Origin of the sequence: Kitasatospora sp. NPDC005748 (genome assembly GCF_040630735.1) — a bacterium.
Lineage (GTDB): Bacteria > Actinomycetota > Actinomycetes > Streptomycetales > Streptomycetaceae > Kitasatospora.
In genome coordinates, this window is the sequence record NZ_JBEXYD010000002.1 from 170,187 (window position 1) to 366,888 (window position 196,702).

General features: G+C 73.4%; 183 protein-coding genes, 3 tRNA genes and 1 pseudogene. 113 read left to right on the forward strand and 74 right to left on the reverse strand.

The features are described 5' to 3' along the window. Window positions 1-240 precede the first annotated feature (240 nt). Window positions 241-564, forward strand: coding sequence for a WhiB family transcriptional regulator (locus tag ABZ495_RS02200; protein ID WP_033333275.1), 324 nt, complete (start codon window positions 241-243; stop codon window positions 562-564). Window positions 565-783: 219 nt separating this feature from the next. Here ABZ495_RS02200 and ABZ495_RS02205 read toward each other — a convergent pair whose 3' ends face one another. Continuing rightward, the gene (locus ABZ495_RS02205; RefSeq protein WP_329492159.1) at window positions 784-1,911 is read right to left on the reverse strand and encodes an ArsA family ATPase; all 1,128 of its coding nucleotides are present in this window, start codon (window positions 1,909-1,911) and stop codon (window positions 784-786) included. 167 nt (window positions 1,912-2,078) lie between these two features. Then, entirely contained in the window at window positions 2,079-3,161 is a 1,083-nt protein-coding gene (locus tag ABZ495_RS02210; protein WP_359804119.1) for an ArsA-related P-loop ATPase, read from the reverse strand. A 209-nt stretch (window positions 3,162-3,370) separates the two neighbouring features. Here ABZ495_RS02210 and ABZ495_RS02215 point away from each other — a divergent pair, with 209 nt between their 5' ends. The 5 genes from ABZ495_RS02215 to ABZ495_RS02235 all read left to right on the forward strand — a co-directional run bounded on the left by ABZ495_RS02215 (window position 3,371) and on the right by ABZ495_RS02235 (window position 6,051). Next, window positions 3,371-3,529 carry a DUF4177 domain-containing protein gene (locus ABZ495_RS02215; RefSeq protein ID WP_094743074.1) on the forward strand — a complete coding sequence of 53 codons (159 nt, stop codon included), beginning with the start codon at window positions 3,371-3,373 and terminating at the stop codon, window positions 3,527-3,529. Next, on the forward strand, window positions 3,526-3,990 hold the full coding sequence (locus tag ABZ495_RS02220; protein ID WP_329488529.1) for a RidA family protein: 465 nt from the start codon (window positions 3,526-3,528) through the stop codon (window positions 3,988-3,990). Before ABZ495_RS02215 ends, ABZ495_RS02220 begins: the two co-directional genes overlap by 4 nt. A 63-nt stretch (window positions 3,991-4,053) precedes the next feature. Continuing rightward, window positions 4,054-4,920 (forward strand): NUDIX hydrolase, encoded by an 867-nt coding sequence (locus ABZ495_RS02225; RefSeq protein WP_359804120.1) that lies wholly within the window; start codon window positions 4,054-4,056, stop codon window positions 4,918-4,920. A gap of 118 nt (window positions 4,921-5,038) precedes the next feature. Beyond that, window positions 5,039-5,233 (forward strand): hypothetical protein, encoded by a 195-nt coding sequence (locus tag ABZ495_RS02230; RefSeq protein WP_359834007.1) that lies wholly within the window; start codon window positions 5,039-5,041, stop codon window positions 5,231-5,233. Further along, complete coding sequence (locus ABZ495_RS02235) at window positions 5,230-6,051, forward strand: MBL fold metallo-hydrolase (protein ID WP_329488526.1); 822 nt, start codon at window positions 5,230-5,232, stop codon at window positions 6,049-6,051. Before ABZ495_RS02230 ends, ABZ495_RS02235 begins: the two co-directional genes overlap by 4 nt. A gap of 137 nt (window positions 6,052-6,188) precedes the next feature. Here ABZ495_RS02235 and ABZ495_RS02240 read toward each other — a convergent pair whose 3' ends face one another. After that, window positions 6,189-6,863: a Crp/Fnr family transcriptional regulator gene (locus tag ABZ495_RS02240; RefSeq protein WP_030392646.1), complete on the reverse strand. Its 675-nt coding sequence runs from the start codon at window positions 6,861-6,863 to the stop codon at window positions 6,189-6,191. A gap of 462 nt (window positions 6,864-7,325) precedes the next feature. Between ABZ495_RS02240 and ABZ495_RS02245 the strand changes: the two genes are divergently transcribed. Then, window positions 7,326-8,183 (forward strand): isocitrate lyase/phosphoenolpyruvate mutase family protein, encoded by an 858-nt coding sequence (locus ABZ495_RS02245; RefSeq protein ID WP_359804122.1) that lies wholly within the window; start codon window positions 7,326-7,328, stop codon window positions 8,181-8,183. 58 nt (window positions 8,184-8,241) lie between these two features. Here the strand turns inward: ABZ495_RS02245 and ABZ495_RS02250 are convergent, their stop codons facing one another. Beyond that, window positions 8,242-8,907, reverse strand: coding sequence for a TetR/AcrR family transcriptional regulator (locus ABZ495_RS02250; protein WP_359804123.1), 666 nt, complete (start codon window positions 8,905-8,907; stop codon window positions 8,242-8,244). A gap of 89 nt (window positions 8,908-8,996) precedes the next feature. Between ABZ495_RS02250 and ABZ495_RS02255 the strand changes: the two genes are divergently transcribed. From ABZ495_RS02255 to ABZ495_RS02280, 6 genes are all read left to right on the forward strand, one after another. Then, complete coding sequence (locus tag ABZ495_RS02255) at window positions 8,997-9,938, forward strand: beta-ketoacyl-ACP synthase III (protein ID WP_359804124.1); 942 nt, start codon at window positions 8,997-8,999, stop codon at window positions 9,936-9,938. A gap of 76 nt (window positions 9,939-10,014) precedes the next feature. Beyond that, on the forward strand, window positions 10,015-11,289 hold the full coding sequence (locus ABZ495_RS02260; RefSeq protein ID WP_359834009.1) for an MFS transporter: 1,275 nt from the start codon (window positions 10,015-10,017) through the stop codon (window positions 11,287-11,289). Between the two features lie 151 nt (window positions 11,290-11,440). Then, window positions 11,441-12,313 carry an endonuclease III gene (gene nth / locus ABZ495_RS02265; protein WP_359804125.1) on the forward strand — a complete coding sequence of 291 codons (873 nt, stop codon included), beginning with the start codon at window positions 11,441-11,443 and terminating at the stop codon, window positions 12,311-12,313. Then, window positions 12,310-13,080: a CoA pyrophosphatase gene (locus ABZ495_RS02270; RefSeq protein WP_359834011.1), complete on the forward strand. Its 771-nt coding sequence runs from the start codon at window positions 12,310-12,312 to the stop codon at window positions 13,078-13,080. The genes nth and ABZ495_RS02270 overlap by 4 nt, the downstream gene beginning before the upstream one ends. A 46-nt stretch (window positions 13,081-13,126) precedes the next feature. Continuing rightward, window positions 13,127-14,311: a MarP family serine protease gene (locus tag ABZ495_RS02275; protein ID WP_329488518.1), complete on the forward strand. Its 1,185-nt coding sequence runs from the start codon at window positions 13,127-13,129 to the stop codon at window positions 14,309-14,311. A gap of 283 nt (window positions 14,312-14,594) precedes the next feature. Further along, window positions 14,595-15,296: a metal-dependent hydrolase gene (locus ABZ495_RS02280; protein ID WP_359804128.1), complete on the forward strand. Its 702-nt coding sequence runs from the start codon at window positions 14,595-14,597 to the stop codon at window positions 15,294-15,296. A 136-nt stretch (window positions 15,297-15,432) separates the two neighbouring features. Here the strand turns inward: ABZ495_RS02280 and ABZ495_RS02285 are convergent, their stop codons facing one another. The 4 genes from ABZ495_RS02285 to nhaA form a co-directional block, all read right to left on the reverse strand. Then, the gene (locus tag ABZ495_RS02285; RefSeq protein WP_329488515.1) at window positions 15,433-15,642 is read right to left on the reverse strand and encodes a hypothetical protein; all 210 of its coding nucleotides are present in this window, start codon (window positions 15,640-15,642) and stop codon (window positions 15,433-15,435) included. 130 nt (window positions 15,643-15,772) lie between these two features. Continuing rightward, window positions 15,773-16,837 carry an alpha/beta hydrolase gene (locus ABZ495_RS02290; protein WP_359834013.1) on the reverse strand — a complete coding sequence of 355 codons (1,065 nt, stop codon included), beginning with the start codon at window positions 16,835-16,837 and terminating at the stop codon, window positions 15,773-15,775. 171 nt (window positions 16,838-17,008) lie between these two features. Next, window positions 17,009-17,485, reverse strand: a complete 477-nt coding sequence (locus ABZ495_RS02295) for a phage holin family protein (RefSeq protein ID WP_329488513.1) — start codon at window positions 17,483-17,485, stop codon at window positions 17,009-17,011. Between the two features lie 314 nt (window positions 17,486-17,799). Then, entirely contained in the window at window positions 17,800-19,200 is a 1,401-nt protein-coding gene (gene nhaA / locus ABZ495_RS02300; protein WP_359834015.1) for a Na+/H+ antiporter NhaA, read from the reverse strand. 386 nt (window positions 19,201-19,586) lie between these two features. Between nhaA and ABZ495_RS02305 the strand changes: the two genes are divergently transcribed. Continuing rightward, window positions 19,587-20,858 carry a serine hydrolase domain-containing protein gene (locus ABZ495_RS02305; protein WP_359834016.1) on the forward strand — a complete coding sequence of 424 codons (1,272 nt, stop codon included), beginning with the start codon at window positions 19,587-19,589 and terminating at the stop codon, window positions 20,856-20,858. 220 nt (window positions 20,859-21,078) lie between these two features. Here the strand turns inward: ABZ495_RS02305 and acs are convergent, their stop codons facing one another. The 3 genes from acs to ABZ495_RS02320 all read right to left on the reverse strand — a co-directional run bounded on the left by acs (window position 21,079) and on the right by ABZ495_RS02320 (window position 27,142). Continuing rightward, a complete protein-coding gene (acs, locus tag ABZ495_RS02310) occupies window positions 21,079-23,034 on the reverse strand; it encodes an acetate--CoA ligase (protein WP_359834018.1) in 1,956 nt (651 codons plus the stop codon). 233 nt (window positions 23,035-23,267) lie between these two features. Beyond that, window positions 23,268-25,673 (reverse strand): SulP family inorganic anion transporter, encoded by a 2,406-nt coding sequence (locus ABZ495_RS02315; RefSeq protein WP_359804133.1) that lies wholly within the window; start codon window positions 25,671-25,673, stop codon window positions 23,268-23,270. A gap of 476 nt (window positions 25,674-26,149) precedes the next feature. Further along, complete coding sequence (locus ABZ495_RS02320) at window positions 26,150-27,142, reverse strand: ATP-binding protein (protein ID WP_359834019.1); 993 nt, start codon at window positions 27,140-27,142, stop codon at window positions 26,150-26,152. 267 nt (window positions 27,143-27,409) lie between these two features. On the opposite strand from ABZ495_RS02320, the gene ABZ495_RS02325 reads away from it, so the two are divergent. Further along, window positions 27,410-28,303: an oxidoreductase gene (locus tag ABZ495_RS02325; RefSeq protein ID WP_359834021.1), complete on the forward strand. Its 894-nt coding sequence runs from the start codon at window positions 27,410-27,412 to the stop codon at window positions 28,301-28,303. 537 nt (window positions 28,304-28,840) lie between these two features. On the opposite strand, the gene ABZ495_RS02330 is transcribed toward ABZ495_RS02325, so the two are convergent. After that, the gene (locus ABZ495_RS02330) at window positions 28,841-29,668 is read right to left on the reverse strand and encodes an HAD-IB family hydrolase (RefSeq protein ID WP_359804183.1); all 828 of its coding nucleotides are present in this window, start codon (window positions 29,666-29,668) and stop codon (window positions 28,841-28,843) included. Window positions 29,669-30,623: 955 nt separating this feature from the next. Here ABZ495_RS02330 and ssd point away from each other — a divergent pair. From ssd to ABZ495_RS02365, 7 genes are all read left to right on the forward strand, one after another. Beyond that, window positions 30,624-31,748 (forward strand): septum site-determining protein Ssd, encoded by a 1,125-nt coding sequence (gene ssd / locus ABZ495_RS02335; protein WP_329488506.1) that lies wholly within the window; start codon window positions 30,624-30,626, stop codon window positions 31,746-31,748. After that, window positions 31,748-33,100: a TadA family conjugal transfer-associated ATPase gene (locus tag ABZ495_RS02340; RefSeq protein WP_359834022.1), complete on the forward strand. Its 1,353-nt coding sequence runs from the start codon at window positions 31,748-31,750 to the stop codon at window positions 33,098-33,100. Before ssd ends, ABZ495_RS02340 begins: the two co-directional genes overlap by 1 nt. A gap of 406 nt (window positions 33,101-33,506) precedes the next feature. Then, entirely contained in the window at window positions 33,507-34,352 is an 846-nt protein-coding gene (locus ABZ495_RS02345) for a type II secretion system F family protein (RefSeq protein ID WP_359834024.1), read from the forward strand. A 281-nt stretch (window positions 34,353-34,633) separates the two neighbouring features. Beyond that, window positions 34,634-35,251: a type II secretion system F family protein gene (locus ABZ495_RS02350; RefSeq protein ID WP_359834025.1), complete on the forward strand. Its 618-nt coding sequence runs from the start codon at window positions 34,634-34,636 to the stop codon at window positions 35,249-35,251. 191 nt (window positions 35,252-35,442) lie between these two features. Further along, window positions 35,443-35,619, forward strand: coding sequence for a DUF4244 domain-containing protein (locus ABZ495_RS02355; RefSeq protein ID WP_329492157.1), 177 nt, complete (start codon window positions 35,443-35,445; stop codon window positions 35,617-35,619). Between the two features lie 64 nt (window positions 35,620-35,683). Further along, the gene (locus ABZ495_RS02360) at window positions 35,684-36,073 is read left to right on the forward strand and encodes a TadE family type IV pilus minor pilin (protein ID WP_359804139.1); all 390 of its coding nucleotides are present in this window, start codon (window positions 35,684-35,686) and stop codon (window positions 36,071-36,073) included. Further along, a complete protein-coding gene (locus ABZ495_RS02365) occupies window positions 36,061-36,555 on the forward strand; it encodes an Rv3654c family TadE-like protein (protein ID WP_359834027.1) in 495 nt (164 codons plus the stop codon). Before ABZ495_RS02360 ends, ABZ495_RS02365 begins: the two co-directional genes overlap by 13 nt. Here the strand turns inward: ABZ495_RS02365 and ABZ495_RS02370 are convergent. Next, complete coding sequence (locus tag ABZ495_RS02370; protein WP_359834028.1) at window positions 36,550-39,081, reverse strand: DEAD/DEAH box helicase; 2,532 nt, start codon at window positions 39,079-39,081, stop codon at window positions 36,550-36,552. The two genes, ABZ495_RS02365 and ABZ495_RS02370, sit on opposite strands and share 6 nt — an antisense overlap. A gap of 221 nt (window positions 39,082-39,302) precedes the next feature. Here ABZ495_RS02370 and bldG point away from each other — a divergent pair, with 221 nt between their 5' ends. The 19 genes from bldG (at window position 39,303) to ABZ495_RS02465 (ending at window position 73,179) form a co-directional block, all read left to right on the forward strand. Continuing rightward, window positions 39,303-39,644, forward strand: a complete 342-nt coding sequence (gene bldG / locus ABZ495_RS02375) for an anti-sigma factor antagonist BldG (protein ID WP_148644090.1) — start codon at window positions 39,303-39,305, stop codon at window positions 39,642-39,644. 159 nt (window positions 39,645-39,803) lie between these two features. Next, entirely contained in the window at window positions 39,804-40,220 is a 417-nt protein-coding gene (locus tag ABZ495_RS02380; protein WP_329488498.1) for an ATP-binding protein, read from the forward strand. A 283-nt stretch (window positions 40,221-40,503) separates the two neighbouring features. Continuing rightward, window positions 40,504-40,872 carry a cyclophilin-like fold protein gene (locus tag ABZ495_RS02385; RefSeq protein ID WP_352291048.1) on the forward strand — a complete coding sequence of 123 codons (369 nt, stop codon included), beginning with the start codon at window positions 40,504-40,506 and terminating at the stop codon, window positions 40,870-40,872. A 204-nt stretch (window positions 40,873-41,076) separates the two neighbouring features. After that, window positions 41,077-41,811 (forward strand): small secreted protein, encoded by a 735-nt coding sequence (locus ABZ495_RS02390; RefSeq protein WP_359834030.1) that lies wholly within the window; start codon window positions 41,077-41,079, stop codon window positions 41,809-41,811. 155 nt (window positions 41,812-41,966) lie between these two features. Continuing rightward, entirely contained in the window at window positions 41,967-43,499 is a 1,533-nt protein-coding gene (locus ABZ495_RS02395) for a methyltransferase (RefSeq protein WP_359834032.1), read from the forward strand. 428 nt (window positions 43,500-43,927) lie between these two features. Continuing rightward, window positions 43,928-44,389: a DUF3592 domain-containing protein gene (locus ABZ495_RS02400; protein ID WP_359804144.1), complete on the forward strand. Its 462-nt coding sequence runs from the start codon at window positions 43,928-43,930 to the stop codon at window positions 44,387-44,389. A 334-nt stretch (window positions 44,390-44,723) separates the two neighbouring features. After that, window positions 44,724-47,585, forward strand: a complete 2,862-nt coding sequence (gene topA, locus ABZ495_RS02405; RefSeq protein ID WP_359834033.1) for a type I DNA topoisomerase — start codon at window positions 44,724-44,726, stop codon at window positions 47,583-47,585. A 191-nt stretch (window positions 47,586-47,776) separates the two neighbouring features. Further along, entirely contained in the window at window positions 47,777-51,226 is a 3,450-nt protein-coding gene (gene tmk, locus ABZ495_RS02410; RefSeq protein WP_359834035.1) for a dTMP kinase, read from the forward strand. Between the two features lie 262 nt (window positions 51,227-51,488). Next, window positions 51,489-52,700: a DNA polymerase III subunit delta' gene (locus tag ABZ495_RS02415; RefSeq protein WP_359834194.1), complete on the forward strand. Its 1,212-nt coding sequence runs from the start codon at window positions 51,489-51,491 to the stop codon at window positions 52,698-52,700. A gap of 255 nt (window positions 52,701-52,955) precedes the next feature. Next, window positions 52,956-54,113 (forward strand): hypothetical protein, encoded by a 1,158-nt coding sequence (locus ABZ495_RS02420; RefSeq protein WP_359834036.1) that lies wholly within the window; start codon window positions 52,956-52,958, stop codon window positions 54,111-54,113. 80 nt (window positions 54,114-54,193) lie between these two features. After that, window positions 54,194-55,858, forward strand: coding sequence for an alpha/beta hydrolase (locus tag ABZ495_RS02425; RefSeq protein WP_359834039.1), 1,665 nt, complete (start codon window positions 54,194-54,196; stop codon window positions 55,856-55,858). A 101-nt stretch (window positions 55,859-55,959) separates the two neighbouring features. After that, window positions 55,960-56,619, forward strand: a complete 660-nt coding sequence (leuE, locus tag ABZ495_RS02430; RefSeq protein ID WP_359834041.1) for a leucine efflux protein LeuE — start codon at window positions 55,960-55,962, stop codon at window positions 56,617-56,619. Between the two features lie 81 nt (window positions 56,620-56,700). Continuing rightward, window positions 56,701-56,774 (forward strand) — tRNA-Thr (locus ABZ495_RS02435). Between the two features lie 355 nt (window positions 56,775-57,129). Beyond that, window positions 57,130-57,921 carry an alpha/beta fold hydrolase gene (locus ABZ495_RS02440; protein ID WP_359834042.1) on the forward strand — a complete coding sequence of 264 codons (792 nt, stop codon included), beginning with the start codon at window positions 57,130-57,132 and terminating at the stop codon, window positions 57,919-57,921. 234 nt (window positions 57,922-58,155) lie between these two features. Then, entirely contained in the window at window positions 58,156-59,025 is an 870-nt protein-coding gene (locus ABZ495_RS02445; protein ID WP_359804150.1) for a sterol desaturase family protein, read from the forward strand. A gap of 323 nt (window positions 59,026-59,348) precedes the next feature. Further along, window positions 59,349-68,984: an amino acid adenylation domain-containing protein gene (locus ABZ495_RS02450; protein ID WP_359834044.1), complete on the forward strand. Its 9,636-nt coding sequence runs from the start codon at window positions 59,349-59,351 to the stop codon at window positions 68,982-68,984. Between the two features lie 106 nt (window positions 68,985-69,090). After that, window positions 69,091-70,281, forward strand: a complete 1,191-nt coding sequence (locus ABZ495_RS02455; protein WP_352291025.1) for a cytochrome P450 — start codon at window positions 69,091-69,093, stop codon at window positions 70,279-70,281. Window positions 70,282-70,414: 133 nt separating this feature from the next. Further along, entirely contained in the window at window positions 70,415-72,124 is a 1,710-nt protein-coding gene (locus ABZ495_RS02460; RefSeq protein WP_359834046.1) for an NAD(P)/FAD-dependent oxidoreductase, read from the forward strand. Beyond that, window positions 72,121-73,179: an NADP-dependent oxidoreductase gene (locus ABZ495_RS02465; RefSeq protein ID WP_359834048.1), complete on the forward strand. Its 1,059-nt coding sequence runs from the start codon at window positions 72,121-72,123 to the stop codon at window positions 73,177-73,179. The genes ABZ495_RS02460 and ABZ495_RS02465 overlap by 4 nt, the downstream gene beginning before the upstream one ends. Window positions 73,180-73,258: 79 nt before the next feature. On the opposite strand, the gene ABZ495_RS02470 is transcribed toward ABZ495_RS02465, so the two are convergent. Together ABZ495_RS02470 and ABZ495_RS02475 are read right to left on the reverse strand one after the other, a co-directional pair. After that, entirely contained in the window at window positions 73,259-73,834 is a 576-nt protein-coding gene (locus ABZ495_RS02470; protein WP_329488480.1) for a TrmH family RNA methyltransferase, read from the reverse strand. Further along, window positions 73,831-74,472 (reverse strand): methyltransferase, encoded by a 642-nt coding sequence (locus tag ABZ495_RS02475; RefSeq protein WP_359834049.1) that lies wholly within the window; start codon window positions 74,470-74,472, stop codon window positions 73,831-73,833. The genes ABZ495_RS02470 and ABZ495_RS02475 overlap by 4 nt, the downstream gene beginning before the upstream one ends. Before the next feature lie 269 nt (window positions 74,473-74,741). Between ABZ495_RS02475 and ABZ495_RS02480 the strand changes: the two genes are divergently transcribed. After that, window positions 74,742-74,936, forward strand: coding sequence for a hypothetical protein (locus tag ABZ495_RS02480; RefSeq protein WP_329488477.1), 195 nt, complete (start codon window positions 74,742-74,744; stop codon window positions 74,934-74,936). An 88-nt stretch (window positions 74,937-75,024) separates the two neighbouring features. Here ABZ495_RS02480 and ABZ495_RS02485 read toward each other — a convergent pair whose 3' ends face one another. Both ABZ495_RS02485 and ABZ495_RS02490 read right to left on the reverse strand, forming a co-directional pair. Next, complete coding sequence (locus ABZ495_RS02485) at window positions 75,025-77,757, reverse strand: lysylphosphatidylglycerol synthase transmembrane domain-containing protein (RefSeq protein ID WP_359834051.1); 2,733 nt, start codon at window positions 77,755-77,757, stop codon at window positions 75,025-75,027. Between the two features lie 64 nt (window positions 77,758-77,821). Next, entirely contained in the window at window positions 77,822-78,583 is a 762-nt protein-coding gene (locus ABZ495_RS02490; RefSeq protein WP_329488474.1) for an SDR family oxidoreductase, read from the reverse strand. Between the two features lie 200 nt (window positions 78,584-78,783). Here ABZ495_RS02490 and ABZ495_RS02495 point away from each other — a divergent pair, with 200 nt between their 5' ends. From ABZ495_RS02495 to ABZ495_RS02515, 5 genes are all read left to right on the forward strand, one after another. Next, on the forward strand, window positions 78,784-79,626 hold the full coding sequence (locus ABZ495_RS02495; protein WP_359834053.1) for a helix-turn-helix transcriptional regulator: 843 nt from the start codon (window positions 78,784-78,786) through the stop codon (window positions 79,624-79,626). A gap of 160 nt (window positions 79,627-79,786) precedes the next feature. Beyond that, window positions 79,787-80,053: a UBP-type zinc finger domain-containing protein gene (locus tag ABZ495_RS02500; protein WP_329488471.1), complete on the forward strand. Its 267-nt coding sequence runs from the start codon at window positions 79,787-79,789 to the stop codon at window positions 80,051-80,053. A 191-nt stretch (window positions 80,054-80,244) separates the two neighbouring features. Beyond that, entirely contained in the window at window positions 80,245-80,511 is a 267-nt protein-coding gene (locus ABZ495_RS02505; protein ID WP_329488470.1) for a hypothetical protein, read from the forward strand. A 221-nt stretch (window positions 80,512-80,732) separates the two neighbouring features. Beyond that, window positions 80,733-81,971, forward strand: coding sequence for a serine hydrolase domain-containing protein (locus ABZ495_RS02510; RefSeq protein ID WP_359834055.1), 1,239 nt, complete (start codon window positions 80,733-80,735; stop codon window positions 81,969-81,971). 83 nt (window positions 81,972-82,054) lie between these two features. Beyond that, the gene (locus ABZ495_RS02515) at window positions 82,055-83,038 is read left to right on the forward strand and encodes a sigma-70 family RNA polymerase sigma factor (RefSeq protein ID WP_359804157.1); all 984 of its coding nucleotides are present in this window, start codon (window positions 82,055-82,057) and stop codon (window positions 83,036-83,038) included. Here ABZ495_RS02515 and ABZ495_RS02520 read toward each other — a convergent pair. Continuing rightward, window positions 82,949-83,533: an STAS domain-containing protein gene (locus ABZ495_RS02520; protein WP_359834057.1), complete on the reverse strand. Its 585-nt coding sequence runs from the start codon at window positions 83,531-83,533 to the stop codon at window positions 82,949-82,951. The genes ABZ495_RS02515 and ABZ495_RS02520 overlap by 90 nt on opposite strands. Here ABZ495_RS02520 and ABZ495_RS02525 point away from each other — a divergent pair. Together ABZ495_RS02525 and ABZ495_RS02530 are read left to right on the forward strand one after the other, a co-directional pair. Then, a complete protein-coding gene (locus ABZ495_RS02525; RefSeq protein WP_359834058.1) occupies window positions 83,505-83,942 on the forward strand; it encodes an SRPBCC domain-containing protein in 438 nt (145 codons plus the stop codon). The genes ABZ495_RS02520 and ABZ495_RS02525 overlap by 29 nt on opposite strands. A gap of 87 nt (window positions 83,943-84,029) precedes the next feature. After that, entirely contained in the window at window positions 84,030-84,506 is a 477-nt protein-coding gene (locus tag ABZ495_RS02530) for an NUDIX hydrolase (RefSeq protein ID WP_359804159.1), read from the forward strand. 42 nt (window positions 84,507-84,548) lie between these two features. Here ABZ495_RS02530 and ABZ495_RS02535 read toward each other — a convergent pair whose 3' ends face one another. From ABZ495_RS02535 to ABZ495_RS02545, 3 genes are all read right to left on the reverse strand, one after another. Beyond that, a complete protein-coding gene (locus ABZ495_RS02535; protein ID WP_359804160.1) occupies window positions 84,549-85,298 on the reverse strand; it encodes a Clp protease N-terminal domain-containing protein in 750 nt (249 codons plus the stop codon). Window positions 85,299-85,377: 79 nt separating this feature from the next. Then, the gene (locus ABZ495_RS02540; RefSeq protein ID WP_359834059.1) at window positions 85,378-86,085 is read right to left on the reverse strand and encodes a class I SAM-dependent methyltransferase; all 708 of its coding nucleotides are present in this window, start codon (window positions 86,083-86,085) and stop codon (window positions 85,378-85,380) included. Between the two features lie 115 nt (window positions 86,086-86,200). Further along, on the reverse strand, window positions 86,201-86,647 hold the full coding sequence (locus ABZ495_RS02545) for a GNAT family N-acetyltransferase (RefSeq protein ID WP_359834061.1): 447 nt from the start codon (window positions 86,645-86,647) through the stop codon (window positions 86,201-86,203). Window positions 86,648-86,694: 47 nt separating this feature from the next. Here ABZ495_RS02545 and ABZ495_RS02550 point away from each other — a divergent pair, with 47 nt between their 5' ends. Then, window positions 86,695-87,267: a GNAT family N-acetyltransferase gene (locus ABZ495_RS02550; protein ID WP_359834063.1), complete on the forward strand. Its 573-nt coding sequence runs from the start codon at window positions 86,695-86,697 to the stop codon at window positions 87,265-87,267. A gap of 25 nt (window positions 87,268-87,292) precedes the next feature. Here the strand turns inward: ABZ495_RS02550 and ABZ495_RS02555 are convergent, their stop codons facing one another. The 3 genes from ABZ495_RS02555 to ABZ495_RS02565 all read right to left on the reverse strand — a co-directional run bounded on the left by ABZ495_RS02555 (window position 87,293) and on the right by ABZ495_RS02565 (window position 89,630). Next, window positions 87,293-88,048, reverse strand: coding sequence for a tyrosine-protein phosphatase (locus tag ABZ495_RS02555; RefSeq protein ID WP_359834064.1), 756 nt, complete (start codon window positions 88,046-88,048; stop codon window positions 87,293-87,295). A gap of 186 nt (window positions 88,049-88,234) precedes the next feature. Then, window positions 88,235-88,942 (reverse strand): VC0807 family protein, encoded by a 708-nt coding sequence (locus ABZ495_RS02560; protein ID WP_359834066.1) that lies wholly within the window; start codon window positions 88,940-88,942, stop codon window positions 88,235-88,237. Between the two features lie 160 nt (window positions 88,943-89,102). Next, window positions 89,103-89,630, reverse strand: coding sequence for a hypothetical protein (locus ABZ495_RS02565; RefSeq protein WP_359834067.1), 528 nt, complete (start codon window positions 89,628-89,630; stop codon window positions 89,103-89,105). 176 nt (window positions 89,631-89,806) lie between these two features. Between ABZ495_RS02565 and ABZ495_RS02570 the strand changes: the two genes are divergently transcribed. The 5 genes from ABZ495_RS02570 to ABZ495_RS02590 all read left to right on the forward strand — a co-directional run bounded on the left by ABZ495_RS02570 (window position 89,807) and on the right by ABZ495_RS02590 (window position 95,896). Next, window positions 89,807-90,604: an RNA polymerase sigma factor gene (locus ABZ495_RS02570; RefSeq protein WP_359804184.1), complete on the forward strand. Its 798-nt coding sequence runs from the start codon at window positions 89,807-89,809 to the stop codon at window positions 90,602-90,604. After that, entirely contained in the window at window positions 90,601-91,629 is a 1,029-nt protein-coding gene (locus ABZ495_RS02575; protein ID WP_359834070.1) for a hypothetical protein, read from the forward strand. Before ABZ495_RS02570 ends, ABZ495_RS02575 begins: the two co-directional genes overlap by 4 nt. A 283-nt stretch (window positions 91,630-91,912) precedes the next feature. After that, a complete protein-coding gene (locus tag ABZ495_RS02580) occupies window positions 91,913-92,518 on the forward strand; it encodes a hypothetical protein (protein WP_359834071.1) in 606 nt (201 codons plus the stop codon). A 343-nt stretch (window positions 92,519-92,861) separates the two neighbouring features. Then, window positions 92,862-94,379, forward strand: coding sequence for a protein kinase (locus tag ABZ495_RS02585; RefSeq protein ID WP_359804167.1), 1,518 nt, complete (start codon window positions 92,862-92,864; stop codon window positions 94,377-94,379). Window positions 94,380-94,519: 140 nt separating this feature from the next. Beyond that, the gene (locus ABZ495_RS02590; protein WP_359834073.1) at window positions 94,520-95,896 is read left to right on the forward strand and encodes an FAD-dependent oxidoreductase; all 1,377 of its coding nucleotides are present in this window, start codon (window positions 94,520-94,522) and stop codon (window positions 95,894-95,896) included. A gap of 40 nt (window positions 95,897-95,936) precedes the next feature. Here the strand turns inward: ABZ495_RS02590 and ABZ495_RS02595 are convergent, their stop codons facing one another. Next, window positions 95,937-97,133, reverse strand: coding sequence for a methyltransferase domain-containing protein (locus tag ABZ495_RS02595; RefSeq protein ID WP_359804169.1), 1,197 nt, complete (start codon window positions 97,131-97,133; stop codon window positions 95,937-95,939). A 3-nt stretch (window positions 97,134-97,136) separates the two neighbouring features. Next, window positions 97,137-97,298, reverse strand: coding sequence for a hypothetical protein (locus ABZ495_RS02600; RefSeq protein WP_329488453.1), 162 nt, complete (start codon window positions 97,296-97,298; stop codon window positions 97,137-97,139). Between the two features lie 328 nt (window positions 97,299-97,626). Here ABZ495_RS02600 and ABZ495_RS02605 point away from each other — a divergent pair, with 328 nt between their 5' ends. Continuing rightward, complete coding sequence (locus tag ABZ495_RS02605) at window positions 97,627-98,382, forward strand: DUF6879 family protein (protein WP_359834075.1); 756 nt, start codon at window positions 97,627-97,629, stop codon at window positions 98,380-98,382. Beyond that, window positions 98,379-98,486 (forward strand): annotated as a pseudogene (locus tag ABZ495_RS02610) (transcriptional regulator); the annotation flags it as partial. The gene ABZ495_RS02605 and the pseudogene ABZ495_RS02610, both read left to right, overlap by 4 nt. Window positions 98,487-98,506: 20 nt before the next feature. Here the strand turns inward: ABZ495_RS02610 and ABZ495_RS02615 are convergent. The 5 genes from ABZ495_RS02615 to ABZ495_RS02635 form a co-directional block, all read right to left on the reverse strand. After that, on the reverse strand, window positions 98,507-98,710 hold the full coding sequence (locus ABZ495_RS02615) for a DUF397 domain-containing protein (RefSeq protein ID WP_359834078.1): 204 nt from the start codon (window positions 98,708-98,710) through the stop codon (window positions 98,507-98,509). 134 nt (window positions 98,711-98,844) lie between these two features. Then, complete coding sequence (locus ABZ495_RS02620) at window positions 98,845-99,165, reverse strand: DUF6879 family protein (RefSeq protein WP_359834080.1); 321 nt, start codon at window positions 99,163-99,165, stop codon at window positions 98,845-98,847. Further along, a complete protein-coding gene (locus ABZ495_RS02625; protein ID WP_359834081.1) occupies window positions 99,162-99,386 on the reverse strand; it encodes a DUF6879 family protein in 225 nt (74 codons plus the stop codon). Before ABZ495_RS02625 ends, ABZ495_RS02620 begins: the two co-directional genes overlap by 4 nt. Window positions 99,387-99,522: 136 nt before the next feature. After that, entirely contained in the window at window positions 99,523-99,726 is a 204-nt protein-coding gene (locus ABZ495_RS02630) for a DUF397 domain-containing protein (RefSeq protein ID WP_359834083.1), read from the reverse strand. Then, a complete protein-coding gene (locus ABZ495_RS02635) occupies window positions 99,719-100,585 on the reverse strand; it encodes a helix-turn-helix transcriptional regulator (protein WP_359834085.1) in 867 nt (288 codons plus the stop codon). The genes ABZ495_RS02630 and ABZ495_RS02635 overlap by 8 nt, the downstream gene beginning before the upstream one ends. 325 nt (window positions 100,586-100,910) lie before the next feature. Between ABZ495_RS02635 and ABZ495_RS02640 the strand changes: the two genes are divergently transcribed. The 4 genes from ABZ495_RS02640 to ABZ495_RS02655 all read left to right on the forward strand — a co-directional run bounded on the left by ABZ495_RS02640 (window position 100,911) and on the right by ABZ495_RS02655 (window position 102,317). After that, window positions 100,911-101,285, forward strand: coding sequence for an ATP-binding protein (locus ABZ495_RS02640; protein WP_359834087.1), 375 nt, complete (start codon window positions 100,911-100,913; stop codon window positions 101,283-101,285). Between the two features lie 37 nt (window positions 101,286-101,322). After that, window positions 101,323-101,562, forward strand: coding sequence for a hypothetical protein (locus ABZ495_RS02645; RefSeq protein WP_359834089.1), 240 nt, complete (start codon window positions 101,323-101,325; stop codon window positions 101,560-101,562). After that, on the forward strand, window positions 101,559-101,846 hold the full coding sequence (locus ABZ495_RS02650; RefSeq protein WP_359812389.1) for a hypothetical protein: 288 nt from the start codon (window positions 101,559-101,561) through the stop codon (window positions 101,844-101,846). Before ABZ495_RS02645 ends, ABZ495_RS02650 begins: the two co-directional genes overlap by 4 nt. Before the next feature lie 102 nt (window positions 101,847-101,948). Next, window positions 101,949-102,317 carry a VOC family protein gene (locus tag ABZ495_RS02655; RefSeq protein ID WP_359805269.1) on the forward strand — a complete coding sequence of 123 codons (369 nt, stop codon included), beginning with the start codon at window positions 101,949-101,951 and terminating at the stop codon, window positions 102,315-102,317. 17 nt (window positions 102,318-102,334) lie between these two features. On the opposite strand, the gene ABZ495_RS02660 is transcribed toward ABZ495_RS02655, so the two are convergent. The 3 genes from ABZ495_RS02660 to ABZ495_RS02670 all read right to left on the reverse strand — a co-directional run bounded on the left by ABZ495_RS02660 (window position 102,335) and on the right by ABZ495_RS02670 (window position 103,975). After that, on the reverse strand, window positions 102,335-102,949 hold the full coding sequence (locus ABZ495_RS02660) for a potassium channel family protein (protein ID WP_359834090.1): 615 nt from the start codon (window positions 102,947-102,949) through the stop codon (window positions 102,335-102,337). Window positions 102,950-103,078: 129 nt separating this feature from the next. Further along, the gene (tatA, locus tag ABZ495_RS02665; RefSeq protein ID WP_359805265.1) at window positions 103,079-103,399 is read right to left on the reverse strand and encodes a Sec-independent protein translocase subunit TatA; all 321 of its coding nucleotides are present in this window, start codon (window positions 103,397-103,399) and stop codon (window positions 103,079-103,081) included. A 180-nt stretch (window positions 103,400-103,579) separates the two neighbouring features. Beyond that, complete coding sequence (locus ABZ495_RS02670; RefSeq protein WP_359834092.1) at window positions 103,580-103,975, reverse strand: DUF202 domain-containing protein; 396 nt, start codon at window positions 103,973-103,975, stop codon at window positions 103,580-103,582. Window positions 103,976-104,120: 145 nt separating this feature from the next. Between ABZ495_RS02670 and ABZ495_RS02675 the strand changes: the two genes are divergently transcribed. Then, window positions 104,121-104,978, forward strand: a complete 858-nt coding sequence (locus tag ABZ495_RS02675; protein ID WP_359834095.1) for a DUF3626 domain-containing protein — start codon at window positions 104,121-104,123, stop codon at window positions 104,976-104,978. Window positions 104,979-105,172: 194 nt separating this feature from the next. Here the strand turns inward: ABZ495_RS02675 and ABZ495_RS02680 are convergent, their stop codons facing one another. Next, window positions 105,173-106,744, reverse strand: a complete 1,572-nt coding sequence (locus tag ABZ495_RS02680; protein WP_359805260.1) for an MFS transporter — start codon at window positions 106,742-106,744, stop codon at window positions 105,173-105,175. 122 nt (window positions 106,745-106,866) lie between these two features. Between ABZ495_RS02680 and ABZ495_RS02685 the strand changes: the two genes are divergently transcribed. Further along, entirely contained in the window at window positions 106,867-107,457 is a 591-nt protein-coding gene (locus tag ABZ495_RS02685; RefSeq protein WP_359805258.1) for a TetR/AcrR family transcriptional regulator, read from the forward strand. Window positions 107,458-107,490: 33 nt separating this feature from the next. Here ABZ495_RS02685 and ABZ495_RS02690 read toward each other — a convergent pair whose 3' ends face one another. Further along, a complete protein-coding gene (locus ABZ495_RS02690) occupies window positions 107,491-107,808 on the reverse strand; it encodes a cupin (protein ID WP_329488429.1) in 318 nt (105 codons plus the stop codon). Window positions 107,809-107,976: 168 nt separating this feature from the next. Here ABZ495_RS02690 and ABZ495_RS02695 point away from each other — a divergent pair, with 168 nt between their 5' ends. After that, entirely contained in the window at window positions 107,977-108,255 is a 279-nt protein-coding gene (locus tag ABZ495_RS02695; protein WP_329488428.1) for a hypothetical protein, read from the forward strand. Window positions 108,256-108,539: 284 nt separating this feature from the next. On the opposite strand, the gene ABZ495_RS02700 is transcribed toward ABZ495_RS02695, so the two are convergent. After that, complete coding sequence (locus ABZ495_RS02700; RefSeq protein ID WP_329488427.1) at window positions 108,540-109,697, reverse strand: acyl-CoA dehydrogenase family protein; 1,158 nt, start codon at window positions 109,695-109,697, stop codon at window positions 108,540-108,542. 320 nt (window positions 109,698-110,017) lie between these two features. Here ABZ495_RS02700 and ABZ495_RS02705 point away from each other — a divergent pair, with 320 nt between their 5' ends. After that, window positions 110,018-111,190, forward strand: coding sequence for a TetR/AcrR family transcriptional regulator (locus ABZ495_RS02705; protein WP_359834097.1), 1,173 nt, complete (start codon window positions 110,018-110,020; stop codon window positions 111,188-111,190). A gap of 151 nt (window positions 111,191-111,341) precedes the next feature. On the opposite strand, the gene ABZ495_RS02710 is transcribed toward ABZ495_RS02705, so the two are convergent. Continuing rightward, on the reverse strand, window positions 111,342-111,662 hold the full coding sequence (locus ABZ495_RS02710; RefSeq protein ID WP_329488425.1) for a hypothetical protein: 321 nt from the start codon (window positions 111,660-111,662) through the stop codon (window positions 111,342-111,344). A 428-nt stretch (window positions 111,663-112,090) separates the two neighbouring features. On the opposite strand from ABZ495_RS02710, the gene ABZ495_RS02715 reads away from it, so the two are divergent. The 6 genes from ABZ495_RS02715 to ABZ495_RS02740 all read left to right on the forward strand — a co-directional run bounded on the left by ABZ495_RS02715 (window position 112,091) and on the right by ABZ495_RS02740 (window position 122,376). Beyond that, window positions 112,091-114,064 carry an ATP-binding protein gene (locus ABZ495_RS02715; protein ID WP_359805254.1) on the forward strand — a complete coding sequence of 658 codons (1,974 nt, stop codon included), beginning with the start codon at window positions 112,091-112,093 and terminating at the stop codon, window positions 114,062-114,064. A gap of 226 nt (window positions 114,065-114,290) precedes the next feature. Continuing rightward, window positions 114,291-116,648 carry a hypothetical protein gene (locus ABZ495_RS02720; RefSeq protein WP_359805252.1) on the forward strand — a complete coding sequence of 786 codons (2,358 nt, stop codon included), beginning with the start codon at window positions 114,291-114,293 and terminating at the stop codon, window positions 116,646-116,648. A 151-nt stretch (window positions 116,649-116,799) separates the two neighbouring features. After that, entirely contained in the window at window positions 116,800-117,453 is a 654-nt protein-coding gene (locus tag ABZ495_RS02725; protein WP_359805250.1) for a VTT domain-containing protein, read from the forward strand. A 127-nt stretch (window positions 117,454-117,580) separates the two neighbouring features. Then, window positions 117,581-119,521, forward strand: coding sequence for a threonine/serine exporter family protein (locus ABZ495_RS02730; RefSeq protein WP_359834099.1), 1,941 nt, complete (start codon window positions 117,581-117,583; stop codon window positions 119,519-119,521). Window positions 119,522-119,666: 145 nt separating this feature from the next. After that, window positions 119,667-120,746 carry a hypothetical protein gene (locus ABZ495_RS02735; RefSeq protein WP_352286061.1) on the forward strand — a complete coding sequence of 360 codons (1,080 nt, stop codon included), beginning with the start codon at window positions 119,667-119,669 and terminating at the stop codon, window positions 120,744-120,746. A 235-nt stretch (window positions 120,747-120,981) separates the two neighbouring features. Continuing rightward, a complete protein-coding gene (locus tag ABZ495_RS02740; RefSeq protein ID WP_359834101.1) occupies window positions 120,982-122,376 on the forward strand; it encodes a C40 family peptidase in 1,395 nt (464 codons plus the stop codon). 48 nt (window positions 122,377-122,424) lie between these two features. On the opposite strand, the gene ABZ495_RS02745 is transcribed toward ABZ495_RS02740, so the two are convergent. Beyond that, on the reverse strand, window positions 122,425-122,853 hold the full coding sequence (locus ABZ495_RS02745) for a DUF4190 domain-containing protein (RefSeq protein ID WP_359805242.1): 429 nt from the start codon (window positions 122,851-122,853) through the stop codon (window positions 122,425-122,427). A gap of 143 nt (window positions 122,854-122,996) precedes the next feature. Between ABZ495_RS02745 and ABZ495_RS02750 the strand changes: the two genes are divergently transcribed. The 3 genes from ABZ495_RS02750 (at window position 122,997) to ABZ495_RS02760 (ending at window position 126,544) form a co-directional block, all read left to right on the forward strand. Next, window positions 122,997-124,334 (forward strand): histidine kinase, encoded by a 1,338-nt coding sequence (locus tag ABZ495_RS02750; protein ID WP_359805241.1) that lies wholly within the window; start codon window positions 122,997-122,999, stop codon window positions 124,332-124,334. Then, a complete protein-coding gene (locus tag ABZ495_RS02755) occupies window positions 124,331-125,116 on the forward strand; it encodes a response regulator transcription factor (protein ID WP_359834103.1) in 786 nt (261 codons plus the stop codon). Before ABZ495_RS02750 ends, ABZ495_RS02755 begins: the two co-directional genes overlap by 4 nt. 123 nt (window positions 125,117-125,239) lie before the next feature. Further along, window positions 125,240-126,544 (forward strand): GNAT family N-acetyltransferase, encoded by a 1,305-nt coding sequence (locus tag ABZ495_RS02760; protein ID WP_359834105.1) that lies wholly within the window; start codon window positions 125,240-125,242, stop codon window positions 126,542-126,544. 112 nt (window positions 126,545-126,656) lie between these two features. Here the strand turns inward: ABZ495_RS02760 and ABZ495_RS02765 are convergent, their stop codons facing one another. Further along, on the reverse strand, window positions 126,657-127,484 hold the full coding sequence (locus ABZ495_RS02765; protein WP_359805235.1) for a TetR family transcriptional regulator: 828 nt from the start codon (window positions 127,482-127,484) through the stop codon (window positions 126,657-126,659). A gap of 183 nt (window positions 127,485-127,667) precedes the next feature. Here ABZ495_RS02765 and ABZ495_RS02770 point away from each other — a divergent pair, with 183 nt between their 5' ends. Then, complete coding sequence (locus tag ABZ495_RS02770) at window positions 127,668-128,210, forward strand: N-acetyltransferase (RefSeq protein WP_359834107.1); 543 nt, start codon at window positions 127,668-127,670, stop codon at window positions 128,208-128,210. Window positions 128,211-128,228: 18 nt separating this feature from the next. Here the strand turns inward: ABZ495_RS02770 and ABZ495_RS02775 are convergent, their stop codons facing one another. Both ABZ495_RS02775 and ABZ495_RS02780 read right to left on the reverse strand, forming a co-directional pair. After that, complete coding sequence (locus ABZ495_RS02775) at window positions 128,229-128,714, reverse strand: Appr-1-p processing protein (RefSeq protein WP_359834109.1); 486 nt, start codon at window positions 128,712-128,714, stop codon at window positions 128,229-128,231. Window positions 128,715-128,724: 10 nt separating this feature from the next. Beyond that, window positions 128,725-130,029 (reverse strand): MFS transporter, encoded by a 1,305-nt coding sequence (locus ABZ495_RS02780; protein ID WP_359834111.1) that lies wholly within the window; start codon window positions 130,027-130,029, stop codon window positions 128,725-128,727. Between the two features lie 110 nt (window positions 130,030-130,139). On the opposite strand from ABZ495_RS02780, the gene ABZ495_RS02785 reads away from it, so the two are divergent. After that, window positions 130,140-131,105 (forward strand): LysR family transcriptional regulator, encoded by a 966-nt coding sequence (locus ABZ495_RS02785; protein WP_359805227.1) that lies wholly within the window; start codon window positions 130,140-130,142, stop codon window positions 131,103-131,105. Window positions 131,106-131,239: 134 nt separating this feature from the next. Here ABZ495_RS02785 and ABZ495_RS02790 read toward each other — a convergent pair whose 3' ends face one another. Continuing rightward, entirely contained in the window at window positions 131,240-131,851 is a 612-nt protein-coding gene (locus tag ABZ495_RS02790) for a YceI family protein (protein WP_329488406.1), read from the reverse strand. A gap of 248 nt (window positions 131,852-132,099) precedes the next feature. Here ABZ495_RS02790 and ABZ495_RS02795 point away from each other — a divergent pair, with 248 nt between their 5' ends. From ABZ495_RS02795 to ABZ495_RS02815, 5 genes are all read left to right on the forward strand, one after another. Then, window positions 132,100-133,224: a MerR family transcriptional regulator gene (locus ABZ495_RS02795; RefSeq protein ID WP_359834112.1), complete on the forward strand. Its 1,125-nt coding sequence runs from the start codon at window positions 132,100-132,102 to the stop codon at window positions 133,222-133,224. 395 nt (window positions 133,225-133,619) lie between these two features. Continuing rightward, the gene (locus ABZ495_RS02800; protein ID WP_359834114.1) at window positions 133,620-133,811 is read left to right on the forward strand and encodes a hypothetical protein; all 192 of its coding nucleotides are present in this window, start codon (window positions 133,620-133,622) and stop codon (window positions 133,809-133,811) included. A 127-nt stretch (window positions 133,812-133,938) separates the two neighbouring features. Continuing rightward, a complete protein-coding gene (locus tag ABZ495_RS02805; protein WP_359805218.1) occupies window positions 133,939-134,355 on the forward strand; it encodes a helix-turn-helix transcriptional regulator in 417 nt (138 codons plus the stop codon). A 17-nt stretch (window positions 134,356-134,372) separates the two neighbouring features. Next, the gene (locus tag ABZ495_RS02810; protein WP_359834116.1) at window positions 134,373-134,897 is read left to right on the forward strand and encodes a hypothetical protein; all 525 of its coding nucleotides are present in this window, start codon (window positions 134,373-134,375) and stop codon (window positions 134,895-134,897) included. Window positions 134,898-135,043: 146 nt separating this feature from the next. Then, on the forward strand, window positions 135,044-135,397 hold the full coding sequence (locus ABZ495_RS02815; RefSeq protein ID WP_359805215.1) for a DUF2516 family protein: 354 nt from the start codon (window positions 135,044-135,046) through the stop codon (window positions 135,395-135,397). 138 nt (window positions 135,398-135,535) lie between these two features. Here the strand turns inward: ABZ495_RS02815 and ABZ495_RS02820 are convergent, their stop codons facing one another. Next, complete coding sequence (locus ABZ495_RS02820) at window positions 135,536-137,020, reverse strand: SpoIIE family protein phosphatase (protein ID WP_359834118.1); 1,485 nt, start codon at window positions 137,018-137,020, stop codon at window positions 135,536-135,538. Window positions 137,021-137,263: 243 nt separating this feature from the next. On the opposite strand from ABZ495_RS02820, the gene ABZ495_RS02825 reads away from it, so the two are divergent. Beyond that, a complete protein-coding gene (locus tag ABZ495_RS02825) occupies window positions 137,264-137,893 on the forward strand; it encodes an O-acetyl-ADP-ribose deacetylase (RefSeq protein ID WP_359834120.1) in 630 nt (209 codons plus the stop codon). 253 nt (window positions 137,894-138,146) lie between these two features. Here ABZ495_RS02825 and ABZ495_RS02830 read toward each other — a convergent pair whose 3' ends face one another. Further along, window positions 138,147-138,977 carry a class I SAM-dependent methyltransferase gene (locus ABZ495_RS02830; protein ID WP_359834122.1) on the reverse strand — a complete coding sequence of 277 codons (831 nt, stop codon included), beginning with the start codon at window positions 138,975-138,977 and terminating at the stop codon, window positions 138,147-138,149. A gap of 504 nt (window positions 138,978-139,481) precedes the next feature. On the opposite strand from ABZ495_RS02830, the gene mshA reads away from it, so the two are divergent. Both mshA and ABZ495_RS02840 read left to right on the forward strand, forming a co-directional pair. Beyond that, window positions 139,482-140,807: a D-inositol-3-phosphate glycosyltransferase gene (gene mshA, locus ABZ495_RS02835; protein ID WP_329492153.1), complete on the forward strand. Its 1,326-nt coding sequence runs from the start codon at window positions 139,482-139,484 to the stop codon at window positions 140,805-140,807. A gap of 152 nt (window positions 140,808-140,959) precedes the next feature. Further along, the gene (locus ABZ495_RS02840; RefSeq protein ID WP_359805207.1) at window positions 140,960-141,475 is read left to right on the forward strand and encodes a YbjN domain-containing protein; all 516 of its coding nucleotides are present in this window, start codon (window positions 140,960-140,962) and stop codon (window positions 141,473-141,475) included. Between the two features lie 35 nt (window positions 141,476-141,510). On the opposite strand, the gene ABZ495_RS02845 is transcribed toward ABZ495_RS02840, so the two are convergent. After that, window positions 141,511-142,959 carry an MFS transporter gene (locus ABZ495_RS02845; protein ID WP_359805206.1) on the reverse strand — a complete coding sequence of 483 codons (1,449 nt, stop codon included), beginning with the start codon at window positions 142,957-142,959 and terminating at the stop codon, window positions 141,511-141,513. Between the two features lie 147 nt (window positions 142,960-143,106). Between ABZ495_RS02845 and ABZ495_RS02850 the strand changes: the two genes are divergently transcribed. Then, on the forward strand, window positions 143,107-143,865 hold the full coding sequence (locus tag ABZ495_RS02850; RefSeq protein ID WP_329488392.1) for a phosphoglyceromutase: 759 nt from the start codon (window positions 143,107-143,109) through the stop codon (window positions 143,863-143,865). Between the two features lie 263 nt (window positions 143,866-144,128). Continuing rightward, window positions 144,129-144,716, forward strand: coding sequence for a lytic polysaccharide monooxygenase (locus ABZ495_RS02855; protein ID WP_359805204.1), 588 nt, complete (start codon window positions 144,129-144,131; stop codon window positions 144,714-144,716). A gap of 145 nt (window positions 144,717-144,861) precedes the next feature. On the opposite strand, the gene ABZ495_RS02860 is transcribed toward ABZ495_RS02855, so the two are convergent. Then, window positions 144,862-145,038 carry a hypothetical protein gene (locus ABZ495_RS02860; protein WP_329488390.1) on the reverse strand — a complete coding sequence of 59 codons (177 nt, stop codon included), beginning with the start codon at window positions 145,036-145,038 and terminating at the stop codon, window positions 144,862-144,864. 355 nt (window positions 145,039-145,393) lie between these two features. Next, a complete protein-coding gene (phoU, locus tag ABZ495_RS02865) occupies window positions 145,394-146,071 on the reverse strand; it encodes a phosphate signaling complex protein PhoU (protein ID WP_359805202.1) in 678 nt (225 codons plus the stop codon). Between the two features lie 307 nt (window positions 146,072-146,378). On the opposite strand from phoU, the gene ABZ495_RS02870 reads away from it, so the two are divergent. Next, window positions 146,379-147,665 carry an ATP-binding protein gene (locus tag ABZ495_RS02870; RefSeq protein WP_329488388.1) on the forward strand — a complete coding sequence of 429 codons (1,287 nt, stop codon included), beginning with the start codon at window positions 146,379-146,381 and terminating at the stop codon, window positions 147,663-147,665. A gap of 2 nt (window positions 147,666-147,667) precedes the next feature. After that, on the forward strand, window positions 147,668-148,360 hold the full coding sequence (locus ABZ495_RS02875; RefSeq protein WP_238863613.1) for a response regulator transcription factor: 693 nt from the start codon (window positions 147,668-147,670) through the stop codon (window positions 148,358-148,360). Between the two features lie 218 nt (window positions 148,361-148,578). On the opposite strand, the gene ABZ495_RS02880 is transcribed toward ABZ495_RS02875, so the two are convergent. Further along, window positions 148,579-149,250, reverse strand: coding sequence for a DUF461 domain-containing protein (locus ABZ495_RS02880; RefSeq protein ID WP_359805199.1), 672 nt, complete (start codon window positions 149,248-149,250; stop codon window positions 148,579-148,581). Between the two features lie 546 nt (window positions 149,251-149,796). Here ABZ495_RS02880 and ABZ495_RS02885 point away from each other — a divergent pair. The 7 genes from ABZ495_RS02885 to ABZ495_RS02915 all read left to right on the forward strand — a co-directional run bounded on the left by ABZ495_RS02885 (window position 149,797) and on the right by ABZ495_RS02915 (window position 157,161). Further along, on the forward strand, window positions 149,797-150,279 hold the full coding sequence (locus ABZ495_RS02885) for a CarD family transcriptional regulator (RefSeq protein ID WP_030244332.1): 483 nt from the start codon (window positions 149,797-149,799) through the stop codon (window positions 150,277-150,279). Between the two features lie 270 nt (window positions 150,280-150,549). Then, a complete protein-coding gene (gene ispD / locus ABZ495_RS02890; protein WP_329492152.1) occupies window positions 150,550-151,308 on the forward strand; it encodes a 2-C-methyl-D-erythritol 4-phosphate cytidylyltransferase in 759 nt (252 codons plus the stop codon). Continuing rightward, the gene (gene ispF, locus ABZ495_RS02895; protein WP_359834124.1) at window positions 151,298-151,870 is read left to right on the forward strand and encodes a 2-C-methyl-D-erythritol 2,4-cyclodiphosphate synthase; all 573 of its coding nucleotides are present in this window, start codon (window positions 151,298-151,300) and stop codon (window positions 151,868-151,870) included. The genes ispD and ispF overlap by 11 nt, the downstream gene beginning before the upstream one ends. 233 nt (window positions 151,871-152,103) lie before the next feature. Further along, window positions 152,104-152,499, forward strand: coding sequence for a PPOX class F420-dependent oxidoreductase (locus tag ABZ495_RS02900; RefSeq protein WP_329488383.1), 396 nt, complete (start codon window positions 152,104-152,106; stop codon window positions 152,497-152,499). Window positions 152,500-152,615: 116 nt separating this feature from the next. Further along, window positions 152,616-154,010, forward strand: coding sequence for a cysteine--tRNA ligase (gene cysS, locus ABZ495_RS02905; protein ID WP_359834125.1), 1,395 nt, complete (start codon window positions 152,616-152,618; stop codon window positions 154,008-154,010). 134 nt (window positions 154,011-154,144) lie between these two features. Then, on the forward strand, window positions 154,145-155,140 hold the full coding sequence (gene rlmB, locus ABZ495_RS02910) for a 23S rRNA (guanosine(2251)-2'-O)-methyltransferase RlmB (protein ID WP_352286100.1): 996 nt from the start codon (window positions 154,145-154,147) through the stop codon (window positions 155,138-155,140). A gap of 380 nt (window positions 155,141-155,520) precedes the next feature. After that, a complete protein-coding gene (locus ABZ495_RS02915) occupies window positions 155,521-157,161 on the forward strand; it encodes a DoxX family membrane protein (protein WP_359834127.1) in 1,641 nt (546 codons plus the stop codon). A 128-nt stretch (window positions 157,162-157,289) separates the two neighbouring features. Here ABZ495_RS02915 and ABZ495_RS02920 read toward each other — a convergent pair whose 3' ends face one another. The 3 genes from ABZ495_RS02920 to ugpC all read right to left on the reverse strand — a co-directional run bounded on the left by ABZ495_RS02920 (window position 157,290) and on the right by ugpC (window position 159,880). Then, window positions 157,290-158,126, reverse strand: coding sequence for a nucleotidyltransferase family protein (locus ABZ495_RS02920; RefSeq protein WP_359805192.1), 837 nt, complete (start codon window positions 158,124-158,126; stop codon window positions 157,290-157,292). Window positions 158,127-158,163: 37 nt separating this feature from the next. Continuing rightward, window positions 158,164-158,604: a hypothetical protein gene (locus ABZ495_RS02925; RefSeq protein ID WP_329488377.1), complete on the reverse strand. Its 441-nt coding sequence runs from the start codon at window positions 158,602-158,604 to the stop codon at window positions 158,164-158,166. Between the two features lie 184 nt (window positions 158,605-158,788). Further along, a complete protein-coding gene (gene ugpC, locus ABZ495_RS02930) occupies window positions 158,789-159,880 on the reverse strand; it encodes a sn-glycerol-3-phosphate ABC transporter ATP-binding protein UgpC (RefSeq protein WP_329488376.1) in 1,092 nt (363 codons plus the stop codon). A 277-nt stretch (window positions 159,881-160,157) separates the two neighbouring features. On the opposite strand from ugpC, the gene ABZ495_RS02935 reads away from it, so the two are divergent. Together ABZ495_RS02935 and ABZ495_RS02940 are read left to right on the forward strand one after the other, a co-directional pair. Next, a tRNA-Thr gene (locus ABZ495_RS02935) sits at window positions 160,158-160,231 on the forward strand. Between the two features lie 167 nt (window positions 160,232-160,398). Then, window positions 160,399-161,205: a DUF6602 domain-containing protein gene (locus ABZ495_RS02940; protein WP_359834129.1), complete on the forward strand. Its 807-nt coding sequence runs from the start codon at window positions 160,399-160,401 to the stop codon at window positions 161,203-161,205. Between the two features lie 64 nt (window positions 161,206-161,269). Here ABZ495_RS02940 and ABZ495_RS02945 read toward each other — a convergent pair whose 3' ends face one another. The 16 genes from ABZ495_RS02945 to ABZ495_RS03020 all read right to left on the reverse strand — a co-directional run bounded on the left by ABZ495_RS02945 (window position 161,270) and on the right by ABZ495_RS03020 (window position 170,692). Next, complete coding sequence (locus ABZ495_RS02945; RefSeq protein ID WP_359834131.1) at window positions 161,270-162,388, reverse strand: hypothetical protein; 1,119 nt, start codon at window positions 162,386-162,388, stop codon at window positions 161,270-161,272. Window positions 162,389-162,541: 153 nt separating this feature from the next. Next, entirely contained in the window at window positions 162,542-163,696 is a 1,155-nt protein-coding gene (locus ABZ495_RS02950) for a site-specific integrase (protein WP_359834132.1), read from the reverse strand. Next, window positions 163,696-163,920: an excisionase family DNA-binding protein gene (locus ABZ495_RS02955; RefSeq protein ID WP_359834134.1), complete on the reverse strand. Its 225-nt coding sequence runs from the start codon at window positions 163,918-163,920 to the stop codon at window positions 163,696-163,698. Before ABZ495_RS02955 ends, ABZ495_RS02950 begins: the two co-directional genes overlap by 1 nt. Then, window positions 163,913-165,253, reverse strand: a complete 1,341-nt coding sequence (locus ABZ495_RS02960) for a replication initiator (protein WP_359834136.1) — start codon at window positions 165,251-165,253, stop codon at window positions 163,913-163,915. Before ABZ495_RS02960 ends, ABZ495_RS02955 begins: the two co-directional genes overlap by 8 nt. A gap of 89 nt (window positions 165,254-165,342) precedes the next feature. After that, window positions 165,343-165,621, reverse strand: a complete 279-nt coding sequence (locus ABZ495_RS02965) for a hypothetical protein (RefSeq protein WP_359834137.1) — start codon at window positions 165,619-165,621, stop codon at window positions 165,343-165,345. 27 nt (window positions 165,622-165,648) lie between these two features. After that, on the reverse strand, window positions 165,649-165,816 hold the full coding sequence (locus ABZ495_RS02970; protein ID WP_359834138.1) for a hypothetical protein: 168 nt from the start codon (window positions 165,814-165,816) through the stop codon (window positions 165,649-165,651). A gap of 1 nt (window position 165,817) precedes the next feature. After that, window positions 165,818-166,003, reverse strand: coding sequence for a hypothetical protein (locus ABZ495_RS02975; protein WP_359834140.1), 186 nt, complete (start codon window positions 166,001-166,003; stop codon window positions 165,818-165,820). Between the two features lie 101 nt (window positions 166,004-166,104). Next, window positions 166,105-166,653, reverse strand: a complete 549-nt coding sequence (locus tag ABZ495_RS02980; RefSeq protein ID WP_359834142.1) for a GGDEF domain-containing protein — start codon at window positions 166,651-166,653, stop codon at window positions 166,105-166,107. Window positions 166,654-166,738: 85 nt separating this feature from the next. After that, on the reverse strand, window positions 166,739-167,272 hold the full coding sequence (locus ABZ495_RS02985) for a hypothetical protein (protein WP_359834144.1): 534 nt from the start codon (window positions 167,270-167,272) through the stop codon (window positions 166,739-166,741). A 22-nt stretch (window positions 167,273-167,294) separates the two neighbouring features. Further along, window positions 167,295-167,492, reverse strand: coding sequence for a hypothetical protein (locus ABZ495_RS02990; protein WP_359834146.1), 198 nt, complete (start codon window positions 167,490-167,492; stop codon window positions 167,295-167,297). A gap of 12 nt (window positions 167,493-167,504) precedes the next feature. Next, on the reverse strand, window positions 167,505-168,209 hold the full coding sequence (locus tag ABZ495_RS02995; RefSeq protein WP_359834148.1) for a DUF2637 domain-containing protein: 705 nt from the start codon (window positions 168,207-168,209) through the stop codon (window positions 167,505-167,507). Between the two features lie 76 nt (window positions 168,210-168,285). After that, window positions 168,286-168,450: a hypothetical protein gene (locus tag ABZ495_RS03000; RefSeq protein WP_359834150.1), complete on the reverse strand. Its 165-nt coding sequence runs from the start codon at window positions 168,448-168,450 to the stop codon at window positions 168,286-168,288. Continuing rightward, window positions 168,447-168,638 carry a hypothetical protein gene (locus ABZ495_RS03005; protein ID WP_359834152.1) on the reverse strand — a complete coding sequence of 64 codons (192 nt, stop codon included), beginning with the start codon at window positions 168,636-168,638 and terminating at the stop codon, window positions 168,447-168,449. Before ABZ495_RS03005 ends, ABZ495_RS03000 begins: the two co-directional genes overlap by 4 nt. Further along, on the reverse strand, window positions 168,635-168,844 hold the full coding sequence (locus tag ABZ495_RS03010; protein ID WP_359834154.1) for a hypothetical protein: 210 nt from the start codon (window positions 168,842-168,844) through the stop codon (window positions 168,635-168,637). Before ABZ495_RS03010 ends, ABZ495_RS03005 begins: the two co-directional genes overlap by 4 nt. A 79-nt stretch (window positions 168,845-168,923) precedes the next feature. Further along, window positions 168,924-170,330, reverse strand: coding sequence for an FtsK/SpoIIIE domain-containing protein (locus tag ABZ495_RS03015; protein ID WP_359834156.1), 1,407 nt, complete (start codon window positions 170,328-170,330; stop codon window positions 168,924-168,926). 5 nt (window positions 170,331-170,335) lie between these two features. Further along, the gene (locus ABZ495_RS03020; RefSeq protein WP_352289669.1) at window positions 170,336-170,692 is read right to left on the reverse strand and encodes a hypothetical protein; all 357 of its coding nucleotides are present in this window, start codon (window positions 170,690-170,692) and stop codon (window positions 170,336-170,338) included. A gap of 219 nt (window positions 170,693-170,911) precedes the next feature. Between ABZ495_RS03020 and ABZ495_RS03025 the strand changes: the two genes are divergently transcribed. Together ABZ495_RS03025 and ABZ495_RS03030 are read left to right on the forward strand one after the other, a co-directional pair. Beyond that, window positions 170,912-171,700 carry a GntR family transcriptional regulator gene (locus tag ABZ495_RS03025; RefSeq protein ID WP_359834196.1) on the forward strand — a complete coding sequence of 263 codons (789 nt, stop codon included), beginning with the start codon at window positions 170,912-170,914 and terminating at the stop codon, window positions 171,698-171,700. Between the two features lie 2 nt (window positions 171,701-171,702). Beyond that, window positions 171,703-172,461 carry a glycosyltransferase gene (locus tag ABZ495_RS03030; RefSeq protein ID WP_359834158.1) on the forward strand — a complete coding sequence of 253 codons (759 nt, stop codon included), beginning with the start codon at window positions 171,703-171,705 and terminating at the stop codon, window positions 172,459-172,461. Window positions 172,462-172,518: 57 nt separating this feature from the next. Here ABZ495_RS03030 and ABZ495_RS03035 read toward each other — a convergent pair whose 3' ends face one another. After that, window positions 172,519-173,094, reverse strand: coding sequence for a hypothetical protein (locus ABZ495_RS03035; RefSeq protein WP_359834159.1), 576 nt, complete (start codon window positions 173,092-173,094; stop codon window positions 172,519-172,521). A 600-nt stretch (window positions 173,095-173,694) separates the two neighbouring features. Between ABZ495_RS03035 and ABZ495_RS03040 the strand changes: the two genes are divergently transcribed. Both ABZ495_RS03040 and ABZ495_RS03045 read left to right on the forward strand, forming a co-directional pair. Continuing rightward, on the forward strand, window positions 173,695-175,467 hold the full coding sequence (locus ABZ495_RS03040; protein WP_359834161.1) for a crosslink repair DNA glycosylase YcaQ family protein: 1,773 nt from the start codon (window positions 173,695-173,697) through the stop codon (window positions 175,465-175,467). 176 nt (window positions 175,468-175,643) lie between these two features. Next, a tRNA-Thr gene (locus tag ABZ495_RS03045) sits at window positions 175,644-175,718 on the forward strand. Between the two features lie 763 nt (window positions 175,719-176,481). On the opposite strand, the gene ABZ495_RS03050 is transcribed toward ABZ495_RS03045, so the two are convergent. Continuing rightward, window positions 176,482-177,312: a hypothetical protein gene (locus ABZ495_RS03050; protein WP_359834163.1), complete on the reverse strand. Its 831-nt coding sequence runs from the start codon at window positions 177,310-177,312 to the stop codon at window positions 176,482-176,484. 203 nt (window positions 177,313-177,515) lie between these two features. On the opposite strand from ABZ495_RS03050, the gene ABZ495_RS03055 reads away from it, so the two are divergent. From ABZ495_RS03055 to ABZ495_RS03070, 4 genes are all read left to right on the forward strand, one after another. Further along, window positions 177,516-177,722: a hypothetical protein gene (locus ABZ495_RS03055; protein WP_359834165.1), complete on the forward strand. Its 207-nt coding sequence runs from the start codon at window positions 177,516-177,518 to the stop codon at window positions 177,720-177,722. Then, window positions 177,722-178,777 carry an MFS transporter gene (locus ABZ495_RS03060; protein WP_359834167.1) on the forward strand — a complete coding sequence of 352 codons (1,056 nt, stop codon included), beginning with the start codon at window positions 177,722-177,724 and terminating at the stop codon, window positions 178,775-178,777. The genes ABZ495_RS03055 and ABZ495_RS03060 overlap by 1 nt, the downstream gene beginning before the upstream one ends. 145 nt (window positions 178,778-178,922) lie before the next feature. Next, on the forward strand, window positions 178,923-179,156 hold the full coding sequence (locus ABZ495_RS03065; protein ID WP_359834168.1) for a hypothetical protein: 234 nt from the start codon (window positions 178,923-178,925) through the stop codon (window positions 179,154-179,156). A 188-nt stretch (window positions 179,157-179,344) separates the two neighbouring features. Further along, window positions 179,345-179,872 (forward strand): methylated-DNA--[protein]-cysteine S-methyltransferase, encoded by a 528-nt coding sequence (locus ABZ495_RS03070; RefSeq protein ID WP_359834170.1) that lies wholly within the window; start codon window positions 179,345-179,347, stop codon window positions 179,870-179,872. Window positions 179,873-179,960: 88 nt separating this feature from the next. On the opposite strand, the gene ABZ495_RS03075 is transcribed toward ABZ495_RS03070, so the two are convergent. Then, window positions 179,961-181,025, reverse strand: a complete 1,065-nt coding sequence (locus ABZ495_RS03075; protein ID WP_329488372.1) for an ATP-grasp domain-containing protein — start codon at window positions 181,023-181,025, stop codon at window positions 179,961-179,963. Between the two features lie 381 nt (window positions 181,026-181,406). Between ABZ495_RS03075 and ABZ495_RS03080 the strand changes: the two genes are divergently transcribed. Both ABZ495_RS03080 and ABZ495_RS03085 read left to right on the forward strand, forming a co-directional pair. Continuing rightward, a complete protein-coding gene (locus ABZ495_RS03080; protein ID WP_359834172.1) occupies window positions 181,407-182,834 on the forward strand; it encodes a family 2B encapsulin nanocompartment shell protein in 1,428 nt (475 codons plus the stop codon). 87 nt (window positions 182,835-182,921) lie between these two features. Continuing rightward, window positions 182,922-183,971 carry a family 2 encapsulin nanocompartment cargo protein polyprenyl transferase gene (locus ABZ495_RS03085; protein WP_359834174.1) on the forward strand — a complete coding sequence of 350 codons (1,050 nt, stop codon included), beginning with the start codon at window positions 182,922-182,924 and terminating at the stop codon, window positions 183,969-183,971. Window positions 183,972-184,186: 215 nt separating this feature from the next. On the opposite strand, the gene ABZ495_RS03090 is transcribed toward ABZ495_RS03085, so the two are convergent. Continuing rightward, complete coding sequence (locus tag ABZ495_RS03090; protein ID WP_359805186.1) at window positions 184,187-185,254, reverse strand: NAD-dependent epimerase/dehydratase family protein; 1,068 nt, start codon at window positions 185,252-185,254, stop codon at window positions 184,187-184,189. Between the two features lie 302 nt (window positions 185,255-185,556). On the opposite strand from ABZ495_RS03090, the gene ABZ495_RS03095 reads away from it, so the two are divergent. From ABZ495_RS03095 to ABZ495_RS03105, 3 genes are all read left to right on the forward strand, one after another. Next, entirely contained in the window at window positions 185,557-186,942 is a 1,386-nt protein-coding gene (locus ABZ495_RS03095; protein ID WP_359834176.1) for a DUF1254 domain-containing protein, read from the forward strand. A 163-nt stretch (window positions 186,943-187,105) separates the two neighbouring features. Then, entirely contained in the window at window positions 187,106-188,440 is a 1,335-nt protein-coding gene (locus tag ABZ495_RS03100; RefSeq protein ID WP_359805182.1) for a DUF1254 domain-containing protein, read from the forward strand. A gap of 38 nt (window positions 188,441-188,478) precedes the next feature. Beyond that, complete coding sequence (locus tag ABZ495_RS03105; RefSeq protein ID WP_359834178.1) at window positions 188,479-189,150, forward strand: GAP family protein; 672 nt, start codon at window positions 188,479-188,481, stop codon at window positions 189,148-189,150. 92 nt (window positions 189,151-189,242) lie between these two features. Here ABZ495_RS03105 and ABZ495_RS03110 read toward each other — a convergent pair whose 3' ends face one another. After that, on the reverse strand, window positions 189,243-191,303 hold the full coding sequence (locus tag ABZ495_RS03110) for a sigma-70 family RNA polymerase sigma factor (RefSeq protein ID WP_359834180.1): 2,061 nt from the start codon (window positions 191,301-191,303) through the stop codon (window positions 189,243-189,245). Between the two features lie 169 nt (window positions 191,304-191,472). On the opposite strand from ABZ495_RS03110, the gene radA reads away from it, so the two are divergent. Next, window positions 191,473-192,984, forward strand: a complete 1,512-nt coding sequence (gene radA, locus ABZ495_RS03115; RefSeq protein WP_352286122.1) for a DNA repair protein RadA — start codon at window positions 191,473-191,475, stop codon at window positions 192,982-192,984. A 140-nt stretch (window positions 192,985-193,124) separates the two neighbouring features. After that, on the forward strand, window positions 193,125-194,231 hold the full coding sequence (disA, locus tag ABZ495_RS03120; protein ID WP_329488361.1) for a DNA integrity scanning diadenylate cyclase DisA: 1,107 nt from the start codon (window positions 193,125-193,127) through the stop codon (window positions 194,229-194,231). A gap of 185 nt (window positions 194,232-194,416) precedes the next feature. Here disA and ABZ495_RS03125 read toward each other — a convergent pair whose 3' ends face one another. Continuing rightward, window positions 194,417-195,319, reverse strand: a complete 903-nt coding sequence (locus ABZ495_RS03125; protein ID WP_359834181.1) for a hypothetical protein — start codon at window positions 195,317-195,319, stop codon at window positions 194,417-194,419. 248 nt (window positions 195,320-195,567) lie between these two features. On the opposite strand from ABZ495_RS03125, the gene ABZ495_RS03130 reads away from it, so the two are divergent. Further along, complete coding sequence (locus ABZ495_RS03130) at window positions 195,568-196,515, forward strand: A/G-specific adenine glycosylase (RefSeq protein WP_359834182.1); 948 nt, start codon at window positions 195,568-195,570, stop codon at window positions 196,513-196,515. Window positions 196,516-196,702: the final 187 nt, after the last annotated feature.

A 196,702-nucleotide genomic window follows, 5' to 3' on the forward strand; every position in this document is an offset into this window, starting at 1 on the left:
GTGGCTCTCCGTAACGGCTCGCGTGGCGAGAGTTCCCCCGGGTTTCTTGGCAAGGCTTGCGACCTGCGATCACTCCAACGAGTGAGCTGACCGATACCCATAGTCCGATCGGGTCATTCGAGATTGAGCCCGAAGGGGCTGTTGCAAGCTGTCGTTCTTCCGTAACGTCCTCAACTGGCAACGGTGAATATGCCGTTGCCGCCGTGGGGGAGCCTCGATTCGGGAGAGGACGGCGCCGGCATGGGCTGGGTAGACGACTGGAGTGCGCAGGCCGCCTGCCGCACTAGTGATCCGGACGAACTGTTCGTCCAGGGGGCGGCGCAGAACCGCGCCAAGGCGGTGTGCAGCGGGTGCCCCGTTCGCACGGAGTGCCTGGCGGACGCACTGGACAACCGGGTGGAGTTCGGGGTCTGGGGCGGGATGACGGAGCGCGAGCGGCGGGCGCTGCTGCGCCGGCGGCCGACCGTGATGTCGTGGCGGCGGCTGCTGGAGACGGCCCGCACCGAGTACGAGGAGTCCCTCGCCACCGGTGTGATACTGACGGACTACGCCCAGGCGGGCTGAGCGACCTGCCTGGTGCTGAGCGACCCACACGGCGCTGAGCGACCAGCACGGTGCTGAGCGGCCCGCACGGCCGGGCACGGCGCCGGCGCCCCACGGGGGCCGGCAGGTCAGGGAGCCGACGGGCGCGACAGCCACCCGACGGCGGTTCACGAGCTGGACGGCAACGGTCCGGGAGCGACGCCACGGGGGAGCGGCGTCGCGGGGGCCGGTGCCGGGCCGCTACACGGCGCCGCTGAGGCGGTCACCGATCGCGCGCAGCCCGTCCAGGTCGTGCACGTCCCCGGGCAGCGCGGCGACCTCGACGATCGGCACGTCCGGGTAGACCGAGACGAAGCGGTCACGGGTGCGGCGCTCCCGCGACATGATCTGCATCCGCTCGGCGTGCAGCCGCAGCAGTCCCGCCGCGAGCAGCTCCGCCTCGGGTGACGTGTGCTCCGAGCCGTTCTCCTCCAGGGCCTCGGCCGCCGCCAGCGCACGTTCGGCGGTGAGCTGCGGGGCGCCCGTGCGGTGCACCCGGTTGAGGACCAGCCCGGCCAGCGGCATCCGGTCGGCGGCCAGCCGGTCGACGAAGTAGGCCGCCTCGCGCAGCGCGTCCCGCTCCGGCGCGGCCACCACCAGGAACGCCGTCCCCGGCGCCTTGAGCAGCTGGTACGTCCGGTCGGCGCGCTCGCGGAAGCCGCCGAACATCGAGTCCATCGCACTGACGAAGGTCTGTACGTCGGTCAGCAGCTGGGCGCCGAAGATCTTGCCCAGGGTGCCGGTGAGCAGGCCCATCCCGACGTTGAGGAACTTCATCGCGCTGCGTCCGCCGACCTTGGCCGGGGCGGTCAGGATCCGGATCACCTTGCCGTCGAGGAAGGACCCGAGCCGGTTCGGCGCGTCCAGGAAGTCCAGCGCGGAGCGGGACGGCGGGGTGTCGACGATGATGAGGTCCCACTCCTCGGCAGCGCGGAGCTGGCCGAGCTTCTCCATCGCCATGTACTCCTGCGTACCCGCGAAGCCGGCCGACAGGGACTGGTAGAACGGGTTCTCCATGATCGCCCGGGCCCGCTCGGGCTCGGCGTGGGCCAGCACGACCTCGTCGAAGGTCCGCTTCATGTCGAGCATCATGGCCTGGAGTTCGCCCTCACCCGTGACGCCCTTGACGACGCGGGGGGTGTTGTCGAGCTCGGTCAGGCCCATCGACTGGGCCAGCCGGCGGGCCGGGTCGATGGTCAGTACGACGACCTTGCGGCCGCGCTCGGCCGCCCGCAGTCCGAGCGCCGCGGCGGTGGTGGTCTTGCCGACGCCGCCCGAGCCGCAGCAGACGATGATCCTGGTCCCCGGGTCGTCGATCAGCCGGTCCATGTCGAGGTGGCTGCCCCGCTCGGTGCCGGTGTCCTGCCCGCTGCCCGCGCCCTGCTTGTCACCCACGCCCTGCCCGTCCTGCCCACCGTTCCCGCTCGCACCGCCGTTCGCACCGCCGTTCGCACCGCCGTTCGCACCGCCGTTCGCACCGCCGTTCGCACTCCCGCTCACGCCGCCCCCTGACGCTTCAGTTCGCCCGCCAGCCGGTACAGCCCGGCGAGGTCCACACCCTCGCCCAGCAGCGGGAGTTCGTAGCTCGGGAGCTTCAGCTGCTGCAGGTCGGCGCGCTGCTCGCGCTCCAGCTCCACCCGCTCGGCGTGCTCCCGGGCCTGTTCCAGCAGCGGGTCGAGCAGCGGGTCGACCGCCGCCCGGACGGTGTCCGGCTTGCGCGAGCGCCCGCCGAGGCCCGCCTCGCCGAGGGCCAGCGCGACCTCCTCGCGGTGGTCCCCGTCCACCGCGGCCACGGCCGCCGCGTCCAGCACCGGCGGCCGGACCATGTTCACCATCACCCCGCCGACCGGGAGGCCGGCCTCGCGCAGCTCGGTGAAGCCGTCCACGGTCTCCTGCACCGGCATCTCCTCCAGCAGGGTGACCAGGTGTACCGCGGTCTCCGGCGACTTCAGCACCCGCATCACGGCCTGTGCCTGGGTGTGGATCGGCCCGAACCGGGCCAGTCCGGCCACCTCGGAGTTCACGTTCAGGAAGCGGGTGAGCCGGCCGGTCGGCGGCGCGTCCATCACCACCGCGTCGTACGTGCGGCGCCCGTCCGGTGCCTTGCGCCGGGCCGCCTCGCAGGCCTTTCCGGTGAGCAGCACGTCCCGGACGCCGGGGGCGACGGTGGTGGCGAAGTCGACGAAGCCGACCTTCTGGAGCGCCTTCCCGGCCCGTCCGAGCTTGTAGAACATGTCGAGGTACTCCAGCAGCGCCTGCTCGGTGTCGATGGCCAGCGCGTACACCTCGCCGCTGCCGGACCCGGCGCCGCCCCTGCCGGGCAGCCCCAGCTGGGCGCGCGTGACGGACGCGATCCGGCGTTCCTCGTACGGCAGTGCGGCGATCCCGAACAGTTCGGCGATCCCCTGCCGGCCCTCCACTTCGATCAGCAGCGTCCGCCGCCCCTCGGCCGCGAGGGCCAGCGCCAACGCCGCGGCGAGGCTGGTCTTCCCGGTGCCGCCCTTGCCGCTGACCACGTGCAGCCGGACGCCCTCCCAGTCGGGATCACGCCGGGCCGCCTGGCCGGGGGTGCGTGCCACGCTCCGTCTCCGTCCGTCTCCGAGGGCCGAGGGGCCGTTCCGAGGGCCGCCACCGCGCAGGTGCCCTCCCGCGAGGGTAACCAGGGACCGCGCCGGATGCCGGGAGCATCGGGGAGGCCGGGCCTGAATCATGCCCGGATTGTGGGCCACCTCACACGCCGGTCCGCAGGCCGCCCCGTTCGCCCCCGCCGCTCGTCTAGAGTCTGGCCATGACCAAGTGGGAATACATGACGGCGCCCCTGCTCGTGCACGCCACCAAGCAGATCCTGGACAACTTCGGCGAGGACGGCTGGGAGCTCGTCCAGGTCGTGCCCGGCCCGAACCCGGAGCAGCTGGTGGCCTACTTCAAGCGGGAGAAGAACGCATGAGCAAGGTCGAGGAGAAGCTCGCCGAGCTCGGTCTGACCCTGCCGCCGGTGGCCGCGCCGGTCGCCGCCTACGTGCCGGCCCTGCGCTCGGGCGAGTTCGTCTTCACCTCCGGCCAGCTGCCGATGGTGGGCGGCAAGCTGCCGACCACCGGCAAGGTCGGCGCCGAGGTCACCCCGGAGGAGGCCAAGGAGCTCGCGCAGATCTGCGCGCTCAACGCGCTGGCCGCGGTGAAGTCGGTGGTCGGTGACCTGGACCTGATCGAGCGGGTCGTGAAGGTGGTCGGCTTCGTCGCCTCCGCCGCCGACTTCACCGGCCAGCCCGGCGTCATCAACGGTGCCAGCGAGCTGCTCGGCCAGGTGCTCGGCGAGGCCGGTGTGCACGCCCGCAGCGCGGTCGGCGTCACCGTCCTGCCGCTGGACGCCCCGGTCGAGGTCGAGCTGCAGGTCCGGGTCAAGGCCTGAGACCGATCACGAGGGTGGGGTCGGCCCTGTCCAACCCCGCCCTCGTGCGCTTAGCATCCGGGCATGGACCAGCGAGCAACGACGCTCCCGATGCCGCCCGGCTGGCCTGCCCGGATCCGGGCGGTCGAGTCCGGCGAGGTGATCCCGCCGGAGCCCCGGCCCTCCGCCACCGTGGTGCTGCTGAGGGACACGGCGACCGGGCCGGAGGCCTATCTGCTGCGCAGGCGCAGCTCGATGGCGTTCGCGGCGGGCATGTACGCCTATCCGGGTGGCGGGGTGGACCCGCGCGACGCCGAGGCCGAGCTCGGCTGGGCCGGGCCCGGCCCGCAGGAGTGGGCCGAGCGGCTCGGTGTGGACGCCCGGACCGCGCAGGCGGTGGTCTGCGCCGCCGTCCGCGAGACGTTCGAGGAGGCCGGAGTCCTGCTGGCCGGCCCGGACGCCGACAGCACCGCCGAACCCCGGGACTGGAGCGCGGAGCGCGCCGCCCTGGAGGCCCACGAGCTCTCCTTCGCCGACTTCCTCCGTGAGCACGGCCTGCTGCTCCGCAGCGACCTGCTGGCGGGCTGGGCCCGCTGGGTCACCCCGGCGTTCGAGGAGCGCCGGTACGACACCTGGTTCTTCGTCGCGGCCCTGCCGCCCGGTCAGCGGGCCGCGCTGGAGGTCGGCGAGGCCGACCGGGTCGCCTGGCTCTCTCCGGCCGAGGCCGTCCGGGGCCACGAGGACGGCGTGTTCGGGATGCTGCCGCCCACCGTGACCGTGCTGCGGGAGCTGCTGCCGGTGCGCAGCGCCGCGCAGGCGCTGGAGGCCGCGGCGGGGCGTTCGCTGCACCCGATCCTCGGCACCGCCGAGGTCCGGGGGGATCGAATGACGGTTCGATGGTCGGGGTATGAAGAGCTGACCATCGATGGAGACTTTCCCGAAGACCGCTGACGACCCGGACTTGGGGCACCCGGGGCCCGGCCCCCGGATCCCCGGCCTCCCGACCCTCCGAGCCGATGAACCGATACATCCGATGAACCGACACCGCCCGAGGAAGGATCGACGCCCGATGACCCACAACGACGTGGCTCGCCGGACGGCGCGCGAGATGCCCGCCCGCAGCCTGACCCCCCGCCCGCTCGCCTGCGAGGGCGCGCTCGTCGACGACGGCATACCGGGGCTGCGCGCCCTCGTCCGGACACTGCCCGGACGCGTGCTCGACCGGACCTGCGAGGGCGGCCGACTCGGCGGGAGCGGCCGGTGAGCGGAATCCTCCCGGGTGACCCCGCCGCCGGCATCGGCGGCGAGGCCACCCCCCGGGCAGTCTGCGTGCTGGCGCCCAACCCGTCGCCGATGACGCTGGACGGCACCAACACCTGGCTGCTCTCCGAGCCCGGCTCGGACCTCGCGGTGGTCGTCGACCCGGGCCCGCTGCACGAGGGGCACCTGCGCCGGGTGATCGACACCGTCGAGCAGCAGGGCAAGCGCGTCGCGCTCACCCTGCTCACCCACGGCCACGCCGACCACTCCGAGGGTGCCGCGCGGTTCGCCGAGCTGACCGGTACCGACGTCCGCGCCCTGGACCCGGCGTACCGGCTCGGCTCCGAGGGCCTGACGCACGGCCAGCGGCTGGAGATCGGCGGCCTCGACCTGCGGGTGGTCGCCACCCCCGGGCACACCTCGGACTCGCTGACCTTCCACCTGCCGGCCGACGGCGCGGTCCTCACCGGCGACACCGTCCTCGGCCGGGGCACCACGATGGTGGCCCACCCCGACGGCAGGCTCGGCGACTACCTGGACTCGCTGCGCCACCTGCAGAACATGGCGACCGAGCACGGCGTGCGCACGGTGCTGCCCGGCCACGGGCCGGTGCTCGCGGACGCGCTCGGCGCCGTCGAGTACTACCTGGCGCACCGGGCCGGGCGGCTCGCCCAGGTGGAGACCGCGGTCGAGGCCGGCTGCCGGACGGCGGACGAGGTGGTGGCCCGGGTCTACGCGGACGTGGACCGCGCGCTCTGGCCCGCGGCCGAGCTGTCGGTTCGGGCCCAGCTCCAGTACCTGGAGGACCACGGGCTGATCTGACCGCCGGCCGGGCCGACCGCCCGGAGCCGCACCGGACACGCGCGAGGGCCCGTCCACCGCATCGGTGGACGGGCCCTCGTCGTCGGTGGGACCGACGGCGCGCCGGGCGGGCCGGAGCGGAGCTCCGGCCGGCCGGGTCAGCGCGAGCGGCGGGAGAGCCGCTCGACGTCCATCAGGACCACGGCGCGGGCCTCCAGCTTCAGCCAGCCGCGGCCGGCGAAGTCGGCGAGCGCCTTGTTGACCGTCTCGCGGGAGGCGCCGACCAGCTGGGCCAGCTCCTCCTGGGTGAGGTCGTGGGCGACGTGGATGCCCTCGTCGGACTGCACGCCGAAGCGGCGCGAGAGGTCCAGCAGGGCCTTGGCGACGCGCCCGGGCACGTCGGAGAAGACCAGGTCGGACATCACGTCGTTGGTCCGGCGCAGCCGGCGGGCGATGGCGCGCAGGAGTGCGATCGAGACCTCGGGGCGGGCGTGCAGCCAGGGCTGGAGGTCGCCATGGCCGAGGCCCAGCAGCTTGACCTCGGTCAGCGCGCTCGCGGTGGCGGTGCGCGGGCCCGGGTCGAAGAGCGACAGTTCGCCGATCATCTCGCTGGGGCCGAGGACGGCGAGCATGTTCTCGCGGCCGTCCGGCGAGGCGCGGTGCAGCTTGACCTTGCCCTCGGCGACGACGTACAGCCGGTCGCCCGGGTCGCCCTCGTGGAACAGCGACTCACCGCGGGCGAGGGTCACCTCGGTCATGGAAGCGCGCAGCTCGCCGGCCTGTTCGTCGTCGAGTGCCGCGAAGAGTGCGGCGCGCCGCAGAACGTCGTCCACGTGCTTCCTCCTTCTCGGCCGCCCGGCGATCAAGCCGGTCGGCGCAAGTTCCGTACAGTGCTCTGCATCACCAAGCATGGCGCATGTCGCTCCGATCATATGAGGAGGGGGTGCGCCGAGGTGTGCTGCGCGGGGCCATTCGTACCGCCGGAGCGGCCTGCGGGCGGCTCGTGCGGGCGCGCGGAGCGGCGTGGCGGGCGGTGCCGGCGACCCGTGCGGCCGGTGTCCGGGTCCGGCGCGGTGGTCTCGCGGTGTTCGCAGGTCAGCCGGGACGCGCGCGGTCCGGTGCGCGGGGGCGCCGGGACGGGGGCGCCGAGGTCCATGAGGTGATCGGGGCGGTCGCGGGCCGCCAGGATTCGGCTCCGGCTTAATCAGTGGAGCACGGGCGGCCGGGGGCGCAGGATCCGGTCCTGACGAGTCCATGAGTCCACGAGTCCACGGCCCGAAAGACGGTGACCCCGTATGTCCGCCTCCCAGTCCACCGGCACCCCCACCCCCGAGCTTCGCGAGCGGGCCCTGCGGCTGCGGGCGCTCGTGGCCGACGGGGTGCTCGTCCTGCCGAACGCCTGGGACGCCGGCAGCGCCGCCGTGATCGCCTCCGCCGGGGCCGCGGCGATCGCCACCACCAGCGGCGGCGTCTCCTGGTCGCTCGGTCGCGGCGACGGCCAGCAGCTCGGCCGGGCGGACATGGCCGAGGCCGCCCGCCGGATCGCCTCCGTCGTCGACCTGCCGGTCACGGTCGATGCCGAGGGCGGCTACGGGGCGGCCCCCGCCGAGGTGGCCGAAACCGTGCGGGTGCTGGTCGGGGCCGGCGCGGCCGGGATCAACCTGGAGGACTCGGCGGCGGCCGGCGGCCCGCTCTTCCCGGTGGCCGAGCAGGCCGCGCGGCTGGCCGCCGCCCGGGCGGCGGCCGCGGCGGCGGGCCTGCCCGAGCTGCTGGTCAACGCCCGGACGGACGTCTTCCTGTTCGGGATCGGCCCGGAGGAGGGCCGGCTGGACGAGGTGCTGGTTCGCGCGGCGGCGTACGCGCGGGCGGGTGCGGACGGCCTCTTCGTCCCCGGCCTGCTGGACCTCGACGCGTTGGCCCGGCTCTGCGCCGCGTCCCCGCTGCCGGTGAACGCGATGACGGGGCCGGGCGGGCCGACGGTCGCCGAGCTCGCCGCCACCGGCGTCCGGCGGATCAGCGTCGGCACCGGGCTGGCCGAGGCCGCGTACAGCGCCGCCCACCGCGCCGCCGCCGAACTGCTCGGTACGGGCGCCGTGACCGGGGCGCCCGGCGCGCTGGGCTACGGGGAGCTGGACGCGCTGTACCGGCGCTGACCGGCAGGAGCTCACCGGCACGCACAGGGGAGGTGCCGGTGGCCCGGGCCGGGCGGCCTCAGTGGTCGTCCGGCTCCGGGAGCGGGGCCAGCTCGGGCGGCCCGTCGACCGCGGCGGGCAGCCCGAGCAGGCGCCGCATCGCCCGCCGGGTGCGGGCGGCCGCGGCCGCGTCCCGGTAGAGCCGGCGGGCGTGGTTGAGCGCCAGGACCTGCCCGGTCAGTTCGAAGACCACCTGCTCGGCGTCCGGCTCGGCGGGCAGCTGACCGGCGGCGATCGCCAGCTCGGTCTGCCGGCGCAGCTCGCGCTGCCAGACGGCGTTCCGGGCGGCCACCGCAGACCGGACCGGCCCGCGCTCCCGGTCGTCGAACTCGGAGGTCACGGCGGTGAAGAAGCACCCGCCGGGCAGCAGGTCGCGCTCCAGGTAGGAGACCCAGGCCTCGCACTGGACGAGCAGCCGCGGCAGCCCGGGCTCCGCGCCTGCGGCCGCCGCGCGCTGCACCACCTCGCGGACGAACAGGGCGACGGCCTCGTCGACCACGGCGAGCTGCAGGGTCTCCTTGGTGCCGAAGTGGCCGAGGACGCCGGACTTGCTCATCGACAGGTCGGTGGCGAGCCGGCCGATGGTCAGCCCCTCCAGGCCCTCGACCGAGGCGAGGTCCAGCCCCCGGCGCAGGATCGCGGTGCGGGTCCGGCGGGCGTCGGCGACGGATCTTCTCGGGCTCACCGGGCCAGTGTAGCCAGCCCCGGGCCTTTAGAGTCCGACCGTTCGGACGCTATAGTCCCGGCGTGACACCCCCTCACGGAGGAGCAGACATGTCGGGATCCCGGATCGCGGCCCTGGGCCACCACCAGCCCGCCCGAGTCCTCACCAACGACGACCTCGCCCGGCTGGTCGACACCAGCGACGCATGGATCCGGCAGCGCACCGGCATCGTCACCCGGCGAATCGCCGACACGGAGTCCGTCACCGACCTCGCCTCCGCCGCCGCCGGCAAGGCCCTCGCCTCGGCGGGCCTGGCGCCGGAGGAGATCGACATGGTGGTGGTCGCCACCTGCTCGGCCAGGGACCGCTGCCCGAGCATCGCCACCCAGGTCGCCGGCCGGCTGGGCATCCCCTCGGCCGTCGGCTTCGACGTCAACAACGGCTGCGCGGGCTTCTGCACCGCGCTGGCCACCGCCGACCACGCCGTCCGGGCCGGGGCCGCCCGGCACGCCCTGGTGATCGGCGCCGAGCGGATGAGCGACGTCACCGACTGGACGGACCGCTCCAGCTGCGTCCTGCTCGGCGACGGCGCCGGTGCGGCGGTCCTCAGCCACGATCCGACCGGTCGGGGCGTCGGGCCGGTGGTCTGGGGCTCCGACCCGACCCGGGGCCACGCCGTCCGGCTGGACGACGGCTGGCAGCCGAAATTCCGTCAGGAGGGCCAGACCGTCTACCGCTGGGCCACCACCGCGCTGGCCCCGATCGCCGAGGAGGCCTGCCGGCGGGCCGGGATCACCCCCGCGGACCTCGGCGCGGTGGTCACCCACCAGGCCAACCTGCGCATCATCGAGGCGGTGGTGGACCGGCTCGGCGTGCCCGGCGCGGTGGTCGCCCGCGACGTCGTCGAGTCCGGCAACACCTCGGCCGCCTCCGTCCCGCTCGCGCTGTCCAAGCTGGTCGAGCGCGGCGAGGTGCCCGCGGGCACCCCCACCCTGCTGCTCGGTTTCGGCGGCGGCCTCTCCTGGGCCGGCCAGGTCGTCGGCTGCCCCTGACCGCGATGGTGGCGGCCGTCCGGAGCGGCCGATACGGATCTTACGAACGGGCCGGTTCGGGCCTACGGTCCGTCATATGACCTCGACGGCAACCTCCCGGACCGCGCCCGGCACCCGCCCCCGGCTGGTCACCCGGCCGCTGCTGCTGCGCTTCGTGTCGATCCTCGGCGCTTCGACCGGGTTCAACCTGCTGCTCTCCGTCGTCCCGCTCTACGCCGAGGAGTCCACCGGGGGCGGCAACGCGGCCGGGCTCGCGACCGGCGCGCTGATGCTGACGACCGTCCTGGGCGAACTGGCCACACCCCGGCTGGTGGTCCGCTTCGGCTACCGCTCGGTGCTGGCGGTCGGCCTGTTGCTGCTCGGAGCGCCCGCGCTGGTGCTGACCGCCGTCGACGGCGGCCTCGTCTGGATCACGGCGGTCTGCCTGGTGCGCGGGCTGGGCTTCGCCTTCACCATCGTCGCCGGCGGCGCGCTGACGGCGGCCCTGATCCCGGCCGAGCGGCGCGGTGAGGGGCTGGCGCTGGTCGGCGTGGTCTCGGGCGTGCCGTCGCTGCTGGGCCTGCCGCTGGGCGTCTGGCTGGCGGCCCACGTGGGCTACACCCCGGTGGCCGTGACCGCCGGCGCCGTGGCGCTGGCCGCGATCGCCGCCGTCCCCGGGCTGCCGGACCGCGAACCGTCCGCCGAGCCGGCGGTGGGGGTGGTGGCCGGCTTCCGGTCGGCCGGGCTGCGCCGCCCGACCGTGGTCTTCGGCGCCACCGCGCTGGCCGCCGGGATCATCGTGACCTTCCTGCCGCTGGCCGTCCCGGTCGGGTCCGCGGGCCTCGCCGCGGTGGCCCTGTTCGTCCAGCCGGCCTCGGCGACGGCGGCCCGCTGGGCGGCGGGCCGGTACGGCGACCGGCACGGGCCGGAGCGGCTCGTGCTGCCCGCGCTGCTGCTCTGCGCCGCGGGCACCCTGCTGATCGCGCTGACCGGCAGCGCGGTCGCCGTGGTGGCCGGCGCGGCGGTGTTCGGCATCGGCTTCGGCGCGGCCCAGAACGCCACCCTGACCATGATGTACGCGAGGGTCTCCAAGGCCGGCTTCGGCGCCGTCACCGCGTTGTGGAACGTCGCCTTCGACGCGGGGATGGGCGTCGGCGCGGTGGCCTTCGGCGTCCTCGCCGGTCCGCTGGGCTACCCGTCCGCCTTCGCCGTGACGGCCGTGGTGATGCTCGGCGCCCTCGCCCCCGCCCGCCGCGACCGCCGCGCCGCACCGGCCGTGGCGGCCGCACCGGCGGGGCCCGCGGTGCCTCCCGCGCCCACGGCGTCGCCGGCGCCGCGCACGCCGGCGGACCAGCCCTGCGGGCCGTCCTGACCGGGCGCCGCGCAGGGGGCGTCCGAACCGTCCGCGGCCCTGCGTCGATGGCTGATCGTCCGCGGCCCCGCGTCGATGGCTGATCGTCCGCGGCCCCGCGTCGATGGCTGATCGCCCGCGGGGTCAGGGCTGTTCGGCGTAGCCTTCCTGCATGGCAGAGAGCAAGGTCCGGAAGGCCGCAGCCAAGCCGGCGGTGAAGGTGGCTGTGAAGCCGAGGAAGCCGGAGTCGAAGCTGGCGATGGTGCGGCGGGCCCGGAGGATCAACCGGGAACTGGCGGAGCTGTACCCCTACGCGCACCCCGAGCTGGACTTCGACAACCCGTTCGAGCTGCTGGTGGCCACCGTGCTGTCGGCGCAGACGACGGACCTGCGGGTGAACCAGACGACGCCCGCGCTGTTCGCGAAGTACCCGACGCCGGAGGACATGGCGGCGGCGGTGCCGGAGGAGCTGGAGGAGGTCATCCGGCCGACCGGGTTCTTCCGCAACAAGGCGAAGTCGCTGATCGGGCTCTCGATCGCGCTGCGGGACGAGTTCGGCGGCGAGGTCCCGGGCCGGCTGGCCGACCTGGTCACCCTCCCCGGGGTGGGGCGCAAGACGGCGAACGTGGTGCTCGGCAACGCGTTCGGCGTGCCCGGGATCACCGTGGACACCCACTTCGGGCGGCTGGCCCGGCGGTTCGGGTGGACGGCGGAGGAGGACCCGGTCAAGGTCGAGGCGGCCGTCGCGGAGATCTTCCCGAAGTCGGAGTGGACGATGCTCTCGCACCGGGTGGTCTTCCACGGGCGGCGGATCTGCCACTCCCAGAAGCCGGCCTGCGGGGCCTGCCCGATCGCGCCGCTCTGCCCCTCCTACGGGGAGGGCGAGACGGATCCGGAGAAGGCGAAGAAGCTGCTCAAGTACGAGATGGGCGGCCACCCCGGCCAGCGGCTGAGGCCGCCCGCGGACTACCCGGGCGAGGCGGCGGCGCGGGCCGACGCCGTCGCCCACCAGGGCAAGGTCGCGGACCTGGCGGTGGCCGAGTGACGGCGCACGGCCACGACCGGGGGCCCGGGCAGGCCCTGCCGGGACGGATCGAGCGGGACGGCCTGCCGTCCTGGCTGGAGCCGGTCCGGGACGCCGCCGAGCGGGTCCTGCCCGAGCAGCTGAGCCGCTTCCTGCCGCCCGCCGAGGGCGGTCGCGCCGCGGCCGTCCTGATGCTCTTCGGCGAGGGCGGGACCGGCCCCGACGTGCTGCTGATCGAACGGGCCCGGTCGCTGCGCTCGCACGCCGGGCAGCCCTCCTTCCCCGGGGGCGCGCTGGACCCGGAGGACGGCGACCCCGAGGGCTCCGGCCCGGTCGCGGCGGCGCTGCGGGAGGCCTGGGAGGAGACCGGCCTGGACCCGTCCGGGGTGCAGGTCTTCGCCGCCCTGCCCGCCCTCTACATCCCGGTCAGCCGCTTCGTGGTCACCCCCGTGCTCGGCTGGTGGCGCGAGGAGTCACCGGTCCGTCCGGTGGACGCGGGCGAGACCGGCGCGGTGTTCCGGGTGCCGATCGCCGAGCTGACCGACCCGGCCAACCGGGTCCGGCTGCGCCACCCGTCCGGACACCTGGGGCCGGCCTTCGCGGTCGGCGGCCGGCTGGTCTGGGGCTTCACCGCCGGGGTGATCGACCGGGTGCTGCACCACAGCGGCCTGGAGCTGCCCTGGGACCAGAACCGGATCGTCGACCTCTCGGACGAGGCGCTGGCGCTGGTGCAGGGTGACCGCGACCGCTCCCGTGCGCTGCTGAGCGGCGACGCCAGGACCACGTGAACGCCCGACTGTGTGGCCCCGGCGCCCGCCGTGGGAGGGTGTCGGAGTGAACGTCCTGGATCTGCTGCTGATCGCCGCCGCCGTGGGATTCGCCGTGTCGGGCTACCGGCAGGGCTTCGTGGTCGGCGTGATGTCGGTCCTCGGCTTCCTCGGCGGCGGCCTGATCGCCGTCCAGCTGCTCCCGCTGCTGCTCGACCACCTCAGCCCCGGCACCACCGCCTCGGTGGTGGCCGTCGTGGTGGTCATCGTGCTCGCGGCGGTCGGCCAGGCGGTCACCACCCACTTCGGCTGGAAGCTGCGCGGCCACATCGACCGCCGGCCGGCGAAGGCGCTGGACGCCGCCGGCGGCGCGGTGGTCAACGTGATCTCGATGCTGCTGGTGGCCTGGCTGATCGGCTCGGCGCTCGCCGGCACCTCCCTGCCCACGGTCTCCAAGCAGGTCCGCACCTCGGCGATCCTCGGCGGCGTCCAGGACACGCTGCCCTCGGACGCGCCGAACTGGTTCTCCGACTTCTCCAAGGTGCTCGCCCGCAACGGCTTCCCGCAGGTCTTCAACCCCTTCGAGCACGAGCCGATCACCCAGGTCGACACCCCCGATCCGGCGCTGGCCGCCAGCCCGGCCGTGGCCAAGGCCAAGCAGAGCCTGGTCAAGGTGGTCGGCACCGCCACCGCCTGCAGCAAGACCCTGGAGGGCAGCGGCTTCGTGTTCGCGCCGCACCGGGTGATGACCAACGCCCACGTGGTCGGCGGGGTCGACGAGCCCACCGTGCAGATCGGCGGCGTCGGCCAGCTCTACGACGCCACCGTCGTCCGCTACGACTGGCAGCGCGACATCGCGATCCTGGACGTGCCGAAGCTGAACGCTCCCGCGCTCTCCTTCGCGGGCGAGGCGAAGACCAACGACAACGCGATCGTGGCCGGCTTCCCCGAGAACGGCGCCTTCAACGTCCAGCCGGCCCGTATCCGCGGCCGGATCCAGGCCAACGGCCCGGACATCTACCACCGCGGCCAGGTCGTCCGCGACGTCTACTCGGTGCGCTCGCTGGTCCGCCAGGGCAACAGCGGCGGCCCGCTGCTCACCCCGGACGGCCAGGTCTTCGGCGTGGTCTTCGCCAAGTCGCTGGACAGCGCGGACACCGGGTACGTGCTGACCGCGGCCGAGGTGCGCGAGGACGCCGAGAAGGGCAGCACCGCGGCGACCCGGGTGGACACCCAGGGCTGCGCGCTCTGACGCGGCCGGCCGTCGCCCTCGTGTCGGCCGGTCAGGACCTGCCCGCTGCGATCCGGCCGCTCCGACCTGGCCGATCCGATCCGGCCGGTCCGACCTGGCCGCGCGGACCTGCCCGCTCCGACCTGGCCGATCCGATCCGGCCGGTCCGACCTGGCTGTGGGCCACCGGTGTGTCCGATGTCCGCCGCGTCGTCGGCCCCGGCTGGTAGCGTCGGCCGCGCTCACCCGTTCGGCTCAACCGGGTGCCGTCCCGGGGTGGGCCGAGCGGAGGTCGGCGGCGTCCGATGATGGGTCACTCGCACGCGGTCAGCGGGGCGATGCTGTACGCGGCCTCGGCGCCGTTCCTGCCGCCGCTGCTGCTCGACACCGCCCTGCAGCCGGCGGACATCCTGATGGGCACGGTGCTCTGCGCCGGCGCCGCCCTGCTCCCGGACCTCGACCACCACGACGGGACGATCGCCAACTTCCTCGGCCCGGTCTCCCGGCTGCTCTGCCGCCTCGTGGCCTGGATCTCCGGCGGACACCGGCACGCCACCCACTCGCTGCTGTTCGTCGCGCTGATGGGGGGCGGCACCTGGGCTGGCGTCACCTACCTGGGCCGGAACTTCACCCTGGGCATGACGTTCTTCCTCCTGGCACTCGCGATCCGCGCCCTGCGGCTGCACCCGCCGGGCGACGGCCCGACGGCGTGGATCACCATCATCGGCCTCGCCGCGCTGGGCACCGCCGGGATGAACAGCTGGATGCCGAACGCCCCCGGCTGGCTGCCGTACGCGGTGGCGCTGGGCGCGCTGGCGCACCTGCTGGGCGACTGCCTGACGAAGAAGGGCGCGCCGCTGCTCTGGCCGCACAAGGAGCGCTACGAGGTGGTGCTGATCAAGCGCAGCGGCAACAGCGTCGAGACGAAGGTGCTGGTGCCGATCATGTCGGTGGCGACCTTCGTGCTGCTCTGGTTCACCGCGGTGTCACCGACGTGGGTGAACTGACCCGGGTGGGCCGACCGCCGCGCCGGTCCGGTCGCTGAACCGGACCGGCCGCGGGGTCGCCGGTCGCTCGGACTGTCGGGTCGGGCCGGGCCGCGTCCGGCCCCGGTTCTCCTTCGCGCCGCCCCGGCGCGGAGGCTCAGCTCTCGCGCCGTAGCCGCGCGCCCACCCAGCGGGCGCGGCGGCCGAGGATACGCGGGATGCCGAGCTGCCGCTGCGCCGTGCTCCGGCGGCGGTCGGTGCCGTCGTGACCCAGGTCGTCCGCCCAGTCGGGGCGGTGGCCGGACCTCTGCGAGCTGTTGTGGCGTCGGCTGCGCGGAGCGCTGCCGTGATCGGGCATCCAGGTCATACCGCAATGGATGCCCCTGGGTCGGCCGGGATAACCGCCCGGGGTGTCGTCAACATGGCCTATGCGTTTGTCATATGAGCTCAATATGAAGGGAGTTGGGCTCCGCTTCCGCGTCCGGATGCGGAGGCTCTCAGTCCTTGTGGCGGCCGATCCAGTCCAGCAGCTCGGCGGTGAACTGCTCCGGCGCCTCCTCGTGCGGGAAGTGCCCGATCCCGGGCAGCAGCCGCCACCGGTACGGAGCGGCCACGTACTCGCCGCCGCCCAGCGCGGTGTGCGACAGCAGCACCGGGTCGGCGGCGCCCTGGACGTGCAGGGTGGGCGCGGTGATCGGCTTCTTCATCCGGCGGGCGAACTGGATGCCGTCCGGGCGGGCCATCGACCGCAGCAGCCAGCGGTACGGCTCGATCGAGCAGTGCGCGGTGCTGGGGATCTGGATCGCCTGCCGGTACGCGGCCACCGCCGTCCGGTCCAGCTGGTTCGGTCCCGTCCAGGCGTCCAGGTAGCGGCCCACCAGCGCGGCGTCGTCGGCGACCAGGCGGCGTTCCGGTATCCACGGCCGCTGGAAGCCCAGCACGTGCTCGAAGGCGGCCATCTGGCGGCGGTCCGTCAGCAGCGCCCGGCGGAGGTCCCGGGGGTGCGCGGCCGAGACCACGGTGAGGCTCTGGATCACCGACGGCCGCATCACCGCCGCCACCCAGGAGAGCGTGCCGCCGGAGGCGTGGCCCACCAGGTGCGCCCGGCGCTCGCCGAGCGAGCGGATCACGCCGGTGATGTCCAGCGCGAGGTTGCCCGGGTCGTAGCCGCGGGGGGTGCGGTCGCTGCCGCCGATGCCCCGCAGGTCCAGCGCGACGGCCCGGTAGCCGGCCTCGGCGAGCGCGGTCAGCTGGTGGCGCCAGGCCCACCAGTACTCGGGCCAGCCGTGCACCAGCAGGACCAGCGGGCCCTCGCCCAGCTCGGCGATGTGGAACCGGGCGCCGTTGGCCGCCAGGTCGCGGTGCTTCCACGGACCCGCCTGCCGGACGTCCCAGGGCGCCGCGGGCACGGGCCCGGTGGGGCCGTCCTCGCCCGCCCCTGGCGCGTCGACCGCCTCCTCGGCGGCGTCCTGACCGTGGTCGACGCCGTCCTGACCGGGCGTGCGGTCGGGGCCGGAGCTGGCGGACGGCTGCGCGGGCACGGGCTTCTGGTCGAGCGGCATACCGAGAGCGTGTCACATCGGCGCGCCGGGTACGTGGTCGGCACTCGCTCCCGGGGCGTCCCGACCGCACCGGACGGGACCGGAGTGGACCGCCCCGGACGCGCCCCGGCCACCGGGCGCGGGGTGGATGAGCGCGAGGTGGCCGGGGGCGCGGGGCGTTTCGGTCGGTGCCTACGGGATGCGGCCGAGGGCCCGGTCGATCTCCTCCTGGGTGGCCGGCCGGGGGCGGGCGTTCTTGAGCACGTCCGCGGTCTTCTGGGCGCCCTCGATGGTGCGGTGCGGCTTCTCGATCCGCTTGAACGAACGCAGCGCCAGCAGCCCGAGCAGCAGCGCCAGCAGCAGGTACGCGCCGGCCACGATCAGGAACGACCAGCCGAGCGACAGGCCCAGGGCGTGGATCCCGTACGCCGCCGCCGCGCTCAGCATCGGCACCGCGGCCAGCGCCACCACGCCGGCGACCGTCAGCGACACACCCCCGGAGACGCCGCGCTTGACGTCCGCGCGGAGCTCCGCTTTCGCGAGCGCGATCTCGTCGTGGACCAGGGCGGACAGGTCGGTGGTGGCCGCCGCGAACAGCTGCCCCACCGAACGCTCGCCCTCGTAGGGCGCCCGGCCGTTGCTGGACGGGTCTGCGGCTCCTGCGGGCATCAGCGGTTCTCCTCTGCGGCTGTGCGGCACGACGCCGCCGGGCGGTGCGGCTCCCGGTCGTTCCGGGGGCCGTCATCGGGGACCGCTCCGGGGATCGGGGCGGCCGGCGGCGTCTGTGGACTGTCGACAGCTCAGAATCATGCCCCTACCGGTCAGTCGCACACCACTCCGGGGCCCCGCCCGGGGTACGTGTCCCGTTCGGGGAGAGCGCGCCCGGCCGTGGCGGGCGCGTTCCGTCGGGCGGGGCGGGCCGCCGCAGTGATGCGGGGGCCACCGCCTTCGGCCCCCGCCGCCTCGCACCCGTCGGCGGACCGTCAGCGGGCGGCCCCGGAGCCGGGCCCCGGTCCGGTGCCGCCGGGGCCGCTCTCGGCCGACCGGCGGGCCGCCTCCGCCACCCGGGCCTGCCAGGCCGGATCGTCCTGCTGGTAGACGTCGGGGATGCCGTCGCCGTCCACGTCGCGGTCCTCCTCCTCACAGAGTTCCCGGTAGTGCCGGTTGCGCAGCTTCAGCAGCACGGTGGCGACCAGCGCGCAGAGCAGCGAGCCCACCAGCACGGCAGCCTTGGAGAGGTCGGCGAGGTCGGCGTCGTCGGGGAAGGCCAACTCGCTGATCAGCAGGGACACGGTGAAGCCGATCCCCGCGAGCACCGAGACCGCGAACATGTCGGCCCACTTGAGCTGCGGATTCAGCTCGGCCCGGGTGAAGCGGGCGGCCAGCCAGGTGCCGCCGAAGATGCCGACGGTCTTGCCGACCAGCAGACCGAGGACGATCCCGAGCGGGGTGGCCTGCGTGAACACGTCGGCGAGGGCCGACCCGGAAATCGCCACCCCTGCCGCGAACAGCGCGAACACGGGGACGGCGAACCCGGCCGAGAGCGGTCGGACGAGGTGCTCGATGTGCTCGCCGGGGGAGTACTTCTCGTCGCCCACCCGGTGGCAGCGCAGGATCAGGCCCATCGCGACGCCCGCCACCGTGGCGTGCACGCCGCTCTCGTGCATCAGCGCCCAGATCACGAAGGCGAGCGGGACGAACAGGTACCAGCCGTGCACACCGCGCCGGTGCAGGAACCAGAACAGGACCAGGCCGGCGAAGGCCAGCCCCAGCGCCCAGAACTTGATGCCGGAGCTGTAGAAGACGGCGATGATCAGGATCGCGATCAGGTCGTCCACCACGGCGAGGGTGAGCAGGAAGGCCCGCAGCGCGGAGGGCAGATGGGTGCCGACCACGGCCAGCACGCCGAGTGCGAAGGCGATGTCGGTCGCGGTCGGGATCGCCCAGCCGCCCGGGTGGCCGCCACTGCCGGAGTTGGCGAGGGCGAAGATGATCGCGGGCAGGGCGACGCCGCAGACCGCGGCTATGACCGGCAGCATCGCGGCACTGGGACTGCGCAGCTCGCCAGCCACGAACTCGCGCTTGAGCTCGATGCCGGCGACGAAGAAGAAGATGGTCAGCAGACCGTCCTTGGCCCAGGAACCCAGGCTGAGGTCCAGGTGGAGCGGCGTGGACGGCCCGATCGTGTAGTCGAGGACGCTCTCGTACGCGGCCGGCCCGACGTTGGCCCAGATCAGTGCGACGACGGCAGCGATCAGCAGCAGCACGCCACCGACGGTCTCGGTGCGCAGGGCGTCGGCGATGTAGGTCCGCTCGGGGAGGGGAAGTCTGCCGAGGAACTGGCGTCGCCGGGTCGGCTCGTTGACGGGCTGCTGGTCGGTCACGCGGGGACCTCCTCGGGCGGGGGAACGGTGTACGGATGCACCTGTGGTGCAGTGCCGACCAGACTTCCCGGCGCGCCCTGTGACGCGACCGATTCCCGGAGGAGATCTTGTTGCGTCTTTGACAGTCTAGCCGGAACCGGAGTGGGATATCCGCATTGTCATAATTCAGGACGTAGGCCTTGGTGTCCCGTGCTGCACTCGGCCGCGGCACCCGAATGGAGTCGGCCGCGTGCAGACGGGTGAACGCCTCCCTGTCGTCGATCGCAGTGCACCTGATCGGGTGGCACGATTCCCCGTTGCCCTCCCCTGGAGACCTGACGATGCCCAGACCGCCCCTCTTACTGGCCCCTGCCGTCCGATCGACCGCTCCGCAGGAGCGCTGACCGGTGAACGGCTCCACGTACGCCCCCGGCGCCGCCGACCCCGTTGTCGCCGCCGCTGCTCCGGCCACCGCCACCGCCACCGCCACCGAGCTCGGCCCCGAACTCGGTCGTCTGCTCCGCCCGTTGTTCCGTGCCACCGCTCCGGGCAGCGGCTCCGCCGTCGTGGTGATCCGCGGCGATGAACGGACCGTCGCCTGCCGCGGCCACTCCGGCCACTCCGACCGCTCCAGCGAGCGCCCCGTCCGTGCCGACACCCGGTTCGCGCTCGGCTCCGTCACCAAGACCTTCCCCGGACTGCTGCTCGCCGAGATGGCCGCCCGCGGCGAGGTCGGCTACGACGACCCGATCGACCGTTACCTCCCCGCCGGCGCCGCGCCCGGGTACCCGCGCGAGCGGCCGATCACCCTGCTCCACCCGGCCACCCACACCTCGGGACCGCCCCGGCTGCCGGTCGGACTGCTGCCGGCGATGGCCCCCCGGTGGTTCACCAGCCCCTACGCCACGTTCGGCCCGGCCCACCTGCTCGGGGCGCTGCCCCGCACCCCGGTCCGCGGTACTCCGGGCGCGCAGGTGCGCTACTCGAACCTCGGCTTCGGGCTGCTCGGACTGCTGCTGGCCAACGCGGCCGGGCAGCGCTACGAGGACCTGCCGGAGGCCAGGGTCTGCGGGCCGCTCGGCCTGGTGGACACCTCCTGCGGCCCGGGCCGCGAGGACGCCGCCGGATACCGGCGCGGCCGGCGCGTCCCCTCCTTCCGGCTGCCCGCGCTGCCCGGCGCCTCGGCGCTGCGCTCCACGGCGGACGACATGCTCCGCTATCTGCAGGCGCATCTGGCGCTGGACGCCGTCCCGCTGCCCGGCCGGGCCGACGCTTCGGTGCTGCGGACGGCGCTGGGCGAGGTCCGGCGCCCGCGAGTGGATCGGCGGCGGGGAGGGGCACGGATCTGCCTGGGCTGGAACCACCGCTCGGTCCCGACGGCTCCGGAAGCGGGCCGCCCGGCGGCCGAACCGGCCGGCAGCCCGCCCCGCTGGGCGACGACCCACGTGGTGGTTCGGGCGACGACCTGCATGACGGTCTGCGCGGCGTCACGGGTGGCGGCGTCGGTGGTGTCGGTGGTGTCGGTGGTGTCGGCGACGGTATCGACGCCATGGTGGCTGTTGCCTCGGGTGGCACCGGCCGGGAGTTCGACGACGAGGTGGCCTATCACGCCGGAGTCACCCGGGGGTTCACCACCTTCGTTGGATTCAGCCCGCGTGCGCAGGTGGGACTGGCGGTGATGGCCGGCACGCTGCCGCTGCGCAGCCGGAGCTTCGCCCAGAGCGCGTACGACACCCTGCGCACGCTGGTCACCGAGCGCCGGTCGCAGGGGGAGTGATCCCGCCGAAGCGGATCCGCGCGAAGCGCCGGGAGGTGCGGGAGGCTCCGCGCCGCCGGTAGCGGACAGCGGTGCCCCGGGTGGTCACGATCGCCCGGGGCACCGCATCGTTCGACGGGGTGTCAGCCCTCGCTGCCTGCGGGCGGCAGCTGGGACTGGATCAGGCTCATCACCGAGCTGTCGGCCAGCGTGGTGGTGTCGCCGACCTCGCGGCCCTCGGCGATGTCGCGCAGCAGGCGGCGCATGATCTTGCCGGAGCGGGTCTTCGGCAGCTCGCCGACGACCTTGATCTGCTTCGGCTTGGCGATCGGGCCGAGCGTGCGGCCGACGTGCGCGCGCAGTTCCTCGACCAGTTCGGCGCTGTCGGTGGCGGTGCCGCGCAGGATGACGAAGGCGACGATGGCCTGGCCGGTGGTGGCGTCGGCGGCGCCGACCACGGCGGACTCGGCGACGGCCGGGTGGCCGACCAGGGCCGACTCGACCTCGGTGGTCGAGATGTTGTGGCCGGAGACGAGCATGACGTCGTCGACCCGGCCGAGCAGCCAGATGTCGCCGTCCTCGTCCTTCTTGGCGCCGTCACCGGCGAAGTACCGGCCCTGGAAGCGCGACCAGTAGGTGTCGATGTAGCGCTGGTCGTCGCCCCAGATGGTGCGCAGCATGGACGGCCACGGCTCGGTGAGCACCAGGTAGCCGCCGGATCCGTTGGGGACCTCGTTGGCCTCGTCGTCGACGACGGTGGCGGCGATGCCCGGCAGGGCGCGCTGGGCGGAGCCCGGCTTGGTCTCGGTGACGCCCGGCAGCGGGCTGATCATCATGGCGCCGGTCTCGGTCTGCCACCAGGTGTCCACGATGGGAGCCTTGCCGCCGCCGATGTGCTCGCGGTACCAGACCCAGGCCTCGGGGTTGATCGGCTCGCCGACGCTGCCCAGCACCCGCAGCGAGGAGAGGTCGAACTTCGCGGGGATGTCGTCGCCCCACTTCATGAAGGTCCGGATCGCGGTGGGCGCGGTGTAGAGGATGGTCACGCCGTACTTCTGGACGATCTCCCAGAACCGGCCCTGGTGGGGGGTGTCCGGGGTGCCCTCGTAGATGACCTGGGTGGCGCCGTTGGAGAGCGGGCCGTAGACGATGTAGGAGTGTCCGGTGACCCAGCCGATGTCGGCGGTGCACCAGTAGACGTCGGTCTCCGGCTTGAGGTCGAAGACGGCGTGGTGGGTGTAGCTGGCCTGGGTGAGGTAGCCGCCCGAGGTGTGCAGGATGCCCTTGGGCTTCCCGGTGGTGCCCGAGGTGTAGAGGATGAAGAGCGGGTGCTCGGCGTCGTGCGCCTCGGGGGTGTGCTCGGTGGACTGACGCCCGGTGATCTCGTGCCACCAGACGTCGCGGCCCTCGGTCCAGGAGACCTCCTGGCCGGTGCGGCGGATCACCAGGACGTGCTCGACGCCGTCGGCCTTGGTCAGCGCCTCGTCGATGGCGGGCTTGAGCGCGGACGGCTTGCCGCGGCGGTAGCCGCCGTCGGCGGTGATGACCAGCTTGGCCTGGGCGTCCTGGATCCGGGAGGCGACGGCGTCGGCCGAGAAGCCGCCGAAGACCACGGAGTGGGTGGCGCCGATCCGGGCGCAGGCCAGGATCGCGACGACCGCCTCGGCGATCATCGGCAGATAGATCGCCACCCGGTCGCCCTTGGCGACGCCGAGCTCCAGCAGCGCGTTGGCGGCCTGCGAGACCTCGTCCTTGAGCTGGGCGTAGGTGATCGAGCGGCTGTCGCCGGGCTCGCCCTCGAAGTGGATCGCGACCCGGTCGCCGTTGCCCGCCTCGACGTGGCGGTCGACGCAGTTGTACGCGACGTTGAGCTTGCCGTCCGCGAACCACTTGGCGAACGGCGGGTTGGACCAGTCGAGCGTCTCGGTGGGCTCCACGGCCCAGGTGAGGCGGCGGGCCTGCTCGGCCCAGAAGCCCAGGCGGTCCTCGGAGGCCTGCGCGTACGCGGCCGCGGTGACGTTGGCGGCTGCGGCGAGCTCTGCCGGCGGGGCGAAGCGCCGCTCCTCCTTGAGCAGGTTGGCCAGGCTCTCGTTGCTCAACGCGCACTCCTCATCGAGTCATGATCGGGGTCAATCCCGTGCGTGGGGATTGTCCCGTGTGTCCCAGCGCACAGCTCACCAGGCGAAGTGGTCGGTTGACAAGAGGCGCCGGGTAATTGGTGTAGACCTTTGACCGAGAGTCGAACAGTAGGCCGAAGGAGGAGAGCCTCGGTGGCGGTACGGAGAACTGGGCCCGTGCCCCGGCCCGCCCCGGCGGGACACGGGCCCGGCTCTCAGGCGGCCAGCCGGGGGTCGCCCCCGGTGACGGCTGCCGTGGCGAGGTCCGCGCCGGGGGCGGAGACCTCTTCGATTTCACTCATTCGCCCGGGCGTGTCGCAGGGTGCCGGGCCCGCCGTGCCGCCCAGGGCCTCGACCGGACTGAACCGGCCGCTCTCCCGGTCGAGCACGTAGGCCTGGGCGGTGGCGAAGTCGAAGTACATCCCCACCAGCCGCAGGCTCCCCTCGGCGACCCGGCGCTCCACGGCGGGGTTCGCCATCAGCTGGTCCAGCTGCTGGACCACGTTGGTGATGCAGAGCTGCTCCACCACGTCGGCCACCGGGCGGCTGGCGAACTCGGCGGGCACGCGGCGCAGCCGGTCGAGCGAGCCGCGGCCGTTGCGCAGCCAGCGGGTGAGCGCGGTCGGCGGCCCGGGGCGGTCGTGGACGCCGTCCAGCAGGGCCTTCATGGCCCCGCAGCCGGAGTGCCCGCAGATCGTGATGGAGCGCACCTCCAGTACCTCGACGGCGTACTGCACCGCGGCGGCCACCGAGTCGTCGGCGGCGCCCGGCTCGAACGGCGCCGGTACGAGGTTGCCCACGTTGCGAACGGTGAACAGGTCGCCGGGCCCACTGTTGGTGATCATGCTGGTGACCAGGCGCGAGTCGGAGCAGGTCAGGAACAGCTGGGAGGGCGTCTGGCCTTCGCGGGCGAGCCGGGCGAGCTCGGGGCGGACCAGCGGAGCGGTGTGCAGCTGGAACACCCGGACGCCGTCCAGGAGCCGGCCGTGCGGATCCTCCTGCTGGTCGATGCAGTGGTGGCCGACCCAGGGCGTCCAGGCGCGGCAGCGGTGCGGGCCGGAGGAACTGCCCGCCCGGACGGTGCCGTCGGGATCGAGGACCTCGTCGTCCTGGCGCCGCGTCACCATGGACACCTGGCCGCCGGCCGCCTGGCGGCCCGTCCGCCAGCTGTGCAGCGTCTCGTACGCGGCGTGGTCCAGGAAGGAGCCGTCGTGGACGACCGCCACGTCGGCGGCGGCGGGGATACCGGCCAGCGCGCGGCTCAGCCGGGGCACGGCGGTGAAGGTGAGCGGCCCGTGCGTCTGCACCGTGAAGGAGCCGTCGGGGCCGGCCAGGACGTCCACATGGGCGCGGGTCAGGCGGTAGAGCGCGAGCAGGACGGCCGTCGCGGCGCCCAGCGCCACCCCGGGCAGGACGCCGAGCAGCACCACGCCGAGCACGGTGGCGAGGTAGACCGGGAACTCGCGGTGCCGGTGCACCTTGCGGATGTGCGCGAAGCTGACCATCTGCAGGCCGACCACCAGCACGAGCGCGGCCAGCGCGGCGAGCGGGATTCGGCGGAGCCCGCCGGTGAGCGCCAGCGCGGCCGCGAGCACCCAGACGCCGTGCAGGATCGAGGACCACCTGGTCTGTGCGCCGGCCCGGACGTTGGCCGTGCTGCGCACCGCGCCGCCGGCGATCGGCAGCCCGCCGAGCAGGCCGCTGATCATGTTGGCGAGGCCCTGGCCCCGCAGCTCGCGGTCGAGGTCCCCGGTGCGGTGGGCCATCCGGTCGATGGCGACGGCGGAGAGCAGCGACTCGACGCTCGCCACGGCGGTGACGGTCAGCACGGCGGCCAGGATCGCGGCGATCGGCCCGTGCGGCAGGTCGGGGACGAGGTCGTGCGGCTCCCAGGCGGGCAGTTCGACCCGGGCGAGCTGCAGCCCGAGGGCCATCGCGAGCGCGGTGGCGGCGCCGACGGCGACCAGCGGGCCCGGCACCTTGGTCAGCCGGGCACCGAACGCCCCGGCCCTGCCGGGGAGTCGGCCGAGCCTGGGCCAGCCGAGCAGGACGGCGGCGGTGACCGTGCCGACGACCAGCGCGGACGGGTGCGGGCCCGCCAACTGGCTCGGCAGCGCGCGCAGATTGGCCAGTGCGGAGCTCTGCGGGGATCCCCCGAGGACGACGTGCAACTGGGCGATGGCGATGGTGAGGCCGACGCCGGCCAGCATGCCGTGCACGATGGCGGGCGAGACGGCGAGCGCCGTCCGGGCCACCCGGCGGACGCCGAGCAGGAGCTGGAGCAGCCCGGCGGCGAGCGTGATGGCGCAGGTGGCCTGCCAGCCGTACTGGGTGATCAGCCCGGCGGTGATCACGGTCAGCGCGGCGGAGGGGCCGCTGACCTGGAGGGGAGTGCCGCCGAAGAAGCCGACCACGATGCCGCCGACGGCGGCCGCGGCGAGCCCGGCGGTGAGCGGGGCGCCGGTGGCCAGGGCGATGCCGAGGGAGAACGGCACCGCGATCAGGAAGACCACCAGGGAGGCGGAGAGGTCCTGCGTCCAGTGACCGCGAGAGGGCGGTCCGGGCGGGGCGTGGTCCTTGGTGTCGGAGGCGATGGGTGCGCTGGAGATGTCGAGGGTCATTGTCTTCCCGTCTGTCCGGGGGAACGAACGCAGTCAGGTCCGGTGGTGAGTCCGGTTGTGGGGGCTCGGGGAGTCGGATCGGCTGTCGTGGGTCGCGACGGTGTGGCGGGATGGCGTGGGGCGCGGCGGGGATTGCGGGTGTCACCGGCCGGGCCGTGGACCATCAAGGGGCCTCGAAGAAGCCGGGGAGGACCAGGCCGCAGAGAGGACCATCAAGACTCGGTAAACCGAGAGTAATGAAAGCTTTGCACAGCGTCATCTCGGGCGGTAGGTCCAGCGCCCTTGATTCACCCCATTGGGTGGTGTTCGAACGGGCGGAAATCTGCTGGTGGCGCCCGTGGCGGCGTCGAACACGCGCAAATGGGCCGTGGCTTCCCCGGGGACGGGGGGAAGCCACGGCCCATGGGCGGCGGCGGGGCGGGCGTGCGACCGGGACGCGCTCCGGCGCGGCGTCCGAGGGTGGGCGGGATCGGCCGTCAGGCGTGGGCGCCGGCCGGGGCGGGCCGCTGGCCGCCGAGCACGAAGCCGCCGTCCACCTGGGTGGCGAGGTCGATGCCGACCTTGGCGTTGGCCCAGCTCTCCGCGTTGCGGAGGTGGAAGAGGACGGCCTGCTCGGTGTAGCGGAGGGCGTCCCGCCGCTCGTGGGCGGCGTCGGCCTCGGCGCGCAGCTGCTCCAGCACGGCGCGGTTGCCCGGCTCCAGGGCGCGCAGCGGAGGCTCGGCGCCGCGCTCCAGCCGGCGCACCCAGTCGGACTGCCCGAAGGTGGTCAGCAGGTCGTCGCCGACCTCGGCGCGCAGGAACTCCAGGTCCTCGGCGCTCTGCACCTTGTTGCCGACCACGCGCAGCCGGACGCCGAAGTCCCGGGCGTAGTCCTTGTACTGGCGGTACACCGAGACGCCCTTGCGGGTCGGCTCGGCCACCAGGAAGGTCAGGTCGAAGCGGGTGAACAGCCCGGAGGCGAACGAGTCCGAGCCCGCCGTCATATCGGTGACCAGGTACTCGTCCCGGCCGTCCACCAGGTGGTTGAGCAGCAGCTCGACCGCGCCCACCTTGGAGTGGTAGCAGGCCACCCCGAGGTCCTCCTCCGTGAAGGCGCCGGTGGCCAGCAGTCGTACGGACCCCTCGTCGAGCGCGATCGGACGGGCGCAGGCCGCGTACACCGGGTTCTCCTCGACGATCCGCAGCAGGCGCGAACCGCGGCCGGGCGGCGTGGTCTTGATCATCTCCTCGGCGGACCGGATCAGCGGATTGTCGCCGCGCAGGTACTCCTTGATCTCCGGCAGGTGGGCGCCGAGCGACGGCAGCTCCGCCGCCTGAGCGTCCGTCAGGCCGAGGGCGGGGCCGAGGTGCTGGTTGATGTCGGCGTCGACGGCGATGACCGGGCGCCCCGCGGCGGCCAGGTGGCGGATGAACAGCGAGGACAGCGTGGTCTTGCCGCTGCCGCCCTTGCCGACGAAGGCGATCTTCAACTGGGACTCCCGCTCTCGCTCTGGGGCCCGACCTCGGGGCCGCCTGCTCGGGGCCTCTGCCGGGCCGCTCCGCGCGCCCCTTGCGGGTCGCGTCCGCGCTGCGCCGAGGCCGACGATCTCCTGAATTGGAAATCGTTATCGTCTCCGATAGTGGCCATGCTATCCGTGGTTTCGGGTTCACCGGCGGAGGGAAGTGAGGATTGCCTCGAACGGGTGATGCGGGGTTGCTGTTCCGGGAGGGGGCCCTCGTTCATTACTCTCGGGTAGGTGAGCACAGGAACAGATCCCCTCGCCCCGCTGGCCCAGCTCCCCGGGGTGCCCGACGCGGTGGCCGAGGTGCGCAAGGCCGTCGACCGGCTCTACGGCCACCGGGTGATGCGCCGCCGCGCGGCCGAGGTCACCTCCGAAGCCGCGCTGCGCGGGGCCCGCGCCTCGGCGGCGCTGGCCGGGGCGGACTGGCCGCTGGAGGAGGTCCGGCGCCGCAGCGACTTCAGCGCCGACGAGGAGTCCCGCACCGTCGGCGCCGCGCTGCGGATCGCGGCCGAGGCTGGTCAGCTGCTGAGCATCTGGCGGCATTCGCCGCTCCAGGTGCTGGCCCGGCTGCACCTGCTGGCGGTCGGGGACGCCGACCCTGCGGCGGGTCGGCCGAGGCGGGCCGGGGAGGGTGTGGAAGACCTATTCCCGCTGGAACTCAAGCCGGTGGAGAGCGTCGAGGTGGAGGCGGCTCCGGCCGGGCCGGCGGTCGAACCGCCACCGGCGCCCGGGGCCGAGGAGGTCGCCGCCCGGCTGGACCAGCTCTCCCGCCTGCTGATCGCCCGCGCCGAGGGCCAGGGCGTCGGGACGCCGGCCCTGGTGGTGGCCTCGGTGGTGCACGGGGAGCTGTTGGCGCTGCGTCCGTTCGGCTCGTACAACGGTGTGATCGCGCGCGCCGCGCAGCGGATCGTCCTGATCGCCGAGGGGCTCGACCCGAAGTCGATTTGCCCGGCCGAGGTCGGTTTCGCGGAACTCGGCACGGACACCTACCGGCGCGCGCTGGCCGGCTACCTGGCGGGCACGCCGGACGGCCTGGCGGCCTGGATCGGCCACTGCGGCCGGGCGCTGCGGCTGGGCGTGCGGGAGAGCACGGCGGTCTGCGAGGCGATGCAGCGCGGCATGGTCTGACCGGTCCGGGGGCGCGGTCCGGCCGGGCGCGTCCTGGGCCGGACCCGGCGGGGTCGGCCGGCTTCGGCGACGCGGGCGGTTCGGCGGGCGGTGAGAGCAAGGATGCGGCGGCACCCGATCCTGCCTGGATGCCGCCGCTGGTACAGGTGCCGGGTGACCATGCATGCACCGGAAGTGCCCATCAGACGGGGATCCTGCCCGTTCGTCTGGTGCGGCGGCCCGACAGCGGGTCGGCTGCATGTGGGTGCCCGACTATCTGTACGTGCGGTCCGTGGGGCCTGAACTGCGTTGTCGGTTTGACCTCTTCGGTCCTGTACCGGGTCTCGCGGGCCGTGCTTCCTTTGTATCGCGTTTCGGGGGAAAGGGGAACCCGAATCGAGAAGTCTTCGGCTTTTGCCCGTTCTATCCGAAGGGCCCGGGTAAGTACCTCTTTGGGGGAAGCTGCTTTCGGCAGGCCGGGACGGCGTGAGCGGCAGGCGCCCGGCGCACGGGCCGAGTGTCAGCCCACCCGGTGCGCCGGCCGCCGGCCACGCGCCCTCAGGCCGCCGGACGGCGGCGGCGCGCCACGTACCAGATCACACCGGCGGTCAGTGCCGCGGCGCCGACCGCCACCGCCGTCAGTACCGAGCCGCTCGGCGCGGAGAATTCCGGGAGCCGGCGCCGCAGTTCCACCGGACGGTCGAAGACCAGCACCGGCCACTCGCGGGCCACCGCCTCCTTGCGCAGTGCCCGGTCCGGGTTGACGGCGGACGGATGGCCCACGGCCTCCAACAGCGGCAGGTCCGTCGAGGAGTCGCTGTAGGCGTAGCACTGGGCGAGGTCGTACCCCTCGACCTCGGCCAACTCCCGGATGGCGGCGGCCTTGTTCTCGGCATAGGCGTAGTAGTCGATCTCGCCGGTGTACCGGCCGTCCTCGATCTTCAGCCGGGTGGCGATCACGTGGTCCGCGCCGAGCAGTGCGCCGATCGGCTCGACCACCTCGGAGCCGGAGCTGCTGACGATGACCACGTCGCGCCCGGCGGCATGGTGCTGCTCGATCAGCGAGGCGGCCTCGTCGTAGATGATCGGGTCGATGAGGTTGTGCAGGGTCTCGGCGACGATCTCGCGGACCTGCTGGACGTTCCAACCCCGGGTGAGCGCGGAGAGGTACTCGCGCATCTTCTCCATCTGGTCGTGGTCCGCGCCGCCGACCAGGAAGACGAACTGGGCGTAAGCACTGCGCAGGACGGCCCGACGGTTGATCAGACCGCCCTGGTAGAAGGGCCGGCTGAAGGCCAGGGCACTCGACTTGGCGATGATGGTCTTGTCGAGGTCGAAGAAGGCGGCAGTCCTGGGGCCTGTCGGGCGCGTGCGGGTGACCGGCAGGCCGGCCGCCGCGGGAGCGCCGGGCTCCTCGGCCGCGGTGGCGCCGTCCTGCTCGGCCGCCGCGACCATCGAGGCCGCCGCGGCCCCGGTCGTCCGGGTCGTCCCGGCGGACTCCGCGGCCTCCGCGGTCTCGATGGTCTCGGCGATCCCGGCAGTCTCGGCAGTCTCGGCGGTGGAGTCCGGGGACTCGTCGGCGTACTCGTCGGCGTTCTCGGTGGTGTCCACGGGAACCGAGGATAGAGGGCGCTGGAAAACAGCCCGCCATTCGGCGTACTCATGGCCGCGCGGGTTTGTGTTTCTGGCCGCTCGGGTACACCATGGAAGTCACGGATCGTTCGCGACCGTGCTAACCCGGTCCGGCTCCTCCCCCCCCGAGTCGGGCTGTGGATAGACGACCCCCGCTCTCCCCCCCGGCGGGGGTCGTCGCACGTCCGGGGCCATTTTCAGGGCTTGAACGGCTGCTGCGGAGGATTCCGCGCCCGGCCCGGTGGCGATCTACAAGGGGTGTCGGATCGAGGATGCACCGGTCCGCTTTCATCACTCTCGGTAGCCAGTTGCTCAGGTTGCCGTGCGCCGGCACCCTGCCGACGAAGACGCCCTCGGGATGCTTCGAAGAGCGCGCGAAGAACCCCGGAGCGTGTTCGGGAGGCCTCGATGGAGGCCGGGTCGATCAGCCTCGGCGTGATGTTCCGACTCTTCTCGGTGAGCCCGTTTCGTCAATTCATTGCTCAATAGCCCCCTGTCCGAGTGAACGAAGTTATCCACAGCCCCGAGTTGTCCACAGGGAATCGGAACGGGGCTGACGGAATCCGGATCACCCCCCACCGTGATGCACGGCAGCGGTTGCCGGTCGGGCCCCATGGGGCCGGCCGCGCGGTCGCCCGCCGCGTCCATCCGGATGCGCGCCCGTACCGCTCAGCGCGAGCGGTACGGGCGCCGTACAGGGGAGACCGTCATGTCGACACCACTCACCGACCACGCCGCCGCGGACGGCCCGGCGACCACCGGCCCGCTCGTCGTCACCGAGGACGACGGCCTGGCCGAGCACCTGCTGCGGCTGTGCGCGGCCGCAGGTACCGAGCCGCAGCTGATCCGGGGTGCCCCGCCGACGCGCGGGCTCTGGGAGAGCACACCGCTCGTACTCGTCGGGGACGACCAGGCCGAGCGCTGTGCCGGGCTCCCCCGCCGCACCGGGGTACTGCTGCTCGGGCTGGACCTGGACGACCCGGGCATCTGGGTCAGGGCCGTCCAACTCGGCGCCGAGCACGTGCTGTTCCTGCCGGATGCCGAGGCCTGGCTGCTCGACCGGATCGCGGACGCCACCGAGGGCATCGGCACCTCGGCGCTCACCGTCGCCGTCCTCGGCGGCCGGGGTGGGGCCGGTGCCTCCACCCTGGCCTGCGCGCTCGCGGTCACGGCCGCCCGCACGGGCCGGCGGACCATGCTCGTCGACGGTGATCCGCTGGGCGGCGGCCTCGACATCCTGCTCGGCGGTGAGACGGCCGGCGGCCTGCGCTGGCCCGACCTGGCCGGTTCGCGGGGCCGGGTCAGCGGTGCCGAACTCGCGAAGGCGCTTCCGGTGCTCAAACGGCTGACCTCGCTCTCCTGCCTGTCCTGGGACCGCGGCGACACGCTCGCCGTGCCGCCCGAAGCCATGCGCAGCGTGCTGGCCGCCGCCCGGCGCAGGGGCGGGCTGGTCGTGGTCGACGTGCCGCGCCGGCTCGACCCGGCCGCCGGCCAGGCGCTGGAGCAGTCCGACCTGGCGCTCCTGGTGGTGCCGGCCGAACTGCGCGCGGTCGCGGCCGCCGACCGGGTCGCCGCATCCGTCCGGATGCGGCTCCACGACGTACGGGCCGTGGTGCGCCCGCTGCGGCCCTTCGGGCTCCCGGCCCACCGGATCGCGCAGGGGCTGCGGCTCCACCTGGCGGGGGAGTTGGAGCCGGAGCCCGGGCTGGCCGCCGACGCCGAGCAGGGCGTACCGCCGGGGATCCGTACGGAGGGCCCGCTGGCGCGTTTCTGCGAGACCTTCCTGGACGAGGTGCTGCCGCCGGTGCCGGCGGTGGGCGGAGGTGTGTACTGATGGTTCGTCTCGGAGGTACGGGAAGGGCGAACGCCACCGGGCGCAGCCTCGGTGCGCGGGAGCGCCGGCCGCTGCGCAGCGTGGTGACGGCGGCCGGGCCGGCGGAGACCGGCCGGCAGCCCGAGCCGCCCCCCTACGGGCGGACGGCTCGGGAGGAGCGGACGGCGGCGCTGGTCGACGCGGTGCGGCTCAGGTTGGCCGAGTCGGGCGCCGCGCCGACCGCCGGGTCCGTCGCGGCGGTGCTCCGGGCGACCCGGCCGCCGCTCGGCGGCGACGAAGTCCTCGACACCGTGCGCTCGCTGCGCGCCGAGCTGGTGGGTGCGGGCCCGCTGGACCGGCTGCTGTCGGCGCCCGATGTCACGGACGTACTCGTCAACGGGCCGGACGAGGTCTGGGTCGACCGGGGCGGCGGTCTGCGCAGGGCCACCGGTGTCCGCTTCGCCGACGCCGAAGCGGTCCGTCGGCTGGCCCACCGGCTCGCCACGGCGGCCGGGCGCAGGCTCGACGACGCGCGGCCCTGGGTGGACGCCCGCTTGCCGGACGGCACCCGGTTGCACGCGGTGCTGCCGCCGATCGCGGCCGGGTGCACCCACATCTCGCTGCGGGTCTGCCGGCCCCGCCCGTTCACGCTCGACGAGTTGGTGGCCGGTGGTGCGCTTCCCGCCGCCGGGGCCGAACTGCTGGCAGGCATCCTGCGGGCCCGGCTCTCCCTGCTGATCAGTGGCGGAACCGGCACAGGCAAGACCACGCTGCTGGCGGCGTTGCTCGGGCTGGCCGGGCCCGGCGAGCGCATCGTCGTCGTCGAGGACTCCGCCGAGCTGCGACCGGCCCATCCGCATGTGGTCCGGCTGCAGAGCCGACCGCCCAACCAGGAGGGGCTCGGTGAGCTGACCCTGCGGGATCTGGTCCGCCAGGCGTTGCGGATGCGGCCCGACCGACTGGTGGTGGGGGAGGTGCGCGGAGCCGAAGTCTCCGACCTGCTGGCCGCCTTGAATACCGGACACGAAGGTGGCTGCGGCACTGTGCACGCGAACGCCGCGGCGGACGTCCCGGTCAGGCTGGAGGCGCTCGGCTCGCTCGCGGGGCTGGACCGGGCGGCGCTGCACAGCCAACTCCGGGCCGCGCTGGACGTGGTGGTGCACCTGGTGCGGGAGCCGGCCTCCGGGAGGCGCCGGGTCGCCGAGATCCACACGCTGTCCGGTGACCGCGACGGGCTGGCCGTCACCACTGCGGCGGTGGCGTTCACGGCGGGCGGGGCCACCGTGCCCGGAGCCGGCCGGGACCGGCTTCTGCGGCTGCTCGCGGCCCGCGGGGTGGCGGTGGGCGCGGCGCTCGCGGGAGGACCGTCGTGATCCCGGGGGCGGTCGAGGTGGCGTTCGGCCTGCTGGTCTGCGGGTGCGCGGTGGGTGCGGCCGGGCTGCTGGGGTTGTGGCGCGGCAAGGGTGAACGGCGAAAGGAGTGAGCGGGATGACGAGAAATCAGATCGAGCTGTGCTGGGTGGCGATGCTTTGTGTGGTGGCCACGGTGGGGTGGAGCGCTCTCCAGCGCCAGGTGGTGGGAGTCAGGCGGTCCAGGCTCCTGTTCGTCGGTGGGACGGGTGGGGGAGGGGGTGGGAGCGATGGCGTGCCGATGCCCCGGTGGCGGTGGCCCTGGTCGAGCCCCGAGGCGGTCGGATCCGGTTCGGCCGCGCGGCCGCGACGGCCGGAGTGGCTGACGCCGGAGTTGCTCCTCCTGCCCGGCGGGCTGGGAGTCGCCCAGGTGACGGCTTCGCCCGTGCCGGTGCTGGTCGCGGGCTTGGCCTTCCTTCCCTTGCGGCGTCGACGGCTGCGTCGCGCGGTGGAGGCGGAGGCCGGTCGGCGGGCCGCCGCAGTGGTGGACCTCTGCGCGGCACTGGCCGGGGAGTTGCGCAGCGGCGCCACGCCCGAGCAGGCGCTCCACCTGGTGACCACGCGAATCGCCGAGGACGACGAGGCCCTGCACCGGATCGGCCTGGAGCCGGTGGCCCGGCTCGCGGCCGGCCGGTACGGCGGAGATGTGCCCGGTGCCTTCGAGTCGCTGGCGGAGTTGCCGGGTGGCCGCGGGGCGACCGCGATCGCCGCCTGCTGGCGCGTCACGTCCGACGGCGGCGCGGGGCTGGCCGCCGGGCTGGACGGGGTCGCCGAGGCACTGCGGGCCGAACGGGCGCTGGCGGAGGAGATCGCGGCCGAGCTGGCCGCGCCGAGGACGACGATCGCCGTCCTGGCGGCGCTGCCCGTCGCCGGGCTGCTGCTCGGCGCCGCGCTCGGGGCCCGGCCGCTGACCGTCCTGCTGCACACTCCGGCCGGGCTCGCCTGCCTGGCGGGCGGAGCGGCGCTGGAGGGGCTCGGCGCGGCCTGGACGGCCCGGATCGTCCGGGCTGCCTCCCGGGGCGCCCTGGAGGGCCCGCTGGGCGACGGAGGCACGGCCGCCGGGGCCACGGTCGGGTCCGGGGCCGTGGCCGAGCCCGGAGGCGGCGGCGCAGTCGGCGACCGGCCGGACGGTGGGTGGCGGTGCGGCATCTCCCGTACGCGGGCCCGGCCCGGTCGGCCGAGCGGTTCGTTCCGTGCCGAGGCGGCTTCGGCGTGACGCCCGGTACCGAGCGGCTCGCCCTCCTGGCAGGGCTGGGGGCGGGAGCGCTGTTCCTGCGGCGGTGGTCGAGGGGGCGGACCGGCCGCCGGAGGGCGGTCGCGCTGCTCCGTTCCGGCGGCTGCCGGTCCAGTGCTCGCTCCCGGCCCAGTCGGCCGAGCCGGCCCACGGCGCGGGGGCGTCGGCCGACCTGGCCCGGTCGGCCGGCCGGCGGGGGAGAGGGCCACTTCCGGAGCGCCGGTTCCGCCGCACCGGGCATCGCCGCACCGGGCATCGCCGCGATGGTGTGTGCGCAACGGGCCGTGGTGGCGGCCTGCGCCGGGACGGCCATGGCCGCCGTGCTCGGCGGCGGGTCAGGCCTGGGGGCGGGCGTCCTGCTGGCCGTGGGTCTGCACCGGTGGCTGACCAGGGCGCGGTCCCCGGCGGAGCGGCTGTCCGCGTGGGAGGAGGAACAGCTCGCCCGGCAACTCCCGTTCGCCGCGGAGCTGCTCGCGGCCTGCCTCGGGTCAGCCGCCTCGCCCGCCGCGGCGGTGGCGGCGGTCGGCCGGAGTGTCGCCGCGCCGATGGGGCCACGGTTGGTGACGATCGCGGCCGAACTGGCTCTGGGGGCACCGCCGGAGCTCTGCTGGAGACGATTGGGTGAGGAGCACCCGGCCCTGGCGCCGCTGGCGCGCTGCCTGGTCCGGACGAGTCTGAGCGGAACCCCGGCGGCCGGGCCGCTGGTCGGGCTGGCGCAGGCCCGTCGGACCGCCGCCGCCCGCACGGCGCACGCCCGCGTCCGCCGTGCCGGCGTGCTCGCCACGGCGCCGCTGGGGCTCTGCTTCCTCCCCGCGTTCGTACTGATCAGCGTCGTCCCGGTGGTCATGGGGCTCACCGCCGGCTTCGCCCGGTCGATCTGAATCGACGACCTCAAAACCTCCGCTGTCGAGCTCGAAGCACCGCCCGGGCCGCGAGTCGGTTCTGAGCGGCAAGGAACCCAAGGAGAGAATCCATGACTGCATTGATCGCGCACCGGCCCGCCGACAACGGCCGACCGTACCGGCGCCTGCTCGGGGTGTGTCGCCGGCGGAGTCGCTGGGCGGCCGTCCGGATCCGACGGGCCGCTCGCGCCCGGGGCAGGTCGGACGCCGGAATGACCACCGCCGAATACGCCGTGGGCACGGTCGCCGCGTGCGCGCTGGCCGCCGTGCTGTACAAGGTGGTGACGAGCACGGCCATCGTCGAAGCTCTGACCGAGGTCATCACCCGGGCGCTCCATGCGTCGTGACGGCCGGCGGGCCGGCAGGCCTCCCGGGGCATTCGGGGCAGCCAGGACGTCTGGGGCAGCCGGGGTGACCCCGCTCCGTCGCCGGGACGCGGGCTTCGTCACCGCCGAGACGGCGGTGGCGATGCCGGCCCTGGTCCTGCTCGCCGTGATGCTGATCTGGGGAGTGCTCGCGGCGGCCGCGCAGATCCGCTGCGTCGACGCGGCGCGGGTGGGCGCCCGCGCGGCCGCGCGTGGCGAGGTGGACGCTGCCGCGATCGCCCAGGCGGCGGCCCCGCCCGGGGCTGCTGTGCGGGTGGCCGTCGAGGCGGACACGGTTCGGGTCACGGTGGACGCGCCCTCGGTGGCCCCGGGCCGGCTCGCCGGCCTGCTCTCGGTACGGCTCGGCGCGGCCGCGGTGGCGGCGCGGGAGGACACCCTGACGGGCGGCGGGGGTGCGGGTCCATGGCCCTCCTGATCCCTGGGGCGGCCGTGATGGGCAGGGTGGCCAGAGTCCGGGGCGCCCGTGCAGCCGTCGGGCGCCCGAGCGACGGCGGATCCGCGACGGTCTGGCTGGTCGCGTTCGCGGTGCTCGGCTGCACGACGTTCGCCGCGGTCCTCTCGGTCGGCGCGGTGGTGGGCGCCCGCCACCGCGCCGAGTCCGCCGCCGACCTGGCGGCCCTCGCGGCGGCCGACCGGCTGCTGCTGGACCTGGACGGCGGGTGCGCCCGGGCCGCCGGGATCGCACGGGCACAGGCGGCCGCCCTGGTGTCCTGCACGGTGGACCGGGAGGCGGACGCCGTCGAGGTGGTGGCGGAGGTGTCGATCGGCCGCCTTCCGGTGGATCTGCCGATCGGGCCGGCGCGGGCCCGTTCCCGAGCCGGGCCGATCCGTGCCGCGGCTGCTGCTACCACTGCTGCCGCGGACGAGGGCGTCAGTGCGACGGCAGGCGGCTCATGAGCCCCCGGCGGACGGCTCGGCCGCCCCGGCCCCGGCCTCCGGGTCACCGTCGCCCTGAGGCTCGTGAGGCGTTCGGTCCCCGTCCCCGTCTCCGTCCCCGTCTCGGTCCCCGTCTCGGTCCCCGTCTCCGTCCCCGTCTCGGTCTCGGTCTCGGTCTCCGCCACCGGTCCGGTCCCCGTCCCCGTCCCCGCTTGGGGCCCCGGCCCCGTCGGCCGCCGGTGCTCCGGCGAGCAGGATGTCCAGCAGTCGGACGGCGGCCGCCTTGTCCAGCGGTTCGTTGCCGTTTCCGCACTTGGGCGACTGCACGCAGGACGGGCAGCCGCGTTCGCACTCGCAGGCGGCGATCGCCTCCCGGGTGGCCGTCAGCCACTGGACGGCGCGCTGGAAGCCGCGTTCGGCGAACCCGGCCCCGCCCGCGTGGCCGTCGTAGACGAAGACCGTCGGCAGCTCGGTGTCGGGGTGCAGCGGCACCGAGACACCGCCGATGTCCCAGCGGTCGCAGGTGGCGAAGAGCGGCAGCAGGCCGATGGAGGCGTGTTCGGCGGCGTGGGCGGCCCCGGGCAACTGGTCGAGCGGGATGTCCGCGTCGAGCAGCTGGTCCTCGGTGACGGACCACCAGACCGCCCGGGTCCGCAGGGTCCGGGGCGGCAGGTCGAGTTTGGTCTCGCCCATGATCTCCCCGGTGGAGATCCGTTTGCGGAGGTAGCCGACCACCTGGTTGACGACCTCCACCGAACCGAAGCTGAGCCGGCCCTCGCCCCAGGCGTGGGAGGTGTCGGTGGAGAGCACTGAGATGGAGGTGATGTCCCGGGCGGCCGTCGTGTACGGCGGGTCGGCCGGGTCGACCAGGGCGACGGAGCTGTCCAGGTCGAAGTCCCGGACGAGGTAGCTGCGTCCCCGGTGGATGTGGACGGCCCCGGTGTGGACGGTGGTGTGGGCGGCGGAGGCGTCCACGGTGCCCAGCAGCCGGCCGGTCGGGGCCTCGACGATCTGCACCGGGTTGCCACCGCTGCCACGCAGGTCGACGGCGTCGGCGGCGCGTTCGCGGCGGGTCCAGTACCAACCGCCACCGCGGCGGCGGAGCAGCCCGCGCCGCTCCAGGACGGGCAGCAGCGGGCCCGCGGAGGGGCCGAACAGGTCCAGGTCGCTGTCCGTGAGTGGGAGTTCGGCGGCCGCCGCGCACAGGTGCGGGGCGAGGACGTGCGGATTGTCGGGGTCGAGCACGGTGGCTTCGACGGGCGTGGCGAAGAGCGCCTCCGGGTGGTGCACCAGGTAGGTGTCCAGCGGGTCGTCGCGGGCGATCAGGACGGCCAGGGCGCCCTGGGCCTCGCGCCCGGCCCGCCCGGCCTGCTGCCAGAGCGAGGCCCGGGTGCCGGGGTACCCGGCCATCAGGACGGCGTCCAGACCCGAGATGTCGACGCCCAGTTCGAGAGCGGAGGTGGAGGCGACGCCGAGCAGCCGGCCGGACTGCAGATCGCGTTCGAGGGCCCGGCGCTCGTCGGCGAGGTAGCCACCGCGGTAGGCGGCGACCCGGTCGGCGAGCGGTCGGCCGAGCTGGTCCTGGGCCTGGAGCGCGACGAGTTCGGCCGCCCGGCGGGAGCGGACGAACACGACGGTGCGGGTCTGCCGTTCGACGAGGTCGGTCAGCAGGTGGGCGGCCTCGGCGGTGGCCGTCCTGCGGACCGGGGCCCCGTGCTCGCCGACGTTCTCGGTGAGCGGCGGCTCCCAGAGCCCGAACACCATCGGACCGCGCGGCGAGGCGTCCTCGGTGACGGCTTCGGCGGGCAGCCCGGTGAGCAGCCGGGCGGTGGCGCCCGGGTCGGCGGTGGTGGCCGAGGCCAACAGGAAGGTCGGGGAGGAGCCGTACCGGGCACAGATCCGGCGCAGTCGGCGCAGCACCTGGGCGACGTGCGAGCCGAACACGCCCCGGTAGCTGTGGCACTCGTCGACCACCACGTAGCGCAGCGTCTTGAGGAAGGAGGACCAGCGCGCGTGCGCGGGCAGGATGCCGCGGTGCAGCATGTCGGGATTGGTGAGCACGTAGGAGGCGTACTGGCGGACCCACTCGCGTTCCTCGGGCGGGGTGTCGCCGTCGTAGAGGGCGGGCCGGACCCTGGGCGGGGCGAGTTCGGCGGCCCGTCGCCGCTGGTCGGCGGCGAGCGCCTTCGTCGGGGCCAGGTAGAGCGCGGTGGCGCCACGGCCGTTGCGGGCCTCGGTCCCGTCCAGCAGGTCGCTGAGCACCGGCGCCAGATAGCCGAGCGACTTGCCCGAGGCGGTTCCTGTGGCGATCACCACAGTATGGCCGCTTTTGGCCAGGTTCATCGCTTCTGCCTGATGGGCCCAAGGACGTTCCACGCCCAGCTCCCGGGCGGAGGCGACGATCTCGGGTCGGATCGAGTCGGGCCACGGTGAATAACGTGCTGGTCGGGCGGGAAGGTGCTCCGTATGGGTGAGCCGGTCCGACCGCCCCCGGGTGGTGGACAGGGTCGTGAGCAGTGCCTCGGGCAGGCTGTGACGGGGCGGCATGAGGACCCAGTGTGTCACCGGCGTGACGGAGAATCGTCGTAAGCCATCGTGCGGTCATGGTCGCAGGTGGTTGAATGTGGCCGTGACGGCCGTACGGCCGGGGGTCGCAGCGCTGAGGCTCGCCACGCGTGATTGGGCGCGTCCGGGGTACGCGACCATGCGGTGACGGCCGTCCGGCCGAAGATCGCAATGACGTAGCAAGGCAAGGTGCTGGAGGTTCCGTGGACCTGTCCCTGTCGACCCGTACAGTCGGCGATCGCACGGTCGTCGAGGTTGGCGGCGAGATCGATGTGTACACCGCCCCGAAGCTGCGTGAGCAGTTGGTCGAGCTCGTCAACGACGGCAATTACCACCTCGTCGTCGACATGGAGGGCGTGGACTTCCTCGACTCGACCGGTCTGGGCGTGCTGGTGGGCGGTCTGAAGCGAGTGCGGGCCCATGAGGGCTCGCTGCGCCTGGTGTGCAACCAGGAGCGCATTCTGAAGATCTTCCGCATCACCGGCCTGACCAAGGTCTTCCCGATCCACACCTCGGTGGACGACGCGGTCAACTCGACCGACTGACCAGGCCGGGCCGGCCTCGTGTCGACCCGTCCGATCCACGTGTCCGGCGTGCCGGGGCCCCGTGTGGCCCCGGCCCGTCCGGGCCCGCCCCGGAGCCGGTGGGACCGGTTCGCAGGGGCCCGCATGCCCGGCCTCGGCCGGACACCCCGAGGGGGAGAGATGGCAACCGTCGAACTTCGATTCAGCGCGCTTCCCGAGCATGTCCGTACGGCCCGGCTGGTCGCCGCGGCTGTGGCAAGACGAGCCGGGGTCGACGAGTCGGTGCTCGACGAGGTCCGGCTCGCCGTGGGTGAGGCGTGCTCCCGTGCGGTCGGCCTGCACCAGCGCGGTGGCATCACCGGTGCGGTGAGGGTCGCTCTCACGGACCAGGAGAAGCGTTTCCTCATCGAGGTCGAGGACGAGGCGGGCCCCGCCACCGTGCCGGCCCCGGGTGCTGCCGAAGGCGATCCGGACGAGGACACCCTGGGGCTCGCCGTGATCACCGGACTGGTGGAGGAGCTGGAGGTCACCAGCGGAGCGAGCGGTGGCCTGATCCGGATGAGCTGGCCGGTCTCGGTCGACGCGATGGCACTCTGACCGGCGACTGCCGACGGCCGACCGGGCCCTCCCGTCCGGCCGGTTCCTGCTGCCCGCCGACCACGGCGGTGGCCGCTGTCGTGGTCCTCGCGCGCCGTTGCGGCCGCGCCGCCGTCGTGACGGCCGACCGGTTGCCGCACACGTCCCTCGCGCGACACCACGGCCGCAGCCGGGGAGTCCACCTGGCGGGAGCGCATTGACAAACTGTTGAATCCGACGGTTCCCTGCTCTCGGCACGACCGGCCCCGATCGGTGATCGGGTCTGTCGTAGAAGAGGGAACCCATGCGGATTCGCATCCTGTGGCCCGCCGGTCAGGCGCTCGCCACGCTCACGGCCACCCCCACCGCCCAGGCGCTCTGGGGTGCGTTGCCGATCAGCTCGTCGGCCAGTACCTGGGGCGAGGAGGTGTACTTCGGGACGCCGGTCAGCGTGCCCCGGGAGGACGACGCCCGGCAGGTCGTCGAGCCGGGCACCGTGGCGTTCTGGACGGACGGTGACAGCCTCGCGCTGCCCTTCGGGCCGACGCCGATCTCCCGGGACGGCGAGTGCCGGCTGGCCAGCCCCTGCAACATCCTCGGCTCCCTGGACGGGGATCCCGAAGTGCTGCGCACCGTCCGCCCGAACGACCCGGTCAGGGTCGAGCGGGCCTGAACCCGGTCGGCCTGAGTCCATATCCCCGGCCCGGTACGCCTCCCGCCGTGAGGGCCCCCGAGGCCGGGGAAAGCCGTCCGAAGGAGAGGAGCGACCGGTCCAGGCCGGGGAGACCGACGGAGCCGGTACGGGCGGGAACCGGGGGCCGGGTGGCGGCCGTGTAGGTTCGCAGTTCGACGACCGAAACCGAAAGGGCTTCTCCCGGTGAACAAGCGACTGCTGGCCGTACCCGCGCTCGGCGCGCTGCTGGCGTTCGGCGCCGTCGGCTGCGGCGACGACAACAGCAAGCAGCTGGAGTCCTGGGCGGCGAACGTCTGCGGCGCGGCCAAGGACCCGATCGCCCAGGCGCAGACCGCTCTGGCGGACACCGGCCAGGTGAAGACCGGTGAGGCCCCGGCCGATCTGCAGAAGCGCCTCTCCGCCGACATCGGGCGGCTGGCCAAGACCAACCAGGAGATCGCCGCCGCCATCGACTCCGCCGGTGCGCCCAAGGTCGACGAGGGCGGGAACCTCCAGAAGGACACCGTCTCCGAGCTCAACAAGGCGGCCGACCTGTACCTCGACGTCCAGAAGAAGCTGGACGCGCTGCCCAACGACGAACAGGCGAAGTTCGCCGACGGGCTGCGCAGCGTCGCCGACCAGGTGCAGAAGCTGGCCTCGCTCTCCACCCAGGCACAGGCCAAGCTGCAGCGCGGCGACCTCGGTGCCGCGATGGCCAAGCAGGAGGGCTGCAAGCCGGGCTCGGCCGCCGCGGCGCCGACTGCCGGAGCGAGCGGGACGCCGGCGGCCGGCGGCAGCACCGGCACCCCCGCGCCCGGCGCCACCGACGGCGCGACCGACGGCGCGAGCCCGGCGGGCAGCCAGGCCGCGACGGACCCGGCCGCGACCTCGGCCCCGCCCGCCCCCGCCGCGTCCAGCCCCGCGCCCTCGGCGAGCTGACCCGACCGGTCCGGAGCCGACCCCGTCCGGAGCCTCGTCCCCGTCCGGAGCGGGTCCCGCCCGCCCGTGCTCGGCGCGGGCTGGTCGGCGGCCCGGCCCGGGCACGGGCGGCCCCGGCGGGGAGCGGGCCCGGCGGCCGGGGGGACAATGGCGGGGTGATCAGTAGCCCCGTTCTCGACCCGACCCGCCTCCCCAAGTTCCGTGAGGCGCTGCTCGCCGCCGCGTACACCGCCGACGGCTGCCTCGACCTGCTCGGGCCCACCGGCTACGCGGCGCTGGCGCGCAGCGAGGCCGTCCCGGCGCTGCGCGCGACCCGTGGCGGCAGCCCGCTGGAGACGCTGGTGCGGCTGTTCCTGCTGCAGCAGCCCGTGCCGTACAAGGCGGCCGCCGCCGCGCTGCCGGTCGAGGACTGTCTGACCGACGGCTGGCTGCGCGCGGACGGGGAGCAGGTGCGCGCCACCGTGGACGTCCGCCCGTACGCCAACGAGGTCTCCGGTCTGCCCAGTTCGGACGCCTGGGTGGTCTCCGACCTGGGCTGCGCGGTCGGCGGCGCGGGCGGGATCGGCTCCGGCGAGACCGCGCACGGCGTGGCCCGCAAGGACCTGGTGCTCGGGGTGGGGGGCGCCTCCACGACGCTGGCCAACATCACGGTGCGCCGCCCGGTCCGGGCCGCCCTGGACCTCGGCTCGGGCTCCGGGGTGCAGGCCCTGCACGCCGCCCGGCACGCGCAGCGGGTCACCGCCACCGACCTCAATCCGCGGGCGCTGAGGTTCACCGAGCTGACGCTCGCGCTCTCCGGCTTCGACAACACCGACGCCGCCGCCGGCAGCCTCTTCGAGCCGGTCGGGGAGCGGAAGTTCGACCTGATCGTCTCCAACCCGCCGTTCGTGATCTCGCCCACCGGCCGCTTCACCTACCGCGACGGCGGCATGGCCGGCGACGACCTCTGCCGCAGTCTGGTCCGCTCCGCCGCCGCGCACCTGGAGCCGGGCGGCTACTGCCAGTTGCTCGCCAACTGGCAGCACGTCAAGGGCGAGGACTGGCACGACCGGCTGGCCGGCTGGGTGGCGGGCACCGGCCTGGACGCCTGGGTCGTCCAGCGGGAGGTCCAGGACGTCGCCCAGTACGCCGAGTTGTGGCTGCGCGACGGCGGTGACCACCGCGGCGCCGGCGGTGACTACCAGGCCCGGTACGGCGAGTGGCTGGATGCCTTCGAGGCGGGCCGGGTCGAGGGCATCGGCTTCGGCTGGATCACGCTGCGGGCGAGCGGCGCCGAGCGGCCGACCGTCCGGGTGGAGGAGTGGCCGCACCCGGTCGAGCAGCCGCTCGGCCCGCACATCGAGGAGTGGTTCGACCGGCAGGACTACCTGCGCACGCACGACGACGCGGGGCTGCTCGCGGCCCGGTACGTGCTGGCCGACGAGGTGGTCCAGGAGCAGGTCGGCGCACCCGGGGCGGAGGACCCGGAGCACGTGATCCTGCGCCACAACCGCGGCATGCGGCGGGCCACCAAGGTGGACACGGTGGGAGCCGGGTTCGCCGGGGTCTGCGACGGGACGCTGTCGGCCGGCGAGATCGTGGACGCCATCGCGCAGCTGCTCGGCGAGGACCGGGTGGTCCTGCGGGACCGGGTGCCGGAGTCCTTGCGGCTCCTCACCGAGCAGGGGTTCATCCGACCGGTCGAGTAACGGCCCCGGAGCCGCCCCGCGGGCCCGCGGGCCTGCTGCCCCGCTGCCCCGCAGGCCGGCCGCCCTGCGGGTCCGCCGCCCCCGGCGCCCGGTCGGCCGCCCACCCGCGGCCGACACCCGGTGTCCGTCCGCCACCCGCCGGTGCCCTCGTTCGTTCGGCTCGCGTCGAAGCCCGAAGGCGGCCCCGCCGCGGCCTGCCGTGGCTCGAAACGGCCTGCCGTGACCCGGCACGGCCCGGCGCGGTCCGACGGCCCGCCACGGCTCGGTCCGGCACGACCCGATCCGGTCCGAACGGGCCGGGTCGAGCCCCTGCCGGTTCATCTCCCGGTGTCTCCTGGTTCGCCCGCCGGCCGCCGAACGGCTGTCCCGCGTTGGCCCCGGGCTGTGAAGCTCTGTCCACAGGCTGTGGACAGAGCTGGGGGCAAGGGGTGGACACGACGACGGCCACGGCGGGCGGCGCGGTGCTCGCGCTCTTCGGCGGCGCACTGCTGCTCTGGTGCGCGTCCGAAGTGCGCCTTCGCCACCTGGTGCGGCGCCGTGGCGTGCCGACGGTGGCCACGGTGGTCGCCGAGGCCGACGCCCACGGTGAGCTGGACAGCGCACCGCTGCTCTCCTTCTCCGCACCGGCCGTCACCGGCGCCTCCGGCCCGGGGCGATGCGCCGAGCTGGTGATCACCCGCCCGCGCGGCCACACCCCGCTGCGCCGGCCGGCCCGCTTCGCGCCCGGGGCATCCGTCCGTATCTCCTACGATCCTCGGCGGCCGAGCCGCGCGGTCCTGGCGGCGGCGGAAACCGGCCGGGCGGCGGTGGCCGATCTGCTCTGGACCTCGCTCGGCACCGGCTGCGTGGCCGCGGGGGCGGTACTGATCGCCGCCGGCCTCACGGGCTGAGCCCCGTCCCACCGCCGCTCCGCCCGCCGCGAGGTGTCGATTTTCCGTTGACAGATTTTGAAATCCGTCATTCCATCCTTCGAAACCCGCCGAAGCCCCCCTCCACGGGGCGCGATCCTCCATCATCGGGTTACCGTTCGAGTGGCGTCGGTCGGCCTTGCCGGTGAAAAAGCAGGATCCTTCCGTTTGACAAGGGTGGCCGGGGTACGGTCACACTCCGCTGGTGGGGTCGTCGTGCAGCGGCGCCCCCGGGACGGTGGAGGGGTCGGGCGGAGCGCAGCCTGTGCTGCCGGCGCCGACCAGCTCACGTAACGACCGGGAGAGAAGAGCGAAGGTGTCCCCGAGCAGCGAGACCGCGCACGGACAGCGACTCGTCATTGTCGAGTCGCCGGCCAAGGCGAAGACGATCAAGGGCTACCTTGGCCCCGGCTACATCGTCGAGGCGAGCGTCGGGCACATCCGGGACCTGCCCAGCACAGCGGCAGAGGTCCCGGACAAGTACACCGGCGAGGTGCGCCGCCTCGGCGTCGATGTCGACCACGACTTCGCGCCCATCTACGTGGTGAACGCGGACAAGAAGTCCCAGGTCAGCAAGTTGAAGTCGCTGCTGGCCGAGTCCGACGAACTCTTCCTCGCCACCGATGAGGACCGCGAGGGCGAGGCCATCGCGTGGCACCTCCAGCAGGTCCTGAAGCCCAAGGTGCCGGTGCACCGGATGGTGTTCCACGAGATCACCAAGACCGCGATCCAGGAGGCGGTGGCCAACCCGCGCGAGCTGAACCAGCGCTTGGTCGACGCCCAGGAGACCCGCCGCATCCTCGACCGCCTCTACGGCTTCGAGGTCTCGCCGGTGCTCTGGAAGAAGGTCATGCCGAAGCTGTCGGCGGGCCGCGTCCAGTCCGTCGCGACCCGCCTGGTGGTCGAGCGGGAGCGCGAGCGGATCGCCTTCCGCAGCGCCTCCTACTGGGACCTGGTCGCCACCTTCGGCACCGGCCGCACCCCGGCCGACGCCGCCAACCCGGAGACCTTCGGCGCCCGGCTCTCGGCCGTCGACGGCAAGCGGATCGCCAGCGGCCGCGACTTCGGTTCGGACGGCCGGCTGAAGGCCGGCAGCGTCAACACCCTGCACCTGGACGAGCAGGCCGCCCGCGCGCTGGCCGCCGCCCTGGAGCAGACCTCGTTCGGTGTCCGCAGCGTCGAGTCCAAGCCGTACCGCCGCTCGCCGTACGCGCCGTTCCGCACCACCACGCTCCAGCAGGAGGCCAGCCGCAAGCTGGGCTTCGGTGCCAAGCGGACCATGCAGGTGGCCCAGAAGCTGTACGAGAACGGCTTCATCACCTATATGCGTACCGACTCCACCACGCTGTCGGAGACCGCGATCTCGGCCGCCCGGGCGCAGGTCACCCAGCTCTACGGGGCCGACTACCTGCCGGACGCGCCGCGCACGTACGCCAGCAAGGTCAAGAACGCCCAGGAGGCGCACGAGGCCGTCCGCCCCTCCGGCGACCGCTTCCGCACCCCGGCCGAGACCGGCCTGAGCGGCGACGACTTCCGGCTCTACGAGCTGATCTGGATGCGCACCGTCGCCTCCCAGATGAAGGACGCGGTCGGCAAGTCGGTGACCGTGAAGGTCGGCGGCCGTTCCGCGGACGGCCGGGACGCCGAGTTCTCCGCCTCGGGCAAGATCATCACCTTCCACGGCTTCCTCAAGGCCTACGTCGAGGGCGCCGACGACCCGAACGCCGAGCTGGACGACCGCGAGCGCAGGCTGCCGCAGGTGACCGAGGGCGACCCGCTGTCCGCCGAGCAGCTCACCCCGGAGGGCCACGCCACCAAGCCGCCGGCCCGCTACACCGAGGCCTCGCTGGTCAAGGAGCTGGAGGACCGGGAGATCGGCCGCCCGTCCACCTACGCCTCGATCATCGACACCATCATCGGGCGCCGCTACGTCTTCAAGAAGGGGACGGCGCTGGTGCCGTCGTTCCTCTCCTTCGCCGTGGTGAACCTGCTGGAGAAGCACTTCGGTCGGCTGGTCGACTACGACTTCACCGCGCGGATGGAGGACGACCTCGACCGCATTGCCGCGGGCGAGGCGCAGTCCGTGCCGTGGCTGAAGCGCTTCTACTTCGGTGAGGGCGAGGGCCACGCCCCCGGCGGCGCCGCCGAGGCCGGCAACGGCGACGGCGACCACCTGGGCGGTCTGAAGGAACTGGTCACCGACCTCGGCGCGATCGACGCCCGGGAGATCAGCTCGTTCCGGATCAGCGACGACCTCACCCTGCGGGTCGGCCGTTACGGCCCGTACGTCGAGCGCGCCTCCACCGTGGAGGGCGAGCCCGGCCGGCGCGCCGACATCCCGGACGAGCTGCCGCCGGACGAGCTCACCGTCGAGCTGGCCGAGGAGCTGCTGGCCAAGCCCAGCGGCGACTTCGAGCTCGGCCAGGACCCGGTCAGCGGCAACCAGCTGGTCGCCAAGGACGGCCGGTACGGCCCCTACGTGACCGAGATCCTGCCCGAGGGCACGCCGAAGACCGGCAAGAACGCCGTGAAGCCGCGGACCGCGTCGCTGCTCCAGTCGATGTCGCTGGACACCGTCACGCTCGACGATGCGCTGAAGCTGCTGTCCCTGCCGCGCGTGGTCGGTCTCGACCAGGAGGGCGTCGAGATCACCGCGCAGAACGGCCGCTACGGGCCGTACCTCAAGCGCGGCACCGACTCCCGCTCGCTCACCAGCGAGGAGCAGATGTTCACGGTCACCCTGGAGGAGGCCCTGGCCATCTACGCCCAGCCCAAGCAGCGCGGCCGGGCCGCGGCCGCGCCGCCGCTCAAGGAGCTGGGCACCGACCCGGTCAGCGAGCGTCCGGTGGTGGTCAAGGACGGCCGGTTCGGCCCGTACGTCACCGACGGCGAGACCAACGCGACGCTGCGCAAGGACGACGAGGTCGAGACCATCACTCCCGAGCGCGGCTACGAGCTGCTGGCGGAGAAGCGGGCCCGCGGGCCGGTGAAGAAGACGGCCAAGAAGGCCCCGGCGAAGAAGGCGGCGGCCAAGAAGACCGCCACCAAGAAGACCACCACCACCAAGACGGCCGCGGCCAAGACCACGGCCAAGAAGACGACGACCAAGGCCGCCGCGAAGAAGACGGCGACCAAGAAGGCCGCCGCGAGCAAGACCGCCGCCGTCGACGAGGGCTGACCCTCCACCAGCGGCATCGGGCCCGCGCCCTCTTCGGAGGCGCGGGCCCGAGGTCTGTGGGCGACCGGTGCGCGAGCACCTCCGGCGCGGGGTGGCGAGCGTGTGCGCGGCGCGTCACAACCCTGCAATGACGGGCATCCGGAAGCCCGCACCCCTCTTTTCCCACCGGTGCCGACCGCTACGCTGACCGTATGACGAGCGAGGAGCAGCCCACCCCCGGCACCGGCGGTGCCGCCAGAGCCGGCACGCCCGACCTGCCGGAGGTCGCGCCCGCCGGAACCCCCGGTGAGCGCGCCCGGGCACTGTTGCGGCTGCGCCCCTACCGCCGCCTCTGGACCACCCAGCTGATCGGCGGCACCGCCGACCGGCTCGGGCTGCTGGTGCTGCTCGCGCTGACGGTGATCGCGGCCGCCCTCGGCGGACAGTTCGGCGACCTGCCGCGCAGCCTCGCCTTCGCCGTCGCCGCGGTCTTCGCGGCCCGGCTGGCCGCCACCCTGCTGGTCGGCGCCGCCCTGCTCGGCCCGGTGCACGGGCTGCTCAGCGGCCGCCTGGACCGGCGCTGGACGCTGCTCGGCGCCAACGCGCTGCGGGCCGTGCTGATCGGCGTCGCGCCCTGGTGGATCGTCTGGCTGGGCTCCGACTCCGGGCCCTCCGCCGCCGCGACTTACGTACTGCTCGCCACCGTCTTCGTGACCGGTGCGGCCGAGCGGGTCTGGGCGATCGCCAAGGGCGCCGCCGTACCCGGCCTGCTGCCGCCGGCCAACCCCTTCGCGCCCCCCGGGGAGCAGCGTCCGTCCGCGGCCAACCTGGAGAGCGTGCGGACGCTGGACCGCCGCACCGGCTGGGCCACCGTGCCGCTCGCGGCAGCCGCGCTGGTCGCGCTCACCCTGGTCAACAACGTCTTCGCGGCCCTCGGCTCGGACTGGCTGCGCGTCCACCAGACCACCTTCGCGGCGCTCGGCGCGGCCGCCCTGTTCACGGTCTCGGCCGTCCGGGCGTACCTCCAGCAGCTGCCCGGCGGTCCGACGGTGGCCCCTCCGCACTCCCCGCTGCGGAGCCTGCGCGCGCCGACCGACGCCACGCCCGGCCCCGCGCTGAGCAAGGGCCGCACCGGCGCCGCCCCCTACTTCACCTTCTCGGTCGCCGCCGCCTTCGCCTCGATGGCGGGCGTCGCGGCGCTCGCGCTGTTGACCGCCGCCGAGCACCGGGCCGGGCCGATCGGCTACGGCCTGCTGGTGCTCGCCGCCGTCGGCACCCCGGCGCTCGGCTCCCGGCTCACCCGGGCCACCCTGCCCGCGCTCTCCCGCCGCCGGCTGCTCGCACTGGCGCTGCTGACCGAGGGCGTCGCGCTGATCCTGGCCGGCCTGGTGCTGGACTTCGTCCTGGTGCTGCTGCTGACCGTGCTGGCCGGCCTGGCCGCCGGGATCGTCGTCTCGGCCGGGCGCTCGCTGCTCGCCCAGGAGGTCGAGGAGGCGCGGCTCCCGACGGTCGACGAGCACCTGTACGCGGTGCTGCGGGCCGTGGTGGGCGGCGCGCTGATCCTCGTCCCGCTGGTCGCCGCGGCCTACGGCGAGGTCGAGTACGGCACGGTCGAGCCCGGCTCGTTCACCTTCATCCACGGCGGCGCGGCCCTCGCGGTGGCCACCGCCGGGCTGCTGACGCTGGTGCTCGCGGCCGTCGTGCTGCTCAAGACCGACGACCGGCGGGGCACCGCCCCGTTCGGCCGCGACCTCGTCGACGCCGTGCGCGGCGCCGCCGGTCCGGCCCCGCACCGCACCACCGGTACCGGCTTCTTCATCGCCCTGGAGGGCGGCGACGGCGCCGGCAAGTCCACCCAGGCCCAGGCGCTCGCCGAGTGGATCCGGGGCAAGGGCCACGAGGTGGTGCTCACCCGTGAGCCCGGCGGCAGCCCGGTCGGGCAGCGGCTGCGCGGTCTCGTCCTGGACGTCGGCAACACCGGTCTGTCGCACCGCGCCGAGGCGCTGATCTACGCCGCCGACCGGGCCGAGCACGTCGAGAACGTCATCCGCCCGGCGCTGGCCCGCGGCGCGGTGGTCATCACCGACCGCTACATGGACTCCTCGATCGCCTACCAGGGCGCCGGGCGCGACCTGGCCGCCACCGAGGTGGCCCGGATCTCGCGCTGGGCGACCGGCGGGCTGGTGCCCGACCTGACCGTCGTCCTCGACGTCGACCCGACCAGGGCCCGGGAGCGGTTCACCGAGGCGCTGGACCGGCTGGAGTCCGAGCCGACCGAGTTCCACCAGCGGGTCCGGTCCGGCTTCCTCTCGCTGGCCGCCGCCGACCCGGCCCGGTACCTGGTCGTGGACGGCAGCCAGCAGCCCGGCTTCGTCACCACCGCGATCCGCCACCGGCTCGACCGCGAGCTGCCGCTCTCCGAGCAGGAGAAGGCCGCCCGGGTCGAGCAGGAGCGGCTGGCCCGCGAGGAGGCCGAGCGCCGCGCCGCCGAGGAGGCCCGCCGGCGCGCGGCCGAGGCGGAGGCCGAGCGCAAGCGGTTGGAGCTGCTGGAGCAGCTCCGCGCCGAACAGGCGGAGAAGGAGCGGCTGGCCAAGGAGGAGGCCGAGCGGGTCGCCGCCGAGGCGGCGCGCAAGGCGGCCGAGGAGGCCCGGCGCAAGGCGGAGGAGGAAGCCCGCCGGCGGGCCGAGGAGGAGGCCAGGCAGCGTGCGGCCGAGGAGGCCCGGCTCGCCGCCGAGGCCGCCGAGCGCCGGCGGCTCGCCGAGGAGGCGGCCGCCCAGGCGGAGCTCCAGCGGCAGCGTGAGCTGCAGCGCGAGGAGCAGCGCCGGCGCGCGGAGGAGGCGCTGCAGCGGGCCGAGGAGGCCCGGCTGGCGCAGGCCGCCGCGCTCGCCGCGGCCGCTGCCGCCGCCGAGAGCGCGGCGGACCGGGCGGACCGGCCCGCTCCGCCGGCCGACGACGTGACCACCGAGCTGCGGATCGTGCCGGAGCCCGAGGACGCGACCCAGGAGATCTCCGAGCGGGACCGCCGGGCGGCCGTCCGGGCGGCCGAGGCGGCCGGCGCCGCGGGAGCCGGTGGCGCTTCCGCGTCCCCGGCTCCGGAGGCCGACGCGACGGCGAAGCTGCCGGTCGTCCCCACCGCTCCGGCGGACGAGACGGCGGTGCTGCCCCGAGTCCCTTCGGCGGACCCCGACCGGTCGGGTGCCGGGCGGCGCGACCACGCCGACCGGACGGAGGTGCTGCCGCGGGTGGAGCCGACCCGTCCGGCGGACCGGACCGAGGTGCTGCCGCGGGTCGAGCCGACCCGCCCGACCCGCCCGGCCGGACCGGCCCGGCGGGAGACGCCGGTCGACAGCACCCGCGAGCTCCCGGCCGTGGAGGAGCAGCCCGCCGCCGAACCGCGCCCCCGGCCGTCCTGGGCCGAGGAGACGCCGATGGACGACCTGCCGAGCCTCACCGACACCCTGCTGGGCTCGCGTGACGAGTGGGCCCGCTGGGAGCAGGGCGGCCCCGCCGACCCGGCGCCGCAGGACCCGCGCGGTGGCGCGGCCGCTCCTCCGGCCGGCCCCGGCGGGCCGGAGAGCCGTGGCAGGACGGACGCCCAAGGCGGGTCGGACGACCGGGGCGACGGCAAGGGCAAGGGCCGGCGCTGGGGGCGCCGGAGCTGACTCGGTCCCGGCCCGCGCGGTCCCACGCGGTCCACGCGGTCCACGCGGTCCACATGGCCCACTCGGCCTGGTGGGCCGACTCGGCCGGGGCGGGGCAGGGGCCTGAAGGACGGTGGGCGGTGCGGCCGGGGCGGTGCTCCGGCGGCACCGCCCGCCGTCGTACCGGGCACGTATGCTCGACTCCGGGAAACCGTGCCCGGAGCGCCGTCCGCCGCCCGGGTGACGGGCGCCGGCGCAGTCCGTACCGAGCTTGGGAGCAGCAGTGGCCGTCTGGGACGACCTGGTGGGCCAGGAGCGGGTGGTCGAGCAGCTGAGCGCCGCGGCCCGGGCGGCCTGGGCGACGGCCGCCGCCGGTCGCGGGGCCGCGCCGGAGCCGGGCGGCAACGCCTCGCTGATGACGCACGCCTGGCTGTTCACCGGCCCCCCCGGAGCCGGCCAGATCACCGCGGCCCGCGCCTTCGCCGCCGCCCTCCAGTGCACCAGCCCGGATCTCGCGCTCGGCGGTACGCCCGGCTGCGGGTTCTGCGACGGCTGCCACACCGTGCTCGCGGGCAGCCACGCGGACGTGAAGTACGTGCGCACCGACGGCCTGTCGATCGGCGTCGGCGACATGCGCGCCCTCGTGCTGCGGGCGTCCAGCTACCCGACCGGCGGCCGCTGGTCGGTGATCCTGGTCGACGCCGCCCACCGGCTCACCGAGGCCGCCGCCAACGCCCTGCTCAAGGGGGTGGAGGAGCCCTCCCCGCGCACCGTCTGGCTGCTCTGCGCGCCCTCCGTGCAGGACGTCCTGCCCACCATCCGCTCGCGCTGCCGCCTGCTGGTGCTGCGCCAGCCCGCCGCCGAGGCCGTCGCCGACATGCTGGTGAACCGCGACGGCGTCGACCCCACGACGGCCCGGATTGCCGCGCTCGCCGGCCAGGGGGACATCGAGCGCTCCCGTCGGCTGGCCGTCGACGACCAGGCCCGCACCCGGCGCACGGACGTGCTGCGGATCCCGCTGGAGGTCGGTGACATCGGTGGTTGCCTGGCCGCCGCCCAGCGGCTGGTCGACACCGCGAAGGCCGATGCCGAGGCGCTCGCCGAGACCCAGGACGCCAAGGAGACCGGCGACCTCAGGGCCGCGTACGGCGCGGCCGAGGGCAGCAAGGCTCCGCGGGGCATGGCCGGCGCGGTCAAGGAACTGGAGAAGCGCCAGAAGAGCCGGGCCACCCGGACCCGCCGGGAGACGCTCGGCGTCGCCCTGCTCGACCTGCTGAGCTTCTACCGGGACGTGCTCGCCCTCCAGCTGGGCTCCACCGGCGCGCTCTCCAACGAGGACCAGCGGCAGGCCCTGAACCGCGTCGCCCAGGCCGGCCCGCCGGAGGGCACGCTGCGGCGGATCGAGGCGGTGCTCGCCTGCCGGCAGGCGCTGGACCGCAACGTTGACCCGCTGCTCGCCGTCGAGGCGATGACCGTCGCCCTGCGCGCGGGCTGAGTCGGCGGACGCGGATGGCGGCCGGGCGGGGCCGTCACCGGTAGGACCGCCGGGGGGCCGCCGGTAGGGCCTCCCGCGCTACCCGGGTGTCCCACCTTCGAGTGAACGGGCCGTACGCGCCGGGGACACCTGCGTGTGACGGCCGGATCGCCCTGCACGCTGGGGCCGACTGCGCCCCGACGCCGGGGCCGTCGCGTCCCGTCCGGCACCGGCCCCCACCGGTCGTCCGGCCCTCCTCCCGAGGCGGTGCGTCCCATGGTCCGTTCGCTCCTCGTCGTCCCCCTGCTGGCAGCCGCCTCGGGCGGAATCTGGCTCGCCCGAGGCGCCCTGCTGCGCTGGCGCGACCTGCGGTCCGCCGAGACCTACGAGCTGACCGGTGATCAGCGGCCGATGCTGCTGCGCGCGGCCGGCGCGATGGTCTGCGGCATCTGCGTGACGGCACTGACCGTGTTGACGGCCCTGGGCACCTTCGGCACCTTCGGCGGACCGGCCTCGCGGTCCGACTCCGCGGAGCTCACCGCCGACAGCACAGGCCAGGGCGGGAGCCGGCAGGCCGCGCCGCCCGCCGACGAGGCACCCGCTCCGGTCGCCCCGGCTGTCGCGCCCGCGCCCGCGCCCGCTCCTGCTCCCGCCCCCGCGCCGGCACCGGCCGCCAGCCGGTTCGACAGCGTCGGCCACCCGGGCGGTGGCGAGCTGCTGCAGTCCGCCGTCCCCGGCCCGGACGGCCACCCCCGCAACGTCCGGGTCTGGCTGCCCGCCCAGTACGCCAAGGACCCGAACGCCCGCTTCCCGGTGGTCGTGATGCACGCGGCCACTCCCCGGATGACCGCCGACACCGAAGTCCCGGACGTCTTCGAGGGCCTCGGCTCCGCCGTCCAGACCGGCAAGGCCCGCCCGTTCATCCTGGTGGCCCCCGAGGCGCCGAACGGCACCGCGCACCCGTGCGAGCTGGTCGCCGCCGCCCCCCAGGCCATCGCCGACGACGCCGCGCTGCGCACCACCATCGCGGCCACCTTCCGCACCCTGCCGGCCGGCCCGGCCTCCTGGGGCACGCTCGGCGTCGAGGCGGGCGCGCCCTGCGCGGTGGCCGCCGGGCTGGCCCGCCCCGACCTGTACGGCGCGGCCGCCGCGGTCTCCGGCCGGTACGACACCGTCGCGCTGACCCGGACGGGGGCCGAGGCCCCCGCCAACGCCGCCCCGAAGCTGCTCCTGGCCGCCGCCAAGGCCGACGCCGCGGGCCTGGACGCGGCCCGCAAGCTGCAGACCGCGCTGCACGGCGGCGCCGGCGCGTCGGCCCGTGCCGACGTCCGGATCTCCGAGAACGTGCAGGACTACACGGCCGACCGGGAGCGGCTGCGGCTGGTCCGCCAGGCGGTCCAGTACCTGGCCGAGACGCTGGCGAAGGCGTCCTGACCAGGGTGTCCGCGGAGGCTACGCTTCGCGGTACCCAGGGCGCCGGCAGCGGCCGCGCCCCAGCACCTGAGAGGGACCGGATGAGGTCGGAGCGGGGCATGCGGGCGCGGGTGGTGGCCGCGGCACTGGCGGTCGCGGGGTTGTTGGTCGGCGGGTGCAGCTCCTCCTCGTCCACCCCCGGGGCGGCCTCCTCGGACACCACCGCGCCCGGCGCCGCCCCCTCCGGCGCCCTCGCCTCCGGGGGGCCGGCGGCGGCCGACGCCCGTCCCGGTGTCACACCGCTGGAGCCGCTCCCGGCCGCCCTTCCCGCCGCGCTGGCGCCGTACTACGGCCAGCGGCCCGCCTGGCAGCCCTGCGACGACGGCTTCGAGTGCACCACCTTCACGGTGCCGCTGGATTACGACCGCCCGGGCGGCGGCGACCTCACCCTCTCGGCGGTCCGGGCCGTCGCCGTCCCGGCGGACCCGGACCAGGGCGGGGCCCCCGGCGCGGCCGGCGGCCGGCTCGGGTCGCTGCTGCTCAACCCCGGCGGCCCCGGCGGCTCGGCGATCGAGTACGTGGAGGCCGTCGCGAAGACCTACGACAGCGCCGTGCGCGCCCGGTACGACCTGGTCGGGCTCGACCCGCGCGGCGTCGGCCGCAGCAGCCCGGTGACCTGTCTGACCGGGGAGCGGATGGACGCGTACACCGCCGCCGACATCACCCCCGACGACCAGGCCGAGATCGACGCCCTGGTGGCCGCGGACCGGGAGTTCGCGGAGGGCTGCCGGCAGCAGGCCGGCGACCGGCTCGGCCACCTCGGCACCGTTGAGGCGGCCCGCGACATGGACGTCCTGCGGGCGCTGCTCGGCGACGAACGGCTCAACTACGTGGGCAAGTCCTACGGCACCTTCCTCGGCGCCACCTACGCCGGTCTCTTCCCCGGCCGGACCGGCCGGATCGTGCTGGACGGCGCGATGGACCCGTCACTCGACTCGATCAGCGGCAACCGCACCCAGGCCGGCGGCTTCGAAACCGCCTGGGCGGCCTTCGCCAAGGACTGCGTCAAGCGCGAGGACTGCCCGCTCGGCCGCACCGAGCAGCAGGCGGGCGAGCAGCTCAGCGCCCTGTTCGCGGCCATCGACGCCAAGCCGCTGACCACCGTCGACGGCGCCCGCCGGCTCACCGAGTCCCAGGCGACGACCGGCGTCATCCAGGCCATGTACGCCGACTTCCTCTGGCCCAAGCTGCGCACCTCGCTCGCCGACGCCAAGGCCGGTGACGGCACCAGCCTGCTCAAGCTGTCGGACTCGTACTACGAACGCGGTCCGGACGGCTCGTACCCGAACCTCATGTTCGCCAACATGGCGGTGAACTGCCTGGACCTGCCCGCGCCGTTCACCGGCCCGGCCGACGTCCAGCGGGTCGTGCCGGACTTCGAGCGGACCTCGCCCCGGTTCGGCCGCGACATGGCCTGGATGGCGCTGACCTGCAGCTACTGGCCGGTCCGGGCCACCGGCGCCGCGCACACCGTCCGGGCCGCCGGCGCCGCTCCGATCGTGGTCATCGGCACCACCCGCGATCCGGCCACCCCGTACGCCTGGGCGCGGTCCCTCGCCGGGCAGCTGGAGTCCGGGCGGCTGCTGACCTTCGACGGCGACGGCCACACCGCGTACGGACGGCACGACGAGTGCGTCGACGGGGCGGTCAACGCGTACCTACTGGGCGGTCCGGCGCCGGAGCAGGGCAAGCGCTGCGGCGCGTAGAGGGGGGAGGGGATCGGCGGGTAATTTCGGCTTCAACCGCCGACCGGTGCGACGTTACGATGAGCGCCCCGCAGCCCCTGCCACCCCCACCGGAGCCCACCGTGCTCGGAGTCAACGACCTGGCGACGTACATCCTCGGCGCCCTCGTGATCATCCTCCTCCCCGGCCCCAACTCCCTTTACGTGCTGTCCGTCGCCGCCCGCAAGGGCGTCCGGACCGGCTACACCGCCGCCGCCGGCGTCTTCGTCGGTGACTTCACCCTGATCAGCCTCACCTCGCTGGGCGCCGCCTCGCTGCTGGAGGCCAACCCCGCGGTCTTCGCCGTGGTGAAGTTCGGCGGCGCCGCCTACCTGCTCTGGATCGGCGTCGGCATGCTCCGCGCCGCCCGCCAGCTCTGGCGCGAGCACCGCGCCGCCGCGGCCGCCCCCGACACCGCCACGGCCGCCGTCCCGGACTCCACCGAGCGCCCGTTCCGCCGCGCCCTGGTGATCAGCCTGCTGAACCCGAAGGCGATCCTCTTCCTGCTCTCCTTCTTCACCCAGTTCGTCGACCCGTCCTACGGACAGCCGGCCCTCTCCTTCGCCCTGCTCGGCGGCATCCTGCAGACCTTCAGCCTGCTCTACCTCTCCATGCTGATCTTCGCGGGCACCACCCTCGCCACCGCCTTCCGCCGCCGCAAGCGCCTCTCCGCCGGCCTCACCAGCGGCGTCGCCGTCCTCTTCGCCGGCTTCGCCGCCAAACTGGCCGTCGCCTCCGCCTGATCCACCGCCGCGGAACCCCGTTACGGATCACCCGCGAACCTGTGTAGACTGGCCCGCGTTGCCACCACGTGCGGCAACGGTGCCGCCTTAGCTCAGTTGGCCAGAGCAACGCACTCGTAATGCGTAGGTCATGGGTTCGAATCCCATAGGCGGCTCTGTAGAAGCCCCAGGACTCACTCGCCGTGACCTGGGGCTTTTGCGTAGGCGGATGCCCTCGCGTCGACGGATGTCCGCGAACGGGTGTGCAGCGGTCCCGGTTCGAATCTCGGTCCGGAGGCGCCGGGTGGGCGTGGGTTCGGATTCCGCGGGGTGAACGTTGTGGTGGGGGCCCGGTCGCTTGGCGCGGCCGGGTCCTTCGCGTTGTCCCGGGGGTGGCGGTAGGGGGTGGGTAGGGGTGGGGTGGGGGTGCGAGAGGGGGGACGGGCATCTGGTCGTGGTGGGGCGGCGGGGCTTGAATGGCAGCCAGGGTGGGCCGTCGTGGGTGGCCCCGGGGAGGGGGAGGGGATGGGAATGCCACGGTACGCAGCAGCGCCGGAGCGGAGCAGTCTCTGGATCCGGCGGTTCCAGCCGGCGCCCGCCGCGCCGGCGCAGTTGGTCTGCTTTCCGCACGCCGGGGGGTCGGCGGGGTACTTCCTGCCGGTGGCGCGGGCGATGCCCACCTCGGTGGACGTGCTCGCGGTGCAGTACCCGGGGCGGCAGGATCGGGCCGGGGAGGCCTGTGTCGAGGACGTGCACGCGCTCGCGGACCACGTGGTGCGGGAGTTGCTGGTGTGGGCGGACCGGCCGTTCACGCTGTTCGGGCACAGCCTCGGGGCGTCGGTGGCGTTCGAGGTGGCGGTCCGGATGGAGCGGGCCGGGATGGCGTTGCAGGGGGTGGTGGTCTCCGGGCGGCGGGCGCCGTCGCGGCCGCGGGACACGGCGCAGGACGTGCACCGGTCGGACGACCGGGCGCTGATCCGGTCCCTGGAGCGGTTGAGCGGGACGGATCCGTTGATGCTGCGGGACTCGGAGTTCCTGGAGATGGTGCTGCCGTCGGTCCGCAGCGACTACAAGGCCGCCGAGACGTACCGCAGCCGGCCCGGCCGGGACCGCATCGGGCAGCCCGTCCTGGTGCTGACCGGGGACGCGGATCCGCAGGTCACCGCGGCGGAGGCGGAGGCCTGGGCCGAGCACACCACGGCGGGCTGCTCGGTGCGGACCTTCTCGGGCGGGCACTTCTTCCTCGACGACCACGCGCTGTCGGTGATCTCGGCGATCAGCGGATTCGCCGCCGGTCGGCACCTTCCGGCCCGGCTCGGTTGACCGGGGTCGTGGGCCACTGATCGTCCGCCCGCCCGTCCCTCTCCGGAGGGGCGGGCGGTTCGCATTTCCGGGATCTTTATGACGGGCGGAAGAATCGTTTGGCCATCTATTATCTGACAAATTGCGGCGCTTGTGATTCTTTCCAAAAATGCCTCGCATCCCCTTCCGTGCACCGTTAGTATCAGAACGAATGCTTTCGGTGATCGTCCGAGCCGGCTCGCGAAGGGGGTAGCCATGGGTGAGCGGTTGCGCTCCGCGCTGCGTCACGTCGCCTACCCGTTCCTGCTGGTCACGCTCGTGTCGATAGCGGTCGCGGCCCTGCGTTGGCGCTGGGACCTCGGGCGGGTGAGCCAGTTCTTCCTGCTCGGCACGATCGGCTATCTGACGGTTCTGGAATGGCTGATCCCCTACGAACCGGAATGGCGGCCGAGCGTCGGCGAGTGGGGCTGGTACGGCGCCTATTTCGTGCTGACGATGATCGGTGGGGCACTGTCGCAGGTGCCGGTGTCGGCCATGGTCGGGTGGGCGGCGCCGCCGCATCCGGTGCTGCCGCTCTGGGTGGAGATCCCGGCGGCGCTGCTGCTCGGCTCGCTGGCCAACTACCTGATGCACCGCTGGAGCCACACCAATCGCTGGCTCTGGCGCCTGCACGGGGTGCACCACGTGCCCGACAAGGTCAATGTCGCCAACAACGGGGTCAACCACATCGTCGACGTGGTGCTCACCCAGGGCGCCGTGCAGCTCTCGCTCGCGTTGGCGGGGTTCTCGGCCGAATCGGTGTTCGTGGTGGGCCTGTTCGTGGTCGCTCAGGGCTATTTCGTGCACGCGAACGTCGATGTCCGGATCGGTGCGCTCAACCACGTCTTCGCCGGCCCGGAGCAACACCGGCTGCACCACAGCGTCGATCTGGCGGAGGCCGGGCACTACGGGTCCGACCTCTCGATCTGGGACCACGCCTTCGGGAGTTTCACCTGGCAGCCGGGCCGCCGGCCGGCCGCGGTGGGGCTGCTGCGCCCGTCCGACTTCCCCCGGACGCGCGAGGTGCTCGCCAGTCATCTCCAGCCCTGGCGAAGGCCGGTGCGGGCCGACGACTTCCCGGCCTGACGCCCCGCCGACCCGGGCGGTCCGCCCGCCCGGCGCCCCTGTCCGTCCGTTCCGACTTCTCGCAGACCGCTGCCTCCTCTTGTCCGCTGCGATCCCGAACCCGTTCCGGTGGCGTTGCCCCGCGACTCCGTAGTCCCTTGCCTCGCGTCCACCACCCGCCGCCCATTCCCCGCTCGCACTCCTCGCCGGCCCTCGGCCTGTCCCCTTCGGCCGGTCCGGTCTCCGGCCTGCCTGGAACCGGTCCGCAGCCGCCGTCCCCACGCCCGTGCGGTGCTCCCACGCCCGTGCCGCGCGCGCGAACGCAGCGACACAAGGACTCGACCATGACGGATTCATGCCTCGCCGCAGTTCCCGATCCCTCTGATTCCCCGACCGCCTCCGACACCCGCTACGCCACCGCCGCCGCTACCGCCGCCTCCGTGCCCGCCGCCGCTTCGGCCACGACCGCCGTCGTGCCCGCTCCCGCCGGGCCCGCCGACGGACCGGAGCGGATCGACGGACCGGAGCGGATCGCGATCATCGGGATCGGCTGCCGGTTCCCGGGCGGTGCCAGTGACCACCGGTCGTTCTGGCAGAACCTGGTCGACGGCAAGGACTGCATCACGCCGACGCCGCGCAGCCGGTACGACGTGGCCACCCTCGGCAGCCGGGACAAGGCCAAGCCGGGCCGGCTGGTCGGCGGCCGGGGCGGCTACATCGACGGCTTCGACGAGTTCGACCCGGCGTTCTTCGGGATCAGCGGCCGGGAGGCCGACCACATGGACCCGCAGCAGCGGAAGCTGCTGGAGGTGGCCTGGGAGGCGCTGGAGGACGGCGGGCAGAAGCCGGGTGAGCTGGCGGGGCGTGACGTCGGGGTCTACGTCGGCGCGTTCACCCTGGACTACAAGATCGTCCAGTTCTCGGACCTCTCCTTCGAGACCCTGGCCGCGCACACCGCCACCGGCACCATGATGACGATGGTGTCGAACCGGATCTCGCACTGCTTCGACTTCCGGGGGCCCAGCGTCTCGCTGGACACCGCCTGCAGTTCCTCGCTGGTCGCCGTCCACCTCGCCGCCCAGAGCCTGCTGCGCGGCGAGACCGACCTCGCGCTGGCCGGCGGCACCCTGCTGCACATCGCGCCGCAGTACACCATCGCCGAGACCAAGGGCGGCTTCCTCTCGCCGGAAGGCCGCTCGCGCACCTTCGACGCCTCGGCGGACGGCTACGTCCGGGCCGAGGGGGTCGCGGTCGTCGCGCTCAAGCGGCTCTCCGACGCCGTGCGCGACGGCGACCCGATCCACGCCGTGATCATCGGCAGCGGGGTCAACCAGGACGGCCGCACCAACGGGATCACGGTGCCCAACCCGGACGCCCAGGTGAGCCTGATCGAGCGGGTCTGCGCCGAAGCCGGCATCACGCCCGGCAGCCTCCAGTACGTCGAGGCGCACGGCACCTCCACCCCGGTCGGTGACCCGATCGAGGCGAACGCCCTGGCGCGGGCGCTGGCGGTCGGCCGCCGCCCCGGCGACAGGTGCTACGTGGGCTCGGTCAAGACCAACATCGGGCACACCGAGTCCGCCTCGGGCCTGGCCGGGCTGATCAAGTCGGCGCTGGCGCTGAAGCACCGCCTGATCCCGCCGCACATCAACCTGGAGCGGCTCAACCCGGCGATCGACCCTGCCACCCTGCCGTTCGAGATCCCGTCCGAGCCGACCCCCTGGCCGGACCACCGGGGCCCGGCCAGGGCCGGGGTCAACTCCTTCGGCTTCGGCGGCACCAACGCCCACGTCCTGCTGGAGGCCGCTCCCGAGCCGGCACCGGCCGAGGAGCCGTCCGAGCCGCCGGAGGGCCCGGCCGTCCTCCCGCTCACCGTCCTGCCGCTCACCGCCCGCGACGCCGCCGCCCTGCCCGAGCTGGCCGCCGGGATCCAGGGCGAGCTGGCCGGTGCGCGCGGCGGCACCCCCGCCCGACCGGCCGACCTCGGGCACACCCTGGCCCACCGCCGCCAGCACCTCGACTCCCGGCTCTCCGTGGTCTACGACTCGCGCGAATCGCTGGACGAGGCGCTCACCGCGTACCTGCGGGGCGAACCGCACCCCCGGGTGCTGACCGGCCAGCGGCGCGAGGCGCGGCACCGCCGGCTGGCCTGGGTCTTCACCGGCATGGGTCCGCAGTGGTGGGGGATGGGCCGCCGGCTCTTCGCGACCGAGCCGGTCTACCGCGAGGCCGTCGAGCGCTGCGCCGAGCACCTCGCCGAGCTCACCGGCTGGTCGCTGACCGACGAGCTGGCCGCCGACGAGGCGCACTCCCGGATGGCCGAGACCTGGCTCGCCCAGCCCGCCAACTTCGCCGTCCAGATCGGCCTCGCCGCGCTCTGGCGCAGCCGCGGGGTGCGTCCGGACGCCGTGGTCGGCCACAGCACCGGGGAGGTGGCCGCCTTCCACGAGGCCGGGGTCTACGACCTGGCCGACGCGGTCAAGGTGGTGGTGCACCGCAGCCGGCTCCAGCAGCGGCTGGCCGGTACCGGCGGCATGCTGGCGGTCTCCCTCTCCGAGGCCGAGGCGGTCCGCCGGATCCGCCCGTACGGTGACGCGGTGTCGGTGGCCGCGATCAACAGTCCGACCTCGCTCACCCTCGCCGGGGACGAGACGGTGCTCGCCGAGCTGGCCGCCGCGCTCACCGCGGAGCAGGTCTTCGCCCGCCCGCTGACCGTCGAAGTGCCGTACCACAGCGCCCGGATGGAGTTGATCAAGGACGAGCTGCTGGAGTCGCTCGCCGACCTCAAGGCCCGCCCCGCCCAGGTGCCGCTCTACCTCACCGGCCGGGAGGGCACCGCGCACGGCACCGAGCTGGACGCCGGCTACTGGTGGCACAACGTCCGCGACAGTGTCCGCTTCCAGCAGGCCGTGCAGCGGCTCGGGGACGACGGGTACAGCCTCTTCCTGGAGGTCGGACCGCACCCGGTGCTGGGCCGCTCGATCCAGGAGACGCTGGAGGCCCGGCCCGGCGGCGCCGACCGCCCCGACGTCCGGACGCTGCCCTCGATCCGCCGCCAGGAGGACGAGCGGACCACGTTCACCGCCTCGCTGGCCGCCCTGCACAACCTCGGGGTCGAGGTCGACTGGTCGGTGCTGCAGCCGACCGGGCGCCCGGTCCCGCTGCCGCGCTACCCGTTCAAGCGGGACCGGCACTGGGTCGAGCCCCGGGCGGTGGAGCAGGTCCGCCGGGGCCGGCAGGACCACCCGCTGCTCGGCCGCCGCCTCGCGGGGGGCGAGCCCGCCTGGGAGGCCCGGCTGGACGCCGAGGTGCTGCCGTACCTGGAGGACCACCGGATCCAGGGCCGGGTGCTCTTCCCCGCCGCGGGGTACCTGGAGATGGCCGTCCAGGCGGTCCGCGCGCTGACCGGCGGGGCGGACGCGGCGCTGGCCGGGATCGAGCTGCGCAAGGCGCTCTTCCTGCCCGACGAGGAGAGCCGCGCCGTCCAGCTCACCCTCTCCGCCGAGAACGGCTCGTTCACGATCACCACCGGCTCGGCCGTCACCACCGGCTCGGCCGGGACGGACGGCGACGCCGACGGCCCCGGCGGGGCCGGGCCGGACCGCACCGTCCACGCCGTCGGCACCGTCCGCCCCGGCCAGCGCCGGCGGCCCGGCCACCGGCTGGACGCCGAGCCGATCCGTGAGCGCGCCGCCCGCCACCTGGCCGGCCCCGACTGCTACCGCGAGCTGGCCGGTCTCGGCTACCACTACGGGCCGGCGTTCCAGGGCATCGACGAGGTCTGGATCGGCCCCGGCGAGGCGCTGGCCGTCGTCCGGCCGACGGCGGCGATCGCAGGGCAGGGCGCCGGCCACCAGGTGCACCCGGTGCTGATGGACGCCTTCTTCCAGACCCTGCTGACCCCCCAGCTCCTGGTGGCGGCCGGCCCTGCCGGCACCGGCATCAAGCTGCCGCTCGCCATCGACGAGGTCCGGCTGGACCCGGTCGGGGAGCAGCCGCTCTGGGTACACGCCACGGTGACCCGGGACGGCGGCGACGAGCTCGTCGGGGACATCGCCGTCTACGACGGGAGCGGCACCCCGCTCGGCGGGATCACCGGGTTCCGGGCCGCCGACGTGGAGAAGGCCTCCACCGCGGTCGGCCTCGCCACCATCGACGGCTGGCTGGTGGAGCCCTCCTGGTCGGAGCTGCCGGGCGCCTCGGACGCCCCCGACCTGCTGGCCGAGCACCCGGACCACTGGCTGCTGTTCGCCGATGCCGGCGGCGTCGCCGAGGAGCTGGCCGACCGGATCACCGGGCGCGGTGGCAGCTGCCACCTCGTCCGCCCGGGCAGCGGCTACCGGACCGCCGCGGACGGGCGGGAGTCCGCCGTGGATCCCGGCTCCGCCGCGGACCTCGGCCGGCTGCTGGCCGACCGGCGGGCCGCCGGGGCCGCCGATCCGGCCGCCGTCGTCCACCTGTGGAACCTCGACCGGCCCGCGCTGGCGGGCGCCGACCACGCCACGGTGGCGGGTCACACCGGCGCCGGCGCCTACAGCCTGGTCACGCTGGCCGCCCTGCTCTCCGCCGAACTGCCCGACTGCAGACTGCACATCGTCACCCGGGCCGCCCAGGCCACCGCCCCCGACGAGCCGGTCGAGCCGCTCGGCGCGCCCGCCTGGGGGATCGGCCGGGTGCTGCGCCACCAGGAGCTGCCCGGCCACCCCGGCAAGCTGATCGACCTCGGTCCGGCCGGTCCGGCCGGTGCGGAGGCGGCCGCGCTGCTGCGCGAGTTCGCGCTGGCCGACGAGGACGAGATCGCGCTGCGCGGCGGGCGCCGGCTGACCAACCGGCTGCGCCCCGCCGCAGGGCTGACCGGTCCGCTGCCGCCCAGCCTGCGCGCGGACGGCAGCTACCTGGTGACCGGAGCGTTCGGCGCCCTCGGCCGGCTGCTCTGCCGCACCCTGGTCCGTCGTGGCGCCCGCCGGCTGATCCTGGTCGGCCGCAGCCCGCTGCCCCCGCGCGAGCGGTGGCGCGGCCTCGACCCGGAGAGCCGGGCCGGTCGCGGTGTCGCCTTCCTGCGCGAGCTGGAGTCGCTCGGCGCCCAGCCCGTTCCGGTGTCGCTGGACATCACCGACGAACGCGCCCTCGCGGACTGGCTCGCGGAGTACCGTGCGCTGGAGTCGCCGCCCGTCCGGGGCGTCTTCCACCTGGCCGGGCAGGTCCGCGACACCCTGGTGGCGGAGCTGGACCGCGAGGTGTTCGACGCCGTCCACGGCCCCAAGGTGCTGGGCGCCTTCACCCTGCACCGGCAGCTGGCCGGCGAGCCGCTCGACCACTTCGTGCTGTTCGCCTCGATCGCCTCGTTGCTGACCACCGCCGGCCAGACCAACTACGCGGCCGGGAACGCCTTCCTGGACGCGCTGGCGCACCACCGCCGCGCCCTCGGCCTGCCCGCCCTCAGCCTGGACTGGGGCCCCTGGGCGACCGGCATGATCGAGGAGCTCGGCCTGGTCGAGCACTACCGCAACAGCCGCGGCATGAGCTCCCTCGCGCCCGAGAGCGGGATGGCCGTGCTGGAGCGGGTACTGGGCCAGGACCGCGCCCAGTTGCTGGTCGCCACCGTGATCGACTGGCCGGTCTTCCTGTCCTGGTACCCGGCCCCGCCGCCGCTGGTCGCCGGTCTGGCCGCCGCAGCCCGGGAGAACGCGCCGGCGCCGCGGCGGAGCAGCCTGCTGGAGGTGCTGCGGGCGGCCGGCGAGGAGGAGCGCCGGGGCCTGCTCACCGAGCGCTTCGTCGCGCTCGCCGCCACCGTGCTCCGGGTGCCCGCGGAACAGATCGAGCCCCGTACCGGCCTGAGCGGGCTCGGGCTGGACTCGCTGCTCGCGATGGAGCTGCGGGCCCGGCTCAACACCGAGCTGGGCACCGCCCTCCCGGTGGTGGCGCTGCTCTCCAACGCCCCGGTGGCCGAGCTGGTCGCCCAGCTGTACACCGGTCTGGCCGAGCTGATCGAGGACGACGGCACCGGCGCCGGCGCGGCCGAGGTCGAGCGGTACGAGGACGAGTCGCAGCACCCGCTGACGCAGAACCAGAAGGCGCTCTGGTTCCTCAAGCAGCTCAACCCGGACGGCTTCGCCTACAACATCGGCGGCGCGGTCGAGGTCCGGGTGGAGCTGGAGCCGGAGCTGATGGCCGCCGCCTTCCGGACGATGGTCGGGCGCCACCCCAGCCTGCGGGCCAACTTCGTGCTGGACGGCGGCCACGCCGTGCAGCGGGTCCGCGCCGAGGTCGAGCCGGACTTCGGGGTCTTCGACGTCCAGGGGCTGGAGTGGGCGGAGGTCCACGACCTGATCGTCCGCGAGTACCGCAAGCCGTACGACCTGGAGCGCGATCCGCTGGTGCGGTTCCGGCTGTTCAAGCGCGGGCCGGAGCAGTGGGTGATCATGAAGGCCGTCCACCACATCATCTCGGACGCGATCTCCACCTTCACTTTCATCGAGGAACTGCTCGCCGTCTACGAGGGGCTGCGGCAGGGCCGGGCGCCGGAACTGCCCCCGGTCACCGCCCGCTACCTGGACTTCCTCAACCGGCAGAACGAGTTCCTGGCCGGCCGCGAGGCGCCGCGGATGCTCGACTACTGGCGCTCGCACCTGCCCGCCGAGGTGCCGATCCTCAGCCTGCCCACCGACAAGCCGCGCCCGGCGGTGCAGACGCACAACGGCGCCTCCGAGTTCTTCGTGCTGGACGAGCGGCTCAGCGCCCGGGTGCACGCGCTGGCCCGGGAGCACAACGTCACCGTCTTCATGGTGCTGCTCAGCGCCTACTACCTGCTGCTGCACGCCTATTCGGGCCAGGACGACATCATCGTCGGCAGCCCGGTGACCGGCCGCACCGACGAGGAGTTCGGCTCGGTCTACGGCTACTTCGTCAATCCGCTGCCGTTGCACGTCTCGCTGGCCGGGGCGCCGACCGTGGCGGAGCTGCTGGCCCAGGTGCGCACCACCGTGCTGGGCGGGCTGGACAACCAGGAGTACCCGTTCGTGCTGCTGGTGGAGAAGCTCGGACTGCAGCACGACCCGAGCCGCTCGGCCGTCTTCCAGGCGATGTTCATCCTGCTGCACCACAAGGTGGCCACCGAGAAGTACGGCTATCACCTGGAGTACATCGAACTCCCGGAGGAGGAAGGGCAGTTCGACCTCACGCTGTCCGCCTACGAGGACGAGGCGGAGCGTCGCTTCCACTGCGTCTTCAAGTACAACACCGACCTCTTCCTGCCGGAGACGATGGCCCGCCTCGCCGGGCACTACACCAACCTGCTGGAGGGGCTGACCGGGGCCGGCGCCGAGCAGCCGGCCACCGGGCTGGAGCTGCTCGGTCCGGTGGAGCGGGCCCGGGTGATCCAGCGGTGGAGCGGTGCCGAGCGGCGGGTGGCCCACGAGGAGCCGGTGCACGAGCTGATCCTCCGGGCGGCCGCCGCCGATCCGGCCGCCCCGGCGGTGGCCGCTCCGGCGGAGTCCGGCCCGACCGCCCGGCTGAGCTACGGCGAGCTGGCGCGCCGTTCCCGGAGCGCGGCGGCCCGGCTGAGGGCCCTCGGCGCCGGGCCGGGCTCGGTGGTGGCGCTCTGCCTGGACAAGTCGCCGGAGCTGGTCGTCGCCCTGCTGGCCGTGCTCCGCACCGGGGCGGCCTACCTCCCGCTGGATCCGGGTCACCCGGCCGACCGGCTGGCGTACATGATCGAGCACGCCGGCGCCGGGCTGCTGGTCGGTGACCCGGAGCGGCTCGGCGGGCTGCCGGTCCGGATCGTCGCACCGGCGGAGCTGACCGGAGCGGACGAGCCCGGCGGGACCGGCAGCACCGGCGGGTCCGAGGCGTCCGCGGCGTCCGCGGGGTCCGAGGGCTCCGCCGGCGAGTTCACCGACGAGCCGGAGCCGGTGGACCTCGACAGCCCCGCGTACGTCATCTACACCTCCGGCTCCACCGGCCGGCCCAAGGCCGTCCGGGTCTCGCACCGCAACCTCGCCTCGGCCTACCAGGCCTGGCGCGCCGAGTACCGGCTGGACACCGACGCCAGGGTCCACCTCCAGATGGCCGGCCCGTCCTTCGACGTCTTCACCGGCGACTACGTCCGCGCGCTCTGCTCGGGGGCCACCCTGGTGCTGGTCGGCCGGGAGCTGCTGTTCAACACCGCGCGGCTCTACGAGGTGATGCGGACCGAGCGGGTGGACGCCGGGGAGTTCGTGCCCGCGGTGGTCCGGACCGTGATCGGCCACTGCGAGCGGTCCGGCCTGCGGCTGGACTTCATGCGGCTGCTGGTGGTCGGCTCGGACGTCTGGAAGGTCGAGGAGTACGAGCGGCTGCGCGCGCTGTGCGGCCCGCGGACCCGACTGATCAACTCCTACGGCCTCACCGAGGCCACCATCGACAGCGCCTACTTCGAGGGCCCGGCGGACGGTCTGGAGCCCAGCCGGATGGTCCCGATCGGGCGGCCGTTCCCGAACAGCGCCTTCTACCTGCTGGACGAGCAGGGCCGGCCCGTCCCGCCCGGCGTGCCGGCGGAGCTGTGGATCGGGGGCTCCGGAGTGGCCCTCGGCTACGTCGGCGACGAGGAGCGGACCGCGCGCCGCTTCGCCACCCTGCCGCTCGGCGGGGCGGACGGTACCGAGCCGGTCCGGCTCTACCGCACCGGCGACCTCGCCCGCTGGGACGCCGACGGCGGGGTGCACCTGCTCGGCCGGGCCGACTCGCAGATCAAGGTGCGCGGTCACCGGATCGAGCTGGGCGAGATCGAGGCCCAGCTCGCCGAGTGGCCCGAGCTGGCCCAGGCGGTGGTGACCGTCCGGCCGGACCGCAGCGGCGAGAACGTGCTCTGCGCCTACTGCGTCCCCGCCCCCGGGCGGACGGTCGACCGCCGGGAGCTCCGTCGCCACCTGGCGGGCTACCTGCCGACCTTCATGATCCCGACGTACTTCGCCGAGCTGCCCGCGCTGCCGCTCACCGCCAACGGCAAGGTGGACGTCGCCGCCCTGCCCGCGCCCCGGGCGGAGGCCGAGGACCGGGCCGCCGAACCGCCGGTCACCCTCTACGAGGTCCGGATGGCCGAGCACTGGCGGGCGCTGCTCGGCGTCGAGGGGCTCGGCCTGGAGCACGACTTCTTCGAGTGCGGGGGCAGTTCGATCAAGCTGATCGAGTTGATCCACGGGCTGCAGGGCGAGTTCAACATCAGGATCCCGGTCAGCCAGCTGTTCAAGGTCACCACCCTGCACGGGATGGCCAGGACGCTGGAGCACATCATCACCGGCCGGCTGGAGGGCGCCCAGCCGTACCTCTGGTTCAACCAGGAGCAGCAGCAGACCATCTTCTGCTTCCCGCCGGCCGGTGGCCACGGCCTGGTCTACCGGCAGTTCGCGGCGCACCTGCCGGAGTACCGGATGGTCGCGTTCAACTACGTCGCGGGGGACGACAAGGTCACCCGCTACGCCGATCTGATCGACACCATCCAGCCGGACGGGCCGTGCGCGCTGCTCGGCTACTCGCTCGGCGGGAACCTCGCCTTCGAGGTCGCCAAGGAGCTGGAGCGGCGCGGCCGGGCGGTGCCCAATGTGGTGATCATGGACTCGCACCGGATCCCGGAGTCCTTCACCCTCGGCGACGAGCACGTCCAGGCCTTCGAGCAGGAGCTGGCCGAGCACCTGCAGCGGCACACCGGTTCGGAGATCGTCGCCCAGGAGACCCGCGAACAGGCCAGGGACTACCTGCAGTTCTGCAGCCGTACGCCCAACCTGGGGGTGATCGCCGCACCGGTCAGCGTGATCTCCGACGACGTGAAGGTGGCCCTCTACGCGGCCGGCCAGCACGGTGCCTGGCACGGCAGTTCGGCCACCGGTACGGCGGTGTTCCGCGGCTTCGGCACCCACGCCGAGATGCTCGGCCACGAGTACATCGCGCGCAACGCCGGGCTGGCCAGGGAGATCCTCACCGGGGCCACCGCCGATGCGTCCTGAGTCGTGCACCTCCCCGCGGCCCGGGTCCGGCGACCCGGCCCGCCACCCCGGCAGTCCCAGTAGCCCCCATGGCCATGGAAGTCCCTCACGAGAGGTGGACCACCTCATGCTCAGGCAGCAGCCGCCGCTGTCCTACCCGTTCGCGTCGCTCGGCCTCGACCTCCACCCCCGGTACGCCGAGCTGCGCGAGCAGCCGCTGGCCCGGATCCGGCTGCCCTACGGTGACGGCGCCTGGCTGGTCACCCGCTACGAGGACGTCCGGACGGTGCTGGCCGACCCGCGCTTCAGCCTCGCCGAGGCGATGGGCCACGACCAGCCCCGGATGCGTCCGGTCGCCCGCAGCGGCGCCGGGCTGTTCTCCACCGAGCCGCCGGAGCACACCCGGCTGCGCTCGCTGGTGGCCAAGGAGTTCAGCGCCCGACGGGTCGAGCGGCTGCGGGTCCGGGCCAGGGAGCTGGCCGGCGAGCTGGTCGACGGCCTGCTCGCGGCGGGTGCGCCGGCCGACCTGGTCGAGGACTTCGCGATCCCGATGCCGACCACCATCATCTGCGAGGTCCTCGGCATCCCCGCCGAGGACCACCGGATGCTCTGGCAGTGGGCGGAGACGGTGCTCTCCGCCGTCACCCCCGGCGAGGTGCTCGCCGTCGAGGGCCAGGCGTTCATCGAGTACATGGCCGGCGTGCTGGACCTGCGCGGCCGCGAACCCGGCGAGGACCTGCTGACCGTCCTGGTCCGGGCCTGCCGCGAGCAGGGGCTGATCAGCGAGGACGAGCTGCTCTCGATCGCCTGTGACCTGCTGATCGCCGGCTTCGTCTCCACCACCAACCAGATCGGCAACTTCTTCCACCAACTCCTGGTCAACCCGGAGGAGTTGCGCCGCCTTAGGGCGAAGCCCGAACTGATCCCGAAGGCCGTCGAGGAGCTGATGCGGTACGTGCCGCTGCTCACCGGCTTCAGCCTGCCGCGCTACGCCACGGCCGACGTCGAGCTGGGCGGGGTGACGATCCGAGCCGGTGACGCGGTGATGATCGCCACCGCCGCGGCCAACCGCGATCCGGAGGTCTTCGAGGAGCCGGAGCGCCTCGTGCTGGACCGCCAGGGCAATCCGCACATCGGCTTCGGCCACGGCGTGCACTACTGCATCGGCGCCCATCTGGCCCGGCTGGAGCTCCAGGTGGCGATCGAGACGGTGCTGGACCGCCTGCCCGGCCTGCGGCTGGCCGTCCCCGAGGACGAACTGCGCTGGAAGGCGGACGCGATGGTGAACGGACTGCAGGCGCTCCCGATCGCCTGGTGACACAGCGCCCGGCACGCAGCGCACAGCGAGCAGCGAACAAGTACGCGGCACACGGCACACGGCACACGGCATGACCACGAGGAAGGCCAGGGAATTGGCACGGCACAAGGCGCCAGCGCGCAGACGAGAAACGATGATCATCGTGGGCGGAGGCCTCGGCGGCCTCTCCACCGGGTGCTACGCCCAGATGAACGGGTACCGCACCCAGGTCTTCGAGATGCACGAGATCCCCGGCGGCTCCTGCACCGGCTGGGACCGCAGCGACTTCACCTTCGACTGGTGCATCAGCTGGCTGCTCGGCAACGGCCCGGGCAACGAGATGTACCAGATCTGGCTGGAGCTCGGCGCCCTCCAGGGCAAGGAGATGCGGCACTTCGACGTGTTCAACATCGTCCGCGGCCGGGACGGCCGGGCGGTGCACTTCTACTCCGACCCGGACCGGCTGGAGGCCCATCTGCTGGGCATCTCGCCGGCCGACGCGAAGCCGGTCCGCGAGTTCTGCGACGGCATCCGGACGTTCCGTAAGGCGCTGGCGGTCTACCCGTTCCTCAAGCCGGTCGGGCTGATGGGGCGGATCGAGCGCTGGCGGATGCTGGCCTCCTTCCTCCCGTACTTCAACACCATCCGGAAGTCGATCACCGTCCTGATGACCGACTACTCGCAGCGCTTCCAGGACCCGCTGCTGCGCGAGGCGTTCAACTTCATCCTCTACGAGAAGCACCCGGCCTTCCCGGTGCTGCCCTTCTACTTCCAGCTGGCCTCGCACGCCAACCAGGCCGCCGGGGTGCCGGAGGGCGGTTCGCTCGCGCTGGCCCGCTCGATCGAGCAGCGGTACCGGAAGCTCGGCGGCGAGGTGACGTACAACGCCAAGGTCGAGGAGATCCTGGTCGAGGACGACCGGGCGGTGGGCGTCCGGCTGAGCGACGGGCGGGAGTTCCGCTCCGACATCGTGGTCTCCGCCGCCGACGGCCACACCACGGTGATGAAGCTGCTCAAGGGCCGCTATCTGAACGACACCTACCGCAGGCTCTACACCTCGCTGATCGACGAGCCGGGTCAGTTGTCGCCCGGCTACGTCTCGCTCTTCCTGGGCCTGCGCCGGCCCTTCCCGGAGGGCGACCCGTGCACCACCTACCTGCTGGACGAGCAGCGGGCCGCCGAGCTCACCGGCATCCGCTGCCCGAGCATGAACGTGCAGTTCCGCACCCGGCACTACCCGGAGCTGGCGCCACGGGAGTCCACCGTGGTGTTCGCCACCTACTTCTCCGACATCGACCCCTGGCGGGCGCTGCACGACGGTCCGGAGCAGTCCTCCCGGGTGCGGCGCGGCGAGGAACTGCACACGCTGCCGGTCAAGCACGGCCGGGAGTACATGGCGGCCAAGCGCAAGGTCCGCAACGGCATCGTGGCCTTCCTGGACGAGCGCTTCCCCGGTTTCAAGAGCGCCGTCGCGGTGGCGGACGTCTCGACCCCGCTCACCCAGGTCCGCTACACCGGGGTCTACGACGGGACGTTCCCGGGCTGGAACCCCTTCGTCGAGGGCAGCGAGACGGTGGAGGAGGAGATCAAGAAGAACGGTCCGGTGCTCCCCGGGCTCTCCGACTTCTACCTCTCCGGCGTCTGGGCCACCATCGGCGGCCTGATCCGGGCGGCCGCCGCCGGCCGGCACGTGATGCAGTTCATCTGCCGGGACGACGGGCGGGAGTTCCGCGCCGAGATCGACCTGAGCGCGCCGCCGCCCACCCATCTGATCCTCCCCGTCGGCCGGCCGCCGAAGCAGCAGACCGGGCCGGTCGAGGAGATCCCGTCCACCAGTACCGTTTCGACAGGGGCCCTGGCATGAAGCTCGAGAAGTGGGTGGTCCGCGAGCACCTCGACGGGGTGCCGGACGTCAACCGGATCTACCGGAAGGTGGTCGAGGAGGTCGACGTCAGCCTCCGGCCCGACGAGATGCTCTTCCGGACCAGGTACGTCTCGGTCGACCCGTACCAGAACGGCCTCGCGCTGGAGACGCCGATCGGCCACCACATGGGCGCGGACTCGATCATGGAGGTGCTGGAGGCCGGTCCGGAGGCGGCCTTCCAGGTCGGCGACCTCGTCCAGGGCTTCGGCGGCTGGCGCAGCCACGTCGTCCACAACGGCGCCGAGGAGCTGTGGAAGACCGGCGTCTTCCCGATGCTCTTCCCCGCCTACCGCCGGCTCGACCCGGCCCGGTACGACGAGCGGCTGCCGCTCTCCACGGCGCTCGGCGTCATGGGCGCGCCCGGGATGACGGCCTGGGGCACGCTGACGAAGTTCCTGGAGGTGCGGCCGGGCGACACCGTGGTGATCAGCGGTGCCTCCGGCGCGATCGGCACCCTGGTGGGCCAGTTGGCCAGGCGCGCGGGCGCCGGCCGGGTGGTCGGCACCACCGCCTCGGCGGGCAAGGCCGCGTACCTGAAGGAGCTCGGCTTCGACGACGTGGTGCTCTACGACCAGGCGGACGACGCCGAGAAGGTCCGCGCGGCGCTGCTGCTCGCCGCCCCGGACGGGGTCGACCGCTACTTCGACAACCTCGGCGGCAGCGTCACCGACGCGGTGTTCACCATGCTCAACGTGGACAGCCGGGTGGCGGTCTGCTGGCAGTGGGCGACCACGGTGAACGGGGAGCTGACCGGGCCCCGGCTGCTGCCGTACATCATGTTCCCGCGCACCACCATCCGCGGGATCTTCGCCCAGGAGTGGTTCGACGAGCCGCAGTTGGCGGCGATGCACGCGGACCTCGGCGAGCTGGTCCGGCGCGGCGAGATCCGCTACCACGAGACCGTGCACAAGGGCTTCGACGAGATCCCGAAGGCCTACCGGAGCCTCTACGTCGACCGGGAGGCGAACCGGGGCAAGGTGCTGGTCGAGGTGTGAGGGCCCCGGCCGGGTGAGCCCCGCCGGGTGAGCCCCGCCGGGTGAGCCCCACCGGGCTCACCCGGCGATCACTCCGGGGTCACTCGTCGTCGAGGTCCAGGCCGCCCGGGTCGCTGCCGTCCGGGGTGCCGCTGAGCGCGTACCCCTGGCGGCGCGCCTCGTAGCAGGCCACCGTGGCGGCGGCGGAGACGTTGAGCGAGCCGACGCGGCCGAGCTGCGGGACGAACACCACCTGATCGCAGAGCGCGAGCGCGTCGGGGGTGATGCCGCGGTCCTCGTGGCCCAGCACGAAGGCCACGGCCGGGGTCAGCTCGGCGGCGAACATCGGCACCGCCTCGTCCGCCAGCTCCAGGCCGACCACCTTGAAGCCGTCCGCCTTGGCGGCGGCGACGGCCTCGGCGACGGTGGGGAAGTGCTCCACCTTGAGGTACTTGTCGGTGCCCATCGCGGCCTTCTGGGCGCCGGAGGAGCGGACCGACGGGGTGTCGCCGGTGAGGTACAGCTTCTCCGCGCCCATCGCGGCACCGGTCCGGACGACCGAGCCGACGTTGAACGGCGACTGGAGGTTCTCCAGGATCAGCGCGAGCCGGAACTCGTTGCTGCGCCGCCACTGGCGGTGCAAGCGCTTCAGTTCGGTCCCGCGGAGCTGCTTCACGACGTCGTACCTCGTCCACTCTCGGGGCCCTCGCCCTCCGGGCGGGGCCGCGCTTCCAGAATCCGGAACCCGTTGACCGACGTCACGCGGGTGGTCGGGTAGCCCTGGTCGTTCAGCCACTTCTGCAGCGAGTCCGAGCCCAGGTGCTTCTGGACCACCAGGAACGCCGAGCCGTCCGGGGTGAGCCGGCCGAGCCACTGGTGCAGCAGCCGGCGCAGTTCGCCCTTGCCGACCCGGATCGGCGGGTTGGAGTAGATCGCCGCGAACCGCTGGTCCTCGGGGACGTCCTCCGGCAGCGCGGCCTGCACGTTGCCCAGGCCGAGCGCCTCCGCGTTGAGCCGGACCAGCTCCAGCGCGCGGGTGTTCACGTCCACCGCCCAGACCGGCAGCCGCTTGCGCCTGGTCGCCCAGGTCAGCGCGATCGGGCCGTAGCCGCAGCCGACGTCCAGGATCGGGCCGCGGACCCGGGGCGGCGGCGCGTGCTCCAGCAGGATCCGGGTGCCCGGGTCGAGCCGGCTGCGGGAGAACACACCGGCGTCGGTGGTCAGTTCCAGGGTGACGTCCGGCAGGCTGACCGTGATCGGACGGCGCTCGCTGGCGACCTCGGGTGCACTGGTGAAGTAGTGCGAGCCGGACATGATTTCCCCGTCGTTCGTAAGGGCTTCGGGGCCACCGGGTGGGTGAGGGTAAGCCCTGCTGGTACGGCACTGATCGTACCCCCGGCGGCCGGGCACCCGTTTTGCGCGCCGGTGGCCGGGCAGGCGGGAGGCCGGTCCGCAGGCCGCGGACCGGGACCGGACAACACGCCGAAGGCCCGGTGGCGCATCGCGTCCGGGCGGCCCTCGGCGGATACTTCCAGTACCCCAACGGGCCCCGTGGGAGCCTCCGAGCAGCAAGGACGGACGCCATGCCGCAGAATCACGAGGACTACCTGGACGAGGTCGCCGAGGCGGTCGAGCCGGACGACGAGGCGGACGAGGGCGACGAGTACGACGAGCTGGCCGAGCGGCGGGCGCTCGGCGCCGATCCGGCCACCGAGGTCGCGGACGTCGCCGAGCAGAGCCGGGTCGTCGAGCTCGACGAGGACGAGTACCGGGAGTAGCGGCACCGCGCCCCCGCCGGCGTCACTGCCCCGCCGCCACAGCGCTCCGCCGCTACGGCGCTTGCGGCGCTCCCCGCCGCTACGGCGGCTACAGCGCCCCGCGCCGTTGCAGCCAGGCGAAGGCCGCCCAGCCCGGCAGCACCGGCAGCACCAGGGTGAGCAGGCGGTAGAGCGCGACGGCCGCCAGCGCGCCGCCCTCCTCCATCGAGGCGGTGTGCTCCAGCAGTGTCACCAGCGCGCTGTCCACGGCGCCGGCCCCGCCCGGGGTCGGCGCCGCGTTGCCGACCGCGTTGCCGATCAGGAAGACCACCGCGACCGAGGCGAAGGCCGGCTCCCGGCCGACCGCCCGGACGCAGCAGTACAGGCAGGCGACCAGACAGAGCGAGACCAGCAACTGCCCGGTCACGCCGACGGCCAGCCGGCCCGGGCTGCGCAGCAGCTCCAGCAGCCGGGGCAGCACCTCGGAGGTCAGCGGCCGCAGCCGGGCGGCCAGCCAGCGGCGGGCCGGCGGCACGGCGGAGACCCCGGCCAGCAGCGCCGCCGCGCCGGCCAGGCCGCTCACCACGGCCGGCAGCGCGTCCAGCTCGGAGCCACCGGGCTCCAGGTCCAGCAGGTAGACGAAGGCACCGAGCTGGAGCAGGTGCAGCACCAGGCCGAAGAGCTGGCCGACGCCGACGCTGGACAGCGCCTGGGCGGTCGGGATGCCGGCCCGCTGGAGGAAGCGGGTGTTCAGGGCGACCCCGCCGACGCCGCCCGGCGAGACCAGCTTGACGAAGGAGCCGGCCAGCTGGGCGAGCACGGCGTTGCGGAAGTCCAGCCGCTCGGGGACGAAGCCGACGAAGCCCATCGCGGCGGTGAAGTGGCTGGCGGCCGCGGCCAGCACGGCGAGGGCCAGCCAGAGCGGGTCGGCGTCGCCCAGCGCGGCGATCGGGTTCTGCTCGGAGGCGAAGAGCTGCGGCAGCAGCAGCCAGCCGGCGACCACGCCGCCGCCCACGGCCAGCAGCGTCCGGGGCCGCAGGCGCTCCACCTTCACCGCTCGGACGGGTGCCTGCGGCTGGGTCCGCAGGACTTCGGCGCGGATCGCGTCCAGCAGCTCGCCGGGCGGCGCGGGGGCGGGCGCCCGGCCGGCGGCGGTCGCGCCGGGAGCCCTGGGAGCGCCGGGAGCGCCGGGAGCGCCGGGAGCGCCGGGAGCGCCGGGAGCGCCGGGGGCCGCCGGGGCGAGGGCGGCGCAGTGCGCCCGGGCGGTCTGCTTGAGCGCGGTCCGGGTGGTGCGGGCCAGGGCGATCGGCTGCAGCAGCGGCAGGGCCGCGCCGACGGCGTCCGGCCCGAGCACCGCGACCGCGCTGCGCACCGACCGCTCGGCACCGACCCGCAGGGCGAGCGTGGTGAGCAGCTGGGCGATGTCGCAGCGCAGCACCAGCTCGCTCGCCGCGATGTCGCCGTCCGCGAGGTCCACCAGGTGCACCGCGCCGGCCCGGTCGACCAGGAGCGAGGAGGGGACGAGGGCCCGGTGCGAGATCTCCCGCCGCTGGAGCAGGGCGAGCTGGGACCAGGCGTCGGCGAGCAGCTGGTCGGTCAGCTCGTCGGTGGCGAGCTGGTCCAGGGTGCGGCCGGGCAGGTACTCGTACGCGACCAGGGCGCTGTCCCGGCCGAGCCCGGCGGTGGCGGCGATCCGGCGGGTGCGGACGCCGGCGGCGACGGCGGCGTAGGAGACCAGGGCCTCGTGCTCCAGCCCGGTGCGCAGCGAGCGCAGCGCGCGGGGGTGCGGGGCGGTGCGCAGCCGTAGCCGGCGCCAGGCGCGCTGGACCAGGGCGGCGGTGACGGCCTGCCGGTCGAGCAGCTGGACGTCGAGGTCGGGGCGGTCGGCCTCCTGGCGGACCAGGTAGCGGTCCGGCCCGGCGGGGTGGGCGGCGACGGGGCGCAGGCCCGCCTCGCGCAGGCTCTGCAGGAGCTGGGCGGGCCGGGGCCGGGGGTCGGGGGTGCCGACGGCGTAGAGGGTGCCGTGCGCGGCCGTCCAGCCGAGCAGCAGGCCGAGCAGCAGGGCGGTCGGCGTGGCGTACCCGGCGGCCAGTCCGGCGAGGGCGGAGACCGACAGGACGATCCGGGGGACCCGGTGCTCGCGAGCGGCCGAGGCGGTCATGAAGGCGAGGACGGGGGCGAGGTAGCCGTAGACCGGTTCGGTGTGGGCGAGGCCGGCGCCGGGTAGCGGCTGGGTGAGGGCGGCGACCAGCGAGGCGGGGGCGAGCTCGTCGAGCCCGAGGTCCATGGCGACGCAGGCGCCGTAGGCGAGGACGGCGGCCAGCAGTCCGTCCGAGAGGTGCTGGAGGATGCGCCGGCGGTCTGGCACCGCCGAGAGCAGCCGGCGGACCGCCGACCAGACCGGTACCAGCAGCAGGGCGGCGGTGGAGAGCCCGCCCGCCAGCGCGGCCAGCGGGCGGGGCACCAGCCGGGCGGCCTGGGCGACGTCGGCGGCGATGCCGCTGGTGGTGGCGCGGGCGTAGTCGGCGAGCAGCAGGGTCAGCGCGATCGTGGCGAGGCCGACGAGCAGCCGGATCAGCGCCACCGGCTGGCGGACCCGGCCGGCGGCGGCGGGGCCGGGCGTACCGGGCCGGGCCGCCGGTATGTCTGGCGGGAACGCGGGACCGGCCGGGCCGGGCGCGGTGGCCTGCCCGGAGAGAGCGGTCGGTCCGGGGACGGCGGGCTCGGTGACCCCGGCCTGCCCCGGGGCACGGTCCGGCCCCGGCGTACCGGTGGGCCCGGGCGGGCCGCCCGCCCGGGCACCGCCGGTGTCGCTGTTCGTACTCCCCGCCACGATCGCCACGGTTGGCATGCTCCCACGACGGCCCGCCGCCCGGTGGGGGAACCCGGGCGGGGCCGCCGACGGCTCAGGCCTGCCGGGTCGGCAGGGCGACCAGGTGGCGGAGGTTGACGTGCCGGGGGCGGGTGACGGTGTAGGCGATCAGGTCGGCGATGTCCTCGGAGGTCATCGCCGGGATCGCGGCGAACATCCCGCCCAGCTGCTCGCGCAGCGCGGGGTTGTCGATGTGCCCGGCCAGCTCGGTGTCGGTCAGCCCGGGCTCGACGGTGCTGACCCGGACGTCGCGCGGGCCCAGCTCGGTGCGGAGCGCGGCGGAGAGCTGGGTGACGGCGGCCTTGGTGGCCCCGTACACGGCGTAGTCGGGGAAGACGACGTGCGAGGCGATGGAGGAGACGTTGACGAGGTCGGCGGTGCGGCCCTCGCCGGCGGCCGCGGTGAGGTCCGCGGTGAAGGCGCGCAGGATCCGCAGCACACCGGTGAGGTTGGTGTCGATCATGCGGGTCCACTCGTCGAGCCGGCCGTCGGCGACGGGGTTGGGCAGCATCACGCCCGCGTTGTTGACGACCAGGTCGACCGCGCCGTAGGCGTCGTGGACGGCCTTGACGGCGGCGTCCACCGAGGCCTGGTCGGTGAGGTCGGTGGTGACGGCGAGCGCCTGGCCGCCGGCCGAGGCGATCTCGGCGGCGAGCGCGTCCAGCCGCTCCGTGCGGCGGGCCAGCAGGGCGACCCGGGCGCCGCCCGCGGCGAGCAGGCGGGCGGTGGCCTCACCGATGCCGCTGGCGGCTCCGGTGACGACGGCGGTACGGGTGGCCAGGGCGGCGTAGCTCATGAGGTCCTGCCTTCGTGGTCCTTGCGGTCGGGCTGACGGGACCACTCTGCGCGGGCCCGGGCGGGCCATCCAGGGCCACCGATGTCCTGGGAAAGCGCAACCCGGGGACAGCCTTTCCCGGGACCACGGTTCCTGGTACCGCCTTTCCTGGGTAAGGCCGTACCACCCTCGCGGCACGCGGCCGCGGCTACGCTGCGGGCATGGAGAACACCGTCGGGGACTTCCTCCGCTCGCGCCGGGCCCGGATCCAGCCCGAGGAGGTGGGCCTGCCCTCGCACGGCCGCCGCCGGGTGCAGGGCCTGCGCCGCGAGGAGGTCGCGCAGCTCGCCGGGGTCAGCGTCGACTACTACGTCCGGCTTGAGCAGGGCCGGGGCGGCAGCGCCTCCGACGCGGTACTGGCCGCGGTGGCCCGGGTGTTGCGGCTGGACGACGTGGAGGCCGCGCACCTGCGCGCTCTGGCCCGCCCGGCGCGCCCGGCCACGACGGCCGGCGGCGGGCGGGCGGTCCGCGAAGGCACCCGGCTGCTGCTGGACCTGATGGCCGGGGTGCCGGCCTTCGTCCTCGGCCGCCGGATGGACGTGCTCGCCTGGAACGCCCTCGGTGACGCCGTGCAGGGCTACTCGGCCACCCCGCCGGACCGGCGCAACGCCGCCCGGTACGCCTTCCTCGATCCGGCGGCGCGGGAGTTCTACCCGCAGTGGGACGCGGTGGCGGCCGAGACGGTCGCCTATCTGCGGCTGGACGCCGGCCGGCACCCCGAGGACGCCAAGCTGGCCGCACTGGTGGGCGAACTCTCCGTGCGCAGCGAGGAGTTCCGCCGGCTCTGGGCGGACCACCTGGTGAAGCAGAAGACCCACGGCGTCAAGCTGATCCACCATCCGCTGGTCGGCGAACTCGACTTCGGCTACGAGACCTTGAGCGTCAACGGCTCGCCCGACCAGCTGCTGGTCGCCTACACCGCCCCGCCGGGCTCGCCGACCGCGCAGAAGCTCGCGATGCTGGCGAGCTGGACGGCCCCGGGGGAGCGGGTCCCCGCGGAGTGAGCCCGCCGTGTGACGCGGGCCCGCGTCACACGGCGTGGCCGCCGCACGGCCGGGCAGCAGACGACGGGCAGCAGACGGCCGGGCGGGAGACGGCCGGGTGCGGCCCGGCTCGGGCGTGTCTTGGGCGCCCGCCCGGGGCTGCCGTCACTACTCTGCGTGCATGAGCTCCTGCGAAGACCTCGCCACGGCACCCCAGGACATCGCGCCCCTGCCACCGCCCGACGGCTGTGCCGACTGCCTGGCCGCGGGCAACCGGGACTGGGTGCACCTACGGCTCTGCCTGGACTGCGGGCACATCGGCTGCTGCGACTTCTCACCGGGGAAGCACGCCACCGCGCACTTCCACAACAGCTCCCACCCGGTCATCCGCTCGTACGAGCCGGGGGAGGACTGGCGCTGGTGCTTCGTCCACGAGGTCATGGGCTGAGCCCAACCGCCCCCGCCCCACCCGTACCGCCCCCGCCCCGCCCGTACCGGCACCGCCCCGCCGGCACCGGCTCGCGCGGACGTCGCCGGCCGTCCGGATGTGTAATCCTGCCCAATCCCGGACATAACGCCCGTGCGGCCCTCCCGGTCGACGCCCCTCGTGGGCCGGTGACCGCCGAAGGGAGGTCGATGATGACCAAGCGAACGCCGAGCGGCACCGACAAGCTCCGCCGGGGCACTCAGGAGCTGCTGGAGCGCCGGGGCATGGCGATGACCCCGAAGCCGCTCCCCCCGAGGCTCGGCACCCGTGCCCCGTCCGCCGCCGGGTCCGGCTCCGACGGGGCCTTCCGGCACGGCGGCCGGGACGTCGGGACGACGGCCATGCACTCCGCCCCCGCGATGCACGCCGAACTCAAGGGCCACCGCCACCGCGGCGCGGAGAAGCACTCCGCGCACTGAGCGGGACGCCTTTCGTCAGGGGGCGGGCGCCGAATGCGGCGCCCGCCCCCTGACGTGTGCCCGGGAGCGTCCCCGAACCGTCTCGGGGTCGCCTCCGGGGCAGCTGGGGGCCCGTCCCGGATGGCCGGTGCGCCGCGCTCCCGAAGACTCGTTCCCGGGTGGACCGCCACCCGCTGGGAGAGCGTCACCCGCCGGACGAGCCGCACTTGGAGCGCAAGCCGATGAAGACCCCCGTACGCGACCGCCGTTGGAACACCCTCGCCGTCTCCGGCGCGCTGCTGGTGGCCGCCGTCGCGGGCATCGCGACGCCCGCCCTGGCGGCCGACCGCCCGACGGACAGCGCGAGTTCGGCCGCCGCCGTCCGTCTGGCCGGGCCGCCGGACGGCGCGGCACTGGCGCGGACGCTCGCCGACCTGCCGACCGGGGGCGTCACCGGCGCGCTGGTCCGGGTCGGCGGCCGGGGCGGCCAGTGGTCCGGCACGGCGGGGGCCGGGGTGTCGGCGGACGCCCGCTTCCGGATCGGCAGCATCTCCAAGGTCTTCACCGCCACCGTGGTGCTCCAGCTCGCCGCCGAGCGGCGGATCGACCTGGACGGCACCGTCCAGCACTACCTGCCGGGGCTGCTGCCGGCCTCCTACCCGCCGGTCACCGTGGGCCAGTTGCTCGACCACACCAGCGGGCTGCCGGGCGGCGGCGGTCTGACCTCGGGGGACGGCACGGAGAGCTGGTTCGCCGCGCACAAGGCCGACTCCTGGACGCCCGCCCAGGTGGTCGCGGACGCCGTCGCGCAGCCGATGGGCTTCGCGCCGGGCACCGCGCAGCAGTACAACGGCATCAACACCTTCATCGCCGGGATGCTGGTCGAGAAGGTCACCGGCCGGACCTTCGCCCGCGAGGTGCAGACCAGGATCGCCCGGCCGCTGGGCCTGCGCGACACCGTCGTCCCGGACCGCGACGACCTCGCGCTGCCCGCCCCGCATGCTCCCGCGTGGGTGGACGTCACCGGCCCGGACGGCGTCCGGCAGCGGGTGGACGTGACCGGGCAGAGCCCCTGGCCGTGGGCGGAGGGCGGCATGGTCTCCTCGGCCGCCGACCTGGACCGCTTCATGACGGCGCTGCTGCGCGGCCGGCTGCTGCCGCCCGCCCAGCAGGCCGAGCTGTTCGACGTGCCGGACGTGCCCAACCACCGGAACAAGAACTGCGAGATCGGTCCGACCGCCGGTCACGCCTGCTTCAGCAAGGGCCTGATGAGCGCCACCCTGCCCAACGGCGTCCAGGTCTGGGGCAAGACCGGCTCCCGGCCCGGGTACACCAGCGGGGTGTTCGCCACCAAGGACCTCGGCCGCAAGGTGGTCTACTCGATCAACCCGACCGGTCTGTCCGGTGCGGAGTTCCCGAAGGTCTGGCAGATCGTGACCACCTCCTTCGACTCGGCCCAGGAGTACCCGACGGCGGGGTGACCGGAAGGGGGCGGCCCGGGTTGTCAGTGCCCTGCGGTACGTTCACCGTGATCTCTGGCGAGGCGAGGACACGGGGGCGCGCGATGGCCGACCTGATGACGGACGAGCCGGTCGAGCCGGTCGAGCTCCAGCTGGAGCGGTACCGGACGGAGCTGACCGGCTACTGCTACCGCATGCTCGGCTCGGTCTTCGAGGCCGAGGACGCGGTGCAGGAGACGATGGTCCGCGCCTGGCGCGGCCACCGGGGCTTCGAGGGCCGGTCCGCGCTGCGCTCCTGGCTGTACCGGATCGCCACCAACGTCTGCCTGGACGCGCTGAACGGCCGCAACGGCCGAGCCCGTCCGATGGACCTCACCGGGCCGTCCACCGTGGCCACCGCCACCGAGGCGCAACTGCCCGAGGTGACGTGGATCGGGCCGGCGCCGGACGGCCGGATCCTGCCCGAGACGGGGGACCCGGCCGAGGTGGCCGCCCAGCGCGACTCCGTGCGGCTGGCGTTCGTGTCGGTGCTGCAGCGGCTCGCGCCCCGGCAGCGGGCGGTGCTGATCCTGCGGGAGGTGCTGGGCTGGAAGGCGGCCGAGGTCGCCGAGCTGCTCGGGGTCACCGTCGCCTCGGTCAACAGCGCGCTCCAGCGGGCCCGGGCGGTGCTCGCGGCGGACGCCTCGGCCGCCCGTCCGGCGCCCGCGCTGGACGACGACCACCGCGCGCTGCTGGCCCGCTACGTCAGCGCCTTCGAGGCGTACGACATGGACGGCTTGGCCGCGCTGCTGCACGAGGACGTCACGCTCAACATGCCGCCGTACGAGCTGTGGCTGACCGGGCACGCCGACATCCGCGAGTGGATGCTGGGCCCCGGCCACGGATGTCGGGGTTCGCGGCTCGTTCCGGTGGAGGCCAACGGCAGTCCGGCGTTCGGCCAGTACCGGCCGAGCCCGGCGGGCGGGCACGAGCCGTGGGCGCTGATCGTGCTGGAGGTGTCAGCGGGCCGGATCACCGGTCTCACCAACTTCCTGGACACCGACACGCTCTTCCCGCTCTTCGGTCTCCCGCCCCGGCTGGACGGGTAGCGCCCCGGCGACCGGCAGGGCGCCGGCCAGGCCGCTGAACGCGAGCAACTCCCGCAGGGGGCCGCTCGCGTTCAGCAGTACCACCCGCACACCGTGGCGCCCGGTGGCGAGCCGGAGCCGGGCGAGGGCGTCGACCACCGCCAGGTCGGGGGTGGTGAGGGCGCCGACGTCGCAGGTCAGCGTTGGGCGGGTGGGGGGTTCGCGGTGGGTGTGGTGAGGGCTGTTCGGGTGAGTGTCCATGCAGGGCAGACCGTGCGGGCGGTCCCGGCTCATCGGCCTGCGGCGAGGTTCCTGGAGCAGGCGGCGGCGAAGTCTCTCGGAGAAGTTCGGAAAAGTCTCCGGTGGAGCGATGAGTTCCGCGGCCGGCCCCGGTCTACCCCTGTGAAAGCGACGCACCGCGGAAGCCCCGCACCGCGGAAGCACCGCACCGCACCACGACCACGACCACGACCACGGAGGACACACCATGAGCGAGAACCTCGGCGAGCTGACCATCACCCGCGAGCTGCCCGCCACCCCGGCGGTCGTCTTCCGGGCGTACACCGAGCCGGAGCGGTTCGTCCGCTTCTGGGGCCCGGTCGGCACCCACGTCCCGCTGGACACCGTGACCATCGAGCCGAAGGTTGGCGGGCGCTACGACAGCACCATGGTCATCGACGCGACCGGGGAGCGCTATCCGCTGCGGGGCGAGATCATCGACATCCGGCCCGGAGAGCTGCTGGCCTTCCAGGAGGAGGGCGTCGGGCTGCGCTCCAGCCTCACCCTCACGGACCTCGGCGACGGCCGGACCGAGGCCGTCCTGCACCAGACCGACGCACCGGACTTCTACTGCGGTCCCGAGGCGCGGGCGGGCCTCAACTCCAGCTTCGACCGCCTGGTCGAGTACCTCCTGGGCCAGGCCTGACCGGCCGGGCGCGGGGAGCGGCAGTGGTGGCAGAGTGGGGCGCAGTGATCCCCGCGCCGTAGGAGGCCCGCTGTGTCGGCTGAGCCCTTGAAGTCCCGCGATGAGTGGCTGGCGTCGCTGCCGCGGATCTACGCGGCCGCCGGCTGCGTGCTGCGGGACGAGTCCGGCCGGATCCTGATCGTGAAGGCCGGGTACCGGGAGCACTGGCAGTTCCCGGGCGGCACGATCGACCGCGGCGAGGGTCCGGTCGCGTGCGCCGAGCGGGAGCTGACCGAGGAGACCGGGCTGGTCCGCCCGGCCGGCGAGCTGCTCGTCATCTCCTGGACCCACCCCTCGGACGAACTCGACCACCCGGCCGAGCACTTCCTGTTCGACTTCGGCACCGTCCCGGACGGCACCCCCGTGACCGTCCCGGCCGGCGAACTGGACGACCACCGCTGGGCGACCGATCAGGAGGCGCTCGAACTCCTCGGTCCGGCCCGTTCGTTGCGCCTTCGGGCGGCGATGGAGGCGGCTGCCGACGGGCGGGTGCGGATCATCTCCACGCCCATCTCCGGCTTCTGAGCGGTCGGGGGCCCCGGCGGGCCGGAGCCCCCGACGGGCGGGTCACTCCGGCGAGCCGGTGGTCGCCGCGATGAGGGCCGTGACGGCCTCCGAGGTGAAGTTCTCGACCTCGGCCTTGGCCACGCCGAGGTCGGCCAGCGGTCCGGTGCCGTCGGCCTGCTCCAGCAGCGCCAGCAGGATGTGTTCCGTGCCGACGTAGTTGTGGCCCAGCTTGAGCGCCTCCCGGAAGGTCAGCTCCAGCACCTTCTTGCCCTCGGTGTCGTAGGGGATGAGCCCGGGCACCTCCTCGACGGCGGCCGGCAGGGCGGCGGTGGAGGCCTCCCGGACGGCTGCCGGGGTGACGCCCTGGGCGGCCAGCGCCTTGACCGCCAGGCCCTCCGGCTCGACCAGCAGGCCGAGCAGCAGGTGCACGGTGCCGATCTCGGCGTTGCCCGCCGTCCGGGCCTCCTCCTGGGAGGCCATCACGACGTGCCGGGCCCGGGGGGTGAAGCGGCTGAAGCCCTGGCTCGGGTCGAGGTCCGAGGGCGCGCCCGGGTCCTTGGGGACGAACCGCTTCTGGGCGGCCTGCTTGCTGACGCCCATGCTGCGGCCGATGTCGGTCCAGGACGCGCCGGAGCGGCGGGCCTGGTCGACGAAGTGGCCGATGAGGTGGTCGGCCAGCTCACCGAGGGCGTCGGCGGCGATGACCGCGTCGGAGAGCTGGTCCAGCGCGTCGGAGTGGACCTTCTTGATCGCGTCGATCAGGTCGTCGAGGCGCATCGGTGTGGTCTTGGGAACAACGGGATTCTCCATGCGTCAACCGTAGGTTGTCGACCCGAAGGTCGTCAACCATCGGTTGACGATTGGGCGAGTTGGCCCCGACCGGCCCCGCTCAGCCGGACTTCTCCCAGACGTACGCGGCCGAGACCGGGTGGCTGCGGTACTTCTCCCACTTGGGCTTCAGTGCGATCCACGCGTCGTCGACCACCGCCTCGGCCATCTCGGCCAGCCGCCAGCCGGCCGCCAGTCCGGCGCTCAGGTGGTCGGAGACCAGGTGGACGTGGGTGGTGATGGCGACGTCGGCACCGGCGGCGCTCGTGAAGTGGGTCGGCATGCCGGCCGCCATGATGAAGTACGGGTGCAGACCGACCAGGACGCAGCGCCCGCCCGGGCGGGCCAGCCGGAAGGCCTCCCGGTAGAGCGGGCCGAGGTCGGCCAGGTGCTCGTCGATCAGCGAGGAGATCACCAGGTCGTAGCCGCCGCCGGGCAGTCCGGTGGCGGCGACGTCGGCCTCGGTCAGAGTGTCGTGGACGGCCTTGCCCTTGGCGACCGCCAGCATCTCGGGGGTGAGGTCCACGCCGTCCAGGACCAGGCCGTCGGCGGCCTTCCCGCGCAGCCAGACGCCGGTGCGCCCGGTGCCGCAGCCGAGGTCGGCCGCGCGGGTCACCTCCGCCCAGTCGGGGGTCGCGAGCCGCTCCAGCACCGCGAGGTCCATGGCGTCCTCGACCGTTCTCTCGTACGTCTCCACCCACTGGGCGTAGCCCGTACGGACGTCCACGGTCGGGTAGTTGCGGGTATCGAAGTCGGAGAAGCGCACCATGGCGCGAGTATCTCCGCCCGGGGCGAACGACCGCGAACGATTTACCGCACCCGGCCGGCGCACCCCGCTCCGCGCACCCCGCTCCGCGCACCCGCGGCCCGCCCACCCCGTGCGTTCAGAGGGACAGTTTGAACCCGTCGTGGCTGCGCGCGAAGCCGAGCGAGGCGTAGAAGCGGTGCGCCTCGGTGCGGCGCTTGTGGCTGGTGAGCTGGACCAGCGTGCAGCCCCGCCCGCGCGCCCGCTCGACGGCCCGGGTCAGCAGGTCCCGCCCGAGGCCGCCGCCCCGGCGGTCCGCGCGCACCCGGACGGCCTCGATCAGGGCGCGCTCCTCGCCGCGTCGGCCGAGACCGGGGATGTAGGTGAGCTGGAGGCAGCCGAGCACCGTCCCGTCGCCCTCGTCGAGCACCAGCAACTCGTTGCGGGCGTCCGTGTCCACCGCGGCGAACGCGCGGGCGTAGGCTTCGTCGACCTGCACGGTGGCGGGGTCGGTCACCCCGTCCTCGTCGGTGAGCAGCGCGATGACGGCGGGCAGGTCCTGGCGGGTCGCGGTTCGGAGGTTCACGCCCGGAGTCTGCCAGAGCGGGCGGCGGCGACGACCCTGGGAGGGGCATGCGCATAGTCACGCTTCCGGAGACCGCCGTGCCGGACGAACTCAAGCTCCAGGTGGCCGGGTTGCAGGAGCAGGCCTGGCCAGGGCCGCCGGCGCCGTCCACCGCTCCGGTGCACGACCCGGCGCTGCGCCCGGTGTCGATGCTGCTGCTGGACGGCGGCCGGGTGGTCGCCGCGCTCGACGTGCTCTCCAAGCGGCTGGAGCACGCCGGGCGGACGTACGCGGCGTGCGGGCTGAGCGCCGTGGTCACCGACCGGGTGGAGCGCGGCCGCGGGTACGGGCGCCGGCTGGTCGCGGCCGCCCGCGTCCTCGTCGAGGAGGGCGGCGCGGACCTCGGGCTCTTCACCTGCGACCGGGTGCTCCGGCACTTCTACGAAGGGGCCGGCTGGGAGCTGCTGCCGGGCGCGGTGCTGGTCGGCGGGACGCCCGAACTGCCTTTCCCCAGCGACCGGGAGGGCTTCGACAAGGTGACCATGGCGGGCTTCTTCACGGAGCGCGCCCGCCGGCACCGGGCGGACTTCCCGGGCAGCCGGATCGCCCTCCACCCGGGTGAGATCGACCGGCTCTGGTAGCGGAGCGGCCGTAGCGGGCGGAGCGTCAGATCGTGCGGTCGGGACGGGAGTCCAGCAGGCGGGAGCGGACGGCGGCGAGGTCCGCCGGGTCGACGCCGGCTACCAGCAGGTAGCCGGCCGGGTCGAAGCCGTCCAGGGTGGCGTGGAGGGCGGCCTCGGCGGTGGTGCCGGCCTCGGCGAGCACCGTGTCGATCCGGCGGTACTGGTCCGGCAGGCCGAGCATGCCGTACAGCGGGCGGACGTTGGCCGCGCTGAGCAGGTAGTCGGCGACGATCTCGGACGGCTCGACGCCCGCGAGGGCGAGCAGCAGCAGGGTGGCGAGGCCGGTGCGGTCACGGCCGGCGCCGCAGTGCACGACCAGCCCGCCGGGCCGGGCGCCAGCCACGGTGGCGACCAGTTCGGCGGCGGCGCGCGGGCAGTGGTCGAGGTAGGGGCGGAGGGCGAGCGGGGTGCCGTCCAGTCGTCCGTACCGCTCCCACCAGGCGGGGCCGGCGAGTTCGTCCAGGGGGACGCGGACCAGCTGGACGTCCTCGGGGAGCGGGAGGAGCGGGCGGTACTCCTCGATGTTGCGCAGGTCGACGACGGTGCGTATGCCGTGGTCGAGCAGGGTGTCCCAGCCCTCGGCGGTGAGGCGGTCGAGGTTGTCGGCCCGGACGATCGCGCGGTGGGCGGTGCGGGTGCCGTCGCCGGTGCGCAGGCCGCCGAGGTCGCGGACGTTGAGGCAACCGTCCCAGTCGAGCGTGCGGTCCTCGGTGGTGGTCAGCGCGTGCGTCCGGCTCATCAGGATCCCCGTTCCTCGCCGGGGGTCCGTTACCCCCTCGTTATATGGACTCCGGAGCCGTCCCGATGGTTCCTCTGCTGTGCGGCAGGCCGTCGGGGGCGGGCGGGGTGGAGCGGGTCGGACGGGTGGTGCGGGTGCGGTGGATCAGGTGGGTCAACGTGCTTGCGTTGCGCGGTGGTTGGTGGTTCAGAGGCCGGTCGGCTCGGCGGCCTCGGTGCGGACCAGCTTCTCCATCGGGTCGGCGGCACGGTGGCCGAGCACCGAGCCGGCCGCGATCGCGCCGATCAGGAAGGCGGTGGACAGCCAGGCCATGGTCGAGACCGGCAGGGTGAAGGCGCCGACCACCCGGGCCACGCACTCGGTCAGCAGGGCGGTGCCCCAGATGCCGGAGAAGAGCCGCTCGTAGCGGCGGAAGGAGCGCGAGCGGGCCGCCCGGCCGTCGGCCAGCCGCTGCCAGGCGGCGGAGCGGGCCCGGTCGCCCTTGGTCAGGAAGGGCATCAGCATCGGCGACATCATCGGCCGGCCGAGGAAGACGGAGACCAGGATCGCCAGCGCGAGGGAGCCGCTGAGCGCGCCGTCCTTGGCGAGCATCAGCCGCGCGTCGCCGGTCACGGTGGTGAGCGCCAGACCGATCACGTTCACGCCGAGCATCATCGAGGCCCACAGGTTGACCTTCCGCTCGCGGACCAGGCCGACGACCGTCCGGACGGCCGGGACGGCGCCGCTCCAGGCGAGGGCGGCGAACTGGCTCATCCCGAACGCGGAGTGCAGCAGGTAGTAGCCGGCCAGCGGGGTCACCACGTCCAGCGCGAGCGGGCGGAGCGTGGCGGCCAGCGGGTTCGGGGCCTTGGCGGCGGCGGTCCCGGTGGTGGCGGTGGTGGCGGTCTGGCTCATGATGGGCTCTCCCCTGGCTGGTGCTCGGCCTGCGGGCCGGTGCCCGCGTCGTGCCTCCAGTCTCCCGAGCCGACCCTGCGTCAGAGCAGTGTCGTCCGTTGCGGGATCCGCATGACAGTTGTCACGACGCGCACCATGACAGCGCCGTTGACCTGCGCGTTCAGTCGGTGGGCGGGTCGATGTGCCAGAGCGGTCGGCCGAGCGTGTCGACGCAGCGCACCGCGCGGAAGCGCTCGTCCCCGACGGAGAGGAACCCGCGGGCGACGCCTTGGAGGACGGTCCGCGCGACCGTGTCCGCCCCGGTCCACGCGCCGGTCAGGACGAGCTCCTTGTCGACCAGCTCGGCGCGCTGGATCCGCGCGACCGAGACGGCCGGCAGGACGGCGTTGACCTGCTTCAGCCCGGGCGGTGTCCGGAGACAGGTCTCGCCGGTGCCGGAGCGGTCCCGCTCGGCCCGGCGCCGCAGCTCGGACAGGCCGTAGTGGTCGACGGCGGCGATCGAGTCGTCCAGCGCGACCCGCCGGCACGGTCCCGGCCGCACCTCCCACCAGACGTCCTCGCCGACCGGCAGCACCTCGCCGATCCGGGCCCGCCAGGTCTCGACGCCGGTCTCCGCCGGGGCGTGCCGGAGGGCAGGGGCGGCGTAGACGGTGGCCCGCGAGCGGGGGGAGCGGGAGCGCGGGAGCACGTCGTGGAGGGCCGGGCGGGTCGGCCGGGCGGCGCGAATGGCGCATGATGTGGCGGGTGCAGAGTGCAGAGCGCCCCGGAGCGGGCACCGACAACCCCGTCGGCCGGTCCGGACCGGCACCGGTGTCCGGCGGCCCCCCGCCCGGCCCGCCGCCCGGCCCGCCGTCCACCGCGTCCGTGGGGCCGCCCGCGGTCCCGCCCGCCGGGCCGGGCACCGCCGTCGACCTGTCCGAGGCCGTGCGGGCGGCGCAGGACGGGGACGAGGAGGCGTTCCGGCTGCTGTTCCGGAGCGTCCAGCCGGGCCTGCTCCGCTACCTCCGGGTGCTCGTCGGCGGCCGGCCCGAGGACGCGCAGGACGCCGAGGACATCGCCTCCGAGGCCTGGCTGCAGATCGCCCGCGACCTGCGGACCTTCTCCGGCGACGGGGACGGGTTCCGCGGCTGGGCCGCCACCATCGCCCGCAACCGCGCGCTGGACCACCTGCGCGCCCGCCGTCGCCGCCCGGTGGCCGACCTGCCCTTCGAGTACCTGGCCGAGCTGGCCGCCGGGGACGACACGGCGGGGGCGGCGCTGGCCGCCGTCGGCACGGCGGACGCGCTGGCCCTGATCTCCCGGCTGCCGCGCGACCAGGCCGAGGCGGTGCTGCTGCGGGTGGTGATGGAGCTGGACGCGGAGAGCGCCGCCCGGGTGCTCGGCAAGAAGTCCGGCAGCGTCCGGATGGCCGCGCACCGGGGGCTGAAGCGGCTGGCCAAGCTGCTGGAGCAGCCCCTCGCGGCGGGTGTGGGAATTCCGGCGCACCGGCCGGCGACCGGGCCGTCCGGGCAGCCGGCCCGGGCAACGGCAGGGCCTGCCGGACCGGCCGGGGCGGGGGGTGCCGGAGGAGGCGTCGGACAGGGCGCGGAGGATGGCAGGAAAAGAGTTCCTCCGCAGGGTGTGACAGAACGCAGGGCCGCGACGCTGAAGGACATGAGATGAGCACCAACCGATCCCGTCGGATCGACCGTGACACGGCCGAGCAGTTGCTCGGCGGTGCCGTGGGCGGCCCGTCGGCCGGGCAGGACGCCTCGCTCACCGGACCGGATGCCAGTACCGGGCGTACGGGGGTTGCCCACGTGTTGGCCGCCGCCGCCGCCCCAGCGGTGGCGGATGAGCTGGCCGGTGAGGAGGCCGCCCTGGCCGCGTTCCGGGAGGCCCGTCTCGCGCCCGTCCCCGCTGTTCCCGCTCCATCCGCACCCGTCCGGAGACGATCGATGGCAACCGCCGCGCTGGCCAGGGCCTTCAGCACGAAGGCTGTTGCCGTCGTGCTCGGAGCCACTGCGCTCGGCGGTGTGGCGGTCGCGGCCGGGACGGGCAACCTTCCGTCAGCGCTCGGCGGCGGTTCCGAGGAGCCGAGGCCTTCGCTGCTGGCGCCCGCCACGGCCTCCTCCGCCCCGGTCGCCTCGTCCGCCGCGGGCGGCGGTTCGTCCACGCGCCGGCCCTCCACCGGGCCGTCCACCGTCGGGCCGTCCGCCGGGGCGTCCACCGCCGGTCCGTCCACCGGTGCGGCGAAGCCGCCGTCGCCGGGCGTCTCGCCCTCTGCCTCCACGGAGACCAGGGGCCAGCAGGCCAGGGCCGCGCTGGTGGCGCTCTGCCAGGGCTACACCGACCGGAAGGGCAAGGGTGGGCACCCACGCCCGCTGGTCACGGATCCGCAGTTCGCCGCGCTGGTCGCGGCGGCCGGCGGTCCGGACAAGGTGGACGAGTACTGCGGGGAGGTCCTGCGGCACAAGGACGACGACGACCGTCAGGCCGTCCCGTCCCCGTCCCGCCCCGGCAATGCCGACGGCGGCGGCCGCGACGGCGGAAAGAAGGACGACGGCAAGACCGCCGACGGGAAGAACGGCTCCGGTGGCGGCGGGAGCGGGCCCGGCCCGCTGCCGACCGCGGTGCCGACGCTCCCCGGCGTCCTGCCGAAGCCCGACCGCTCCGGGCAGTCCGCCGACTCCCCTCCGGGGAGGTAACCCCAGAACTCCGGATGGGCGGCGGGCGAAACCCCCCGGGCCCGTCGCTCATCCGGACCGCTCCACCGCTCCAACCTCACCACCCGCAGACCCCGGGTGGCCGGTCGGCTCCCCCGTGCCAACCGTCCACCCGGCCGGCCCCGGCCGGACCGGACGGCGCACCCCGGACGCGCCGCCGGCCCGGCCAGGGCCGCACCCTGTGGCCCGCCCGCCCCGCAGTCGGGCGGGCCGCAGGGCGCACCCAGCGCACCTGCACTCCGCGAGACCAGACCTGGACCCGACCGTGACCGTCACCTTGTACGACCACGAGCCGGCGGCCGGGGAACCGCTGCCCGGTTCCCCGGCCGCCACCCCTTCCCGGCAGGCCGCCGAGACCACCGCCGCCCCGGTGTTCGTGGACTCCTCCGGCCGCCGCCAGCGGCGGGTCCGCCGACTCGGTCTGCTGCTCGCCGTGCCGGCCGCCGGCTACCTGGTGCTGCTCGCCGGCACGGTGCTCGGCGGCCCCACCGTCAGCGCGTCCTTCCTGCCGCTGCCGGCCCCGCCGAGTGTCGCCCCGCCCGCGCCGGCCGGCGAACCGTCGTCCCCGGTGCCGACGATCACCGGCACGGCCGGGCCGGACAGTGTGCAGCCCGCTGCGGCGCGGCCCACGGAGACCGACCACCGGACCACCGCCCCGGTCGCGGCCACCACCGCACGACCGTCCGCCCCGGCAGCCGGTCCCACACCGTCGCCCGCGCCCGCCGCTCCGAGCGGCAACGGGAACGGCAACGGGAACGGCAACGGCGGAGTCACCGCCTCCCCCACCGCCGGGCACGGCCGGCCCACCGACGCGCCGGGCAACTCCGGCAACGGCGGCGGCAAGCCCGGGAAGGCCTCCCCGACGCCCTGACCCCGGCCGTCCGCCCCCGTCCCCGCTCCGTCCCGGCGCCGGCCGCCCTGCCCCGGCGCCGAACGCCCTGCCCGGGCCATGCCCGTACCCACACCCGGGCCCGGTCCGGGAGGCCCCGCGTCACGACGCCCCGGTGTACGGCGACGCCCTGGGCCGCCAGCCTTCCGGGTACCAGGCCCCCGGATACCCGGCCCCCGGGTACGACGCCCCCGGGTACGACGCCCCGGGCTACGGCAGCCCGATGCACGCTCCGCCCGGGCACGTTGACGCCGGGGGCTATCGTGCACACGTGCACGAGGCGGTCCGGGGCCCCGGGCAGGGCACGTGAGGGGAGCGGTTCCAGGTGATCGGACGGGCGCTTAACGGACGGTACGAACTCGTCGAGATACTCGGCGTCGGCGGGATGGCCACCGTCTGGCGGGGCGTGGACCACGTGCTGGGCCGTCAGGTGGCCGTCAAGGTCCTCAACGGAGGCCTCGCCGACGACCCGCGCTTCGCCGAGCGGTTCAGCCGCGAGGCGCAGCACGCGGCGATGCTGGTGCACCCGCGGATCGTCATGGTCTTCGACTCCGGCGTGGACCAGGGCTCGCCGTACATCGTCATGGAGCTGGTGCACGGCCTCTCGCTGGCCACCCTGCTCGCCCAGCAGCCCGGGCTCCCGGTGGAACGCGCGGTCGGCATCGCGGCGGCGGTGTGCGAGGCGCTGGAGGTCGCGCACGGCGCGGGCCTGGTGCACCGGGACATCAAGCCCGGCAACATCATGATCACCAACGACGGCGGGGTGAAGGTCGTCGACTTCGGCATCGCCCGGGCCGGGTCGTCCAGCAACCTCACCCAGGCGGCGATGGTGCTCGGCACGGCCGCCTACCTGTCGCCCGAGCAGGCCACCGCCGCCGAGCTGGACGGGCGCACCGACCTGTACGCGGTCGGCTGCGTGCTGACCGAGATGCTCACCGGCGCACCGCCGTTCACCGCCGAGACGCCGGTGGCGATCGCGTTCAAGCACGTCACCGAGCAGCCGCTGCCGCCGTCCGCGCGGCGGGCCGGGGTGCCGCCGGCGCTGGACGCGGCGGTGCTGCGCCTGCTCGCCAAGGACCCGGCCGACCGGCCCGGCACCGGCGCGGCCGCGCGCGCCGAGCTGCTGGCGACGATTCCGGGGCTGGCCTTCTCGGACCCGACCAGTGAGCTGCTCGCCACCGGTGCGGCCGGTCAGGCCACCCAGTTGCTGCCGCCGGTCCCGTTCCGGCCCGCGCCCGCCGCGACCTCGGTGATGGCGCCGGTGCCGGCGATGGCCCCCGTGCCGGACGGCGAGGGGCCCGTCCGGGAGAGCCGCCGCAAGCCGCTGCTGTTCGGCGCGTTGGGCCTGGTGGGGGTCGCGGGCGCGGCGATGCTCGCGATCACCGCCTTCGACGACCCGGCCACGCCCACCGCCGCGCCGCCGCCCAAGCCGACCCGGTCGGTCTCGGCCGCCGCGACGCCCACGCCGACCACGGCCGCGCCCACCACCCCGACGGCGCTCCCGACCCCGTCGGCCACGCCCGCCGCCGCCACCACCCCGCCGCGCGGCCAGGCCCCGGCCGTCCAGCTCAACGCCCTTCGCGGGGCGGTGGCGCAGACCCAGATGACCAAGGAGCGCGACCGCCAGCTCGACCTGCTGCACACCCTCGACGGCGCCGCCGCCCGCCTCAACCAGGGCAAGGAGGAGGACGCCGCGCAGGAGCTGAAGAACGCCCAGCGGACCGTCCGGGACCTCGCCAAGAAGCACGCGATCGACGGTCAGACGGCCCAGAACTGGAACACCCGCCTCAGCACGCTGATCACCGCCCTCAACGGCTCCGACGACCACGACCAGAGCGACTGATCCGGTGACCGGGGAGCCCCGCGTCCGCGCCGTGACCGCCGAAGCCGGTGCCGAAGCCGGTGCCGAATCCGACGCCGGTGCTCGATCGAAGATCGTCGAGAAGTAGGCTCGCTTCGCAACACGACGCGAGGGGGAGCTCAGTGGCGCGGGTTGCAGTGATCGGTGGAGGCATCAGCGGGCTGGGGACGGCGCTGATGCTGGGTCGGCGGGGTCACACGGTCACCTTGTACGAACAGGACGCGCGGGAGGCCGGCGCGGACCTGGAGCAGGACTTCTTCGAGTGGGGCAGGCCGCGGGTCCCGCAGGCCGTCCAGCCGCACTCGCTGCTCGCACCGGTGCGCACCGTGCTGCGGGCCGAGGCGCCCGACGTCTACCAGGACCTGTTGGCGCGCGGGGCCCGGGAGTTCCACGATTTCGACTGGTTCGACGAGCACCCGCCGCACCGGGACGGTGACGAGGACCTGGTGACCCTGCGCACCCGCCGGATCGTGCTGGAGGCCGCCCTGACCGCGGCCGTGCGGCGGGAGGCCACCGTGGAGGTGCGGCGGGGGCGCCGGGTGAGCGGCCTCGCCGTCGGGGAGGGGCGGCCCGTCCGGGTCACCGGCGTGCGGGTCGGCGCGGAGACCTTCGGGGCGGACCTCGTCGTCGGTGCGGCCGGCCGGCGCTCGCCGGTGCCCGCCTGGCTGGTGGAGGCGGGCTGCCGGCCGCCGGTGGTCGAGAGCCACCGCACCGGGATCGCCTACCTGTGCCGCTGGTACCGCCTGCGGGCGGACGGCCCGCGCGACCCGGGGCGGGGGGTGAAGACCGGCTCGGCCGCGTCGTTCGCGCTGGCCGGGGTCTTCCCCTCCGACAACGACACCTTCGCGGTGAACCTGCTGCTCTCCACGGCGGATCCGACCCGGGGCGCGCTCACCGACCCCGAGGTGTTCGAGGCCGTGGCGCGCCGCTTCCCCGCCTGCGCCGCCTGGCTCGACCTGGACGCCGAGCCGCAGTCGGCCGTGCTGGCGATGGCCGGCCTGGACAACCGCTGGACGGCGCTCGCCGACGCGGAGGGACCGGTCGTCACGGGTCTGGTCAACGCGGGGGACAGCCTCATCCACACCAACCCCACCTCGGGCCACGGGGTGTCCCTGGGCCTGCGTGCCGCCCAGTACCTCGCCGGACACGTCGACGAGGTCGTCGCGGACCCCGCCGGCTACCACGCGTGGACGGTGGAGGCCCTCCGCCCGTGGTTCGACGCGCAGGTGGCGTCCGACCGCGCCAACGAGCAGCGGCTCGCCGAGAGCGCGCCGCCCCCGGAGCGGCGGGCGGCGGCCGTGGCCACCTGCGCCTTCGAGGACCCGGTCGTCATGCGGGCCCGCGCCAAGGTGCGGCACCTGGTCTCGCGACCGGACGAGGCCTACGCCACCGAGGAGGTGGACCGCCACGTCACCGCCTGGCTGGCCGCCAACCCCGACTTCGAGCCGGAACACGACGGCCCGACCCGCGACCAGTGGGACGCGCTCATAGCGGGCTGAGCGCGGGGCCGACACCCCCCGCACGGCTGCCGGTCGGCGGTCACGGACTGAGCGGCACCGGTGGTCCCGGTCTGAGCGGCACCGGGTTGTCCGGCCCGTCCAGCCACACGGTGTGGCCGGACGGGGTCACCGTGAGCCCGAAGCGGTCGAAGCCCGGTCGGCCCTTGTCGCGCCACCACTGCCAGGCCGCTGCCACCTCGTCCCAAAGTCGCCGGGGCCCGGACTGCACGACCTCGTACGCGGCGCGGCCGGGCTCCCAGTCGGCGGTCGCCCACGAGGTGACGGCGGTGTCGTGCAGCCACAGCGTGTACGTGCCGTCGTCGTAGCGCTCGGTCAGCGGGAACACCCCGGGCAGTCGGACGCCGACGGCGAACATCTCCAGCCATCCGCCGACCGTCTCGGGAGACAGGCTGGTGGTGGACGCGGTGCCGTCCGCGGGCCAGGGGCCGGAGAGGTAGGCCAGGCTGTCCGGCCGGGCGCTCCGCTGCCGGCGCAGCCGCATGAAGGCCGACGAGCCGACGAACCGGCCGCTCGCCGTGCCGTCGTCGGCGGCGGTGAGGCGTACGAGCGCCTCACCGCCGTACTCCGGCCCCCACGGCGCGACGATCACCGCGCCGGGCCGGGCCTGTGCCACCCACGGGTGCGGCACCCGGCCGACCGAGCAGGTGGCGATTACCCGGTCGTACGGCGCCGCCTCCGGATGGCCCTCGGCGCCGTCACCGACGACGAGGCGCGGGGTGTACCCGGCGCGGGCGAGACGGCGTTCGGCGGCGGCCGCGCTGACCCGGTCCACTTCGACGCTGACGACGTTCCCGGAACCGACCCGGTGGGCCAGCAGGGCGGCGTTCCACCCGGTGCCGGTGCCGATCTCCAGGATCCGGTGGCCGTCCTCGACGTCCAGGGTGGCGAGCATCGAAAAGACCATGGTGGGCATGGAGTTGGACGACGTGGGCATGGTGCCCACGTCGTCCCCGGTGTGCTCACCGTCGTCCCACTGGGTGGTGAGCGGCACGTCCGAGTGGACGGCCTCCCACCAGGCCGCCGGGTCGGTGTCCCGGTGGACGGCCCGGCCCTGGCGGACGCCGTCGGCCCGACCGGGCCAGATCGTGTCCGGGACGAAGAGGTGACGGGGAACGGCGTCGTACGACGCCAGCCAGTCCGTGGTGAGCGACCCGTTCGCGATGAGCGCGGAGGCCAGCCGGGCCCGACCGGCCTCCGCTTCGTGCTTCCCGGTCACCGGCTACTTACCGTCCGCCGGGCCCTTGCCGTCCGAGGAGTTCCCACCCTCGGACGACCCGCCGCCGCCGTGCTTGTTGCCGCTGTTGGAGTCGTCCTGCTGACCGCCGCCCTTGCCGTCACCGGTCCCGCCGCCGTGCTTGCCGTCGAACGTGGGAATGGCCACCTGCTGCCCCTCCGTCGTCACCTCGGGCCGGGGGGAGCCCCCGACCCGGCCTGCGTCTTGTTCGCCCCCGTCCCGGTGTGACCGGGACGGGGGCGAACAAGGGGCGTCAATGATCGACGCCAATGACAAGCACGCTAGGTGCACGAAGCCGCTGGTGGGTGGGTGATTCGCAGATATTCCAGACGCGGTGCCCGAGGTTCGCGCGGATTCCCCCGGGGCCTTCGGGGCAGTCCCTTCAGCACCCGAGAATATTCGAGAATCACCGCTGCCGGATTCCCGGCTGGCGCCGATCATGGGACCTTCCTGTCTCTCGGCGAGAGGAACGGCCATGGCAAGGCGACTGCGGGTCATCGGGAGCACGTCGGGAGTTGGTGACTGCCCGACGCTGTACGAGGATGTGGACACTGGTGAAGTGGTCGTGCAGGGGTACGCCGTGACGGACCCCGAGGACGTGAGGCAACTCAAGTACGTGAGGGACGATGAGGGCTTCGTCGTCGTCCCCCGCGAGCTGCTCGTGAGGTTCGCACCGAAGGAGGCAACGTCAGTGCCGGAGTTCGTGCCTCAGCAGAGGATCACCGAGTTCATCAACGACGGATTCGAGCACACCGCGTGGCGACTGGAGACACGGACCGGCTACCTCTCCGACAAGCAGATGCCCTCCTACGACGAGTTCCTTCGTACCGGTGACACGGCTGGTGAGGTCGGGCACCCCTGGTTCGAGAACGTGCGCCGCATGGTGGACAAGGGCAAGAGGTTCGAGCGGGTCCGTCTGGTGGATGATCCGCCGACCGAGGGGCAGCGGTATCTGTTGGCGTGCGCCCGGACCAACGTGGCGGCCGGCGAAGACATCCGGTACATGTGGCGCTCGGACGCGGCAGAGGCGGGAATGGCAGGGCTGTCGGATTTCTGGCTCTTCGACTCCCGCACGGTCGCGCGCTTCCACTTCGAAGGAGAGCGCACCGTAGGGATGGAGCTGGTCACTGACCCGCTGGAGGTCCTGCGAGCCTGCCAGACTCGCGATGCCGCCTGGCACCACGCAACGCGCTACGCGCGGTTCCGGGCTCAGGTACCTTCCGGCATGTGAGCACCGACTATCAGCAGGCACGGCTCGCTCTCGGTGCCCGGATGCGTGAACTCCGCACCAGGAGCGGCCTGTCGGGACGCGCCCTGGCCGCACGACCGGGCTGGACCGAGGGCCGCCGATTGGGTCAGACCGCGGGGTCGGTGAGGTGGTCGAACTCGCCGGCCTTGATGCCCTGGAGGAACTTGGCGAACTTGAGCGGGGTGGTGCGGACGATGATCTCGCCGTCGTCGGACTCGCGGAGTTCGATCAGTCCGTCGACTGCGCGGGCTTCGAGACAGTCGGCATTCGCGCCGGAATAGCTGGACGTTTGCCAAACGAAGCTATCCATGTTTGCTCTCTACCTCATTCACAACGGGTCGGAGAAGTCCCATGAGTCTTCCTCCGAAAGGAGGGCCACGGATGCCATACGGGCAAGGATCTCCCGGTAGTTTGCCGGCTTTCGAGCCGGTTGAAATCCCGTGCTCACTCGCCGTAGGCCCCTGCGGCGCTGAACTCGCGGTGTGGAGTGGCGAAACGCCAGGCGGCATCCCGCACCTGGCAGGCGCGGGCAACCTGAACAGGGTCGTTGATCAGCTCGACGCCGATGAGGTCGTCATCGGCGTCGAAACGCAGCAGGGCGATCACACGGGAGTCGAACAGCCAAGCGTCCTCGTTCGGAAGGCTCAGGCGGTCGGCGTCGGCGCGCCAGAGGTAGCGGATGTCCTCGCCGACGGCGCCGTTCCGTTCGGCATTGTCGAGGAGGTACCGCTGCCCGAGGGTCGGAGGGTTGTCCATGATCCTCACTCGCTCGAAACGCTTGCCCAGGGCCGCCTGTTCGCGGCGCGAACGGCACCAGGGGTCGGGTCGTCCAAGTCCCAGCCGGGTGCCTGTCCGGCGGCGAAACGCCGGTAGGTCTCGGTCTGCTCGTCCGAGCGGTACCGGCGGCGGGTCTCCAGCCGGAAGGCGCTGTGCTGAAGGCTCTCAAACATGCCATCGAACTCGTCGAAGCCGATCAGCGCTCCCACAACATGCTCCCCTCGTCGTCGGACCGACGGGACCAGGATGCCTTCGAAGTGCGCCCTGGTGAGGGCTGTTTCGCGAAGTTGGGGGCGGGTGTGGATCGGCGGCCCTCGCTCGGTTGAGCGAGGGCCGCCGATCGGGTCAGGTCGTGAGGTCGGTGAGGTGGTCGAACTCGCCGGCCTTGACGCCCTGGAGGAACTTGGCGAACTTGAGGGGGGTGGTGCGGACGATGACGGCGCCCGTGTCGGACTCGCGGAGTTCGACCAGTCCGTCCAGGGCACGCACTTCGACGCATTCATCGTTTGCGCTTGAGTAGCTGGACTTCTGCCACACGGTACTAGCCACGCTTGCTTTCCATTTCCTTCTTGATGGATCGCACGAAGTCTCGGGATTCCTCTTCGGAGAGGGCAGCCGACGCGATCTGGGCGAGCAGGGATCGGAACCTTGCCATGTGGGCCGGGGCATCGAAGAGTCGACAACCAAGACCCGTGTCAGTCTGCGCTCCGTCGAGCTCGGGAATCGGACCCTCGGCGTAGGTGAAGTTGTCACTGGAGCTGGGCATGGCAGCGATGTCGAACGGCACTACTCGCACCGAGATGCTCGGTTGCTCGGAGTCCTCGATGAGGGCGCCGAGCTGTTCGGCAAGGACAATCGGCCCGCTGAACTGCATGCGCAGTGCGGCTTCGTGGACGAATGCGGAGTAGGGCACGGAGCCGGATCGGATGGCGCGTTGGCGCTGCATGCGGAAGGCTGTCCGGAGATCGACCTCATGGCGAGGAAGCGGCGGAAAGGTCTGCGCGAAGACGGCGGAGGCGTATGAGCCGGTTTGAAGTAGTCCAGGGATGAACGTCATCGTGTAGGTGGACAGCTTCGTTGCCTGGCTTTCGAACTCCGCGACGTCAAGGAAGTCCGCGGCCAGAGTGCCTCTGTACTCTTCCCACCAACCGACCTTTGCGCGTTCCGTGATCATGTCGGCGAGGGCATCGATCAGTGAATCGTTGATGCACATGCACGTTGCAGCGATGGTGCGCAGCCGGTCCACGCTGATGCCGATCTTCCCGGCCTCCATCTGCGTGACCTGCGCTGGGCTCATTCCGACGGCGCGGCCGAGCTGGCTGCCGCCAAACCCGGCTTGCTCTCGCATCCGTCGCAGCTCTGCGCCCAGGCGTCGCTGGCGGAGCGTGGGGTTCGTGCGTGCAGCCATGACGTCCTTTCGGGCGGGATCGTTCCAAGTTTGCCGCGCCGCTTGCTGGTCGGTCCATCTGGGCAGCGGTCAGGCGGTTGTTAACACGGTAGAGGGAACATCTTGATTCTGGGTAAAAGTTGACCCAGTGATGCGCTACGGTCGTCTCACATCGATCCGATGGATCGTCAGTAACGCCTGTTCCCAGGGCAGTAGGCGCCTGCTGCCCGCGCACCGCAGAGCAGCCGTACGCGGCACTCCCAGTCCCGTCCCGGCCTGGCTCACGGCGACGTATCCGCCGGTTCCACCACACCCACTCCACTCCGCCTCTCTTCGGAGGTCCCTCATGTGTGCCTTCACCCTGCCCGAACCGCCCGACTGGTCCGCCGCCCGCGAGGAGCTGCGCGAGGCCCTCGACCTCGCCGGCTGGCCCGACGACCTCATCCACGACGCCGAACTCGCCCTCTGCGAGCTCTACATCAACGCCTGGCGCCACGGTGGCAGCCCCGCCCCGCTCGTCGTCGTCCTGCTGCGCGACCACACCCTGCGCGTCTCCGTCGCCGACGACAACCCCCACCTCCCCGAGCCCCGCACCCCCGCCGACCCCTACGCCCTCTCCGGCCGGGGCCTGCACCTCGTCCGCTCCCTCACCCACCGCTTCGGCACCGACCCCCGCAAGCACGGCAAACGCGTCTGGTTCGAACTGGACGCCGCCGCGTGACCACCACCCCCCGACCCGACACCGAGAGGAACGAGCCGTGGGAGTCCTGATCCCCCTCGTCACCGAAGCGATCCACACCGAACGCACCACCGTCGCCTACCTCAGCGTCGAACACGCCCCCGACGCCACCGTCCAGCTCCGCCTCGCCGTCGACCTCGACATCCACACCGGCCCCGGCGAACACCTCGCCCTCCCCCTCACCCACGACCAGGCCCACGAACTCCTCCACGACCTCGCCGCCCACCTCGGCCACCGCGCCCTGCGGATCCGCCGATGAGAACCGGCACCGCCAACCTCCTCGTCGGCGCGGCCCTCCTCACCCTCCTCGCCCTCGCCCTCACCACCGTCGCCCTCGGCGTCCTCACCACCCTCAAAATCAACCACCACCCCCAACCGCCCCCGCCCCCACCCATCACCCCCCACGGCCGCTGGGAACTGCGCACCCGCCCCGACGGCACCCACGAATACGCCTGGATCGCCCGCCAGGCCGGCCACTACGGCCCCGAAACCCACCACCGCACCCCACCGAAGAAACCCGCACGCCACGCCCAACCGCACTGACCGGACGCCCGCGCCGGGGTGATGGGCCATCCGCCCGTCGCTCCGGGCGACCCGGGTGGAATTCCCGGTGGCCGGAGCTCGCGACCGGGCAGAATCGGGCCCATGTTGACCATCGGATCCATCGTGTTGGGTGTCGCGGACGTGCGGCGGGCCGTCGACTTCTGGACGGAGGCGCTGGGCTACGCGGCCCGTGACGAGGTCGAGGACCACTGGGCCGTCCTGGAACCCGCCGAGGGGCCGGGCGTGCAACTGGCACTCGGCCTCAGCGGATCGCCCCTCCAGGAGCACCCCCGCGTCCACCTCGACCTGTACACGGCGGACGCCGCCGAGCAGGCGGCCGAGATCGAGCGGCTGCTCGCCCTCGGAGCCAGCTCGGTCGACTGGGACAGCTACCCCGAGGACCCGGACTTCGTCGTCCTCGCAGATCCCGACGGCAACCGGTTCTGCGTGATCGACACCACCCACGGCTGACGGCCGGTCGGGCTCCGTCAGTCGCCCCGCTCGTCGTGTTCGTCCTGCTCCTCCGCCCGGTGACGGCGGCGGGGGAGGCCGTGCCGGTGCTCCCCGCCCTGCGCCCGGGGGATCCGGCTCTCCAACCCGGTGCGGAGCCGCTGCGTCAGTGTCCCGGCGGCGGTCGCGAGGAAGACGAAGTTGTAGACGATCTGCAGGATCACCACCAGCCGGGGCCCCTGCCCGGCCGCCGTGATGTCGCCGTAGCCGACGGTGGCCATCGTGACGACGGTGAAGTAGAGCGCGTCGAGCCGGGTGTGCAGGCCGTCGAACTCGCCCACCGAGGCGGCCAGCACGTAGTACGTGCCCGCGAAGACGTTCATCGACAGGCAGATCAGCACGACCAGCCACAGCCCCGGCCGTCGGCCCGTCCCGCGCAGCAGGTCGAGGACCCGGCCCAGCAGCAGGCCGCTCAGCAGGGTCAGGACACCGGCGAACACGAGCCAGCTGAGGACCGGGCGGCGTTCGCCGAAGTAGCGCAGCGGCAGCGTGAAGTACGCGAGCATCAGCACGGCGAACGAGCCGAGCAGCAGGAACCAGGCCCGCACGTCGACGCGGTGCTCCTGGGCGAGGGGGGTCGGGGTCGCGGACATCCCGCTCAGCCTGTCGCAGTGCCACCGGTCCCGCTCGCCGGGCTGCTCCGAACGGACCGGCCGGCCAGGGCGGGGCCCGGACACGACGAAGCCCCCACCGTTGCCGGTGGGGGCTCGGTCGGAGAAACCTCAGGCGGTGGTCGTGGCCCGGGGGGTCTCGGTGGCCTTGGTCACGTTGGTCGGCGCGACCACCTGCGGGGCCACCGGCTGCTGCGGCGCGGTCTGCGCCTGCGGAGCAGCGGTGCTCTGCGCCGTACCCGGCGCGGGGGCGGCAGCGGCGTCCGCGGCCGGAGCCTCGTCCTCGCGCAGCGCCTTGGTCTCCGCCTTCAGGATGCGCATCGACTTGCCGAGGCCACGGGCCATCTCCGGCAGCTTCTTCGATCCGAACAGCAGGATTACGACAGCCAGCACCACCAGGAGGTGCCAGGGCTCAAGACCGTTCCGCAGCATCCCCGGCCACCGGTCCCTTCTTGTCTAGAGTCACGGGTGGGCAAAGCGCCCGACCTGGCCAGTATGCATGGCCGCGGAGGCGAACGTATACACCGGTCGGGAAACGCTGGTCAAAAACCAGGTGTTGACCAGGCGGATGGCGATTAGTCGCAGGCCGCGCGGTGAATTCCGGCCACCGGGTCAATTGGCGTATCCGATGATGAGGCCGCAGAACACCGCCGCCACCAGCGCCACCCCGACGGACAGCACCAGCAGGACCCGGGTGCCCGGCAGCGGCGCCCCGGCGCGGATCGCCGCCTCGACCCGGATCCACCGCCGGTACGCGGTGGCACCGAGCACCGCTCCGCCGAGGGCGCAGATCACGGCCAGGGCGATCCGCAGCGGCGCGGGGGCGACGTCGGGGGTCAGCTGGTCGACGGCGATGCCGCCCGCGAGCAGGCCGAGTGCCGTCCGGATCCAGGCGAGGAAGGTCCGTTCGTTGGCCAGCGAGAACCGGTAGTCCGGCTCGCCACCGCCCGGCGACCGCGCGCCGTCCGCTTCCGGCCCCGGCCCCGGCCCCGGCTCCGCCTCCGGCATCGGCCCTCCCGCCGCTCTCCCGAGTGTTCCCGTCGAACCCCAGGCTGCCCTGGCGTGCCCGGCCCCGCAGCTCAGGGCCGGGCGGGCCGCCCGGCCGGCGGGAACTCGGGTGCGGAGGGCGGCCGGCCTCGGCCAGACTGCCGCGATGAGCATCGACACGGCCGGCCCCGCGACCCCCAGCCCCGCCCAGGAACGAGCCCTGCGGCACGTCACGGCGCTCGCCACCGGCGGCCCGCTCGCCGCCGGACTGCGCATCACCCTCAACTTCCACCCCGACCGGGCCGACGGCGGCCGGGACATCCTGGAGGCGCTCGCCCAGGACGGCGTCTACCGCTCCCAGTTCGTCACCGGTACCGGCAACGGCGGGCTGACCGCCCACCCCGGCGGTGACCGCTGGCGCTGGGAGAGCCGGATCTTCGGCGGCGCCTACGACGAGGCCCCGGCGGAGGAGCGCCCGGTGTACGGGGCGCTGGACTACCGGCGCAAGCCCGTCGGCGCGGCGCCGCGCTTCGGCTCGGCCCATCTCCGGCTCGCCCCGCACGCCCTCGCCCGGGCCACCTTCTGCTACCCGGACAGCTACCTCGACCCGTCCGACTTCGGCACCGCCGACCGGATGGCCCTGATCGCCCTCGCCGAGGCCGACGACGCGGACGAGCTGGACGACTACATCGAGGCCCAGGTGCACGGGCCGGTCCGGCTCGACGGGGACGTGGAGGCGGTGGTGCTGGACCCGAGCTACCGGGGCACCGCGGTCGAGGAGCGGGCCCGCCGGCTGCCGTGCCCGCTCGCCTGGCACCCCGGCCTGCGGCTGTCGACCGAGGAGCTGAGCCGCCACCCCGACTACCGGGGGGCCGAGTTCGTCGCCCTCGGCCTCGCGATCGCCGAGGACGGGCTGCTCGACCCGCGCGTCATCGGTGACGCCGTCCGCACCGGCCGGCACGATCCGCAGGCCCTCAAGCGGGTCTGGCACTACCTGGCGCGCTTCGGCTCACCCGTCGAGTAGCCGGTCGGCCTGCGCCCCCCGTGGCGTCGGCCCCGTGACGTCTGCTCCCGGTGACGCGGCCCCGGTGGGGTCGGCGTCCCGACGGGCCGGCAGGTAGCCCCCGCCGGGTGGCCGCCTACGGGCGAGAGCCCCCGCCCGGGGGCGGGGGCTCTTGATGACGCGCGGGGGCGGACTGCTCCGATCAGCTTCTTCGCTCAGACGGTGGCGGGCTCGGCGCCCTTTCGGTCGACACCCTCGGTGTCGTCCGTGGCCGGCCGGGCGGGGAGGTGGGACATCAGGCGGTAGGCGAGGAGGGCGGCGCCGACCGCGAAGACCAGGCCGACCAGGGCGGCCACGTGCAGGCCGTCGGTGAAGGCGGCCCGGGCGGTGTCGAGCAGCTCGGTGCCGAGGCGGCCGGGCAGCCGGGCGGCGACGGTGACCGCGCCACCGAGGGTGTCCTGGGCGGTGCGGGCGGCCTCGCCGTCGATCCCGGCGGGGAGGGCGCCGTCCAGCCGAGACCGGTAGACCGCGGCGCCGGCCGCACCGAGCAGGGCGATGCCGAGCGAGCTGCCGAGTTCGACCGCCGTCTCGGAGGTGGCGGAGGCGGTACCGGCCCGCTCGATCGGTGCGGCGGAGACGACCATCTCGGCGGTGAGCGTCATGGTGCCGACGGTGCCGGCGGCCAGGACCCCCGCCGCGGTGAGGATGAGGGCGAGCGGCGAGTCGGCGCCGACCTGGGTCATCATCGCGAAGCCGGCCGCGCCGATCAGGAAGCCGCCGGCCATCAGCACCGCCGGCCGGACCTTCCCGGCGAGCGCCGCGCCCAGCCCGACCGCCGCACCGACGCCGACGCTGGGGACGAGCGACCAGAGCGAGGCCGTCAGCGGGCTCATGCCCTTGACCAGCTGCAGGTACTGCGAGGTGAAGAGGGTGAAGCCCATCATCGCGAACATCGCGACCATGTTGACGCTGATCGCCCCGGTGAAGGCGCGGATCCTGAACAGGCTCAGGTCGAGCAGCGGGGCGGCGGCGGTGCGCTGGCGGAGGACGAAGAGGGCGGCGAAGACCAGCCCGACCGGGACGGCCGCGGCGGCGAGCGGGCTCCAGCCGTCCACCGCGAGGGTCTTGACGCCGTAGACCAGCGGCAGGATCGAGGCCAGCGAGAGGCCGGCGCCGAGCAGGTCGAAGCCGCCCTGCTGCGGGGAGCGGTACTCGGGCAGCAGGAAGGGGGCCACGACCAGCAGCAGGGCCATCACGGGGACGGCGACCAGGAAGACCGAACCCCACCAGAAGTGGGCCAGCAGGAACCCGCCGACGACCGGGCCGAGCGTGGCCCCGGTGGTGAGGACGCCGCCCCAGGCGCCGAGGGCGAGCTGCCGCTGCTTGGGGTCGTGGAACATGTTCCGGATCAGCGCGAGGGTCGAGGGCATCACGGTCGCCCCGGCGGCGCCGAGCACGGCGCGGGCGGCGATCAGCTGGCCCGCGCCGTCGGCGTAGGCGGCCAGGACCGAGGCCCCGATGAAGCCGGCGGCGCCGATCATCAGCAGCCGGCGCCGGCCGATCCGGTCGCCCAGCGAGCCCATCGTGATCAGCAGCCCGGCCAGCAGGAACGAGTACATGTCCATGATCCACAGCTGCTGGGTGCCGCTCGGCGCAAGCGTGGTGGAGATGTACGGGACGGCGAAGAAGAGCACGCCCATGTCCATGGTCAGGACGAGCGTGGGGAGCAGGAGGACGGCCAGGCCGATCCATTCGCGACGGCCTGCGCGGCCGGTGGTTGCGGTCATGGGGAAGACGGTACGGGCGTGTCAGACGCTTGTCTAGTACAAGCGTCTAAATCATTTGTCTCAGGCTTTCGTGTGAGACGGACGTGCAAGACATCTGTCCAGACAGGCCGTAGCATCGGGCCATGGGAAATCGTGAGGACCTGCTGGCCGGCGCCAAGCGCTGTCTGTACGAGAAGGGCTACGGGCGCACCACCGCCCGGGACGTCGCCACCGCCTCCGGCGTCAGCCTGGCGGCGATCGGCTACCACTTCGGCTCGAAAGAGGCGCTGCTCAACACGGCGCTGATCGAGGCGACGGGGGAGTGGGGCGTCGCACTGGGCGCCGTGGTGGCGCACGCGAACGAACTCGCGGACGGGCCGGAGGAACGGTTCGTCGCGGTCTGGGACGGGGTGAAGGAGACCTTCGTCGAGCACCGCGGCCTCTGGGCGGCGCAGTTCGAGGCGATGGTGCAGACCGACCGGGCACCCGAGCTGGCGGCGGCGCTCACCGCGGCGCAGAAGGGAGGGCGGCTCGGGCTCGCGGCCCTGTTCCAGGGCCTCGCCGAGGTGCCGGACACCGAGGACGAACTGGCCCGCGGAATGTTCTACCAGGCGCTGCTGGTCGGCCTGGCCGCCCAGTGGCTGGCCGCGCCCGAGATGGCGCCGACCGGGCGGGACTTCCTGCGCGGCCTCCAGCTGGTCGCCCCCTCCGTGCTGGGCGCGGCCGCGCCGTAGGCCGCCGTGGGCCGCGTCGCCCGGCGGGGGCGGCTACGCCGTGACCGCCGTCAGCAGCACCACCGAGTCGACGTGGGCCAGCAGCCCGTGCCGGTCCTGCGGGATCGGGTGCAGCTGGCCCGCCGACAGCTCCTGCAGATGCCCGGCGACGGTGAGCGAGACCCGGCCGCGCAGCACCTGGATGCTCGCGGCGGCGGGGGCGTTGTGCTCGTCCAGCGACGTCCCGGCGGTCAGCGCGATCACGGTCTGCCGCAGCACGCCGTCGTGCACCACGAGGTGGGCGCTTCGCCCGTGCGGGCTCTCGGTGGCTTTGGCCGCGTGCTCCACGGCGAGCTGTTCGAGATCGACCATGGGTGTCCTCCTGGGCCTGCCTGCCGGGTCCGTCGGCGGGTCCGTCGCCGGGCCTGCCTGCCGGGCCGTTCGCGGCGGCCCTGGGGCCAGCGTCGCGGACGGGCCCGGCTCCCGCACCCCGGAGCGGCTCGGCGTGCGGGGATCGCCGACTGCGCCCATGGTGGACGCATGGCGACCAATGACAGTTTCCTCAGTGGCTTCCAGGTCAACCGTTCGCTGCTGGCCGGCGGAGCGGTGCTCACGGGCATCGGCGCGGTGCTCGGCGCGGCCGGTGCGGCCATGGTGTGCGCGGCGCTGGCCACGGCCGGGCGTACGTGGATCAGGCGGTTGGAGACCCCGCCGACGGCGGTCGCGACGGCCGTCGCGCAGCGGGCGCTGCGCGAGGCGAAGGTGGCCTCGGCGGCCGGCTGGGAGGCCTGGCGCGCCGAGCACAGCTCGCCCAACTGAGCGGCCCCGGGCGCGGTCCGCGTGCCGTCCCGCTGCCCGCCGGCCCGCCCCGCCGCCCTCTCCACCGTCCCGCCGCGCCGCCCGGCTTCACCCGGGCGGCGCAACCGTCATGACCGCGCGGGCGGGGGGAGCGCCGGCGGGCCGCCATGGGGGTGCGGCCCGCCGGCGTTCCCGGCTGCGCCGGCCCGGTGGGTGCGGCCGGCCCGGCTCCCGTTGCGGGGGTCCTCGCCGCCGGGCGCTCGCCGCCGGGGCCTTGCCGCAGGGGCCCCGCCGCAGGGTCCCCGCTACAGGCCGAGCGACTTCGCGACGATGCTGCGCATGACCTCGCTGGTGCCGCCGTAGATCCGGAACACCCGGTTGTCGGTGTAGAGGCGGGCGATCGGGTACTCCAGGATGTAGCCGTAACCACCGTGCAGCTGGAGGCACTTGTCGATCACGCCGGAGGCCGACTCGGTGCAGAACAGCTTGGTCGCCGCCGCGTCCGCGACCGTCAGCTCGCCGCTCTGGTAGAGCTCCAGCGCGCGGTCGACCATCGACTGCTGGGCGACCACCTGGGCCTCGCAGTCGGCCAGCGTGAACTTGGTGTTCTGGAACTCGGCCACCGCCTTGCCGAACACCTTGCGGTCCTTGACGTACTGGACCGCGAACCGCACCGCCGCCGCGGAGGCCGCGTAGGCGCCGACCGCGATCGCCAGCCGCTCCTGGACCAGGTTGTGGGTCAGGTAGGAGAAGGCCTTGCCCTCCTCGCCGAGCAGGTTCTCCACCGGCACCTTGACGTCGCTGAAGGCCAGCTCGGCGGTGTCGGAGGTGCGCAGACCGATCTTCTGCAGCTTGCGGCCCACGGTGTAGCCCGCGGAGGCCGTGTCCACGCAGAGGATGGAGAGGCCGGCCCGGCGGTTCTCCGGGTCGTACGGTGCGGTCCGGCAGATCACCAGGACGAGGTCGGCGAGCACGCCGCCGGTGATGAAGGTCTTGGCGCCGTTGAGGACGTAGTGGGTGCCGTCCTCGGAGAGCCGGGCCGTGGTGGTGATGCCCGCGAGGTCGGAGCCGGCGCCCGGCTCGGTCATCGCGATGGCGGTCATGATGTCGCCGGAGACGAAACCGGGCAGCCAGCGCTGCTTCTGCTCCTCGTCGGCGTACTCCAGCAGGTACGGCAGCACCAGGCCGGTGTGCACGCCCGAGGAGCCGAAGCTGACACCCGCCCGGGCGGTCTCCTCGGCCACCACGGCCTGGTACTTGAAGCCGCTCTCGCCCGCGCCGCCGTACTCCTCGGGGACCTCGATGCCGAAGACGCCGAGCGCGCCGAGCTGGCGGTAGAAGTCGCGCGGCGGGTGGCCCTCGGCCTCCCAGCCCTCATAGACGGGCACGACCTCGTTGGCGATGAAGTCCCGGATGGTCTCCCGGAAGGCCTCGTGGTCCTCGGTGAACACGGTGCGGCGCACGACGGCGCTCCCTTCGGTGGTGCCAGGCGGTGCGGGCCGGCACGGGCGGCTGCGGGCCGGTGGACAGCTGATCGCCCCACAAGTTAATCCCGGGTAGCTTCGACTTGTCCAGGGTCGGCGCGGCGGTGTCCGTACCGTGACCGAGCCTGCTGTGACCGGCTCCGGCTCCCCACAAGTGAATCCTTGCTAGCCTACGGTCGGCGGGTGGCACCCGTAGTCCGCTCCGACCGCGGTGCGGGGCCGCGGCGCCGCAGACCTCGTGGACCGGCATCCGGGCGAGGTGCCCGGCATACGGGCTGGCGAGGGCGAGGAGCGACGTCATGGTGGTACGACGGCCGCCCGCGCGATCCCGGCAGGCGCAGATCCTCGCCGTGGCCGCCGAGCGCTTCCACCGCAGCGGTTACCACCAGGTCTCCATGACGGAGGTCGCCGCCGGGGTCGGCATCACCGCGCCGGCCCTCTACCGGCACTTCCGGGGCAAGCCCGAACTGCTGGACCGCACTCTCCGGTTGGGGCTGGACGAGCTGTCCGGCGGACTGCGCGCGGCTTCGACCACGGCTGACGTCGGCGCCGCGCTGGCCGCCGTCGCGGTCGGGCACCGGCCGCTCGGCACGCTGGTGCAGCGGGACGCCCGGTTGCTGCCGCCGGTCCGACGGGCCGGACTGCGCCGCGAGCTGCGCGCGGACGTCGCGCTGATGGCCGGGGTGCTCCGGGCGGAGCGCCCGGAACTCGGGAGCGCCGACGCCGAGTTGCTCTGCTGGTCGGCGCTCTCCGCCGGAGCCGGCCTCTCCTACCAGTCGGCCGTGCCGCAACCGCGCCGGGCCGAGCGGCTGGTGCGCGAGCTGGTGGCGGCGATCCTGGCGGTGCCGCTGGGCGACACCTCGCCCGACCCGCGGGACTACTGCCCGGCGGCCGCGCCGGTGTCCCGGGCGCAGTCCCGCCGGGAGGAACTGCTCGCGGCGGCGGTGCGGTTGTTCCACCAGCGCGGGTTCGACAACGTCAGCACCGACGAACTCGGCGCCGCGGTCGGCATTTCGGGGCCCAGCGTGTACCGGCACTTCGAGAGCAAGGCCCAGCTGCTGGCCGCCTCGCTGGTGCGCAGCAGGGAACGGCTCTGGCACGAGGTCGAGGGCGCGATCGCCGTCGCCGACGGGCCCGGGCCGGCCCTGGAGGCCGCGCTGGCCGCCTACGTGGGCTTCGCCCGGCGCAACAGCGACTACCTGGGCGCGATGCTGAGCGAGACCGAGCGGCTGGCCGCGCCGGACCGGCGGGCCGCGGTGGACTTCCGCCGGGACTTCCTGCGGACCTGGGTCGAACTGCTCTGCCAGGTCCGCCCCGAGTACGACGCGGCCCTGGCCAGGATCCGGGTGCACGCGCTGTTCGCCCTGGTCAACGACGGGGTGCGGAACCGCCCGTACTGTGAACGGCCGGACCTCGGGGACTGCCTGCGGCGGCTCGGCCGGGCCGTCCTGGGCCTCCCCGGGCCCGCATAGCGACGGCCGGGTGCCCGCCCCCGAGGATGGTGGGGGCAGGCACCCGGCCGGCGTCGCGACCCGGTGGATCCGGTCGGGGCCGCGAGCGCACTGGTGCTCGGTCCGGGTCTCGCCGCCGCCGGAGCGGAAGCGGCGGCGAGGAGGGCCGGGACTAGAAGAAGATGTGCGGGTGCACGTCGGCGGCGAGGTTGCCGTTGCCCTGGAGGGCGCCGACGTTGCCGGCGTTGCCGGCGACCGCGAGGCCGTTGTTCTGGTTGCCGGCGCCGGAGCCGGTGGCCGTCTGCTGGGTGCTGACCAGGTTGCCGGTCACGTTGCCGATCACGTTGCCGGAGCCGTTGTTGTTCACGACGCTGCTGTTGGAGTGGTCGTTGGCACCGGCACCGTTGTCGGCGTACGCCGTGGCGGACCCGAGACCGACCAGGAGGAAGGCCCCGAGGGCGGTGACGGCGGCGGCTGCGCGGATACGGGACACGCTGATCTCCCTGAGAGAGTGCGAAAAAGTGGCGCGTTCCGGGGTGGCCGCCCCGCAGCGCCGGTTCCTGACGTCGCACGACCAGCATTCACCAGCACCTGGGCGAACTCCACCGAATGGGTGGCAATTCGCCCGATGGTGTCATGAAGACGACGAACCGGGAGGGGTGGGAGGAGCCGCGCGCGGTCACGCGGAGAGCGGCAAGTTCCCTCGAAGGAGGGCGGATTGGGTCCACCGGACGGCGGCTTCGACGGGACTGCACTGTCAATGCCAGGTTGACCGGTCCTCCGGTGTCAGCCCGGTGTCAGGCCCTCTCAGGCCGAGTCCCGGTCGACCCCGGACCGAGTCCCGGTCGATCCCGAACCGATTCCGGGCCGGCCTCAGAAAGAAATGGTCGCCGGATAGTCGCACTGGCACACTGAGGACCCATGTCTGATGGTCTCCCGCCCGACCCCGTGCCCACCGAGGATCTGCGTACGACCGAGGTCGATCTCGGCGGACTGGTGAACGTCCTCGCCACCCACCTCTACTCCACCCCGCTGGTGGCCCTGCGCGAACTCGTCCAGAACGCGCACGACTCGCACACCCGGCGGCTCCTGGAGGACCCGGACGGCGGCCACCGCCCGCTGATCCGGGTACGCGCCGACGCCGTCCGGCGCACCGTCGGCATCGAGGACACCGGCGCGGGCCTCACCGAGCCGGAGATCCACGCCTACCTGGCCACCGTCGGCACCGGCTACACCCGGATGCTGCGCGAACTCACCGGTAACCAGGAGCTCATCGGCGCCTTCGGGCTCGGCTTCCTCTCCGCCTTCTCGGTGGCCGACGAGGTCACCGTCACCACCACCTCGCACCGCGAGCCGCTGCTCGGCCACCGCTACCGCAGCTTCGGCGGCGAGCAGTACAGCGTCGAGCGGGTGCCCGCCCGGCCGGCCCCCGGCACCCTGGTCGAGCTCGCGCTGAAGACCGAGCACGCCCACCTCGCCGACGAGAACGCGCTGCGCGAGGTGCTCGGCCGGTACTGCGTCCTGCTGCCGATCCCGGTCTACGTCGGCGACGACGAACAACCCGTCAACGCCGTCCCGGTGCCCTGGCGCCAGGCGGTCGACGGCGACCCGTACGCGGCCCGGATGCGGTTCGCCGGCGCCTTCGGCCGCCGCTTCGAACCGCTCACCGCCTTCCCCGTGCAGCCCGTCGAAGGCGGCAGCGACGCGGTCGGCCTGCTCTGGGTCCAGGACGGCGGCACCTACGGCAGCAGCGACAACCGCGACCTCGCCGTCTACCTGCGCGGCATGCTGCTCGCCGAGGACGCCCGCGACCTGCTGCCCAGCTGGGCCGGGTTCATCGGCGGTGTGGTCGAGTCCAGCCGGCTCACCCCCACCGCCAGCCGCGAGGACCTCCAGCGCGACGAGCACTACCGGGCGCTCCAGCAGGCCCTCACCGACGCCGTGGTGGAGGGCCTCTACGAGACCGCCCGGCTGCGCCCCGCCGTCTGGCGCCGCATCCTCGCCCGGCACGGCCAGGACCTGCTCGGCGCCGCGCTCTGCGACGACCGGCTCTTCACCCTGCTCGCCGACGACGTCCCGGTGCCCACCTCACAGGGCGACCTGACGGCCGGTGCGCTGCGGGCCGCCGGCGGCGGCGCGGTGCACGTCGCGCTCGGCAGCGGCGGCGGCTTCGAGGAGATGCTGTACCGGGCGATGCAGGTGCCGATCGCGCGCGGCGACCGCTACGCGGTACTGCCCTTCCTGCGCCGCTACGCCGCACTGCGCGACTGCCGGATCGTCGAACTCGGCAGTGAGAACGGGAACCGTGAGCTGTTCCGCGACCCGGAGCGGCCGCTGCCGGCCGAGGAGACCGCCTGGCTGACCGGCGCCCTGGCCGACCCCGGCGAGCAACTCGTCCCGGCCCGGTTCGACCCGCCGGGCCTGCCGCTCGTCCTCGTCCCGGACCGCGAGGCCGAGCTGAAGGCGCGGATCGAGGACGACCAGGCGGACGCCCGGATCCCGTCCGCCGCACTGCGTCTGGCCCGGGCCTTCACCGCGCGGTCCGGCGGCGAGGTGAAGGCCCGGCTCTACCTCAACCTGGCCTGCCCGGCCGTCCAGGACCTGCTCACCGCCTACCGCGGCGGGCACACCGGCAGCGCGACCGCGGCGGGGCTGCTCCGCTCGCTCAAGGTGATCATGGCGGCGGCCTCGGCCGGGTCCGCCGGGTCCGCCGCGTCCGCCGGCTCGGGCTCGGGCGGTGGCGACCTGGGCGGCGCGCTGGCGGGCATCGGGACGGCGGTCTCCGCGCTGACCGCCGCCGTGCCGGCCGGGCTGGGCACGGTGCCGGACAGCCCCGGCGAGCTCGGGGAACCGGGCGGACCCGGTGACCCGGGGGGCCTTCGCGACCGGGGCTGAACGGCGCGGCCCCCGAGGCCCGCCCGGGGGTCATGCCCCGCACCGGCCGTCCAGGGCCCGACCGTCCGGGACCTGCCCGTTCGGGTCCCGGTCGGCCGGAACCTGTTCGGCCGGGACCCGCCCATCCGGGACCCGCCCGTCCGGGACCGTCGGACGGATTGTCAGAGGTGGTCAGCACACTGTCCACCAGCACAGCGCACCACCCGCAGGGGGAGACGCAAGCAGTATGAGCACCGACATCTGGGCCTGGGTGCACGACACCCACCAGCAGCTGGCCGAGGCCGGCCACCGGCGGCTGGCCGACGCCATCTACGAACTCCCCGGCCACGCCAACGAGGGGCGCAACGACCAGCTCGACGCCGTCTACCCGGAGGCGGTCGCCGCCGCCCGGGCGCTCGGCCTGCCCTGGGTCGAGGTCTACCTGCGGCACTGGCGGATGCAGAACCTGCTGAACAAGCGCCACCAGGGCGAGCAGGCGCTGCCCGAGGCGGTCGACCTGCTGGAGTTCGCGCACCGCGAGGAGACGGCGGGCTGCCCGCAGTCCGTCTGCGTGGTGCAGGACTTCGCGATCTGCCACGCCCGGGTCGACGGTCCCGGCTACGTGCCCGAGCGGCTCGCCGTGCTGAGCGAGACGCTGGAGCGGATCGAGCCCGCCCGGGCCTGCTTCGACTGCCTCTCCCGGGAGTACTCGGACGCCCTGGAGGACGACGGTCGGCCGGCCGAGGCGCTCAGTCACCTCGACACCGCCGCCGCCCGGATGCAGTCCGCCGGCCAGCGGCTCTCGCTGCACTTCCACCACTCCCGGGCCGGCACCCTGCACCTGCTCGGCCGGCACGAGGACGTACTGGCCCTGCTCGACACCGCCGAGCAGGCCGAGCGCGGCCGGGGTCGTGAGATCGACGAGAGCGACCGGCGCTGGGGCGCCGTGCTGCGCGCCCGCGCGCTCGCCTCGCTCGGCCGCACCGACGAGGCGCTGGCCCTGCTGCCGAGCCTGGCGGACGCCGAGCGCCACGCCGACATCCGGGCCGCCTGGACGGCGACGGTCGAGCTGCTGGTCGCCGCCGGCGCCCGCGAGAACGACGCCGAGCTCGGCGCCGCGCTGGCCGGCTGGGTCGGGTACCTGGACGGCACCGGTTCGCACCGCCCCTGCGTCGACCTGCTGCTGGCCGCCGGCCGGCTGGCCGTCGCACGCGGCGCCCGGACGATCGCGCTCACCCTGGCGGCCTTCGGCGAACGGAAGCTGACCCGGCTGCGCCGCACCGACGGCGTCGCCGAGCAGGTCGCCCGGCTGCGCGCGGACGCCGAGGCGCTGCCCGTGCCGGAGCTGCCCGTCCCGGCGGCCGAGCTGTCCGCGTACCTCGGGGAGGCGCAGGTGCCCTACGAGGCAGGCGCCGACCTGCTCGCCGCCGCCCTGGACGAGTACCGGGGCGAGCCGGCCGGCGCCACCGGGCTGGCGCTCGACCTGGCCGCGGTGCTGGGCGGCCTCGGCCACTCCCGGGCCGCCGCGGACCTGCTCTGGGACCGGCTGGACGCCGACCCGGCGAGTGAGGGCCTGACCGCGATGCTCGGCAGCGCCCTGATCGACGCCGGGGACGACGAGGGCATCCGTCGGCTCGCCGACCGGATCACCGGGACCAACCCGTCCGGCGGCCACTGGATCCGGGCGCGCTGGGCCGCCGCCGAGAGCCGCTGGGCCGACGTGGTGGAGCAGTGCGAGGCGATCCTGGCCCTGCACCCGGACCGGATCAACACCCGCCGGCTGGCCGCCGCCGCGGCCACCGAGCTGGGCGACCACGCGGCCGCGCAGCGGTACTACCAGGAACTGCTGGAGCACGCGCTGCCCGCCGAGGGCACTCCGGACGAGCAGCGGCACCGCACCGTCCAGGAGCCCGACCTCTGGCACCTGATCACCGCGGCCACCGTCAACCGGGACTGGGCGACGGTCCGCTCGACCGGCGCGCTGATAGGCATGGAGTTCGACGAGGCCGAGGGCCCGGTCGACGAGGAGTGGCACATCGTCACCGTCCGGGCCACCCGGACCAACGGCGCGACCGCGGACCTCCCGGCCGTCCGCACCGGCCCGGCCACCGCCCGCATCCTGCCGGTGCTCGGTGACGACCTCACGCTCAACCACGGCGACGTGGTGGTCTTCGCCCCGGCCCTGCTGGAGGAGCCGCCCGGCGAGGACACCCCGGAGGAGGAGCGGCGCCGCCACCGCCCGGTGTTCGGACTGCTGGCACTGCTCGACCCGGCCGGCTACACCACCTACTGGATCGACGGCGGCTGGCCCGGCGACGAGGCCTGGGCCCGGCTGCGCGAGGAGCTCGGACAGGCCGGGTACGCGGTCTGGGCCTACAGCGGGGAGCAGTACAGCGTCACCGACCCGACCGACGAGGACGAGGTCCTGCCCGGGATCTACGCCGCCGTCGGGGTGCCGCCCACCGAGCGGGCCACCGACGCCGACGCGCTGCTGCGCCGCCTCACCGCGGCCTGGCCGCACCCGCCCGCCTGGCTCGACCTGGCCCGGGCGGCGGGCACGGACACCGCCCGGCACGAGGAGATCATCGAGCGCTACGGGCTGTAGCGGGCCGCTGGTAGCGGGCCCGGGTTTCGACCCCGAGTAGCCGCCCCGAGGAGTGCCCCCGGTGCGGGGCAGGGACTCCCGGATCAAGAGGCTCTTGGCAAATGCTTTACTGTTTCATTGCCAAGACTCGACCTCCAGGAGTGCCTGCCCCGTGACCAGCCTCGCCCTCGGCCCGTCCTGGCTCGATCCGACCACCCTGATCTCCACCTTCGGGCCGCTCGGCATCCTCGCCATCGTCTTCGCCGAGTCCGGTCTGCTGATCGGTTTCTTCCTGCCCGGCGACTCCCTGCTCTTCACCACCGGCCTGCTGATCGCCGACGGCACCTACCTGCACCTGCCGCTCTGGCTGATGTGCCTGCTGATCGTGGCCGCGGCCGTGGCCGGCGACCAGGTCGGCTACCTCTTCGGCCGCAAGGTCGGACCGGGCCTCTTCCGGCGGCCCGACTCCCGGGTCTTCAAGCAGGAGAACGTGGAGAAGGCGGCCGCCTTCTTCGACCGGCACGGCCCCAAGGCGATCGTGCTGGCCCGCTTCGTGCCGATCGTGCGGACCTTCACCCCGATCGTCGCCGGGGTGAGCAGGATGAACTACCGCACGTTCGTCGTCTACAACGTCATCGGCGGTGTGCTCTGGGGTGCCGGCGTCACGGTGCTCGGCTACTTCCTCGGCCAGATCCCCTTCGTCCGGGAGCACATCGAGGCGATCCTGGTCGGCATCGTGCTGGTCTCGGTGGTGCCGGTGGCGGTCGAACTGCTGCGGGCCCGCCGGTCCGGCCGGTCCGTCCCCGCCCGCCACCGCGCCGGGTAGGCACCCGCGCGGGCGGCCGCCCGCCGCGACGTACATGTGCGTCCGGCAGTTCGATCAGGCAAGGTGTAACCCGTGATCGAACGGCGCCGGGCCGACCCGGCGCCATCAGGGGCGGCAAGGAGCGGAAGTGCCTAAGCGGGGCCGACCGGGCGGGGGCAAGCGGGCCAGGGGCGGCAGGGTGGCCCGTCAGGCGCGACAGACACGCCCGGGGCCGGAGCCGCGTCCGCTCCACCCCTCCGAGGCCCCGCCCACCGAGGGCCTGCTCGGCCACCCCGCCCCGACCGTCGAACCCGCCACCGTGATCCCGCTGGTCACGCCGGTCCGGGAGACCAAGGGCCTGCTGAACCCGGAGCCGGCCGCCGAGCCCTCGGAGCCGGAGCGCGCGGAGGCGGAGCTCTTGGAGGCCGAGCTCTTGGAGGCGGAGCCCCAGCCGGGGCCGGTCGGTGCGGCGGGCGCGGTCGTCGCCGAGGGCGTCGTCGCTGGTGCCGCTGGTGCCGCTGGGGCCGCCGGGGGGCTGGACACCGACACCGTGCCCGGCAGCCGTCGGCGCTCGGTCGCCGAGGACACCCTCACTCCCGAGGAGTGGCGGGCCGCCGGCTACACCCCGCCCGACGGCATCGCCATCCCCACCCTGACGGCGGGCGCGCCCGGCGAGGCGCCCTGGCCGGACCGGATGCGCACCCTGCTGCGCACCCCGATGTCCGAGCGCCCGGCCTTCGAGCGGACCCCCCGTGAGCTGCACCCCTCCGCCGGCCGGAGCGTCCCGCGCATCCTCGACCTGACCCTGCGCATCGGCGAACTGCTGCTCGCCAGCGGCGAGGCCGCCGAGGATGTCGAGGCGGCCATGCTCGGCATCGCCCACGCCTACCGGCTGGACCACTGCGAGCCGCAGGTCACCTTCACCCTGATCGGGATCTCGCACCAGCCCTCGCTGGTCGAACCGCCGGTCACCGCGGACCGGGTGGTGCGCCGCCGCACCTCGGACTACACCCGGCTGAACGCGGTGTACGAGCTGGTCGCCGACATCACCGCCGAGACGGTCTCGGTCAACGATGCGTACCGCCGCCTCGCGCTGATCCGCCGCAACCGGCACCCGTACCCGACCTGGCTGCTCGCGCTGAACACCGGACTGCTGGCCGGCGCGGCGACCTTCCTGGTCGGCGGCCGGATCGACGACAAGGCCTGGCTGGTGTTCGCCAGCGCGTTCATCGCGGCCGTCCTCGGCGACCGGCTGGCCTCACTGATCGCCCGGCGCGGGCTGCCGGAGTTCTACCAGTTCGTGCTGGCAGCGATGCCGGCCGCGGCCTCCGGCATCATCCTCTCGTTCAATACCTTGGGCCTGCGCGGTTCGGTGGTGATCACCGGTGGGCTGTTCGCCCTGCTGCCCGGCCGCGCCCTGGTGGCCGCCGTCCAGGACGGCCTGACCGGTTTCTACATCACCGCCGCCGCCCGGCTGCTCGAAGTCATCTACCTGGTGTCGGGCATCGTCATCGGCGTGATGCTGATCCTCTACCTGGGGGTCGGCTTCGACCCCCAGCTCAAACCGGACGAGAGCCTGGCCGGGGCGAACTACCCACCGGTCCAGATGGTCGCCGCCCTGGTGCTCACGCTGGCCTTCGCGATGCTGCTGCAGACCGACCGCCGCTCGCTCGCGCTGGTCACCCTGAACAGCGGCATCGGTTGGGCCAGCTACGGCGTACTGGTCTACAACGCCGGGGTCTCCCCGATCGCCGCCACCGGAGTGGCGGCGGGCCTGGTCGGCCTCTTCGGCCAGCTGATGGCCCGATACCGCAACGGCTCGGCGCTGCCCTACGTGACCGCCGCGATCGGCCCGCTGATGCCCGGTTCGGCGCTCTACCTCGGGATGCTCTCGTTCACCCAGGGGCACGCCAGCGCCGGTCTGGTGCAGATCACCCGGGCCGCCGCGATCGCCCTGGCGCTGGCGATCGGGGTGAACCTCGGGGGTGAGATCGCCCGGCTCTTCATGAAGCTCCCGGCCGGCGCCGAGCGGCCGGAACCGTACCTCGCCGCCCCCCGCCGGGCGGCCAAGCGCACCCGCGGCTTCTGACCGCCCGCACCGACGCGCACCCCGGCCTCCGGGCCCCGGCCCCCGGCGCCGCGTCGGTGCGGGTGGTGGGCTCGTTGGGCCGGTGTTGGCCCCCGGGTCATGTCGTGGCAGGACGTACGCAGGACCAGGAACGAAGGTAAGACGCATGACCACACTGCTGGACGGCTACCGCGAGCACATCGTCGCCGCGCACAAGCAACCGCTGTTCCTGCTGTTGGTCGGATTCATCACCTCCTTCGTTCTGATCCGGTTCAGCGTCCGGATGATCCGGGCCAAGGTCCGCTGGTGGCCCGGCAATGTGACCCCCGGCGGCCTGCACATCCACCACATGGTCTTCGGTCTCGGCTTCCTGCTGACCGGCGGCATCGGGGTGTTCGCGACCTACGGCGGCCACCCGTGGATCGATGTCTTCGGACTGCTCTTCGGCATCGGCTGCGGCCTGGTGCTGGACGAGTTCGCGCTGATCCTGCACCTGGACGACGTGTACTGGAGCGAGCAGGGCCGCAAGTCGGTGGACGCGGTGATCTTCGGCATCCTCTGCACCTCACTGCTGCTCGTCGGGTACGTGCCGCTCGGCGTGGTACCCAGTCAGGAGACCAGGTGGGGGCTGGTCACGGTGATCTCGGTGAACGCCCTGGTCTCGGTCATCACCCTGCTCAAGGGCAAGATGTGGACCGGACTGCTCGGCATCCTGGTGCCCGGCCTGTCCTGGATCGGTGCCATCCGGCTGGCCCGCCCGAGCAGCCCGTGGGCGCGCTGGCGCTACGCGACCCGTCCGCGGCGCCGGGCCCGCGCGCTCCGGCGTGAGCGACGACTGCACCGGCGTGCGGACATCGCCCGTACCTGGCTTTTCGACCTGATCGCGGGCGCCCCCGACAAGGTGCCGGCCGGCCACCCCGCCGCTCACCGGGTCGCCGAGCGGATGGCCGCCCGGGCCTCCGCCCACCTGGACGCGCACGCCGCCCGCGCGCTGGCCCGGCGTTCCGCCCGGCTGGCCGATCGCCGCTCGGCGGCGACGCCGGGGCCGGGGGGCAGGCAGCGCCCCGGCCCCGGCGGGCCCGCTCCCATCGGGCCCGAGCCCGGCCCCCGGCCGCTCGCGCAGCAACGCCGCCGCACCGTCCGGGCAGGCCGTAACCGCACCTACGCGGTACGTCCGACCGGTCTGGAGCCCCGGCCCGACCGGCACCCCCGACTGAGGCCGCACACCCCTCGGATTCATCGGTAGTTCGTATACCATGAGCCCCTGGCTGATGGTGATTCCCGGTCAGATCATCTGATGGGTCACCCGGCCGGCGGTGCGGGCTTGGGGCGTGAAGGCCGTCCGGCTTGAGAATATGGCGATGAGTGACCGACTTGTCACGTGATGGGATACTTCGCCAGATTCGCTGGGTGGTCGGGGTGACCAGGTCCGCCTGGGGCTCTCCGAAGGCCCACGTCCGACACCTGAGAAGGGATGTCCCGTGGTGCGCAGGCTCCTGCCGACCCTCCTGTTGTCCCTCACCGCTCTGCTCGGGCTGCTTCCCGCCGCTGCGGCAGTCCCGGCGGACGCGCTCGATGACGCGGCGTCCGGGGCCGCAGCCGGTTCCGGTTCCGGTTCCGGTTCCAGTTCCGGGGCCGGTTCCGAGTCCGGTTCTGCAACGGGGGCGCCGGCCGACGGGGCCTACCCCTCCGCCGAGGAGGTCGACCGCTCCCGGGTCGAGGCCGACCGCCGGGCCGCCTCGGTCTCCACCATCGAAGCCGGGCTCACCGCGGCGACCGCCGAACTGGACCGGGCCGCCCGCACCGCCGAGCAGGCTGTCGAGGCCTACAACGGCGCGCAGGTCGCACTCGCCCGCGCTCGCACCGAGGAGTCCGCCGCCGCCGGACGGGCCGCCACCGCCCAGGCGGCGCGGACCGAGGCCGCCGAGGACGCCGCCCGGCTCGCCGCCGAAACGTACCGTCAAGGCACCAGCGCCGAGCTCTCCGCCGTCAACGCCCTCATCGGCGCCCATGGGCCGCGCGAGGCCGGCGACCAGGCGGCGGTGGTCGGCGTCGCCAGCGACCGCACCCGGCAGATCCTGGACGCGGCCACCTCCACGGCAGCCACCGCGGCCCGCGCCTCGGCCGCCGCCCGCGCCGCCGCCGAGGCCGCCGAGAAGGCCGCCGCCGAGGTCGGTGCGGCGCGGGGCCGGGCCGAGGCGCGGCTGGCCGCGCAGCAGGCGCAGGTCACGGCGGTCGGGCTGCGCCGCGAACAACTGCTCGCCGATCTCGCCGCCGCCCGCCACACCACCGTCGAACTGGAGCGGCAGCGGCGCGAGGCGCTGGAGGCGATCGCCGCCCGTGAGGCCGAGGCCGCGGCCCGGGCGGCCGCCGAGAAGGCCGCTGCCGAGAAGGCGGCGGCTGAACAGGCGGCAGCGGAGAAGGCCGCGGCGGAGAAGACGGCAGCCGAGGCGGCGGGCACCGCGATGGCGCCGGCTCCGAGCTCGCCTCCGGCTGCCCGCCCGTGGTCGGCCGAGGGCGCGGCCGCCGCCGTCGCCTTCGCCCGTTCCAAGATCGGCCTCCCCTACGTCTGGGGCGGCGAGGGCCCCGGCGGCTACGACTGCTCGGGGCTGACCATGATGGCCTGGCGCCAGGGCGGCAAGCAGCTCAACCACTTCGCCGCCGACCAGTACGCGCAGAGCACCCCGATCGGCTACCGCCAGCTCCGCCCCGGCGACCTGGTCTTCTGGACCGACACCGGCCGAGCCGCCGACATCCACCACGTCGGCCTCTACATCGGCGACGACCAGATGATCGAGGCCCCCCGCCAGGGCATGCCCGTCAAACAGGCCAGCCTCTGGATCATGGGCACCCCGGACTTCTACGCCCGCCCGTAGCGGATACGGCCCCGGGGAGAGGGGCCACTTCATTTCGCGTGGCACTGGTCACCCTCCGGTCAGCTGGTGGTGGACGCATTCCGTGTACTGCCGGAAGCTGTCGGGCTGATAGCACTCCTGGGTGTTGTCGGCGTACCAGACAAAGAAGACGGCCATCAGGGCGGACAGCACGATCGCGACGCACGACGCCACCACACCGGTGATGGCGCCGGCCCGGCCGACTCCGGTGCGCTTGGCCGTCCTCAGCGCGAGGACGCCCAGGACCAGGCCGATGACGCCGAGCGGGCCGCCGATGAGGATGATCGAGGTGACCAGGGCGGTGATGCCCACCACCCAGGCGGCCACCGCGGCGCCGTTGCTCGCCGTCGGAGGCTGCGGGCCCTGACGGGAGGTCGGGCCGTGGAGGCCCGCCCCGGTGCGGGGCGGTGCCGGCCGGCTCGGTACTTCCGGCGCCGTCGTCCGTCCTTGAGCATTCATCAGCCGTACTCCCGTCCCGTCGATTGGTCAGGGCATGATTGTGAGTTCCGGGGGGCGGGGTGCACATCGCTGAAAGGCGGGATATATCGATCCCCCGATCGGGGGAGGTCGACGGCGGACGTTCCGGCAATACTGGCTCGATCATGGTTAAGGGACTCCCGCCGCTGTTGCGCGGCTTCACATTCTCGGGCGCGCTGTTCGCGTTCGGCGGCGCGCTGGCAAGCCTTCCGCTGGTTCCTCTCGCGATGCTGCCGGCGGCAGCCTGGCGGACCGCTCCCTACGGGGCACAGGTCGCCATGACGCTGTCGGCCTGGGCGGCGATGATCGCCGCGGTCGGGCTCGCGCGCCCCACGCGGCAGGTGCTGATCTCGTGCGCCCGCCGTCTGCTGCGGGTACCGCTGCCGGATCTCGTGGCCGCCCGCCGCCCCGTCCCCTCCCTTTCGCACGACACTCTTCCCGGAGCGCCGTCCGTCAGCGTGCAGGCCGTGACCGGGCCTGCCGTCAGCGCGCAGTCCGTCACTGGCCGGTCCGGGGCCGACCGTTGGCGGACCCCGGCCTGGCTGCTCCTGCACGCGGCACTGGGGTGGACGGGAGTGCTGGTGAGCGGCGCCCTGTTCATCGCCGGCCTCACCCTGCCAGGGGGCTGGACCGGGGCCGAGGCGGGGCTGAGCCTCTTCGGCCGTTCGATGCGGCCGGGGACGGGCTGGGCGAGCTGGGGGGTGGCGCTGGTCTGCCTGCTGCTGGCAGCGGCCGGCTGCATCGTCGTGACGGGCGCCCTGCGGTGGCTCGCACCAAGGCTGTTGGGCCCGTCGGCGGCGGAGCGCCTCGCGCTGGCGGCCGAGCGTGAGCTGCGGCTGGCCGAACGCAACCGGTTGGCACACGAGTTGCACGACTCGATCGGTCACACGCTGACGTCCGCCACGATCCAGGCGGCGGTGGCGGGCGAGGTGCTCGCCGCCGATCCGGTGGCCGCGCGGGCCGCCCTGCGCAGCATCGAGGAGTCGACCCGGGCCGCGTTGGAGGACTTGGACTACGTGCTGGGCGTGCTGCGCGAGGAGAAGGCGGGAACGGCCCCGACCAGGACCTTGGCCGACCTGCCGGAGCTGCTGGACCGCTTGCGGCATGCGGGCGCGGTGGTGGTGTCGGAGCTGTCGGGCGAGCCGGCGCAGGTGCAGGGGACGCTCTCCCGGGCGGCGTACCGGATCCTCCAGGAGGGCCTGACGAACGCGTTGCGCCACGGGGCGGGCGGTCCGATCGAGGTCCGGGTGGCGGCCGCGCCGGACGGACTGTCGCTCAGCGTGGTCAACCCGGTCAGGTCGGCGGCAGCCGGCAAGGGCCCGGGCGCCTTCCCCACGTCCGGCCACGGCCTGCCCGGGCTGGCCGAGCGCGTGCGGTTGCTGCACGGTGAGATCGAGGCCGGCCCACACGGGCCGCAGCACTGGCGGTTGGACGTCCGGCTGCCGGTACGGTTGTCCGCATGATCGGCACGACCGGCTCCGGGCCGGCTGAGGCCGCCGCGACCGGCCCGGACGCGAGCCCGGCGGGCGCGACCGGTGACGACACCGGCGCCGCCACCACGAGCCGGGCCACCGCCGGCCCCACCGGCAACCCCGTCACCCTGCTGATCGCGGACGACGACGAGGTGACGCGCAGCGGTCTGCGCATGTTGCTCGCGGTGCAGCCGGGCATCGTCGTGGTCGGGGAGGCCGCCGACGGGGTCGAGGCGGTCGAGCAGGCGCGGCTGCTGCGGCCGGACGTGGTCCTGATGGACGTGCGGATGCCGCGTCGCAACGGAATCGAGGCGACCAGGCAGCTGCTGGCCGAACCGGCCGATGCGCCGAAGGTCGTGGTCATCACCACCTTCGAGAACGACGGCTACGTCACCGCCGCGCTCAGCGCGGGGGCCAGCGGGTTCGTGCTCAAGCGGCTCCCGGTCCGGCAGATCGCCGAGGCGGTGAGGGTGGTGGCGGCGGGAGAGGCGATCCTCTTCCCGGCGGCCCTGCGCCGGATGGTCGCCGCCCGGCCGCTGGGTTCGGCCGAGGCGTTGCCGAGGGCGGCGCTGACCGGGCGGGAGGAGGAGGTGCTGCGGTTGATGGCCACCGGTCTGTCCAACCCGGAGATCGCGGACTCGCTCACGGTGAGCCAGGAGACGGTCAAGACGCACGTCGGAAACGTGCTGACCAAGCTCGGCGCACAGAACCGGACCCATGCGGTGGTGATCGCGTACGAGTCCGGCCTGGTGGTGCCGGGGTGCGCCGCCTGACGCCACCGGCGCGGAAGGGTGGGCCGACAGCGCGGGGCCCGGCCGTGCACCGGCCCGCGCGGCCGATTTCGGGGCGGCCGAAAATGAGGTGCCGTCGCCGGAGGGCGGTCGTACCGTGACGTCATGGGCAACGATGTGGACGGCGGTACCCGCGATCCGGGCAGCGCCCAGCAGACAGAAGGCATCGGCGGAGTCGAGATCCGTGCGATCGCCAAGGACGAGATCGAGGGCTGGGACCGGGCGCTCGCTCTCGGATTCCTCCGTTCACACGTGGACAGCGCCGCGGACTTCCGTCGCCAGCAGTGGGCGCCCGGCCGGGTGCTCGGCGCCCTGGACGCCGGCCGCTACGTCGCCACCTTCCGCAGCTTCGACGTCGAGCTGACCGTCCCCGGCGGAGCGGTCGTCGAGGCGGACGCCATCACCTCCGTCACCGTGACCGCCACCCACCGCCGGCGCGGCCTGCTCCGCCGGATGATGACGGAGGATCTGGCGGCCGCCCGGGAACGCGGTTCGGCCGTCGCCATCCTGGTCGCCGCCGAGTACAACATCTACGGGCGCTACGGCTTCGGCCCGGCCACCCGCGGCCACGGCTGGAACATCGACCTGCTGCGGGCCCGGGGTCTGCGCGAGGGCCTGCCGACCGTGCCCGGTGGGCGGATCGATCTCGTCCGCATGGAGGAGCTGCGCAAGGTCGGCTCCGAGCTGCACGACCGCTGGCGGCGCACCCAGCCCGGTGCGATCGCCCGCAACGAGCTCTGGTGGAGGCGCCAGACCGGGGACGTCCAGGTACCGGGCTTCGAATGGAAGGAGCCCTTCGCCGCCGTCCACCGCGACGCCGAGGGCACCGCCACCGGCCTGGTCGTCTACCGGGTCGACGACACCTGGGACGGCAGCTACCCGAACTGCACCCTCACCGTCGTCGACTTCCTCGCACTGGACCGGGGCACCGCCGCCGAGCTGTGGCGGTTCGTCCTCTCCGTCGACTGGGTGCGCAAGGTCGTGGTGGAGAACATCGGACCGGACGACCCGCTGCCGCTGCTGCTGGCCGACCCGCGCGCCGCCACGCCCTACGCGGAGAACGCCGACTTCATGTGGCTCCGGGTGCTCGACGTCGAGGCGGCCTTCAACGCCCGGACGTACGGCGCGCCCGGCCGGGCCGTCCTGGAGGTCGAGGACCGGGACGGCTACGCGGCCGGCCGGTGGGCCGTCGAGGTCGCCGCCGACGGCAGCGGCCGCTGCACCCGCACCGACGACGAGGCCGACCTCGCGCTGGGCGTCTCCGCGCTCGGCTCGCTCTACCTGGGTGGCGAGACCGCCCCCCGACTGGCCGCGGCGGGCCTGGTCACCGAACTGCGCCCGGGCGCGGCCGCCGCCGCCGACCTGCTGCTGCGCACGCCCCTGCTCGCCTGGAACCCGGACAACTTCTGAGTCGCGTGGGTGAGCCCACGCACCCGGGTGTTCACGGCCGCGTGTTCACGGCCGGGCGTTCCCGATATCGGGAGCGCCCGGCCGTCGCATGTGTTCCAGGGGGAGGTGGGCCCTATTTGACGGCGTTCTTTCCGATGGTGGGCAGGATGAAGTCCTGAATGAGGCCCTTGGCGTCGCGGACGATCGGCCGGAACACCCGATAGCGCGAGAGGTTGATCACCCGGGCCGCCATGGGGGTCGAGCGCCGGACGAACTCCCGGGTCCGCTCGGTGTCCTCGGTCCGGTCGAAGACCCAGTAGAGGACCACGACCATGAGGTGCAGCCAGAGCACGTCGGGCAGCAGCTCGACCAGCTCGGCGTCCAGCTTCGGCGCCAGGTCGGAGCCCTGCAGCACATCGCGGAACAGCTCCACAGCCGTGGCCCGGGCCGGGTGCGATTCGTTGGAGAACGGGCTCAGCGCGCTGTTCGGGTCCGCCGCCGTCCGGAAGAACTGCGCCGCGAACTCGTGGTACGGCGCGGCCGTGTCGAGCCAGGAGGTCAGCGCGATCTCCAGTCGCTCGGAGAAATCCCGCGTCTTGGCCATGCGATTCCTGGCGTCCGCCGCATGGTCGTACGTCATCCGGTCGTAGAACCCCTGGATCAGGAATTCCTTCGCCGAGAAGTAGTAATACGCGTTGCCGACCGAGACACCGGCCTCGGAGGCGATGGCGCGCATGGTGGTCTTCTCGTAGCCCCGTTCCTGGAAGAGCCGCATCGCGGTCTCCAGGATCAGGGCCCTGGTCGCCTCGCTCTTGTCGGTCTTCGGCTGCGCGCGACTGCCGTGCACCTCGGCGGGTGGTGCCGCCGGGGTCGACGGCGTGCCGGGCGCGACCTCGGGGCCGTCCGTGCCGTTCGTGCCGCTCTTCTTGTTCGTACCGTTCGTCGCTGCCAGGTCGTCCACGGCCCCGAGCCTAGCCGGACCGCCCCTTGACGGCCGGTGTCGGTGCGTGCGGTACCGGATGCCCCCTCCACATCCGGTACCGACGCCCCGCCCCATGCATTTCGAACGCGTTCAAAAGCATGGGGAGACTGTAGGCGCAAAGTCCGATCATGATCAAGTCCGGCCGTGTGGGACGCTCGTCCCATGGACATCACCATCCGCCGCGGCACCACGGACGACAGCGGGGCCGTCGCCGAGCTGCACGCCCTCAGCTGGCGGACCACCTACACCGGCATCGTCCCGGCGCGGGCGCTGGGCGACGGGCTGACCGCCGAGCGGCACGAGGTGTGGGCCCTGCGGCTGGCCGTCGACTACGGCGAACCGGCCAACACCCCGGAGCTGCTGATCGCCGAGCAGGCCGGGAGCGCCGTCGGGTTCGCCTACGCGGTGCCGCAGCCCGACGGCCGGGTGCTGATCGACAACCTGCACGTCCGGCCCGGCCGCACCGGTGGCGGCATCGGCCGCGCGCTGCTCGACGCCGTGCGCCTGCACGTCGCCGAGCGCCACCCCGGAGCCGACCTCTACCTGGAGGTGCTGCGCGACAACACCCGGGCGGTCGCCTTCTACGAGCGCGAGGGCGGTCACCGGACGGCGGAGCAGGAGGGCGTCTTCCCGGGCGGATACGTGCTGCCCGAGTACGAGTACACCTGGCCCGCCGCCACACTGACGGTCGGATCGCGGAGGTAGCGAACCGGTGGCGGTCGGCTAGTCATGGTCGTAGACCGTCACCGGCACCCCCTGATCCACCAGGCGGGCCGTCACCAGCGGCTCGACCAGCTCCCAGCGCCCGCCCGCCAGGCCGCAGCCGATCCGGGGCATGTGGACGGAGGCGCCGAGCGCGAGTGCGTGTCCGGCCAGTGCCGCCAGCGCGGAGTCGATCGCCCCGTACCGCACCGGTGGGCCCGTCGACCGGCCCGTCCGCATGCCGCGCTGGCCGACCATGTTGGCCACCCGGATGTACGGCTCGACCTGGACCATCTGCACCGCGCCCAGGCCGAAGTCGTTCTTCGCGCGCTCCCGGTGCCAGCGGCGGAACGCCGCCTCCGGCTCCGGCCAGCGCCGTGAGAGCGCCAGGACGAAGCCCTTCCCCCAGCCGCCGAGGTCGTTGCAGACATGGGCGATCACCTTCACGCCCTTGCCCTGGGGCGCGGTGGCATCGCCACGGACGTATCGGATGGTCGCCGGTTCCATGTCGAGCACGCTAGTGCGCGGCACTGACAATCCGTCCGGAACCCCGGGGCGCCGGGGGAGCGGCCGGCGTCCGCAGGTGGCGGCGGCCGGCCAGGGCGATCAGCAGGGCGAGCGAGGCGGCGCCGGCCGGCAGCCAGTAGCCGGTGCCGGGGGCGGTGTGCTCGGCGACCGCGCCGGCGAGCGCCGCCCCGGCCGAGATGCCGACCACGATGCCGGACACCGCCACCGCCATGCCCTCGTTCAACTGCCGCTCCGGCAGGAGCTCCTGGACGAGCGTCATACCGGTGACCATGGTCGGGGCGGTGCCCGTCCCGGCCACGAACAGCGCCGCGCCGAGCAGGACGAGCCCGGCCCCGCCGAGCCCGGCGGCCAGCGGCAGGAGCAGCAGCACGGCCATCGCCGTGACGCCGAACAGGAAGCGGACGCCCGCCGCCCGGCGGGGCCGGAGCAGGCCGAAGACCAGTCCGGCCGCACAGGAACCGCCCGCCACCAGCGCCAACAGCCCGCCCGCCAGCGGCTTGTGGCCGAGCGCGTCGGCGTACGCCACGGTGGTGAGCTCCATCGAACCGAAGACCACGCCGGTGGCGAGGAAGGTCAGCAGCAGCACCCGCAGCCCGGGGGTCCGGAGCGGAGAGCCGTGCCGGTGCGCGCGATCGGCGGGGTCCGAGCACTCGGGGCGGGGTCCGGACCGGTCGGGCGTCGAGCCGGGGCGCCGGTCCGCGAGCGGGGGTTCGGTCCGGCGCTGGGCGGCGAACAGCAGGGCGCCGGCGCTGCCGAAGACCCCGGCGGCGAGCAGACCGGCCTCCGGTGCGACGGTGGTGCAGAGCACCATCGCGAGCACCGGACCGGCCATGAAGCAGAGCTCGTCCAACGACTGCTCGAAGGAGTTGGCCAGGTGCCGGGCCGCCGCGTCGTCCCGGTACAGGTGTGCCCAGCGGGCCCGCGCCATGCCGCCCAGGTTCGGTGCCGCCGCGCAGGCCGCCCAGCAGGCGTACAGCGTCCAGTCCGGTGCGTCGAACCGGACGCAGAGCAGCAGGCCGACGAGCGGGACGGCGTTGTACAGGGTGGCCGGGACGGTGACGCGGGCCTGCCCGTACCGGTCGACCAGCCGGCCGAGCAGCGGCATGCCGATCGCCCCGGTGGCCAGGCCGACCGCCGCGACGGTGCCCGCCAGCGCGTACGAGCCGCGCCGCTCCGAGAGCAGCACCACCAGGGCGACGCCGGTCATCGACATCGTGAGCCGGCCGAGCAGCCCGGCCAGGGTGAAGGCGGCGGTACCGGGCAGTGCGAACAGCCGGCGGTAGGAGGCGGGCATGGAACTCCTCGTGGAGGGGTGGGGGAGGGCTCCAGCCTCGAACAGCCGCCCGCTTCCGGTCCAACACCTGTTTCGCCGTACTCACATCAGGCTGTTGTTAATCTGCCGCCATGCCCCATGACCTGCACCCCCGGCTGCTCCGCGGCTTCGTCGCCACGGCCGAGACGCTGCACTTCGGCCGGGCCGCCCAGCGGCTGCACGTCGCCCAACAGGCGCTCAGCCGCGACGTCCGCACGCTGGAGAAGCTGCTCGGCGACGCGCTCTTCACCCGTACCACCCGCAGCGTCGACCTCACCCCGGCCGGGCGACGGTTGCTGCCGCAGGCCCGCCGGCTGCTGGCCCTGCACGACGAGATCGTCAACGGTGCCGAGCGGCGCCCACTGCTGCTCGACCTCAACAGCGACGTCTCCGGGCCGGACCTGACCACCGAGCGGGTGCTCGAACGGGCCCGGGCCGCCTGGCCGGAGGGCGAGATCCTGGCCCGCTTCCTCGGCGGACTCGCCGCGGCCGCCGAGGAGTTGGCGGCGCACCGGCTGGATGCGGCGTTCGGGCGCTTCGCCGGTCTGCCGGCCGGCCTGCGTGCTCAACTGGCCCAGACGCCGGTCCGGCTGGAGCGGGTCTCGGTGATGATGGCGGTCGGCCACCCGCTCGCCGACCGGCCCGCGCTGCGGCTCGCGGACCTGGCCGGGCACCCGGTGGACGTCTGCGCGGGCAATCCGGCCACCACCGAGTGGGCCGACCTGGGGACCTGCCTGCTGCGCGACTACGGCCTCACGCCCGCCGCGCCGTACGCGCCGCCGGTCGGGGTGGACGAGACCGCCCGCTACCTCACCCGGCACGGCGACCCGATGCTGACCACCGTCGGGGGCCCGCTGATCCCCGGTGTGGTGAACGTGCCACTGGTCGATCCGGTGCCGTTGACACTGGTGAGCCTGGTGCGCCGGTCGGACCTGCGGCACCCGGGCCTGTCCGCGCTGGAGGCGGCGGCCGCCGAACTCGGGGCGCGCGAGGGCTGGCTGAGCCGCCCGGCCGGCAGCTGGCTGGCGGAGGCGGACGCCGCGCTGCTCGCGGCGTAGGCGTCCGTAGCCGTGGGGCGGGGAGGCTCGGGGCGCGGCCCGGGCGGGCGCGGTTCGCGGCATGAACCCGCCCCTGCCGTTCGGGGGTCGGCAGGGGCGGGTCGAACGCGGGGCCGTGACAGCGGTCGGCCGGGTCAGGCCGCCTTGACGGCGGAGATGTCGAAGCTGAGCTTGACCTTCTCGCCGATCAGCACGCCGCCGGTCTCCAGGGCGGCGTTGTAGCTGAGGCCCCAGTCGGTGCGGTCCAGCACGGCCGTCCCCTCGAAGCCGACCCGCTCGGCGCCGTAGGCGTCGGTGGCGCTGCCCGTGTAGTCGAGGTCCAGGACGATCGACCGGGTGGTGCCCTTGATGGTGAGGTCGCCCGTCATCCGGTACGAGTCGCCGCGCAGGCGCTCGGCGGAGGTGCTGCGGAAGCGGATCTCCGGGTGGGCCTCGGCCGCGAAGAAGTCGCCGGTGCGCAGGTGCTCGTCGCGCTGGGCCTGGTTGGTGTCGATGCTCGCCACCTTGATCACCAGCTCGGCGGTGGAGTTGTGCGGGAGGGCGCCGTCCAGGTGCAGCTTGCCGTCGTACTCGGTGAAGCGGCCCTTGACGTTGGTGACCATGGCGTGGCGCACCGAGAAGCCGACCTCGCTGTGGGTGGTGTCGATCGCCCAGTCACCGGTGAGGTGGGCGAGGTCCGGTCCGGCCGGGGTCTCGACGACGGCGGTGGCGGTGGCGGCGGTCTTGGTGCGGTTGAAAAGGCCCATGGCTCCTCCTCGGGTCCGAAGCCATTTGTTTAGGCTTCAACTTGTTGGCTCCACCCTAGGACGGTTTCGTTCAAAGTTCAACCATGAGGTCCGCGCGGCTCGCGGAATCACCCGGACGACGGAGCGGCGAGGGGGTGGCGGGCGCCTGCCGCCCCGGGGGTGGCCGGCGGGCGGCGATCGGTATCGTCACGTCCGGTCCGGCCGTGCGGCTTGACCCTCGACCTGGTCGAGGCCGGAGAGTCCCGGGCATGGAGAGCGACCTGCGCAGCATCGGTGAACTGGCCCGCGACAGCGGCCTCGGCGTCAGCGCGCTGCGCTTCTACGACGGCGCCGACGTGCTCACCCCCGCCTGGGTCGACCCGCAGACCGGCTACCGCTGGTACGCGCCCGCCCAGCTCGCCGACGCCCGGCTGCTCTGCCGCCTCCGCCGGGTTGGCCTGCCGCTGGCCGACATCCGGGCCGTGCTCGGTGCGGAAGCCGGTTCCGGCGCGGCCCACCGGGTGGTCGACGCCCACCTGCGCCGGCTGGAGGCCGGTCTCGCGGACGCGCGCCGGGAGCTCTCCCTGATCCGCACGTTGATCGACCAGAGGGAGAACCCCATGACCGCCACGCCCGCCGCCCGTACCTTCACCGTCCCCGCGCGCGAACTGGCCGAGGCCCTCGGTGCGGTCCGCTTCGCGGTCGGCGCGGACCCCGAACTCCCGGTGCTGTCCGGGGTGTTGTTCGACCTGGAGGGTGGACTGCTGAGGCTGGTCGCCACCGACCGGTACCGGATGGCGCTCGCCGAGGTGCGGCTGCCGGACGCGCCCGACCTGCCGGACGCACCTGGCGAGGGCTGGGCCCCGGTCGCCGCGATCGCTCCGACCGCCCTGGTCGACGGTATCCGCGCGCTGCTGGGCTCCGGGGCCGAGGAGGCCGAACTGACCCTCGGCGCGGGCCTGGTCCGGGCCGAGACCGGCGGCCACCGGATCGAGGGCGCCGCCCTCGACCACGACTTCCCCGACTACCGTTCGCTGACCCGGCTGGACCCGGTCCACCGGATCGACCTGGCCGCCGCCGAGCTGCGCGACGCCGTCGAGTCCGGTGCCACCCGCAGCCTGCCCTCGGGCCCGAACGGCGGAGTCTGCGAGGTCACCGTGCTGACCGTCGGCCGGGACGGGCGGCTCACCGTCGCCGCCGACGGCGACCCGGCCCCCGGGGACCTCCGGGTGGCCGTCAACCGCGACTTCCTCCTCGACGCCCTGCCGGCCGCCGGCCCCGAGCAGCTCGTCCTCGAACTCGCCGGTCCCATCGCCCCCCTGGCCATCCGCACGGCCGGCCGCGACGGCACCTTCTCCATCCTGATGCCGGTCCGGGTGGCGGACGGCGTCTGATCCGCCGAGGTTGGTCGGGGCGGCGCTGGTCGCGGGCCTCGACCACCACGGGGGAGCGCCGGCGGTATCGGCGAATCCTGGACGGCGCGCGCCCCTGCCACGCGGTCCGGAGCCGGCCCCCGCCCCCGGCTCGACGGGCACCGGTCGGCCTGACTTCCGGCCGCCGGCCCGAAGGGCCCGCTGCCGTCGCTCTGGCCGGTCGGGCCCGTCGGCCGGCGCGGAACTTCGAGGAAGCCGGGCCGTCGGCCAGGTGCCGCCGAACGGCAACCCGGTCGGCGGCACCGATCCGGTCGAACACCTCAGCTGCCCGGCAATCCCGTCGTGCCACGCGTAGAACGTCGCCACTCCGGAAGACTCCATGTCGTGGATGGACGAACGACCGCAGGGGTGGGCTCATGATCGTTCTGTTGCTCGGGATCCTGGTGCTCGCCATCGGCGGGTGCGTCTGTGTCGTGTGGGCCGATCGGGGTGGGCCCCGATGGGTCCGCGCGGTGGCGGCGGTGACCCTGGCCGCGGGCGAGCTGCTGCGCATCGCTCGGCGGAACCGCCGCCGGAGCATCAAGCGGTCCAGCGGCGGCGACGAGTAGGCGGCCCGCCGGCCTGAGCGGGCCGGACGTGCCCACAGGCGCGCGGGCGGCAGCACCCGGCGCCGACGCGTTTGCTGTTGCTAGCACCGTGCTTGCATTTGCAAGCACGGTGGGGCAGGCTGGGCCCATGGCCTCACTGAACGTCGGCTCGCTGGGCGAGTACATCCGCGAGCAGCGGCGGAACGCGCAGTACTCGCTGAGGCAACTCGCCGAGGCCGCCGGCGTGTCCAACCCCTACCTCAGCCAGATCGAGCGAGGGTTGCGCAAGCCGAGTGCGGAGATCCTGCAGCAGATCGCCAAGGCGCTGCGGATCTCGGCGGAGACGCTGTACGTCCAGGCCGGGATCCTGGAGGAGCGGCGGGGTGAGGGCCTGGAGCTGAGGGCCTCGATCCTGGCCGATCCACTGATCAACGAGCAGCAGAAGCAGGCGCTGCTCGCGGTCTACGACGCCTTCCTCAAGGAGAACGCCGCCCGCAAGGAAACGGACGCGGCGCCGCACGACCCCGAGGCCGACGGTCCGACCGCCGTCGGCTCGGCAACCTAGACCACGGGAGGACCGGCATGCCGATCACGGACGAGATCAAGAAGACTCTGAGCGACCCGACCCCGCTCTACGCACTCGCCGGCGCGGGCGACCTTGCCTACGAGAAGCTGCGCGAGGTGCCCGGCAAGGTCGAGGCCCTGGCCGCGGACCGCAAGGGCACGCAGGACAAGGCCGCCGCCAGGCTCCAGGACGCGCAGGCCAGGCTGGTCGAGGCGCAGGCGAAGGTCGCGGGCACCGTGACCACCCTGCCCGCCGACCTCAAGGTGCTCCAGGAGAAGGCGCAGAGCTTCGCCCTCCAGCAGGTTGGCCGCGCGGTCGAGCTGGCGGTGAAGGCCAAGGAGGCCTACGACGAGCTGGCCGAGCGCGGCAAGGGCGTCGTCGAGCGGGGCGGCCCGGCCGACGCGGTCGAGCCGGTCGGGGCGGCGCAGTCCGCCGAGGGCCCCGAGCTCGAGGCCGAGCTGGTCGAGGACGACGAGCCGGCCGTCGCCCCCGCCGAGGAGCCCGCCCCGAAGAAGGCCCGGGCCAAGAAGGCCGCCGAGTAGCACCGGCACCGCCGCACTCCGGTGGGACCGGGCTGCCCGCAGGGCACATCCGGTGACCTCGGGACGTTGACACCGTGGCGAGCGGTCCGTCGTGCCAGGATGGACGACGGTCGACACGCCGGAGCCGAGACGCAGAGGAGACCTCGATGGGCGGAGTGGCTCAGATCCTGGGCTTGGACTACCTGAACCCGTTCTGGTGGCTGGCCGTCGCCATCCTGGGCTTCAAGTTGTTCGCACTGATCGACGCGGCCACCCGCCCGGAGGACGCCTATCGGGCGACGGACAAGAAGACCAAGGGGTTCTGGCTGGCCGTCCTGGGCATCGCGTTCGGGCTGGACCTGCTGTTCGGGGCGAACTTCCTGACCAGCTTCCTGACCCTGGCGGGTCTCGTCGCCGCGATCGTCTACATGGTCGACGTGCGGCCGGCGATCCGGGAGCTGACCAACCGGGGCGGTGGCCGGGGCGACCAGCGCAACATGGGCCCGTACGGCCCCTGGTAGGACGCCGGGCACTTCAGCGACGAGCCCCGGTGCTCGCGGGACCGATCCGCGCGCACCGGGGCTCGCTGCTGTGCCGGTGCCCCGTGCCACCTCGACGCGGCCCCTGGTAGCAGGGCCGGCCGCCTCGGCCGAGGAGCGTCAGCCGAGGATCAGCTGCACCGGGTTGCGCTCCAGCAGCAGGACGGCCACATCGTCCGTCAGCGCGCCGCCGTTGAGCTCCTCGACCTCGGCGATCGCGCTGTCGATCAGGCGGCCCCTGGTCAGCCCGGCGGCCTGGTGGTCGCCGACGAGGTCGGCCAGCCCGTCCTGGCCGAGACGCCGGGAGCCGGCGCCGACCCGGCCCTCGATGAGCCCGTCGGTGTAGAGCAGCAGCCGCCAGCCGGGGCGGAGTTCGAGCGGGTGCGAGGGCCAGACGGCCAGGCCGTCGTCGCAGGGCAGCAGACCGAGCGCGGGGCCGGCCGGGTCGGACGGCAGCGTCACCGGCTTGTGGTCCGTGCCGAGCAGCAGCGGAGCGGGATGCCCGGCGAGGTACAGCTGCGCGTGCTCGACGGCGCCGAGTGAGCCGAGTTCGCCGGTCGCGTCGTTGGGTTCGATGACCAGCATGCAGAGCGTCGCGAAGATCTCGTCGCTGCGGCGCTCGTGCTCCAGGACGTGCTGGAGGGTGGTCAGCAGGGCCTCGCCGGTGAGGCCGGCGAAGACCAGGGTGCGCCACGCTATCCGGAGGGCGACCCCGAGGGCCGCCTCGTCCGGTCCGTGACCGCAGACATCGCCGATCACCACGTGGACGGTGCCGTCGTCGGTGCGGACGGCGTCGTAGAAGTCGCCGCCGAGCAGGGCGCGGCGGCGGCCGGGGCGGTAGCGCCGGGTGAAGGACAACCCGGCGCCGTCCAGCAGGGGAGTGGGCAGCAGGTGGCGCTGGAGGCGGGCGTTCTCCTGGCCGCGCAGCTCGGCCTCGACCAGTCGCCGCTGCGACTCGTCGGCGCGCTTGCGCTCGACGGCGTACCGCAGGGCGCGGGCCAGCAGCGGACCGTCCGTCTCATGCTTGATCAGGAAGTCCTGTGCCCCGGCGGCCACCGCGGCGGCACCGAGTTCGGCGCCGGCGGCGTCGGTGAGCACCACGACGGCGGTGTGCGGGGCCCGCCGGAGCAGCTCGTGCAGACCTTCCAGGCCGTCGGAGGCGTCCGAGGGGTGCGGCAGGTCGGCGGGGGCGGCCAGGTCGAGCAGGACGCAGCTGAAACCGGCGGCGCGCTGCCGTCCACGCCGGCCTCCCGAGGGGCCGGTCGCCAGCAGCTCGGAGGCCTGCTCCAGCCCGCGGGCCCAGTGGATCTCGATCTGGGCGCCGCTGTCGGCCACGGCGTCCTTGAGCAGCTGGGCGTCGGAGGCGTCGTCCTCGATCACCAGCAGCTTGAGCGGGGCGGCCGACGGAACGGCGGAGGAGGCGCCCCGGGAGGGGGCCCCGGCGGTGACCGACCGGGGGTGGGGTATCGGCGGAGTCGCCGTGGCCGGTCCGGCCGACTGCTCGGTGGCGGCGGGCCGAATGCGGGCGCGGTCGGTGAGGGTGCCGTCGAGGGCACCCCACAGGTCCGCGGCACCAGGTGCCCGCCCGTCTCCCGTAGCGGGCATCGACTGCTCCTCCTTTTCCCCGAGTGCGTAACGGTCGGAGCCCGTCCGCAGTGCCCGCCTGGCACTCTGCGCCGGGGAACTTCTCGCGACCATAACGTGACTCCGGGGATTTCTTCGGCCGCCCGGCGCTGTGGTGGCTCCTGCCACGCCGGTGGCGGTGCGGTGGGTACGGGGATGACGGGAACGACAGCGACAGCCGGAGCACGCGCCCGCGAGCTCCGGAACGGACGGTGGAGGTCGGACATGACGGTGACGCGGATCACCCTGGTCGAGGGTGACATCACGGAACAGCAGGTGGACGTGGTGGTGAACGCTGCCAACTCCTCCCTGCTGGGAGGCGGTGGCGTGGACAGTGCGATCCACCGCAAGGGCGGACCGCAGATCCTGGAGGAGTGCCGAAGGCTTCGGGCCTCGCAGTACGGCAAGGGGTTGCCCACCGGGTGCGCGGTGGCGACCGCGGCGGGACGGCTGCCGGCCCGCTGGGTGGTCCACACGGTGGGGCCGGTTCATCTGGCGGAGGAGTACGACAAGAGGGCCGAGCAGCTGGCCTCGTGCTACCGCGAGTCGCTCCGGGTGGCGGTGGAGCTCGGCGCGCGCACGGTGGCCTTTCCGGCGGTGTCGGCCGGGGTGTACGGGTGGCCGCTGGACGATGCGGCCCGGATCGCCCTCGGCACCGTCGCGGCCGCGGCCGAGAGGTCGGTGTCGGTGTCGGGGTCGGTGGGAGAGCTGGAGGAGGTGCGGTTCGTGCTGTTCGGGGCGGAGGCGTACCGGGCGTTCGAGCGGGAGTGGCGGGCGCTGGGGCTCGACGGGGGCCGGTCGCACGGACAAGAGGCCGAGGAGGCCGAGGGGCGGGAGCCGGAGGAGCGGGCATGAGTCGTAGGGGCGTGGCGGAGCGGGAACGGAGGGGCTGGGAGGAGGCGAAACGCCGGGTCGGAGGGGTGGCACACGAGGTGCCGGCCGAGTGCCCCCATCGTGGCGTGACGAGGCGTCAACACGCCAGAGGTATTCGATAACTCGTTCGAGTGAATCCCCGGGTTCGCTCATCCGCGCACGCCCGAGTCCGGTCCAGCAGGCCGTCCAGTCCGGCAGGCAGGTCCGGCCGTTCGGGCGTTCCGGCCGCCGCCCGCTACGGGGCGAGCGCCGCCCAGGGGACGGTGACCTCGCCCTGCCGCCACCGCCCGCGCGCGTCCACCAACGGCCAGCTGCCCGCCAGCGCCGTGCACGCGGCCACCCAGCGCTGCCGGGCGCCGAACGCCCCGTACGGCGCGGCGGCCGCCCAGGCGCGGTCGAAGTCGGTGAGGAAGGCGTGCACCGGCCGGCCCGGCACGTTGTGGTGGATCAGCGCCTTGGGCAGCCGCTCGGCCAGGTCGGACGGGAGTCCGAGGCCGCCCAGCCGGGCCGCGAAGGTCACCGTGCGGGGGCCCTCCGGACCGATCGCGACCCAGACGTGCCGGCGCCCGATCTCGTCGCAGGTCCCCTCGACCAGCAGCCCGTCCGGCGCCAGCCGGGCCCGGAGCCGGTCCCACACGCCGGCCACCGCCGACTCGTCGTACTGCCGCAGCACGTTGGCGGCCCGGATCAGCTGGGCGGGCGCGCCGCCGTCCAGCGGCACCTCGAAGCCGCCGCGCCGGAAGGTGAGCAGCGGCGGTTCGGCGTACGGCAGCGCCGCGGCGACCCGCTCCGGCTCGATCTCGATCCCCACCACCCGGACGTCCGGCCGCACCGTCCGCAGCCGCCCGGAGAGCTCCACGGCCGTCCAGGGCGCGGCACCGTACCCGAGGTCGACGGCGACCGGCGGGCGGTCGGCGGAGCGCAGTGCCGGTCCCAGCGTGTGGGCGATCCAGCGGTCCATCCGGCGCAGCCGGTTGGTGTTGGTGGTCCCCCGGGTCACCGTCCCGACCGGGCGCCCCGTCCGTCCGCAGGCAGGCGCGGTCGCGGAGTCGAAGAAGGCGGCCATGTCGGAAATCGTACGGCCCGCCCGCGGCCGCCCGCGCGCCCCGGCTCCGGCCGCCGCACGGGCTCGCCCCGCGGCAGATCCGGCCCGGACGGTCCGCGCCGGCCGCCCGACACACGCCCGCGCGGCGAGTCACGCGCCCCCGCCGCACCTCCTGAAGCCTTCCGACGACCCCTGCGCTCCGCTCCGCCCCGGCGCGGCGGCCCGCCCGGCCGCCTCCCCGCACCCCCGCCCGCCGCCCGGGTTCCCGTCCGTGGGCCATCTCATGGGCCGGGACGGGAATGCCGGTCGATGACCACGTGGTTGGCACACTGGTGGTGATGTGCGCCCGGACGGGGCGGCACGCCGCCGCGCCACATCCCGTGACGCGGCGGTACGGCGTGGGCGGCCGCGCACACACCGAACAGCAGGCAAGCAGGCTGCAGAGACGGGCAGCTCAGAGGAGGCTTCAGCCAGGTGATCCAGCACCCCGTCCGTCCGGTACGCCGTGCCCAGCCGACCCCGCCCGTGCGGAGCCGGCTCCAGTCGCTCGTCCCGGGCCGCCAGCGCCGTCCGCGCCGGATCGCCATGCTCAGCGTCCACACCTCCCCGCTGCACCAGCCCGGTACCGGTGACGCGGGCGGGATGAACGTCTACATCGTGGAGCTGGCCAAGCGCCTCGCCGAGCTCGACATCGAGGTGGAGGTCTTCACCCGGGCGATCTGCTCGGACGACGCGCCCACCGTCGAGCTGGCCCCCGGCGTCCTGGTGCGCCACGTCACCGCCGGCCCGTACGAGGGCCTGGTGAAGGAGGACCTGCCGGCCCAGCTCTGCGCCTTCACCCACGGCGTGCTGCGCACCGAGGCCGGCCACCGCCCCGGCCACTACGACCTGGTGCACTCGCACTACTGGCTGTCCGGTCAGGTCGGCTGGCTGGCCGCCCAGCGCTGGGGCGTGCCGCTGGTGCACACCATGCACACCATGGCGAAGGTCAAGAACGCCGCGCTGGCGGAGGGCGACACCCCCGAGCCGGCCGCCCGGGTGATCGGCGAGACGCAGGTGGTGGAGGCCGCCGACCGGCTGATCGCCAACACCACCGAGGAGGCCGCCGAGCTGGCGCTGCACTACGCGGCCCGGCCCGACCAGCTCGCCGTCGTCCACCCGGGCGTCAACCTGGACGTCTTCCGCCCCGGCGCCCCGGACGCGCGGGCCGCCGCGCGGGCCCGGCTGGGCCTGCCGCAGGACGCCGCCGTGCTGCTGTTCGCCGGTCGGATACAGCCGCTGAAGGCGCCGGACGTGCTGCTCCGGGCGGTCGCCGCGCTGCTGGAGGCGCGGCCCGAGCTGCGCGAGCGGCTGGTGGTCCCGGTGGTCGGCGGTCCGTCCGGCACCGGGCTGGCCAAGCCGGAGAGCCTGCACAAGCTCGCCGCCCAGCTGGGCATCGGCGACGTCGTCCGGTTCCACCGGCCGGTCGGCCAGGACCTGCTCGCCGAGTGGTACCGCGCCGCCACGGCGCTGGTGATGCCCTCGTACAGCGAGTCCTTCGGGCTGGTCGCGCTGGAGGCGCAGGCCTGTGGGACGCCGGTGGTGGCCGCGGCGGTCGGCGGTCTGCCGGTCGCCGTCCGCGACGGCGTGACGGGGACCCTGGTCCACGGCCACGATCCGCTCGCCTGGGCACAGGCGCTGGAGCCGTACGTCACCGAACCGGCGCTGGTCGCCCGGCGCGGCGAGGCGGCGGCCCGGCACGCCGCCGGGTTCGGCTGGGACACCGCGGCGGCGACCACCGCCGAGGTGTACGCCGGCAGCCTGGCCCGCCCGGCCGGCCGGCTCACCGGGTCCCGGCTGCGACTGGCCTGAGCCGGGGCGGCCGCCGGGGCAGGTCGGCGGAGGTACGGGGTCGGGGCCGAGCGGCTCCGAGCCGCCCCGGCTCCCGGCCCGGGCCGGGAGCCACGGAGCCGCCGCAGCTGCGCTGCTGCGCGCCACCGGTACCGCCGAGTAACGTCACCCCCATGGCAATCCGCACCAAGGACGAGGCCCTCACCCTCCTGCGTACCGCCCTGGACGACGCCGGGGTCGGCTGGGAGCCGGCCACCACCGACCCGTACACCCTGGTGGCGACCCTCCCGGGCACTCGCAAGCTGAGCACCGCCTGCGCCCTGCGGGTCGGCGACCACACGCTCTCGGTGAACGCCTTCGTGATCCGCCGGCCCGACGAGAACCACGAGGCCGTCTACCGCTGGCTGCTGGAGCGCAACACCCGGATGTACGGCGTCGCCTATGCGATCGACGCGCTCGGCGACGTCTACCTGGCCGGCCGGCTGCCGCTGGAGGCGCTCACCGGGGACTCCGTCGACCGGCTGCTCGGGACGGTGCTGGAGAGCGCCGACGAGCCGTTCAACACGCTGCTGGAGCTGGGCTTCGCCTCGGCGATCCGGCGCGAGTGGGAGTGGCGCACCAAGCGCGGGGAGTCCACCCGCAACCTGGCCGCCTTCGCCCACCTGGCCGCGCCGACGGCGCAGCAGTAGCGCCCCGGACCGGCGGGGCTCCGGGACGCTCCGCCTCAGCGGCCGACCGGGGCCTTCGCCGTCGCCGCCTTCGCGGTCGGCACCTTCGTCGACGCCACGTCGGCCGACGGCTCCACCCCCGACAGGTCGACCAAAGGCACCTCGACCGCCGACGCCTCGACCGCCGACGCCTCGACCGCCGACACCTCGACCACCGACACCTCGACCACCGACACCTCGACCACCGACGCCTCGACCACCGGCGTCCGCTTCGCCGGAGCGGCGGCCGTGGCGGCGCCCGGGCGCCGCCCGAGCAGGACGTACCCCGCCGCCGCGACGGTGCCGCAGGCCGCACAGGCGCCCCACACCGCCGTGCTCCCGGCCCGCTCCAGCAGCACTCCGCCGACCGCCGGGCCGAGGAACGAGGCGAGCGACCAGGACAGTGAGTAGACGCCCTGGTAGCGGCCCCGGGCGTGGGTCGGTGACAGCTCGGCGACCAGGCCCATCATGGTCGGCGCGTTCAGGATCTCGCCGATCGTCCAGACCGCCACCGTGAACGCGTAGAACCACGCGGAGGACCCGGCGAGCATGGTCAGCCCGAAGCCCCAGCCGATGAACAGCGCGCTGGCGACCAGGAGCGCCGTCCGGTTGCGCCCCTCCATCCACCGGGTGAGCGGGATCTGCAGCACCACGATCAGCAGGCCGTTGAGGCCGATGACCAGGCCGTACTGGGTCGAGGTGATGCCGTTGCGGCCCATGTCCACGGCGAGCGTGGTACTGCCCTGCTGGGCGACCAGCGCGAGCAGCAGGTTGAGTCCCACGACCGCCATGAACCGGCTGTCCCGGAAGACCGTGCCGAGGCCGACCGCGGGCTGGTCGACCCGGGCGGCCGGGGTGTCCGGCCTGGTCTCGGGGATCCGGACGAAGATCACCACCGCGCAGACGAGCGTGGAGAGTGCGTCCAGCAGGAAGAGCGTGAGGTAGCCGTGCGTGGCGATCAGGCCGGCGGCGGCCGCGGAGAGGCCGAAGCCGATGTTGATCGCCCAGTAGTTCAGCGAGTAGGCCCGGACCCGGTCCGCCGCCGGCACGATGTCGGCGATGATCGCCGAGGTGGCCGGGCGGGTCGCGTTGTTGCAGAAGCCGACCAGGAAGGCGACCGCGGCGATCGCCACCTGGCCGTCGGTGAAGCCCAGCACTGCCGTGAACAGCGCGGTGCCGAGCTGTGCGGCGACCAGCGTCGGACGCCGGCCGATCCGGTCGGTCAGCACGCCGGCGACGATCGCGGCGATGGCCGAGCCCAGGCCGAACAGCGAGGCGACCAGACCCGCGTACGCGGCCGAGTATCCTCGGTCGGTCGTCAGGTAGAGCGCCAGGAACGTGACGACGAACGCGCCGAGCTTGTTGATCAGGGTGGACGTCCAGAGCCACCAGAACTGCCGGGGCAGTCCGCCCACCGTTTCGCTCGCGACTCTTCGAATTCGGACAGGAAGGGGCGAAGCGGGCATCTGAGGGCTCCCGGGCGGCAGGCGTTCCGCTGAGCGGACCGGCATGTCCGCGCTGCGGCGAGGTAAGTGTCACTAGCGCGAAGCACACATTACACATGGGGGCGGGTCCCGACCAGCCGTTTAAACGCCTCCATTAAGCTGGGGGCCATGGCTGACACGACGTACCGACTCATCCTCCTCCGCCACGGCGAGAGCCAGTGGAACCAGAAGAACCTGTTCACCGGTTGGGTCGACGTCGACCTCAACGAGAAGGGCGAGAAGGAGGCCGCGCGCGGCGGCGAGCTCCTCGCCGCCGAGGGCCTGCTCCCCGACGTGCTGCACACCTCGCTGCTGCGCCGCGCGATCCGCACCTCGCAGATCGCCCTGGACAAGGCCGACCGCCACTGGATCCCGGTCAGCCGCAGCTGGCGTCTGAACGAGCGCCACTACGGCGCCCTCCAGGGGAAGGACAAGGCCCAGACCCTGGCCGAGTTCGGCGAGGAGCAGTTCCAGCTGTGGCGCCGCTCGTACGACACCCCGCCGCCGGCGCTGGCCGACGACGCCGAGTACTCGCAGGCCGGTGACGCCCGCTACGCCGACATCCCGAGCGAGCTGCGCCCGAACACGGAGTGCCTCAAGGACGTCGTCGACCGGATGCTCCCGTACTGGTACGACGCCATCGTCCCGGACCTCGCCGCCGGCAAGACCGTCCTGGTCACCGCCCACGGCAACAGCCTGCGCGCGCTGGTGAAGCACCTCGACGGCATCTCCGACGAGGACATCGCCGGCCTCAACATCCCGACCGGCATCCCCCTGGTCTACGAGCTGGACGCCGACTTCAAGCCGGTCGCCAAGGGCGGCCGCTACCTCGACGCGGACGCCGCCGCGGCCGCCATCGAGGCCGTCAAGAACCAGGGCAAGAAGTAATCCACTTGCCGAAACGGCCCCGCTTCCCGCTCCGGGAGGCGGGGTCGTCGCCGTTTCTGCTGCACGGCCAAACCTCCTGCGCGGCAACGGGGTTGGGTGTGTGCCGAAAGTGGTTCAGACCATTGACGGTCGTCGTGGGGGCTCCTACCGTGTGAGCACTGTCCTGGCACAGGCATGCCAACGGATCTTCCATGGCCGCCGCACCCCCAGGCGCGCGCGTCTGTGCCCGGCGCACTCTCCATCCACCCCCACGGAGGAGCACCATGCGCACACGTCATCTCGTGGGAGCGGCCGTCGCCGCGCTCGCGGTTCCGCTCACCCTCGCCCTGCCGGCGCAGTCGCACGGCTACATCTCCACCCCGCCCAGCCGGGCCGCGCTCTGCGGGGCGGGTACGGTCACCGACTGCGGTGCGATCCGCTGGGAGCCGCAGAGCGTCGAGGGGTCGAAGGGCTTCCCTGGCGCCGGGCCGGCCGACGGCACCATCTGCGCCGGCGGCAACAGCCGGTTCGCCGAGCTGGACGACCCGCGCGGCGGTGCCTGGCCGACCACCAAGGTGGCGGCGGGGCAGCGGCTCACCTTCACCTGGAAGTTCACCGCCCGGCACGCGACCGCGAACTTCAAGTACTACCTGACCAAGGCCGGCTACAACGCGGGCCAGAAGGTCACCCGGGCCGGTCTGGAGCTGACGCCGTTCCTGACCGTGCCGTACAACGGCACCCAGGTGCCGAGCACGCTCAGCCACACCGCGACGATCCCGAGCGGCCGGACCGGGCACCAGGTGGTCGTGGCGGTCTGGGAGATCGCCGACACCGGCAACGCCTTCTACTCCTGCACCGACGTCCTGTTCTGATCAGCGCGCGGCACGCTGGACGCCACGCGCCGCACGCCGCGAGCGAGCGGTCGGGCGGCCGGAGGACTCCGACCCGGTGGCCGGGGTGCACGACCGTCTCCCACGGCGGCCGTGCACCACGGGGCTTCGCCGGGTGCGGCGGTTCTCAGTGGCCGCAGCAGCCGCCGCTGACCCCGCCGCACTGGCAGGGGGCGCCGGACTGGCAGCCGCAGCCGCAGCCCGGACCACAGCCGCAGCCGGCCGCGAGGACGGGCAGCAGCTTCGGGGCGGGCGGCTCGACGATCTCGTGGGCCGGTGCCGGTCGGGTCGGGTTTGCCTTCATCGCGCTGGAACCCTCCTTGTGACGGGCACACTTCGGTGCCTACGGAATCGAGTGAAACCGCCGATCGGACGGGGCGTCAACGGGCGCGCGGTGGTGGGCGATCCGAGAAGCCGTGCGCCCTCACCACCCCTGTTCGAGGTTTACTCACCCCGCGGAGTGAGCGCCGCCGGCCCGTCGAAGCCCCGGCCCGCCACCGGCGGAGCCGGTCCACCCACGCCGACCAGCGGCGACCCACCCGTCCGGGACAGGGCCGGCCCACCGCCCGGAGCGGAGACCACGGTGCCCGGAGCGGACACGCCGCCGCCCCCGGCGGCGGGACCGACCCTGCCTCCGGGGGCGCCGTGCCGTACCGGGGTCACTCCCCGGCGGCCTCCGAGGAGGCGATGAACTCGCCCACGTGCTCGCCGGTCACCAGGTACACCACGCGCTTGGCCACCGAGACCGCGTGGTCCGCGAAGCGCTCGTAGTAGCGGCCGACCAGCGTGACGTCGACCGCGGTCTCGATCCCGTGCTGCCAGCGGTCGTCGATCAGGTGCGCGAACAGGTCGCGGTGCAGCGCGTCGATCGCGTCGTCGTCCTGCTCCAGCTCCAGCGCCTTGTCGACGTCCTTGGTGGCGATCACCAGGCCGGCCTTGGCCACCAGCCGCTGGGCGAGCTGGCCCATCTCCAGGACGGTCGCGTGCAGGTCGCGCGGCACCGCCGACTCGGGGTAGCGCAGCCGCGCGACCTTGGCCACGTGCCGGGCCAGGTCGCCGCAGCGCTCCAGGTCGGCGCTCATCCGCAGCGAGGTGACGACGATGCGCAGGTCAGTGGCGACCGGCTGCTGGCGGGCGAGCAGGTCGATCGCCCGGTTCTCCAGCTCGTGGTGCAGGTTGTTGATCCTCTCGTCGGCGGCGATCACACTCTCCGCCAGCGCCAGGTCCGCGTCGAGGAGCGCGGTGGTGGCCCGGCCCAGGGCCGAGCCGACCAGCCGGGCCATCTCGATCAGGCTGTCGCCGATCGAGTCGAGTTCCTCGTGGTACGCGTCGCGCATGCTCTCTCCTCAGTAGCTGTGTCGGTGGCGGTGCCGACCGGTCATCCCGTACGACCGTCGGTAGGGCGTACGAATGACCGCTGCTGGTGGCGCGCATCGTACGCGCGCACCGGGGACGACGGACAGGCGTTCGATCCACCGGCCCTTCCCACACGGGCTGCGTGACCAACTCTGGGCCGCCCGGGCGACCGCGCATGACCCGTGCGGTGAATCGGCAGCTACGTGGAGGTGAATTCTCGGCAACGGGCGGCCGATCCCTTGATCCGACCCTGGAGGAGTGGCCACGTCATGCGCTTAGGCTGGCGGTATGGACGTGAACGTGGCCGCCGCCGCTGCCTGCGCCATAGCCGGGCTCGGCGTCGGCCTCACGGCCTCCATCGCCTTCCGTTGGAGCGAGCGCGAACAGGCCAAGGGCAGATACGGCGGCACCAACGGCAGAACCCGACAGCAGGGGCTCAACAACCCCACCCATGAACCTCCCCTTCCCCCGGGGGTCGACACCGTCCTCTCCGTGCTGCGCTCCTGCGCGATCGTGCTCGGCGAGGGCGACGAGGTGGTCAAGGCCAGCTCCGCGGCGTACGCGATGGGACTGGTGCGCGGCGGCGCGGTCGCCATCGACCAGATGCTCTCGCTGGCCCGGGCCACCCGCCGGGACGGTGAGATCCGCCAGGTCGAGCTGGAGGTGCCCCGCCCCGGCGCGGCGCGGGCCGCCGAGCCGCTCGCGGTGTCGGTCCGGGTCGCCCCGCTGGGCTCCCGGCTGGTCCTGGTCCTGGTCGAGGACCAGACCGACCGCCGCCGGGTCGAGGCGGTCCGCCGCGACTTCGTCGCCAACGTCAGCCACGAACTCAAGACGCCGGTCGGCGCGCTCTCGCTGCTCTCCGAGGCGGTCGCCGACGCGTCCGACGACCCGGAGGCGGTGCAGCGCTTCGCCGGCCGGATGCAGATCGAGGCGACCAGGCTGGCCAGCCTGGTCCAGGAGATCATCGACCTCTCCCGGGTCCAGGACGACCGGCTGATGGTCGACCCGGAGCCGGTCGCGGTGGACGAGCTGATCGCGGAGGCGATCGACCGCTGCCGCCAGCAGGCCGCCGCCAAGCAGATCCTGATCGCGGCCGGCGGCATCGCCGGCCTCTACCTGCACGGCCACCGCGGCCAGCTGGCCGCGGCGCTCGGCAACCTGGTCGAGAACGCCGTGAACTACAGCCCGCCGAGGACCAGGGTCGCGATCGCCACCCGCCGGATCTCCAGCGCCGCCGCCCTCGGCGAGGCCGACGGCGAGCTGATCGAGATCTCGGTGACCGACCAGGGCATCGGCATCTCGGAGAAGGACCGCGAGCGGGTGTTCGAACGGTTCTACCGGGTCGACCCGGCCCGGTCCCGGGCGACCGGCGGCACCGGCCTCGGCCTCTCCATCGTCAAGCACGTGGCCGCCTCGCACGGCGGCACCGTCTCGGTGTGGAGCGTCGAGGGCCAGGGCTCCACCTTCACCGTGCGCCTGCCCGCCGGGCAGGCCCCCGAGGACCACACGCTCCCCGCCGGGGAGTCCGCGCAACCCCTGTCAGACACAACCCCCCAGCTTGCCCCGGAGGCCTGATCGTGACCCGAGTACTGGTGGTCGAGGACGAGGAGTCGTTCAGCGACGCTCTCTCGTACATGCTCCGCAAGGAGGGCTTCGAGGTGGCCATCGCCGCCACCGGCCCCGACGCCCTGGAGCAGTTCGAACGGAACGGCGCCGATCTCGTCCTGCTCGACCTGATGCTGCCGGGCCTGCCCGGCACCGAGGTCTGCCGCCAGCTCCGGGTGCGCTCGAACGTCCCGGTGATCATGGTCACCGCCAAGGACAGCGAGATCGACAAGGTCGTCGGCCTGGAGATAGGTGCGGACGACTACGTGACCAAGCCCTACTCCACCCGTGAGCTGGTGGCCCGGATCCGTGCGGTGCTGCGCCGGCGCGGCGAGGCCGAGGGCCCCGGCGACGGTGGCGGCCCGGGCGCGCTGGAGGCGGGCCCGGTCCGGATGGACGTCGACCGCCACGTGGTGACCGTCGACGGCGCCAAGGTCGACCTCCCGCTCAAGGAGTTCGACCTGCTGGAGATGCTGCTGCGCAACGCGGGCCGGGTGCTCACCCGGATGCAGCTGATCGACCGGGTCTGGGGCGCCGACTACGTCGGTGACACCAAGACGCTCGACGTCCACGTGAAGCGACTGCGGGCGAAGATCGAGCCGGACCCGGGCGCGCCGCGCTACCTGGTCACGGTCCGTGGCCTCGGCTACAAGTTCGAGCCGTAGACCGGACGACCCGGAGCCCCGTGCCGGGGGCGGGTGAGCGGCTCAGTAGAGCGGCCCGCTCCGCCGGCGCGGACCGGGCGGACCCACGAAGGACCCCTCCGGGCAGCCGCCCGGAGGGGTCCTTCGCGTGCGCGACCGAGCCCGGCCGGCCCTCTGCGTGTCCGCCTCCGCGGTGCCCGGACCCCGCGTTCGCGGGACCGGACGCCGGAGGCGGTGGGTCAGTGGGAGCCGGCGGTCGGCGAGGCGGTGCCGGCCGGAGTGGTCGCACCGGTGCCGGCCGCGGTACCGGAGGGGGTGGCGGTGCCCGAGGGGGTGGCGGCACCGGCCGAGGCGCTGGGCGAGCCGGCGGCCTTGGACGGCACGGCGGCGGGGGAGGCGGTCGGGCCCCAGCCCTTGTACAGACCCTTGTTCGGGCTGACCGCGGCCTCGGTCGCGACCTTCTCGCGGTTCTTGAAGGCGAAGGCGGTGGGCACGAAGCCACCGACGTGGACGCTGGCCGAGGCGACCTTGGCGGAGGGGTTGCCTTCGCCGCCGATCAGCACGGCTCCGCCGGCGGGGACGACGATGCTACCCAGCGGGGCGCCCTTCTCGTCGGCGAAGGCGGCGGCCCCGCCGTCGCCCACGACGATGGACTGGAGCTCGACGGGCTCCGTCCCGGTGTTGCTGATGTTCACCGACACGTTGGCCGGACCGGTGTGCTCGCCGGAGGACTCGTCCCCGGTGACGACAACGATGTTGTTCAGCCGGAGGTCGGTGCCGACCGTCGCGTAGGCGTTGTCGGGCTTGATCTCCAGAGTCTCCGCCTTGTTGCCGGCCGAGCAGGACGACAGCGAGGCGATGGCGAGGGCGGCGATGGCGGCGATGCTGCCGACTCGAATGCTGCGGCTCACGGCGGCGGCTTCTCCTAGGTCACATGTCGGGTGGTCAGGCCTCAGATTATCGACCTCGCTTATGCGCTCCTCACGGGGTGGTCCCCGTGTCGCGCTCCGGGAGTCCGCCCGGCGCCCGGACGGCGGCACCCCGCCGCACCCGGAGACGACCGGCGGGGCGGCGTCGGCGGGGCCCGCGCCCGGTACCGGCACGGCCCGGGCCCGGACGGCGGTACGGCTCCGACCTCGGCCGCGACCCGGCGTCGTACTCGTGGCAACACACCGGCGTGTCCTGGTCAAGTGTCGACCAAGATCGGATCACGATCGGGAAACGGCCCGATAAACGGTGAAATCTCAAGATCCAATCACGGTTTCAGGAGTGTTGCCGCAGGTTTCGGGAGGTACCGGAACCGCCTCCGACCTGCGGGAAGCCCGCACTGAAGGCCGCCCGCAGCACGTCATGGGGGTCCTTGTCAAGCCCCGAGACCGGCCCTGACCTGCGAAAACGCCCTTCGGGTGCGCCGAAAAGCGTGTTATTCTGGAAAGCCACGGAAGGGGTCCTGTCACATGACGTTCAAGGTTGGCGACACGGTGGTCTACCCCCATCACGGGGCCGCGCTGATCGAGGCCATCGAAATTCGCCAGATCAAAGGTGTGGACAAGACCTACCTGGTCCTCAAGGTGCAGCAGGGAGACCTGACGCTCCGGGTGCCCGCCGAGAACGCGGAGTTCGTCGGCGTGCGCGATGTAGTCGGCCAGGAGGGTCTGGACCGGGTCTTCGAGGTGCTTCGCGCACCGTACACCGAAGAGCCGACCAACTGGTCCCGTCGCTACAAGGCAAACCTGGAGAAGCTCGCTTCGGGTGACGTTATCAAGGTCGCCGAGGTTGTGCGCGATCTCTGGCGTCGCGAGCGCGAGCGCGGTCTGTCCGCCGGTGAGAAGCGCATGCTCGCCAAGGCGCGCCAGATCCTCGTCAGCGAGCTCGCGCTGGCCGAGAACACCAACGAGGACAAGGCGGAGACGCTGCTCGACGAGGTGCTCGCCTCGTAGCGCAGTCGGGCTCGCGCCCACCGCCCACACGTTCACAGCGCCCGATGCCGGCGCGCCGCTCACCGGACGAACCGTCCTGGAGTGGTGCAGTGGCACTTCGGGCGCTGAGGCGTGTCCGGACGACGCCCCGCACCCGAGCCGGCCGGCCCCGGGCCCGCATGACCGTTTCTGCGTGTTCTGTGGGCGGGAGACCGTGGAGCTTTTCGGAAGGGGTCCCGCGCGCCCGTCGTGCACGCCATGGCCATACCCACTTCGCCGAAGGAGTGAAACCTGAACGCCACAGGAGCAGTTGCAGCAGCGGTGGTGCCCGCCGCGGGACGCGGTGAGCGACTGGGGCCCGGAGCCCCGAAGGCCCTGCGGGAGCTGGGCGGGGTGCCGCTCCTGGTGCACGCCGTCAGGGCGCTGACCCGCAGCCGGGCGGTCGGGCTGGTCGTGGTCGCGGCGCCGGCCGACGGCGTGGCCGAGGTGGTCGGACTGCTCGACACCCACGGCCTGGACGGCAAGGACATCCGGGTCGTGCCGGGCGGGGCGACCCGCCAGGAGTCGGTCCGGCTGGGCCTCGCCGCGATCCCGGCCGAGGTGGAGATCGTCCTGGTGCACGACGCGGCGCGTCCGCTCGTGCCGGTCGAGGTGGTGGACGCCGTCGCGGCCGCCGTCCGCGGCGGGGCGGAGGCGGTGGTGCCCGCCGTGCCGCTCGCCGACACGGTGAAGCGGGTCGAGCCGCGGCCGGGTGGTCCCGAGCCGGTGCTCGACACGCCCGACCGTTCCACCCTGCGGGCCGTGCAGACTCCGCAGGGCTTCCGCCGGGAGACGCTGGCCGAGGTGCACGAGAAGGCGCTCGCCGAGGAGGCCGCCGCGGGGGCCGACGCCCTGCCGGCGGTCACCGACGACGCGGGCCTGGTGGAGCGCTTCGGCGGCCGGGTGGTGGTGGTGCCCGGCCACGAGGAGGCGTTCAAGGTGACCCGTCCGCTGGACCTCGTGCTCGCCGAGGCCGTTCTCGCCCGCCGGAGGGCCGCCGATGCCTACTGATCCCACGGCCTCCGGCCCGCGCGCCGAGGACGCGGCGCCGACCGCCCACGCCCCGACGCCGCCCGCCGCGGACTCGCGGCCGCCGCTGATCCCCCGGGTGGGGATCGGCACCGATGTGCACGCCTTCGAGGCCGGCCGCCCGCTCTGGGTGGCCGGCCTGGAGTGGCCGGGCGCCGAGTACGGCCTGGCCGGGCACTCCGACGCCGACGTGGCCGCGCACGCCTCCTGCGACGCGCTGTTCTCGGCCGCCGGGATCGGGGACCTGGGCGCGCACTTCGGCACCGACCGGCCGGAGTGGTCGGGCGCGTCCGGCGTCCGGCTGCTCGGCGAGGCGGCCCGGCTGGTGCGCGAGGCCGGTTTCGAGATCGGCAACGTCTCCGTCCAGGTGATCGGTGTCCGGCCGAAGATCGGCAAGCGGCGCGCCGAGGCGCAGGCCGCGCTCTCGGCGGCGGTCGGCGCGCCGGTCTCGGTCTCCGGGACGACGACGGACGGCCTCGGCCTCACCGGCCGGGCCGAGGGGCTCGCGGCGATCGCCACCGCGCTGGTGTACGAGCGCCGCTGACCCCGGGGGCGCACCAGGAGCGCCGGACAGCGGCAGGGGCGGCCCGGGGGCGGTAGGAGCGGTGGCGGCGGCCGGTAGGCCGTCCGGGTGGTCCGGGCCGGGAATACCCGGCCCGTGACGGGTGTTCAGGAGCCTTGGCCGGTGCCCGAGTCGCTACCGTTCGGAGCGGGCCGAGCGAGGCCCGCCCGCGCACCGCGGGCCGTCCGACGCCGCTTGACGAGAAGAGGTCCCCGATGGCCGCACAGCTCTCCGACCGGGCCAAGGCCCTGATCGACGGCAAGAGCTTCGCCGTGGTCTCCACCATCCAGCCCGACGGCAGCCCCCAGTCCTCGGTGGTCTGGGTCAAGCGGGACGGCGACGACGTCCTCTTCTCCACGGTGGAGGGCCGCCGCAAGCACCTCAACCTGCTGAAGGACCCGCGGATCTCGCTGGTGGTCAACCCGCCGGAGAGTCCCTACTCCTACGTGGAGTTGCGCGGCGAGGCCACCCTCACCCGGGAGGGCGGCAAGGAGCTGATCGACGAGCTGGCGCGCAAGTACCGCGGCGAGGAGTCCTACGGCTACGACGGCCCGGAGGACGTCCGGGTGGTGGTCCGGCTCAGCCCGCGCAAGGTGGTCGGCAACCTCTGAGAGAGCCAGGCGGAGCGGGTGACTCCGGTAGGCCATGAAGAAGAAACGGCGTAGCCGCGGTATTGACATTCGAGAATGTCGCGGGGCACCCCCTCATGCCCACTACGCTTGACGCTGTGAGCATTCGCCTGTACGACACCAGCACCCGCCAGGTACGCGACTTCGTCCCGCTTGTACCGGGTTGTGTCTCGATCTACCTGTGCGGCGCTACCGTCCAGTCGGCGCCACACATCGGGCACATCCGGTCCGGGCTCAACTTCGACATCATGCAGCGGTGGTTCGCCTACCGCGGCTACCAGGTGACCTTCGCGCGCAACGTCACCGACATCGACGACAAGGTCATCGCCAAGGAGCGCCAGCTCGGCACGCCGTGGTGGCAGATCGCCTACGCCAACGAGCGGGCCTTCAACGACGGCTACGCGGCGCTCGGCTGCCTCCCGCCGACCGTCGAGCCGCGGGCCACCGGGCACATCCCCGAGATGATCGAGATGATGCGGACGCTCATCGCGAAGGGGCACGCCTACGCGTCGGACGGCAACGTCTACTTCGACGTGAAGTCCTTCCCCGGGTACCTCGAACTCTCCAACCAGAAGCTGGAGAACCTGCGCCAGCCCGAGGGCGAGGGCGAGACCGGCAAGCGCGACCCGCGCGACTTCGCGATGTGGAAGACCGCCAAGGCCGGTGAGCCGAGCTGGGAGACCCCGTGGGGCAGCGGCCGTCCCGGCTGGCACCTGGAGTGCTCCGCGATGGCGCACAAGTACCTGGGCCGGGCCTTCGACGTCCACGGCGGCGGGATCGACCTGATCTTCCCGCACCACGAGAACGAGATCGCCCAGTCCAAGGCGTACGGCGACGACTTCGCGAACTTCTGGGTGCACAACGCCTGGGTCACCATGAGCGGCGAGAAGATGAGCAAGTCGCTCGGCAACTCGGTGCTGGTCTCCGAGATGGTCGAGCGCTGGCGTCCGATCGTGCTCCGGTACTACCTGGCGGCCCCGCACTACCGCTCGATGATCGAGTACAGCGAGGAGTCGCTGCGCGAGGCCGAGGCCGGTTTCGGCCGGATCGAGGGCTTCGTCCAGCGCGTGGTCGAGCGCTGCGGCGCGGTCGACGCGGCGCCCGAGGTGCCGCCGGCCTTCGCCGAGGCGATGGACGACGACCTGGGCGTTCCCCAGGCGCTGGCCATCGTGCACACCGCCGTCCGCCAGGGCAACAGCGCCCTCACCGCGGACGACAAGGAGAACGCGGTGGCGCGTCTGGCCGAGGTCCGTGCGATGCTCGGAGTACTGGGCCTCGACCCGCTGGACCCGCAGTGGACCGGGGCCGAGCACGGTGAGGACCTCCACGGGGTCGTCGACTCGCTGGTCAGGCTGGTCCTGGAGCAGCGGCAGGCGGCCCGGACCCGCAAGGACTTCGCCACCGCGGATGCCATCCGTGACCAGCTCGGCGAGGCCGGGCTGGCGATCGAGGACACCCCGTCCGGCCCGCGCTGGACGATCAACAACCAGTAACTCCATCCGAGCGATGGGGTGAGGGTGGGCCGTACCGAACCGGTGCGGCCCTCCCGCATGACGTAGCGCATGTCGTCGGCCGGCACCGGGTTCACGGTGCGGCCGGGCATGCCGGACAGACAGGAAGTACAGCCATGGCCGGCAACAGTGCACGCAGGAACCGCCGCAACCCCGGGTCGAAGAAGGGCGCGAGTGTCGGTACCGGCGGCCACAGCCGGAAGGCGCTCCAGGGCAAGGGCCCGACGCCCCCCGGCGCGGAGCGCAAGGGGCACCCGAAGCAGCGCGCGGCCAACGCCGCGGTCAAGCGCGAGCGGGACGCCAAGGCCCGGGCCGGCATGCGCCGGGCCGGCGGTGGCGGCAAGGGCGGCCGTGGCGGTGCCGGCGCGGCGGAGCTGGTCTTCGGCCGCAACTCGGTGGTCGAGGCCCTGCAGGGCGGGGTGCCGGCCACCGCGCTCTACGTCCTGCAGTTCATCGACACCGACGACCGGGTGCGCGACGCCTTCCAGGCCGCGAACGACCGGGGCATCCCGCTGATGGAGGCCCCGCGCCCGCAGCTGGACCAGATGACCGGCAACATGAACCACCAGGGCCTGGTGCTGCAGGTCCCGCCGTACGAGTACGCGCACCCCGAGGACCTGCTGGCGCAGGCCGCGGACAACGGCGAGGACGCGCTGATCATGGCGCTCGACGGGGTCACCGACTCGCGCAACCTCGGCGCCGTGGTCCGCTCCGCCGCCGCCTTCGGCGCGCACGGCGTGGTCATCCCCGAGCGCCGGGCGGCGGGCATGACCGCCGGTGCCTGGAAGACCTCCTCCGGTGCCGCGGCGCGGCTGCCCGTCGCCCGGGCCACCAACCTGACCCGGACGCTGGAGGCCTACCAGAAGGCCGGCGTGATGGTGGTCGGCCTGGCCGCCGACGGCGAGGCCGAGATCGGTGACCTGGAGGCGCTGGCCGGTCCGGTCGTGATCGTCGCGGGCAGTGAGGGCAAGGGCCTGTCCCGGCTGGTCTCGGAGACCTGTGACATCCGCGTGCGGATCCCGATGCCGGGTGCCACCGAGTCGCTGAACGCCGGCGTCGCCGCGGGCATCGTGCTGTACGAGGCCGCGCGCCTGCGCAGCAAGGTCGGCTGACACCTCCCGACGCGCGGCCCGGCCGGGCCGTCGTACCGCGCCGGGCCCGACCGGGCCGGCGGGCGGTACGGCGGTCCGGCCGGGCCGTTTCCGTGCCCGGGTGAGCCGTTTCGCCGCAGCACAGCGGGGTCGGGCGGCGCAGGAGATCTTCCGGATTCTCCGCAGTCCGCCCGCAATTCGGGTGAAAGCGACCGGGCCCGACCGGGCCCGATCGCTTTTCTCATGATCACTTCAAGTGGGCGCCGGACATCCACTCGGGAGAGTGTCCTAACCGGGTGTCACCCGGTTAGACGGGTGTGGACACCAGAACACCTCGGCGCCCCCTCCTGGGCAACGGCAGCACCGGGATAGACGCGGGCCCCGGCCTCAATACCGTCAAGGTGCCGTCCGACCCCGCGCGCCTCAGCGTCACCCAGGCCAGCTTCCGGCTGCGGCTCGGCACCCCGGTGGCGCCGCTGATCGACGCCCCGGCCGGAGCGCTCTCCACCGGGGCCGCGTTCGGCGACCCGTACGCCGGCCAGGGCCTGATCCGCCGTCCGCTGGTCACCCCGCAGGTGGTCGTGCCCGCCTCGGCCGTACCGGCGCTCGCCGGGGCCGGCGGTGCCGGCGGTGCCGGCGCGCCGCGGCGCAAGGGCCGGGTCACCGCCGTCACCTGGAGCGGCCAGGCGCCCCCCGGGGACCAGGCGGCCACCCGGCTGCTGGAGGCCGTCCGGCTGACCGGCGTGCCCGCGCCGGCCGGGGTCGGCGGGCGCGCCCCGGGCGGCTCCACGGCCGACGACGACACCCGGGTGATCCCGTCGTACGCGGGTGCCCGGACGGTCCCGCGCCAGCCGCGCGAGGGCGCCGGTACCGCCACCGAGGCGGGCGTCGGCCCGGTCGGCGCGCCCCAGGGCTGGACGCCCAGCGGCGAGCTGCCCGAGGTCTCCGCCACCGCCGGTGAGGGCAAGCCGCCGTGGTACCCCGGCCGCCGGGTGGACCTCGGCCTGGTGCTGCTGCCGTTGCGCGCGGTGCTGGGCTCGCTCTCGGTCTACGCCGGGTTCAGCAAGCTCTGCGACCCGGTGTACTTCGACGGCGGCGAGCGCGGCTCGATGATGCGCTGGCTCTCCTCGCTGCACCCCTGGAAGGTCGCCGAACCGCTGCTGTCGTTCGCGATGGCGCACCCGGTGGGCTCGGGGCTGGTGGTCTCGTTCACCGAGATCGTGGTGGGCGTGCTGACCATCCTGGGCCTCTGGCAGCGGCTCGCGGCCGGAGCGGCGATGCTGCTCTCCGCCGCCCTGCTGTTCACCGTCAGCTGGCGGGCCGTGCCGGTCTACGACACGCCCGACCTGATCTTCCTGGCGGCCTGGAGCCCGCTGCTGATCGCCGGAGCGCCGTTCGCCTCGTTGGACGGGCGGCTCAACCTGGAGGCGTGGCGGCGCCACGGCTCGGTCGCGCCGGCGGCACTGCGCCGGCGGGTGCTGCGGCGCGGTGCGGTGGTCACCGCGGTCGTGGTCGGCCTGACCCTGCTGCTCGGGTCGATGCTGGGCGCGGCGGTCCGCACCGGCGGCCGTCCGCACCCCGGGCCGTCCCGGCCGGCGACGGACTACGGCACGCCGGTCTGGCCGAGTGGCGGGCCCTCCGCCACCCCCGGTGGGCAGGGGCCGTCCACCTCGCCCGCGCCCGCGCGGCCGGCCTCGCCGGCGGCCGGCTCGTCCGCGCCGTCCTCCTCGGCGCCGGCCCAGGGCACGGCCTCGCCGAAGGCCGGGACGCCCACGCCGAGCGGCAAGGCGCGGTCCACCAAGCCGGAGAGCGGTCCGAGTTCGGCCCCGGCGGCGCCGCAGACCGCGGCCCCGGCCGCCTCGGCGCCCGCGTCGCGCAGCACCCCGGCCCCGGGCAACGGTTCGGGGGCGGCGCCCAAGCCGAGCCCGAGCAGCAGCTCCGGCTCGGGGCTGCTCGGCGGCGTGCTGGGCAGCGGGCCGCTGGCCGAGCTGTCCGGCGGCGGGGCCCGGAACTCCCGGCCGGGGTCGCCGACGGCGACCTGACGGGTCGTCGGGCCGTCGGGCCCTCGGGGACGACAGGTGGCCGGGTGCTCCGTGGGGGAGCACCCGGCCACCTGTTCGTGGTCCCGGGGCCGGGGGCCCGAGGGCCGTGGGGCCGCCGCCGGGGTGGGTTACCGGGGCGTGTGGCCGGCTCCGGCGGCGAGTTCCTTGGCCGCCTCGGTGAGGTCCTTCGCGGTGTCGATGGCGCGCCAGTAGACGCCCTGCGGTAGCTGGTACCCCGCCAGGCGCTTGCCGCGCGCGAGTTGGGGGAACGTGGTCCGCTCGTGGTCCCCGACGTCCGGCAGCAGCTCGGCGAACTCCGGGCTGAAGACGTACAGGCCGGCGTTGATCAGGAAGGGCGAGGGCGGCGCCTCGATGAAGTCCAGCACGTTGCCGAACTGGTCCGTCTCCACCGCGCCCCACGGGATGCGCGGACGGGCCAGGGCGAGCGTCGCTACGGCGTCCCGCTCGTGGTGGAAGGCGGCCATGTCGCGCAGGCTGAAGCGGGTCCAGATGTCGCCGTTGGTGGCGTACCAGGGCTCGTCCGGCCGGGGCAGCGCCTTGGCGGCGTACTTCAGACCGCCGCCGCGGCCCAGCGGTTCGGCCTCGACGACGGTGCGGACCTTCAGCGGCAGGTCGGTCCGGTCGAGCCACTCCTCCAGCACGCCGGCCAGGTGACCGCACGAGATGACCACGTCGGTGACGCCCTCGGAGGCGAGCCAGGAGAGCTGGTGTCCGAGGATCGGCGTCCCCGTGCCGGGGATCTCGACCAGCGGTTTCGGCCGGTCGTCCGTGTAGGGCCGCAGCCGGGAGCCCTGGCCGCCGGCCAGGATGACGGCCTGGGTGACGGCCGTCGTGCCGGGCGGGGCCGCCGACGGCTGTGGTGCCTGAGCCGTCTGCGGAGCCTGCGGTGCCTGTGGTGCCCGGGCGGACGTGAGGTCGGCGGCGGAGCCGGAGTCAGCGGTCATGCCTGCACAATAGGGCGGCCGCCGGGGCGTGGCACCCCTAGGCGGCGACCCCGGAGGCGAACGAGCCGTCACAGACCGGCCGGGCGAAGGACCGGGCGCGCTGGACGTCCCCCTGGTACTTGCGCACGGCCGCCTTGCCGAGCTCACCGGCGAGCGAGGTGCAGTACGGCGTCAGGGCCGGCTGCTCGCGCATCGAGCGCTCCAGCAGGTCCAGCGCGCTACCCGGGTTGTGCGCGCGCAACTCCTCCAGCAGGGCCACGCGCAGGGCGTCCTGCGGAGCCAGGCCCTCCGGGGCCTTGGCCGCGGGCACCCGGCCGATGCCGGCGCCGTCCTCGCTGGAGGCTGCCACGACCTGCTGGTCCAGCCCGGTCGGCGGAGCCCACGGCACCCTGGTCACGGCGAGGGTGCCGGTGGTCACCAGGACCACGGGCAGGGTCAGGGCGATGGTCTGGCCGATTCGGCGAACTAGCTGCTTCACGCTCAGGAGAGTAGCGCTGGGTGGGGCCCGGATCGCCCTCCGTTACACCATCGAGTGACGTGGTGTCCGGGTTCGTCCCTTCACCGTGTTGACGCGGGTGGTGCGGACGGCCGAACGACGGCGGAGCCCCGCCGGACCACGCGGTCCGGCGGGGCTCCGCCCGGGTCGTTCGCCGCCGCGAGCGTCAGTTGCTCAGGCGGGCACCGCTGCTGGTGGAGAACACGTGGGTCTCGTTGGCGATCGGCACGACGTGGATGGTCTCGCCGCGCTGCGGGATCTGGCGGCCGTGCACGCGCACGACCAGGTCCTTGTCCTCGCCGCCGAGCTTGGTGGTGCCGTAGACGAAGCCGTCCGAGCCGAGCTCCTCGACCACGTTGACGGTCACGGCGACGCCCTCGATGCCGCCGGCCGGGACGATCTCGAAGTGCTCCGGGCGGACGCCGACGGTCACCGACTTGTCGGTGCCGGCGCCGGAGAGGTCCTCGCGGGAGATGTTGACGATCGAGCCGCCGAACTTCACCCCGCCGTCCACCAGCGGCACGTCGATCAGGTTCATCGCGGGCGAGCCGATGAAGCCGGCCACGAAGAGGTTGGCGGGCCGGTCGTACATGTTGCGCGGGGTGTCGACCTGCTGCAGCACGCCGCCCTTGAGCACCGCGACGCGGTCGCCCATGGTGAGCGCCTCGGTCTGGTCGTGGGTGACGTACACGGTGGTGATGCCCAGGCGGCGCTGCAGGCCCGCGATCTGGGTGCGGGTGGAGACGCGGAGCTTGGCGTCGAGGTTCGACAGCGGCTCGTCCATCAGGAAGACCTGCGGCTCGCGGACGATCGCGCGGCCCATCGCGACACGCTGGCGCTGACCGCCGGAGAGCGCCTTCGGCTTGCGGTCCAGGTACTCGGTGAGGTCGAGGATCTTCGCGGCCTCTTCGACCTTGGTGCGGATCTCGGTCTTGTTGACGCCCGCGATCTTGAGCGCGAAGCCCATGTTCTCCGCGACGGTCATGTGCGGGTAGAGCGCGTAGTTCTGGAACACCATGGCGATGTCCCGGTCCTTCGGCGGCAGGTGCGTGACGTCGCGGTCGCCGATGCGGATCGCGCCGGCGTTCACGTCCTCCAGGCCGGCCAGCATCCGGAGGCTGGTGGACTTGCCACAGCCGGAGGGGCCGACCAGGACGAGGAACTCACCGTCCGCGATCTCCAGGTCCAGCGCGTCCACGGAGGGCTTGTCGGACCCGGGGTAGACACGGGTCGCCTTGTCGTACGTCACAGAAGCCATGGCTGTGCTCTCCTTCACCGGCAGGAACGTGCCGGACGATCCGAGTAAAGGTGGATGTCGTGGCGGGCCCGCTCCTGGTCCGAACCACGGCGCGGGTCAACTCCGGGCGACGCTACCTGCGCCTACGCCGCTTGTCAGCCCCCGGACCCCTGGAATTCGGCATCGGTTCCATCACGCCCGCCCCACCCGCGATCCCCCGGATATGCCACCACCGCCCCACGGCCGCCCGGTAGACTGCCCCCGGTGCCGCCGTGACCTCGTCGCGGACGGTCACCATGCCTCCTTAGCTCAGCTGGCCAGAGCACCGCTCTTGTAAAGCGGGGGTCGTCGGTTCGAACCCGACAGGGGGCTCAGTAGCGGACAGGGCAGAAGGGCCAGCTCACCGGAGTGATTCGGAGGAGCTGGCCCTTCGTCGTCGCTGCGGTCCTACCCGGGCTGTGCCACGGGCGTGCCAGAAGTCGCCGACGAGAAGTTGCAACGACCGGCCGCGGCCACACGGAGAAGCCTAGGATCCGGTCATGACCCAAGAGAAGCTCGGCATGATCCTCGGCTCTGTGGCCAAGAAGATGCATGCCGACTTTGAGCAGTCCCGGAACTTCAACCACAACGGTGAGGCCGGCGCGTCACGCGAGGCGCTGGTACGTGAGTTCTTCTCGGGCTACCTGCCGTCGCATGTTGAGGCTGTCCACAGTGCTGAGATTGTGGCCTCTGCCGGGCAGGTTTCGCCTCAGTGCGACATCGTACTTATTGACCGAGGGACGCCGCCGTTCACCACACTCAACGGCTATAGAATCATCCCTAATGAGTGCGTCTACGGCGTGGTTGAGGTAAAGACGAAACTCGACAAGGCACAGTTGGTGGATGCCTGCGAAAAAATTGCCAAGGTTCGCAGGCTTGGAAAAGTGGCCTACCGGCCAGTTCCGGGGCTCATTCCTCGTTCCACATCGGCGTATGGCAAGAAGTTTAGCTTCTTCCCGACGTCTGGGATGATCGTCGCCTTCGGCAGTCTCAAGCTTGGGACAATTGGCGACCATCTGATGGAATGGTGCGCGGGGCGCGACCCAATCGAGTGGCCGGACAGTGTGTGGGTCCTTGGTGAAGGTCACTTGCAATGGACCGATCCCAAGAATGGTAACCTTGACAGGTCGCCATCGCCGGGGTCATCGCTCATGCAGGTGGATGCGGTGCCGGATCAGGACATTTTGTTGCCCATGGCTCTCCATTTGAACATCCATTTCTCCGATGCGTGGATGCACCCACTAGACCTGGTGCCCTATTCCGGTGCGACACCGTTGGGGTTTGCTGCAAAGAAATGGAGCTTTTAGAAAGTGGTGGATGCTGCTCCAATCGCTAGCGGTGGTTAGCGATTGGAGCAGCGCCCGCCGTGGACTAGCGCAGGGCTGGGATGTCTGGGCCGGTAAATCGACCATCGCTCAGCTGGTGCACCAAGCCGATCTGGTGGCGCTCAAGCAGGGCACGAATGTCCGGGTCTGGAGCTGTGGGAAGCAGCACCACCTGGCGAGGCTCATGCGGATGAGCTTCTGTCTTCACGTATCGGCCGTAGTCGAGCAGCTGGCCGATGGCCATGCGTACGTCCTCGCGGGAGCTTGAGCCCTTTGCTTCGTAGAGTACGTGAGCGGTGGCGTCGTAGAGGTCGGTGCGAAGGGTTGAGCTCAGACCCTCGACTCTGATCTGAAATGCACCCACCTTATGTCCAGCTGATTCCAAGTGGGCCCTGTACGCCTTTGTCAGTGCGGCCTCACGGCGAACGGCGATGCTTGCTGCGGTCGCGGCCCTGAGGCTCATCTCCGTGTTAAAGGCCTCGGACACGACAAAGATGCCCTCGGTAGATGCGTGCCCGGTCCGCTTCTTAGCGGACCCCTTTGCTCCGGCCCGTTGCGCCGGAAGGGATAGTGCCCCTTGGGTTGCTGGTCCCGAGTTCAACATTGATGCCGTGATCGGCTGAAACTGGACGAAGTCAGCGGTGGTTTCCGTGGCCGCAGGAAGGGCATCCGATGTAGAGCTTTCGAATGCGCCATCTGGCCGGAGGCGGAAGATGATTACGCTTCGTACCTCGCCATTTTCTCCACGCACCTTCCGCCAGACGTACGGAAGTCGCTGGTCAAGGTTGAAGGCGCCGACGTAACGGTGCGTCGCTGTCGCAGTTCCCTTAACGGTGCCTGCGCGGATGAATACCCTCAGCTTTCGGCCTTGCTCGGCATGGCGGAGGATTGCGCGGTTGCCTAGCCCGAGCGTGCCCTCAAACGTCTGATCGCCAGTCAGGCCCGCCCCGGTATATTCAAAGACAGGCCCTAGCTCGTCTTCCTCTGCTAGCCACCCGTCGTAGTAGCCGACGTGCTCCCCGACGCTTGGATCAGAGTAGAGGTTGACACTCTTCTTTTCGCCCGAGGGGCAGATGCCACCCTGCGGGCTTCCTCCGAATTCCTGTCGGATCTGTGCCCGAGTGCGGATGTCGCCGGGAGCCATCGGGCCGAGGGAGGTCGTCATGGCCAGACCCTAGATCATGGCGCTGACATGTCGAGGTCTGAATCTGGAAGTTGTCTCCCCTGGGACGCCGGAAGGCCAGCCCTGTGCGCGCGGGGTGGCGCGGACAGAGCTGGCCGGCGGGGGTGCTGGTTGAGTTGCGTGCAAGCGGTCCCGCTACTCAGATGCCCCCGAGCCGCTTGTAGGCGGTTCATTGAGTAGTGCCTGGCGGACGGCTTCGCCCATGCGGTCAGCGATGGCGCGGTCCCGGTCGCTGGTCATGTGCTGGTAGATCAGTGCGGCCCGGGTGGTGCTGTGGCCCATCCTGGTCATGAGCTCCCGGGTACTGGCACCGTTCTGCGCGGCGATGTTGTTGCCGGTGTGCCGGACATCGTGGAAGTGGACATTCGGGGAGACGCCGGCCTTGGCCTTGGCGGCCGTCCAGTCATCCCGGAAGTTGCTCCGGCGGAGCGTGCCGCCCCGGGGGCCGACGAAGAATAGTCCCTCCTGCCCCTTGGCTGCGTGACGCTCCAGGTGTCGTTCGAGGTCCGGGACAATCAGGTCCGGGAACGAGACCGGGCGGAAGCCGGCGCGGCTCTTCGGCGCCTTGGTGATCAGCTTGCCGTTGCTCAGCTCGGCCTGGTTCCGGCGGACCCAGAGGATTCGGGTGTCCAGGTCGACGTCCCGCCGGCGGAGCGCGGCCAGCTCGCCGAGCCGGAGCGTGGTGAACGCGGTCAGCAGCACCAGCGCCCGCCACTGCGGCTGGATGGCCGCGGCAACGGCGTACACCTCGCGGATGGTCAGGACCGGGCGCTCCGGGACGTCGTAGGTGTCGGCGCCCGTGATCCGGCACGGGTTGCGCTTGATCAGCTCGTCGTCCACTGCGGTGGTCATGATGCTGCGGAGGAGCTGGTACGCCTTGACCACAGTCGGCTCGCCGACTCCCGCTTCCAGGAGGCGGGTACGCCACGTCCGGACCCGAGCGGGCGTGATGTCGGAGAGGAAACGCGCGCCGAACGCCGGCATGATGTGCAGCCGGAGAACGCCCTCGTACCGCTCCCGGGTGGTGTCCTCCAACTTCCGCTCTTTGAGCCACTCGTCGGCGAAGTCACCGAATTTGACCTTCCCGGCGTCCGGGTCGGTCCACTGGTCGCGCTTGATGTCGGCCTCGATGAGCGTGAGCGCAACTTCGGCGTCCGTCTTGGTGGGGTAGGTCTCCTCACCGGGCCGCATCAGGCCGGTGACCGGATCGGGATAGCGGATCTGCCATCGGCCGGAGGGAAGTTGGCGGACCGAGCCGAAGCGCCGGCGGTTGCCCCTGGAGTTGGCCATCACGCCACCTTCCGGAGCGGCCGGCGGCGGGTGGTCACCGGCTGCACCGTCCGTTCGGCGATGAACGCGTCGACGGCAGAGGCGGGGATCCGCACGAGGTGGCCAACCTTGACGAAGGCGATCCGGCGCTCGGCGATCAGTCGGCGGGGAAAGCGCTCCCCGCTGGTCTCCCAGGTGCCGAGCCGTTCGGCGACCTGTGCGGCGGTCAACAGGCGGTCAGCCATGGGTTGGTTCTCCTTCCGTACCGGGTGCGGGTTGGATAGCAGCGGCGAGCCACTGTTCGCCACGAGTGAGGCCGTGGCCGGCGAAGACCCAATGGGCGAGGACGAGCGTGGTCTCCTCGGTGGCGAGAGCCTCGGGGCCATGGAGGCGTTCTAGCGTCTGAGCGCGGCGCCAGGCCGTTCGGGCGTCGCGGAGTGCGCCGAGGGTGGTGGAGTACTTGCGGGTCTTCGTGGAGAAGTGGCCGCGGAAGCCGAGCATGTGCGCCCAGGCGCGGAGCCGGAGACCGGCCAGGTCGGGGCGGGCACCGAGGTTCCAGCAGGTTCGGATGAGCCGGCGGGCGTGTTCGGGGATGTCGTACTGGGCGATCTCGGCAAGCAGGCGCATGGGGCGGTCCAGGGTGCCGGTCGCGGTTTCGGCGCCCTTGGTGGCGTACTTGGCGATGTAGGCGGCGACGGCCCGTTCGGTGATCGGGACGGGCCCTGCGAAGTCGGCGTTGCGGATCGTGCGGATGTCGAGCTGCCTGCCGAAGGCGAACCGGTGCTCGCGGCCGTCGACCAGCGGGCCGGGGATCTCGGTCCGGTCGGCGGCGGCGCGGATTGCATCGGTCAGCAGCTCGGCGGAGGCCCAAACCGGCGGACGCTCGTTGCCACCCTCGGGGCCGTCGAGGCGGATGACCGCGTGGAAGTGGATCGCGCCGCGCTTCTGGTACTCGGCGACCTTGCCGAACGAGATGCGGGCGAAGTCCCGGAACTCCCGCTGCGTCAGTCCGGCCCGCTTGGCGACTTCCCGGCGGAGGTGGATCGAGAAGCGGGCCCAGAGCTTGCCCGCGTGCGCGTTCCACAGGACGGCACCCTCGTAGTCGTACGTCTCCGGGGTGAGCGGCGATCCGAGGGCCGGATCATCGGCTGCGTGGGCGGTGCCGCAGCGGCAGCGGCCGGCGGAGGGCCGGTTGTGGACCGGGCCGAAGCCAGGTGCGGTGAAGGTGGCGAAGACCCGGGGGTGGGTGGCGACCGTCTCGGGAGTGCCCTTGCCGCCGACGAGTCCGGCGGTGATCAGGTGGTACGTGTCGCGGCGATACGTTTCAGCACAGGACGGGCAGCGGGTGACGCGGCGGTTGCCGCAGCGTACGAGCAGGTTCCCGGCGGGCAGATCGGCGGAGTCCAGGTGGTGGAGGAGCTGTCCGGTCGATTCGTTGATCTCGGTGCGCCAGCCGGCAAGCCGGATGGGCGACGTGCAGCCGGCGAGGCCGGAGAGCTGCCGCATGAGGGCGGGCATGGTGCCGAGGCTGGCGAGGCCGACGAGATCGGCCACCGGGACGGGGGCAACGGCGGTCATGGTGGTTCACCTCCAAGTCGGGAGGGGCCCCGGAGCTCAACGTGGGCTCCGGGGCTGTGATCAGACGATTCGGGTGCCTTGAGTTCGAGTCACCCGGCGTTGCGGCGTCGCTCGCTGTAACCCCACCGCTCGTACTCGGCGGCGAGGCCGTCCTCCCGGTCGGCGGCGAGGTGGTAGCGGATCGTGGCGTCGGCGACCTGTTCGGCGTTGCCGTGATTGGCGGCTTTGGCCGCGTTCGTCCACGCCTCTCGCCTGTCGTTGGACGCGCCCTTCCAAGCCTTGAACGCCTGGGTTGCGCGCAGCTCGGTAGCGTCGCGCACGTAACGCTCCTCCGGGGTCTCGCTCGACTTGCGGTTGAACAGTCCCATGACGGGTCGTCCCTTCTTGAAGAGGTTCTACTGCTGGGCGGCGGGCTTCTGGTGCTGCTCGGTCCACTGCTCCGCGCACACCTTGTGGACGGGCTTGCCGCGGTCGGAGCGCAGGTTGGTCGGCTTGTCGCAGACGCCACAGGGGGCGGGCTTCTGGGCCCAGTGGCGGGAATCGCGCCAGTCGAGGAGGGCCATGTCAGATGGCCTTGGCGACCAGGGCCAGCAGGCGGGCGACGGTGCCGGCGCCGTGGCAGGTCGGGCAGCTGACCGGGACGGTCGCGCGGGAGCCGTCGCGGAGGCGCACGCCCGTGGCGATGTGCGCCGTGGCGTGACCCGAGCAGTCCGGGCAGATCCGACTCGGGGCGTGGCTGTGCTGGGGCATGATGGTGCTCTCCTTCGTGGGCTTCGGTTCGGGAAGGGGTTGCGGCCTCGGGGCGGCGGGATGCTTGGCGGCGTGTTGCCGCCCCGGGGCTGGTCTTGAGGTCAGCGGCGGCGGGAGGTGCGGCCGTCGCGCTTGTGCGCGTACATGTCCCGGTCGGCGGCGGCGAGCGCGTCCGTGAGCGAGACGACCGGCAGCTCCGCGACGGGGCAGATGCCCACCGAGGCGGCGGCCGGGAGCAGGTAGCCCGCATAGGCAACCGGCCGGTGGAGGGCCGCGAGCAGGCCAGGCAGGCGGCCGGGGCCGTCCAGGACGACGGCAGCGAACTCGTCCCCGCCGAGGCGGGCGGCAACGCCGGAGCGGCCGACCCAGGTGGAGAGGCGTTCGGCGGTGGCGGCGAGTACCGCATCGCCGGCGGCGTGGCCGTGGGTGTCGTTAGTCGCCTTGAAGTCGTCCAGATCGATCAGCAGCACCGACGCGCGGTCGGGGTAGTGCTCGATCAACCGGTGGGCGCGGGTGGTGAAGCCGTCGCGGGTGTGGAGCCCGGTGAGCGGGTCACGGCGGGCGGTGGCCAGGCGGCGGTTCAGCCAGGCGCTGTGGGTGGTCCATCCGATCAGCGGTGCACCGGCGGCAAAGATCGTGGGCAGATCCATGAGCGGTCCTTCGTGATGGGCGGTGGAGGGTTGCGATCTCCGGGACGGCGGGATGCTGGCGGCGTGTTGGCCGTCCCTGGGGAGGTCAGAGGCCGAGCGACAGAGCGCGGGCGGCGGCGCGGTCGAGCAGGTGGTGGATGTCGGCCTGCCGCGTGGTGGGTCGGTCGTTGAACTCGTCCGGGGAGCGCACAGGGCGACCGGTGGCGTGCAGGGTCTCCATGAGCTGAATTCGGGCGGTCTGGACGGTGGTCGGGGTGCCGTAGCCGTGGACGAGGACGGCGGTCTGGGCGCCGAGGAGGCAGACCCGGCCGGCGGAGTCCCACATGGCGCCCTGCAACCAGCCCACGGCGGTGATGTACCGGGAGACGAGCCGCAGGTGGTCGCTGGCAGTCACCGGGACCGGACGAGCCGGGCGCCGGGTGAGCCGGTCGAGCAGGGTGAGCTGCGGAAGCGGGTACCCGGAGTTCCAGGGCTGCACGGTGGAGCCGAGCGGAGAGATGTACGGGACCGGGACGCGGACCGGGGCGGGCAGCGTGGCCAAGTACGCCTCGATCTCGGCGGCCAGGCCGGAGCCGTCGACCGTGACCAGCGGCGGCAGGTTCAGGAGTGTGACGTTCATGCGAACTCTCCGATCTGGTCGGCTACTTGGCGCCGGTCTTGTTGATGACCTCGACACTGTCGCGGGTGGTCTTGTCGATCAGCGGGCCGGCCGAGGAGCCGGCGAGGTAGAAGCCGAGGAGGACGAGTGCGGCGACGGCCCACCAGCGCAGGCGGAGATTCCGCACGATGAACCAGGCGACGAGCGCGAGTACCGGGAGGAGGGGCAGCGAGATGTTCATCAGGCCGTTCCTTCAGACGAGTTCGGCGACGAGGGCCGAGGCGAGCGGATCTTTGATGCCGAGCCGAGTGCGGAGCGTCGCGGCGTCGATCGGGTTGCCGGTGCGGGTGCGGTGGTCGTCGGCGACCTTCCGGGCGTGGTCGAGGAGGAAGGACGGGACGGTCGGGACCGCTGCGGAAGCCGGCTCCGGAGTCGGCTCCGGCGAGGGAATTGGGGCGAGCTCCGGGACGGGAGGCGGCGGGAGCACTTCAGTCGGCTCGGTCACCGGCTCGGCAGCCGGGGAGTAGAGCGGCGGCAGTTCGTCGTCCTTGGGGGCGACCTGGTCAGGTTCAACCGGAGTGGCGTCCGGCGTGGGCACGGCCGTCGAGTGGGCCAGCAGGGTGCCGCCCAAGAACGCGGCCGCGGGCCAGCCGGCGACGAGCACGCGGAGCCAGGCCGGGGCGTTGCCGAGGTCGAGCAGTCCGGCGGTGCCGACGTTGGCGCCGAGCGAGGCGGCCAGGGCAATGACGAACCAGCACCAGGCGAGCCGGACCGAGGCCCCGGACCGCAGCCGACGCCAGGCGGCGACGAGCAGTAGGTCGACGGACACCGGGTAGGCCCAGGACTTCCAGCCGGCCTGACCGGCGGACTCTGCGAGGTCGTGCAGGTGGGCGAAGGACAGTGCGGCAGCGATCACCGCTTGCGCCAGGACGGCGTCCAGCTTGGGAAGTCGGCGCATGTCGGTTCACCTCCAGTTCGGCGGGTTGGAGACCGGGCGAGCCGGCGGTGGGCCGCCCGGTCTCGGCGAGTGGGTGCTACCTGGTACGGGTCGTGCGGCGGGACGCAGTGATGTAGACGCGGCGCTGGCCGGGGTTCCGGGCGGGGTACTCCTTGACGTCGTGCACCGTCCAGAGGCGGCACAGGTCGGCGACCACAGCGGCCACGGAGTCGATGTCGCAGGTCACGCGGATCCGGATCACTGGTGCACCTCCATGGCGACCCCGGTGCCGAGGCAGTCGAGGCACGTGGCTTCCTGCTCGGCGAGCCGGCGGCGGTGCGGGCCGCGGCCGGTGTAGACGACCTCGGTGATCTGACCGGTGCCCTCGCAGGGCTGGCAGGGCGCGGGCTTGGGCGCCGACGGGCGCTTGCGGGCGGCCACGGCGGTCACCGGTTCACGCGCTGGGCGCGGGCGGCGGCACGGGCGTCGCGGGCGACCTCGGCGGCGTCGCGGTCGCCCGGGTTGGCCTTGGCGATGCGCTCCAACAGGTCGGCCTTATCAGCCAGCAGCGGACCGGGGTTGCCACCCCTCTCAGCGTTGGCCTTGAGCCGGCCGATGAAGGCGCCGATCTCGGCGATGGAGGGCTTGTGGGACACGGGCGTTCTCCTTCGGTTCGGGGCATGGCGGGGGCAGGGACTTGGCGTGGGGCGGTCACGCCGACCGTGGGCGGGGGCTCTACTCGGAGGCCGGAACCGGCGCGAAGATCGGCGGTGCCGAGGGCATCGGCGGGACGCTCACCGCAGCGGCAGCCGATGCGACCTGCGGGCGGAAGGCCGCGAGGCGCGGCAGCGTCGGCACCAGGTGACGGAAGTTCGCGCAGCGGTCAGCGACTTCGGAAAGCGAGCGATACGGCGTGCGGATCTCGGACCAGCGGCCCGAGGTGTCACCGGCGACAGCAACCCCGGGCATGTCGGGGCTGATCCGGGTAGCGGCGAGCATGGCCGTCTCGGAGATGTCGCCGAGGCCCATGCGCGCGGTCTCCAGGTCGTTGACCCGGTGGACAGTGCGGCCGGTGAGCTGGGAACGGAGCAGCGTGGCACCCTTGCCCAACTCTGAGCCGAAGCGCTGACCCGAGATATCCAGGAAGATGCCGGCGGCGCGGGCGAGTTGGGCGAGACGGATGAGCGCGATGACGATCTGGTTCCGTCGTTCCTCATCGGCCTTGCCGGCGGCGAGGAAGAGTTCGGCGATCTCGTCCACCAGGACCACGATCGGCACCGGTCGGACCTTGGCGGGCAGGCCCCAGATGTCGGCGGTCACATCCTCAGCAGCTACCGAACCGGGGACACCCTGATGAGCGCGGATCAGGTCGTAACGGTCGTCCATCTCGACCAGCAGCGCCAGCAGCAGTCCGAGCGCTTCGCCCGGATCGGTGGCCAGGGCGGACAGCCGCGGGGCGAAGGGGCGCTGTTCCACGCCGCGCTTGCAGTCGATGCCCACCAGGGCGACTGGCTGAGCGGCAAGGCCATGGACCAGGTTCCGGGTGTACATCGACTTGCCGGACTGATTGGCGCCGAGGTTGAGCCCGTTGGGGACCTGCCGGAAGTCCCGGTAGTGGACGGTTCCGTCAGCTCGGACTGCGACCGGGACCCGCAGCAGGCCGGCGGACTTGGCGGTGGCCCGGCGCGGCATGCGGACGTTTCGCAGCACGTCGAAGCCGACCACCCGCAGGTCCACCACACCGGGCTTGACCTCCGAGGCGTACACCGCGTGGACACCCCAGGCGTGCCGCAGTCGCTCGGTGGCGTTCAGCATGTCTGCCGTCTCCTGACCGCGGGCGAGCCGGAGCCGTATCCGGAGTCCGGTCGAGCTGGCGGTGATGCTGCGGATCTTGGGCATCGCGGGGCGCGCCGGTCGGTTGGTGGCCGAGGAGGCCATCGCCCGCCAGAACGAGGGCTCGACGGTGAGGCCGCACGCCTCCATCACGTTCTCGTAGTCGCGCCGGATGCGGTGGACGGTCAGTGGCAGGCCGACGGTCGCCCAGTAGGTGCGCGGGAGCTTGGCCCTCGCGTAGAGGGCGCCGGAACCGAGGGCTGCAGCGGGGACGCCCAGCTCAATGAGCGCCGTCGTCAAGGCGTCCATGGCGATCAGGCGCTCGCGCCGGCGAAGGCCGGAGCGGACGTGACGGTCACGGCGTCGGCGCGGAACGCGATGCCCGAGCGCTTCTGACCGTTGAACTCGTTCTCCCACGGCCGCGCGATGAGCCGGGTGACACTGACCAGCATGCCGGGCGCCAGACCGTCCGGGATGCCCGGCTGCGGGACGGTCAGGGACAGGATGTCAGCCTCGCCGTTGGCCACGAAGGTGACGTCCAGGGTGACCAGCGGCGCGCCGGTCTCGGTGTCCATAGCCATCTCGCCGGTACGGCGGTCCTTGAGCTTCGGGCGGGGCGCCTGGGCGACCATCACCAGCGCGGCGGTCGTGTCGACGGGGATGAAGCGCATGAGCTGGGCTCCTTCATCTGGTCCGGGGGGAGCTATCGACCCTCGGAGCAGCCTCACCACGGCAGATACCGGGTGTCATCAGCACCTCATGAGATCTTGTCTTCAAGTCCTCATTAGGAGTTGCTGTCCCCATGACTATGACGGCTCATCAGCTAGTCGTCAACACCTCTTTAGGACTTAGGATGAGCGGGAGACCCCGACAGGACGGTGACCAGCACCATGGCGAAGCGCTACGAGCAGATCGCGGCCAAGCTCACGGCCCAGATCGATGACGGAAGCCTGCCCCCGGGCGAGCGGCTCCCCGCTGAGACTGAGCTGGCCGACATCTACGAGGTGAGCGTTCCGACCGTGCGCCAGGCGGTCGGAGTGCTCCAGGCGCAAGGGCTGGTCGACAAGCAGCACGGTCGGGGCACGTTCGTCCGCCGGCAGCCGACCCCGGTCACGCGCGACAATCTGCGGCATCAGTGGGAGAAGGACCGCGCCCGCGAGTCGGAGGCGGAGCGGTTGAAGACCGGCGCCACCGAGCACGACACCGGGCTCACCGTGAACGATCTGGTGTTCGCGGCCAAGTACGAGCAGACGCCGGCGGATGCCGATCTCGCCGCAGCGTTCGGCATCCCCGAGGGGACGATCCTGCTCCAGCGCACCTACCGCACCCGCTACAGCGAGGAGCGCGCACCGTTCAACGTCGCCCGGTCCTACCTCGTACTCGACATGATCGCGGGGAACCCGGACCTGCTCAGCGAGGACCAGGAGCCGTGGCCGGGTGGCACGCAGAACCAGCTCTTCAGCGTCGGGATCGAGCTGGACCGCGTCGTGGAGACCTTCCGCACCCGGCCCCCGACGCCGGAGGAAACCGAAGAACTCGGCCTGCCGATGGGTGTGTCCGTGATCCTCCTCCGGAAGACTTGCATCGACACGACAGACCGCGTGGTCGAGGTCGCCGATGTGGTGCTCCCGGGTGACCGTACTGAAATGGTCTACACAACCAAGCTGAACAGGTGGTGAGCATGACCAACCTCGTTACCGTCATCACGGCTGTCCACGGCCCGAGCGCCGAGTATCTGGCGGATGCCTACAAGTCCTTGCTGGAGCAGGATTTGCCGGACGGGTGGGACTGGCAGTGGGTGATCCAGGAAGACAGCGAGACGGACGACGTCGCCCCGCACGTCCCGGACGACGCTCGGATCAGCTTCGGCCAGGGCCGGCACGGGCGGGCGGGCATGGCGCGCACGATGGGGCTGTCCCGGGCCACCGGGCAGTTCGTGAAGGTGCTCGACGCCGACGACATGCTGCCACCCGGGACACTGGCGCGGGATCTTGCAGTGCTCACCGCCCGGCCGGACGTGGCGTGGACGACATCCCGCGTGCTCGACCTGTTGCCGGACGGCAGCACGGTCGGCTTCGACCAGGACCCGCCGGCCGGACCGGTCGAGCGCGGCGAGGTGCTGGCCCACTGGAAGGCGCACGACTTCCGTGCCCAGGTGCACCCTGCGACGCTGTGTGTGCGACGGGATTTGCTGCTCGCGCTCGGCGGGTGGATGGCGCTTCCGGCGTCCGAGGACACCGGGCTGCTGCTGGCGCTCAACGCGGTCAGCCGCGGGTGGTTCATCGAGGAGACCGGACTCCTGTATCGGAAGTGGCCCGGGCAGAGCACCCACCAGGCGGCGCACAGCCAGGAGGTGGAGCGAGCGGCCCGCATGGCCGTCGTCCAGGCCCGGGCGGAGGCGCTGTTGGCGCTGGAGAATTGGCGGATCGACGCTGGCTGAACGTGATGCGGCAGGACCGGCCCTGGCAGTTCGCTGGGGCCGTTTCGCTGCCCGGGCTCAGGAGGCGCGGTCGGTCGACTCGCCGGCAGTCCGGGCGCCAGGCAGCAGGAGCCCACGAGCGGTGTGTCGGTCGCCCTCAAAGCGGCCCCCGACACCAAGGTCGGCGCGAGCGGCTTCGTGGAACCGGTTGATCGCCTTGAATGCTTCGGTGTGCAATGCCCGCCAGTCGGCAAGGGTGCCGTCGACCATCCCGCGAGCCTGCCAGCCGATCGCTGCAAGGGTCTCCTGGATCGCGTGAGCTGCCTCGATCACCTCGTCGCCGGCGAGCAGCATGACCCGCTCGAAGGCCTTGGCCTGGTCCCCACCAGCCTCGGTCAGCTCCATCGACAGCTCGTGTTCAGTACGAGGCATCTGCCGGATCTCTTCCCGGACTTCGTACAGGAGGACTGAGATGTGGATCGTGGTCCGGACCTGCCCGACGTAGTCGGCGTAGGCGTCCAGCTTCTTCTCGTCCCAGCGGAGCCGTAGCCCGTCCTTGCGCCTGCTCCGCTCCATCAGGCTGTTCGTCAGGTACGTCGTGAGCCCACCGAGAACCACGGCCGCGATGGTCACAAGCTGGGTGATCGTATCCATGGCCCCCGCGCAGGATGGTGAAGAACCGTCAGTTCATAGCTTGCCGATCATAGGCGGCCAGCCGGCCCAGAAGCAGGGGGAAGGGGGAGGTGAGGGGGTGGGATGAAGGGGAGGAGGGATGCGTAAAACTCTTCTCTACGGGTTCAAGGGCGCGCGCGGCGCGCCAGCGCGCGGCCCTGCCGCTCGCCGCCGCTCCTGTCTGCGCCCCGCGGCGGCGGCGTCGGCCGCGCCAGGCGGGAGGACATGGGTACAGGTCACTACCGGCCGTGGCTGGTGACGGGTGGCTCCACGGTTTTACCCACCTGCCAGGACCGGGACCCGCGTCGAGCAAGACCGGGGGGCCACTCGGCCAAATTGCGGTCAGGCCCAGAAGCCCTGACCGAGTCGCAACAGCTTACGGCCCCCCGATCATGCTCGACCCCAGACCAGACAGGACACCGGCCAAAACCGCTCCACCACCCCTGAGCGTGTGCTTCCGTCGCTGGAACCTCTGTTCTGGGCTCGTCCCCGCGGGGGTGCTCACCCAGCGTTGGCGCATCAACCTGTTGTGGCGTCTGTCAAATGCACAACGACGGGAGGTTGTAGATTTAGGTTGTGGATTTGGATGAGCTGACGACGATCATCGCTGACCTCCGCAGCGAAGGAAGTGACTTCGCTGAGGTCGAGGTCAAGCTCGCGGCTGGGGGGTTCCCCCAGGTTGCTGAGTCGCTATCGGCGTTCGCCAACACCCCCGGAGGAGGAACCCTCATCCTCGGCTTGGATGAGGCCCGCCACTTCAGCGCGGTGGGTGTGTACGACGCCACGGCTTGCAAGAAGGCGCTAGCGTCAGTGGCTCGCTCGGCGCTTCAGCCGCCGGTCACTCTCCGTGTTTTCGACTTCAGTCTGGAGGGTGCGGCGCTTGTTGTTGCCGAAGTAGACGAGATCCCTAGCTCTGCAAAGCCATGCAAGGTGAGGTCAACCGGGAAGGCTTACCTGCGTAGCTATGATGGCGACTATGAGATCTCGCAGATAGAGGAGCAGGCCTTTTTGGCCAATCGTGAGACTCCCAAGTTTGACATCTCTCCGGTTCCTGAAGCCGGCAGGGGGGATCTCAACCCTGATCTCGTCGCAGCCTATCTAGAGACATGTAAAAGGTCATCTAGCTCCCTAGCTAGATTTTCGGATGAGCAGATCCTGGTTAAGACTGGCGTGGTCGATGCAGAATCCGGGCATCCGACGCTAGCTGGAATTCTAGCACTTGGCGAGTATCCTCAGCAGTTCTTTCCGAACCTCGTTATTCAAGCTAGTCTCGCCCCCGGGCCGAATGACCCTGCGGGGACGAGAGCTGTTGACTCGAGGAAGTTCGATGGCCCGATTCCTGTAATGCTGGATGAAGCATTGAAGTGGGTCCAGCGAAACACCAGGAGCCGGGTACGGTTTGGTGCCAATGGGCACGGAAGGGATGAGCCTGAGTATCCGACGGAGGCTGTTCGGGAGCTTCTGTCGAATGCCCTTATCCATCGAGACCTTGGGCCATATGCACTACCGGAACCAATCTCCCTGAAGCTCGACATCTCGCAGCTCGTTCTGAGTAACCCGGGCGGACTGTGGGGTGTCACGGTCGATCGTCTGGGTAAGGGGGGCGTGTCATCTGCGCGCAACGGCCACCTGCTGAGAATCTGCCAGAATGTCAGGTTTGGCAGGGACTTGCGAGTGGTTGAGGGTTTGGCCAGTGGAATTCCTACGGTATTGGAAAGCCTGAGCCGGGCGGGGATGGTCCCGCCCAGGTTTCATGACCAGGTTGTTCGGTTTACCGTGAGGGTGCCAAACCACACCCTGTTGGGGCCCGAGGATCTTAACTGGCTTGCTACCCTGCCTGCGGCAAGTTCCCTGGATGATACCCAGAGGCATGCGCTAGTGGCGATGCGCCACGGTAAGAGATGGACCAATAGCACGCTGCGTGAGGCGTTCCCCATGGACTCCAGGGAGGCCCGATCGGCGCTGGCTGGTTTGGTCGATTCTGGAGTGGCTGTAGCTATGGGGGAGCGAGGCGGACGCGTTTATCAGCTTAGCCCTAATATTGCCGGGGAAAATGGTGTTGCGCGAGAAAGCTCGCTGACGTTGTTTGATTCGGAGCCGGAGGTCATTGGCGAACTTTGGCAACCAAAGCCTAGGACGCGCGAGGCCGGCTTGCTGAACGAATTGCTGATCAAGGGGTTGCTCGCTAAAGGCCCCATGGCGGCGGCAGATATTGCCGACAGGTCGGGATTGACTCCACGTCAGGTTGCGTATGCGCTCAGTAAAATGCACAAGGCTGGCGAAGTGGTGCGCTCTGGTGGAAAGGGAAGAAAGACCGTCTATAGCATCCCAGGCAGTGTCGCGACTGACCAATAGGGGATGACGTCTGGCGCCGGATGCGCACTGTCTTTGTGATGCTTCGATCGAGGATCCTCAGGATCAGCGGTTGACTCCGCTGGTGTTGTGCCATCGGCGTGCCAGAACCAGCGGTACGTGGCGGTCAGTTGCGGGCGCTTGCGGTGCAGTGGTCGGGGAGTCGGCAGCATAGGCGAGCCGCAGGTCACGCAGGGTGCCCGACGGCCGCTCTTGTAAAGCGGGGGTCGTCGGTTCGAACCCGACAGGGGGCTCCGCGAACCATCCTGGATGAGCTGCAGCTTTGGTCGTCTGGGAGCTTGATCACGGCCTCGGACTTCTCGTCCGAGGCCGTTTGCATGAGCGGAGGGTCCGGTCGGCTGGGTGGCCGCCGTGGACTGGGCAACCTTGCGTGGCCTGTTCGGCCGGGAGACGAGCCGCGCTGCCGCCTCGGCAATCGCCCGGTCGACCTGGGGAGCGGGGTCGTGTAGGGGTCCGAGGTGATGCCGATCGATGAGTGGCCGAGCATTCCCTTGAGCGAGTGCAGGTTCGCGCCCGCCGCGTGAGCGAGGCTCGCCGCCCCGTGCCCGAGGTCGTGAAGCCGGATCGGCGGTAGAGCGGCCTCCTCGGCCGGCTCGCGGAACCGGCGAGGGTGGGACGCAGCCACTCGCCGTTCTCCTTGGTGAACACCCGGCCGGTCTCGGTCCAGGCGGCGTCCCACTCCTCGCAGTCGGCTTGCTACCGCTCGCGGTCCACCCCCAAGACGGTCTCGGAGTCGAGCGCGACCGTGCGGGCACCCGCATCGGTCTTGGGATGTCCTTGTAGGCGCCCAGCCGTCCACGACGGGCTGCTCCGCCAGGGCTTAGCTGGTCTGATGGCACACCAGCTGAGCTGAGTCGCTTGTTGGGAACCCGCCCGGCGGTCACGATCCGGGCTTGTCCTGTGTAGCGGGGGTCGTCGGTTCGAACCCGATAGGGGGCTCCGCGTGTGACGGACCCGCCCGGTTGAGGTGGCCCGGCCCGCCGGCCCGGAGGGTCCTCAGGGGCTGCCCGTGGCGGCGGGCTTCCGGGTCGGCGTCGGTGTGCCGCGCAGGCGGCGCAGGGTCCAGTCGGGGGCGAGTGGCCGGGTGTGTGCGGTGAAGAGTTCGGCGGCGCGACGGTAGGAGAGGCGGGCGTGGCCGGTGTGGGGGCAGCGGTCCGGGGCGGGGGTGGCGGCCGGGGCGCGGCGGTCGGTGAGGAAGAGCGGGCCGGCGGTGCGGCCGGCGAGGAGGAGGGGGAGGAGGCCGGCGGCCCCGGCCCGCCAGTGGACGGGGGCGGCCGAGGGGTGGCTGCGGCGGTGGAGGAGGTCGAGGTCGTCGACGTCGAGGGCGAGGACGGTCTCGACCGGGGCTCCGCTCTCGTGGAGCAGGCGCCAGAGGGTCTGCTCGCGCAGCGGGGCGCGGAGGCCGAAGAGGACCCGCAGATGCTCCTGGTCGAGCGGGGCCGGGCCGGCGACGTCCGGCAGGGGCTGCGGGCGGAGGTCGGCGGTGGGGTCGGTGGTGATCCAGCCCTGGGCCCGCCACCAGCTGAGCGCGGCGCGGAGGGTGGAGAGTTCGCGGTTGAAGGTGCGCGGATCGGCGGTGGCCGCGCGGTGGGCGGCGGCGGACCGGAGCCGGGTGGCGGTCTGCGGGTGGTCGAGCAGCGCGAGCGGGAGGACGGGTGGTCGGGCGCGGCGCCGCTCGGGCCCGCCGGGCGCGGGGCGGTCGGCCAGAGCCCAGGCCCAGGTGTCCAGAGCGATCCGGTAGATCCGGCGGGAGGCGGCCCCGAGCTCGGCGGTCGCCAGATAGCGCTCGACGGCGACCGCGTACTCGACGGGCTGGACGCTCGGCATGACAACGCTTCTTTCCGCAGTAAATGGATACGGAGACTGAGTGAGGGACCGTCGGTTGTCGCGGTAAAACAGCTGGCAGACGGTGCTAAGGGACGATTTTACTGCGGCGAGTTCCGGCTCGGGAAGAATTGATGCTGAAAGGCTCAAGTTGGTCCGCCGGAAGCCTTGTCCGCGGTCGGGAATCGGCGGCAGACTTGGCGCCCATGGCAGTGGATGCGCATCGCGCACCCGAGCCGGGAGCGACGGCGCCACGGACGTGGGCGGACCGGCTGGCCGTGCTGGGTGAACGCGATTTCGGATGGTTCTTCGTCGGCTACACCACCTCGCTGCTCGGCTCCTCGATGGCGCCCGTGGCGGTGGCGTTCGCCGTCCTCGGCGCCGGGGCGGCGGCAGCGACCTCGGGTGGGTGATGGCGGCCCGGATCCTCCCGATCGTGCTGGTCATGCTGGCCGGCGGGGTGGTCGCCGACCGGTTGGGCAGCCGGGGGGTGATGCTGGCCGCGGACGTCCTGCGGGGCGCGGTGCAGGCGGTGTTCGCCCTGGTGCTGGTGTCGGGCCGGGCGCCGCTCTGGGCGATGGTGGTGCTGGTCGCCGTGTGGGGCCTGGGAGAGGGCGTGTTCCTGCCGGCGTTCGGGGCGCTGGTGCCGGGCCTGGTGCGGGACGCGGGCCGGCTCCCGGACGCCAACACGCTGCTGGGGCTGGCGCGTTCGGCCACCACGGTGGCCGGTCCGGCCGCCGCCGGCCTGGTGACGGCGGGGTGCGGCCCGGCGGCGGTCCTGCTGATCGACGCCGCCACCTACGGGATCGGCGCGGTGGCGCTCGCCCGGCTCGCCCCGCCGGCGCGGGGGCGGAAGGGCGACGGCGGCTCGATGCTCACCGAACTGCGTGAGGGCTGGTCCGAGTTCCGTTCGCGGCCCTGGCTCTGGATCACCACGGCGCACATGGGCCTGTCCAACCTGCTGGTCTGGGCACCGTTCCTGGTGCTCGGCCCGCTGACCGCGCAGCACGGGCTCGGTGGGGCGCGCGGTTGGGGGCTGGTGATGGGCGGCTACGGGGCGGGGGCGGTGCTCGGCGGCTTGCTGATGCTGGGCCGGCGCCCCGGCCGGCCGCTCCTGGTGGCGACGGTGGCGACGTTCGGGTGGGCACTGCCCTCGGCGGCGCTGGCGGTGGGGGCGCCGCTGGCGCCGGTGGTGGTGGCCGCGTTGCTCGCGGGTGTCGGTGCGGCGGTCTGCGGCACGCTGTACAGCACGACGCTGCAGAGCTGGGTGCCGGCCGAAGTCCTCGCCAGGGTGAGCGCGTTCGGCGGCCTGGGGGCGTTCGTGTTGGGACCCGTCGGGCTGGCCGCGGCCGGGCCGCTGGCGGACCGGGTCGGGGTGGGGGCGGTGCTGGCCTTCGGCGCGTTGTGGCAGCTGGGTGCCGGGGCCGTGGTGGGGGCGGTGCCGGCGGTGCGCCGACGGCGGTGGTAGCCGCGGTGCGCGACGGAACGTGGCCGGCCGCGCCGGAACCGATGGGCCCGCTCGGCCGGGACCGGCTCCGGAGGCCGACGCGGCGGGCACGGCCGCCGGAGCGGTCGTACGGTGGAGGGGCGGGGGCGAACGGAGGAGGTTGGCCATGCCCGGTTCTCTCACCATCAGCCACCACGAGGCGGCGGTCGCCCTGGAGCATGCGGACGCCAAGCGGCTCGCCACCGTGCTGGAGGAACTCGCCTACCTGCTGGAGATCCCGGGGCCGAACCGGATCAACGAGGCGCAGCTCGAAGCCCTGTGCGAGGGCCGGGCGGTCGACCGGACCGAGCTGTCCCGCTGGGCGCGCGGAACGGCCGCCGAGCTGAAGGCGCGGCTCTAGCGACGCGGGCGCGGCCCGCTCCGGCGGCGGTGGTGACGACCGGGCCGCGCCGGGCGGACCCGCCGTACGATGGCGAGCGGGGCGGGTGGTCCTCGCGCGCCCCGCGGGTACCGGCGTGGCCGGTGGCCGGCCCGGCGGAGGAGGGTGGGGGCCCGAGCGTGCCGCAGTCCGTGTCACAGCCGACGGCGATGTCCTGGATGACGGTGGAGACGCCGCTGCCGAGCGGTCCGATGCACATCGCGGTGACGCAGGTGGGAGTGGCGGCCGCGGGCTACGTGGGGCAGCCGGGCGAGCGGCCGCCGTGCACCGACCGGTCGAAGATCGACGCGGTCACCGGGCGGATAGCCGAGTACCTGGCGGGCGGGCGGCGGGAGTTGGGGCTGCCCATCGACTGGAGCCTGAGCACCGGACCGCATCGCGCGGTGCTGCGGACGCTCTGGCACGAGGTGCCGTTCGGGCGGACCATCACCTACGGCGAACTGGCGGCCCGCAGCGGGGTGTTCGAGGGTGTCACGGAGCCGGGACTGGCGGCCAGGACGGTCGGGCAGATGATGGCGGCCAATCCCGTCGCGCTGCTGGTGCCGTGCCACCGCGTGGTGGCGGCGGACGGCATCGGCGGATTCGGCGGCGGCCGGGTCGGGATCGACGTCAAGCGCTGGCTGCTCACCCTGGAGGGCGTGCTGGAGCCGACGCTGGACTGGGACGGCCCGCTGTAGCGGGGCCGGGCGGAGCACGGGCGGCGACCGGGGCGGTGGCCGCCGGCGGGGTGGCGCCGGCGGCGGTTCGCGGGTGTCGGTACGGGTGTCAGTGCACGAGTTCGACCGCGGCCGGACCGCGGTCGAACGAACCCTGGCGCGGCAGGACCGGCTGGATCCCGGAGACCAGGGTGTAGTCGATCCCGGCCGGATCCCCGGTGGGCACGGTGTCCGGCCGTTCGCCGAGCGCCAGCTGCACCGCGTTCCACGGCAGGTTGAGGCCGCACAGGCGCAGCTGGTGCAGACCGCCGGAGGGGCGGGTGTTGACGTCGATGACCACCGGCTCCCCGGCCAGGTGGCGGAACTGCACGTTGGACAGGAAGGACATCCCGACGGACTCGATCAGCCGGCGGGTGGGCTCCAGGTACCGCGGTGCGGTGGTGAAGCTCCGGCGGCGCCGGTGCTTGCTGCGGCCGACCGCGGCGAGCAGGGTGCCGTCGCGGTCGCCGAGGCAGTCGACCGATATCTCGGGACCCTCCAGGTAGGGCATCACCAGCAGGTCGGCCGGCTCGTCGGCGGCGGCCAGCGCGGCGGCCACCTGGTCGACCTGGACCCGGCTGTCCCAGCCGGCCAGCCGGTGCAGGCCGAAGGGCTCGCGGGTGAGCATCCGGAAGCCCTCGCCGCCGGCGCCGGAAGCGGGCTTGAGGCAGGCGGTGAGCCCGGCGGACTCGATCCGGTCGACGGCGGCGAGCAGGTCGTCGGCGCTCCGGACCAGCCACCACGGCGGGGTGGGCAGCCCGGCGGCGGCGATCGCCGCGTAGCCGTCGGCCTTGCTGTCGAAGGCCGCGATGGCGGTGGCGGGCGGGCAGACGAGGGCGGTGCCGATCGCCTCGAACTCCTGGTGGTGCAGCGAGATCGCGAGCTGGTTGAGCCGGGGCAGGAAGACGTCGATCGCGTGGCGGGCGCAGTAGTCGAGCGCGTAGGCGACGTAGGCGTCCGGGGGGAGGTCGCCCGGTTCCAGGGTGGCGTGGTCGGCGGCGGCGAGCACCGGGGAGTCGGCGTCGACGTGGGTCGCGTGGATCCGGACGGGGCGCGGCGCGGCGCGCAACTGTTCGATGAAGAAGACGTTCTCGGCGTAGGTGCGGTTGAGCCAGACACGTACGGGGGCACTCATGAAGGCCTCCCAGGGCAGGGGTGAACGAGGGGGAGGGCATCCGGTGCGGCCACTCGTTCGTCACTGGCCCCGTGGCCCTTGAGGCGCACCTTAGCGGCCCGGCTCGCCGGGGTGGACGGCGGGTGGGCCGGTGGCCGGGGCGGGGTCCGGCCGGGGGTCAGCCGGGGGTCGGCCGCGGGTGGCGTCGGGGTGCGGCCGGGGTCCGGAAGGAGGGGTTCGACCGCGTTCGAATAGGGATCGAACTGAAATAGATCAGGTGATCTAGTGGTCCTATTTGTTCGGTTATTCCGACCACTCGAAAGAGTGATTGTGGAAGCCTTCGAATGGGCCCATCATGATTCTTGCAAGGCGACACTTCATCGGGTATGCGAAAGGCTCCCTATGTCGACCGAAACCAACGTCGGTATTCCTGCGCCGGGCGGTACGCCGCAATCCGGTTCGCAGCAGAGCCTCGGTACGGCCGGCGCGAGGAACCTCGCGACGACCACCAAGTCCGCGCCGCAGATGCAGGGCATCAGCCCGCGCTGGCTGCTCAGGATGTTGCCGTGGGTCCAGGTCTCCGGCGGTACCTACCGGGTCAACCGGCGCCTGCGGTACGCGGTCGGCCGCGGCCGGGTGAGTGTCGTCCAGACGGGCTCCGACGTGCGGATCGTCCCACCCACCCTGCGCGAGGTGCCGGTGCTGCGCGGGTTCGAGGACGACGCGGTGCTGGAGGCGCTGGCCGGTCGCTTCGTCCAACGCGATTTCTCCGCCGGTGAGGTCCTGGTCACGGCGGGGACGCCGATCGACGAGGTCCTCATCATCGCGCACGGCAAGCTCGACCGGTGGGGAACGGGCAAGTACGGCGAAGCGGTGGTGCTCGGCTCCCTCGCCGACGGCGACCACCTGGGCGACGAGGTGCTCCAGCGCGAGGACGGCAGCTGGCCGTACGCGGTGAAGGCCGCCACTGCGGGCACGCTGCTGGCGCTCTCCTGGCCGTCGTTCCAGGAGCTCGCGGAGCGTTCCGAGGCACTGCAGCTGCAGATCATGGACTACCTGGCAGGCTTCCAGCAGGCGCAGAACAAGCACGGCGAGGCGGCGATCGAGCTCTCCGCCGGGCACCACGGCGAGTACGAGCTGCCCGGCGCCTTCGTGGATTACGAGCTGAAGCCGCGCGAGTACGAGCTGAGCGTCGCCCAGACGGTGCTGAAGGTGCACAGTCGGGTCGCCGACCTCTACAACCAGCCGATGAACCAGACCGAGCACCAGCTCCGGCTGACCATCGAGGCGCTGCGCGAGCGCCAGGAGGCCGAGCTGATCAACAACCCGGAGTTCGGGCTCCTGCGGAACGCCGCGTACGAGCAGCGCATCCAGACCCACTCCGGCCCGCCCACCCCGGACGACATGGACGAGCTGCTGAGCCGGCGCCGCGGCACCAAGATGTTCCTCGCCCACCCCAAGGCGATCGCCGCCATCGGCCGGGAATGCAACCGCCGCGGCCTCTACCCGGACACCGTCGAGGTCCAGGGCAAGCCGGTGTTCGCCTGGCGGGGGGTGCCGGTCTTCCCGTGCAACAAGATCCCGGTCGTCGGTGGTCACACCAGCTCGATCCTCGCGCTGCGCACCGGCGAGGACAACCAGGGTGTCATCGGGCTGCACCAGACCGGAATTCCCGATGAGTACCAGCCGAGCCTCTCGGTGCGGTTCATGGGGATCAGCGAGAAGGCCGTCATTTCCTATCTCGTCAGCGCCTACTACTCCGCCGCCATTCTGGTGCCCGACGCGGTGGGCGTGCTGGAGAACGTCGACGTCGCGCACCACCACGACTGACCGGGGTCGATCGGCATCGCGCCGTCCGGCCGGTCGCGGGGGTCCCGCGGCCGGCCGGACGGCGCCCACCATCAGGGGGAGGAACCCATGGGAAGTTTCACGTTGGAGCGGGAGCACCGGGAGGGCCACGAGGCGGAGGACGTGCTCGCCCGCACCCGTGGTCTGGTCGATCCGGTCCTGCGCGCCGCGGTCGACTCGCTGCCCGGCTCGATGCGCAAGGTGGCCGGCTACCACTTCGGCTGGTGGGAGGCCGACGGCTCACCGGCCGCCGCACCCTCCGGCAAGGCGATCAGGCCGGCCATGGTCCTGGCCGCCACCCAGGCGCTCGGCGGCACCACGGTGACCGCGACCGCGGCGGCGGCGGCCGTCGAGCTCGTCCACAACTTCACCCTGCTCCACGACGACGTCATCGACCGTGACGAGACCAGGCGCCACCGCCCCACCGCCTGGCGGGTGTTCGGCACCACCGAGGCCATCCTGGCGGGCGACGCCATGCACTCGCTGGCGCTGCGCCTCCTCGCGGAGGACACTCACCCGGCCGCGCAGGGCGCGATCCGCCGGCTCACCGACTGCGTGGTCGAACTCTGCGAGGGCCAGCAGATCGACTGCGCCTTCGAGAAGCGCAGTGACGTTTCGCTCGCCGAGTGCCTGGCGATGGCGGAGGCGAAGACGGGTGCGCTGCTCGGTGCCGCCTGCGCGATGGGCGCCCAGTACGCGGGCGCCTCGGAGGAGGCGGCGCAGGCGATGGACGGCTTCGGCCGGGAGATCGGCCTGGCGTTCCAGCTCATCGACGATCTGATCGGGATCTGGGGGGATCCCGCCGTCACCGGCAAGCCGGTCGGGGCGGACTTGGTGGCACGCAAGAAGTCCCTGCCGGTGGTGGCGGCGCTGGGCTCCGACACGCCGGACGGGCGGGCGCTGGCCGAGCTGTACGCGCTCGCGCGTCCGCTCAGCCCGGAGGAGTTGAGCCGTTGCGCGGCCGCGGTGGAGGGTGCGGGCGGCCGGGGCTGGGCGCAGGGGGAGTCGTGCGAGCGGATGGCCGCCGCGCTCGGCCAGTTGGCGACAGCGGTGCCCGAGCCGTCCGCGGCCGACGAACTGCTGGCGCTCGCCGAGTTGGTCACCCGGCGGACGCACTGACCGGGGGTCCGTCGGCCGCGGCGCACGGTCCGGTCCGCGCCGCTTGGCGCGCGTGCCGGTTCCTGCCGCCCGGGCGTGCGCACTGATCGCGTCGGTCCGGTGACCACAGCCCCGGTCTCCTGGCCCACCCGGGCCCGATGGACGCGCCTGGCTCGCCGCCTCGGTAGGGCGGCGAGCCAGACAGCGTCGGTGCGCAGGGCGCGGCCCGCGTCGCGCTACGCGAGGGCGGCGAGCAGGCGCTGCTCCTTGGCGGGGACCATGCCGGCCTTCTGAGCGGCACCCTTGCGGCCCTTGAGCCCGTCGGCGTCGGTGTCCTCGGCCGGGCCGCGCGCGCGGAGCCAGGCCCAGGTGTCCCGGGCGGTGTCGGCGAACGGCCGACACCGCAGGCCGGCCGCCTGCGCCCGGGCGGTGTCGGCGAGCCAGACGCCCGCCAGCTCCGGCACGTCGGGTGCCCAGAGCGGGAGTTCGCTCCAGGGCTGGACGCTGTCCGGACCTTCGGCGAGCAGGGGGCCGTCCTCGACCCAGACGAGCTCCGCCGGCGGGTGGGCGGCGCCGTCGCCGTCGACGGTCTCGCCGACCACCTCGACGCAGGTCGCCAGGAACTCCCCGAAGGTGACGTTCCCGGCCGGGGCGGTGGTGAGGTAGCGCCCGGTACGGCCGGCCTCCAGCGCGGTCACGCCGAACACCGCGAAGTCGCGGACGTCGATGACCTGCATCGCCCGGGTCGGGTCACCCGGAGCCAGTACCCGGGCGCCGCGGGCCATCCGCTCCAGCCACCACGGCAGGCGGCCGCCGTTCTCGTGAGGGCCGATCAGCAGGCCGCTGTTGAGGATCAGCGTGCGGTCGGCCCCGAACCCCTCCAGCACCGCGCGTTCGCAGCCGGCCTTGAGGGGGTTGCCGGGGGGCTGGTCGGGCGGGGTGTCGGCGGGGCAGGGGTGCAGGGGCGCGGTCTCGTCCACCGCCCGGGCCGGCCAGTCGGCGAAGGCGTGCACGGAGGAGACGAAGGTGTAGTGGTCCGCGTGCGCGCGCAGCAGCCGGGCGGAGAGCGCGGCCTGGGCGGGCTGCTGCGCCGAGGTGTCGACGACGGCGTCCCACCGCCGTCCCTCGACCAGCCGCGCCAGGTCGTCGGCGGAGTCGCGCTCGCCCCGGACGGTCTCGACGCCGGGCAGGTCGCTGCCGGAGCGGCCGCGGTTGAAGGTGGTCACGTCGTGGCCCCGGTCGAGGGCCTGCGAAGCGTAGGCCCGTCCGAGGAAGGACGAACCGCCGAGCAAGAGGATCTTCATATCGCCAGCCTCTCCCGGTCGGACCCGCCACAGGCTTCCGTTCGCGGTGGGCGGACGCACCCGGAGGTACCCCGGGCGCACTCCGGAGGCATCCGGACGCACCCGGAGCTACCTCGGAGGTACCCCAGGCGTACTCCGGAAGCATCGCGAACCCACTCCGGACGTACCCCGGACGCCCGGGCGCGCGGGCGGGGCCCCTTCCGGCATCGCCGACATGCTGATCGACTGGGCCGCCCCTAGGATCCGTTTGAACCTGTATGTCCGGATAAGGGGCATGCGCCGAGGCAGGGGAGAGCGACAGCATGGGCAACCCGGCACTCGTGGATCCGGCCACCGTCCGCGCGACCGCCGCCGAGGCATGGATCTGGGGGTTCCCGCTCCTGGAGAACTACCGGACGCTCTACCCGCAGGCCGTCGACGACGCGGACCCGCGCCACACCGGCGGCTTCGGCGTCTTCCGGCACCATGCGCAGCCCTCCACCCCGGCGACCACCGACGTCGTCACGCCCGACAACGACACCCGGTACTCCTGGGCCTGGCTCGACCTCCGGGCCGAACCGTGGGTCGTCTCGGTGCCCGCCGAGGACCGCTACTACGTCCTCCCACTGCACGAACTCGACACCTCCTACGCCGGGTTCATCGGCACCCGGGCCACCGGCCGGGAGGCTGGCGACTACCTGGTGGCGGGCCCCGGCTGGCAGGGCGCGGTGCCCGAGGGAACGGCCGGTGTCATCCGCACCGCCACCGAGCTGATCGGCATCGTCGGCCGCACCCACCTCGGCGGTACCTCGCCGGAGGCGGTCGAGGAGCTGAAGGGCCTCCAGCGGCAGTACCGGCTGCGCCCGCTGCACGAGTACGCGGGTACCGTGGCACCGCCGCCCGCACCCAATCCCGTCTGGCCGGTCTGGCGGGAGGAGGTGCTGGGCACCATCGAGTTCTTCGGCTTCCTCGACTTCCTGCTCGGCTTCTGCCCCGTGCTGCCCGCCGACGCCGACCTGCGCGGCCGGCTCACCGATCTGGGCATCGACGGCCGGGGCGAGTTCGAGCCCGCCGCGCTGCCGATCGAGGTCCGCGCCGAGATCGGGCGCGGCATCGCCGACGCCCGGGCCGAACTCACCCAGGCCGCCGAACGGGCCGCCGAACGGGCCGCCGAACGGGCCGCGGATCGGATCGGGGATCGGACCGTGGAAGGGGCCGGGGACACGCCCGGCCTCTCCGGCACGAGCGAGCGGCTCGGCACGGACCACCTCCGGCGGGCCGTCGGCGCCTTGCGGGACCTGTACGGGCTGCCCGTCGAGGAGGTCTGGTACGGCGCCTGGACGGCCGACAGCGACGGCAACAGCCCGCCGAACACCGGCGAGCACGACTACGTCCTGCGCTTCGGACCGGACGCGCTCCCGCCCGCGCGGTTCTTCTGGTCGGCGACCATGTACGCGCTCCCCGGGCGTCGGCTGGTCGACAACCCGCTGGACCGCTACTCGATCGGCGACCGCACCCCCGGGCTGGCCCACGACCCGGACGGCGGCCTCACCCTCTACCTCCAGCACAAGCGCCCGGCCGACGCCCAGCACTCGGCCAACTGGCTGCCCGCGCCCGACGGCCCGTTCGAGGCGGTCGTCCGGCTCTACGGACCGGACGAGCGGGCCCGCGAAGGCCGTTGGTCGCTCCCACCGCTGACGCCACGTTGAGCCCGGCACCGCCTCCAGCCCCGCGAGCAGCACCACCCACCCACGACCCACGACCCACGACCCACGACCCGCCACCCGCCCACGACCCACGACCCGCCACCCGCCCACGACCCGCCACCGACACACCCCGACCCCGTCACCCGGACCCCGGGAAGGACTACCGATGACCCAGCCCGAGCTGGAGGCCCTGGCCGCCGACGCCTACGTCTACGGCTACCCGCTGGTCTCCGACCTCACCATGGTCGAGCGCTTCACCGCGGGCGGCCTGGGGACCCTGCCGGCGGCCCCCTTCAACGACTTCAGCCACGCGACCAGACTGGCCGGCCCGGACGACCCCTTCGTCTCCGTCAACAACGACACCGTTTATTCGATCGCCCAGCTCGATCTCTCCGAGGGTCCGCAGGTGCTGCGGGTACCGGACACCGCCGGGGCCTACTACGTCCTGCAGTTCGTCGGCGCGTGGACCGACAACTTCGCCTACCTCGGCCGGCGGGCCACCGGCACCGGCGCGCAGACCTGGCTGGTCGTCCCGCCCGGCTGGCACGGGACCCCGCCGGACCGGGAACGCGTGATCGTCTCGCCGACCACCGTGGCCACCGTCGTCGGCCGCTTCGCCTGCACCGGCCCGGAGGACCTGCCGCGCGTCCGGGCCCTCCAGGAAGGGCTGACGCTCGAACCGCTGGAGCCCGGCGGCCTGGCCGCCGGGCTGCCCGAGCCGGACCCCGCGGTGCCGGAGCGGCTGGCCTTTTTCGAACGGCTGCGGATCTGGATGGCGGCCTTCCCGCCCGCCGGGCCGGACGTCGAGTACCAGCAGCGCTTCGCCCCGCTCGGCCTGCTCGACACCGGACCGTCGCCGTACCGCGCCGCCGAGCCCGAGTGGACCCTCGCCCTGCTCAAGGGCCTGGCCGCGGGCCGGGAACGGGTCGAGGCCGCCACCCGGCCGCCGGAGGACCACCCGGCCGGCGAGTGGCGCTCCGGGCTGCACCTGTTCGACTTCAACGTCGACTTCCTCGGCCCCGGCACCATCGACGACCCGGAGTGGCGCATCCCCGACCGCCGCGCCGCCTACCTCAGCCGCGCCGCCGCCGCCCGCGCCGGACTCTGGGGCAACCACGCGTACGAGGCCACCTACGCGATGACGTACGACGACGCCGACGGGCGGCCGCTGAGCGGCGCCCACAGGTACACGCTGCGCCTGGACCAGCCGCCGCCGGCCGAGGCCTTCTGGTCCGTCACCATGTACGGCCTGCCGGACTACTACCTGGTCGCGAACCCGATCGAGCGCTATTCGATCGGCGACCGGACGCCGGGCCTGGTCTACGCCGAGGACGGCTCGCTGACGCTCCGGCTGCAGCACGACCGCCCCACCGACCCGGCGGAGGAGGCGAACTGGCTGCCGACCCCGGCGGGGGAGTTCCGGCCGATCATCCGGCTCTACCAGCCGAAGCCGGCCGCCCTCGACGGTACCTACCGGGTGCCGCCGATCCGGCGGAGCTGAGCGGGTTGTCCGCACACCGGTGACCGGGAGGAGTCGGGATGGGTGACGCCGTCGGCCAGATGCTGGCCTCGGCCGTCGGCATCGCGCTCAGCCCGATGCCGCTGATCGCCGTGATCCTGATGCTGGCCACCCCGCAGGGCCGGACCAACGGGCCGGCCTTCACGGGCGGCTGGGTGGCGGCGCTGGGAGCGGTGGTCGCGGTGGTGGTGTCGGCCGGCTCGGGGCTGAGCACCGGCTCCGCCCCGCCGGCCTGGGCGTGGGGGCTGAAGCTGGCGCTGGGCGCGCTGTTCCTGCTGCTGGGGTTCGAGCAGTGGCGGGGCCGCCCGCGCGAGGGCCATGTGCACGCGCCGCCGACGTGGATGCAGGCGATCGACCGCTTCACCCCGGTCCGGGCGGCCGGCCTGGGCGCCGCCCTGGTGGTGGCCAACCCGAAGAACCTGGTGCTGGCGGTGGGCGGTGCGGTCTCGATCGCCACCAGTACGGCCTCCGGCGGCGGCAAGGCGGGCGCGGCCGCGCTGATGGTGGTGATCGGCTCGCTCTGCACGGTGGTGCCGCTGGCGGTGTCCCGGTTCGGCGGCGACCGGTCGACCCGGGTGCTGGGTGAGTGGAAGGCGTGGATGGCCGCGCACAACGCGGCCATCATGATCGTCCTCCTGGTCGTCCTCGGGGCGAAGTACCTCGGCGACGGCATCGCCGGGCTGACCGGCTGAGCCACGGGGCCGGGGGGCGGGTGGCGGGGCCGGGGGCAGAGCGTCCCCACCCCGGCCCGTGCCTCCCGCTCCCCTCCCGCTCCCCTCCCGGTTCAACGCGGCGAAGCGGGCGCCGACGCGCCGCCCCTCGGCGCCGGCGACGCCGACCCGCCCGGCGACGCGGCCCCGCCGGGCGTCCCCGTCCCTGTCCCCGTCCCCGGCCCGGTCGGCGCGCCCGTGGGCGCCCCTGTCGGCGCGCCCGTCGGAGCCCCGGTCGGTGTCGCCGGGGGAGCGGTCGTCGGCGTGCCGCTCGGCGCGGCCGTCCCCGTCGGTCCGGTCGGCGCCGCCGTGGGCCCGGGCCCGGTCGGGGTACCACCGGTCGGCGGGCCCGTCGGCGTACCGCCAGTGGGCGTCGGCCCCGGATCGGTCGGGGCCGAGGTCGGCTCGCCCGGCGCCGAGGTGCTGCCGCCCCGGTGGTGCGGGCCGCCCTCCAGGGTGACCACCGCCTGCGAGGGCGGCAGGGCGATCCTGGCGGTCCAGTGCGCGTCCGGCGCGAGGTCCTCGTCGACGGTGACGATCACCGTGATTCGCTGGCCCGGTGCGAGCGTTCCGGCGTCCCGGCTGAGGCGCAGCCAGGCGGCCCCCACCTCGGCGTGCCAGCGGATCTCGGTGGCGCCGGAGTTGGTCAGCGTGAGGACGGTGCGGTTGCCGTACTCGCCGGCCTCGACGGTCAGCAGCCCGATCGGCGCGGTGGCCGGTGCCCCCGGACCACCGGCGGGGCCTGCGGCACCCGGCGCGGTGCCCGGGCCGCCGGTGACGGCGGGGGCCGGTGCGGCGACCAGTGTCGGACTGCCGAGCGGGGTGGCGCCCCGGCCGGGGACCGGAATCGCGGGGCCCTGGATCCCCGGGAGCAACGTTTCTGCACCCCTGGCCCCGGCCAGTTCCAGCCCCGCCACCGCCGGGGCGGCGCCCACGGCCCCCACCACCCCGCCGGGCAGCCCGGACTGCCCGGCCACCGCCCCCGGCCCGCCCGGTCGGTGCCCGGCGGACCGCGCGTCGTCCTCGACCCGGACCGAGGAGACGGAGGCCGCCGCCCCGGTGCCGCCGCCACCCCGGTGGCCGGCCCAGAGCGCCACCACCGGCGCGGCCAGGACGGCGGCCAGCACCCCGGTGGTCACCACCCGGCGGCGTACCGCGCGGGCCCGGCCGCTGTCCGGCGCCCGGTGGCGCGGGAACCCGCCCTGGTCGAACCGGAGACCGGGCTCGACCACCGGGGCCGGCCCCGAGGACCTCCGCCGGGCCGCCCCCTCCGCCGCACGCGGCAGGAACACCGCCCCGTCGGTCCCTGCCCCGGTCGCCGCCGGGGCCGCCGGGGCGGACAGGACCGGCAGCCCGGACAGGCCGTCGGCGCCCTGCGTCACCTCGCCGGCCACCCGCTCGGCGGTGCCCCGACAGGTCGGGCAGTCCGCCACGTGCTGCACCAGCTCGCGGCGCAGCGCGGGGCCGAGCACCCAGTCCCGCCAGCTCTCCGCCCCGGCCCCGCCGAGCCGGTCCAGTTCGGGGCAGCTGCCGACACCGAGCACCAGCAGCGCCGCCCTGGTCCGGCCGACCTCGGCCTCGGCCGAGGCGAGCAGTGCGCGGCAGCTCTCGAAGGGGACGCCCAGGACGGCCGCCACCTCGATCGGGCTCAGCCGGTGGCGCACCGACAGCTCCAGCGCCTCGCGCTGCTCGGGGTCGGTGCCGGCCGCCTCGGGCCAGGCCAGCGAGGCCAGCTCCCGGCGCCGACGGCCCGCCTCCGCGGCCGAGGGACCGGCGGCGTCCGACGGGCCCGCACCGCCGGTACCCGCGCCGGTCACCGCGTCGAGCAGGCCGGCGACGGCGGCGGCCCCGGCGGCGGCACCGGGACCGGCAGCGCCAACGCCGCCGAGTCCGCCCCCGTCCTCCAGGCGCCGCAGGCAGCAGTACCGGGCCAGCGAGTACAGCCAGGCCCGGACCATCCCCGGTTCGGCGAGCCGGGCCCCGTGCCGCCGCGCCAGCTCGCGCACCTCGCGCAGGGCGGCCGCGGCCGCGTCGTGCTCGCACAGCACCGAGAGGCAGTAGGTGAACAGGCCGTCCACCTGCCGGTCGTACGCCGCGAGCACGGGGTCGCGCGGCCCTTCGATACGCGTTGTCACCCGTCCGACGGTAGAGAGACCCGGGCCCCCGCCCGGGCTCTTCCCTGCTGTTGTACTTCTTTCGGGTAACAACATCGCCCATTCGTGGACCGGAGGTGCCCGCACCGTCCCGTCCCCGCGCCGCGGCCGCCGGACCCGCGTTGTCGTACCCAGGCGCTACGGTGACCGCATGGCTGCCCGCACCAAGACCACCGCCAAGCCGCGCCCGGCGTACCGCTGCACCGAGTGCGGCAACCAGCTGCCCAAATGGGTCGGCCGCTGCCCGGAGTGCAACGCCTGGGGCACGGTCGAGGAGTACGGCGCGGTGCCGATCAGGACGACGGCCGCCGGGCCGGTGAGCGCGCCCGCGCGCCCGATCGCCCAGATCGACGGCCAGGTCGCGACGGCCCGCTCCACCGGTGTGCCCGAGCTGGACCGGGTGCTCGGCGGCGGCCTCGTCCCCGGCGCCGTGGTGCTGCTGGCCGGCGAGCCCGGCGTCGGCAAGTCCACCCTGCTGCTGGACGTCGCGGCCAAGGCGGCCAGTGCCCAGCACCGCACGCTCTACGTCACCGGTGAGGAGTCGGCCGGTCAGGTCCGGCTGCGGGCGGACCGGATCAACGCGCTCTCCGAGCACCTGTACCTCGCGGCCGAGTCCGATCTCGGCGCCGTCCTCGGGCACATCGACGCGGTGAACCCGGGCCTGCTGATCCTGGACTCGGTGCAGACCATCGCCTCCGCAGAGCTGGACGGCGCGCCCGGCGGGCCGGCCCAGGTCCGCGAGGTGGCCGGTGCGCTGATCCGGGCGTCCAAGGACCGCGGGATGGCCACCCTCCTGGTCGGCCACGTCACCAAGGACGGCCAGATCGCCGGGCCCCGCCTGCTGGAGCACCTGGTGGACGTGGTGCTGAGCTTCGAGGGGGACCGCCACGCCCGGCTGCGGATCATCCGCGGGATCAAGAACCGCTACGGCGCCACCGACGAGGTCGGCTGCTTCGAGCTGCACGACGAGGGCATCGTGGGCCTGGCCGATCCCTCCGGCCTCTTCCTGACCAGGCGTGACAAGCCCGTCCCCGGGACCTGCCTGACCGTCACGCTGGAGGGCCGGCGTCCGCTGGTGGCGGAGGTGCAGGCGCTGATGGTGGATTCGCAGATCCCGTCCCCGCGCCGGACGACCTCCGGCCTGGAGTCGCCCCGGATCGCGATGATCCTGGCCGTGGTCGAGCGGCACGGCGGGGTCAAGCTCGGCAAGCAGGACATCTACACCGCGACGGTCGGCGGGGTGAAGCTGAGCGAGCCCTCGGCGGACCTCGCGATCGCGCTCGCCGTGGCCAGCTCCTCCTCGGACACCCCGCTCCCGAGCAACCTGGTGGCGATCGGCGAGGTCGGTCTGGCGGGCGAGGTACGGCGGGTGACGGGTGTGCAGCGGCGGCTGGCCGAGGCGCACCGGCTGGGCTTCACGCACGCGCTGGTCCCGCCGGACCCGGGCAAGGTGCCGGCGGGGATGACGGTCGTCGAGGTCGCGGACATCGGTGAGGCGCTGCGGGCCATCCCGGGCCGCCGCCGGGCCGCCGCCAAGCCGCGCGGTGAGGCGCCGTCGGCGCCGCCGACCCCGCGCCGGGCCGCCGCCGCGGCGCCCGTCGCGGCCTACCCGGAGGAGCTCATGGAGGGGTGGGAGCCGGTCGACTCGGACGAACTGCGCTGACCCAAGCCCTGTTAATGCCGCACGCAGTTAGACTTTCCCCTGTCTAATTGGCAATAAGGCAGTAATAAGCGACAGAGCGACAGACCGTAGGCCGGCGCACGGCGCGAGGCGCGCGGCACGGGGTCGACCGGAGGAGTCACGTGGCAGGCAGCGACCGGGTGGACAAGTCCTCCCGCGAGGAGGCCCTGCTGCGGGCCTCCCTCACCGCCATCGCCCCCGGCACGGGGCTGCGTGACGGCCTGGAACGCGTGCTGCGGGCCAACACCGGCGGTCTGATCGTGCTCGGCTTCGACAAGACCGTCGAGTCGATCTGTACCGGCGGGTTCGTCCTGGACGTCGAGTTCACCGCGACCCGGCTCCGCGAGCTGTGCAAGCTCGACGGCGCCGTGGTGCTGGACAAGGACATCACCAAGATCGTCCGGGCCGGGGTGCACCTGATGCCGGACTCCACCATCCCCACCGACGAGACGGGCACCCGCCACCGCACCGCGGAGCGGGTCAACCGGCAGACCGGGTTCCCCGTGGTCGCGGTGTCGCACTCGATGCGGCTGATCGCGATGTACGTGAACGGCACCCGCCGGGTGCTGGAGGACTCCACCACCGTCCTCTCCCGGGCGAACCAGGCGCTGGCCACGCTGGAGCGGTACAAGCTCCGGCTGGACGAGGTGGCCGGCACGCTCTCCGCCCTGGAGATCGAGGACCTGGTGACGGTCCGGGACGTCACCGCCGTCGCCCAGCGGCTGGAGATGGTCCGGCTGATCGCCACCGAGATCGCCGGCTACGTGCTGGAGCTCGGTATCGACGGCCGGCTGCTCTCCCTCCAACTGGACGAGCTGATCGCGGGCGTGGAGCCGGAGCGCGAGCTGGTCGCCCGCGACTACTTCCCGGAGCGGGCCGCGAAGAAGGGCCGGACGGTCGCCGAGGTGCTGGCCGATCTGGAGGCGCTGACCCACGCCGAGCTGCTCGATCTGCAGACGGTGGCCAAGGCGCTCGGCTACTCGGGCTCGCCGGAGTCGCTGGACTCCGCGGTCTCGCCGCGCGGCTACCGCCTGCTGGCCAAGATCCCGCGCCTGCCCAACACCGTGATAGAGCGGCTGGTCGAGCATTTCGGCGGACTGCAGAAGCTGCTCGCGGCCAGCATCGACGATCTGCAGACGGTCGAGGGCGTCGGCGAGACCAGGGCGCGCTCGGTGCGCGAGGGCCTGTCCCGACTTGCTGAATCGTCCATCCTGGAGCGCTACGTCTGACGACGACCAGTACGTGCGGGCGGCCCTCGGGGAACCTTCCCCGGGGGCCGCTCCGTGTCGCGGCGCCGCCCGTCGCGCCGCCCCGGCGAACCCCGTCCGGAGGTGGCCGGAAATGCGCCGAAGCCCCGGCGCGGCGTGCGCCGGGGCTTGGCGGGAGGGCGTCGGGTGCGGGGCGTTCGGGGCGCTCAGCTCTCCAGGCGGATCGAGGAGCGCGCCGACACCTGGCCGCCGGAGAGGCCGGTGAGGTCGGCGACCACCAGGTAGGTGCCGGCGGGCGCGGCCGCCGGATCGGCGGTGGCGCACTGCGGCTTGCTGCGGCCGCGGTCCCAGGTGAAGGTCTCGGTCAGGCCGCTGTTGGCCGGGATCTGCACCCAGTTGCCGCCGCGGTCGGCCGGGCAGTCGCCGGAGGACCAGACGCGGTCGCCGTTGCTGGCCGTCACCGTGATGGCGGAGGCCGTCCGCCCGAGGTCCACCCGGCAGTTGGCGCCGGAGGAGTTGTGGACGGTCAGCGTCAGCTTCGGCTTGTCCTTGGGCTGGTAGGAGTTCTGGGCACTGGCCAGCTCCAGCGTCACCTGGGAGGAGGCGCAGACGGGCAGCGCCATCACCTCGGAGGTGTTCACCGGGGGAGTGCCGCCGCCGCTGCCGCCGGAGCCGCCGGCCGCGCCGCCGCCGGTACCGCCCGCGGCGGACCCGCCGCCGGTCGATCCGCCGGTGGCCGAGCCGCCGCCGGTGGGGGGGTTGGCCGCGCCACCGGAGCCCGTGCCGCCGGTGCTGAGGCTCGCGTCGCCGCCACCGGATCCGGAGACCGCGCCACCGCCCGGGTTGGTGCCGCCCGTCCCGCCGCTGCCGGGGCGCGAGTTGTTCGCGGGACCGGTCGACGACGCGCCCGGGGTGATCGTCTGGACCGGGGTCTGGGAGGGAGCGGCCTGCGCGCCCTTGCCCGCCGGTCCGTCACCACCACCGCCCTGATCGGACATCAGCCAGACGAGCAGGGCGACGACCGCGGCGGCGGCGACGGCGACGACGAGACGCCGTCGCCAGTAGATCGAGGCCGGCAACGGTCCCACGGGTTGACGCAGAGAAGGCACGCCCAAACTCTACGAGACAGTGTGTGCCCTGTGACTCATCAACACCGCACACTCGCCCCTTCCTTCACATGATCCGCCATATGAGCCGTTCGGGGGAGTCCGGGTGGGGGCCTTCCGAGGCAATCCGGAACCTGCCCGTCCGCTCAGAGGCAGCTCCGAGCCTGATCAGAGGCAGCTCCGAGGCCGCTCCGCACCCGGTCCCGCACCCGCTTCGAGCCGCGGCGCGGACATGGGAGGATCGAAGGGCCATGGCTGCCATCACCGTCACCCCCGCCGTCCCCGCCCCCTCGTCCGCGGCGGCCGCCGTACCGGCGCTGCCGCTGCCGCTGCCGGTGCTGCACTCGACCGTCCTCGGCTGGTACGACGCCCACCGGCGCGACCTCCCCTGGCGGACCCCGGAGGCCTCGCCCTGGGCGGTGATGGTCAGCGAGTTCATGCTCCAGCAGACCCCGGTGAAGCGGGTGCTGCCGGCCTACGCGGCATGGCTGGAGCGCTGGCCGACACCGGCCGACCTGGCGGCCGACGCGCCGGGCGAGGCGGTCCGGATGTGGGGCCGGCTGGGCTACCCGCGGCGGGCGCTGCGCCTGCACGGGGCGGCGGTGGCGATCACCGAGAAGCACGGCGGCGTCGTCCCGGACGACCACGCGACGCTGCTCTCGCTGCCCGGCGTCGGGGAGTACACGGCCGCGGCGGTGGCCTCGTTCGCCTTCCGCCAGCGGCACGTGGTGCTCGACACCAACGTCCGGCGGGTGTTCGCCCGCGCGGTGACCGGGGTGGAGTACCCGGCCCAGGCCACCACGGCGGCCGAGCGGCGGACGGCGACGGCGCTGCTGCCCGACGACGCCGACACGGCGGCGACCTGGGCGGTCGGCGTGATGGAGCTGGGTGCCCTGGTCTGCACGGCGCGCGCACCGGAGTGCGGCGGCTGTCCGCTGTTCAACCACTGTGCGTGGCAGCGGGCCGGCCGCCCGCCGTACGAGGGCCCGGCCCGGCGCGGCCAGACCTACGAGGGAACGGACCGGCAGGTGCGCGGGAAGCTCCTCGCGGTGCTACGGGACGCGCACGGCACGGTCGGGCAGGCACGGCTGGACGCGGTCTGGCCGGACGCGGTGCAGCGGGCCCGGGCGCTGGACGGACTGGTCGCCGACGGCCTGGTCGAGCCGGTCGAGCAGGGGGTCTACCGCCTGCCGCAGTAGCACGGGGGCGGCCCGTGGCGGCCCTTGGCGGCCTGCGGGACGGCGGACCGGAACCACCCGCGCCCGGAGACGCGAAAGCCCCCCTCCCAGGGGGCGGTTTCTAGGGGTCGTTGCAACACGTGGTCGGTTTGATCAGGCCGCGATGAGTTTATGCAGGCGCTCGGCTGGGGTTTCCCAGCCGAGCGTT

What these genes read in the sequence shown, in the direction of transcription:
- ABZ495_RS02200 (WP_033333275.1), top strand. Translation starts at nt 241, where the DNA reads ATGGGCTGGGTAGACGACTGGAGTGCGCAGGCCGCCTGCCGCACTAGT.
- ABZ495_RS02205 (WP_329492159.1), bottom strand. Translation starts at nt 1,911, where the DNA reads ATGGACCGGCTGATCGACGACCCGGGGACCAGGATCATCGTCTGCTGC.
- ABZ495_RS02215 (WP_094743074.1), top strand. Translation starts at nt 3,371, where the DNA reads ATGACCAAGTGGGAATACATGACGGCGCCCCTGCTCGTGCACGCCACC.
- ABZ495_RS02220 (WP_329488529.1), top strand. Translation starts at nt 3,526, where the DNA reads ATGAGCAAGGTCGAGGAGAAGCTCGCCGAGCTCGGTCTGACCCTGCCG.
- ABZ495_RS02225 (WP_359804120.1), top strand. Translation starts at nt 4,054, where the DNA reads ATGGACCAGCGAGCAACGACGCTCCCGATGCCGCCCGGCTGGCCTGCC.
- ABZ495_RS02230 (WP_359834007.1), top strand. Translation starts at nt 5,039, where the DNA reads ATGACCCACAACGACGTGGCTCGCCGGACGGCGCGCGAGATGCCCGCC.
- ABZ495_RS02245 (WP_359804122.1), top strand. Translation starts at nt 7,326, where the DNA reads ATGTCCGCCTCCCAGTCCACCGGCACCCCCACCCCCGAGCTTCGCGAG.
- ABZ495_RS02255 (WP_359804124.1), top strand. Translation starts at nt 8,997, where the DNA reads ATGTCGGGATCCCGGATCGCGGCCCTGGGCCACCACCAGCCCGCCCGA.
- ABZ495_RS02260 (WP_359834009.1), top strand. Translation starts at nt 10,015, where the DNA reads ATGACCTCGACGGCAACCTCCCGGACCGCGCCCGGCACCCGCCCCCGG.
- nth (WP_359804125.1), top strand. Translation starts at nt 11,441, where the DNA reads ATGGCAGAGAGCAAGGTCCGGAAGGCCGCAGCCAAGCCGGCGGTGAAG.
- ABZ495_RS02280 (WP_359804128.1), top strand. Translation starts at nt 14,595, where the DNA reads ATGATGGGTCACTCGCACGCGGTCAGCGGGGCGATGCTGTACGCGGCC.
- ABZ495_RS02285 (WP_329488515.1), bottom strand. Translation starts at nt 15,642, where the DNA reads ATGACCTGGATGCCCGATCACGGCAGCGCTCCGCGCAGCCGACGCCAC.
- ABZ495_RS02290 (WP_359834013.1), bottom strand. Translation starts at nt 16,837, where the DNA reads ATGCCGCTCGACCAGAAGCCCGTGCCCGCGCAGCCGTCCGCCAGCTCC.
- ABZ495_RS02295 (WP_329488513.1), bottom strand. Translation starts at nt 17,485, where the DNA reads ATGCCCGCAGGAGCCGCAGACCCGTCCAGCAACGGCCGGGCGCCCTAC.
- ABZ495_RS02315 (WP_359804133.1), bottom strand. Translation starts at nt 25,673, where the DNA reads ATGACCCTCGACATCTCCAGCGCACCCATCGCCTCCGACACCAAGGAC.
- ssd (WP_329488506.1), top strand. Translation starts at nt 30,624, where the DNA reads ATGTCGACACCACTCACCGACCACGCCGCCGCGGACGGCCCGGCGACC.
- ABZ495_RS02340 (WP_359834022.1), top strand. Translation starts at nt 31,748, where the DNA reads ATGGTTCGTCTCGGAGGTACGGGAAGGGCGAACGCCACCGGGCGCAGC.
- ABZ495_RS02350 (WP_359834025.1), top strand. Translation starts at nt 34,634, where the DNA reads ATGGTGTGTGCGCAACGGGCCGTGGTGGCGGCCTGCGCCGGGACGGCC.
- ABZ495_RS02365 (WP_359834027.1), top strand. Translation starts at nt 36,061, where the DNA reads ATGGCCCTCCTGATCCCTGGGGCGGCCGTGATGGGCAGGGTGGCCAGA.
- ABZ495_RS02370 (WP_359834028.1), bottom strand. Translation starts at nt 39,081, where the DNA reads ATGCCGCCCCGTCACAGCCTGCCCGAGGCACTGCTCACGACCCTGTCC.
- ABZ495_RS02380 (WP_329488498.1), top strand. Translation starts at nt 39,804, where the DNA reads ATGGCAACCGTCGAACTTCGATTCAGCGCGCTTCCCGAGCATGTCCGT.
- ABZ495_RS02385 (WP_352291048.1), top strand. Translation starts at nt 40,504, where the DNA reads ATGCGGATTCGCATCCTGTGGCCCGCCGGTCAGGCGCTCGCCACGCTC.
- tmk (WP_359834035.1), top strand. Translation starts at nt 47,777, where the DNA reads ATGACGAGCGAGGAGCAGCCCACCCCCGGCACCGGCGGTGCCGCCAGA.
- ABZ495_RS02420 (WP_359834036.1), top strand. Translation starts at nt 52,956, where the DNA reads ATGGTCCGTTCGCTCCTCGTCGTCCCCCTGCTGGCAGCCGCCTCGGGC.
- ABZ495_RS02425 (WP_359834039.1), top strand. Translation starts at nt 54,194, where the DNA reads ATGAGGTCGGAGCGGGGCATGCGGGCGCGGGTGGTGGCCGCGGCACTG.
- ABZ495_RS02440 (WP_359834042.1), top strand. Translation starts at nt 57,130, where the DNA reads ATGCCACGGTACGCAGCAGCGCCGGAGCGGAGCAGTCTCTGGATCCGG.
- ABZ495_RS02445 (WP_359804150.1), top strand. Translation starts at nt 58,156, where the DNA reads ATGGGTGAGCGGTTGCGCTCCGCGCTGCGTCACGTCGCCTACCCGTTC.
- ABZ495_RS02450 (WP_359834044.1), top strand. Translation starts at nt 59,349, where the DNA reads ATGACGGATTCATGCCTCGCCGCAGTTCCCGATCCCTCTGATTCCCCG.
- ABZ495_RS02455 (WP_352291025.1), top strand. Translation starts at nt 69,091, where the DNA reads ATGCTCAGGCAGCAGCCGCCGCTGTCCTACCCGTTCGCGTCGCTCGGC.
- ABZ495_RS02460 (WP_359834046.1), top strand. Translation starts at nt 70,415, where the DNA reads ATGATCATCGTGGGCGGAGGCCTCGGCGGCCTCTCCACCGGGTGCTAC.
- ABZ495_RS02465 (WP_359834048.1), top strand. Translation starts at nt 72,121, where the DNA reads ATGAAGCTCGAGAAGTGGGTGGTCCGCGAGCACCTCGACGGGGTGCCG.
- ABZ495_RS02475 (WP_359834049.1), bottom strand. Translation starts at nt 74,472, where the DNA reads ATGTCCGGCTCGCACTACTTCACCAGTGCACCCGAGGTCGCCAGCGAG.
- ABZ495_RS02480 (WP_329488477.1), top strand. Translation starts at nt 74,742, where the DNA reads ATGCCGCAGAATCACGAGGACTACCTGGACGAGGTCGCCGAGGCGGTC.
- ABZ495_RS02490 (WP_329488474.1), bottom strand. Translation starts at nt 78,583, where the DNA reads ATGAGCTACGCCGCCCTGGCCACCCGTACCGCCGTCGTCACCGGAGCC.
- ABZ495_RS02495 (WP_359834053.1), top strand. Translation starts at nt 78,784, where the DNA reads ATGGAGAACACCGTCGGGGACTTCCTCCGCTCGCGCCGGGCCCGGATC.
- ABZ495_RS02500 (WP_329488471.1), top strand. Translation starts at nt 79,787, where the DNA reads ATGAGCTCCTGCGAAGACCTCGCCACGGCACCCCAGGACATCGCGCCC.
- ABZ495_RS02505 (WP_329488470.1), top strand. Translation starts at nt 80,245, where the DNA reads ATGACCAAGCGAACGCCGAGCGGCACCGACAAGCTCCGCCGGGGCACT.
- ABZ495_RS02510 (WP_359834055.1), top strand. Translation starts at nt 80,733, where the DNA reads ATGAAGACCCCCGTACGCGACCGCCGTTGGAACACCCTCGCCGTCTCC.
- ABZ495_RS02515 (WP_359804157.1), top strand. Translation starts at nt 82,055, where the DNA reads ATGGCCGACCTGATGACGGACGAGCCGGTCGAGCCGGTCGAGCTCCAG.
- ABZ495_RS02525 (WP_359834058.1), top strand. Translation starts at nt 83,505, where the DNA reads ATGAGCGAGAACCTCGGCGAGCTGACCATCACCCGCGAGCTGCCCGCC.
- ABZ495_RS02520 (WP_359834057.1), bottom strand. Translation starts at nt 83,533, where the DNA reads ATGGTCAGCTCGCCGAGGTTCTCGCTCATGGTGTGTCCTCCGTGGTCG.
- ABZ495_RS02535 (WP_359804160.1), bottom strand. Translation starts at nt 85,298, where the DNA reads ATGGAGAATCCCGTTGTTCCCAAGACCACACCGATGCGCCTCGACGAC.
- ABZ495_RS02540 (WP_359834059.1), bottom strand. Translation starts at nt 86,085, where the DNA reads ATGGTGCGCTTCTCCGACTTCGATACCCGCAACTACCCGACCGTGGAC.
- ABZ495_RS02550 (WP_359834063.1), top strand. Translation starts at nt 86,695, where the DNA reads ATGCGCATAGTCACGCTTCCGGAGACCGCCGTGCCGGACGAACTCAAG.
- ABZ495_RS02555 (WP_359834064.1), bottom strand. Translation starts at nt 88,048, where the DNA reads ATGAGCCGGACGCACGCGCTGACCACCACCGAGGACCGCACGCTCGAC.
- ABZ495_RS02560 (WP_359834066.1), bottom strand. Translation starts at nt 88,942, where the DNA reads ATGAGCCAGACCGCCACCACCGCCACCACCGGGACCGCCGCCGCCAAG.
- ABZ495_RS02575 (WP_359834070.1), top strand. Translation starts at nt 90,601, where the DNA reads ATGAGCACCAACCGATCCCGTCGGATCGACCGTGACACGGCCGAGCAG.
- ABZ495_RS02605 (WP_359834075.1), top strand. Translation starts at nt 97,627, where the DNA reads ATGGCAAGGCGACTGCGGGTCATCGGGAGCACGTCGGGAGTTGGTGAC.
- ABZ495_RS02615 (WP_359834078.1), bottom strand. Translation starts at nt 98,710, where the DNA reads ATGGATAGCTTCGTTTGGCAAACGTCCAGCTATTCCGGCGCGAATGCC.
- ABZ495_RS02635 (WP_359834085.1), bottom strand. Translation starts at nt 100,585, where the DNA reads ATGGCTGCACGCACGAACCCCACGCTCCGCCAGCGACGCCTGGGCGCA.
- ABZ495_RS02640 (WP_359834087.1), top strand. Translation starts at nt 100,911, where the DNA reads ATGTGTGCCTTCACCCTGCCCGAACCGCCCGACTGGTCCGCCGCCCGC.
- ABZ495_RS02650 (WP_359812389.1), top strand. Translation starts at nt 101,559, where the DNA reads ATGAGAACCGGCACCGCCAACCTCCTCGTCGGCGCGGCCCTCCTCACC.
- ABZ495_RS02655 (WP_359805269.1), top strand. Translation starts at nt 101,949, where the DNA reads ATGTTGACCATCGGATCCATCGTGTTGGGTGTCGCGGACGTGCGGCGG.
- ABZ495_RS02660 (WP_359834090.1), bottom strand. Translation starts at nt 102,949, where the DNA reads ATGTCCGCGACCCCGACCCCCCTCGCCCAGGAGCACCGCGTCGACGTG.
- tatA (WP_359805265.1), bottom strand. Translation starts at nt 103,399, where the DNA reads ATGCTGCGGAACGGTCTTGAGCCCTGGCACCTCCTGGTGGTGCTGGCT.
- ABZ495_RS02670 (WP_359834092.1), bottom strand. Translation starts at nt 103,975, where the DNA reads ATGCCGGAGGCGGAGCCGGGGCCGGGGCCGGGGCCGGAAGCGGACGGC.
- ABZ495_RS02675 (WP_359834095.1), top strand. Translation starts at nt 104,121, where the DNA reads ATGAGCATCGACACGGCCGGCCCCGCGACCCCCAGCCCCGCCCAGGAA.
- ABZ495_RS02680 (WP_359805260.1), bottom strand. Translation starts at nt 106,744, where the DNA reads ATGACCGCAACCACCGGCCGCGCAGGCCGTCGCGAATGGATCGGCCTG.
- ABZ495_RS02685 (WP_359805258.1), top strand. Translation starts at nt 106,867, where the DNA reads ATGGGAAATCGTGAGGACCTGCTGGCCGGCGCCAAGCGCTGTCTGTAC.
- ABZ495_RS02690 (WP_329488429.1), bottom strand. Translation starts at nt 107,808, where the DNA reads ATGGTCGATCTCGAACAGCTCGCCGTGGAGCACGCGGCCAAAGCCACC.
- ABZ495_RS02695 (WP_329488428.1), top strand. Translation starts at nt 107,977, where the DNA reads ATGGCGACCAATGACAGTTTCCTCAGTGGCTTCCAGGTCAACCGTTCG.
- ABZ495_RS02705 (WP_359834097.1), top strand. Translation starts at nt 110,018, where the DNA reads ATGGTGGTACGACGGCCGCCCGCGCGATCCCGGCAGGCGCAGATCCTC.
- ABZ495_RS02715 (WP_359805254.1), top strand. Translation starts at nt 112,091, where the DNA reads ATGTCTGATGGTCTCCCGCCCGACCCCGTGCCCACCGAGGATCTGCGT.
- ABZ495_RS02720 (WP_359805252.1), top strand. Translation starts at nt 114,291, where the DNA reads ATGAGCACCGACATCTGGGCCTGGGTGCACGACACCCACCAGCAGCTG.
- ABZ495_RS02735 (WP_352286061.1), top strand. Translation starts at nt 119,667, where the DNA reads ATGACCACACTGCTGGACGGCTACCGCGAGCACATCGTCGCCGCGCAC.
- ABZ495_RS02745 (WP_359805242.1), bottom strand. Translation starts at nt 122,853, where the DNA reads ATGAATGCTCAAGGACGGACGACGGCGCCGGAAGTACCGAGCCGGCCG.
- ABZ495_RS02750 (WP_359805241.1), top strand. Translation starts at nt 122,997, where the DNA reads ATGGTTAAGGGACTCCCGCCGCTGTTGCGCGGCTTCACATTCTCGGGC.
- ABZ495_RS02755 (WP_359834103.1), top strand. Translation starts at nt 124,331, where the DNA reads ATGATCGGCACGACCGGCTCCGGGCCGGCTGAGGCCGCCGCGACCGGC.
- ABZ495_RS02760 (WP_359834105.1), top strand. Translation starts at nt 125,240, where the DNA reads ATGGGCAACGATGTGGACGGCGGTACCCGCGATCCGGGCAGCGCCCAG.
- ABZ495_RS02770 (WP_359834107.1), top strand. Translation starts at nt 127,668, where the DNA reads ATGGACATCACCATCCGCCGCGGCACCACGGACGACAGCGGGGCCGTC.
- ABZ495_RS02775 (WP_359834109.1), bottom strand. Translation starts at nt 128,714, where the DNA reads ATGGAACCGGCGACCATCCGATACGTCCGTGGCGATGCCACCGCGCCC.
- ABZ495_RS02780 (WP_359834111.1), bottom strand. Translation starts at nt 130,029, where the DNA reads ATGCCCGCCTCCTACCGCCGGCTGTTCGCACTGCCCGGTACCGCCGCC.
- ABZ495_RS02785 (WP_359805227.1), top strand. Translation starts at nt 130,140, where the DNA reads ATGCCCCATGACCTGCACCCCCGGCTGCTCCGCGGCTTCGTCGCCACG.
- ABZ495_RS02790 (WP_329488406.1), bottom strand. Translation starts at nt 131,851, where the DNA reads ATGGGCCTTTTCAACCGCACCAAGACCGCCGCCACCGCCACCGCCGTC.
- ABZ495_RS02795 (WP_359834112.1), top strand. Translation starts at nt 132,100, where the DNA reads ATGGAGAGCGACCTGCGCAGCATCGGTGAACTGGCCCGCGACAGCGGC.
- ABZ495_RS02800 (WP_359834114.1), top strand. Translation starts at nt 133,620, where the DNA reads ATGATCGTTCTGTTGCTCGGGATCCTGGTGCTCGCCATCGGCGGGTGC.
- ABZ495_RS02805 (WP_359805218.1), top strand. Translation starts at nt 133,939, where the DNA reads ATGGCCTCACTGAACGTCGGCTCGCTGGGCGAGTACATCCGCGAGCAG.
- ABZ495_RS02810 (WP_359834116.1), top strand. Translation starts at nt 134,373, where the DNA reads ATGCCGATCACGGACGAGATCAAGAAGACTCTGAGCGACCCGACCCCG.
- ABZ495_RS02815 (WP_359805215.1), top strand. Translation starts at nt 135,044, where the DNA reads ATGGGCGGAGTGGCTCAGATCCTGGGCTTGGACTACCTGAACCCGTTC.
- ABZ495_RS02820 (WP_359834118.1), bottom strand. Translation starts at nt 137,020, where the DNA reads ATGCCCGCTACGGGAGACGGGCGGGCACCTGGTGCCGCGGACCTGTGG.
- ABZ495_RS02825 (WP_359834120.1), top strand. Translation starts at nt 137,264, where the DNA reads ATGACGGTGACGCGGATCACCCTGGTCGAGGGTGACATCACGGAACAG.
- ABZ495_RS02830 (WP_359834122.1), bottom strand. Translation starts at nt 138,977, where the DNA reads ATGGCCGCCTTCTTCGACTCCGCGACCGCGCCTGCCTGCGGACGGACG.
- ABZ495_RS02840 (WP_359805207.1), top strand. Translation starts at nt 140,960, where the DNA reads ATGGCAATCCGCACCAAGGACGAGGCCCTCACCCTCCTGCGTACCGCC.
- ABZ495_RS02845 (WP_359805206.1), bottom strand. Translation starts at nt 142,959, where the DNA reads ATGCCCGCTTCGCCCCTTCCTGTCCGAATTCGAAGAGTCGCGAGCGAA.
- ABZ495_RS02850 (WP_329488392.1), top strand. Translation starts at nt 143,107, where the DNA reads ATGGCTGACACGACGTACCGACTCATCCTCCTCCGCCACGGCGAGAGC.
- ABZ495_RS02855 (WP_359805204.1), top strand. Translation starts at nt 144,129, where the DNA reads ATGCGCACACGTCATCTCGTGGGAGCGGCCGTCGCCGCGCTCGCGGTT.
- ABZ495_RS02860 (WP_329488390.1), bottom strand. Translation starts at nt 145,038, where the DNA reads ATGAAGGCAAACCCGACCCGACCGGCACCGGCCCACGAGATCGTCGAG.
- phoU (WP_359805202.1), bottom strand. Translation starts at nt 146,071, where the DNA reads ATGCGCGACGCGTACCACGAGGAACTCGACTCGATCGGCGACAGCCTG.
- ABZ495_RS02870 (WP_329488388.1), top strand. Translation starts at nt 146,379, where the DNA reads ATGGACGTGAACGTGGCCGCCGCCGCTGCCTGCGCCATAGCCGGGCTC.
- ABZ495_RS02885 (WP_030244332.1), top strand. Translation starts at nt 149,797, where the DNA reads ATGACGTTCAAGGTTGGCGACACGGTGGTCTACCCCCATCACGGGGCC.
- ispF (WP_359834124.1), top strand. Translation starts at nt 151,298, where the DNA reads ATGCCTACTGATCCCACGGCCTCCGGCCCGCGCGCCGAGGACGCGGCG.
- ABZ495_RS02900 (WP_329488383.1), top strand. Translation starts at nt 152,104, where the DNA reads ATGGCCGCACAGCTCTCCGACCGGGCCAAGGCCCTGATCGACGGCAAG.
- rlmB (WP_352286100.1), top strand. Translation starts at nt 154,145, where the DNA reads ATGGCCGGCAACAGTGCACGCAGGAACCGCCGCAACCCCGGGTCGAAG.
- ABZ495_RS02920 (WP_359805192.1), bottom strand. Translation starts at nt 158,126, where the DNA reads ATGACCGCTGACTCCGGCTCCGCCGCCGACCTCACGTCCGCCCGGGCA.
- ugpC (WP_329488376.1), bottom strand. Translation starts at nt 159,880, where the DNA reads ATGGCTTCTGTGACGTACGACAAGGCGACCCGTGTCTACCCCGGGTCC.
- ABZ495_RS02940 (WP_359834129.1), top strand. Translation starts at nt 160,399, where the DNA reads ATGACCCAAGAGAAGCTCGGCATGATCCTCGGCTCTGTGGCCAAGAAG.
- ABZ495_RS02945 (WP_359834131.1), bottom strand. Translation starts at nt 162,388, where the DNA reads ATGACGACCTCCCTCGGCCCGATGGCTCCCGGCGACATCCGCACTCGG.
- ABZ495_RS02950 (WP_359834132.1), bottom strand. Translation starts at nt 163,696, where the DNA reads ATGGCCAACTCCAGGGGCAACCGCCGGCGCTTCGGCTCGGTCCGCCAA.
- ABZ495_RS02955 (WP_359834134.1), bottom strand. Translation starts at nt 163,920, where the DNA reads ATGGCTGACCGCCTGTTGACCGCCGCACAGGTCGCCGAACGGCTCGGC.
- ABZ495_RS02960 (WP_359834136.1), bottom strand. Translation starts at nt 165,253, where the DNA reads ATGACCGCCGTTGCCCCCGTCCCGGTGGCCGATCTCGTCGGCCTCGCC.
- ABZ495_RS02965 (WP_359834137.1), bottom strand. Translation starts at nt 165,621, where the DNA reads ATGGGACTGTTCAACCGCAAGTCGAGCGAGACCCCGGAGGAGCGTTAC.
- ABZ495_RS02970 (WP_359834138.1), bottom strand. Translation starts at nt 165,816, where the DNA reads ATGGCCCTCCTCGACTGGCGCGATTCCCGCCACTGGGCCCAGAAGCCC.
- ABZ495_RS02975 (WP_359834140.1), bottom strand. Translation starts at nt 166,003, where the DNA reads ATGCCCCAGCACAGCCACGCCCCGAGTCGGATCTGCCCGGACTGCTCG.
- ABZ495_RS02980 (WP_359834142.1), bottom strand. Translation starts at nt 166,653, where the DNA reads ATGGATCTGCCCACGATCTTTGCCGCCGGTGCACCGCTGATCGGATGG.
- ABZ495_RS02985 (WP_359834144.1), bottom strand. Translation starts at nt 167,272, where the DNA reads ATGAACGTCACACTCCTGAACCTGCCGCCGCTGGTCACGGTCGACGGC.
- ABZ495_RS02990 (WP_359834146.1), bottom strand. Translation starts at nt 167,492, where the DNA reads ATGAACATCTCGCTGCCCCTCCTCCCGGTACTCGCGCTCGTCGCCTGG.
- ABZ495_RS02995 (WP_359834148.1), bottom strand. Translation starts at nt 168,209, where the DNA reads ATGCGCCGACTTCCCAAGCTGGACGCCGTCCTGGCGCAAGCGGTGATC.
- ABZ495_RS03015 (WP_359834156.1), bottom strand. Translation starts at nt 170,330, where the DNA reads ATGGACGCCTTGACGACGGCGCTCATTGAGCTGGGCGTCCCCGCTGCA.
- ABZ495_RS03020 (WP_352289669.1), bottom strand. Translation starts at nt 170,692, where the DNA reads ATGCGCTTCATCCCCGTCGACACGACCGCCGCGCTGGTGATGGTCGCC.
- ABZ495_RS03025 (WP_359834196.1), top strand. Translation starts at nt 170,912, where the DNA reads ATGGCGAAGCGCTACGAGCAGATCGCGGCCAAGCTCACGGCCCAGATC.
- ABZ495_RS03030 (WP_359834158.1), top strand. Translation starts at nt 171,703, where the DNA reads ATGACCAACCTCGTTACCGTCATCACGGCTGTCCACGGCCCGAGCGCC.
- ABZ495_RS03035 (WP_359834159.1), bottom strand. Translation starts at nt 173,094, where the DNA reads ATGGATACGATCACCCAGCTTGTGACCATCGCGGCCGTGGTTCTCGGT.
- ABZ495_RS03050 (WP_359834163.1), bottom strand. Translation starts at nt 177,312, where the DNA reads ATGCCGAGCGTCCAGCCCGTCGAGTACGCGGTCGCCGTCGAGCGCTAT.
- ABZ495_RS03055 (WP_359834165.1), top strand. Translation starts at nt 177,516, where the DNA reads ATGGCAGTGGATGCGCATCGCGCACCCGAGCCGGGAGCGACGGCGCCA.
- ABZ495_RS03060 (WP_359834167.1), top strand. Translation starts at nt 177,722, where the DNA reads ATGGCGGCCCGGATCCTCCCGATCGTGCTGGTCATGCTGGCCGGCGGG.
- ABZ495_RS03065 (WP_359834168.1), top strand. Translation starts at nt 178,923, where the DNA reads ATGCCCGGTTCTCTCACCATCAGCCACCACGAGGCGGCGGTCGCCCTG.
- ABZ495_RS03070 (WP_359834170.1), top strand. Translation starts at nt 179,345, where the DNA reads ATGTCCTGGATGACGGTGGAGACGCCGCTGCCGAGCGGTCCGATGCAC.
- ABZ495_RS03075 (WP_329488372.1), bottom strand. Translation starts at nt 181,025, where the DNA reads ATGAGTGCCCCCGTACGTGTCTGGCTCAACCGCACCTACGCCGAGAAC.
- ABZ495_RS03080 (WP_359834172.1), top strand. Translation starts at nt 181,407, where the DNA reads ATGTCGACCGAAACCAACGTCGGTATTCCTGCGCCGGGCGGTACGCCG.
- ABZ495_RS03085 (WP_359834174.1), top strand. Translation starts at nt 182,922, where the DNA reads ATGGGAAGTTTCACGTTGGAGCGGGAGCACCGGGAGGGCCACGAGGCG.
- ABZ495_RS03090 (WP_359805186.1), bottom strand. Translation starts at nt 185,254, where the DNA reads ATGAAGATCCTCTTGCTCGGCGGTTCGTCCTTCCTCGGACGGGCCTAC.
- ABZ495_RS03095 (WP_359834176.1), top strand. Translation starts at nt 185,557, where the DNA reads ATGGGCAACCCGGCACTCGTGGATCCGGCCACCGTCCGCGCGACCGCC.
- ABZ495_RS03100 (WP_359805182.1), top strand. Translation starts at nt 187,106, where the DNA reads ATGACCCAGCCCGAGCTGGAGGCCCTGGCCGCCGACGCCTACGTCTAC.
- ABZ495_RS03105 (WP_359834178.1), top strand. Translation starts at nt 188,479, where the DNA reads ATGGGTGACGCCGTCGGCCAGATGCTGGCCTCGGCCGTCGGCATCGCG.
- radA (WP_352286122.1), top strand. Translation starts at nt 191,473, where the DNA reads ATGGCTGCCCGCACCAAGACCACCGCCAAGCCGCGCCCGGCGTACCGC.
- ABZ495_RS03130 (WP_359834182.1), top strand. Translation starts at nt 195,568, where the DNA reads ATGGCTGCCATCACCGTCACCCCCGCCGTCCCCGCCCCCTCGTCCGCG.